198 protein-coding genes, 1 tRNA gene, 2 pseudogenes, 1 CRISPR repeat array and 2 riboswitches (1 of these 204 cut by a window edge) are annotated in these 230686 nt (G+C 65.0%); of the genes and pseudogenes, 81 read left to right on the top strand and 120 right to left on the bottom strand.

Features of this window, described 5'->3' with window-relative positions:
• Positions 1-256: 256 nt before the first annotated feature.
• The gene (locus BN3789_RS09170) at positions 257-1606 is read left to right on the top strand and encodes a C1 family peptidase (RefSeq protein ID WP_066833380.1); all 1350 of its coding nucleotides are present in this window, start codon (positions 257-259) and stop codon (positions 1604-1606) included.
• Positions 1607-1722: 116 nt separating this feature from the next.
• Here BN3789_RS09170 and BN3789_RS09175 read toward each other — a convergent pair whose 3' ends face one another.
• The 5 genes from BN3789_RS09175 to BN3789_RS13045 form a co-directional block, all read right to left on the bottom strand.
• Positions 1723-2652: a 1-phosphofructokinase family hexose kinase gene (locus BN3789_RS09175; RefSeq protein WP_066833384.1), complete on the bottom strand. Its 930-nt coding sequence runs from the start codon at positions 2650-2652 to the stop codon at positions 1723-1725.
• A 105-nt stretch (positions 2653-2757) separates the two neighbouring features.
• Complete coding sequence (locus BN3789_RS09180) at positions 2758-3690, bottom strand: 1-phosphofructokinase family hexose kinase (protein WP_066833387.1); 933 nt, start codon at positions 3688-3690, stop codon at positions 2758-2760.
• Positions 3691-3800: 110 nt separating this feature from the next.
• Positions 3801-5504, bottom strand: a complete 1704-nt coding sequence (ptsP, locus tag BN3789_RS09185) for a phosphoenolpyruvate--protein phosphotransferase (RefSeq protein ID WP_066833395.1) — start codon at positions 5502-5504, stop codon at positions 3801-3803.
• A gap of 121 nt (positions 5505-5625) precedes the next feature.
• Entirely contained in the window at positions 5626-5889 is a 264-nt protein-coding gene (locus tag BN3789_RS09190; protein ID WP_066833398.1) for an HPr family phosphocarrier protein, read from the bottom strand.
• A gap of 455 nt (positions 5890-6344) precedes the next feature.
• A complete protein-coding gene (locus BN3789_RS13045; protein ID WP_079989237.1) occupies positions 6345-7235 on the bottom strand; it encodes a fructose PTS transporter subunit IIA in 891 nt (296 codons plus the stop codon).
• A 328-nt stretch (positions 7236-7563) separates the two neighbouring features.
• Between BN3789_RS13045 and BN3789_RS09200 the strand changes: the two genes are divergently transcribed.
• Positions 7564-7640 (top strand) — tRNA-Arg (locus BN3789_RS09200).
• A gap of 212 nt (positions 7641-7852) precedes the next feature.
• Entirely contained in the window at positions 7853-8815 is a 963-nt protein-coding gene (locus tag BN3789_RS09205; RefSeq protein ID WP_066833401.1) for a glycosyltransferase family 2 protein, read from the top strand.
• Positions 8816-8864: 49 nt separating this feature from the next.
• Here the strand turns inward: BN3789_RS09205 and BN3789_RS09210 are convergent, their stop codons facing one another.
• Entirely contained in the window at positions 8865-10712 is a 1848-nt protein-coding gene (locus tag BN3789_RS09210; RefSeq protein ID WP_066833405.1) for a glycosyltransferase, read from the bottom strand.
• 228 nt (positions 10713-10940) lie between these two features.
• Between BN3789_RS09210 and BN3789_RS12445 the strand changes: the two genes are divergently transcribed.
• Complete coding sequence (locus tag BN3789_RS12445; RefSeq protein ID WP_066833408.1) at positions 10941-11912, top strand: glycosyltransferase family 2 protein; 972 nt, start codon at positions 10941-10943, stop codon at positions 11910-11912.
• A gap of 203 nt (positions 11913-12115) precedes the next feature.
• On the opposite strand, the gene BN3789_RS09220 is transcribed toward BN3789_RS12445, so the two are convergent.
• The 5 genes from BN3789_RS09220 to BN3789_RS09240 form a co-directional block, all read right to left on the bottom strand.
• Complete coding sequence (locus BN3789_RS09220) at positions 12116-14470, bottom strand: polysaccharide pyruvyl transferase family protein (protein WP_066833410.1); 2355 nt, start codon at positions 14468-14470, stop codon at positions 12116-12118.
• 93 nt (positions 14471-14563) lie between these two features.
• Entirely contained in the window at positions 14564-15826 is a 1263-nt protein-coding gene (locus BN3789_RS09225; RefSeq protein WP_066833412.1) for a glycosyltransferase, read from the bottom strand.
• A gap of 213 nt (positions 15827-16039) precedes the next feature.
• Positions 16040-17917 carry a glycosyltransferase family protein gene (locus tag BN3789_RS09230; RefSeq protein WP_066833416.1) on the bottom strand — a complete coding sequence of 626 codons (1878 nt, stop codon included), beginning with the start codon at positions 17915-17917 and terminating at the stop codon, positions 16040-16042.
• 226 nt (positions 17918-18143) lie between these two features.
• Positions 18144-19307 (bottom strand): CHAP domain-containing protein, encoded by a 1164-nt coding sequence (locus tag BN3789_RS09235; protein ID WP_066833419.1) that lies wholly within the window; start codon positions 19305-19307, stop codon positions 18144-18146.
• A gap of 162 nt (positions 19308-19469) precedes the next feature.
• The gene (locus BN3789_RS09240; protein ID WP_066833422.1) at positions 19470-21086 is read right to left on the bottom strand and encodes a glycosyltransferase family 39 protein; all 1617 of its coding nucleotides are present in this window, start codon (positions 21084-21086) and stop codon (positions 19470-19472) included.
• A gap of 188 nt (positions 21087-21274) precedes the next feature.
• Here BN3789_RS09240 and BN3789_RS09245 point away from each other — a divergent pair, with 188 nt between their 5' ends.
• Positions 21275-22396 carry an acyltransferase family protein gene (locus BN3789_RS09245; RefSeq protein ID WP_066833425.1) on the top strand — a complete coding sequence of 374 codons (1122 nt, stop codon included), beginning with the start codon at positions 21275-21277 and terminating at the stop codon, positions 22394-22396.
• Between the two features lie 146 nt (positions 22397-22542).
• Here BN3789_RS09245 and BN3789_RS09250 read toward each other — a convergent pair whose 3' ends face one another.
• The 5 genes from BN3789_RS09250 to BN3789_RS09270 form a co-directional block, all read right to left on the bottom strand.
• The gene (locus tag BN3789_RS09250; RefSeq protein ID WP_066833428.1) at positions 22543-23514 is read right to left on the bottom strand and encodes a glycosyltransferase family 2 protein; all 972 of its coding nucleotides are present in this window, start codon (positions 23512-23514) and stop codon (positions 22543-22545) included.
• Between the two features lie 19 nt (positions 23515-23533).
• On the bottom strand, positions 23534-25777 hold the full coding sequence (locus BN3789_RS09255) for a GH25 family lysozyme (protein ID WP_161939001.1): 2244 nt from the start codon (positions 25775-25777) through the stop codon (positions 23534-23536).
• A 157-nt stretch (positions 25778-25934) separates the two neighbouring features.
• On the bottom strand, positions 25935-27359 hold the full coding sequence (locus BN3789_RS09260) for a CHAP domain-containing protein (RefSeq protein WP_066833434.1): 1425 nt from the start codon (positions 27357-27359) through the stop codon (positions 25935-25937).
• Positions 27360-27437: 78 nt separating this feature from the next.
• A complete protein-coding gene (locus tag BN3789_RS09265; RefSeq protein WP_066833437.1) occupies positions 27438-28157 on the bottom strand; it encodes a CHAP domain-containing protein in 720 nt (239 codons plus the stop codon).
• 308 nt (positions 28158-28465) lie between these two features.
• Complete coding sequence (locus BN3789_RS09270) at positions 28466-30037, bottom strand: hypothetical protein (RefSeq protein WP_066833440.1); 1572 nt, start codon at positions 30035-30037, stop codon at positions 28466-28468.
• Between the two features lie 252 nt (positions 30038-30289).
• Here BN3789_RS09270 and BN3789_RS13525 point away from each other — a divergent pair, with 252 nt between their 5' ends.
• The 7 genes from BN3789_RS13525 (at position 30290) to BN3789_RS09305 (ending at position 36961) form a co-directional block, all read left to right on the top strand.
• On the top strand, positions 30290-30499 hold the full coding sequence (locus tag BN3789_RS13525; protein ID WP_066833443.1) for a helix-turn-helix domain-containing protein: 210 nt from the start codon (positions 30290-30292) through the stop codon (positions 30497-30499).
• Between the two features lie 188 nt (positions 30500-30687).
• Positions 30688-31518, top strand: a complete 831-nt coding sequence (locus BN3789_RS09280; protein WP_066833446.1) for an ABC transporter permease — start codon at positions 30688-30690, stop codon at positions 31516-31518.
• Positions 31519-31527: 9 nt separating this feature from the next.
• Positions 31528-32289 carry an ABC transporter ATP-binding protein gene (locus BN3789_RS09285; protein WP_066833449.1) on the top strand — a complete coding sequence of 254 codons (762 nt, stop codon included), beginning with the start codon at positions 31528-31530 and terminating at the stop codon, positions 32287-32289.
• A 227-nt stretch (positions 32290-32516) separates the two neighbouring features.
• Positions 32517-34430: a fructose-1,6-bisphosphatase gene (locus tag BN3789_RS09290; protein WP_079989242.1), complete on the top strand. Its 1914-nt coding sequence runs from the start codon at positions 32517-32519 to the stop codon at positions 34428-34430.
• 139 nt (positions 34431-34569) lie between these two features.
• On the top strand, positions 34570-34968 hold the full coding sequence (locus BN3789_RS09295) for a GtrA family protein (protein WP_066833453.1): 399 nt from the start codon (positions 34570-34572) through the stop codon (positions 34966-34968).
• A gap of 142 nt (positions 34969-35110) precedes the next feature.
• Positions 35111-35518 (top strand): GtrA family protein, encoded by a 408-nt coding sequence (locus BN3789_RS09300; RefSeq protein ID WP_066833456.1) that lies wholly within the window; start codon positions 35111-35113, stop codon positions 35516-35518.
• 387 nt (positions 35519-35905) lie between these two features.
• On the top strand, positions 35906-36961 hold the full coding sequence (locus BN3789_RS09305) for a coiled-coil domain-containing protein (RefSeq protein ID WP_229254307.1): 1056 nt from the start codon (positions 35906-35908) through the stop codon (positions 36959-36961).
• Between the two features lie 371 nt (positions 36962-37332).
• Here the strand turns inward: BN3789_RS09305 and BN3789_RS09310 are convergent, their stop codons facing one another.
• The 4 genes from BN3789_RS09310 to BN3789_RS09325 form a co-directional block, all read right to left on the bottom strand.
• Positions 37333-38670, bottom strand: coding sequence for a serine/threonine protein kinase (locus BN3789_RS09310; protein WP_079989243.1), 1338 nt, complete (start codon positions 38668-38670; stop codon positions 37333-37335).
• A 96-nt stretch (positions 38671-38766) separates the two neighbouring features.
• A complete protein-coding gene (locus BN3789_RS09315; RefSeq protein ID WP_066833465.1) occupies positions 38767-39186 on the bottom strand; it encodes a hypothetical protein in 420 nt (139 codons plus the stop codon).
• Positions 39187-39852: 666 nt separating this feature from the next.
• Positions 39853-40347, bottom strand: coding sequence for an AAA family ATPase (locus tag BN3789_RS09320; protein ID WP_066833468.1), 495 nt, complete (start codon positions 40345-40347; stop codon positions 39853-39855).
• 119 nt (positions 40348-40466) lie between these two features.
• On the bottom strand, positions 40467-41657 hold the full coding sequence (locus BN3789_RS09325; protein ID WP_066833471.1) for an amidohydrolase: 1191 nt from the start codon (positions 41655-41657) through the stop codon (positions 40467-40469).
• Between the two features lie 256 nt (positions 41658-41913).
• Positions 41914-42085, top strand: a riboswitch (Lysine riboswitch).
• A 5-nt stretch (positions 42086-42090) separates the two neighbouring features.
• Between BN3789_RS09325 and BN3789_RS09330 the strand changes: the two genes are divergently transcribed.
• The 8 genes from BN3789_RS09330 to BN3789_RS09365 all read left to right on the top strand — a co-directional run bounded on the left by BN3789_RS09330 (position 42091) and on the right by BN3789_RS09365 (position 50460).
• The gene (locus BN3789_RS09330; protein ID WP_066833474.1) at positions 42091-43410 is read left to right on the top strand and encodes a diaminopimelate decarboxylase; all 1320 of its coding nucleotides are present in this window, start codon (positions 42091-42093) and stop codon (positions 43408-43410) included.
• Between the two features lie 47 nt (positions 43411-43457).
• Positions 43458-44348, top strand: a complete 891-nt coding sequence (gene dapA / locus BN3789_RS09335; protein ID WP_066833477.1) for a 4-hydroxy-tetrahydrodipicolinate synthase — start codon at positions 43458-43460, stop codon at positions 44346-44348.
• Entirely contained in the window at positions 44341-45081 is a 741-nt protein-coding gene (gene dapB / locus BN3789_RS09340) for a 4-hydroxy-tetrahydrodipicolinate reductase (protein ID WP_229254308.1), read from the top strand. Before dapA ends, dapB begins: the two co-directional genes overlap by 8 nt.
• Before the next feature lie 103 nt (positions 45082-45184).
• Positions 45185-45886, top strand: a complete 702-nt coding sequence (dapD, locus tag BN3789_RS09345; protein WP_066833480.1) for a 2,3,4,5-tetrahydropyridine-2,6-dicarboxylate N-acetyltransferase — start codon at positions 45185-45187, stop codon at positions 45884-45886.
• A gap of 400 nt (positions 45887-46286) precedes the next feature.
• Positions 46287-47087 (top strand): MBL fold metallo-hydrolase, encoded by an 801-nt coding sequence (locus BN3789_RS09350; protein ID WP_066833483.1) that lies wholly within the window; start codon positions 46287-46289, stop codon positions 47085-47087.
• A 279-nt stretch (positions 47088-47366) separates the two neighbouring features.
• Positions 47367-48866 (top strand): NAD(P)/FAD-dependent oxidoreductase, encoded by a 1500-nt coding sequence (locus BN3789_RS09355; protein WP_066833487.1) that lies wholly within the window; start codon positions 47367-47369, stop codon positions 48864-48866.
• Positions 48866-50104: an NAD(P)/FAD-dependent oxidoreductase gene (locus BN3789_RS09360; protein ID WP_066833489.1), complete on the top strand. Its 1239-nt coding sequence runs from the start codon at positions 48866-48868 to the stop codon at positions 50102-50104. Before BN3789_RS09355 ends, BN3789_RS09360 begins: the two co-directional genes overlap by 1 nt.
• Positions 50098-50460 (top strand): DUF1667 domain-containing protein, encoded by a 363-nt coding sequence (locus BN3789_RS09365; protein WP_066833492.1) that lies wholly within the window; start codon positions 50098-50100, stop codon positions 50458-50460. Before BN3789_RS09360 ends, BN3789_RS09365 begins: the two co-directional genes overlap by 7 nt.
• Positions 50461-50697: 237 nt before the next feature.
• Here the strand turns inward: BN3789_RS09365 and BN3789_RS09370 are convergent, their stop codons facing one another.
• From BN3789_RS09370 to BN3789_RS09395, 6 genes are all read right to left on the bottom strand, one after another.
• The gene (locus BN3789_RS09370) at positions 50698-51702 is read right to left on the bottom strand and encodes a nucleoid-associated protein (RefSeq protein WP_066833495.1); all 1005 of its coding nucleotides are present in this window, start codon (positions 51700-51702) and stop codon (positions 50698-50700) included.
• Between the two features lie 98 nt (positions 51703-51800).
• Positions 51801-53144 (bottom strand): Mbeg1-like protein, encoded by a 1344-nt coding sequence (locus BN3789_RS09375; protein WP_229254309.1) that lies wholly within the window; start codon positions 53142-53144, stop codon positions 51801-51803.
• Positions 53145-53657: 513 nt separating this feature from the next.
• Positions 53658-55430 (bottom strand): glycoside hydrolase family 13 protein, encoded by a 1773-nt coding sequence (locus BN3789_RS09380; RefSeq protein ID WP_066833498.1) that lies wholly within the window; start codon positions 55428-55430, stop codon positions 53658-53660.
• A gap of 361 nt (positions 55431-55791) precedes the next feature.
• Positions 55792-56739 carry an L-lactate dehydrogenase gene (locus BN3789_RS09385; RefSeq protein WP_066833501.1) on the bottom strand — a complete coding sequence of 316 codons (948 nt, stop codon included), beginning with the start codon at positions 56737-56739 and terminating at the stop codon, positions 55792-55794.
• 410 nt (positions 56740-57149) lie between these two features.
• A complete protein-coding gene (locus BN3789_RS09390; protein ID WP_066833503.1) occupies positions 57150-58310 on the bottom strand; it encodes a pyridoxal phosphate-dependent aminotransferase in 1161 nt (386 codons plus the stop codon).
• 158 nt (positions 58311-58468) lie between these two features.
• On the bottom strand, positions 58469-60505 hold the full coding sequence (locus BN3789_RS09395; protein ID WP_066833506.1) for an NAD(+) synthase: 2037 nt from the start codon (positions 60503-60505) through the stop codon (positions 58469-58471).
• Between the two features lie 151 nt (positions 60506-60656).
• On the opposite strand from BN3789_RS09395, the gene BN3789_RS09400 reads away from it, so the two are divergent.
• From BN3789_RS09400 to BN3789_RS09415, 4 genes are all read left to right on the top strand, one after another.
• A complete protein-coding gene (locus BN3789_RS09400; protein ID WP_066833509.1) occupies positions 60657-61694 on the top strand; it encodes a glycosyltransferase in 1038 nt (345 codons plus the stop codon).
• Between the two features lie 17 nt (positions 61695-61711).
• A complete protein-coding gene (locus BN3789_RS09405) occupies positions 61712-61939 on the top strand; it encodes a hypothetical protein (RefSeq protein ID WP_147569667.1) in 228 nt (75 codons plus the stop codon).
• Positions 61940-62323: 384 nt separating this feature from the next.
• Positions 62324-63241 carry a hypothetical protein gene (locus BN3789_RS09410; protein ID WP_066833516.1) on the top strand — a complete coding sequence of 306 codons (918 nt, stop codon included), beginning with the start codon at positions 62324-62326 and terminating at the stop codon, positions 63239-63241.
• 160 nt (positions 63242-63401) lie between these two features.
• Positions 63402-64685 carry a hypothetical protein gene (locus tag BN3789_RS09415; RefSeq protein WP_066833519.1) on the top strand — a complete coding sequence of 428 codons (1284 nt, stop codon included), beginning with the start codon at positions 63402-63404 and terminating at the stop codon, positions 64683-64685.
• A 117-nt stretch (positions 64686-64802) separates the two neighbouring features.
• Here BN3789_RS09415 and ettA read toward each other — a convergent pair whose 3' ends face one another.
• Entirely contained in the window at positions 64803-66482 is a 1680-nt protein-coding gene (ettA, locus tag BN3789_RS09420; RefSeq protein ID WP_066833525.1) for an energy-dependent translational throttle protein EttA, read from the bottom strand.
• A 190-nt stretch (positions 66483-66672) separates the two neighbouring features.
• Between ettA and BN3789_RS09425 the strand changes: the two genes are divergently transcribed.
• From BN3789_RS09425 to BN3789_RS09435, 3 genes are all read left to right on the top strand, one after another.
• The gene (locus BN3789_RS09425; protein ID WP_066833528.1) at positions 66673-67446 is read left to right on the top strand and encodes a tRNA threonylcarbamoyladenosine dehydratase; all 774 of its coding nucleotides are present in this window, start codon (positions 66673-66675) and stop codon (positions 67444-67446) included.
• A 31-nt stretch (positions 67447-67477) separates the two neighbouring features.
• The gene (locus tag BN3789_RS09430) at positions 67478-68236 is read left to right on the top strand and encodes a TatD family hydrolase (RefSeq protein WP_066833531.1); all 759 of its coding nucleotides are present in this window, start codon (positions 67478-67480) and stop codon (positions 68234-68236) included.
• A 289-nt stretch (positions 68237-68525) separates the two neighbouring features.
• Positions 68526-68795, top strand: coding sequence for a hypothetical protein (locus BN3789_RS09435; RefSeq protein ID WP_066833535.1), 270 nt, complete (start codon positions 68526-68528; stop codon positions 68793-68795).
• Positions 68796-68997: 202 nt separating this feature from the next.
• On the opposite strand, the gene BN3789_RS09440 is transcribed toward BN3789_RS09435, so the two are convergent.
• Complete coding sequence (locus tag BN3789_RS09440) at positions 68998-69660, bottom strand: HAD family hydrolase (RefSeq protein ID WP_079989245.1); 663 nt, start codon at positions 69658-69660, stop codon at positions 68998-69000.
• A gap of 83 nt (positions 69661-69743) precedes the next feature.
• The gene (gene pgi / locus BN3789_RS09445) at positions 69744-71438 is read right to left on the bottom strand and encodes a glucose-6-phosphate isomerase (protein ID WP_066833538.1); all 1695 of its coding nucleotides are present in this window, start codon (positions 71436-71438) and stop codon (positions 69744-69746) included.
• A gap of 328 nt (positions 71439-71766) precedes the next feature.
• On the opposite strand from pgi, the gene BN3789_RS09450 reads away from it, so the two are divergent.
• On the top strand, positions 71767-75762 hold the full coding sequence (locus BN3789_RS09450; protein ID WP_161939002.1) for a S8 family serine peptidase: 3996 nt from the start codon (positions 71767-71769) through the stop codon (positions 75760-75762).
• A 252-nt stretch (positions 75763-76014) separates the two neighbouring features.
• On the opposite strand, the gene BN3789_RS09455 is transcribed toward BN3789_RS09450, so the two are convergent.
• From BN3789_RS09455 to rpsA, 10 genes are all read right to left on the bottom strand, one after another.
• Positions 76015-76374 (bottom strand): hypothetical protein, encoded by a 360-nt coding sequence (locus BN3789_RS09455; protein WP_066833545.1) that lies wholly within the window; start codon positions 76372-76374, stop codon positions 76015-76017.
• A gap of 55 nt (positions 76375-76429) precedes the next feature.
• Positions 76430-78271 (bottom strand): ABC-F family ATP-binding cassette domain-containing protein, encoded by a 1842-nt coding sequence (locus BN3789_RS09460; protein WP_066833548.1) that lies wholly within the window; start codon positions 78269-78271, stop codon positions 76430-76432.
• A 238-nt stretch (positions 78272-78509) separates the two neighbouring features.
• Entirely contained in the window at positions 78510-79346 is an 837-nt protein-coding gene (pstB, locus tag BN3789_RS09465) for a phosphate ABC transporter ATP-binding protein PstB (protein WP_066833551.1), read from the bottom strand.
• Positions 79343-80269, bottom strand: a complete 927-nt coding sequence (pstA, locus tag BN3789_RS09470; RefSeq protein ID WP_229254311.1) for a phosphate ABC transporter permease PstA — start codon at positions 80267-80269, stop codon at positions 79343-79345. The genes pstB and pstA overlap by 4 nt, the downstream gene beginning before the upstream one ends.
• Positions 80262-81173, bottom strand: coding sequence for a phosphate ABC transporter permease subunit PstC (gene pstC / locus BN3789_RS09475; protein ID WP_066833553.1), 912 nt, complete (start codon positions 81171-81173; stop codon positions 80262-80264). The genes pstA and pstC overlap by 8 nt, the downstream gene beginning before the upstream one ends.
• A gap of 54 nt (positions 81174-81227) precedes the next feature.
• Complete coding sequence (locus BN3789_RS09480; protein ID WP_066833555.1) at positions 81228-82172, bottom strand: phosphate ABC transporter substrate-binding protein; 945 nt, start codon at positions 82170-82172, stop codon at positions 81228-81230.
• A 699-nt stretch (positions 82173-82871) separates the two neighbouring features.
• Entirely contained in the window at positions 82872-84284 is a 1413-nt protein-coding gene (locus BN3789_RS09485) for a Sapep family Mn(2+)-dependent dipeptidase (RefSeq protein WP_066833557.1), read from the bottom strand.
• A gap of 35 nt (positions 84285-84319) precedes the next feature.
• On the bottom strand, positions 84320-84991 hold the full coding sequence (locus tag BN3789_RS09490; protein ID WP_066833560.1) for an HAD family hydrolase: 672 nt from the start codon (positions 84989-84991) through the stop codon (positions 84320-84322).
• Between the two features lie 690 nt (positions 84992-85681).
• Positions 85682-86005, bottom strand: a complete 324-nt coding sequence (locus BN3789_RS09495; RefSeq protein ID WP_079989246.1) for a DMT family transporter — start codon at positions 86003-86005, stop codon at positions 85682-85684.
• Between the two features lie 80 nt (positions 86006-86085).
• Positions 86086-87246, bottom strand: a complete 1161-nt coding sequence (gene rpsA / locus BN3789_RS09500) for a 30S ribosomal protein S1 (protein ID WP_066833562.1) — start codon at positions 87244-87246, stop codon at positions 86086-86088.
• A 380-nt stretch (positions 87247-87626) separates the two neighbouring features.
• On the opposite strand from rpsA, the gene BN3789_RS09505 reads away from it, so the two are divergent.
• Positions 87627-88394, top strand: a complete 768-nt coding sequence (locus BN3789_RS09505; RefSeq protein ID WP_066833564.1) for an HAD family hydrolase — start codon at positions 87627-87629, stop codon at positions 88392-88394.
• 267 nt (positions 88395-88661) lie between these two features.
• Here the strand turns inward: BN3789_RS09505 and BN3789_RS12925 are convergent, their stop codons facing one another.
• The 9 genes from BN3789_RS12925 to BN3789_RS09545 form a co-directional block, all read right to left on the bottom strand.
• Positions 88662-88826: a hypothetical protein gene (locus BN3789_RS12925; protein WP_161939003.1), complete on the bottom strand. Its 165-nt coding sequence runs from the start codon at positions 88824-88826 to the stop codon at positions 88662-88664.
• A gap of 127 nt (positions 88827-88953) precedes the next feature.
• Positions 88954-90273: an L-cysteine desulfidase family protein gene (locus BN3789_RS09510; RefSeq protein ID WP_066833567.1), complete on the bottom strand. Its 1320-nt coding sequence runs from the start codon at positions 90271-90273 to the stop codon at positions 88954-88956.
• A gap of 223 nt (positions 90274-90496) precedes the next feature.
• Positions 90497-91936 (bottom strand): argininosuccinate lyase, encoded by a 1440-nt coding sequence (argH, locus tag BN3789_RS09515; RefSeq protein WP_066833570.1) that lies wholly within the window; start codon positions 91934-91936, stop codon positions 90497-90499.
• Positions 91937-92099: 163 nt separating this feature from the next.
• Positions 92100-93326 (bottom strand): argininosuccinate synthase, encoded by a 1227-nt coding sequence (locus BN3789_RS09520; RefSeq protein ID WP_066833572.1) that lies wholly within the window; start codon positions 93324-93326, stop codon positions 92100-92102.
• A gap of 606 nt (positions 93327-93932) precedes the next feature.
• A complete protein-coding gene (locus BN3789_RS09525; RefSeq protein WP_066833574.1) occupies positions 93933-95180 on the bottom strand; it encodes an MFS transporter in 1248 nt (415 codons plus the stop codon).
• 101 nt (positions 95181-95281) lie between these two features.
• Positions 95282-96127: an HAD family hydrolase gene (locus tag BN3789_RS09530; RefSeq protein WP_229254313.1), complete on the bottom strand. Its 846-nt coding sequence runs from the start codon at positions 96125-96127 to the stop codon at positions 95282-95284.
• Between the two features lie 161 nt (positions 96128-96288).
• Positions 96289-99045 carry a DNA polymerase I gene (gene polA / locus BN3789_RS09535; RefSeq protein WP_066833578.1) on the bottom strand — a complete coding sequence of 919 codons (2757 nt, stop codon included), beginning with the start codon at positions 99043-99045 and terminating at the stop codon, positions 96289-96291.
• Positions 99046-99618: 573 nt separating this feature from the next.
• Complete coding sequence (locus tag BN3789_RS09540; protein WP_066833580.1) at positions 99619-100044, bottom strand: TIGR04076 family protein; 426 nt, start codon at positions 100042-100044, stop codon at positions 99619-99621.
• A 106-nt stretch (positions 100045-100150) separates the two neighbouring features.
• Entirely contained in the window at positions 100151-100405 is a 255-nt protein-coding gene (locus BN3789_RS09545; RefSeq protein ID WP_066833582.1) for a family 1 glycosylhydrolase, read from the bottom strand.
• A 146-nt stretch (positions 100406-100551) separates the two neighbouring features.
• Here BN3789_RS09545 and BN3789_RS09550 point away from each other — a divergent pair, with 146 nt between their 5' ends.
• Positions 100552-101229 (top strand): Crp/Fnr family transcriptional regulator, encoded by a 678-nt coding sequence (locus BN3789_RS09550; RefSeq protein WP_066833584.1) that lies wholly within the window; start codon positions 100552-100554, stop codon positions 101227-101229.
• A 482-nt stretch (positions 101230-101711) separates the two neighbouring features.
• Positions 101712-104669: a CRISPR direct-repeat array (repeat unit 29 nt; unit sequence GGGATCATCCCCGCATGCGCGGGGAACAC).
• Positions 104670-104771: 102 nt separating this feature from the next.
• On the opposite strand, the gene cas2e is transcribed toward BN3789_RS09550, so the two are convergent.
• The 9 genes from cas2e to BN3789_RS13530 all read right to left on the bottom strand — a co-directional run bounded on the left by cas2e (position 104772) and on the right by BN3789_RS13530 (position 114841).
• Positions 104772-105134, bottom strand: coding sequence for a type I-E CRISPR-associated endoribonuclease Cas2e (cas2e, locus tag BN3789_RS12450; protein WP_079989248.1), 363 nt, complete (start codon positions 105132-105134; stop codon positions 104772-104774).
• Positions 105135-105140: 6 nt separating this feature from the next.
• The gene (cas1e, locus tag BN3789_RS09555) at positions 105141-106115 is read right to left on the bottom strand and encodes a type I-E CRISPR-associated endonuclease Cas1e (RefSeq protein ID WP_229254315.1); all 975 of its coding nucleotides are present in this window, start codon (positions 106113-106115) and stop codon (positions 105141-105143) included.
• Positions 106112-106807 carry a type I-E CRISPR-associated protein Cas6/Cse3/CasE gene (gene cas6e, locus BN3789_RS09560; RefSeq protein ID WP_079989289.1) on the bottom strand — a complete coding sequence of 232 codons (696 nt, stop codon included), beginning with the start codon at positions 106805-106807 and terminating at the stop codon, positions 106112-106114. Before cas6e ends, cas1e begins: the two co-directional genes overlap by 4 nt.
• A 9-nt stretch (positions 106808-106816) precedes the next feature.
• A complete protein-coding gene (gene cas5e, locus BN3789_RS09565; RefSeq protein ID WP_066833588.1) occupies positions 106817-107539 on the bottom strand; it encodes a type I-E CRISPR-associated protein Cas5/CasD in 723 nt (240 codons plus the stop codon).
• Positions 107536-108678: a type I-E CRISPR-associated protein Cas7/Cse4/CasC gene (gene cas7e / locus BN3789_RS09570; protein ID WP_066833595.1), complete on the bottom strand. Its 1143-nt coding sequence runs from the start codon at positions 108676-108678 to the stop codon at positions 107536-107538. Before cas7e ends, cas5e begins: the two co-directional genes overlap by 4 nt.
• Before the next feature lie 12 nt (positions 108679-108690).
• The gene (gene casB, locus BN3789_RS09575) at positions 108691-109305 is read right to left on the bottom strand and encodes a type I-E CRISPR-associated protein Cse2/CasB (RefSeq protein ID WP_147569671.1); all 615 of its coding nucleotides are present in this window, start codon (positions 109303-109305) and stop codon (positions 108691-108693) included.
• The gene (gene casA, locus BN3789_RS09580) at positions 109305-110999 is read right to left on the bottom strand and encodes a type I-E CRISPR-associated protein Cse1/CasA (RefSeq protein WP_066833598.1); all 1695 of its coding nucleotides are present in this window, start codon (positions 110997-110999) and stop codon (positions 109305-109307) included. The genes casB and casA overlap by 1 nt, the downstream gene beginning before the upstream one ends.
• A gap of 173 nt (positions 111000-111172) precedes the next feature.
• Positions 111173-114298, bottom strand: a complete 3126-nt coding sequence (locus BN3789_RS09585) for a CRISPR-associated helicase/endonuclease Cas3 (protein WP_066833602.1) — start codon at positions 114296-114298, stop codon at positions 111173-111175.
• Positions 114299-114343: 45 nt separating this feature from the next.
• Positions 114344-114841, bottom strand: a complete 498-nt coding sequence (locus BN3789_RS13530; protein WP_411431536.1) for a 3'-5' exonuclease — start codon at positions 114839-114841, stop codon at positions 114344-114346.
• 390 nt (positions 114842-115231) lie between these two features.
• Between BN3789_RS13530 and BN3789_RS09595 the strand changes: the two genes are divergently transcribed.
• Positions 115232-116623, top strand: a complete 1392-nt coding sequence (locus BN3789_RS09595; protein ID WP_066833605.1) for an aminopeptidase — start codon at positions 115232-115234, stop codon at positions 116621-116623.
• 495 nt (positions 116624-117118) lie between these two features.
• Positions 117119-117925, top strand: coding sequence for a YaaA family protein (locus BN3789_RS09600; protein WP_066833608.1), 807 nt, complete (start codon positions 117119-117121; stop codon positions 117923-117925).
• A 42-nt stretch (positions 117926-117967) separates the two neighbouring features.
• Here BN3789_RS09600 and BN3789_RS09605 read toward each other — a convergent pair whose 3' ends face one another.
• Both BN3789_RS09605 and BN3789_RS09610 read right to left on the bottom strand, forming a co-directional pair.
• A complete protein-coding gene (locus tag BN3789_RS09605) occupies positions 117968-118288 on the bottom strand; it encodes a DUF6054 family protein (protein ID WP_066833611.1) in 321 nt (106 codons plus the stop codon).
• A gap of 598 nt (positions 118289-118886) precedes the next feature.
• Positions 118887-119075: a hypothetical protein gene (locus BN3789_RS09610; RefSeq protein WP_066833613.1), complete on the bottom strand. Its 189-nt coding sequence runs from the start codon at positions 119073-119075 to the stop codon at positions 118887-118889.
• A gap of 132 nt (positions 119076-119207) precedes the next feature.
• A riboswitch (TPP riboswitch) is annotated at positions 119208-119324 on the top strand.
• Between BN3789_RS09610 and thiC the strand changes: the two genes are divergently transcribed.
• The 5 genes from thiC (at position 119316) to thiD (ending at position 123257) form a co-directional block, all read left to right on the top strand.
• Complete coding sequence (gene thiC / locus BN3789_RS09615) at positions 119316-120659, top strand: phosphomethylpyrimidine synthase ThiC (protein ID WP_229254319.1); 1344 nt, start codon at positions 119316-119318, stop codon at positions 120657-120659. (Overlaps the previous riboswitch by 9 nt.)
• A 156-nt stretch (positions 120660-120815) precedes the next feature.
• Positions 120816-121649, top strand: coding sequence for a hydroxyethylthiazole kinase (gene thiM, locus BN3789_RS09620; protein ID WP_066833618.1), 834 nt, complete (start codon positions 120816-120818; stop codon positions 121647-121649).
• The gene (locus BN3789_RS13360) at positions 121649-122110 is read left to right on the top strand and encodes a thiamine phosphate synthase (protein WP_066833621.1); all 462 of its coding nucleotides are present in this window, start codon (positions 121649-121651) and stop codon (positions 122108-122110) included. The genes thiM and BN3789_RS13360 overlap by 1 nt, the downstream gene beginning before the upstream one ends.
• Entirely contained in the window at positions 122103-122384 is a 282-nt protein-coding gene (locus BN3789_RS13365) for a thiamine phosphate synthase (RefSeq protein ID WP_267872877.1), read from the top strand. Before BN3789_RS13360 ends, BN3789_RS13365 begins: the two co-directional genes overlap by 8 nt.
• Positions 122385-122441: 57 nt before the next feature.
• Positions 122442-123257 (top strand): bifunctional hydroxymethylpyrimidine kinase/phosphomethylpyrimidine kinase, encoded by an 816-nt coding sequence (thiD, locus tag BN3789_RS09635; protein WP_066833635.1) that lies wholly within the window; start codon positions 122442-122444, stop codon positions 123255-123257.
• Between the two features lie 60 nt (positions 123258-123317).
• Here the strand turns inward: thiD and BN3789_RS09640 are convergent, their stop codons facing one another.
• Together BN3789_RS09640 and BN3789_RS09645 are read right to left on the bottom strand one after the other, a co-directional pair.
• The gene (locus BN3789_RS09640) at positions 123318-123983 is read right to left on the bottom strand and encodes a pentapeptide repeat-containing protein (RefSeq protein ID WP_066833637.1); all 666 of its coding nucleotides are present in this window, start codon (positions 123981-123983) and stop codon (positions 123318-123320) included.
• A complete protein-coding gene (locus BN3789_RS09645; RefSeq protein WP_066833639.1) occupies positions 123983-124891 on the bottom strand; it encodes a TIGR02452 family protein in 909 nt (302 codons plus the stop codon). The genes BN3789_RS09640 and BN3789_RS09645 overlap by 1 nt, the downstream gene beginning before the upstream one ends.
• A gap of 304 nt (positions 124892-125195) precedes the next feature.
• Between BN3789_RS09645 and BN3789_RS09650 the strand changes: the two genes are divergently transcribed.
• The 5 genes from BN3789_RS09650 (at position 125196) to BN3789_RS09670 (ending at position 129281) form a co-directional block, all read left to right on the top strand.
• Complete coding sequence (locus BN3789_RS09650; RefSeq protein ID WP_066834313.1) at positions 125196-126443, top strand: glycosyltransferase family 4 protein; 1248 nt, start codon at positions 125196-125198, stop codon at positions 126441-126443.
• Positions 126444-126453: 10 nt separating this feature from the next.
• A complete protein-coding gene (gene trpS / locus BN3789_RS09655; protein ID WP_066833641.1) occupies positions 126454-127503 on the top strand; it encodes a tryptophan--tRNA ligase in 1050 nt (349 codons plus the stop codon).
• Between the two features lie 100 nt (positions 127504-127603).
• On the top strand, positions 127604-128425 hold the full coding sequence (locus BN3789_RS09660) for a Cof-type HAD-IIB family hydrolase (protein WP_066833644.1): 822 nt from the start codon (positions 127604-127606) through the stop codon (positions 128423-128425).
• 21 nt (positions 128426-128446) lie between these two features.
• On the top strand, positions 128447-128668 hold the full coding sequence (locus BN3789_RS09665) for a DUF6485 family protein (protein ID WP_066833646.1): 222 nt from the start codon (positions 128447-128449) through the stop codon (positions 128666-128668).
• 292 nt (positions 128669-128960) lie between these two features.
• Positions 128961-129281 (top strand): MGMT family protein, encoded by a 321-nt coding sequence (locus BN3789_RS09670; RefSeq protein ID WP_066833648.1) that lies wholly within the window; start codon positions 128961-128963, stop codon positions 129279-129281.
• Positions 129282-129719: 438 nt separating this feature from the next.
• Here BN3789_RS09670 and BN3789_RS09675 read toward each other — a convergent pair whose 3' ends face one another.
• The gene (locus tag BN3789_RS09675) at positions 129720-130454 is read right to left on the bottom strand and encodes a phosphatase PAP2 family protein (RefSeq protein ID WP_079989251.1); all 735 of its coding nucleotides are present in this window, start codon (positions 130452-130454) and stop codon (positions 129720-129722) included.
• Between the two features lie 187 nt (positions 130455-130641).
• Between BN3789_RS09675 and BN3789_RS09680 the strand changes: the two genes are divergently transcribed.
• The 4 genes and pseudogenes from BN3789_RS09680 (at position 130642) to BN3789_RS12460 (ending at position 132840) form a co-directional block, all read left to right on the top strand.
• Complete coding sequence (locus tag BN3789_RS09680; protein WP_187119138.1) at positions 130642-131661, top strand: Y-family DNA polymerase; 1020 nt, start codon at positions 130642-130644, stop codon at positions 131659-131661.
• Positions 131662-131684: 23 nt separating this feature from the next.
• Positions 131685-131882, top strand: a pseudogene (locus BN3789_RS12455) (tryptophan--tRNA ligase); the annotation flags it as partial.
• 45 nt (positions 131883-131927) lie between these two features.
• Positions 131928-132407, top strand: a complete 480-nt coding sequence (locus BN3789_RS09685; RefSeq protein ID WP_066833651.1) for a DinB/UmuC family translesion DNA polymerase — start codon at positions 131928-131930, stop codon at positions 132405-132407.
• The gene (locus tag BN3789_RS12460) at positions 132400-132840 is read left to right on the top strand and encodes a YolD-like family protein (protein WP_079989253.1); all 441 of its coding nucleotides are present in this window, start codon (positions 132400-132402) and stop codon (positions 132838-132840) included. Before BN3789_RS09685 ends, BN3789_RS12460 begins: the two co-directional genes overlap by 8 nt.
• A gap of 561 nt (positions 132841-133401) precedes the next feature.
• Here the strand turns inward: BN3789_RS12460 and BN3789_RS09695 are convergent.
• Positions 133402-133788, bottom strand: coding sequence for a heavy-metal-associated domain-containing protein (locus BN3789_RS09695; protein WP_066833654.1), 387 nt, complete (start codon positions 133786-133788; stop codon positions 133402-133404).
• Between the two features lie 178 nt (positions 133789-133966).
• On the opposite strand from BN3789_RS09695, the gene BN3789_RS09700 reads away from it, so the two are divergent.
• The 5 genes from BN3789_RS09700 to BN3789_RS09720 all read left to right on the top strand — a co-directional run bounded on the left by BN3789_RS09700 (position 133967) and on the right by BN3789_RS09720 (position 138743).
• On the top strand, positions 133967-134635 hold the full coding sequence (locus BN3789_RS09700) for a DUF3793 family protein (protein ID WP_066833657.1): 669 nt from the start codon (positions 133967-133969) through the stop codon (positions 134633-134635).
• A 40-nt stretch (positions 134636-134675) separates the two neighbouring features.
• Positions 134676-135095: a flavodoxin gene (locus BN3789_RS09705; RefSeq protein WP_066833659.1), complete on the top strand. Its 420-nt coding sequence runs from the start codon at positions 134676-134678 to the stop codon at positions 135093-135095.
• Positions 135096-135291: 196 nt separating this feature from the next.
• Positions 135292-135930: a lactate utilization protein gene (locus BN3789_RS09710; RefSeq protein WP_066833661.1), complete on the top strand. Its 639-nt coding sequence runs from the start codon at positions 135292-135294 to the stop codon at positions 135928-135930.
• Positions 135931-135978: 48 nt separating this feature from the next.
• The gene (locus BN3789_RS09715) at positions 135979-137220 is read left to right on the top strand and encodes an iron-containing alcohol dehydrogenase (RefSeq protein WP_066833663.1); all 1242 of its coding nucleotides are present in this window, start codon (positions 135979-135981) and stop codon (positions 137218-137220) included.
• A gap of 254 nt (positions 137221-137474) precedes the next feature.
• Complete coding sequence (locus BN3789_RS09720; protein WP_229254323.1) at positions 137475-138743, top strand: glycoside hydrolase family 3 protein; 1269 nt, start codon at positions 137475-137477, stop codon at positions 138741-138743.
• Positions 138744-138782: 39 nt separating this feature from the next.
• On the opposite strand, the gene BN3789_RS09725 is transcribed toward BN3789_RS09720, so the two are convergent.
• From BN3789_RS09725 to BN3789_RS09740, 4 genes are all read right to left on the bottom strand, one after another.
• Positions 138783-139649, bottom strand: a complete 867-nt coding sequence (locus BN3789_RS09725) for a deoxyribonuclease IV (protein ID WP_066833665.1) — start codon at positions 139647-139649, stop codon at positions 138783-138785.
• Between the two features lie 417 nt (positions 139650-140066).
• Positions 140067-140606, bottom strand: a complete 540-nt coding sequence (locus BN3789_RS09730) for a methylated-DNA--[protein]-cysteine S-methyltransferase (protein ID WP_202615119.1) — start codon at positions 140604-140606, stop codon at positions 140067-140069.
• Between the two features lie 2 nt (positions 140607-140608).
• Entirely contained in the window at positions 140609-141256 is a 648-nt protein-coding gene (locus BN3789_RS09735; protein WP_066833667.1) for a DNA-3-methyladenine glycosylase family protein, read from the bottom strand.
• A gap of 265 nt (positions 141257-141521) precedes the next feature.
• Complete coding sequence (locus tag BN3789_RS09740; protein WP_066833670.1) at positions 141522-142550, bottom strand: 3-deoxy-7-phosphoheptulonate synthase; 1029 nt, start codon at positions 142548-142550, stop codon at positions 141522-141524.
• 263 nt (positions 142551-142813) lie between these two features.
• Here BN3789_RS09740 and BN3789_RS09745 point away from each other — a divergent pair, with 263 nt between their 5' ends.
• Positions 142814-143098, top strand: a complete 285-nt coding sequence (locus BN3789_RS09745; RefSeq protein ID WP_066833673.1) for a GNAT family N-acetyltransferase — start codon at positions 142814-142816, stop codon at positions 143096-143098.
• 93 nt (positions 143099-143191) lie between these two features.
• Here BN3789_RS09745 and queA read toward each other — a convergent pair whose 3' ends face one another.
• The 4 genes from queA to BN3789_RS09765 form a co-directional block, all read right to left on the bottom strand.
• On the bottom strand, positions 143192-144415 hold the full coding sequence (gene queA, locus BN3789_RS09750; protein ID WP_066833675.1) for a tRNA preQ1(34) S-adenosylmethionine ribosyltransferase-isomerase QueA: 1224 nt from the start codon (positions 144413-144415) through the stop codon (positions 143192-143194).
• Positions 144416-144672: 257 nt separating this feature from the next.
• Positions 144673-146286 carry a peptide chain release factor 3 gene (locus tag BN3789_RS09755; RefSeq protein WP_066833678.1) on the bottom strand — a complete coding sequence of 538 codons (1614 nt, stop codon included), beginning with the start codon at positions 146284-146286 and terminating at the stop codon, positions 144673-144675.
• A gap of 167 nt (positions 146287-146453) precedes the next feature.
• Entirely contained in the window at positions 146454-147053 is a 600-nt protein-coding gene (locus BN3789_RS09760; RefSeq protein WP_147569677.1) for an MFS transporter, read from the bottom strand.
• A 235-nt stretch (positions 147054-147288) separates the two neighbouring features.
• Positions 147289-148314 (bottom strand): LacI family DNA-binding transcriptional regulator, encoded by a 1026-nt coding sequence (locus BN3789_RS09765; RefSeq protein WP_066833685.1) that lies wholly within the window; start codon positions 148312-148314, stop codon positions 147289-147291.
• A 260-nt stretch (positions 148315-148574) separates the two neighbouring features.
• Here BN3789_RS09765 and BN3789_RS12805 point away from each other — a divergent pair, with 260 nt between their 5' ends.
• Positions 148575-148751, top strand: a complete 177-nt coding sequence (locus tag BN3789_RS12805; RefSeq protein ID WP_154018725.1) for a hypothetical protein — start codon at positions 148575-148577, stop codon at positions 148749-148751.
• Between the two features lie 144 nt (positions 148752-148895).
• On the top strand, positions 148896-150224 hold the full coding sequence (locus tag BN3789_RS09770; protein WP_202615121.1) for a glycoside hydrolase family 32 protein: 1329 nt from the start codon (positions 148896-148898) through the stop codon (positions 150222-150224).
• A gap of 46 nt (positions 150225-150270) precedes the next feature.
• Here BN3789_RS09770 and BN3789_RS09775 read toward each other — a convergent pair whose 3' ends face one another.
• The 6 genes from BN3789_RS09775 to BN3789_RS09800 form a co-directional block, all read right to left on the bottom strand.
• The gene (locus BN3789_RS09775; RefSeq protein WP_066833688.1) at positions 150271-151578 is read right to left on the bottom strand and encodes a Na+/H+ antiporter NhaC family protein; all 1308 of its coding nucleotides are present in this window, start codon (positions 151576-151578) and stop codon (positions 150271-150273) included.
• Between the two features lie 231 nt (positions 151579-151809).
• The gene (locus BN3789_RS09780; RefSeq protein WP_066833691.1) at positions 151810-153264 is read right to left on the bottom strand and encodes a S10 family peptidase; all 1455 of its coding nucleotides are present in this window, start codon (positions 153262-153264) and stop codon (positions 151810-151812) included.
• Between the two features lie 54 nt (positions 153265-153318).
• Positions 153319-153639, bottom strand: coding sequence for a hypothetical protein (locus tag BN3789_RS09785; protein WP_147569679.1), 321 nt, complete (start codon positions 153637-153639; stop codon positions 153319-153321).
• Entirely contained in the window at positions 153632-154465 is an 834-nt protein-coding gene (locus tag BN3789_RS09790) for a class I SAM-dependent methyltransferase (RefSeq protein ID WP_066833698.1), read from the bottom strand. Before BN3789_RS09790 ends, BN3789_RS09785 begins: the two co-directional genes overlap by 8 nt.
• Before the next feature lie 512 nt (positions 154466-154977).
• Positions 154978-156246 carry an MFS transporter gene (locus tag BN3789_RS09795; RefSeq protein ID WP_066833701.1) on the bottom strand — a complete coding sequence of 423 codons (1269 nt, stop codon included), beginning with the start codon at positions 156244-156246 and terminating at the stop codon, positions 154978-154980.
• A 36-nt stretch (positions 156247-156282) separates the two neighbouring features.
• Positions 156283-156669 carry an MmcQ/YjbR family DNA-binding protein gene (locus BN3789_RS09800; RefSeq protein WP_066833705.1) on the bottom strand — a complete coding sequence of 129 codons (387 nt, stop codon included), beginning with the start codon at positions 156667-156669 and terminating at the stop codon, positions 156283-156285.
• 67 nt (positions 156670-156736) lie between these two features.
• On the opposite strand from BN3789_RS09800, the gene BN3789_RS09805 reads away from it, so the two are divergent.
• Positions 156737-157249 (top strand): nitroreductase family protein, encoded by a 513-nt coding sequence (locus tag BN3789_RS09805; protein ID WP_066833708.1) that lies wholly within the window; start codon positions 156737-156739, stop codon positions 157247-157249.
• A 97-nt stretch (positions 157250-157346) separates the two neighbouring features.
• Here BN3789_RS09805 and BN3789_RS09810 read toward each other — a convergent pair whose 3' ends face one another.
• The 6 genes from BN3789_RS09810 to BN3789_RS09835 form a co-directional block, all read right to left on the bottom strand.
• Positions 157347-158198 carry a hypothetical protein gene (locus BN3789_RS09810; RefSeq protein WP_066833711.1) on the bottom strand — a complete coding sequence of 284 codons (852 nt, stop codon included), beginning with the start codon at positions 158196-158198 and terminating at the stop codon, positions 157347-157349.
• Between the two features lie 218 nt (positions 158199-158416).
• A complete protein-coding gene (locus BN3789_RS09815; protein WP_187119139.1) occupies positions 158417-159838 on the bottom strand; it encodes an MFS transporter in 1422 nt (473 codons plus the stop codon).
• A complete protein-coding gene (locus tag BN3789_RS09820) occupies positions 159831-160463 on the bottom strand; it encodes a TetR/AcrR family transcriptional regulator (protein WP_161939004.1) in 633 nt (210 codons plus the stop codon). The genes BN3789_RS09815 and BN3789_RS09820 overlap by 8 nt, the downstream gene beginning before the upstream one ends.
• Before the next feature lie 177 nt (positions 160464-160640).
• Positions 160641-161741, bottom strand: a complete 1101-nt coding sequence (locus tag BN3789_RS09825) for an AI-2E family transporter (protein ID WP_066833718.1) — start codon at positions 161739-161741, stop codon at positions 160641-160643.
• Positions 161742-161859: 118 nt separating this feature from the next.
• A complete protein-coding gene (locus tag BN3789_RS09830) occupies positions 161860-162189 on the bottom strand; it encodes a hypothetical protein (RefSeq protein WP_066833721.1) in 330 nt (109 codons plus the stop codon).
• A gap of 3 nt (positions 162190-162192) precedes the next feature.
• A complete protein-coding gene (locus BN3789_RS09835) occupies positions 162193-162654 on the bottom strand; it encodes a helix-turn-helix transcriptional regulator (RefSeq protein ID WP_066833724.1) in 462 nt (153 codons plus the stop codon).
• Positions 162655-162804: 150 nt separating this feature from the next.
• Between BN3789_RS09835 and BN3789_RS09840 the strand changes: the two genes are divergently transcribed.
• A complete protein-coding gene (locus tag BN3789_RS09840) occupies positions 162805-163263 on the top strand; it encodes a GNAT family N-acetyltransferase (RefSeq protein WP_066833728.1) in 459 nt (152 codons plus the stop codon).
• Between the two features lie 271 nt (positions 163264-163534).
• On the opposite strand, the gene BN3789_RS09845 is transcribed toward BN3789_RS09840, so the two are convergent.
• The 4 genes from BN3789_RS09845 to BN3789_RS09860 form a co-directional block, all read right to left on the bottom strand.
• A complete protein-coding gene (locus BN3789_RS09845; protein WP_066833731.1) occupies positions 163535-164446 on the bottom strand; it encodes a sensor histidine kinase in 912 nt (303 codons plus the stop codon).
• A 386-nt stretch (positions 164447-164832) separates the two neighbouring features.
• Positions 164833-165711 (bottom strand): ABC transporter permease, encoded by an 879-nt coding sequence (locus BN3789_RS09850; RefSeq protein WP_066833734.1) that lies wholly within the window; start codon positions 165709-165711, stop codon positions 164833-164835.
• Positions 165712-165791: 80 nt separating this feature from the next.
• A complete protein-coding gene (locus BN3789_RS09855) occupies positions 165792-166790 on the bottom strand; it encodes an ABC transporter ATP-binding protein (protein WP_066833738.1) in 999 nt (332 codons plus the stop codon).
• A gap of 138 nt (positions 166791-166928) precedes the next feature.
• Positions 166929-167654, bottom strand: coding sequence for a response regulator transcription factor (locus tag BN3789_RS09860; RefSeq protein WP_079989257.1), 726 nt, complete (start codon positions 167652-167654; stop codon positions 166929-166931).
• Positions 167655-167974: 320 nt separating this feature from the next.
• Between BN3789_RS09860 and BN3789_RS09865 the strand changes: the two genes are divergently transcribed.
• The 5 genes from BN3789_RS09865 (at position 167975) to BN3789_RS09885 (ending at position 171358) form a co-directional block, all read left to right on the top strand.
• Complete coding sequence (locus BN3789_RS09865; protein ID WP_066833744.1) at positions 167975-168400, top strand: hypothetical protein; 426 nt, start codon at positions 167975-167977, stop codon at positions 168398-168400.
• A 79-nt stretch (positions 168401-168479) separates the two neighbouring features.
• On the top strand, positions 168480-168971 hold the full coding sequence (locus tag BN3789_RS09870; RefSeq protein ID WP_202615122.1) for a GNAT family N-acetyltransferase: 492 nt from the start codon (positions 168480-168482) through the stop codon (positions 168969-168971).
• Between the two features lie 329 nt (positions 168972-169300).
• The gene (locus BN3789_RS09875; RefSeq protein WP_066833750.1) at positions 169301-169669 is read left to right on the top strand and encodes a GntR family transcriptional regulator; all 369 of its coding nucleotides are present in this window, start codon (positions 169301-169303) and stop codon (positions 169667-169669) included.
• A 39-nt stretch (positions 169670-169708) separates the two neighbouring features.
• Positions 169709-170632, top strand: coding sequence for an ABC transporter ATP-binding protein (locus BN3789_RS09880; protein ID WP_066833758.1), 924 nt, complete (start codon positions 169709-169711; stop codon positions 170630-170632).
• Positions 170633-171358 (top strand): ABC-2 transporter permease, encoded by a 726-nt coding sequence (locus BN3789_RS09885; protein WP_066833761.1) that lies wholly within the window; start codon positions 170633-170635, stop codon positions 171356-171358.
• Between the two features lie 481 nt (positions 171359-171839).
• On the opposite strand, the gene BN3789_RS09890 is transcribed toward BN3789_RS09885, so the two are convergent.
• Positions 171840-173090, bottom strand: coding sequence for an MFS transporter (locus tag BN3789_RS09890; protein WP_161939005.1), 1251 nt, complete (start codon positions 173088-173090; stop codon positions 171840-171842).
• A 94-nt stretch (positions 173091-173184) separates the two neighbouring features.
• Positions 173185-173886 (bottom strand): TetR/AcrR family transcriptional regulator, encoded by a 702-nt coding sequence (locus BN3789_RS09895; RefSeq protein WP_066833766.1) that lies wholly within the window; start codon positions 173884-173886, stop codon positions 173185-173187.
• A gap of 181 nt (positions 173887-174067) precedes the next feature.
• On the opposite strand from BN3789_RS09895, the gene BN3789_RS09900 reads away from it, so the two are divergent.
• Positions 174068-174418: a DUF2200 domain-containing protein gene (locus tag BN3789_RS09900; protein ID WP_066833769.1), complete on the top strand. Its 351-nt coding sequence runs from the start codon at positions 174068-174070 to the stop codon at positions 174416-174418.
• Positions 174419-174451: 33 nt separating this feature from the next.
• Here the strand turns inward: BN3789_RS09900 and BN3789_RS09905 are convergent, their stop codons facing one another.
• The 5 genes from BN3789_RS09905 to BN3789_RS09925 all read right to left on the bottom strand — a co-directional run bounded on the left by BN3789_RS09905 (position 174452) and on the right by BN3789_RS09925 (position 177776).
• Entirely contained in the window at positions 174452-174877 is a 426-nt protein-coding gene (locus BN3789_RS09905) for a hypothetical protein (protein ID WP_066833772.1), read from the bottom strand.
• Between the two features lie 355 nt (positions 174878-175232).
• Positions 175233-175709: a DUF2798 domain-containing protein gene (locus BN3789_RS09910; protein WP_066833775.1), complete on the bottom strand. Its 477-nt coding sequence runs from the start codon at positions 175707-175709 to the stop codon at positions 175233-175235.
• Between the two features lie 135 nt (positions 175710-175844).
• Positions 175845-176588: an AAA family ATPase gene (locus BN3789_RS09915; RefSeq protein ID WP_066833777.1), complete on the bottom strand. Its 744-nt coding sequence runs from the start codon at positions 176586-176588 to the stop codon at positions 175845-175847.
• Positions 176589-176610: 22 nt separating this feature from the next.
• A complete protein-coding gene (locus tag BN3789_RS09920; RefSeq protein ID WP_066833784.1) occupies positions 176611-177195 on the bottom strand; it encodes an epoxyqueuosine reductase QueH in 585 nt (194 codons plus the stop codon).
• Complete coding sequence (locus BN3789_RS09925; protein WP_066833787.1) at positions 177192-177776, bottom strand: DUF3267 domain-containing protein; 585 nt, start codon at positions 177774-177776, stop codon at positions 177192-177194. The genes BN3789_RS09920 and BN3789_RS09925 overlap by 4 nt, the downstream gene beginning before the upstream one ends.
• A gap of 315 nt (positions 177777-178091) precedes the next feature.
• Here BN3789_RS09925 and BN3789_RS09930 point away from each other — a divergent pair, with 315 nt between their 5' ends.
• Entirely contained in the window at positions 178092-180155 is a 2064-nt protein-coding gene (locus BN3789_RS09930; protein ID WP_066833790.1) for a class I tRNA ligase family protein, read from the top strand.
• A gap of 46 nt (positions 180156-180201) precedes the next feature.
• Here the strand turns inward: BN3789_RS09930 and BN3789_RS09935 are convergent, their stop codons facing one another.
• A complete protein-coding gene (locus BN3789_RS09935) occupies positions 180202-181026 on the bottom strand; it encodes a putative RNA methyltransferase (protein ID WP_066833793.1) in 825 nt (274 codons plus the stop codon).
• A gap of 380 nt (positions 181027-181406) precedes the next feature.
• Complete coding sequence (locus BN3789_RS09940; RefSeq protein WP_289821219.1) at positions 181407-182084, bottom strand: 4Fe-4S binding protein; 678 nt, start codon at positions 182082-182084, stop codon at positions 181407-181409.
• A 173-nt stretch (positions 182085-182257) separates the two neighbouring features.
• Here BN3789_RS09940 and BN3789_RS09945 point away from each other — a divergent pair, with 173 nt between their 5' ends.
• Positions 182258-183409: an IS110 family transposase gene (locus tag BN3789_RS09945; RefSeq protein ID WP_066833800.1), complete on the top strand. Its 1152-nt coding sequence runs from the start codon at positions 182258-182260 to the stop codon at positions 183407-183409.
• Positions 183410-183940: 531 nt separating this feature from the next.
• Here the strand turns inward: BN3789_RS09945 and BN3789_RS09950 are convergent.
• From BN3789_RS09950 to BN3789_RS09970, 5 genes are read right to left on the bottom strand one after another with little or no spacing between them, the layout of a single operon-like run.
• Positions 183941-184855, bottom strand: coding sequence for an ATP-grasp domain-containing protein (locus tag BN3789_RS09950; RefSeq protein ID WP_066833804.1), 915 nt, complete (start codon positions 184853-184855; stop codon positions 183941-183943).
• 1 nt (position 184856) lies between these two features.
• Positions 184857-185591: an amino acid ABC transporter ATP-binding protein gene (locus BN3789_RS09955; protein ID WP_066833807.1), complete on the bottom strand. Its 735-nt coding sequence runs from the start codon at positions 185589-185591 to the stop codon at positions 184857-184859.
• Complete coding sequence (locus tag BN3789_RS09960) at positions 185581-186372, bottom strand: amino acid ABC transporter permease (RefSeq protein ID WP_079989260.1); 792 nt, start codon at positions 186370-186372, stop codon at positions 185581-185583. The genes BN3789_RS09955 and BN3789_RS09960 overlap by 11 nt, the downstream gene beginning before the upstream one ends.
• Positions 186373-186423: 51 nt before the next feature.
• On the bottom strand, positions 186424-187320 hold the full coding sequence (locus tag BN3789_RS09965; protein WP_147569681.1) for a transporter substrate-binding domain-containing protein: 897 nt from the start codon (positions 187318-187320) through the stop codon (positions 186424-186426).
• A 15-nt stretch (positions 187321-187335) separates the two neighbouring features.
• Complete coding sequence (locus BN3789_RS09970; protein WP_066833810.1) at positions 187336-187812, bottom strand: MarR family winged helix-turn-helix transcriptional regulator; 477 nt, start codon at positions 187810-187812, stop codon at positions 187336-187338.
• Between the two features lie 234 nt (positions 187813-188046).
• On the opposite strand from BN3789_RS09970, the gene BN3789_RS09975 reads away from it, so the two are divergent.
• From BN3789_RS09975 to BN3789_RS09985, 3 genes are all read left to right on the top strand, one after another.
• Positions 188047-188604 (top strand): GNAT family N-acetyltransferase, encoded by a 558-nt coding sequence (locus BN3789_RS09975; protein ID WP_066833813.1) that lies wholly within the window; start codon positions 188047-188049, stop codon positions 188602-188604.
• Between the two features lie 291 nt (positions 188605-188895).
• Entirely contained in the window at positions 188896-189378 is a 483-nt protein-coding gene (locus tag BN3789_RS09980) for an HD domain-containing protein (RefSeq protein WP_066833817.1), read from the top strand.
• 71 nt (positions 189379-189449) lie between these two features.
• A complete protein-coding gene (locus tag BN3789_RS09985; protein ID WP_066833820.1) occupies positions 189450-190406 on the top strand; it encodes a tRNA dihydrouridine synthase in 957 nt (318 codons plus the stop codon).
• Between the two features lie 33 nt (positions 190407-190439).
• On the opposite strand, the gene BN3789_RS09990 is transcribed toward BN3789_RS09985, so the two are convergent.
• The 5 genes from BN3789_RS09990 to BN3789_RS10010 form a co-directional block, all read right to left on the bottom strand.
• Positions 190440-192125: an ABC1 kinase family protein gene (locus BN3789_RS09990; protein WP_411431537.1), complete on the bottom strand. Its 1686-nt coding sequence runs from the start codon at positions 192123-192125 to the stop codon at positions 190440-190442.
• A 90-nt stretch (positions 192126-192215) separates the two neighbouring features.
• A complete protein-coding gene (locus BN3789_RS09995; protein ID WP_066833825.1) occupies positions 192216-192659 on the bottom strand; it encodes a hypothetical protein in 444 nt (147 codons plus the stop codon).
• Positions 192660-192742: 83 nt separating this feature from the next.
• Positions 192743-194374, bottom strand: coding sequence for a C69 family dipeptidase (locus BN3789_RS10000; protein ID WP_066833828.1), 1632 nt, complete (start codon positions 194372-194374; stop codon positions 192743-192745).
• A 125-nt stretch (positions 194375-194499) separates the two neighbouring features.
• Entirely contained in the window at positions 194500-195690 is a 1191-nt protein-coding gene (locus tag BN3789_RS10005) for a sensor histidine kinase (RefSeq protein WP_079989262.1), read from the bottom strand.
• A gap of 30 nt (positions 195691-195720) precedes the next feature.
• On the bottom strand, positions 195721-196422 hold the full coding sequence (locus BN3789_RS10010) for a response regulator transcription factor (RefSeq protein ID WP_066833834.1): 702 nt from the start codon (positions 196420-196422) through the stop codon (positions 195721-195723).
• Between the two features lie 157 nt (positions 196423-196579).
• Here BN3789_RS10010 and BN3789_RS10015 point away from each other — a divergent pair, with 157 nt between their 5' ends.
• Positions 196580-197299, top strand: a complete 720-nt coding sequence (locus BN3789_RS10015; protein WP_079989263.1) for a M15 family metallopeptidase — start codon at positions 196580-196582, stop codon at positions 197297-197299.
• Positions 197300-197327: 28 nt separating this feature from the next.
• Here BN3789_RS10015 and folD read toward each other — a convergent pair whose 3' ends face one another.
• The 9 genes from folD to BN3789_RS10060 all read right to left on the bottom strand — a co-directional run bounded on the left by folD (position 197328) and on the right by BN3789_RS10060 (position 207003).
• A complete protein-coding gene (gene folD, locus BN3789_RS10020) occupies positions 197328-198185 on the bottom strand; it encodes a bifunctional methylenetetrahydrofolate dehydrogenase/methenyltetrahydrofolate cyclohydrolase FolD (RefSeq protein ID WP_066833837.1) in 858 nt (285 codons plus the stop codon).
• Positions 198186-198612: 427 nt separating this feature from the next.
• Complete coding sequence (locus BN3789_RS10025) at positions 198613-200280, bottom strand: formate--tetrahydrofolate ligase (RefSeq protein ID WP_066833840.1); 1668 nt, start codon at positions 200278-200280, stop codon at positions 198613-198615.
• Positions 200281-200389: 109 nt separating this feature from the next.
• The gene (gene ruvB / locus BN3789_RS10030; RefSeq protein WP_066833843.1) at positions 200390-201472 is read right to left on the bottom strand and encodes a Holliday junction branch migration DNA helicase RuvB; all 1083 of its coding nucleotides are present in this window, start codon (positions 201470-201472) and stop codon (positions 200390-200392) included.
• Positions 201472-202092: a Holliday junction branch migration protein RuvA gene (gene ruvA, locus BN3789_RS10035; protein ID WP_066833846.1), complete on the bottom strand. Its 621-nt coding sequence runs from the start codon at positions 202090-202092 to the stop codon at positions 201472-201474. Before ruvA ends, ruvB begins: the two co-directional genes overlap by 1 nt.
• The gene (ruvC, locus tag BN3789_RS10040; protein WP_066833849.1) at positions 202089-202613 is read right to left on the bottom strand and encodes a crossover junction endodeoxyribonuclease RuvC; all 525 of its coding nucleotides are present in this window, start codon (positions 202611-202613) and stop codon (positions 202089-202091) included. Before ruvC ends, ruvA begins: the two co-directional genes overlap by 4 nt.
• A 210-nt stretch (positions 202614-202823) precedes the next feature.
• Positions 202824-204806, bottom strand: coding sequence for a hypothetical protein (locus tag BN3789_RS10045; protein ID WP_066833852.1), 1983 nt, complete (start codon positions 204804-204806; stop codon positions 202824-202826).
• Positions 204807-204967: 161 nt separating this feature from the next.
• A complete protein-coding gene (locus tag BN3789_RS10050; RefSeq protein ID WP_066833855.1) occupies positions 204968-205327 on the bottom strand; it encodes a desulfoferrodoxin family protein in 360 nt (119 codons plus the stop codon).
• Positions 205328-205519: 192 nt separating this feature from the next.
• Entirely contained in the window at positions 205520-205993 is a 474-nt protein-coding gene (locus tag BN3789_RS10055) for a universal stress protein (protein WP_066833858.1), read from the bottom strand.
• Positions 205994-206190: 197 nt separating this feature from the next.
• A complete protein-coding gene (locus BN3789_RS10060; RefSeq protein WP_066833862.1) occupies positions 206191-207003 on the bottom strand; it encodes an ABC transporter ATP-binding protein in 813 nt (270 codons plus the stop codon).
• A 256-nt stretch (positions 207004-207259) separates the two neighbouring features.
• Here BN3789_RS10060 and ilvA point away from each other — a divergent pair, with 256 nt between their 5' ends.
• From ilvA to BN3789_RS13535, 8 genes and pseudogenes are all read left to right on the top strand, one after another.
• Positions 207260-208480, top strand: a complete 1221-nt coding sequence (gene ilvA, locus BN3789_RS10065) for a threonine ammonia-lyase (RefSeq protein ID WP_066833865.1) — start codon at positions 207260-207262, stop codon at positions 208478-208480.
• 497 nt (positions 208481-208977) lie between these two features.
• Positions 208978-210642 carry a dihydroxy-acid dehydratase gene (ilvD, locus tag BN3789_RS10070; RefSeq protein ID WP_066833868.1) on the top strand — a complete coding sequence of 555 codons (1665 nt, stop codon included), beginning with the start codon at positions 208978-208980 and terminating at the stop codon, positions 210640-210642.
• A complete protein-coding gene (gene ilvB, locus BN3789_RS10075) occupies positions 210639-212705 on the top strand; it encodes a biosynthetic-type acetolactate synthase large subunit (RefSeq protein ID WP_324608436.1) in 2067 nt (688 codons plus the stop codon). The genes ilvD and ilvB overlap by 4 nt, the downstream gene beginning before the upstream one ends.
• Positions 212702-213193 carry an acetolactate synthase small subunit gene (gene ilvN, locus BN3789_RS10080; protein WP_229254328.1) on the top strand — a complete coding sequence of 164 codons (492 nt, stop codon included), beginning with the start codon at positions 212702-212704 and terminating at the stop codon, positions 213191-213193. The genes ilvB and ilvN overlap by 4 nt, the downstream gene beginning before the upstream one ends.
• A gap of 84 nt (positions 213194-213277) precedes the next feature.
• Complete coding sequence (gene ilvC, locus BN3789_RS10085) at positions 213278-214273, top strand: ketol-acid reductoisomerase (protein WP_066833871.1); 996 nt, start codon at positions 213278-213280, stop codon at positions 214271-214273.
• A 584-nt stretch (positions 214274-214857) separates the two neighbouring features.
• Entirely contained in the window at positions 214858-215625 is a 768-nt protein-coding gene (locus BN3789_RS10090) for an N-acetylmuramoyl-L-alanine amidase family protein (protein WP_161939006.1), read from the top strand.
• A 494-nt stretch (positions 215626-216119) separates the two neighbouring features.
• Entirely contained in the window at positions 216120-217319 is a 1200-nt protein-coding gene (locus BN3789_RS10095) for a DUF6429 family protein (RefSeq protein WP_066833879.1), read from the top strand.
• 270 nt (positions 217320-217589) lie between these two features.
• A pseudogene (locus BN3789_RS13535) lies at positions 217590-217787 on the top strand (nucleotidyltransferase family protein); the annotation flags it as partial.
• A 105-nt stretch (positions 217788-217892) separates the two neighbouring features.
• Here BN3789_RS13535 and BN3789_RS10100 read toward each other — a convergent pair.
• Together BN3789_RS10100 and BN3789_RS10105 are read right to left on the bottom strand one after the other, a co-directional pair.
• A complete protein-coding gene (locus BN3789_RS10100) occupies positions 217893-218570 on the bottom strand; it encodes a retron system putative HNH endonuclease (RefSeq protein WP_066833882.1) in 678 nt (225 codons plus the stop codon).
• Positions 218548-219894, bottom strand: coding sequence for an AAA family ATPase (locus BN3789_RS10105; RefSeq protein ID WP_066833885.1), 1347 nt, complete (start codon positions 219892-219894; stop codon positions 218548-218550). Before BN3789_RS10105 ends, BN3789_RS10100 begins: the two co-directional genes overlap by 23 nt.
• A 595-nt stretch (positions 219895-220489) precedes the next feature.
• Here BN3789_RS10105 and BN3789_RS10110 point away from each other — a divergent pair.
• The 5 genes from BN3789_RS10110 (at position 220490) to BN3789_RS13375 (ending at position 222758) form a co-directional block, all read left to right on the top strand.
• On the top strand, positions 220490-220786 hold the full coding sequence (locus tag BN3789_RS10110; RefSeq protein WP_066833888.1) for a helix-turn-helix domain-containing protein: 297 nt from the start codon (positions 220490-220492) through the stop codon (positions 220784-220786).
• A gap of 15 nt (positions 220787-220801) precedes the next feature.
• The gene (locus BN3789_RS13050; protein WP_187119148.1) at positions 220802-221002 is read left to right on the top strand and encodes a hypothetical protein; all 201 of its coding nucleotides are present in this window, start codon (positions 220802-220804) and stop codon (positions 221000-221002) included.
• 50 nt (positions 221003-221052) lie between these two features.
• Positions 221053-221910, top strand: a complete 858-nt coding sequence (locus BN3789_RS13055) for an IS3 family transposase (protein WP_229254344.1) — start codon at positions 221053-221055, stop codon at positions 221908-221910.
• Between the two features lie 404 nt (positions 221911-222314).
• Entirely contained in the window at positions 222315-222449 is a 135-nt protein-coding gene (locus BN3789_RS13370) for a hypothetical protein (protein WP_267872878.1), read from the top strand.
• A gap of 183 nt (positions 222450-222632) precedes the next feature.
• Positions 222633-222758: a hypothetical protein gene (locus tag BN3789_RS13375; RefSeq protein ID WP_267872879.1), complete on the top strand. Its 126-nt coding sequence runs from the start codon at positions 222633-222635 to the stop codon at positions 222756-222758.
• Positions 222759-222884: 126 nt separating this feature from the next.
• Here the strand turns inward: BN3789_RS13375 and dnaE are convergent, their stop codons facing one another.
• The 3 genes from dnaE to BN3789_RS10130 all read right to left on the bottom strand — a co-directional run.
• Positions 222885-226691 (bottom strand): DNA polymerase III subunit alpha, encoded by a 3807-nt coding sequence (dnaE, locus tag BN3789_RS10120; protein WP_066833892.1) that lies wholly within the window; start codon positions 226689-226691, stop codon positions 222885-222887.
• A 158-nt stretch (positions 226692-226849) separates the two neighbouring features.
• Positions 226850-228307 carry a M81 family metallopeptidase gene (locus tag BN3789_RS10125; RefSeq protein WP_066833895.1) on the bottom strand — a complete coding sequence of 486 codons (1458 nt, stop codon included), beginning with the start codon at positions 228305-228307 and terminating at the stop codon, positions 226850-226852.
• Between the two features lie 278 nt (positions 228308-228585).
• On the bottom strand, positions 228586-230686 hold the 3' portion of the coding sequence (locus BN3789_RS10130) for a UvrD-helicase domain-containing protein (RefSeq protein ID WP_066833899.1). 1550 nt of this gene lie beyond the right edge of the window; the window shows 2101 of its 3651 coding nt (coding positions 1551-3651); its start codon lies off the right edge, out of view; the stop codon is at positions 228586-228588.

The raw sequence follows: 230686 nt of genomic DNA on the forward strand, positions 1-230686 counted from the left end.
GGTTCGAGGACACGCCCGCGGCCCGCCGGCGGGGGTGGGGGAAGCCGGCCCCCGGGCCAGCTACCCGGGGGCCGGCGGAATATTGCCTATTGACAGTCCGATGAACATATGTGGGGACGGGTTCGTTCCAACCCATCGGGATGTGTTGGAACGAACCCGTCCCCAACCAACCCATTCAAAACGTGCCATTTGGGGTATGCTACGTCACGGACTGTTCAACCTACCGGATGCACCGGCAAATCGAAGGGAGCATACCGTGGATCGCACCCGTTCCATCACGCCCGACGCCATCGCCGCCGCACACGAGTCGTTTATCGGCTGCCGCAGCAACCAGATCGCGCGCAACGCGGTCGCGGCATCGGGGATCGCCGCCGCAGCGCGCAACCCGCAGGTCGCGGCGCTCGGCACCACCACGTTCGACATCCAGCTCGAGCAAGGCGAGATCACGAACCAGAAGCGCTCGGGACGCTGCTGGATGTTCGCCAGCCTAAACACCATGCGCTACCGCATCATGAGAAAGCTCGGTCTCAAGACGTTCGAGCTCTCCCAGGCCTACCCCCTGTTCTGGGACAAGTACGAGCGCTCCAACTGGTTCTTTGAGAACATCATCGCCACGGCCGACCAGCCGCTGACGGACCGCGAGATCGCCTACCTCCTGTCCGACCCGTTGTGCGACGGCGGCCAGTGGGACATGTTCCGCTCCCTGGTCAAGAAGTACGGCGTCGTGCCCAAGGAGGCCATGCCCGAGACGTTCCACTCCTCCAACACCGGGACGATGAACCAGTACCTCACGCGCTACCTGCGCGCCGGCGCCAAGCAGCTGCGCGACGCCCATGCCTCCGGTGCGGACGTCGCCGCCATGAAGGAGCTCAAGCAGCAGCTCATGGACGGCGTCTACCGCGTGCTCGCCATCTGCCTGGGCGAGCCGCCCGCGACGTTCGACGTCCGCATCCGCGACGAGAAGAACGAGCTCAAGGCCTCGGGCACCTATACCCCGCAGCGGTTCTTCGACGAGTTCGTCGACATGAATCTCGACGACTACATCTCGATCATCAACGCGCCCACCTCGGACAAGCCCTATATGCACAGCTACACGGTCAAGTATCTCGGCAACGTGGTCGAGGACGGCGGCGTGCGCTACGTCAACCTCCCGATCGAGTCGCTCAAGCGCGCCGCTGTGGCACAGATGCGCGACAACCTCCCCGTGTGGTTCGGCTCGGATGTGGGACAGAGCTTCCTGCGCGAAGACGGCGTGCTCGACCCGAGCGCCTTCGAGGTCGACACCCTGTTCGACCTGCCGATCGAGGCCGGCCTGGACAAGGCCGCGCGCCTGGATTACGGCGAGTCGCTCATGACGCACGCCATGACGCTGCAGGGCGTGAACCTCGACGCCGACGGGAACCCGACGCGCTGGCGCATCGAGAACAGCTGGGGCGAGGATGCCGGCAAGAAGGGCTACGAGATCGCGTCCGACACCTGGTTCAGCGAGTACGTCTACCAGGTCGTCGTTGACAAGAAGTACCTGACGGAAGAGGAGCTGGCCGCCTACGAGAGCGAGCCGATCGAGCTTGCTCCCTGGGACCCCATGGGTGCGCTCGCGCGCTAGAAACGCCGCGATACCCCACTTAAGCCTGCGCCCCGCGCCCCGCATCCGCGGGCACGGGGCGCAGACGTACGGGAGCTCGACCCTGTCACCGGGGCCGAGCTCCCTTCTTTTTCGGCTTACCGGATCTGGCGAATCTCGACATGGTCCTGGTACTCGTCGACCCGGGCGAAATCACCCTGACCGGCGCATTCGACGACATTGGCTCCGGTTGCCATGGCCAGGCGCAGACCGTCTTCCACCCGGGAGCGATCGCGGTACCAGACGGACAGAAACGCACCGAGCGTCGAGTCGCCGGCGCAGACCGTCGAAAGCACCCGCACCGGATACGTGCAGCGCGCAAACCACGCATGCCGCCCGTCGCTGAAGTACGCCCCCGCGCCGCCCATAGTGAGCAAAACCGCCTGCGCGCCCTCCTCGTGCAGATACTCCAAGGCGCGCAGCGCCCCGGCATCGTCGTTCGCGCTCACCTCGAGCCCGAAGATGTCGCGCAGCTCGTCATCGTTGGGCTTGATCAGCAGCGGCCTCTGAGCAAGAAGCCGGTGTAAAAGCGGCGAGGAGATGTCCAGCACCACCTCTCCCCCGCGCTCGCGCACCTTGTCGACGACGCGGTCCAGAAAGCCGTCGGACGTTCCCGGCGGCAACGAACCGGAGATGCTCAGGCACTCGAGCTCGGGGAGCGACGCGATGAGCTCTATCATGGCGTCCTCGTCGTGCCTCGAGATCGGAGCCCCGGCGTTCACCATGTTGTACTCGTGCTCCCCTGAATTCAAGAACACGTTCACCCGCGTGATGCCGTCGACCCAGACGGGAAAGACCTCGCATCCCCGCTCGCGCGCGCCGTCGACGATAAAGCGCCCCGAGAACCCCGCGAAGAAACCGAGGATGCTGGACGGTTCGCCGAAATGCTGCAGGGCGAACGAGACGTTGAGCCCCTTGCCGTTGGGGGTGTAGACCGCATCGCGGGTGCGGGTCACGCAATCCGGCGCGAGCCCGTCGCACGTCACGTTATAGTCGATGGCGGGATTGGCGGTAAGGGTGTAGATCATCGAACGGCTCCCACGATAAGGACGGATGAGCGAAGGCCGCCCCGCGCAACACGAGACGGCCTTGCAAACGTATGCGATCGAAACCCCGCGAAAGGCGGGGAGCGCCTACTTGCGCTCGAGCTTGCGAACCGCGATGCGGCGGCTGTACTCGTCGACGCGGCCGAAGTCGCCCAGGCCGACGCTCTCGGCGACGTTCGCGCCGGTCGCAAGGGCGAGCTTGAGGGCCTCTTCCACGTTCTCGCGGTTGTGGTACCACTTGAGGATGAACGCCGCGAGCGTGCAGTCGCCGGCGCAGACGGAGGACACGAGGTTGATGTTGAACTCGCGCTTGGCGTACCAGATGTCCTCGCCGTTGGAGAAGTACGCGTCGCCGCGGCTGCCGCGGGTGAGCAGGACGTTCTGGACGCCGATGTCGTGCGCCATCTTCATGGCGACGCGGACCTCGTCATCGGTGTTCACGGGCACGCCGAAAATCGCCTTCATCTCGTGGTGATTCGGCTTGATGAGCAGGGGCTTCTTGGCGGCAAGCGTCTTCAGCTTGTCGCTGGAGATGTCGAGGATGACATCACAGCCGCGATCCTGGGCGTGGTCGATGACCTCATCGAGGAAGTAGCGAGAAGCCTTCGGGGGCAGCGAGCCGGAGATGATCAGGCACTCGAGGTCGCCCGTCGTGTCGAGGATCTTGTAGAGCTCGCGCTCGCCCTCGGGCGTCAGCGGGGCGCCCGCGTTCAGGATGCCGTACTCGTTCTCGCCGTCGTTGAAGTACGAGTTGATGCGAGTGATGCCGTCGATCCACACCGGGCGGCAGAGGCAGCCCATGTTCATGGTCTCCTCGACGATGTACTTGCCGGTGAAGCCGGCGAAGAAGCCGAGCGCGACCGAGTCGACACCGAACTTCTTGAGCGCGTACGACACGTCAAGACCCTTGCCGTTCGGGGTGTAGCTCGAGGTGACCGAACGGATATTCTCGTTCGGAATCAGCGGCGGACACGTCACCGTCATGTCGACGGCCGGGTTGGCAGTCAGCGTATAGAACATTGATACTCCCCTTTCCAAAGAGACCGCGCAGCTCCGACGCTCCGTCGGGACCACGCGGTCACATAAAACATTATCCGAGAGCAAGTCCGAGCAACATGCTTACCGAAACCTTACTTTGCAGCGGCCTCGAGCAGCGCCTTGACCTCTTCGGCGGTGGTGCACTGGACCGCCTTGTCGGCGAGCTCCTTGGCCTCCTCGACCGTCCACTGGGAGATGGTCTTGCGGGTGCGCAGGATGCTCGGGGCGGACGTGGAGAACTCCTCCATGCCCCAGGCGATCAGCAGCGGCGTGAGCAGCGGATCGGCCGCGGCCTCGCCGCACATGCCGACCATGATGCCCTCCTTGACGCCAGCCTCGATGATGCTCTTGATAGCGCGCAGGACCGCCGGGTAGTACCAGCTGTACAGGTAGGCGATCTTGTCGTTGCCGCGGTCGGCCGCCATGGTGTAGCCGGTGAGGTCGTTGGTGCCGATCGAGAAGAAGTCGGCCTCCTTGGCCAGCAGGTCGGGAATGTTCGCGGAGGCAGCGGTCTCGGTCATGATGCCGACCTCGATGTCCTCGTTGAACTTGTAGCCCTCTTCGCGCAGCTCGTCCTTGCAGACCTCGACGAGGTCCTTGACGGCACGGATCTCCTCGACGCAGGTGACCATGGGGACCATGATCTTGATGTCGCCGAACGCGCTTGCGCGCAGCAGGGCGCGGAGCTGGACCTTGTACTCGTCGGCGTTGTCGAGGCAGTAGCGGATGGCGCGATAACCCATGAAGGGGTTCTCTTCCTTCACGAGCTTGAGATACGGGATCTCCTTGTCGCCGCCCACGTCGAGCGTGCGGATGATGACCGGGGCGCCCTTCAGGGCGACGGCGACCTTACGGTAGGCCTCGAACTGCTCCTCCTCGGAGGGCAGCGACTTGGCGTCCATGAACAGGAACTCAGAACGGAACAGGCCGATGGCCTCGGCGTCCTGATCGAGGGCGCCCTTGACGTCATCGGGGCTGCCGATGTTGCACGCCATGATCTTCTTGAAGCCGTCGGCGGTGATCGTCGGCTTGCCGCGGAACGCCTCGAGGGCCTGCTTCTCGGCGATGAAGTCCTCGCGACGCTGGGTGTACTCGGCCAGGGTCTTCTCGTCGGGCTCGGCGATAACGAGGCCGCGGAAGCCGTCGACGATGGCGGTCATGCCGTTGTGCAGCGCGCCGCACGCGTTGGAGACGGACAGGACGGCCGGGATCTCGAGGGCGCGCGCGATGATCGCGGAGTGCGAGGTGCGGCCGCCGACCTCGGTGACGATGCCCGCGACGTTCTTCTTGTCGATCGTGGCGGTCATGGACGGGGTCAGGTCGTGGATGACGATGACCGTGCCCTCGGGCAGGACGGACAGGTCGACGACCTCGCGGCCCAGCAGCTCTGCCAGGATTCCGGTGCGGATGTCGGCGATGTCGGCGGCGCGAAGGCGGAACATCTCGTCGTCCATGGACAGGAACATGTTCTCGAACATGGTGCTGGTCTCGGTCAGCGCCTGCTCTGCGCAGGTGCCGCCCTCGATGGAGGCCTTGATGGCGCCACCGAGCTCAGGGTCCTGGGCCAGCGTCACGTGGCCGTACATGATCTCGGCCTCGGCCTCGCCGACGCTCGTCTTCATGTGCTCGGCCTGGGCCTCGGTCTTCTTGCAGAAGGTTTCGAGCGCCTTGTCGAAGCGAGCCTTCTCGGCCTCGGTGTCCTCGACCGTATGCGGCGTAAACGTCAGATCGGGCTCAACGGCGACCGCGACGGTACCGATGCCGATGCCCTCAGATGCGTTAACTCCCTCGTACATTGATCTTCCTCTCCTGTCAGCCCGACCATGAGGCCGGACCCCCTGCAAAAGCCGCGCGGAGCATCTCACGGCGATACCCCGCGCCAACTATTAAATAAAGAAAGGTTTCCGGAATCAGGCGTTACTCGCCAAGACCGCTCTTGATGAGCTCGAGAGCAGACGCGAGGGCCTCGTTCTCGTCGCTGCCGTCGCAACGGACCTCGACCTCGGTGCCGCACGGGATGCCAGCGGCCATGAGGGCCATGGGGCTCTTGCCGTTGACCTCCTTGTCAGCGGTCAGGATGGTGACGTCGCAGGCGAACTTGCCCATCGTGGAGGCAAAGAGGCCGGCGGGACGCATGTGCAGACCCTGCGGGTTGATAAGGGTGACCTTCTCAGAAACCATAGTGTTCTCCTTTTTGATCTGTGCGCACCCCAGGCATCAGGACACGCAAAAGTACACGACCAGTTTAACGCAATAAAGGACAAAAGAAATGCAAAAGCGCGAGGAGGTGGCCGAAAGGACCATCTGGCGCGCAGGAGGTCGCGCGAAGCATGCTGGACGGGCACGTCTGGCGGGCCGGCAAGCGGTCATCTTCCCGTCAAGCGCACCCGTTGCGCGGGGCACCTGATCGCATCGTCCTTGGGAAGCGATGATATATATCCCGATGCGCCCCGCACATCGGCAAAAACCACGAGACTACCCGGCAACAGTACCCGGCAACAGTACCCAGAACTGAGAGAGAGGGCCCCTCGAATGGCCCTCTCTCTCAGTTCTGGGTACTGTTGCCGGGTACTTTTAGCGGGTAGCCTGGTAGAGGGCCCGGCGCGAACTAAACCGACCGGTCGTTCCCGAAGGGGCTACGACAGGTGCTCGCTGACGACGCGCGCCACGGCTTCCGGATCGTCGGCATCCTTGACCGCCGCGCGGAACCCGTCGTCCATCAGCGCCTCGGCAACGCGCGAGAGCAGCTTGAGGTGCGTCGTTCCCGACTGGCCCTCGGGAATGAGCAGGGCGATGGCGATCCGCACGGGCACGCCGTCCATGGTCTCCCACTCCTCGGCACCCTGCGCGAGCTTCGCCACCATGACGGCGGCGCGCTGGACGGTCGCCGACTTGGCGTGCGGGATGGCAAAGCCGTCGAGCATGCCCGTGGTGCCCTCCGCCTCGCGCTTGAGGAAGGCCGCCATGAGCTCATCGGCGTCCTGGGCGAGCCCGAGGTCGACCGCGCAGCGCGACAGCGTCGAGAGCACCTCGTCTCGCGTGGAGCAGCGAAGGCCCACCAGCACGTAGTCGGCGGAAACGACGCTCTCCGCGAACCCGGAGGGCGCCTGCGCGCGCGGGCCCGCCTCTTGCGGGGTGCGCGCAAGCTTGCGGCGGAGCTTTGAGCCGAGCGTCTCTTTACGCGAGGGCGAACCGGAGGGCGCAGCCTGGTTACCGGAAAGCCGCGCCAGGGCGAGCGCGCCGTCGATCAGATCACCCGCCGCCTCGACGGTAAGGGGGCATGCCGCACCCGTCGAGATGAGCGGAACCCCTGCAAACCGTTCGGCCCCAGACGGGGAACCCCCGATGATGAGGGCGGCATGCGCCGAGGCGATCTCCTCGCGCGTCAACTCGTCGACCGCCCCGTCGGCAGCGTACAGCTCCGTTCTCACCGCAAGCGAACGCCCGCGCGCCGCCTCCTCGATCGAAGCGGCAGCCTGCTTTGCCCCGCGTTCAACCGAGACAACAAGATCGACCCGATGAGCCATACGCCCTCCCCCAACAACCGGGTGCCCGCACCCGATGCGCCCATGCGCCTCCAACCAAACAGCGTATGCGCCAGCATACCACGCGCTGCCCCGGCTTCCATATCCCCATGATGCGCAAATCGGTGAGAACGCGCGGTGCCGGCATCCGCCGGCCCCGGTGCGGCGACGCGCGACTGCGCTGCAGGAAACCAGCAGGTGAGCGGCACCTACAGGGGCGCCGAGCCGCCGGGTGCGCGACGCTGAAGGGGCGGCTCGGATGGATAATTCGACATCTCCCGCTCAAAACGCGTCGACAGACAGCCCGCATCAACTATAATTGCCATGTTTTGCGCCATTAGCTCAGCTGGATAGAGCAGGGGACTTCTAATCCCAAGGTCGTTGGTTCGAATCCGACATGGCGCACCATCCCGCGAACAAGGGCGTCGGCGACGGCGCCCTTTTGCATGCCGCCCCATGCATACATGAGGCCCGCCCCGCCCGCGCATGGGCGGAACGTGGACTTTCATGCAGAATCGCCGAAAGTCCCCATCCCTCATGCGCTTGCTGAGGGCAACGGGTATCCTGACCTGTCGGACGACGACGGAGCGACCGCAGGCCCGCGATGCGAAGGAGGATACATGGGCGCCCTTGATTCCCATGCGCGCATAGCCGTGCTCATACCGTGCTACAACGAGGCCCCGACCATCGCGAAGGTCATCGACGACTTCAGGCGCGTCCTGCCCGATGCGAGCATCTACGTCTACGACAACAATTCCCGCGATGACACCGCCGCCATCGCCCGCGCGCACGGCGCCATCGTCCGCCACGAGGCGCGCCAGGGCAAGGGCAACGTCGTGCGCCAGATGTTTCGGGACATCGACGCCGAGTGCTACCTCATGGTCGACGGCGACGACACCTACCCCGCAGAGGCGGCGCGCGCCCTGTGCGACCCGATTCTCGACGGCTCGGCCGACATGACCGTCGGAGACCGCCTCTCCAACGGCACTTACGGCAAGGAGAACAAGCGGGCGTTCCACAACTTCGGCAACAACCTCGTGCGCCGCATGATCAAGCTGATCTACGGCTACTCGTTCGAAGACGTCATGACCGGGTACCGCGCGTTCTCGCGTGTGTTCGTCAAGACGTTCCCCGTGCTGTCCGACGGCTTCCAGATCGAGACCGAGCTGTCCATCCATGCGGTCGACCGCCACTGGCGCATCGTCGACGTGCCCATCGCCTACCGCGACCGCCCGGAGGGATCCGTCTCCAAGCTGTCGACGGTCTCCGACGGCATCAAGGTGCTCGCGACCATCGGATCGCTGTTCAAGAACTACCGCCCGATGAAGCTGTTCACGCTCGTGGCCCTCGTGTTCCTGGCCCTCGGCCTTTGGCTCGGCATCCCGGTGGTCGTCGAGTTCCTGCACACCGGCCTGGTGCCCCGCTTCCCCACCGCCATCCTCGCGGCTTCCCTGATCTTCCTATGCGGGCTGTCGTTCGCGACGGGGCTCATCCTCGACTCGGTCGCAAAGGTCGAGCGCAAGCAATGGGAGCTCGCCGTCTACCGCGAGATGGACCGAGAGGGTCGCGGCGGACGCGCATAGGCGCGCCTCACGGGGCCGACTGGCGCGAAATGAATTGGCCGGCGGTTCCTTACGACTCGAGCCCGAGGTACTTGGTCCAGAATTCGCGCGACGTGAGGTATGGGAAGGCGTCCTTCCACGCCTGCCTCACCTGCTTGCCAATCGTGCGGTGGCGGCGCAAGAGCTCGTGCTCGCGCATGCGGATGGCGCGGAAGCGCGCACGGTCCATGTGCCGGACCGTGCCCTTGGTGCGCGTCGGGTCCAAGAACACGAGCGTCTCGCGGGCAAGCGACTCGCCCTCGATCATCGCGGCGCCGTTCTTGACGACGTACCCCGGGCGCGTGCCGAGCATGGGCTTGGGCAGATAGTGCTTGTCGTAGGGCAGCGAGCGGAGCACCTTCATGAAGCGCGACGCCTGCGACTCGACGTTCGCATGCGACAGCACCTCGCGCGTGACGCCCGCGGCGCGAAGCAGCTCGGGATCCATGTCCTCGACCGGCATGAGCCGCTCGTTGCGCGCGCCGTTTTGCCTCATGAGCTCGGCGCCGTCGAGGCTTTCCAGAAACTGCGGCCCCTTGAGGTAGTCCTCGAACCCGTCGAGCAGCAGCTCGGCCGCACTGTAATCGAGATCGCGCAGGTCCTGGCGCACGCTGCGGCGGATGCGGACGATAAAGAGCCCCTCCGACGCGCAGTCGTCCACCGCGATCATGGCCATGAAGTTGCGGATGTACTGGTAGCAGTCGACCGACGCGCGGAAGCGCCCCTCGAAGCTCTCGTGCCACACGCAGATGCCGTTCATGGTCATGAACACCGGCTGGTTGCGCATGCCGAACTCGACGTCGTCGCAGCGGATGAAAAACGGCATGGGCAGGCCGTTTTTCTCGATGGCCGCCGTCGGGATGCAGCTGTACCACCAGGCGCCGTACGCGTTGGGGACCTCGACGCTCGTGCGCTCGTTGACGAGCAGGTCGGAGAGCGACCCCATGTGCAGGTCGGTTTTGACGCGACGGTAGGCGCCCGAGTTCAGCACGAAGGAGACGTCCTCGAACTGGCGGACCGGGTCCTCCAGCGACAGCATCGCGCCGTTGATGAAGGCGTCGCGATAGGGCCCCTGGGCAAGCGCGAGCAGGTTGTACGTGCGAATCAGGCTCTCGGGCATGATGCGCACGTCATCGTCCATCACCAGCACGTGCGTGAACTCGCCCGGATGCTCCGTGGCGGCCATCATGCCGCGCGCAAAGCCGCCCGATCCCCCCGTGTTGGGGTTCGGAAGGACGCTCACCAAATCGTCGGTGAGCGCGTCGACGTCGAGCGTCCTGCCGTTATCCACCACAAACATATGGAAATTGCCGAGGATCGGCGCCCCTTCCGCGCGGATGCCCGCTTGGACGAGGTCGATGTTCGCCGTGATGTAGGCCTCCTTGTTGAAGGTCGTCGTGGCAAGCGCGAGGCGGACCTCGTTGATGCGCGCGGGATCGACCTTGGCATACCAATACGCGCGCGCGATGACGAGCCGCTCCCCTTCAGCGGGAACGGCGATGAACCCGATGAGGTCCTCGCCCGCGGTGGGCACCTCGATATCGAGCGCAACCGGCGCGTCGGGGGCGGCGTCCACGGCATTCGCGGAGAACACCTGGCGATCGGACGCATCGGACGCCACCGCATCGATGCGGATCTCGCCCGCGCCCGCCACCTCCACATGGAGCCAGACTTCCTGAAGGCCCGCATACATGCGCCACTTGCAGGCAGAGCATCCGTTGACATACGTCAGGAAGTCCGCCGTGCCCGTGAGCTCGAGTCCCGCACCGTCCTCGTACCGGGCCGCCCCCGCCTGCGCACGGTAGTACAGCTCGGGATGGTCGGCAGCGTGGTCGTCGACCGTGAGAACGACGTTGGAAAGTTTGAAATCGACAGTCATTCGTGCTCCAGGGGACTCGTGCGCGCATACGGCGCGAAGCGTTTGCCTCAAGTCTACTTGAAGCATGCCGCGCCCGCGGCCATTTCATGCGAGAAGCGAAAATCGAGCCCCGCCGAAACGGAGGCGAAACGGAGGCCCTGTGGACGGGCCGCCGCCTCGAGCGACTCGCTTGCGCCTCGGGTAAGCTATCATGAGGCGCAGATTGCTTACCCGTGCGGAGGTTGCCCCATGCCGTTTCTGAGCGTATTGATCCCCGTCTACAACGGCGAGGACTATCTTGCCGACGCGATCGAGTCGGCGCTGAACCAGCCGTGCGACGACCTCGAGGTCGTCGTGGCCAACGACGGATCGACCGACCGGTCGCTTGAGATCGCCCGCGGCTACGAGGAACGCGACGGCCGCGTGCGCGTCCTCAGCCACGAGAACATGGGGCCGGGGGCGACGCGAAACAAGGCGATCCCCCAGCTCAAAGGATCCTGGATCCTCTTTCTCGACTGCGACGACATCATCTTGCCGAACTTCTACACCGAGCAGGTGCGCGCGTTCCTCCAGTTCTGCCGCGCGCACGAGGTGGAGACCATCGTCCCGTGCCGCCTGTACGGAGACGTGAAGCTCAGCTGGGCGAACATGGAGTACGTGCCCTTCGACGAGGTGTTCGGCCAGGGCAGCGACGCCTCGTGGCGCGTCGACTACGAGTTCGCCACGCTTCTGTACTCGGCTGAGCTGCTGCGCCGCGAGCGCATCGAGTTCGGGATCACGCGTCCCGCCGAGATGGAGAGCATCTTCCGCCACAAAGCGGTCTTCTGCTCCAAGCGCACGGTGTTCACGAACCGGCTGTGGTTCGCGGTGCGCCGCGAGAACCCGCACCAGGCAACACGCGACCGCAACTGGAACAGCGTCCATGTCGACCGGATCCGCTATGAGGGGTTCAGCGACCTGATCGAATGGCACCGCCAGCGCGGAACGACGGGCTTCGTCATCGAGGAGGCGGCGCGCCGTCGCGACGCCGCGAAGGCCTCCATCGACCGCGGGGAGCAGCCCCGCACGCTCAGGCGCCGCATCGAGGAGCACCGGGCATATCGCCGCTGGAAGCAGGATCGCCGCCGCGCCTCCAAACCCCTGGGCGAATGGATGCTCAACGAAGACCGGCAACGCGAGGCCATCGAGGCCATCGAGCACCAGATCGAGCAGTCCTCCTGACGCCGTGCAAATCGGGGACGTACCCGCTGCGTGCATTCTTGGGGTGCCCTGCATATCGGGAACGTACCTGTTACATGAATTATTATGCATATCGCATATCGGGGACGTACCCGCTGCGCCAAAAGAATGCACACGGCAGGTACGTCCCCGATTTGCATACATGCACGCGGCGGGTACGTCCCCGATTTGCACGGTGCGGAACGTTACTGGCGGCGGTGCTTGAGCAGGCCGGGCAGGTACATGAGAGCCGAGCCGATGCGATAGGAGTTGGACTGCTCGAGGTCGACGACGCGCTGGCGCGCCTCCGCGAGCTCTCGTTCGACATCGGCGGCATGCCGTTCGGAAGCCTCGGCGCGCCGCCGCTCGTCAACGAGCATGCGGTCGGACGCCGCCTCGCAATACAGGTACAGCTCGTGGCGCCCGTTGTCCTGCTCGCAGGCAGGACTCGTCTCCCCCACGAGCTCGACGAGCTCGTCCTCGCCCTGCTGCGCGAGCTCCCTCAGGTTCGCCACGCCCTCCTGGACGATGCGGGCGAGCGCCTCGCGCTCGTCCAACGCGCGCCCGAGCGCGTCCGCGATCTCGTCTGCCGACGCATCCATGGCGAGCAGGCTCGATCCCATGTGCGCCTCCTCGTACAGCGCGCACACCTTCGGCAGGTAACCGAGGCCGACACACGGGATGCCGCCGCGAAACATCAGCAGCGAGGCATGGTAGCGCATGGAAAGGCCCGCGGTCGCCCGACCGATGAAGTCGGCCATGGCATCGATATCGTCGCCCGCCGAGAACAGGTGCACGCGATCGATACGGCTCATGGCCTCGACCACCCGGTCGGAAATGCCGCGATCGGCCGCATCGAGCATCGCGAAGGCGAGATGGGCGCGCGGGCGGCTCGCCAGCACGCGGTCGCAGGCACGGGCGACGCGCTCGGCGAAATCATCCGACACGTTCTCGTACTCGCGCAGCGACACCACGATCAGATCGGTGCCGGCGGGGTCGAGCTCCTGGTTCGCAAACCAGGAATCGACCGCCTCCGTCACATGCGAGGAGCCGGTGAACGCAACGTCCGCGCGGCGCACGACCTGTCCGGCGGGCACGTCGCAGGCGGAGACGAGACGGGCGGTCTCCTCGTCGCGGCACGCGAACCGGGCGCCGAGCGAACCCATGAGGCGCACCAGCCGCTTGCTGTGGGTGCGCTCCAGCGGACCGGCGCCGATGCCGTACAGCACGACCGGCGTATCGTTCAGGGCCGCCAGCTCAACGAACGCGGCGATGCCCGGAATATCGGAATGGAGCACCGACGAGGCGATCTCCGCCTTGCCCATGGTCCAGCGGATGCCCTGGTCGAACAGGAGCCCCGCCATGACGAGGGCGACGGAGGAGCGGGCGAGCATCCCGTCGAGCTCGCGCTTGGACGCCAGCGCGATCGCGTAGACGCCTCGGTGCACGAGGGTGTGCCACGGGTTCTCGCTCACGGCGACGCTCACGGTGCCGGGGCAGCGCTCCTCCAGGCGCTCCGCAATGGTGGAAAGGATGTACTCATCACCGAAGTTGCCGCAGCCCACGTATCCGAGCACGGTCGCCACGCGGCACGGCTCAAACGATGCGCCCTCGACGCCCAGTGCCTCGGCGGCATGGACGACCGAGCGCTCGAACCCGCCGCGAGCCGCATGCATGCCCTCGGCATCGCCGCGCCCCGCGCGGACCGATCCGAACAGCGCGTCGTCTGCCGTCGAGGCGATTGAGGCGCGCACGCGGCGCGACTCAAGAAGCGCCGCCGCCCGCTCGGCCATCCAAGCGCCGGTCGCGCCCGCATCGGGACGAAGGATATCAGCCCCGGCGAGCTGCTTGGTCGCCTGGAGCACGTACTCATCGTAGGCCGAGCGCCCCTCGGAAGACGGGAACCGGACCGCGATCGACGTGAACCCGAGCGCATAGGCGGCACCGGCGTCGGCACCGTCGAAGCGCCACTCATCGGGCCACCCCTCGCCTGCGCAGCGAACCGGCGTGCCTTCCGGCATCCCCTGGGCGGCCGCCCTCATGAGCTCGATGCGCTCCGGCGTCGCCTCCTGGGCGCAGGAAAGCCCCCGCGGGTAGACAATCTCGTTGGCAAGGTCGAGCGCAGACAGGTCCGGAACCGTGCCCAGGGTGCGAACGGCGCATCCCAGCTCGCGTGCCGCAGGCGCGGCCATGCCGTCGAGCACCCAGCAGGTATCCGGCGCGGCCCCCCGCATGCGCTCCAGGGAGCGCGCGAGCTCGTCCTCGCGGGAGGCGAGCACGACGAGGCGGGGCGCCTGCACGACGCATGCAGACGTATCGATGGAAAGGCCGTCAGCGACCACCACGGCGTCGACGGCCCAGCGACGCATCAGCGCGTCGAGGTACCCGAGCTGCGCCACGCCGTCGGCGAACAGCTGGGGCCACAGGCGGGGCGTGAACCAAAAGACCGCGTATCCAGCCTCTTCAAGCGCCTCCTTCGCGCGCCAGGACGGGGAGATGACGCCCAGGGCGGGGTCGGCGAGCAAAACGAGGCAGCGCGCACCGTGCGCGTTCGCATCCATAGTGAAGACTCCTTTTCGGGATGAGACGGTATGGGAGGACGGGGCGGCCCGCCGTGCGCGACGAGCGAGGCGATGCGCACGGTGCCGGACCGATCAGCTGCTCAGCCGGCGCTGGATCGCGCGCGGGATGCGCAGAAGCGCCGTGCCGTACCGATACTCCGCGGACCTCCGAAGGTCATCGAGCTGGCGCTCGACCTCCTCGCGAGCACCCTGCGCCTCGACGACCGCGCCGTGCGCCCGGTCGACCTCCCCGTGCAAGCGGTCGATCTCCGAGCGCGCCTCCTCCAGATCCGCCTCGACGCGGTCGAAGAGCTCCTTGTCGTCATCGACGAACGCGCCGTGGTTGCGCATCCAGAAGAACAGGTACCCCTGCGCATCGTTCGCCTTGATCAATTCGAGCGAGCGGCGGTCGAGCGGATGGGTGTAGGCGTCCAGGGGCACATCGAGCAGCCCCATGCGCTCCGCCGCCCCATCGTGCAGCTCGGCGAACGCCCGCGCGAACGAGTCGACGCGCGTGAGGGAGTTGAGGTTGTACACCGCGCCGCCGAGCGCCCAGCGGGCATGGCTCACGCGATACGTCTCGTATAGGCCCTCCTCCTGAAGCCGGTCCCGCAGCAGCGCGAACGCCTCGATGAAATCGAGGGCGTGAGGGTCCTTGTTGTCCATGGACGAGGAGCCCGTGCGCATGCGGTAGTGCGACAGGCGCTCGTAGATCACCGATATACGGCGCGCCTTGACGAGCGCCATGCACGTGAACGGCAGGTCCTCGGTGCGGAACAGCGCCGGGAAGCGGATGTCGTTCTCGACGAGCAGCGAACGGCGGAACAGCTTGTTCCACGGCCAGTTCTGAAACGACGTGAAGATGGCGTCGGGGTTGTCTGCCGCGCTGAACGCCAGGGTCTCGTGTACCGGGAAGTCGGCGAAGGCGGGGAAATCGAGCGTGCCGACAGCCGGATGCTGGTCGCGCTGGACGCGGTTGTTGTAGAACCACGCATCCCAGATCACGATGTCGCAATCGAGCTGCTCGGCGCGGCCGACGGCCTTTTCGAGCAGCGTGGGCTCGATGAAGTCGTCGGCGTCGAGGAAGTACACGTAGGTGCCGGTCGCGACGTCGAGCCCCTTGTTGCGCGCGCAGCCGGGTCCCAGATGGCGCTGGGTCAGGATGCGCACCGCGGGAAAGTCCTCATCGGCACGGTAGCGCTTGAGCACCTCGAAGGAGTCATCCGACGAACCGTCGTCGACGCAGATCAACTCGAAGTCCTGGAACGTCTGCGCCTTGAGGCTGTCAAGCGCTTGGCACAGGTAGGGCTGGGCGTTGTACACGGGCATGATGACGGAAACGCAAGGCGACGACACGGCTACCCCCAAGATATCGTGAACGCGGGCACGCCCGCGATGGCTTCGTAGGGATAGTATACGGCACCGCGTCGACGCGCCCGCGCCCATACGGGCGAACTCGCGGAACGGGCAGAACACGCGGCGCCTTCAGAAAGCTAGAAAGGGGCCGCCTGCACTCCCGGCAAGCGGCCCCTTCCCAACAAGCACCACGTGATAGCAACGTCGCGCGGGTTACTTATCCATCCCCAGATAGCGCTTCCAGAACGCGAGCGAGGTCAACTCGTCGCGACGCGCGGAGTAATCATGGCGCAGCTGCTTGATGTTGCGCTTGTAGGCCTTGAGATCCTCCTTGTAGCGCTTGGAGATCTGAGCGTAGCGCTCGGGGTCCTTCTTGCGCAGCGCGCCCATGCGGTTGTACCAGTCGATGATGATCAGGTACTCCTTGCCGCGGATCGCACCGGCGGGATACGCCCAGCCGATGACCGGGATGACGGCGTAGCCCTTGCCCTCCTTGACGATGAAGCGCTGGTTGTTGTCGGTGGCCAGGTCGTTCAGGCGCTGCAGACGCGTGCGCGGGGCGTCGGCGTCGACGAGCTGACGGTCGATATCGGCGATATGGAAATCGGTCAGACCGGCGGCGTGCACCTGACGCTCGAGCTCATCGAAGGGGACGAGCTTCTCCTTGTTGCGGTTGGCGGCCATGAACGTCTTCTCGGCCATGCCGGGCGTGGCGATGAAGTCGGGCCCCTTCATGAAGTCCTCGAACGCGTCGAGCACGAGCTCGGCGTTGTCGTAGCCGAACTTCTTGAGCTCGAGGCGGATGTTGTTGTGCATCTCGCGCATGAAGTCGGACTTGGGCGCGAAACCGGTCGTGCACTGGGCGATCATCGTGTTGCGCGTGGTCTGGTAGCGCTCGACGGCGGCGTTGTAGCGCACGTGGAACGACATGTGCCAGATGCACAGGCCGTTCATGGTCATGAACTTGGGCTGGCAGCGCACGCCGTACTCGGCGTCGTCGCAGCGCACGAAGTACGGCAGCGGCAGCCCGTTCTTCTCGATGACCGAGATGGGGATGCAGCAGTACCACCATGCGGCGTACCGGGAGTTCAGCTTGGTGATGGCGCTCGGCACGCGGAACGTCTCGTTGAAGACGACGTCCTCGAACTTGTTGAGGCGCAGCTGCGGCTTGGCGGGCGCGAACGTGCCCTCCTTGGTCATGAAGCCGGTGTCCTCCCACAGCTCCTCGCCGATCTCGTAGTTGAGCATGGCGCCGCTGATGAACGCCTCGGCATACTCATCGTTGACCAGGCGCAGCAGGTTGTAGGTGCGCTTGATGCTCTCGGGGGACACGGCGACGTCATCGTCCATCAGCAAGATGTGGGTCGCGCGCGGCGTCTGCTCCATGGCCTCGATCATGCCGCGCGTGAAGCCGCCGGCGCCGCCGACGTTGTCGTTGGGAGAAATGATCACGCGGTCGCTCGCCAGCTTGCCGGCATCAAGGGTGCGCCCGTTGTCGATCACGCGCATGGTGAAATGCTGGGCGATATCCTCGGAGCTGTCGATGATCGACTCCTTGATGAGCGCGATATTCGCCTCGATGAACTCCTCTTTCTTGAACGTGGTGGTCGCGAGGACGAGCTCCACGTCGCGCAGGGGGCGATCGATCTCGACGGAGTAGTAGCTCTCCCCGATCAGCACGGGGCCGTCCGTCGCGAGCTCGAAACCGACGATGACCGCGTCGGAGGGCACCGTGAGCTCGACATCGATGGCCTGCCACTCATCGGAAGCGGGAAGCTCGCGCTTCGTGTCGTCGAGCTTGATGGGATGAGCGGAGAACGCGTCCGCGGCGGTCTGCACGTACGTGCACGCGGCGCCCTTGACCTGCAGGTGCAAGAAGAAGCGCTGCGCGCTGGTATAGCGCCTGAGCTTGCCCACGGACAGCGCGTTGAAAAACGTCGTGAAGTCAAAGACGCCGGCGTCGTAGAGCATCCACTCCCCCGTCACATGGTCGCGCACGAACGGCTGGGTGGATCGGCAGTACAGCGCGGGATAGCTCGTGGAGCGCGGGTTGCACTCGAGCAGGATGTTGGCGAACTTTATAGCAGGCATGTGCCCTCCTAGATGGCTAAACATATCCTGCCCATGATACATGAAATGCGGGCATGCCCCCGAATGCACCGAAAACGGGCACAAGAGGCGGCGGTGGGCCCCCCGGGGGTGAGCTTTTGGGGACAGTCCCTTTTGGACCGCGGCGGCGTATGTGCGCCGCCGCGGTCCAAAAGGGACTGTCCCCAAAAGCTCACCCCCGGGGGGCCCACCGCCGCCGCGAACCGCGTCAGTCGTTGTAGTAGGGACGCGCGAAGCCCGTTATCGAGCCCTCGGGAATATAGAGGTCCTCGCAAAGCAGCTGCACGCGGCCGTAGATATGCTCCCAGACGTAGAGCGTCTTGCCGTCGGGCGCCACCGAGGCGACGATGCCCGCATGGGTGCCCTCCGACGCGCCGGCCCACGGACGGAACGCCGGCTGATCGATCAGCCAGATGTCTCCCGGCTTGGGCGTGGACTCCAACCTGCCCTGGTTACGGTACCAATCGGCGATCTCGTGCGGGAACGACGAGGCGGCACCGTTCATGAACTGGTATTTCATACCGGCTTCTTGGAAACACCAATAGACGAACGCCGCACAGGGGCCCATATGGTTCATCGTTCCGCCGTCAGCAACGACGCGGTCCTGGTAGCGCCAACCGTCGGTGATGCCATTTTGCGATGCCGCCGTGGCAATCACGCGGGCGGCCACCTCGTCGCTCGACAGACGCTCACCGGTCGCAGGGTCAAGGTAGTAGGGCTTGCCCTCGATCATCAGGCTGCCGTAGCACATGCGGCCCGTGACCTCGTGGTAATAGACCCACTTGTTCGACTCGGGCAGCCATGCCCAGCCGTAATCGACCGCGCCGGTGATGGGGTCGAAATACATCCAGCCGGCCTCATCGCCATGGGAGTCGTCGATGTAGCGCTCACCGTGCGCCATCTCACCGGTCACGTAGTCGCAAAATACCCATTTCTGGCTGCCGTCCTCATCCGTGATGAGCAGAAATCCGTAGTCGACGGCGCCGTCTTCGCCCAGATGGACCCATTTGCCGTGCTCGATGCGCCATTCGTCGGTCGCCTGCTCCCACGCCTCGCCGGCGACGTCGTTGTCCACCGGAACGAACGCCTCGCGGTCGCGCGCGATGGTGGTGTCGGCCTCGGCCCAGTACCACGCGACCGTCTCGGGATCGTAGAAGAACTTCGAGCGCGCCGGGACGTCCTCGTCCAGCCAGCCGACGGCCTCGGCGGGCTCGCACGGCTCGCCGTCCTCGTCGACCCAGCCCGTATAGGCCGCCTGCTCCGGCGTATCCACGACCTCGGAATCCGGTGCCGCCAGGGCACCGGACGGAACAAGACCCGCCATCAGCGATGCCAGCAGGCATGCTGAGACCTTCCATCGCGAGCAACGCATACGCAACCCCTTCCCATTTCTGCAGCGATGCCGGAACGCGGGACCCTCCTCACCCGGCAGGCGAAGATGATCGGCGGTTCCGGGGGAACGCTGACCGATTGCCGTCGTGCTGCGCACCCCCGTGGCGCGGAATGAATCGGTCGGTGTTTCCCTAAGGAGATTCTAGCGTTTCACGGTGTCGAGCAGGGAGCGAAGGCCGTAGGCGGCAAACGGCAGGAGCAGCAGCGCGAACGGCATGGTGTAGACGCTTTTCGCCTCCCAGATCAGATAGCAGGCGACGCCTCCCAAAAACGCAATGACCATGAGCAGCGCCGCGGGCGACACGCTACCGCGATGCCGGAATGCGCACACGAGGCCGGTGAACGACGCGATGTAGAACAGCGACTGGTAGGCGTCCATGGCGATCGTCAGCACACGGTTGGCCGTGTAGCCGTTATACATGACCTGCTCGGCAATCGGACTCGTCGCGTCGGAAACCGACGTCGCGGAGTAGTACAGGGACTGGAACGTGGGATCGAGCCACTCGGTCATGACCTTGTAGACAAAGAAGCGGATGCAGTAGAGCGGGTCGGCCAAAAACCTGCCGAGAGCGGTCTTGATGGCCTCCATCGCAAAGGCCCCCTGCGCCGCCGTGTCGCCATCGACCTGCGCGAAGTGCGTCGCCTGGACAGGCGACCACCAGCCCGGCCGGTTGAGATAGGGATCCCAGGTGAGGCCCATCGCGATCCACGACGTCTTGGGCATGCCGTCACCGAAGCTCAACCCGACCGCGGACTCGAGCAGCCGGACCGGCACGGACGTCAAGGAGTTGATCACCACCGCGGCGGCAAGCACGATCAGGATCTGGGGAGCTCGGCGCTCGCGCACCAGCACGATCAGCCAGGCGAGCACGAGGGCGATCAGCATGATCACGAACGTCGCTTTGACGATCAGGGCGAGAAGCATGACCACCGCGCCCGCCGCGAACAGGCCCCAGCGGCGCGGAAGGCTCTCGTCCTGCTGCATCGCCGCGACGTTGAGGGCGAGCGAGGCGCAGCCCAGGCCGAATCCGATCGCGTTGCCGTAGACGAACGCGGCCGAGAACGTCAGCGGCGCGAACAGCACGACGAGCACGCTCGCCAGCGCGACGGTACCCGTGCCGGGGAACAGGCGCCCCGTGATGAAGATCAGCGATGCCGCGGAGACCACCACGAACACGGCGCTGAGCAGCTGAAACGCCATCTCGTTGCCCACGCCGAACAGCGCGTAGACGCCGGCGAGCAGCCAGACCGACCCGCTCTGAAACGGGTAGACGCGCAGGTACGACACGCCCTGGTCGCCCAAGTCGGCACTGAACACGCTGAAGTCACCCGAAAGCAGGGCGCGCGCGTACTGATCGAGCCGGATCGAATCGTTGTAGAAATTGGTCTTCGTGCCCAGAAGCACGATCCACGCGACCGAGGCCGCGAACAGGAGCAGCAGCGCGCACGGCACCACCGCGCGCGCGGGGGCGCGCCGCAGGCCGTTCCAGATGAACAGGAAGAACAGGGCGAGGCAGAGCAGACCGAGCGCGGGGAACATGAACGCGATGAACGCGCCGCCGTTGAACGGCGTGAGCAAGTTCATCACGTCCGCACCGACGCCCTCCGGCCCCATGTTGATGAAATAGCCCGTGATGAACGGTGCAGCAAGCGCCAGGCAGCCGAGAAAGATCGCGGCTAGGACGAGAAGAAACGCCTCGAACACCCGGCTTGCCCGCTGCGGCTTCGTAAGCCCTGCGGCCTTCATATGCTGAGCCATATCCGTACCGTTTCCTCTCCATACGGGTCGCCGTCACCGTCATGCCATTCTAGCGTGTTGCCGCAGGCGGGCGCTTGGTACTTTTCAGGACGGGCAAAAACAGCCCCGTCCCAAAAAGGCACCACGCGCCCATGACGTATAATGGCACCTTGCATCGCAAGCGGAAAAACACCTAAAGGCGCTGGTACATGAGCACAACAACCCGTCGTATTCCTGAGCTGGACATCGCGCGAGCGATCGCCGTCATCGCCATCATCGTGTACCACACGGGCATGGTCTTCAGCGAACCTTTATACCCGGGCGCCGGCATGCCGGAATGGCTCCCGAAGTTTCTCGATACCTTCCATCTCTACATGCTGTTCATCGTCTCGGGCTATCTGACGAACTTCAACAGGCCGCTTTCGGGAAGCCTCGTCGGAAAAGCGGCGCGCTCCGCCCTGCTCCCCTATGCGATCTCGTGCCTGTTCATCATCGGAGGGTCCGCCGCGTGGGCCTGTGCGCTGGGCACCGACCCCGCCGAGCAGGCGCAGCGCTGGTTCGAGGCTTCGCTGTGGGGCGCCGGAGCCCAGCACCCCCTCGCACTCGTCCCCGACCTCGAGCGCATCGGCGGCATCTGGTTTCTGCCGGCGCTGTTCTGGGCGAAGCTCTACATCGGGGCCACGGCGAAGCTCGGCGATAAGGGCAAGCTCGTGGCCATGCTCGCTGCCCTTGCATTCGGCATGGTGTCGGCGAACTATGTCTGGCTGCCCCTGAGCATTCAATCGGGCATCGCCGGCGCCGCGTTCATGTACGTCGGATGGCTGTTCCACACGCATGCCGACGCGCTCGCCGCCCGTCGCATCCCCGTCACCGTCGTCTCCGCCGGCCTCTGGATCGCCGCGATCGCCTATGGTGGAAACTCCTCCATAGCGATGTGCGCCTTCCCCGCAGGAATCATCGACATCGCAGGCGGCATCGGCGCGAGCTGGTGCATCCTGCGCGCATCGGCGCTCATCGCCCGCCACGCGCACGGCCTGTCGCGCGCGCTCGAATGCGCCGGCCGCAACACGCTGCCGCTTTTCGCCCTCCACATCGTGGAGGACAACACGCTGCCCATGTGGATCATCCTGCCCACGCTCGTCACGAGCTGCGGCGCGCACCCGTGGTCATGGGTCGCGCTCGCCTGCGCGCGCCTGCTGTTCGACGCCATGCTCGTCGGGCTGATGTACGTGGCGCCGCTTTTGCGCACGGTGTTCTTCCCGCATGTCCACGTGCGCCTGCGCGAACGCGCGGCAGCGTTTTGGAGCAGCCTGTACGCGGCAAGCGAATAGCGCGCCTTGACGCAACGGCGGATCGCCGTTCTCGCCCTCGAGTCGCCAGAAAACAGCGAACGGGGCTCAAGCTGCGCGCCGCGGGTCCCTTCAAAACCCTCGACACGCCGCTTGAGCCCCGTTGCGAAACGGACGACTCGACGCTTCTAGTCCTCGGCGCGCTCACCCTCGTCGTAGGTGCGCTCACCGATGATGAAGCGCGGACGATGCTTGCTCTCGAGGTAGATGCGGCCCACGTACTCGCCGACGATGCCGATGCCGAGCAGCTGGATGCCGCCGATGAAGCACACGATGGACACCATACTCGCCCAGCCGGCAACCGAGTTGCCCATGATCGACACCACGATGGCCCAGATCACGCCGATGAAGCTGATGAACGACACGATGAAGCCGAGCGCCGTGATCAGGCGAATCGGCTTCACCGAAAGGCTCGTGATACCGTTCATGGCGAGCGCGAGCATCTTGGACAGCGGATAGTGGCTGTGGCCCGCCACGCGCTCGTGGCGCTCATAGTACACGCTCGTGGACTTGAAGCCGACAAGCGGGACCATACCGCGCAAGAAGAGGTTGACCTCTTTGAAGTTCGCGAGCTCGTCGAGCACCCGGCGCGACAGCAGGCGGTAGTCGGCATGGTTGTAGACGGTTTCCACCCCCATGCTGCTCATCAACTTGTAGAACGCCTGCGCGGACGTGCGCTTGAAGAACGTGTCGGTCTCACGCGAGGAGCGGACGCCGTACACCACATCGCACCCGTCGAGGTAGGCGCGCACCATCTCGTCCATCGCGGAGATGTCGTCCTGGCCGTCGCAATCGATGCTGATGGACACGTCGCAGAACGCGCGGCACTCCATCAGGCCTGCGAGCAGCGCGTTCTGGTGCCCGCGGTTGCGCGACAGCGAGATGCCCCTGAACGTGCCGTCCTGCGCGGACATCGACTGGATGATGCTCCACGTCGCATCCGAGCTACCGTCGTTGACGAACAGGATATGGGAATCGTCCGCCACGTATCCGAGGGATTGCAGGTGCTCGAGCTCCTCCTTGAAGCGGGGAGCCGTCAGAGGGAGGACCTCCTCCTCGTTGTAGCACGGGATCACGATGCAGAGGGTGGGCTTGTTCATAATCGGGGCACGTACTCCTTTATGCGTTGGTCAGCGGGCGCGCGACCGCGGTGACGGTGAAGCCACCGGAATAGGTACCCGCCATGCGGACACCCGTCGCGGGCGTGTAGGCTTCGATGATCTTGTCGTTGCCGACATAGATGGCAACATGACCGGGATAGAAAATCAAGTCACCGGGCTGACGCTCACTCAAAGAGACATGTTTGAAGCGGGCGTCGGCGGCCATGTTGTTGGCGTCGTGAGCGTGCCACGGATCGTACCAGTGCATATAGGGGTTGTAGTCGTCCAGGTCCATGCCGCAGGCGAACAGGCACTGCATCACCAGGCCGGAGCAGTCGACGCCCTGGCTCGGCGACAGCGAGTAGTTCCACACGTACGGCGCGCCGAGGTACTCGTAGGCGCGCGAGACCATGGCGTTCACGCAGTCCTGGCGCGAAGCGTCCACGTCGATGCGCGACGGGGTCACGTACGAGTAGGGCGTGGAGTAGGCGGCGGCGGGCAGCGTGACGTTGCGGCTGCTGACCTGGAAGTACTGCGACGGGTTCTGGTAGCCGATCTTGTCGCAGGCGCCGGTATAGGGATCGAAGTAGCGCGAATAGCCGTCAATCGTGCGGCGGCCGTAGACCATGCGGCCCGTGACGTCGTCGTAGTAGACCCACTTGGTCCCGCCGTTGCCGTCGGAGATCTCGAGCCAGCCGTACACAACGGCCCCGGTGTTCTCATCGAAATACATCCAACCGGCCTGATCACCGTGCGAGTCGTCGACGAACTTCTCGCCGTGGGCCATGATGCCCGTCGTGTAGTCGTAGAACACCCACTTGGAGCCGCCGTCGGCGCTCACCAGGCGGAACCCGTGGGCCATCTCGCCGGTCACGAGGTCGAAGTAGTACCACGCGTCCTTAGAGGCGACGTAGTCCTCGCCCTTGATCATGGCGCCGTCGGCGCCCAGGCGTACCCACTTGCCGTTGTTGACGCGCCAGCTCGTGGAGGCGTTCTCCCAGGCATCGCCCGCGACCTGGTTGTTCAGCGGCACGAAGGCGTCGTGGTTCTTGGCGATGGAGCCGTCGGCCTCGGCCCAGTACCAGGCGTCGGTCGAGGGGTCGTAGAAGAACTTGCTCGCGGCCGGGAAGCCGGCGTCGACCCAGCCGGTCGCATGGGCGGCGTCGCACTCCTCGCCGTCGGCGTCGACCCAGCCGGTGTAATCGCTCACGGGCTCGCTCACCGGCTCGCCGTACCAATAGTTCACGTCGACGTGCGGGTTGCTCCCGGTGTTGCCCACGATGCCGTCGACCAGACCGGAGCTCGTGTACTGCCACATGGTGTACTCGCCCTCGTACTGGCACACGGTGTAGTACTGGGCGACCCAGCGGTGCCACTGGTCGAAGCAGCTGTCGGTGAGGTAGTTGTTCCACCAGCGCGTGCTCGCGTACACGCCCGGCGTGTAGCCGGCGTCTTCGATCATGGTGCACCAGGTCGAGGCGACCTCGGCCATCGCGGCCTGGTCGTGCGCAGTGTCACCGGAGAGGATGGAGTTGTCCTCGAGGTCGTAATAGATGGGCATGTCGGGCGTCAGGCCGCGAAGCTGCTCGATGACGAAGTTCGCCTCGAGCGTGGCGCCGTGCGCGTCCTCGGCGTAGCTGTACAGGTAGGCGCCCCACGGGATGCCGAGGCGCTCGCACTCCTGCACGTTGCGGCGCCACTGGGCGTCGGTGTGCTCGCTGCCCCAGCCGATGCGGATGATGGCGTAGTCGACGCCGGCGGCCTTGACCTTGTCCCAGTCGATCGTGCCCTGGAACTCGCTGACGTCGATGCCCTGCGCGGTCGCGCCCTCGGGCAGCGTCAACAGGGACAGCAGCGCGATGCCGTCGTCCTCGAGGTCGTCACGCAACTTGCCGTTCTCGTAGCGCCAGGAGTTGAGCGTGAGCTCTTCGGGTTGGTCGGACTCGTCGGCGGCATCGGCGTCTTCCGCCTCGGCCACGACGCTCGGATCCGCCGCGTCGGCCCCCTCGGGAGACTCGGGCAGAACCGCCGCGTCGTTCGCGTCGGCAGCCCCATCGGCCGCGGAGTCCCCGGCAGAAGGCTCCTGAGCCTCATCTGCGGCGACCTGATCCTCGGAGCCGTCGCCCTCGGCCGTTGCGGCATCGGCGGCGACCGGCTCCTCCTGCAGCGCCACGTCCGCATAGATCGACAGCGGCTGCAGCACGTAGACCGAGCACATCACAGTCGTGAGCGCCACGGCGATTGTTCGACGGAATCTAAGCATAGCGACCTTTCTCATTCGGAATCGCATGTGCGAATTCGCATTTCCTGTACCGTACCACGAAGCGCTTTTGCGCCTCAACCGCGCCCGGCATTCTTTACCGGAACGCAAGAAGGCGCGCGGCCCGCAGGCAGCATCGCCGCGGGCCGCGCGCAGGTCATCAGCTGTTGTAGAACGGGCAGGCGTAGCCCACGAGCGTACCGTGGTCGTAGCGCTCGGTCACCAGGTGCACGTATCCGTTGACATGCTCCCAGCAGTAGATGTAAACGCCGTCGGACGACACATGGTCGACGATGCCCGCATGGGTGGCGGAGGCGCCGGCGAACGGGCGGCCGCCGGGGTTGTCAGTGATCCAGATATCGCCCGGCTGCGGCGTGTAGCTGCCCTTTTCCCTAAACGCGCCGCGCGCGGTGTACCAGTCGCGCACATCGTGCGGGTAGGTGGTGGCGGCACCGTCCATGAACTGGTACTTCAGGCCCGCCTCGTTGAAGCACCACCAGACGTAGGCCGTGCACGGACCCATGTAGTTGAACGTGGAGCCCGCGTCGATGGCCGCGTTCTGGTAGCGGTAGCCGTCGGTGATGCCGTTTTGCGACGCGCAGGTGGCGAGCAGGCGGCTCACCATGGCGTCGCGCCCCTGCCTGGCGCCCGTGACGGGGTCGAGGAAGTAGGGCTTGCCGTCGACCATGATGCTGCCGTAGCGCATGCGCCCGGTCACCTCGTCGTAATAGACCCACTTCGTTGCGCCGTCGCCGTCGGGAAGCTCGAACCAGCCGTACGTCGCCCCACCGGTCTCGAGATCGAAATACATCCAGCCGGACTCGTCGCCGTGGCTGCCGTCGATGACCTTCTCGCCGCGCGCCATCTTGCCGGTGATGTAGTCATAGAACACCCAGCGCGCGCCGCCGTCGTCGGTCACCAGGCGGAAGCCGTACTGCATGGCGCCCGTGACCTCATCGAAGTACCACTGGTCGTCGCCGATCGTGCTCACGCCCTTGACCATGGCGCCGTCCGCGCCGAGGCGCACCCATTTGCCGTTGGCCGAACGCCACTCGTCGGTCGCGGTCTCCCACGCCGTCCCGGCGACCGAGTTGTCCAGCGGCACGAACGCGTCGTGGTTGCGCGACACCGATCCGTCGGCTTCGGTCCAGTACCAGGCGTTGGTGGCCGAGTCGTAGAAGAACTTCGAGCGGGCGGGCACGCCCTCATCCACCCAGCCGGCGGCATCGGCAACCGTGCACGGGACGCCGTCCTCATCGACCCAGCCGGTGTAATCGGGGCCCGCCACATCCTCGTCGGAATCGTCGCCGGGACCTGTCGGCTCGTCGTCTCCGGCAACGGGCAGGTCCTCCTCGTCGTCTGCGAGGACTTCGACCTGCGTGGGCCCTTCCGTCGATTCAGCCGAAAGCGCGTCTTCTGCAGCCTCTCCCGCCGCGGGCGCTATCGCCTGCTGGGTATCGGCCGCAACCGCTTGGACCGACTCGATATCCGTCGGCTCCTCGGGAGCGGCCTGTGCGGCGGCGGGCGACGCGACCGTAGCCGCCGCCAGCGCGCACACAACCAGCTTGTACACCGTCTTGTTCATGTCCTTCCCTTCCCCTCGATCATTCCCTATTGAATCGCCGCGCACGGCCCGTTTGGGACGTCTGCGCGATCGTGCATGTCAGCATCCGAAATCGGGCCGCGCGTACCCGATCAGCGTCTCATGGTCTGCGCGCTCGGCGACGAGATGCACGTATCCGTTGACGTGCTCCCAGCAATAGATGGTCTGCCCGTCATCCGACACGTGGTCGACGATGCCCGCATGGGTGGCCGACGCCTCGGGAAACGGGCGTCCGGTCGGATTGTCGGTCAGCCAGATGTCCCCCGGCTGCGGCGTGTAGGAACCCTTGGGCTCGAACGCATCGCGGGCGGCGTACCAGTCGCGGACCTCGTGGGGGTACGTCGTGGCGGCGCCGTCCATAAAGCACGGGCACAAGCCGGCCGCGTCGAAGCACCACCATACATATGCCGTGCACGGACCCATGCCGTTGAAGGTGGAGCCCGCCTCGATGGCTGCGTTCTGGTAGCGATCGCCATCGGTGATGCCCGCCTGCGAGGAGGCGACGGCGAGCAGGCGCGCGACAGCGACATCTTTGCTGCAGGGAGTCTGCGCCGTACCGCTCGCGTGCGAAATCGATGCGTCGGCGCCCTGCGACGTCTTCGCGAGAGCACCCGGAACCATATCCTCAAGCGCCGCCTCGACGATCTCGCAGCGCAGCGAGGGATCCGTCGTCTCCGCTGTGCCCGCGCGGGCAACAGCCGGAGCGAAGATCGCCGCCGATCCGCACGCGACGGCGAGAAGCAGACGGATAGCAACGTGACGCGAGTGAACCTGCAGCATCGGACCTCCCCCTCTTTGTGACCGATGTATTACTATACTCACCCCCTCGCGACCAAGCGTTCATACTCGATAGGTATACACAAAAATCGGGGCGCTCTGTTGCACAACATTCGGGTTCCAGGGCACCGCTCGGCATCGACAGCCTGAACTTTTAGGGACAGGCACCTTTGGTTCGGTGAACTTTTAGGGACAGGCACGTTTGATCCGCTTGATTCGGGTGCGTTTGGCGCGGCGGCGGACGCACCCGAGAACAAGAAACGGGGCGCCCCGAAGGACGCCCCGTTTTGCAGCTGCTTGCAGGCGATACGCTACATCAGCGCACCGGTCACCTCGTTGAAGTGGTAGTTGCGACCGCCGATATTGCGCCAGCCGTGCACCATCTGGCCGGTCACATCGTCGTAGTAGACACGACGGCCATCGGGCAGCGTGCGCCAGCCCTTGCACATGGCGCCCGTGATCGGGTCGAAGTAGTACCAGCCGCCGTAGCGATAGTCCTCGCCCTTGATCATCTCGCCCTTCTCGTTGTAGCGGACCCACTTGCCGCCGCTCGAGGGCAGATAGGCATCCTTGGAGAACGCCATGGTTCCGTCGGAGTCGTACCAGCGCCACGCGCCATCGACGAAAGCCTCCTTGGACTGCGCCATGACGCCGTTCTCCCAGAAGTACTTCTCCGTGACGCCGTTGACGACCTTCTCCTCGACGCCGTTCTTGCCGGCCTCATACACGAAGCCCGCCTTGGCGCGCGCCTCCCACACGACCTTCTTGGCCGCGGGGTCGGTGATCACGATGACGGTGCCGTGGCGGTTGGGGATGTCGCGGCCGTCGAGGTTCTTCGTGCCGATGCGGTCGTTGCCCCACCAGCCGCCGGAGAGGCTCGAGGACTGCTGGACGAAGATGCCGTTCTTGCCGTCCGCGCTGCCCGCCGGATAGTCGGCGAGCTTGTCGGTGTAGAGCCAGTACTGGCCGTTGAACTTGACGAGCGAGGGGCCCTCGAAGCCGGTGAGCGCGTTGGCGCAGACCTTGGTCCACGCGTTCGGGTTGGAAACCTGGCTCATGTCCTTGATGGACCAGATCTCGTTGGTGACGCCGTCCTTCTTGATGATGTAGTAGTACGTGCCGTTCTCCTCGTAGAACGAGCCGTCGATACGGTTGGAGCTCGATTCCGGAAGGTTGATGCGAACGGCGGTGCCGTACGACGTCTTGGGCGCAGCGCCCGGGTTGGACTCAGGCGTCTGCGTACCCGGCTCGAGGTAGTCGAGCTTCACGATGTAGGGATACATCGTGTCGTTGTGCAGGTCGCCGTGGAAGTCCCCGTAGTAGCCGGCGCTGAACGTGATGTACACGTCACCGGAGCTGGTCTGGAAGAACTCAGGCGCGACGATGTCGAACTTGCTGCCGAGCGAGCTGTTGGGGATCGGATCGAGAGACACGTTGGTGCTGCTGCCGCTGTTGGGGTATGCCCAGTTCACCAGGTCCTTGGAGTAGCCGATCATGGGAATGAACTTGCCCGGGCACGCATTGTGATCGGTGAATCCGGAGAGCATGTAGAACCACCCGTTGTGGTAGATAATGCTCGGGTCGCTCAACGTCGAGACGTAGTAGGGCGTCGTCGTCACCCATTGGTCCGAGGTGCTATTCGGAGAGCTGTCTTGATACGCCACGCCGATCTTCTGGAAGTTCTTGCCGTCGACCGACGTGTAGAGCGTGTCGCTCTTGTCGGCCGCGCTGTTGAAGAAGCTCGCCAGCAGGATGTCGGGGTAATCCTCGGCCACCGCGACACCCGCGGTGCCCATGACGGTGCACGCCGCGACGGAAATCGCGACGAGCGCACGGGACGCTTTTGCGACCAAGCGTTTCGTGGCTGTCTGCGTCTTGCGCATATGGACTCCTTCCTCTTAGTCCAGCCGCAAATTACGGACACAGCAAGTATAGCATCCGTGCCGCTTGCGACCCCCTCGCCTCCCGCGGACGGGCGAGCGGCTCTACGCCGGCTCGTCTACCGTCTACCTAATAGCTCGAAGAATGCATTTAGCCCTGTTTTCGCAGCTTGAACCAGTTAATCACCGTACACGAACTTGTGTTTGTAAACTATAGTTTACAGCTCGCCTTTACAGGTATGCACAATCGAAACCATGTGCAAAGAGCTTCAGATAAAACTCGGTCGGAACGTGAGGTCGGCTCGGCAGCGCGCAGAGCTGTCGCAGACTCGCCTCGCCCTGATGGTTGGCATCAGCAGGCCGATCCTGATCGCCATCGAGCAGGGTGATCAGAACATCACGCTCGAAACGCTCGATCGCCTTGCCAAGGGACTCGAAGTCGAAGCCTGGGAGCTTTTGCAATAGCCCGGGACGGTCGCACGCATCCGCTCCCGTTCCACCCTTCAATATAGAGAAAACCGACGATCGATCGCCTTCGCACGCCGCCTTATGGAAAGCGTCGGAGCGCCTCGTGCAAATCCCGTGCCCAAGCAGGGCCTGTGCTACCATGACCCTTTGACGTATCCCGCACCGATTGCTCGAGGAGCACATTCGTGGCTGAACCTCTCAAGACGCTCAAGGCGACTCACGCCAAGACCGATGTCCAAAAAGACGCTTTCATCCTCAGGCAGCTCGTGACGCGCGACTTCAAGCGCAAGTATCGCCGTAGCGCGCTCGGCGTGGTCTGGAGCGTCCTGAACCCGCTGCTCATGATGATCGTCATGGCCGTCGTGTTCTCGACCATCTTCGCACAGGGCCGCAACGGCTCAGTCTCCCCCGAGATGTACCCGCTCTACCTCATCGTGGGCAACGTCACCTTCGCCGTGATGTCGGACTCGACCTCGCAGGCGCTCATGTCGATCATCGACAACTCGTCGCTGCTGAAGAAGGTGAAGGTCCACCGCTACGTGTTCCCCGTGCAGAAGGTCCTCTTCTCGCTCGTGAACTTCGGCTTCTCGCTCGTCGCGGTCGCCCTTGTCATGCTGTGGTTCCGCGTCATGCCCACGTGGCACCTCATCTGGCTGCCGGTCGGCCTGGTGCTGCTGATGCTGTTCTGCATGGGCCTCGGCCTCATGCTGTCGGCGCTCACCGTCTTCTTCCGCGACATCATGCACCTGTGGAGCGTCGTCATCACCGCGTGGACCTACTTCACGCCCATCTTCTGGACCGACGACTACATCCACGCCATGCCCTCCGTGGTACAGGTCCTCATGTACGGCAACCCGATGTACAACTACCTGAACTTCATGCGCCAGATCTTCCTGTGGCAGACGAATCCCGAGCCCATCACGATCGCCATGTGCGCAGGCTGGGCCATCGTGATGATCGCCATCGGCTACGCCGTCTTCCACAAGTTCGAGCACAAGTTCATCCTCTACATCTAAGGATCCCTCATGGCTTCATCTGTGAACGAGACCTCCGAGTACGCCATCGAGGTCAACGACGTCACCATGATCTTCAACATGGCGTCGGAATCCCTCACCAACCTCAAGGAGTACTTCATCAAGCTCATCCGCCGCGAGCTGTTCTTCAAGGAGTTCCGCGCACTGAAAAACATCTCGTTCAAGGTTCGTCGCGGCGAGGTGGTGGGCCTTGTGGGCACCAACGGCTCGGGCAAATCCACCATGCTGAAGATCATCGCCGGCGTGCTGGAGCCGAGCGAGGGCGCGTGCGTCGTCCGCGGCAACATCGCCCCGCTCATCGAGCTGGGCGCGGGCTTTGACCCCGAGCTCACCGCCCGCGAGAACATCTACCTGAACGGCTCTCTGCTGGGATACACCAAGGAGTTCATCGACGACAACCTCGAGGGTATCATCGAGTTCGCCGAGCTGCAGGACTTCATGGACATGCCGCTCAAGAACTTCTCCTCCGGCATGACGGCGCGCATCGCGTTCGCCATCGCCACCATCACCGAGCCCGACATCCTCATCGTCGACGAGACCCTGTCGGTGGGCGACGTGTTCTTCCAGGAGAAATGCGAGCGGCGCATCCAGCGCTTCATCGAGTCCGGCGACGTCACGGTCCTGTTCGTGTCGCACTCGATCTCGCAGGTCGAGCGCATCTGCCAGCGCGCCATCTGGATCGAGAAGGGCGACCTGCGCATGGACGGCCCCGTCAACGAGGTCTGCGAGGCGTACCGCAACCAGTTCAACTGATCGGCTGCCGGCATCATCGCGGCGCTCGGCCCCTTATGCAGCTCGCACGGGCTGCATAAGGGGCCTTCTTGGTTTTCGGGAAGCGCACGTCGACCCATTCCTAGGGCGACCGGTCGGTTTCGTCCGTCTGCCGATAGAACCACAAACGTACACATTGTCTCAACATCGCTCGGGCATACTCTACTCAGCAATACGTAATATAAAGCGCCCTCAAGGAGGCTCCTTCCATGGTTTCCGGCGACCGTTCTGAGCAGACGATGAAGTATCTCACCCTCCTTTCCAACCAGTTCCCCAACCAGCAGGCCGTGTTCTCGGAGATCATCAACCTGCAGGCCATCCTCAACCTGCCCAAGGGCACCGAGCATTTCATGAGCGACCTTCACGGCGAATACGAGGCGTTCCTGCACATCCTCAACAACTGCTCCGGCGTTATCCGCGAGCATGTCGACGAGGTCTTCGGCGACACGCTGACGCATCAGGAGAAGGGCGACCTGTGCACGCTGATCTACTACCCGCATGAGAAGCTCGCCCTCGTGCGCGCCGCCCATCAGGACTCCCCCTCGTGGTACAAGTGCATGCTCGATCAGCTCATCGCGGTGACGCGCCGTCTTTCGAGCCGCTACACGCGCTCCAAGGTCCGCAAGGCCATCCCCCACGACTTCGCCTACATCATCGACGAGCTCATGCACACCCATCCCGACGAGAACAACTACCGCGTGCGCTATCACGAGCGCATCATCGACTCCATCCTGGAGACGGACTCGACCGAGGACTTCATCTTCTCGCTGGCAGAGCTCATCAAGGTGCTCGCCGTGGACCACATCCACCTGGTCGGCGACATCTTCGACCGCGGTGGCGGCGCCGCCAAGATCATCGACCGGCTGCTCCACTGCACCCATCAGCGCACCGACATCCAATGGGGCAACCACGATGTGCTATGGATGGGCGCCGCCTGCGGCGTTCCCGCCTGCATCGTGACCGTCCTGCGCAACAACCTGCGCTACAACAACTACGAGATCCTCGAGAACGACTACGGCATCTCCCTGCGCCAGCTGGTGAGCTTCGCCGAGGCCACCTATAAGGGCGGCGAGAGCATCAGCCCGCTCATGAAGGCGATCAACGTCTTGCTGTTCAAGCTCGAGGGCCAGATCATCCAGCGCCACCCCGAGTTCGACATGGAGGACCGTCTGCTGCTGGACAAGATCGATCTCGATGCCGGCACCGTCGCGATCGAGGGCGTCTCATACCCACTCGTCACATCCGACTTCCCCACCTTGGACCCCGAGCATCCCTACGCGCTCACCGAGGACGAGCAGAAGATCCTGAACAAGCTGATCTACGAGTTCACGAACGCCGACCACCTGCAGTGCCATATCGACTTCCTGTACCGCCACGGCTCGGTCTACCTCGTTCGCAACGGCAACCTGCTGTTCCACGGCTGTGTGCCCATGTGCGAGGACGGGACCTTCGCCAGCGTGAACTGCATGGGGACCTGGCGCGCGGGCCGCGACTACATGGATTTCTGCGACGACGTCGCCCGCCGCGCATGGCGCACCCGCGACCCCAAGGCCATGGACTGGCTGTGGTACCTGTGGGTCGGCCACCGCTCCCCCATGTCCGGCCGCGTGGTCAAGACGTTCGAGCGCTCCTACATCGCCGACCAGTCGACCTGGGCCGAACCGATGGACCCCTACTTCGAGCTGACGAAGGACGTGTCCGCCTGCGATTCCATCATGCGCGAGTTCGGGCTCATCCCCGGAAGCGGCCACATCATCAACGGGCACACGCCGGTGAAGACCATCGAGGGCGAATCCCCGCTACGCGCCGACGGGCGCCTCGTGGTCATCGACGGCGGGTTCTGCAGGGCATACCATCCCAAAACCGGCATCGCCGGCTACACCCTGATCGCGAGCTCGCGCGGCGTGCGCCTGAAGGCGCATGAGGCGTTCAAGAGCGTGGAGGAGGCGCTGACCCGCAACGCCGACATCCAGAGCGAGACGACCTTCATCGACGTCGCGCAGCGCCGCGTGATGGTTTCGGACACCGACACCGGCCAGGAGATCCGCGAGCAGATCAACGACCTGCGCCAGCTGCTCGAGGCGTATCGCACAGGCGTCATCCCGGAGCACTCCTCCAAGTAACACCGACCCCCGTGCAGGGGCATGCACATCGGAAACGCACCTGATATGCATGCCCCCTATGCAGCCTGTATGCAATCGGCGCGATTCGCGGTACCGGTGGTATACAATGGCAGCTCGCATACGTGAGGAAGGTCATCGCATGAAGCATCTGCTCGCCCAGATCATGAAGTTCGGCGTCGTGGGCGTCATCGCCACGGTTATCGACTTCGGCGTCATGATCTTCTTGACCGAGGTCTTCGGCATCAACCCGGTCGCCTCGGCGACCGTCTCGTTCACCGTATCGGTCATCTTCAACTATCTCGCAAGCATGCGCTACGTCTTCAGCCACCGCGAGGGCATGAGCCGGCAGCGCGAATTCGTCATCTTCATCGTCCTGTCCGTCATCGGCCTTGTCATCAACGACGCGCTCATGTGGGTCGGCACGGAGATGACGCCTGTCGACTACCGCATCGTCAAGGTGCTCGCCACCGCGGTCGTCATGGTCTGGAACTTCGTTTCCCGCAAGATCTTCCTCGACGGCGGTACGCAGAGCTCCTAAATATGTGGCAACGTTCTGCGGACTTGGTATCGTTTTGACAAAGCGCTTACATTCCGCTGACGCTTGCCATAAAGTATGGCAGACGCAACATTGAACGCGCGACGGAATGCGATCCGTCGCGCGTTCGCATAAAGGAGGCTTCGTGCGCAAGGCGCTTTCAAATCCCAACGTCCAGCAGTTCACCAAATTCGCGCTCGTGGGCTTCATCTCTCTCGGCGTGGACTACGTCCTGCTGTTGGCGCTGGTCGAGCTCCTGCATATCGATGTTCTCGTCGGGACCACGGTCTCGTTCATCGTGTCGGTCATCGTCAACTACATCCTCAGCATCCGCTACGTGTTCGACCGCCGCGAGGACATGTCGCGCAAGCGCGAATTCACGATCTTCGCCGTGCTCTCCGCCATCGGTCTGGGTCTCACCGACCTGTTCATGTTCGTCGGCGTCGCCTTTTTGAGCATCGGCTATCAGGCCATGAAGCTCATCTCGACCTTCATGGTGACCTGGTACAACTACTTCAGCCGCCGCAAGTTCCTGAGCGGCGGGCACGCCTAGCCCCACACGCCCGATCTCGCCAAACCGCCGTCTGCCACCGTTCGCAGGCGGCGGTTATTTTATGGCACCGCTCCGCCCGGACCCCTTCCGCCTGGTGAAACGGGCCGTTCGCCCGTGCGGACATTTCGCAGGTAACGAGCGCGATCGCGCACGCGACCCTAACCCTCAAGGTGAACTTGAAACTCCAAAGTTTCTTAACAATTCTGCATATGCCCAGCTACAAGCCAATCCTAAACCTTCAACTTGACCCTTAAAGAGGTCTAAGGTTCAAGTTGAACTCGAACCATGCCGTATAATCACGGTAACAGTAAGGTACGACTATTTTAGAGGCTGTGTATGCGAACCGATTGCTCTCGAATCTCTTTCGTGATGAAGAGGCCCGCGCGCATGATCACGTGTGCAGCTCTTGCCGTTGCGTTCGCGGCGGCGCCGGTCGTCTCCCCTGTTGCTGCCTATGCCGTCTCAAACGAAACCCAAACACAGCTGAACGAGACGCAGCAACGCGTAGAGGAGACCACCGAGGCCTACGAAGAGACCCAGAAGAACCTCGAGGACCTGCAGAAGCGAATCGAGGAGAACGAAGCCGCCATCGCCGACATCGAGGCGCAGCTTCCCGCCCTGCGCGCGAAGGCCGCCGACGCCATGCGCTCGCAGTACAAGTATCGCACGACCGCGAACACGCTGCTGAGCGTCGTGCTGGGCACGACGTCGTTCGATGACGCCATCTCCACGCTCGCCTATATGGACCAGATCCAGGAGTCGAGCAACCAGGACATCCAGCGCCTGAACGACCTCGAGGCGGAGCTCGAGGAGAAGAAGGCAGAGCTCACGCACGCGAAAGCCCAGGCCGAAGAGGAGCAGAAGCGCGCGGCTGAGGCGCTCGAGGAGGCGCAGAAGCTCCGCAGCGAGGCTCAGGCTAAGGCCGAGCGCGAGGCCGCTGAAGAGCTCGCCCTGCTCGCCGGCGACACGTCCGCCGCGTCCGGCACCGGCGTCGACGGCGGCAACGCCAGCAACACCGCCAACCAGTCCGGCCAGACGGCCTCGACCGTCGTGACCGGCGCAGTGGACTGGAACATGAGCCGCGACGAGTTCATCGCCGAGTGGACCCAGCGCATCGACGCCTATCTGTCCGGAAGCCCGCTTGCCGGCTATGGCAGCGTGTTTGCCGCGGCTGCCTGGGATAACGGCGTCGACCCCCGCTGGTCCCCCGCCATCGCGTGCACCGAGAGCTCCATGGGCGCCTACTGCTTCCGCGACTACAACGCCTGGGGCTGGATGACCAGCCGTCAGTTCGGCAGCTGGGAGGAGTCGATCACCGCCCACGTCGCGTTCTTGGCAAAGAACTACGGTGCGACCCTGACGCCGAAGGCCGCCCAGACCTACTGTCCGCCCACATGGCAGCACTGGTACAACACCGTCGGCGGACAGATGAACCTCATCTAGATGCTTGCAAGCCCCTCTTCGGAGGGGCTTTTCTTATGCCGTTCGCCGATTGTGGCTAAAAAGTTCTGATTTGCTGTCAGGTCAATCTGTTGTCAGCGTCCGGTTTAGCCGTCTTGACGGTTTTGTCTGGTTTAGATGTCCCCGCATGAGGTCAAAAACGATCCGAATCGGGCTCAATCGAACGGATATGCACCTCATATGCGGGTGCCAGTCGCGTTCAGAGGGATCTCGGAACAGCAGAATAGAACTTTTTAGCCACTTTGCACCATAGGATGCTCCCGACGGAAACGGAACGCACCTACGGAGGCCAAGCACGCGGAGCCCGCGAGGAAAGTGGTCTTCCCCGTCCCATCGCGGCCGCAACCGCCTCCCTACAACGCCCCTGCCAGCTGGCCCGCTGCGGCGAACACCACAACGGACGTGATGAGCACGATGACGCTCGCCAGGCGAAGCCGCTTCATGTCGAGCCGCGGAATCCACACGGCGAGCGCGGGCTTGTTCAGTAGCAGCGCGACCAACGATCCGACCAGCGCCGCAACGGACAGGTACTCCATGACGAGATACCAGAGGGGAAAGCCTCGATCCTGCTCGTTCGGATCGACGATGGCCATGATGCAACCGAGGACGAACACCGCGTACAGCGCGATCAGCACGATGTTTTTGACGAACTTCGGCGATCGCTTGGGGCGACCGGTGCCCTCCTCGTGCAAGACGGCCGCGCCGGAAGATTGGGCGTCGGAGCCTACAGGGCCATATTCCCAATCAAACGGCGGAACGTCGTTCAGAGCTCCCTGCGCATCAGAGGCTGCGCGATGCGCGCCCGCGGACACCGCAGCCGTACCCTCATCGGCGGCCTCGGCTGCAGGGACGACGCCCGAAACAGCCCGCTCGAATGCGAGCCTCATCTCCCGCACGCCCCCGTAGCGATCCGTGGGATCGAATGCCGTCGCCCGCGCTATGACGCGTGCCAGCGGCCGTTCGACGCCCAGCGCCTCATACTGCTCCTCGTTGCGGGCATCATGAGGGTTCTGCCCGGTCAGACAGAACAGCAGCAGCTTGCCGAGTGCGTACACGTCGCTGCGCACATCGGTCTGGCCGAACCCGAACTGCTCGGGCGGCGCATAGGAGCGCGTCCCGAAATGCGTCGTGTCCGCCTCCGCATCGGCACGCCACAAGCGAGCGATACCGAAATCGATGATGACGGGCCGCCCGCCCCGCACGATGACGTTCGATGGCTTCAGGTCGCGATGGATAAGCGGCGGGATGAAACCTTCGTGCAACGAAGCCACCGCGTCGCATAGCGCAGGAAACAGCGAGGCCGCAAGCTCGAGGGAGCCGCCTCGCTCCTCCACCAGGTGCTGCAGCGTGGGTCCGGATACATACTCCATGACGACCGTCAGCGTGTCACCGACGCGCGTGCACTCCACCAGGTGCGGCACCGCCAGAAGCCGCATGCCCACGTGCTGTGCCCTCATGAGCTCCTCGTACGCCGAGCCGACACCGGCGGAGCAGTTGATCCGCTTGCGGACGAACGGCCCGAGCTCACCACCGCGGACTCCTTCGAAGAAGACCACATCGGTCGTCTCGAACTCCGTTTCCTTGAGACGCTGATCCACGCGCCAGGAATCTGCTCGCGCGAGCGCCGACAGATGGGCGTCGAGCTCGCCGCTCACGTCGTAAGACCTCTCTATGTTGCCATGCCTATCCATACGCAGAATCGTACCAAGCCGACCGGTTTTTAGGGACAGTCCCCGGAATTTCACTGCAGTGAAATTCCGGGGACTGTCCCTAAAATACCGGAGACGTCAGCAGACCGTTTCCTCGCCCAAGCGGAACAGTTCCTCGTTGACCTTCTGCAGCGAACAACCGTGGTCGATGCAGAAGATGATGATGGCGTCGCGCCGACTCTTGCAGGTGAGGGTGCTCACACCGGCGGCGGTGAGCGCTCTGTTCGTCTCTCGCAGTGATAGAGCCATGGCGAATGCGATCTGCAGCACCTTGTTGCGGCTCGGATTGCGCGCGCCCGTGAATATCTGGTACCCGAAGGTCTCGTTCAGATCGGCCATGCGGACCACCCGTGCGCGCTCAAGATGTTTCTTCTCAAGCAGATGCTGGAGATACTCGGAAAGCGTGCAAGATGGAAAATCATGCCCCGCGATAAACGAGTCGATGCTCGGCGCATCGAGCAGCTCCTGCAGCACTTCCTCGGTCAAACGCTCAGCCATGGGATCCTCCTACGCATCGACATCGATCATCTCATGTATCCCCCACGGACACGCTGACAACTATCTCAAAATTGCGGATGGATTTCCTTAGCTGGCAGCTATGGGGATGAGTTCGCGCACTCCTTGATAACAGTCGGCGCGAAAACGCATTATGATGGCCAATGATTCAGAATATTCCGGATCGGCAGGGCGGATTGCGGGAGCGGTTCCCAGAGGCGCTCTCGGGGATGAACGCCTCGCCCCCTGGGCGACCTCCCCGCCCACCCTCCTGGATGCACCCTCGCGGCGGGTGCGCCCGCAGACGCGCATGTACCACGCGGTCTTCAGGCCCACGTCATCACACGGACAGAAAACCACCAGGAAAGGTCAACGCAGCCCTCAAAACGTATATTCCTGTCACGAAACTGTATAAAAATCCGCTTCGGGCAAAACCCACAGGGAGAGTAGGCTGAGTTTGGTGCGATTTTTGAGGCTGCTTTCCCCACAGCCGCTATATCCCTCAGCATTTCCGCAGGAAACAACTGGGCAAATGCTGAGGAGTGCGGCGCATGTGGGCGAAGGGCACCGAAAAATCGCACCAAACTCGATATACATGTTTTGCACGCCCCCGCGGGGAGCGGATCGAAGGCAGCCGACCCTCACCGGCGGCCTAATCGGGCGCATCCCCTACAGCGCGGCTATTTCCCGCGCCACCTCCGTCGCGCTCAGTCCCGAGGTGTCCACCTTCATGGTGTTCAGCTTCCGATACAGGGGAAGGCGCTGCAGGCTCCGCTCGATTACATCCGGAGCGCGCGTGCCTGCCGCCACATCCTTGCGCAGGCGCGAGACAAGCTCCTGTTCCGAGCAGATGAGCGAGACCGTTACAACACGGCAACCCGCAGTGTCCAGCCGGGAGACGATGTCGTCGATGATGGACTGCTCGTGCATGACCCAGCAAAAGATGACGTTCTCGTAGGCAGAGCATGCGAGAAAGTTGTTGAGCACAGCGCAGATGTTTTGAATGACCATGGCCTTCGTCTCGTCGGTGACCTGAAACGGGCTAGAGTCCCAGCACCAATCGCCGTCGAGGAATACGCTGTTGGGCAGCATCGTCTTCAATTCCTGGCAGACGGTGCTCTTTCCGACCCCCATGGTTCCGCCGATGATGAACAGTCTCTTCATAGGTGACCACCCAGCATATACATCCATGAGGTCGGCTGCCATAAGAAAAAAGCCGCCCTCAGCGCGTTGCAATCTTGCATGTATGGTAGGGCCGCCCGCGCTACCTTGCTCCCGCCGCGCTACGGGAGCGCGACCAGACGACGGTAGACGGAGAGGCCCTCCAGCAGCACGCGCTCGTCGAACATGAACGCATCGGTATGGAGCGCCGTGGTCGCATGGCCCAGATCGCCGCATACAGCCCGCTCGTCTTGCGGCGCGCCGACGCCGAGCAGGAAGAACACGCCGGGGATTTGGCGCTGGTAGAACGCGAAGTCCTCGGCGATGAGCAGCGGCTCGTCGATGCGCTGCAGCTCGGGCAGGACGGTCGCGGCGCGCTCGAACAGGGCATCGTCGTTGGTGACCGGCGGATAGCCCTCCGCGATATCGATGTCGTAGGTGCACCCGCACGACGAGCAGGCCTCGTCCAGGGTGCGCGCGAGCTCCTCTTTCGCCCGCTCGAACATCTCGTCGGAAAACACGCGCAGGCTGCCCGCGAGCGCCGCCTCCCCCGCCACCGCGTTGCAGACCGTCCCCGCTTGCAGCAAGCCGAAGTGAGCGACGATGGGCTCATCTTGGCCGAGCTTGCGCACGAGCCAGCGCTCCGCGACCAGGAAGCGAGCGGCGGCGAGCGCCGCATCGTGCGTCTCCTCGACGGTCAGCCCGAAAGTCTTGGCTATATGCGTGCTCTGCCCGTGGATGGAGATGTGCACCTCGCTCGCCCGCGCAAGCAGCGGACCGGGGCGCGATGCCAAAGACCCCCAGGGGAGGTCCGGCCACACGTGGAACCCGAAGATGCGCTCAACCTGGTTGCGCTCGAACACGCCCGAGGCGCATACGCGCGCCGCGCCCCCCGTCGTCTCCTCCGCCGGCTGGAACACGAGCAGCACGTTGCGCGACAACGCGCCCGGCCGCTCGCGGACCACCCGGTCGAGCCACCCCGCCAGCGTCAGGACCATGGCCATATGGGCATCGTGGCCGCATGCGTGCATGCGCCCCTCATGTGCAGACGCAAACGGGACGCCGGTCGCCTCCGCGATGGGCAGTGCATCCATATCGGCCCGGATGGCGACGGTGCGCGCCGAGCCCGTGTCGAACAGTGCGCAGACGCATCCGTCGCACGGATGGATCACCGTGCAGCTCAACGGCTCGAGCACGCGCTCGATATAGGCGATGGTCTCGGGCAGGCAGAAATCCAGCTCGGGAATGCGGTGCAGCTCGCGGCGGTGCCGGACGAGCTCGGCCAACGCGGCGTCGGTATCAAGTTCGAGCATGGCTGACCTCCGAATCACAGGGCGCTCACGCCCTCCAGTATACGCCGAAGATCGCATCCGCCCGCATCCTTCGCCTGCCCGCCCCCTCCCGAGACGGCGCAAAGATGCGTTCCCGCTCCCCCGCGCCGCCCCGATGCAGCTCAAAGCGCCCGTCTTTGAACGGCTGGCCGTGCGCAGGCGCAAGAGCAAGGTTTCCAACGTGTATCGTCGCAGCATTTGCTCTTGTAAGGCAAAGTGGCTTCGTGATAGCATGCCGCCATTCGATAGAGGTAGCGGGCGCGAAGATGCGCGAGGTAGCCGGCAGGCGATGACCCCGCGCGAAGGCAACCCCGCCGAACTCGACCGTCGGGCGCGGCGCGATCGGGTGGGACCGCAGGGAATACCTGCGGGACTGTCTGCACGAATCTTGCAGGAGCGCTATCAAGGAGGGGCAATGCCTAAGCATCCGTTTGTATCGAAAGACCGGCTCGTCGATATCGCCGATCACGTTCCCACACCCTTTCACCTGTATGACGAGGCGGGCATCCGCGCAAATGCCGAGGCGGTGCTCGACGCCTTTTCATGGAACCCCGGGTTCAAGGAGTACTTCGCCGTCAAGGCGAATCCCAATCCCGCCCTCATTTCGATCCTGCGCGACTACGGCTTCGGATGCGACTGCTCGAGCGACACGGAGCTCATGATCGCCGACGCGCTCGGGATCGGGGGGAGCGACATCATGTTCTCCTCCAACGACACGCCCGCGGCCGATTTCCGCCTGGCGCGCGACCTCGGCGCCATCATCAATTTCGACGACATCTCGCATATCGATTTCTTCGAGCGGGTCGCCGGGCCCATCCCCGAGACCGTGAGCTGCCGCTTCAATCCGGGCGGGCTGTTTCGCCTGGCAAACGGCATCATGGACAACCCGGGCGACTCGAAATACGGCATGACGCGCGAGCAGCTCGCGCAAGCCTACCGCATGCTCGCCGAGCGCGGCGCCAAGACGTTCGGCCTGCACGCGTTTCTGGCGAGCAACACGCACGGCAACGAGTACTACCCCGCCCTCGCGCGCATCCTGTTCGAGCTCGCGGTCGACATCGCGCGCGAGACCGGCGTGCGCATCGGCTTCATCAACCTGTCGGGCGGCGTGGGCATCCCCTATCGCCCCGATGAGGAGCCCTGCGACATCCGCGCCATCGGCGAGGGGGTGCGCCGGGCGTACGAGGAGGTGCTCGTCCCCGCCGGCATGGACGACGTCGCGCTGTGCGCCGAGATGGGGCGCTTCATGATGGGGCCGTACGGCTGCCTCGTCACGCGCGCGATCCACGAGAAGCATATCTACAAAGACTATATCGGCGTCGACGCCAACGCGTGCAACCTCATCCGGCCTGCCATGTACGACGCCTATCACCACATCACGGTCATGGGGCAGGCGAACGGGCCGGATAAGAGCCGGATGCCGGCGAGTCGCACCTACGACGTCGTCGGGAACCTGTGCGAGAACAACGACAAGTTCGCACACGACCGCGAGCTGCCCGAGATCGAGACGGGGGACCTGCTCGTCATCCACGACACCGGGGCGCACGGCCACTCCATGGGATACAACTACAACGGCCGCCTGCGCAGCGCCGAGATCCTGCTGCACGGCGACGGCACCTACGAGGTCATCCGCCGCGCCGAGACGCCGGCCGACTACTTCTCCACGCTCGACGTGCTGCCCGTCGGACGCGCGCTCATCGAGCGGGCGCGAGCACAACACGCGAGCGATAGCTGACCGAACGCGTGCCGACTCCGCACATCCACCATCTGAAGGGAGATACCATGGACATCAGGAATCTGCAGGGATCCATCGTCGCCCTGATCACCCCGTTCAACGCCGACGGCAGCGTCGACTACGCATCCCTCGAGAAGCTCATCGAGTTTCACATCGATGCAGGCACCGACGCCCTGCTGCCGCTCGGAACGACGGGTGAGAGCTCGACCATGACGCACGAGGAGGACAACGACGTCGTCCGCTTCGTCGTCGAGCATGCCGCGGGGCGCATCCCCGTCATCGCGGGCTCGGGCTCCAACTGCACCCAGACCATGCTCGAGAAGAGCCTCATGTACCAGCAGCTGGGCGCCGACGGCCTGCTGCTCATCACGCCCTACTACAACAAGAGCAACGAAGAGGGCATCTACCAGCACTTCAAGACGGTCGCCGACGCAGTCGACATCCCGTGCATCGTGTACAACGTCCCCGGGCGCACCGGATGCTCCATCAGCGTGCGCAACGTCGAGCGCCTTGCCGAGCACCCTAACATCATGGGCATCAAGGAGGCGAGCGGCTCCATCGCCTATGCGAGCGACATCGCGCACTGCCTGGGTCCCGACTTCAAGATGTACTCGGGTAACGACGACATGGTCGTGCCGCTCATGAGCCTCGGCGCCTCGGGAGTGATCTCGGTGTGGGCAAACGTCCAGCCCACGCTCGTCCACGACATGGTCCGCGCGTTCCTCACGGGAGACACTGCCCGCGCACGCAGCATCCAAGTTGAAGGCCTGCCGCTCGTGCATGCGCTGTTCAGCGAGGTCAACCCCATCCCCGTCAAGGAGGCATGCGCGCAGCTCGGCATGTGCGAGGCGAACTACCGCCTGCCGCTCGTCCCGATAGCCGACGCCAACCGCGCGCGGCTCGTGGAGGCCATGAAGGGAGCTGGTCTTCTTGCTTAGGATCGCCATCATGGGGGCCGGCCGCATGGGCGCGCTCATCCGCAGCACCGCCGAGTCCATGAGCGACGATACCGGCGCGTGGCTGTTTGACGTTGTCGCGCAGGTCGGCTTCGACCTCGATGCCGCCGATTCCGCCGCGCCGGCAGACGTCATGATCGACTTCTCCAACGTGGCCACGCTCCCCGCCGTCCTGTCCTACGTTCAGCGCACCGGCTGCGCGCTGGTCAGCGGAACGACAGGGTATACCACCGAACAGCTAGCCGAGCTCAAAGAGCTAGGTACACGCGTGCCGGTCGTTTGGTCGGGCAACTACTCAATCGGCGTCGCCGCGCTGCGCCATCTGTGCGCGCAGGCGACGCGCGAGTTGCCGGGCTTCGACGTCGAGATCGTCGAGTGCCACCACAACCAGAAGGCAGACGCGCCGTCCGGCACCGCGACCATGCTCCTGCAGGCCGTCGAGGAGGCCAAGGCGGATCCGGCCTATCACCCCGTCTACGGGCGACAGGGCATGTGCGGCGCGCGCGACCCGCATGAGATCGGCGTGCACGCGCTGCGCGGGGGCACGGTCGCCGGCGTCCACACCGTCAGCTTCTTTGGAACCGACGAGGAGGTCTCGCTCACGCACCGGGCCACAAGCAGGCAGATCTTCGTGAACGGGGCGCTTGCCGCCGCGACCAAACTCGTGCAGCGCGGCCCGGGGTTCTACACCTTCGACCAGATCATGTTCGGCTAGGAATACGTCAATCGGTTGCTTTCGCGCCGGACGTCGACGCGACAAGATGGCCGCGGGCGACGGCGCGGCGCATACCTGCCGCAAGGACAAGGAAGGAGCACGCATGAACGCGCAGGAAATCATCGACTTCATCGCGACGGCGGAGAAGAAGACGCCCGTCAAACTGTACATCCGCGAGCGCGAGGGCGCCGGCATCGACTGGGGCGCCGCGCATGCATACGGCAACGCCGACGGGCGCATCGTGTTCGGCGATTGGAAGGATCTTGCCCCCGTCCTCGAGGCCCATGCCGACGACATCGAGCACTTTGACATCGAGAGCGACTGCCGCAACTCCGCAGTCCCGCTGCTCGACCTCAAGAACGTCAACGCGCGCATCGAGCCGGGTGCCATCATCCGAGACCGCGTCGAAATCGGCGACAACGCCGTCATCATGATGGGCGCCATCATCAACATCGGCGCCGTCATCGGCGAGGGAACCATGATCGACATGGGCGCGGTGCTGGGAGGCCGCGCCACCGTGGGCAAGCGGTGCCACATCGGCGCCGGCACCGTGCTCGCAGGCGTCGTCGAGCCCGCAAGCGCAACGCCGGTCATCGTGGACGACGACGTCATGATCGGCGCGAACGCCGTCGTGCTCGAAGGGGTCCACGTGGGCAAAGGCGCCGTTGTCGCCGCGGGCGCCGTGTGCGTCGAGGACGTGCCCGCCGGCGCGGTGGTCGCGGGTGTCCCCGCGCGCCTCATCAAGATGCGGGATGCGCAGACGGACAGCAAGACGGGCCTCGAGGAGGGCCTGCGCAAGCTGTAGCGACTGGGCGCGACCGCACCCCAGTGGAGGCTCGCGAAGATAGGTCATTTGGGGACGGGTTCGTTCCAGCCCATCGGCGGCCCACGCGGCCGCCGATGGGCTGGAACGAACCCGTCCCCAAATGAGCCAACCTTCTAGCGGAGGTTCCGGAACCCAGAGGTTCTGAATAATCGAGCTTTTGAGCGGGTGGATTTCGAACCAGCTCAAAAGGGCGCCTTCGGAGCCACCGTTTCCGCAGGTAACGGCCGAGAGACAGATGCGCTTTTTCGAGCGTTCTGAAACGAGTCGCTCATAACCTCGATTTTTCAGCACTTCTGGGCTCTGGAACCTCCACGGGAGCTGCAAACGTTCGCTATAATCCCCTCTCGGAAAAAACGAACCGACCGTAGGAGGGGCATCCATGGAACTCACCCTGCTGGGAACGGGCAACGCGCTCGTCACCGAATGCTATAACACCTGCTTTGTCATCACGGACGGCACGAAGCGCTTCCTGGTCGACGGCGGAGGCGGCAACGGCGTGCTCGTCCAGCTCAAGCGCGCGGACATCGACTGGCACGACATCCACGAGATCTTCGTGACCCACAAGCACATCGACCATATCGTCGGCATCGTGTGGCTCATCCGCCTCATCTGCCAGAACATGGCGAAAGGCGCCTACGAGGGCGATGTCACCATCTACGGGCACGACGAGGTACTCATCATCGTTCGCAGCATCGCCGACATGCTTCTGCAGCCCAAGCAGACGCGCTTCATCGACGATCGCGTCCACCTCGTCACCGTCGAAGACGGCGAGACGCGCACGATCATCGGCCACGAGGTCACGTTCTTCGATATCCAATCGACCAAGGCCAAGCAGTTCGGCTTCACCATGGACATGGGCGACGGCCGCAAGCTCACCTGCTGCGGAGACGAGCCGTACAACGAATGCGAGCGCGCCTATGCGGAAGACAGCACCTGGCTGCTTCATGAGGCCTTCTGCCTGCACGGCCAGGCGGACATCTTCTCGCCCTATGAAAAGCACCACTCCACCGTCAAGGACGCCTGCGAGCTCGCCGAGGAGCTCGGTGCAGAAAACCTCGTGCTCTACCATACCGAGGACCGCAACATCGCGCGCCGCAAAGAACTCTACGCCGCCGAGGGGTCTGCGTACTATCGCGGAAATCTCTACATCCCCGACGATCTTGAGACGATTGCACTGTAGAACACCGCACGCTCCCCGATTGACCCACGCCGTTCACCGATAAGCCCGACGATCGCCTACGAGCAACCGTCGGGCTTTTTGCGTTTTTCCAGGCAGATTAACGCCCGGCTTCCCAGGCCTGCGCATGCGATCGGTCCGAATTCGGCAGCGATCGGTCCCCCTTGACCGTTTGGGGCGCTCAACAGCCCGCAAAACACTGTTTTGCGTACTAATCACATCTGGTAGTCGGCTTCGTACGATACACCCGACAGTGTCCGAAGCGAATCAGGAGGGATTCGTATGGAGCAATGGGATGTCATCGTCATCGGAGCCGGTGTCGTCGGCTCGGCGGTAGCCCGCGAGCTTGCACGCTACCAGCTGCGCGTCGCCGTCCTGGAAAAGGAGCTTGACGTCGCCTGCGGCAACAGCAGCCGCAACACCGGCATGCTGCACGCAGGCTTTACCTACAAGCCCGGAACGCTCAAGGCGGAATGCGCCGTCGAGGGCAACAAGGAGTTCGACCAGGTCGCCGCCGAGCTCGGCGTGCCGTTCAAGCGCACCGGCAAACTGGTTGTGGGATTCACCGACCACGACATGGAGAACATCCTCAAGTTCAAGGCCATCGGCGAGCAGAACGGCGTCGAGGGCATGCGCATCATCGACAAGGCCGAGATCGAGAGCATCGAGCCGCACGCGGGCGGCGAGTTCGCCATGTACGTGCCGTCCTCGGGCATCCTCGACCCGATGGCGTACACGATCGCCCTCGCCGACAACGCGGCCCAAAACGGCGTGAAGTTCTTCTTCGACCGCAAGGTCACCGCCATCGAGCGCTACATCGCCAACAACTGCTATCTGGTCTACACCTCGCAGCAGACGTTCCGCACCAAGTGGGTCATCAACTGCGCCGGCGCCTACGCCAGCCAGATCTCCGAGATGCTCGGCTATCCCAACTACCCCGTACGCGGCTTCAAGGGCGAGTACTTCGTGCTCGACAAGAAGGCCGGCCAGTTCCTCAAGATCCCCGTCTACCCCGCGCCCAACGACCGCGGCGGCTTCTCCACGCACGCCACCCCCACCGTCGACGGCAACATCCTGGTGGGTCCGGACTCCTATGTCACCGAGGACTGGGAGGACTACAAGTGCACCAAGGACCACCTCGACGGGCTCATCCGCGACGGCTCGAAGATGTTCAAGCAGATGCGCCGCGAGTACTTCATCCGCAACTTCGCCGGCATCCGCTGGAAGCGCGTCGATGAGGAGGGCAACGTCCTCGACTTCAAGCTCGAGAGCGACCAGCAGCACAACCCCAACACCGTGAACCTCGTGGGCATCGAGTCCCCCGGCGTCACCTGCGCGCTGCCGCTCGCCCGCCGTGCCGTCGCGCGCCTGGTCGAGGTCGAGAAGCCGAGCGTGAACGAGCACTTCAACCCGCATCGCCCGGCGCCCAAGCGCTTCTACGACATGACGCACGAGGAGCAGGCGGCCGCCATCGCCGAGGATCCCGAGTACGGCGAGATCGTCTGCCGCTGCGAGACCGTCACCCGCGCCGAGATCCGCCGCGCCATCAACAACCCGCTCGGCGTGCACACCGTCACGGGCATCAAGAACCGCACCCGCGCCACCATGGGGCGCTGCCAGGGCGGCTACTGCGAGACCCGCATCACCGAGATGATCGAGGAGGAGCTGGGCATCAAGCCGACCGACGTGCGCTACAACCATGCCGGCTCGTACATGTTCACCGGTCCTGTCAGGAGCGGCAAAACCGATGATTCCGCATCCGAAGGGAGCGTGAGCGCATAATGAAGCACGTAGACGCCATCATCGTCGGCGGCGGTCCCGCCGGTCTCGCCGCCGCAATTGAGCTGCGCCGCAAGGGCATCGACGACATCTTGATCCTCGAGCGTGAGAAGAAGCCCGGCGGCATCCTGCGCCAGTGCATCCACGACGGCTTCGGCCTCACCCGCTTCGGCGAGACCCTGTCCGGCCCCGAGTACGCGGCGCGCTTCGTCCGCGAGGCCGAGTCGCTCGAGATCCCCTGCCTCACCGACACCACGGTGCTCGAGATCACGCCCGACCGCCACGTCTTCGCCTCCTCCTCCGAGCACGGCATGATGGAGTTCGAGGCCGGCGCGATCATCCTCGCCATGGGTTGCCGCGAGCGCACGCGCGGCGCCATCAGCATCCCGGGCACGCGTCCTGCCGGCGTGTACACCGCGGGTGTGGCACAGGCGTACATTAACCTCAAGAACAAGATGGTCGGCCGCCGCGTCATCATCTTGGGCTCCGGCGACATCGGCATGATCATGGCGCGCCGCATGACGCTCGAGGGCGCCGAGGTGCTCGGCGTGTTCGAGGTCCAGCCCTACGCAAGCGGCCTTCCGCGCAACGTCGAGCAGTGCCTGAACGACTACAACATCCCGCTGTCGCTGTCCCACACCGTCACCGACATCCGCGGCACCGACCGCCTGGAGAGTGTGGTCATCTCCGAGGTCGACGACCATATGCAGCCGATTCCCGGCACCGAGAAGGAATACGAGTGCGACACGCTCGTCCTCTCGGTGGGCCTGATCCCCGAAAACGAGCTCACCTGGATGGCGGGCGCCGAGAAGGACCCCGGGACGAGCGGTCCCGCCGTCGACGAGAACTACCAGACAACCGTGCCGGGCATCTTCGCCGCCGGCAACGTCCTGCACGTGCACGACCTCGTGGACTTCGTGTCGCTTGAGGCCGAAGCGCTCGCCGACAGCGCCGCGCGCTTCATCACGCAGGGGTCGCTGCCCGAAAGCAAGCTCGCCGTGCGCGGAGGCGAGCTCGTGGGCGGACTCACGCCGTCGCGCATCAGCGGCGAGAGCGACGTCACCGTGTCGTTCCGCGTGCGCCGTCCGCTGCGCGACTGCACCGTCGAGATCCGCCAGGGCGAGACCGTCCTCAAGCGCCGCAAGATGGCAAAGGCCCTGCCCGCCGAGATGATTCAGATCAAGCTTGCCGCAGACAAGCTCAACACCACCGACGACCTGGAGGTGACGGTGTCATGCTAAGGGAATTCACCTGCATCATGTGCCCGCAGGGATGCGATATCTCCGTCGAGCTCGAGGGCAAGACGATCAAGGGCATCTCGGGCAACAAGTGCCCCAAGGGCGAGGCCTACGTCACCCAGGAGATCGAGAACCCCATGCGCAACATCGCGACGTCGGTGCTCGTCGACGGCGGCGACCTGCCGCTCGCGAGCGTGCGCCTGTCCGGCGTGATCCCTAAGGACCGTATCTTCGACGTCATGGCCGAGATCCGCAAGGTCGAGGTCCCCGCACCCGTTCACGAGGGCGATGTCGTGATCGCCGACGTGCTGGGACTCGGGGTCGACGTCATCGTGACGAAGGACGTCGAGGCGGCGTAATCGCACCGCTATAACAGCCCCCTGCGAACAGGCCCGCTGCACCTTGAAGAAGCGCAGCGGGCCTGTTGCTTGGCGTGTCTTGGGATGGAGCCGTTTTGCCCGCGCACAGAGGAACAGCCGCCTTTAGCGGAGACGGCTGTTCGGCGTGGGGCCATCCCACAATGACTCATTTTCGCAGGAGGGCTTAAAACCTTCTGCTCGCTACGAGTATACCCCATGGCGGCTTACCGCCCTGTCCTACCGGTTCTCGATGCTCCCGATGTTCTTGAGCTCGATGGAGATCAATCCGTTCGGCTCGTTCACGAACTGCACGTACTCGGTGTTGCGCAGCATCTCCGCGGGAAACGTGATCTCGATGCCCGTGTCGGTGCGGATCTTGTGGTTGCGCACCGCCGCGCGCTCCACGTTGGCGCGCTCGACCGGCACGCGCTCGGGCAGCTGCTCCTCGCGCATCTCGGCCTCGAAGCGCTCCTTCATAGCGGGTTCGTCCTCGAAGATCTCGTCGGCCAGATCCCACGGGGCGAGCTCCTCGTCCTCCTCGACCTTCTCGGCGACGACCTCTTTGGCGCGCGCCAGGGCCATGGCCGTGTTGGCGCCGTGCTCCTCGGCAACCTCCTCCACGATGCGCGTCACCGTGTCGATGATCTCCTTGCCCGACACCCCCGTCACGCACTGCAGCAGCCCGTCGGGGATGAGCATGGTGTCCTCGCCGGCGATCTTGCGCTTCTTATCCTGGTAGAACACCTCCATCGTGCTGGCGCGCACGATGCAGTAGCTCGTCACCTTCTGAGACGGGTTGGGCAGGATCGCGTAGTGGCGCGCGATATCGTTACGCACCTGGCCGCCCTCGCGATCGACCTCGTGCATGAACGCCATACGGCTGCTCATGAGCAGGATCGCGAACCAGCGCACCTCGTCATCGTCTTCGAAGTCCGCCACAAGCACGTCGGTCGACTCCGCCTTGTCTGCCTTGGCGAGCTCTCCTGCGACGAACTCGGCGATCTGCTCGGAGAAATCGATGAACTCGCGGTCGCCGAACAAGAACGCCTTGAGCTCGCCGGCAAACCCGCTGTTCTCGGCGAACGAGGCGCGCTTGTTGTCCGCGCTCGTGCGAGCGCGGCGCAGATGAGAGGTCACGAACGAGCGCACGGCGCGCGTGTCGAGGTCGAGTTCGCGCTGGCTCATGACGTTGACCGACGAATCGAAATCGAGAATATGCAGAATCGCATGGTTGATCTTCATGCCAACTCCTATCAGGGTTTGTGAGCCTCACGAGTATAGCGTGTCTTGCGGACAGCGCGAGTAGGCGATGAATCAAAACGGTCCCGTCGCGAAGCGACTTATTGCTCGTCGGATGCGCGCAGGGAGTCCACCAAACCGGATGCCACGTCAGACATGCGATCGATCGTCGCCACGCGGGCAAGCGCCTTGAACACGTCGGTTACGAAGGCGCGCTGCTCGGGTGCCAGGGAAGACACCGCCTCTTTCATGGCGGGCAGGCTCGTGCGCCAGTTCTCACGGATATCGGCGAAGCGCGTGGCCCCGGTCACGCTCAGCACCTGGAACAGCGTCGCGATGAACTCCCCGCGCTCCTCGGGGGTGAACCGGCGCATCCACGCGGCAAGCGTCGAGCCGAAGTAGCGCGAGCTCGCCGACAGGCCATCTGCCTGCTTGAATTCGCAGCTCTCGACCTCCCACAGAAACGGGTTGTGCTGCAGCACGGAGATCCCGCCGCTCTCGACGACGGTGAACTCATGGCGCTCGTCCATGATGAGGCCGATGATCGAGGATTTGGGCACGTTCTTCTCGACGCGATCACGGATGCGCGCATACCCTTCGCCCTCGAGAAACGAATCGTCGAAGCCGGGGCCGTCGTGGGAAAAGACGCGCACGATCCGCCGCTGGATATCTTCGGGAGCCGAGGCCGCGGCATAGGTCGCAAGGTTACCGCCCTTGGAATGGCCGCCGAGGTAGATGGGGCCGGTCAACTGCGGTGCCACGCGCTCAAGATACCGCTGCGCCTCGCACTGCGAGGGCACCGGGAGCTGCGAGGCCATGTTGAAGTCCTCGCGCCACCCGACCAGCGTGGAGTCCGTACCCCGAAACGCGAGGTAGGCGCTGCCGTCGGGCAGCATGAACGTCATGGCGGCGAACTGCTCGGAGGTCGCGCGCTCGGTCTTGTAGGCGAAATGGCACAGGTGTGTATCGCGAAAGCGCGGGCTCGCGCACACGGCGAACAGCAGCTCGCGGCTGGACTCGGGGTCCCAGCTCGTACCGAACATCGACGAGAAATCCTCAGCGCGCAACAGCTCGTGGAGTCCGATGCCCTCGGGCATGCGCGCGCAACGCAGTTGAGAGCTCAAGCGAAAGTACGACAGCCACGAGAACACGAGGCTGTCGAGGGCGTTCAGCGGCCGCCTGGAAAACGGGTCGCGAACAGACTGCGCGTAGGTCAAGAAGTTGTCCGCGCGCTTTGACGAGGGGGTGGGCTGAGCGCTTGTGTCGCCCTCGGCATGGCGCGGCGAAAGCGACGGCCTGCTCAGGGGGATCTTCTCAGCAAGCGTGCCGAGCACGCCGGAACCTGCCTTCTCATCCGTAGGCATCGCCGCGCCATCGGGCAGGCCTGCGCCCGTCGGCTTCGCAAGCGAGACGACGCGTCGCGCGTCTTTTCCGGCATGCATCATGCTCGACCCCTCACGTTAGCATCGCATAGGCAACAACAATGGTTCTGTCCAAGCGTACCAAAAGCACCGCCAGGAAGACTCTAGCCTTAAGAAGCGCAGATTACTGCCAGCTACGACCTGCCCCGCAGAGGCGTTTGGGGCAAAACGAGGCTGCCTGCGGTCCACAGCGGAGGTTCCAGCGCTGACTTTCACTGAAAAATCGACGTTTTGAGCGGGTGGTTTTCGAACCCGTCTGAGAGGGCATCTTCAGAGGTAACGTTTCCGCAGGTAACGACCGCACGACGAGTTCGCATTTCCGGGCGCTTGAAATCCACCCACTCAAAACGTTGAATTTTCAGCAACTCTGAGCTCCGGAACCTCCGCTGGACGTCCTCCCAAGGCAGGGACGCGGTGTCAGACCCATATGCACTTCCACAGGGTGCCGATCGGGGGCGTCGCGCAGCAGCGGCGGCCAGCCGCTCGCGCACCCGCTATGCAACCGCCCGGGTGCGCGATGCAGTGGCCAGCCGGTTCCTAACCAAGCACAATCCACACAGAAGCGTCTTGGCCCAGCGCACCCGTAAGCGGCTCGGACGATACGAGCACCTCGCCTTCGGGCAAGGCGAGCTCATGCGCACCAAAGTTGGTGATGCTCACGAGCGTCTTGCCACCGGCCGCGGGGCGGGCATAAGCGATCACCTCGCGCGCCTGCTCGGCAGAAATCCCCAACTCGCCTGCTCCCCACCAGGTCAGTGAGGTATCGCCCGTAGACGTGAGCAGCTCATGGCGCAGTGCGAGGATTCGGCGGTATAGGTTGAGCATCGAGCCGGGCTCGGCATCCAGGCGATCCACCGCGTGCTCAACGAACCACAACGGCTGCGGCAGGTGCGGGGCAGCCGTCTTGTCCGCGCGCGCCACACCCGTAGCCGGCGCGGAAAACCCGAAACTCGCCGTATCCCCGTCACCGAAGGAGCCGTCCCACGCAGCCGGCGCCGGCATGTCGGAAGCGACCCAGGGCAGCGGCACGCGGCAGCCATCGCGCCCCTTCAGCGCATCCCCGTGGCAGGTCCGGCGCGCCTGCGGATCCTCCAGACGATCCCACGGGATGTTCGCAACCTCGAACAGGCCCAGCTCCTCGCCCTGGTAGATGTAGGCTGAGCCCGGCAGCGCCATCTCCATGAGCAGCGCGGCGCGAGCGCGCTTGGTGCCTAGCGCGCGATCCTCGGTATAGGTCGCCCCGTCGCGCAGCAGCCAGTCGTTGACGAACTGATGGTGCACCTTTGCCTTCACCTGCGGCAAGCCGTAGCGCGTCGCATGGCGCGGCACGTCGTGATTGGAAAGCACCCACGTACTCGTGGAGCCCGAATCCTCCGCGCAAGCCAGGCCCTCCACAATAGCGCGACGGAAGTCGGCGGCGTACCAGTCCGCCTTGGCGAACTCGAAGTTGAACACCTGACCGAGCTCATCGGGCGAGGCGTAGAGGCGCTGGTGATCGGGTGTCACCCACGCCTCGGCGACGGCGAAGCGCGGCGGCTCGTATTCGTTGAAGATGCGGCGCCACAAGCGGTAGATCTCATGGACCTCGGGGCGGTCCCATAAGGGATTGTCCGCGTTGCCGCTCCCCTGCTTAGGCGCCTGGTCGAGCTCGTCGAGCGGACGGCTCGTCAGGTCCTTCGCTAGGGCGTGCGCCACATCCACGCGGAACCCGTCGACGCCGCGGTCGCACCAAAAGCGCAGCGTGCGCTCGAACTCCTCGCGCACGTCGGGATGCTGCCAGTTAAGATCGGGCTGCTCGGCGGCAAACAGATGCAGGTACCATTCGCCGTCCTCGACGCGCTCCCACGCCGAGCCGCCGAAACACGACATCCAGCCGTTCGGGGGAAGCTCACCGTGCTCCCCGCGGCCAGGCCGGAAGATGTAGCGTTCGCGCTCGGACGAGCCGGGGCCCGCGGCGAGCGCCGCCTGGAAGAAACGGTGCTTGTTTGAGGTGTGGTTGGGCACGATGTCCACGATCACGCGGATGTCGTGGGCATGCGCGGCGGCGATAAGCCCATCGAAATCGTCGAGCGTGCCCAGGCGCGGGTCGACCGCGCGGTAATCGATGACGTCGTACCCGCCGTCGGCGAGCTCGGAAGGATAGAACGGTGAGAGCCAGATGGCATCGATGCCGAGTTCGGCGAGGTAATCGATCCCGGCGGTCACCCCGCGGATATCGCCCAAGCCGTCGCCGTCGGCGTCGCGGAAACTGCGCGGATACACCTGGTACACGACAGCCTGCTTCCACCATTCGATTGCGTTGATCGCCATGGCTACCTCCCGCTCACATCGGTCGTCAGGGCCATTCTATCGTGCCATGCTTGTACGAACAAGCATGGCACGATAGCAAAATGCGACCGGTTTTTTTCGCGGGATATGACAGGGTGCGAGGGCGGTCGCCGGTCGGCGGGTTGGCAACCTGTTAGCGATCGGCGGGAAGCCTGCCGGCCAGGTGCCGGTACGCCGCCGGTCGGCTGTTGGTCGGCGTCAGGTCGACGTTCGGTCGGTTGACTGACGATTGGCCAGCTGTCGGTCGACTGTCTGTCGGCGTCAGTCCTGTCGGCTGCACAGTCGGCAGTCGGCGCCCATCGCCACACAAGCCGATGGGCGCCGACGCAGCCTGCGCATCCGGCTAACGCAGCTGCGCGCGGTCGATGACCTCGGACAGCGCCGCAGCGGAGCGGTGCAGCTCACCAAGCTCCTCATCGTCAAGGGAGATGGGCACGCGGCACTCGATGCCGCCGCGGCCGATGATCGTGGGCATAGAGATGGCGATGTCGGAAAGGCCGTACTCCCCCACCATGAGGCTCGAGACGGGCAGGATGCACTTCTCGTCACCCATAATCGCCCGGCACAGGCGCTGGACCGACATCGCGATGCCGTAATACGTCGCGTGCTTGCGCGCGATGATCTCGTAGGCGGCATGGCGGACCTCGTCGACGATACGCGCCTCGGTCGCCTCGTGGTCGAAGTGGCCGCGCATCTCGCAGAAGTCCTCGAGCGGTACGCCGGCAACGTCGGCGCTCGACCACACGGCAAGCTCGGAGTCGCCGTGCTCACCGATGATGTACGCCTCGACATCGCGCGGATCAACGCCCAGATGATCGCCGAGTGCCTCCTGCAGGCGGGCGGTGTCGAGCACAGTGCCCGAACCGATCACGCGGCTCTCGGGCAGGCCGGACATCTTGATGGCGGCATAGGTGAGCACGTCGACCGGGTTGGAGACGATAAGCAGGATGCCCTCGAATCCAACCTCCCGAATGCGCGGGATGATGCTGCGGTAGATGGCGACGTTCTTGTTCACCAGATCCAGACGCGTCTCGCCGAGTTTCTGCGCAGCGCCCGCCGTCACCACGATGATCGCCGCATCGGCGGCATCCTCGTAGTCGCCGGCGTAGATGCGCATGGGATGCGCGAACGGCGCCCCGTGGCTGATGTCGAGCGCCTCGCCCTCGGCGCGGGCGCGGTCCACGTCGATAAGGACCATCTCGGAAAACAGCCCGCTTTGCATGAGGGCGAACGCCGATGACGAGCCGACGAACCCGCATCCGACGACGGCGACTTTTCTATCGTTGACCATGGTAGTCCCCCTGATTCAATCGGAATTGGTATCGGTACCATGGTGTAAAATATATCCGCAACGTGCGAGCCTAAACGCGCCGCCGCTATTTCCTATCATTCTTATAACATTTACACATGAGAAGGGTTGGCTGGGTTGGTTGGGGACGTGTTCCCTCCAACCCATTGTGGGTCGGTTGGGGACGTGTTCCCTCCAACCCATTGGGACGCGCTCCTTCCAACCCATTGCGCGGTAGCGTCGGGGTTGAATGGGGCGTGTTTCTTCCAGCCCATGGTGCGACAGCGTCGAGATATCTGAAGGAACGCCGAGCAAGCGCAACGGGCTGGAGGGAACGCATCCCCAAATGAGTTGCGATGGGTTGGAAGGAGCGCGTCCCCAACCAACCCATCCCCAACCAACCCGTCTAGATGTTAGATGCCGGCGGCCTCGATCGCGGCGACGGCCGCCTGAAGGCCCTCGGGCGGAAGCACGAGCGCCATGCGCACGTAGCCCTCGCCCGAGGGGCCGAAGCTCGCGCCGGGCGTCACCACCACGCCCGCGCGGTCCATAAGTTCCTCGCAAAACGCCATGGAATCCGTGCGCCCGCCGGGCAGCTTGGCCCACACGAACATCGTGCCGTGCGCGTTGGGCCGCTCCCAGCCGATGCGCTCCAGGCCGTCGCACAGCGCATCGCGACGCTCCTGGTACTTGAGACGCTGCGCCTCGACCTGGTCGAGCGGACCGGTCAGCGCGGCGATGGCGGCCTTCTGGATGGGGTAGAACATGCCGAAGTCGATCTGGCTGCGCAGCTTGGCGAACGCCGAGACCACGTCGGAGCGGCCGACCAGAAAACCGATGCGTGCTCCGGTCACGTTGAAGGACTTCGAGAGCGAGAAGAACTCGACGCCCACCTCGAGCGCACCGGGATACTGCAGGAAGCTGCCGCCGCGCGGGCCATCGTACACGATATCGGAATATGCGTTGTCGTGCACGATCAGAAGGTCGTGCTCGCGCGCGAACGCGATGATCTCCTCGTACACCTCGGGCGTGCCCACGCTGCCCACCGGGTTGGCGGGAAGCGACACGATCATGTACTTGGCGCGGTCAGCGACCGCAGGATCGATATCGGCCACATGCGGCAGGAAGTCATGCTCGGCGCTCAGCGGGTAGTAGGCAAGCTCGCCGTCGGCAATCTTCACGCCCGCCTCGAACACCGGGTAGCAGGGGTCGGGCACCAGCGCCGTGTCCCCGGGATCGAGCAGGGCGAGCCCCAGATGGCCGACGCCCTCCTGCGTTCCGTTGCACGAGGCGACCATGTCGGGCGTGATGCCCTCGACGCCGAAGCGGCTCGCGTAGTAGTCACAGACCGCCTGCTTGAGCTCGGGCAGGTCGCGCAGGCTGTATTTCCACTGGACGGGATCGGCGGCGGCGTCGCGCAACGCCTCGACCACGTGGTCGTACGGCGCGAAATCGGGCGTGCCCACCGACAGGTTGTAGATCGTGCGGCCCTCCGCCTCGAGCTTGAGCCTGCGCTGGTTGAGCGCCGCGAACACCTCGTCGCCAAAACGGTCGAGCCTGCTGGAAAACTTCATAGATGGATATCCTCCCTCGCCCCGGACGGGGCGTCTGGTCGCAGAACACTGCACCCTAGTGTAGCGCGAAGGAGGGAGCCGGGGTGGAGTCGATTTCACAAGACCGGCCCCTGGCCGCCCCCATGCACAGGGGCGGCCAGGGGCCGGTCCGAACCTGCCTACGGTTGCAGGCGGTCGATCTCCTCGAGCCACAGGCGCGAGCTGGCATCGCTCGGCATGCGCCAATCGCCGCGCGGAGACAGGGTGACCGAGCCGACCTTCGGACCGTCAGGCAGGCAGCTGCGCTTGAACTGCTGCGCGAAGAAGCGCCGGTAGAACACGCGCAGCCAGCTCCACACGGTGTGCTCGTCGTAGGTCCCCGCAAAGGACCGGCAGGCCATCCGGTAGATCTTGCCCGGCGTGAACCCAAAGCGCAGCAGGTGGTACAAGAAGAAATCGTGCAGCTCGTAGGGACCGACGAGGTCCTCGGTCCTCTGCGCGATCTCGCCGTCTCCCGTGGGCGGCAAAAGCTCGGGGGACACCGGGGTGTCCAGGATGTCGAGCAGGGTGTCGGCAATCTCGCCGCCGAAGACGTCGGCCGCGTAGCGCACCAGGTGGCGCACGAGCGTCTTGGGCACGCTCGCGTTCACGGCGTACATGCTCATGTGGTCGCCGTTGTAGGTGGCCCAGCCCAGCGCGAGCTCGGAAAGGTCGCCGGTGCCGATGACGAAGCCGCCGAGCTCGTTGGAAAGATCCATGAGGATCTGCGTGCGCTCGCGCGCCTGGCTGTTCTCATAGGTGACGTCGGTGACGGCCGGATCGTGGCCGATGTCGGCGAAATGCTGCTTGACGGCGTCGTGGATCGAGATCTCGCGGAAGTCCGCGCCGAGGCCGCGGGCGAGCGTCTCGGCGTTGCTCTTGGTGCGCACGGTCGTACCGAACCCGGGCATGGAGGCGGCGGTGATGCCGGAGCGCGGAAGCCCGAGCGCGTCGAAGGCGCGCACGGTCACGAGCAGGGCCAGGGTGGAGTCCAGGCCGCCCGAGAGCCCGATGACGGCGCGCTTGGTGCCCGTGTGCGCCAAGCGCGTCTTGAGGCCAGCGGCCTGGAGATTGAAGATCGTCTCACAGCGCTCGGCAAGGTCACCATGATCCGCCGGCACGAACGGGGTCTGCGGGAAGACGCGGTCGATGTCGAGCGCCGAGCGCATGAGCTGCGGCGCCGATGACCGCTCGCACATCTCGCCTGTCTCCGATCTTCCCGTGTACGAGAACAGCACCTCGTTGCACGGACGCATGCTGAACGGACGCTTTGCCCAGGTGGTCGAGCGGCGGCGCTCCGCCATCAGGCGGTCCAGATCGACATCGGCCACGGCCATGTCGCACGTGAACATATCGGTACGCGCGAGCAGGCTGCCGTTTTCCGCAATCAGGTTCTCGCCCACGAAGACCAGATCGGTCGTCGACTCCCCCTCGCCCGCATCGGCGTACGCATAGGCGCAGTACAAACGGGCCGACTGGCCGCACACCAGCTCGCGGCGGTACTCGGCCTTGCCGATGGTCTCGTCAGACGCGGAGGGGTTCAATATGATCGTCGCGCCACCATCCACCGCCATGTCTATCGAGGGGGGCGCAGGTACCCACAGGTCCTCGCACACCTCGACGCCGATTGTCACGGAATCCAACCCCGCATCGAGGCACCGGTACACGAGCCTGTGACCCATGCGGACCTGGCTTTGACCGGCAAAGGCGACGCATCCCGTGTTGACCGGCGCCGGCGTGAACCAGCGCCGCTCGTAGAACTCGCCGTAGTTGGGGATGTTCTGCTTGATGGTCAGGCCCAGCAACCTGCCGGCGCAGCACACCGCAGCGCAGTTGTAGATGGCCTCGCCGTTCGCGACGGGCAGGCCGACCGTGAAGAGAACGGGCAGGTCGCGCGTCTGGTCGAGCAACCACGCGAGCGCGCTCTCGCAGGCGTGCAACAGCGTGCGGTCCAAAAACAGGTCTGCGCACGTGTATCCGCTCAAACACAGCTCAGGCAGCACGAGGGCCCCTGCGCCCTGGTCGGCAGCGGCCTTCACGCTCGCAAGAATCGCCTGCGCGTTGCCCTCGACATCACCCACGCGGATATGCGGGGTCGCCGACGCAATGCGGAAAAACCCATCGCCCAATCCCGTGCCCGCGGCGGACCCGAGGCCGACTAGATACAGCTCATCCATCTCTTCTCCTTCAACGGAAGCCCCATTGCCCCTTATTGTAGCGGCATGCGGCAGGCGGCATACGATGGCTCTTTCGCGACTGGGATGTTCGCGCTGTTTGCGAAAGGTATAATGGCTGGGCATGTAATCCCAACAGGAAGGCAGCGCGACCGTGAGCGAGACCAACACCAACAAGGCAGCCGTGCTCCCCGGCATCCCGAAGCTCGCGATCGTGGTGGTCACGTTCAAGCGGCAGGAGCTGCTTGCCAAGCTGTTCGACTCGTTCTGCACGCTCACGGTCGCGCCCTGGCGCATCGTCATCGTGGACAACGAGCATTCCGACAAGACCGAGCGCATGGTGGCCGAGCTCGGCGAGCGCACCGACGAGCTGTGGGGCGCACCCGCCGACGGACCCGATGCCGAGGGCGGCACCGCTCGCGTGGTCTATGCGCCGCAAGACGACAATCTGGGCGGCGCCGGCGGCTTCTCCGCCGGCGTCAAGCGCGCGTGGGAGCTCGGCGCCGAATGGTTCTGGGTCATGGACGACGACGTCATGGTCCTTCCCGAGGCGATCGAGCGCCTGGAGCCGTGGACCCACGACCATCGCGTGATCCAGGGGTCGCGCCTTGACTACGACGGCGGCGACTTCTACTGGCAGTACCACTTCATCGAGTCGCTGGGCATCCCCAACCCCATCGCGCCCGCGGCGTTCGGACCCGAAGGCTATCGCCCCATGAACACAATGTGCTTCGAGGGCGGCCTGTTCGCGCGCTCCGTGGTCGACGAGATCGGCCTGCCCGACCCCCGCTTTTTCATCTACTGGGACGACACCGTCTACGGCTATCTGGCCTCCAAGGTCACCGAGCCCATCGTGGTCGCAGACCTCATCTTGCAGCGCACCCGCGATATCGCCAACTGGGACATCGCGGGGCTTCGCCAGCTCAACGGCACCTCCGACATGAACCGCTACCACATCATGCGCAACCGCGGCTACATGATGCAGTATTTCCGCGCCCACGGCGATTACCGCCGCATCACCTTCGGGCTCGGCACGGCGGCCACCTTCGCCAAGGAGGTCATCCGCCTCGTCATGGTCAACCGCGACAGCCTGAAGACGGGCATTCCGGCGCTGTTCCGCGGCATGCGCGATGCGCGAAAGATCTACCGGGACCGCACGTGGAAGCCCATGCCCCCGCTCAAAGACCGCTGACGCACCGGGCCCGCCCCGTGTCCATAGAGCATGTGGGCACGTCGGAAGAGCCTCCGAGCTACACCGCCCTCGATACGAGCGCGAAGCTCATGGCGGCGCTCGCGTCCTCCAAGGGCTGGACGCACCTGACGCTCGGGCAGAACGTCGACGTCCACTCGTCCTTCGTCGAGACGCCGTGCCCCTTCGGCCTCGATGTCGCCTGGCTCGTCGAGCGGGCCAACCACTATCTGTCGCTCATACGGTAGCTGCCCGCCGGTTCGTTCATCTCTTGGCCCCAGGGCGACGCTGATCGATTGGTCCCCGCTCGCAGATGTGCGGTATCTCCACGGTGGGGATACCGCACATTTCCATTAACAGTATGTTGCAGTTTATTCCCTATATGTTTTATAGTGTTTTTCTTGAAGCATGAAACGAAAAAGCACGTCGCCTGCCGTCCGGTGCTCCTCCACCACCCTTGTTCTCCACAATTCCTCCCCTTGTGTTGCCTCTTTTTGTTGTCTTGCCGCGTCCACTTCCAATCATGGTTGAGGGGTACACAATCTAACGGAACGATTCCGGCGGGACGTGCGGCCGCGATCGAACGTGCAGTGCCGCCCTCGCCGTTTGCCATATCCGAAAGGGGCCAGTCCATGGCTGCATACAGCGACAACTACACCTCGCGCAGGAGGACGCGCGTCTATCAACCCCCTCAGAGCACCCAGGTGCTCAAGCATGAAACCATCGGTCAGACTCAGGCGATCCCGCCCAAGAAGAAACTGTTCGACGGCGTGTCCGTGGCCCAGATCATCGCCGGCGCCGCCGCTGCGGCGACCTCGGTGGCGCTCGCATCCTATATCGGCATCGCGGGATCCATCATCGGCGCCGCGGTCAGCTCGGTTGTGACCGTCGTGTCCTCCCAGATCTACCGCCGCTTCCTCGACGTCAGCGCGCGCAAGCTTAAAGATGCCGGCGCGATCGCGCAGGCAAGCATGCGCGCGTCCCAAAGCGACGACCAGGCCTCGCCGAGCCAGGGAGTCAGAGGGGCGCGCATCGCGCCCGTCAACCTGCGCGAACGCGCGGCGGCGGAGCGCTCCGCGACCCAGAAGAAGGTGGTCGCGTTCTCGATCCTCGCCGCCGTGGTCGCTGTTGCCGTCTGCGCCGCAGCCATCTGGTTCGGCACCTCGGGCGAGGGTATCGGCGAGAAGACCGCGCCGCTCATCCCGACGACGCAACCCGTCGATACCGGCACGCAGCAGACCGTCGATGACGGCGGCGCGCAGCTTCCCGCGACCACCGAGGACGATGCGGACGCCGTCCAGCCCGACACCGCCACCTCCCCTGCCGATGACACCACCCAGACGGAGCCCGAGACCCCGCAGGACCAGCAGACCACGGACGCCACGACGCCTCCGGCCGACACCGCAGGCAACACGTCATCCGACACCACGGGTTCCGGCGCTTCGGACAGCTCCTCGAGCACGGGCACCGATACGAGTACGGGAAATCCGACCACGCCCCCCTCATCCGGGGCGGACACCTCTTCTGCAGCCGCCTCTTCGGCCAACTAATCCCCCGCATCGAGCATCAGCAGCCAGGCGGTTGTCTCCCGTAGGCGCGAGGGCCGCCTACAGGATTTATCTGCGCGCACATCCGCCCCGCCGCCCGGTCGGAAAAAGGCTATCCGCTCGATGGTAATATGGCTATGGACGAACATGGGAAGAGGGGCACATGAGCAAGCAACCGGTCAAGCCGACGCTGTCCGTCGGCAATCATATCTATCTCTATCAGCTTCTATCGACGGCCATCGGATGCGGGAAGCAGACCCTGGCGCCCAAGATCGAAGAAGTCCTTGCAGCCGAGCGCATGACCGCCGAGGACCTCGGGTTCTCCGACACGCGAGAGCTGCTGGAAGAGCTCGACGACTTCATCACGCTGACCGTGTTCAAAGGTGGCCGCATCTACGCCACCATCAACGCGCAGCCCGCATGGGACGAGGCGCTGGCGGCCCCCGAAAAGACCGCTGCGCAGAAATCGGGCAAGTCCTGGAAGCGCAAGAAGACCGACAAGGGCCTGAAACCCGTAAAGCCGCGCCGCGTCAAGCGCGAAGAGCCCAAGCCGCAAGAAGAGCCGGTCGAAGAGCCGACGCAAGATGCCTCGGAGACCGCCGAGGAGGCCATGGAGACCGAGCCGCAAGCCGCAGCGCAGCAGGAGCAGCTCGCTGAGGAGCCGGTCGAGCAGCCGTCTGAGGAAGCCACCTCGACAGAATCCGATACGCAAGACGATCATGATGGGGACGCCGACGAGCAGCTCTCCGATGACGCCGCGGAACCCGTCGATGGCGTGAACGCGCCGGAAGAGCCCGAGAAACCGGAGGCGGAGTCTCCGCAGCCCGCCATCACGCTCACGGTCGTCTACGATCCCGAGAACGCCAATGCCGGCATGCAGACGCTCGAATCGACGCCCGGCATCAGCCCGTCCGAAGTCGCCATAGAGGTGCAGGAGGACGCAGAGCCCGAGGTCGAGCAAGAAGCCACGCCATCCGATGCGCCGGACATGCCGCCTGCGGCATCCGATGAGCCCCGGGCGCCGGAACCGACAACGGAGACGGCTCCCCAGGAGCCAGCGGACGCACCTACGGAAACCCTTGAACCTGAACCGCAGCCGGTCACTCCGCCGGAACCGGTGCCGCCCGCCGCACCCGTCATCCCGGACGACTACCCTCGGGATTTCACGGTCGACGTCTACTGCCCCGGCGACCTGCTGCGGGAGATCTCCTATCTGCTCCCCTACGGCGCCGACGTCATGGGCATCCTCAACGAGTACTACTACATCGCCCAGCTCCGCAACACGATCGAGGCAGCGCGCAACCGCGCGACGTTCCCCTTCGGGTATGCGCGGGACGGCGAGCGCCGTTATGCCACGGTGCGCATCAAGCGCAGCGCGACGGCCAGCGGCACCTCCTGGGTCATCGACAAGCTCGAGGTCGACGAACCGAAAGGAAGTGCTGAATAATAGCCTTCGCGCCTGTCGGCCCTCTCCTGAGGTCCACATCTACGAAAAGCCGCCTCGGGACCCGAAGGCCCCGAGGCGGCTTTCCTCAGTGCTGCCGGTAAACCTACAGCCAGCGCACTAGTCGCGCGTCAGCTTGCGGCGGATGCGATGCGGCTGCGCGGCGTCCTCGCCCAGACGCGCCACGCGGTTCTCCTGGTAGGACTGGAAGTTGCCCTCGAACCAGTACCAGTTGCCCGGATTCTCGTCGGTGCCCTCCCACGCCAGGATGTGCGTGGCCACGCGGTCCAGGAACATGCGGTCGTGGCTGATGACGACCGAGCATCCCGGGAACTCGAGCAGTGCCGCCTCGAGCGACGACAGGGTCTCGACGTCCAGGTCGTTGGTCGGCTCGTCGAGCAGCAGCAGGTTGCCGCCCTGCTTGAGCGTGAGCGCCAGATTCAGGCGGTTGCGCTCACCGCCAGACAGCACGCCGGCGCGTTTCTGCTGGTCAGATCCCTTGAAGCCGAAGCTCGCCACATAGGCGCGGCTCGGCACCTCGGTCTCGCCCACGAGCATCTTGTCGGTGCCGCCCGAGACGACCTCCCACAACGATTTGTCGGGGTCGATGCCCTCGCGCATCTGGTCGACATAGGAGATCTTCACGGTCTCGCCCAGCTCGATGGAGCCCGACGTCGGCTGCTCGGTGCCCACGATCATCTTGAACAGAGTCGACTTGCCCACGCCGTTGGGGCCGATGACGCCCACGATGCCGTTGCGCGGCAGGCTGAAGGTCAGATCATCGATGAGCACGCGACCGTCGAACTCCTTGTGGAGATGCTCGACCTCGAGGACCTTCGCGCCCAGGCGCGGACCGACCGGGATGCGGATATCGGTGTAGTCGAGCTTCTGGCTGGCGCGGGCCTCGGCCTCCATCTCCTCGTAGCGCTCGAGACGGGCCTTGTTCTTGGCCTGGCGGGCCTTGGGGCTGCTGCGCACCCACTCGAGCTCGGCGGCCATGCGCTTGGCGAGCTTGGCGTCGCGCTGGCCCTGCGCGGCGATACGCGCTGCCTTGGTCTCGAGATAGGTGGAGTAGTTGCCCTTGTAGGGGTACAGGTGTCCGCGGTCGACCTCGCAGATCCACTCGGCGACGTTGTCGAGGAAGTAGCGGTCGTGGGTGACGGCGAGCACGGCGCCCGGATAGTTGTGCAGGAAGTGCTCGAGCCACAGGACGGACTCAGCGTCCAGATGGTTCGTGGGCTCGTCAAGCAGCAGCAGGTCGGGAGCCTCGAGCAGCAGCTTGCACAAGGCCACGCGACGACGCTCGCCGCCCGACAGGACGGAGACGGGCATATCGGCGTCCGGGCACTGCAGCGCGTCCATGGCCTGGCCGAGCTTGCTGTCGATGTCCCAGCCGTCGGCCGCATCGATCTCGTCCTGCAGCCTGCCCATCTCCGCCATGAGGGCGTCCATGTCGCAGTCCGGGTCGCACATCTCCTCGCCGATCTTGTTGAAGCGGTCGACCTTGGCGAGCAGGTCGCCGAATGCCATGCGGATGTTCTCGATGACGGTCTTGTCGTCGTCGAGCGGCGGCTCCTGCTCGAGCAGGCCCACCGTGTAACCGGGCGTCAGACGGGCCTCGCCGTTGGAGACCTCCTCCTTGCCCGCCATGATCTTGAGCAGCGTCGATTTGCCCATGCCGTTGGGGCCCACGACGCCGATCTTGGCACCGGGGTAAAACGACAGGGTGACGTCGTCCAAAATCACCTTGTCGCCATGCGCCTTGCGCGCCTGATACATCTGATATACGAACTCTGCCATGCATACTCCCTGTATGGTCATCTGACACGTATGGGTCTATCGTCGCAGATACGCGAGGTTGCCTCCATACCAAAACGGGCGCCCGACAACACTTCCACAGGCAAGGCGGAGGCAGGAGAGGCGACAACGAGGCGGAGCATGTGCCGCCTAACCTATAATGTGCATCAACGTTCCGAGGGAAAGGCGCCGTATGCAGGAAACAGCAACCGACCGGCTTCGCATCATCATGGGAGACGAGGGGCTCGAGCGCCTGCAAAGCGCAACGGTCATGGTGTTCGGCTGCGGCGGCGTCGGGTCGAGCTGCATCGAGGCGCTCGCCCGCGCGTTTATCGGTCGGATCGTCATCGTCGACAAGGACGTGGTGGCGCCGAGCAACATCAACCGGCAGGCCATCGCTTTCACGAGCACCGTCGGCAAGCGCAAGGTCGACGTGATGGCCGGCATGATCCGCGACATCAACCCCGCGTGCACCGTCATCGCTTACGACGCCTTCGTGCTGCCTGAAAACCTCGAGGGCCTGTTTGATGAGTGCCTGGCCGCCTGCAGCGGACGCATCGATTACATCGTGGACGCCATCGACACGGTTTCGGCCAAGCTCGCGCTGGCCCAGCTCGCCGACGAGCGCGGCGTGCCGCTCATCAGCAGCATGGGAGCGGCCAACAAGCTGCACCCGGAGTGCCTGCGGATATGCGATATCCGCGAAACGGAGCGCGACCCCCTCGCCCGCGTCATGCGCAAGGAATGCCGCCGACGCGGGATTCGCCGCCTGCAGGTGCTCTACTCCTGCGAGGACCCGATCGACCTTTTCGCGCGCGGACAGGGGCAACCGGGCGAGCGCGTGCTGGGAACGGCATCGTTCATGCCGCCGATCATGGGGCAGATGATTGCCGGCGAGGTCATACGGCAGATCTCCGGTGTGGGATGCGGTAGGGCATGCGCAGGCGGCGCCCGGCGCGACCGCTAGCCTCGGTGGGCCGAACTTCCAAGGAGGAGCCATGCGCTACGTCGATATGCACTGCCACCTCGGGCTCATGCGCGACGGCCTCGCCTGCGCGCGAGAGGCCGAGATGCGCGGCATCGGGATCCTCGACGCCAGCGTGACCCCTGCGGGCTACAGCGCCTCGCGGGAGGCATACGCCGCCTGCCCCAACGTCCGCGTCGCCGCGGGCCTCCATCCGTGGTGGCTATCGGATGGAACCTGCGACGACGCGGATGTCGACGCCCTCGTCGAGCTCGTCTCCAATACGCCGCGCGTCGGCGAAGTCGGCCTTGATTTCAGCACGAAGCACCTTCCGAGCAAAGACGCCCAGGTGCACGCGTTCACGCGCGTCGCCCGCGCCTGCACAGAGCACCCGCTTGACGGGCGTCTCCTGACCATTCATGCCGTGCGTTCGGCCGACACGGTGCTCGACATCCTCGAAGAGACCGGGCTTGTGCTCGAATCCGTCTGCATCTTTCACTGGTTTTCCGGGACGAGCGACGAGCTCGCCCGCGCGCGGCGCGCCGGCTGCTGGTTCTCCATCAACGCGCATATGCTCGCCACCCGCAAAGGCCGCGAGTACGCGCGCATCGTTCCCGAGGACAGGCTGCTGCTCGAAACCGATGCGCCGCCGTCGAACGCCGATTTCGGCTGCGCGGAGCTGGAACGCGAACTCGCGGACACGTCTGAGCGCCTTGCCGCCATCAGGCATGCCGATGCACGCGAACTCGCCTGTCGCATCGCTGAGCGCAGCGCCGCGCTTCTCGACCTCTAAACCGGGCGCCTTCCCTGCAGTGGTCTCATTCGCCGCGGGGACGGGTTCAGACCCCGATCATTCATGAACGAACGAGGGCCTTTTCGGCGTTTGCGCAGGATTCGTTTATTTGACTCCCCTCTAAATTCATGAATGAGCGGGCTGCGGCGCTCCGCTTCAAACCGATCCTGGAAGGTCCGCGCCTGCTGCCGAGCAGCGTGTTCGCTCCCCCGAATTGCCGTGCATAACTGCGCATCGCGCGGGTAAGGAGCCAGTAGAAGGCAGAACCACGATACGGAAGGGAGCCATCATGATCGATTTCAACGCCATCGTCACACTTGCTGGGATGCTCGCTTCGCTTGCGATCGTGTTCGTCGTGCTCGAAGCCTCTTCCATCGCCGTCCCGGCAGCCATCAAACGTGCCGCCACGTGGGTCAATCCCCGCAACGAGCGCCTGGTGTGGGCACAGCGCCATCCCGCGAGAGAGGTGAGCGGCATCGCCTCGTTCGCAGGTCGCAAGCTGCACGCGGCGCTCACCCGCCCGAGCATGAACACCATGCCGATTCGCCAGGCGGCATAGCGCCGCTCAGCCGCACATCGTCGACAGCAAGACGGGGACCCGCGGGTCCCCGTCTTTTTGAGCAAGCGCGTGCAAATTCGGGGACGTACCTTCCGCATGCATGTTTGCACGCCGAAGGTACGTCCCCGAATTTGCATACGTGCATGCGGGAGGTACGTCCCCGAATTTGCACGCGTCTTCACGCTGCCGTGGGCCGAATCGATCAGCGCTCCCCTATGCGCAGAAGGTCGGGGATCTGATCGATGATGAGGTTCGCCTGATCCTGAGAGAAGCCGAAGCGCTCCTCGCGCTTGGCGATGACCGTGAGCCCCGCGGCGCATCCGGCGGCGATGCCGTACACCGAGTCCTCCACGCAGCAGCACGCGCTGGCGGGAAGCCCCAGCAGCTCCAGCGTGTGCAGGTAGATCTCGGGATTGGGCTTGCTTTGATGGAACTGCTCGCCCGACACGATGGGCTCGAACCGGCCCGTCAGACCGCACGCGCTGAGGACCTTGTCGATATTCGCCAGCGGAGAGGAGGACGCCAGCGCAACGCGGACCCCCATCCCGTGCAGCGCCTCCACCGTCTCGGCGACACCGGGGTTCAACAGCTGCGCGTACGGCCGCGGGCGATGCGACGCCCACTCGTTGTAGATCGCCTCCGCCTCGTCACCGGACAGCTCGCCGCGGCCCCCGCGGCGCATCCACATCTGCAGATTGCGCTGAAAATCCTGGTGCGACATGCCGACCTGATGCTTGCATTCATCAACGGTGATGCCCAGTCCGAGCTCTTCGCTCATGACGAGCAGCTCGTCGAAGTAGAACTTCTCGGTATCGACGATCACGCCGTCCATATCGAAGATGACGGCCTTGAAGGGAAATGCCACGGCGAATAATCCTTTCGGTCACAGAAAAGGGACTGCCCCGAAAAGACGGGGCAGTCCCGATACGTCACGCAGACGCAAGCGGGCTACTTGCGATGGGCGCGGTAGAACTCGATGAGCGCCTTGGTGCTCGCGTCCTGGACGGCGAGGGCCTCGTCGTCATGGAACGCGGGCGTGATCTGCTTGGCGAGCTGCTTGCCCAGCTCAACGCCCCACTGGTCGAAGGAATCGATGCCCCAGACCGTGCCCTCGACGAACGTGATGTGCTCGTAGAGCGCGATGAGGGCGCCGAGCGCATGCGGGGTGAGCTCGATGCCGAAGATCGAGGTGGACGGACGGTTGCCGGTGAAGATGCGCGCGGTGACGATCTCCTCGGGCGTGCCCTCGGCGCGGACCTCGTCGGCGGTCTTGCCGAACGCGAGCGCCTTGGTCTGAGCCAGGAAGTTGCCCAGGAACAGCTCTTGCACGTCCTGGTCGCCGTCCTTGTTGGGGTTAGCGGTGTTGACGAACGCGATGAGGTCGGAGGGGATCAGACGCGTGCCCTGATGGATGAGCTGGTAGAAGGCGTGCTGGCCGTTGGTGCCCGGCTCGCCCCAATAGATCTCGCCCGAAGCCGTGGTGAGCGCCGAGCCGTCCCAGCGGACGCCCTTGCCATTGGACTCCATGGTGAGCTGCTGCAGATAGGCCGGGAAGCGGTGCATGTACTGGTTATACGGCAGCACGGCGTGGCTCTCGGCGCCGAAGAAGTTGACGTACCAGACGTTGATGAGGCCCATCAGCGCCACGACGTTGTCCTCGAGCGGCGTGTTCTGGAAGTACATGTCGACATCATGGAAGCCCTTGAGGAAGCACTCGAAGCGCTCGGGTCCCAGCGCGATGATGAGCGACAGGCCCACGGCGGAGTCGACGGAGTAGCGCCCGCCGACCCAGTTCCAGAAGCCGAAGGCGTTCTCGGGATCGATGCCGAAGTCGGCGACGAGGTCGAGCGCGGTCGAGACGGCGACGAAGTGCTTCTTCACGGCCTCGGCGCGGCTCTCCTCGGAACCGTCGATGGCGCCCGCGGCCTCGAGGGCGTCGAGCAGCCAGGTGCGGACCTCGCGGCCGTTGGTCAGGGTCTCGAGCGTCGTGAACGTCTTGGACACGACGATGACGAGCGTGGTCTCGGGGTCGAGGCCGCGAACCTTCTCGGCCATGTCGTTGGGGTCGATGTTGGAGATGTAACGGCAGTCGATGCCGGCGTCGGCGTAGGGCTTGAGCGCCTCGTACACCATGACCGGGCCGAGATCGGAACCGCCGATGCCGATGGACACGACATGCTCGATCTTCTTGCCCGTGACGCCCTTCCACTCGCCGGAGCGGACCTTCTCGGCGAACGCGTACATGCGGTCGAGCATGTCGCGGACGTCGGCTACGCAGTCCTGGTCGCCGTCGAACACGGTGCCCTTATCGGATGCCGGGCGGCGCAGCGCGGTGTGAAGCACGGCGCGGTCCTCGGAGGTGTTGATGTGCACGCCGGAATACATGGCGTCGCGGCGCTCCTCGATATGCAGCTCGCGCGCAAGCTGGACAAGCAGCTTCATCGTCTCGTCGGTCACGAGGTTCTTGGACAGGTCGATGTGGAACTCGCCCATGTCGTAGCTGAGCTTGCTCACGCGGTCGGGATCGGCGGCGAACCAGCCCTTGAGATCGATGCCGGCACCGGTGAGCTCGTCATAGTGTTTCTGCAGGGCAGCCCATGCAGGCGTGCTCGTGGCATCGATAGGAGCAGGTACGGTAGACATAGGAATCCTCCTTTATCCGAACAGGCGCAGGTTTTCCGCGTCGTGCAACGAAGCGACTCCATTCTACCGCAGCGCACGGACAGATTCGCCATTGCTCCCGTCATGAAACGGTCAGGGTGCCAAAGAAACGGTGAGCATCCGAATCGAGAGTCGAAAGGCCCCGTCGATGGGTTGAAACGAACCCGTCCCCAAATGGCCCATGATTCAGCGCCCTCAGAGAGCACCCATTCGCTCCGAATACCGCCGCATTCATCCAAAGCATCCGGTGCGATTCGCCTCCCACATATATAGTGTGTCTTATCTCGATTCCTCAAAGATTGGAACGCATATGAAACTGCCTTCCTATGGACGCCGAACGCTCAGATATGCGCTCGGCCTCGCTTTGGCCTGCGGACTTGCGCCCGCGGTCGCATATGCCCTGCCGACGATACCGGTGAACCCGCTGTCCGCGCTCACGGAGCCGTCTTCGACGGACGCTCAGGACGAGCAGACGGCCGTACCCGGCCAGGCGCTCGTCTTGTACCGAGCATCCGATGCCGCCTCGGTGAGCCTGCTCGACTCCGCGGCCGCCGACGAGTTCGCGAGCGCCGGCGTCACGATCGCCCAGACATGGGACTTCTCCGCTGTCGACCGCGCCGCAAGCCGGGGCGACATCGAGCTGCAGAGCGCCGATGGGGCAACCGACGCGATCCCGTCGGGCGACGACCTGCGTGTCGCGCTCGTCGAGCGAGAAGGGGCCGACGCAGACGAGCTGGTCGCCGAGCTCGAAGCACTCGACTTCGTGGTGGCGGCGCAACCGAACTACGTCGCGACGGTCGAAGCGACCGCGCCCGATGACACCCTGTACGACGGCTGGCAGTACGGCTTGACCAGCGAGAGCGCCGGCATCGACCTCGAGGCGGCGCTCGCCGCCCGCGACGAGGCGGCTGCAACCGACGACAACATCGTCGCCGTGATCGACACGGGCGTCGACGTCTCCCACCCCGACCTCGCCGACCACATGTGGGAGAACCCCGGCATCGAGGGCCTTCCCGGCGAGGCGGGCTCGAACGGCTACGACTTCACCGGCAACGACGACGACCCGACGCCGGGCACCACGGACATCGACTCCCACGGCACCCACTGCGCAGGCGTCATCGCCGGCATCCAGAACAACGCGGAGGGAATCGCGGGAGCGAGCTCCGACACCAAGATCATGGCGCTGAAGGTGGCCCCCGAGAACTGCAGGGGCGTGCTGTACCTCAAAGACGTCGTCTCCGCCTACCAGTACCTCATCGGCGCGGCTCTCTCCGGGCAGAACGTCGTCGCGGCGAGCAACTCCTGGGAGATCGGCTCCTACGCACCCGTACTCGACTACCTGGTAAACCAGGCGGGCAAGCTCGGCATCCTGTCCGTCTTCGCTGCGGGAAACGCCACATCGGACACCGCCACCGTCGGCACCGGGGCGACCACGGGCCTCGAGAGCCCTTACGCGATCGTCATCGCGTCGAGCAACAAGTCGAACGCCCTGTCGACCTTCTCGAACTTCAACGAGACGGACGTCGACCTCGCACTGCCCGGCTCCAACATCATGTCGACGGTGAGCACCGACGCCGCGCACGCCTACTTCTCCCCGAGCGTGTCTCTGGCCGCAGGCAAGGACCTGGAGTACGCGAACGACTTCTCCGATTACACCCCGGATTCTGACGCCTACCGGCTCTTCGTCTACAACGCCGACGGGACGCTCGCCTCGCCTGAGGCCACCGACGCGTTCACCATCGAGGCGGTCGCAGATGCGGGACACGGCACCCCCGGCCTCAGGGTGACCTTCGACCCCTCCCGGGCTGACGGAAGCCCCGGGTACACCGCAACGCTCCAGTGGTATCTCGATAACCCGTTTATCGGCACGACGCACGCGGTGCAGGACTATGCGATCGGCGTGAGCGCGAGCATCGATGCCGGCGGCCCCTCCAACACGAGGCTGTACCTCGTACCATCCCTGTACGCCGTCAAGGACGGCGCGACCGTCCCACTTCACGGCGTGTCGACCCTCACCGAGGTGAACATCGACCTGACCAACGTCTACGGCACCTCCTTGGCCGCCCTCGACACCGAGGCAGACCGACTGATCGGTGCCGCCCAGTTCAGCATCATGCCCGCCGACGACGTCTGGTCGAGCGAAAAGACCACCTTCTACATCGAGCCCTACGGCATCGGTCTGGTGGACGGCGAGGGCGTGGACGACGAGACGAGCGACTACGCCCCCTACGGCGAGATGAGCGGAACGTCCATGGCGACCCCTCTCGCCGCGGGCACCGTAGGCCAGCTCGCTGCCCTCGACCCCGAGGCGAGCGCGCTCGAGCTGCGCGGAAAGCTGGTCGGCTCGACCGTCCCGGTGAGCACGACAACTTATGGGGGCGTCGAGAAGCACACGGCGACCGACGGTCGCTTCGACTGGAACGTGGCGCTCGACGACGATGCGGTGAACGCGAACACGTGGTCCGTCGACGCCGACCCGGCGACCGGCACGGTTACCGTCCACGGCTATGCCCTCGGCGACGCGAGCGTCACCCTCGACGGCGAGGACGTCTCCTGCACGGCGCAGACCGACAGCGAGCTGACCTTCACGGCGCCTGCCGACGCCTTCGACGGAGGCGTCCATCGCATCGACGTGACCGACGGCTCGACCGGGCGCACGCACCGCGCCTCCTACAGCCTCCCTGCGCGCGAGGCATCCTATGACATGATGCGGACGGACAGCCTCCCCGGCGGCACGACGGACTCGGCCACCGGCAGACTGGTGGGCGCCGAGGGCGCGCTGTATTTCGCCGACACGAAAGGCGCCTACCTGTATCGCCTGGATCATCCCGGAAACGGCTCCTGGACCGCATGCGCGGTACCCGGAACTCCGTGGCAGTCAACTATGCACGACTCCCATTCCCCGATAGCCTACACGGCGATCGGAAGCGATATCGTCGCCGTCACGACCGACCTAGACGAAAGCGGCATCGTCGTGCTTGCGGCGACCTACAGCGCGGAGCGCGACGAATGGAGCCCCTATCGGCAGATCGATACCATCGCGACCCCGGAAGGGGCCGACCAGGCGATCTACATCTCCTCGCTCGCAAGCGCGACGACGACCGGCGACACCGCCTATGCGCTCGTGGGGACCTCGTACCAGGCCGCAACGGGCGATCGTTTCACCCGGTACGCGATCGTGTCGCAGGAGGGCCCCGACGGGGAGCTCTCCGCGACCGAGATTCAGACGGAGCAGTTCCCGGGCATCATGCTCGCGCCGCTTGCGCCCATCGCGCATGATGGAAAGATCTACGTGATCGGCGCGATCGGCGGCGGGCGGACCGACCCCTCGGCGACGTACGCACCGCATGCATACACTATCGACCTGACAAGCGGGGTGTTGGATGACCTCGGTGCCATCGAGGATACGCCGGTCTTTACCTACTCAGACTACGGAGATCTCGAGAGTTGCGTGACTGTCCCCTTCGAAGACGGCGCGCTCGTCTTCGCGCGCTCACAGCAAGACGTCGGCGACACCATGTACATCGACCTCGACACGCTCAGGTGCGAGGGCTCGGCATGGGTCGGCAGCGACTCCGCGACGGGCGTCACCATCACGTCTGCCACGGTCTTCGACGGGACGGTCCACCTGACCGCGCTCGACAACGGAACCGACGCGGCGTCGGCTACGGGCGCGCTTTATACGCTGCCCCGCGCGGCTGCAGAGCAGCTCGCGAGCATCGTGTGCCCAACGGAGCGCTACACCGACCTTGATGAGCTCGCGTGGTATCACGAGCCGGTCGACTGGGCGGTTTCCGAGAAGATCATGCTCGGCGTCGACGCGGATGCCGGCGTGTTCGACCCGACGGGCACCCTCACACGCGCCCAGATGGCGCAGGTCCTGTACAACATGGCCGGAAAGCCGGACGTCGACGACCCGATCCCCTACAGCGACTGCGACCAGGATGCCTGGTACCGCGATGCAGTCGCCTGGTGCACCCAGCAAGGCATCTTTATGGGGTATGACGACACCGACAAGTTCGGCCCGGACGACCCGCTGACGCGCGAGCAGATGGCGACCATCCTGTGGCGCATCGCCGCGCCCGAGACTGCCACCGAAGGCGACCTCGACCGCTTCACCGACGGTGCTGCGGTATCCGATTGGGCGACAGAAGCCGTAACGTGGACGGTTGCCGAGGGATACCTGCGCGGTATCGGCAACACGACCGAGCTCCAGCCGCGAGGAGACCTCGAGCGCGCCCAGGCGGCAACCGTGTTCATGCGTGCCGACCGCGACGGATTCCCCTTCCCGCAGCCCGCAGCATAGCGGCGCGCACGCACGATCGGCCGAGGGCCCGAGACGTCGGAACATCCGATGTCTCGGGCCCTCGTCATGTCCGGAGCCTGTCCCGTATCCGGCACGCCGCCACGGCATCTCCCCCGATTCAGGCCCTCGTTCATTCATGAACGAACGAGGGCATTTTCGGCGTTTCCGCAGGATTCGTTTGTTTGACACCCCTGTTAATTCATGAACGAACGGCCCCGCGGCACCGGCATCGGCCATGGCATCGGAGATTCCCTACAGGCGCAGACGCCCCAGCAGCTCGGGATAGCCCTCCTCCACCGCCTGGTTGTACTGGTGGGCGAACACGCCGATCGCAGCTGCCCACGTGCACGCCAGGCACAGAAGGACGATCGCCGTCACGACGACGCCCGCAAACAGGACCGCCGGCGTGGGCCCGGCGACAAAGACCGTCATGAACAGCAAGGCGATGTCGAGTATGAGCGAGAGCGCGGCCGCCCGGCGCAAGGCGCGCTGACGCGCCTGCTGGCCGCGCAGAAGCATCCCGTGGAGCTCCGTCAGCTCCTCCACCGTCAGGCGGTGCTCGACCAGACGCGCCCGGTCAGCCGCGCCCAGCCTGTTGATGTGAATCCGCATCGCATCCTCCAGCAAGCGGCAAGCCGCCAAGCAGCGGCGCCCGAGCCCCGGTATCCTACTCTTCCAGCTGCTCGCTCGCCTCGAGCCACGCGGTCTCCAGCTCGTCGAGCTCCGCGCGGGCGTCGTCGATGGCCCGCTGCTGGGCCGTAAGCGCCTCGAAATCCGTAGGGTCGACATCTGCCATGGCGGCCGTCAGCTCGTCGACCTTCGCGCGGCGCGCCTCCATCTTACGTTCCAGGGACGAGACCTCGCGACGCAGCCGCTGGCGCTCGGCGTTGGAGAGCCGCGAGCCGCCGGAGGCCTCCCCCGACGCCGTCTGCACGGGAGAAGCCGCCTCGGCCGCCCGCTGCGCCGAGGACTTCTGCGTGCGCGCGGACGACGCGCCCACCAGACGCAGGTATTCGTCCACCCCGCCCGGCACGTGGCGCAGACGCCCATCGATGATCGCGTACTGATGGTCGGTCACGCGCTCCATGAGGTAGCGGTCGTGCGTCACCAGAATCAGCGTGCCCGGCCACCCGTCGAGCAGGTCCTCGACGATGGCCAGCATGTCGGTGTCGAGATCGTTGCCCGGCTCGTCGAGGATGAGCACGTTGGGCTCCTCCAGGATCGTCAGCAGAAGCGACAGGCGGCGGCGCTGGCCGCCCGAAAGGTCCCCGATGCGGCTCCACAGCTGCTGGGTGGTGAAACCCAGGCGCTCGAGCAGCTTCTCGGGGCTCGTCTCCTTGCCGTCGACGATGTAGACGCGCTTGTAGCGCGAGAGCACCTCGCGAATCGTCTCGTCCATATGCGGGGCGAGCTCGTCGAGCTGCTGGGACAGCACGCCGAAGCGCACCGTCGCGCCGATCTTCACGCGGCCGCTCGTCGGTGCGAGCTTTCCCTGGATGACCGACAGCATGGTGGACTTCCCCGCGCCGTTCTCGCCCAGCAGGCCGAAGCGGTCGCCGGCGCCGATCAACCACGTCACGTCCTCGAGCACCGGCTTGACCTCGCCGTCGGCCCCGTCCGCATATCCCGCATAGACATCGATCACGTCGATGACCTGCTTGCCCAGGCGCGACACCGCCAGGCGCTTGAGCTCGAGCTCGTTGCGCACCGGAGGCACGTCGGCGATGAGCGCGCGAGCCGCCTCGACGCGGAACTTCGGCTTCGTCGAGCGCGCCTGCGCGCCGCGGGACAGCCAGGCGAGCTCCTTGCGCGCCATGTTCCTGCGTCGGTCCTCGGCGACCGCCGCCAAGCGGTCGCGCTCGACCCGCTGCAGGATGTAGGCGGAGTAGCCGCCCTCGAACGGCTCGACGACCCCGTCGTGCACCTCCCACATGGAGGTGCAGACCTCGTCCAGAAACCAGCGGTCGTGCGTCACGATGAGCAGCGCGCCCTCGCCTGCGCCCCAGCGGGCCTTCAGGTGCTCGGCCAGCCAGTTGATGGTGCGCATGTCGAGATGGTTCGTCGGCTCGTCGAGCATGAGCACGTCATAGGTGCCGATCAGCAGGCGCGTGAGGTCGACGCGGCGGCGCTGGCCGCCGGACAGCTCGCCCACCGTGCCCTCCCACGGCACGTCGGCGATCAGGCCGTCCAGCACCTGGCGCACGCGCGGGCTCGAGGCCCATTCGTACTCGGGGGCGTCGCCCACCACGGCGCGATGGACCGTGTCGCCGTCGTCGAGCGCATCGCGCTGGCCGAGCAGGCCGACCGAGATGTCGCGCCGATGGGTGACACGGCCGTCATCGGGCTCGAGCTCGCCGGACAGCACCTGGAGCAACGTGGACTTGCCGTCGCCGTTGCGCCCGACGATGCCGATGCGGTCGCCCTCGTTCACGCCGAGCGTCACGTCGTCGAAGATATGCTTGGTGGGAAACTCCAGCTTCACGGAATCGCAGCCGAGAAGAATCGCCATATGCGCTACACCGCCTCTGCAATCGCATTTCGTTCGACCATCTATCCTAGTGCAACTTTAGGGACAGTCCCCCAAATTTCACGGAGGAGACGCGCGTCTCCTCCGTGAAATTTGGGGGACTGTCCCTAAAGTTGCAAAAACGGCGACCCGGGTCTCAACGGGTCGCCGCTGCATGGAGTGCCGCACCGGAGCCTGGGCATGCAACCGGACTCGACGGCGGGCATATGAGAACGTCAGATTAAGAAAACATTCCCGTGAGGTAGTCGTTCAGCCGCTTATCGTTCGGACGCTGGAAGATCTGGTCCGTCTCGCCATACTCGACCATCTCTCCCATGTAGAAGAAGGCGGTGCGGTTGGACACGCGGGAGGCCTGCTCCATGTTGTGCGTCACGATGATGATGGCGCGGTTCTCGACGATCGTGTTCATGAGGTCCTCGATGGCCAGCGTCGAGATGGGGTCGAGCGCCGAGCAGGGTTCGTCGAACAGGATCACGTCGGGATGCATGGCGAGCGTGCGGGCGATGCACAGGCGCTGCTGCTGGCCGCCGGACAGGGCGAACGCGCTCTGGTCGAGCTTGTCTTTGACCTCATCCCACAGGGCGGCGCCGCGCAGGGACTCCTCCACCATCTGGTCGAGGGTCGCCTTGTCCTTGATGCCATGGCGCTTGGGCGCGAACGTGATGTTCTCGCGGATGGACTTATGGAAGGGGTTCGGCTGCTGGAACACCATGCCGATAGACTTGCGCAGCTCGTAGAGGTTTTCGGTCTTGGTGTTGATGTTGCGTCCCTGGTAGAGGATCTCGCCCTCGACGCGGCAGCCCTTGATCTCGCGGTTCATGAGGTTCAGGCTGCGCAGGAACGTGGACTTGCCGCAACCGGAAGGACCGATGAGCGCGGTGATCTCGCCCTTGTGGAACTTGAGGCTCGTGTCGTTCAGCGCATGGTGGTCGCCGTAGTACACGTTGACGTCTTTGGTCTCGAGCACGACCTCCTCGGAGATGGCCACGCCCGTCGTGCGGTGCGTCTTTTCGCTCGAGCCGACGCTTTTGAGGAACTGGTCGGTTTCGTTCGTCATTCGGCGGTCATCCTCCTTGCAAGTGCCTTACCGGCGATGCGAGAAAGCACGTTGAACAGCAGCACGCAGATCATCAGCAGGGCCGCGGTGCCCCAGACGATGTGCTGGGCCTCGGGGCTGCCCTCGCCGTAGATCTTGTAGATGTGCACGGCGAGCGACTCGCCCGGACGGAAGATGTTCCACGCGCAGGTCGGGCTCGCGAAGTTGAGCGAGAAGAAGTTCAGGCGCGCCGGCGAGCTCATGCCGGAGGTGAACAGCAGCGCAGCGGCCTCGCCGAACACGCGGCCGGCGGACAGCACGACGCCCGTCACAATAGCGGGCATCGCCGCGGGGATCAGCACGTGCAGGGTGGTCTCCCAGCGGGTCAGGCCCATGGCCAGGCACGCGTCGCGCTGGCTGGCGGGAACATCCTCGAGCGCCTGCTGGATCACGCGGGTCAGGATGGGGATGTTGAACATCGTGAGCGCGATGGCGCCCGAGATGAGCGAGTAGCCCCACCCGAAGTTCACGGAGAACATCAGGAAGCCGAACATGCCAACGACGATGGAGGGCAGGCTGGACAGGGTCTCGATGGCCGTGGACGCGATCTTGGTGACAGGGCCCTCCGGTGCGTACTCGACCAGGAACACCGCGCCGCCCAGGCTGATGGGCAGCGAGATGATCAGGGTGAGGATCAGCAGGTAGAACGAGTCGAAGAGCTGATAGGCGATGCCGCCCTCGGTGCCGTTGGAACGGCTCGCCTCGGTCAGGAAGCCGGGCTGGAACAGCTGGCCGATACCCTGCGCGAGGATATAGATGACCATCGACACGACGATGAGCATGACCAGGCCTACGATGAGCGTCAGGATACCGGTGGCGATCCGGTCATTGCGCATGGAACGCTTGATGCGCGCGTTCTGCGCCTCCACAGAGATGTTAGCCACGCGCCTTCGCCCCCTTTGCACCGATGAGATGGATGATCAGGATGAAGATGAGCGACATGCCCATCAGCAGCAAGCCGAGCGACCACAGGACATCGTTCTGGACGGAACCGGTCGCGTAGACGGCCATGGAGGTGGTCAGCGTCGTGGTGATGGTCGACGCGGAATCAAGCAGGCCCTCGGGCATGGCCTCGACGCCGCCGATGACCATGCGGACGGCGAGCGTCTCGCCGAACGCACGCGTCATGCCGAGGATGACCGCGGTCATGAGCGACGGCGTGGCGCTCTTGAGCACGACGTGCCAGATGGTCTGCCAACGGGTGTAGCCCAGGGCGAGCGAACCGTTGCGGTATCCGTCGGGCACGGCGCGCAGCGTATCGATGGACAGCGTCGTGATGGTCGGCAGAATCATCAATGCCAACACGATGGAGCCGGGAAGGATGCCCAGGCCCAGATCGACGTTGAAGATCACGCGCATCGCGCCGACGATGACATGGAAGCCGATCAGGCCGAACACGACCGACGGGATGCCCACGAGCAGCTCGATGAGCGGCTGGAAGTACTTCTGACCGAACTTGGGCTGGATCTCGACGACGAAGATCGCCGCACCGATGGCGATGGGCACCGCGATAATCGTGGAGATGACCGTCACCGCGAAGGAGGTGACGATCAGCGGGAGCGCGCCGGTAAACGGCAGGCCGGTCGCCTCGTTCGTGTTTGCGAGGTTCCACGTCGTTCCCGTGAAGAATTCTGCAATGTTAACGCCGTCCTTGATGAAGGTGGACAACCCGCGCTGAGCAACCATGAGGATGAGCGCCACAACGACAAGTGTCACGAGCGCGACGCAGGCGCCCGTGACACTCAAGCCTACCTTCTCAAGGTTGCGTTTTGGCATCTGCTTAGCCATAGCGCACCTTTCGAAAAAGTTCTATGTACTGGGCGTAATTCGGACAGGCCGGAATTACTTCTCGGTAACGTTGCCGTCGGCGTCCTTGACCACGGTCATCTGGGACACGGGGATGAAGCCCTGCTCCTCGACGAGCGAGCCCTGGACGTCCTCGGAGAGCATGTACTCGAGGAAGGCGGTGGTAACCTCGTCGGCGTCCTTCTTGCAGTACATGTGCTCGGTGGCCCAGATGGGGAACGAGTTGTCGTAGACGTTCTCGGAGACGGGCTCGACGCCGTTGACCTTGATGGCCTTGAACTTGGTGTCGTCGAAGTGGGAGAAGTCGAGGTAGGAGATAGCGTTGTCGGTGGAACCGATCTGGGTCACGACGTCGCCGGACTTGTCGAGCTCAGCCTCGCCCTTGAAGGTGGACTCGGGCTGGCCGGCGCCAAAGACGGCGGCCTCGAAGGTGGCGCGGGTGCCGGAGCCGGACTTGCGGTTCATGACGTAGATCGCGGCGTCGTCGCCACCGACCTCGGACCAGTTGGTGATCTCGCCGGAGAAGATGCCCTTGAGCTGCTCAAGGGTCAGATCGTCGACGGTGACGTTCATGGAGACGACGGGACCCATGCCGACGACGGCGACCTCATGGTCGACGAGGTCCTCGCACTGGTCGGCCTCGAGCTTGGTCTCGGCGAACACGTCGGAGTTGCCGATGGTCACGGTGCCGTCCGCGACAGCGGTCAGGCCGGTGCCGGAACCGTTGCCGGAGCCGGTGATGGAGACATCGGGGTTCTCGGCCATGAACTGTTCAGCGGCGGCCTCGACGAGAGCCTGGAAGGAGGAAGCGCCGTCATAGGTGACGGTACCGGTCAGCGAGGAGCTCCCGGAAGCGCCAGCGGAACCGGCAGCGGTGGAGGCGGTGTCGCCGCCGCAACCAGCAAGACCGAGGCCGGCAACAGCAGCAAGGCCACCGGCGAAACCGAGGAACTGACGACGAGAGCAAGCGTAGTCGAACATGGTTCTCCTTTCGCGAATTCTGCGATTCGCAACATCCGTGCGGGCGGCCATGCAGACCCGTCCGCGTTTCGACTACGTACTCTATCGCGCGTTCACCGGGCGATTTTGCTCGCTCGCGTCTTATTACGATGCTCTGACTAAGATTTACCTTCAGATTTCTACCGGTTTACACGGTCCTTACAATGACACCGTGTGGTAAAGCGCTTCATCGCGACTATCAGCATCCGCCATGGGGACGGATACCCGCGGCTTTGCGCCCCGCGCCGCGCAGGCCGCAACCTCCTCCGGGCGAAAGTGGCTAGAAATTTCCGTTTTGCTGTAGCTGAACCGGTATTGAGGGGCAGGAAGCCCGCCGCCGGCACCCGTCTCCCCCTTTAAGCGCCCAATTCGGGGATCTTGTGGTTCAGAGACCGACTTCACAACCGGCCAATACAGCCAAGACGGCTCATCCGGATATCTCCGCCGCGCCTGGCTTACAGCAAAACAGATATTTCTAGCCACTTTCCTCGGGGAGGGCAGCATCGGCGGGGACCGATGACACAGAACGGGCCGTTTGGCACGCTAAAGGGGGTCTGTAATTGCCTTTAGCGTGCCAAACGGCCCGTTCTGTGTCATCTCGGAACTCTGCGCTCCCGCAAGACGCGGCGGCACGCCCGCTCGAGCGCGCCGCCGCATGCAGAGATGAATTAATCAGCGTTCCTAGAACTCAACGTCCATGAGGCGCAGGATGGACAGGATGTACATCTTGAGCGCACCCTTGAGCTGCGCCTCGCTCGCGCACTCGTTGGGGCCGTGCATGGACCCGCCCCACGCGGGAAGCTCGAGGCTGTTGTCCTCCGGGCCGAACGAGACGGCGCGCTTGAAGTTTCGAGCATACGTGCCGCCGCCCATGGAGAGCAGCTCGGCGGGCTTTCCGGTGACCTCCTGGTAGACGTCGAGCAGCGTCTGGACGGCAGGATGGTCGGCGGATACCGAGAACGGCACGTTGGCGTGGTCGATCGCAAGCGCGGCGCCGAAGCGACCCGCCACCTCACTGCACGTGGCCTCGAGCTGCTCGGCCGTCGTGCTGTCGGGGAAGCGCACGTCGATCGTCTGGCTGATGCGGCCGTCCGCGACCTCGATCGTGCCGCCGTTGACGGTCAGCGGGCCGAAGGCCTCGCTGGAGGTCGCAATGCCCAGCGCCTCCCCCGCCGTGTCCGCATGGATGATGGACAGCAGCTCGAGGTAGGGCTTCTCGGACTCGGCGACGAGATTCGCCTCGCGCAGATACCCGACGATCAGGCCGATGGCGTTGATGGTCCCTTCGGGCAGCGACGCGTGGCCGCCGATACCGTGCGCGCTGATGCGCGTGCGCCCGGGGGCGATGGCCTCGATGTCGATGCGGTCGGCATTGGCGACCGGAGCCGGGCATGCGGAGGCATCGACGGAGAGCTCGCACACCGACTCGGACGGAATGGCGTTCGTGGCCTCGGCGCCGCTCCAGGAAACGATGCGGCCGCCCTCGATCGGACCGCTCGTGAACGTGGCGCCGAACTGGCCCTTCTCGGCGTTACAGACCGGGAACTCCGCATCGGGCGTGAACAGGAAGGCGGGATGGTCATGGCCGGCGAGGTAGTGGTGCACGTCGGTCATGCCCACCTCCTCGTCGCTGCCGAGCAGGGCACGGAAGGTGTAGCGCGGCGTGATCCCCGCATGCTTGAGGTAGGCGCCCGCATAGAGGGACAGCACGGCAGGGCCCTTGTCGTCGATCACGCCGCGGCCGAGCAACCAGCCCTCGCGGCGCTCCATGACGAACGGGTCGGTGTTCCAACCGGGACCGGCGGGAACCACGTCCACGTGGGCGATCGTCGCGATCTGCGTATCCGACGCACCGGGGATGTCGGCGATGCCAATGTAGCCCTCGTCGTCGCTCGTCTCATACCCGAGCTTGCGCGCGATGCCCAGCGCGCAGTCCAGGGCGGCGCGGGCGGGGGCGCCGAACGGGGCGCCCGGGGTCCCAGCGTTCTCGTCGGCAACGGACGGGTGGCTCACGAGATCGGCGATGTCCGCGATGACGTCCTCCCACACCTCGTCAACGTATGCGTCGACGCTGTTCTCGAGCTCTTGATCCATATCGTGTCTCCAATCTAGATGTTGAAAGCGTGCTGTTAGAGAGAGACGCCCAGCACCTTGGCGACTTCCCCCATACCGTGGCAGATGACATCCGCACCGACCTCTTCGTGCTCACCGGGCTTGGCGGTGCCGGTGTAGACGGCGATGCAGGGGATGCCGCAGGCGTGCGCGCCCTGCGTATCGTGCTTGCGGTCACCGACCATGACGACCTCGTCGCAGGTGACGCCAAGCTGGCGCATGGCCTCGCGGATGCAGTCCGCCTTGGTGTCGCGCCCCGGCTCGAGACGGCCCACGATGACCTCGAACGGCGGCAGCCCGAGCGCGTTGATCATCTCGATGGCCATCGATTCCAGGCGCGACGTGGCGATCGCGATGCGCGTGCCGCGGTCGACAAGGGCCTGCAGCAGCTCCGGCACGCCCGGAAGCGGCGGGTAGTCCTCCGGCTTGACCTCGGCGTTGAACAGCTTGCGGTACTCATTGGTGATCGCGATGGCCTCATCGAGGTCGACATGGCACAGGTCCATGAAGCCGTCGTACAAGGGAGGTCCGATGAGGCTCGTCATGTCGCCGAGGGAATCGACGTCATATCCGCGGTTCCCCAGCGCCATGCGGGCCATGCGCAGGATCGCGGGACTCGTGTCGGCCAGCGTGCCGTCAAAATCGAACAGCACGACCGGCCGGGTGGAAAGATGGAGCGTATCGGGCATGGATGCGCCCTCCTTTTCGTCGCGTAGGCCAACGTCCACCATCATACGACAGCCCGGGGCGGAAAACGCGAGCAGCTTGGAGCTCGCACAAAGCAAGAAGGGCTCGTCGCCGGCGGAGACGTCGCTTTCGAACAGGTGGGTTTGCCCCGAGTCTCCGATAGACCGCCATGGATACGGTAGCCCAGCGAAGGTTATTCATGAAAAAGCACGGGGCCGCCATCTCCTATCCTGCGGGAATGTCGAATCGGCCCTTCTACGTTCATGAAAAAGTGCGGATCGGGGACCGCGGCGGAGCGGCGGTAAGCTCTGCCCTGCCCCGCCGCAGTCGCGGGGCGCTTTATCCAGGGTGGCTAACAGGGGTCGACCAAAAAGCCGCTATCACGGTGCACAAAACGCATGAACATGAATTTGGTATCAATAAACCGCATATAGTATGTGAAACAGCCTGAACGGGCAATCAACGACCTGCGGTTTTGTTGATGACTCTGCAGGGGGAATCATGCATCTGGGCTCTGAGGGTCGGAAATAGCTGGATGATTGATACCAAATTGATCTGAACCTAGCCGCCGCGATCCAATATCGGCTCGATCAGGGAAGAGACGGGATCCCTCGCAGGCAAAACCCTTCAAGCTGCCCAGAAAGCATGGTATGGATACCAGATCGTAGCTCCTGAATGCCCGCTGAGTACCGCTAATGACCCGCCGTGTTGAGATTCAGCAGGACCACGCCGACGACGCACAGGATGATGCCCACCGCGCTCGCGACATTGAGCTGCTCGTGAAACACGAGCGCCGAGATGGCGGTCGTCGCGACGATGCCCACGGCGCACCATGTCGCGTAGGCGACCGACAGATCGACCGTCAGCAGCGCGCGGGCAAGGCACAGATAGCATGCGACATAGCAGATGACGGTCAGAACGCTCCAGCCGAACTGGGTGAAGCCCGCCGAGAGCTTCAGGCAGGTCGTCGCCACGATCTCGCAACCGATGGCCCCGGCCAGCAGCAGATATCCCATATTCCCGTCCCCTTTCGCCACGAAAAAGCCCCGGCGCCGTCAAGCACCGGGGCTCAAAGCTATACAGCTAGACGCTCGCGTTACTCAGCGTCCTCGTCCTTCTTCTCGGACGGCAGCGGAGCAACCTCGATCTCCACGCCGAGGGTCTCGGCGGCGGACTTCATCGAGAGGCTGATGCGACGACGGTCGAGGTCGATCTCCATGACCTTGACCTGGACCTTGGCGCCGACATGGGTGACCTGCGAAGGCTGGTCCACGTGCTTGTTGGCCATCTCGGAGATGTGCACGAGGCCCTCGATACCCTCACCGAGGTCGACGAACGCGCCGAAGGGCACGAGCTTGGTGACGGTGCCCTCGACGATAGCGCCGACGGGGTACTTCTTGACGAGCGCGCGCCACGGATCCTCGGTGGTCTGCTTGAGACCGAGGGAGATGCGCTCGCGGTTGAGGTCGACATCCAGAACCTCGACCTCGACCTCCTGGCCGACCTTGACGACCTCGGAGGGGTGGTTAACGTGGTTCCAGGAGAGCTCGGAGATGTGGATGAGGCCGTCGATGCCGCCCAGATCCACGAAGGCGCCGAAGTCCACGATGGAGGAGACGGTGCCCTTGAGGCGCATGCCGCTCTTGAGCTTGGAGAGGATCTCGGTGCGCTCGGCCTTACGGGACTCCTCGAGCACCACGCGACGGGACAGCACGACGTTGTTGCGGTTGCGGTCCATCTCGATGACGCGAGCCTCGATGGAGGTGTGCAGGTAGGAGCTGAGGTCCTTGACGCGACGGAGGTCGACGAGCGACGCGGGCAGGAAGCCGCGCAGGCCGATGTCGAGGATCAGGCCGCCCTTGACGACCTCGATGACCTCGCCCTCGACGTTCTCGCCGGAGTTGAACTTCTCCTCGATGCGGTTCCAGGCGCGCTCGTACTCAGCACGCTTCTTGGAGAGGACCAGACGACCGTCCTTGTCCTCCTTCTGGAGCACGAGAGCCTCGATGGGATCGCCCAGCGAGACGATGTCTGCAGGGTTGGCATCCTTGCGGATGGAAAGCTCGCGCACGGGAATGACGCCCTCGGACTTGAATCCGATGTCGACGAGAACCTCGTCGCGCTCGATCTTCACGACGGTGCCGTTGACCAGATCTCCCTCGTCGAAATCGGTGATCGTGCCGTCGATGAGGCTGTTCATCTCCTCCTCATTGACATCATCGAGGGAGAAAATGGACGAGTTCTGAATCTCACTCAAAGGTGGACCCCTTTCGAACTATGGGGCCCCGATTGCTAGGACCTGCAGATTGCACGTGCGTCCAGGCGGGTGCCCGGCTGCGGTGCGCACCGTTTGGAACTTCTCGGGAGCCGACAGATACTGATGTGAGCGTATGCTCACGTTCGTCTAGACTACGTGGAATCGCTCTGATTTTCAAGGTCAAAGACGGATTTTTACGTAAACACGGTTTGAAAAGAGTTCCCGTCTCTCCACCGAATAGTCACGACTGCAATCGCTCCGATAACAAAAGTGTAAGCGAAGCGGATGGCATGCATTCATCAGAATGGGTACAACAGACGCATATGCATCACCGGCGTTCATGCAATCCCGCCGCGATTCGACCCGTAAAGGAGGTGCACATGCTGAAAGCCGTGGTATTCGACATGGACCAGACCCTGCTCGACATCAACCTAAGCGCCTTTATCGCGGTGCTCGCCAAGGAGGAGTCCGCGCTGCTTGCGGACATCGGGCGCAGGAACCCCCTGTCCATGTTCGCCGCGTACACGGCAGCGCTGCTCGACGTCAACCGCGCGGAGCGCGACAACACGTGCACCAACCGGGAGCTGTTCGACGCGGCCATCGAGCGGCGCGGCGGCGTGGTGCTGTCGGACCCCGTCATCGCCGACGCGCTCACCTATTACGAGCGCGAGATCCTGCCCGGGCGCAACGACGCCATCATCGACGCGCGCCCCATGAAGGGGGCCGCCGAGGCCATCGAGGCGATGCTCTCGCGCGGGCTGCGCATCGCCCTGCTCACCAACCCGAGCTTCGGCGCCGCCTGCATCGAGTGCCGCATGGGCTGGGGACACCTGCTCGACGTGCCGTTCGAGCTCGTAACGACCATGGAGAACACGCGCCGCGTAAAGCCGAACCCCGAATACTACACCGATGCGCTCGACGAGCTGGGACTGAAGCCGTCGGAGGTCCTCATGGTCGGCAACGACCGCCAGCGGGACTTCCCAACCCCCGACATCGGGCTGCAGACCGCCTTCGTCGGCCGCGGGACCCCGGTGCGCGCAACCTGGTGCGGCCGCATGGACCAGTTCGCCGAGAGCTTCGATGAGATCGAGCAGCGCTTCTACAAGCGCGCGGAGCGCAACCTCATCGACCTCGTGCAGGAGGTCTGACCGCGCGCGGCGCCCCGCTGCGGGAACGGGCACGCTCAGGCACCTATCGATTAGCATTCCCTAATAGGCACGTATTCTGCACTGTTCTTGTTATTTATTATGCAGTTTCACATATAATCAAGTTGTACCAGCAAAGTCCGCTGTGGGCGGCGCTCTAATTCCTTGATTGGAGTGTCGCTTATGAACATCTTCAGTGTTCTTGAAGTCCTGAAAGCCCTGGCGAGTGCCCTTGCGGACCTCGCCAGCATAGGCCGATTCCTTTTCGACCTATGGAAGGAGAATAAACAGAGAAACGGATGACGAAGGGAGATGGATGAAGCCCGGCGGCAACCGGGCTTCATAAATCAACAGTACCTTGCGCCGCCCGCCTAAGTTAATCGCTCCGGGCTTTGCTGGTACACCAATAGTGTACCACGGCACGATTCGCTTCATTCAAAACCGCCTCGATTCGGCTTTGAATCCATCATGCCGTTGGCCTTCGGTCTTGCTTCATCCCACCGTTTGCCATGTCGTCTACAGAAACCCTATTGATTTTGCGCCTAAGACACTTGGAGCGGGGCTACACGCGCGTCTTGCCGATCATGAGGTTCAAGATCTCCACGTCGGTCGCCTTCATGCCGACGCGGCCGACGTAGCCCATGGACGCGATCGTCTGCTCCACCGTATCCTTCACGAGACCCTCGCCCGCTTGGAAGCCGCGGTCGGCCATGGCCATGTCGCAACCCAGGATGGCAGCGTCGACGGCAGCCGAGATCTTCGCGGCGCAGCTCGGCTTGGCACCGTCGCACACGATGCCGCCCACGTTACCGAGCGTGTTGACGATGGTACCTCCGATCTGCTCGCGGGTGCCCCCGCGCATCCAGCAGATGGCGGCACCCGCGCCGCATGCTGCGCACACGACGCCGCAAAACGCCGACAGCGCGCCGATATAGCCCTTGACGTGCGCGGCGACCAGGTCGGACAGGGCCAGCGCGCGCAGCAGGCGCTCATGGTCCACACCCAGCTCGGCCGCATACTCCACCACCGGCAAGCAGCAGGTGATACCCTGGTTGCCCGATCCGCAGTTGATCACCACGGGCATCGAGCAGCCGCTCATGCGCGCGTCCGATCCGGCAGCCGCGCGGGCACGGGCGCGGCAGGCCACGCCTTCGCCACGGGTCTCCATCAGCGTGCGCCCCACCTCGGCGCCCCAGCACCTCTCCAGGCCCTCGCGCGATATGGCGTCGTTGAGCTCAATCTGGCGCTCGAGCACCTCGCGCGCGCCCTCGATGTCGCCGTCCTCGGCGAACCCCACGATCGCATCGATGGTCAGGTACGCGTAGGCGGGGTTGTCCTCCTGCACGGCCAGCGCAGGATCGGCCTCGCGCGACCCCTCGAGCACCTCGTCGTCCAGGGCGCGCAGGACCACGTTCGTGTGGTGCTCGGCGATGACCACCTCGGCGGTGTGCCCGTCTGCGCTCGCCGTCACCTTGATATAGAGGTTCGGCACGCCCTCCACGAGCTCGACGGTACAGTACGAGTGATCCGCTAGAAGCTCGCGCGTGCGCGCGATGTCGTCCGCCGTCACGGTCTCCAGCACCTCGAGCGCGCTGTCCGCGTTGCCGCCGACCGCGCCGAGCGTGGCCGCGGCCTCGATACCGTGCATGCCGTCCGAATTGGGGACCGTCACGCTCTTCACGTTCTTGACGATGTTGCCCGAGCACCCGACCCGCATGGCCTGCGGCTCGGCGGCAAGCGTCGCACGGGCGAGCGCCGCCGCGTAGGCGACCGCGATGGGCTCCGTGCATCCCAGGGCGCAGACGAGCTCCTCGTTCAGGATCTCGCACAGCGAGCGGTCGCGGATTTCGGTACAGAACTGAGCGTCGCGGTCTTCGGACATGCACGGTCCTTTCAGCGTGGGCGGGCAAATCGTTTATCTATTGTAACAATTCCCTGTCGTCCACACCGCCCATCTCGGCGCACCACGGGCACCAAAGATGCAACAGTCACGGCGTCACCCGGCCGGAATGCACGGAATCGCACCGGATTCCGTGCATTCCGGCCGGGTGACGCCGGCATGGTCGCAGCTAGATTCTTTTCACAGGACGCCGAGAAGCCCTGGGCTACAGCACCGAGCGGGTGCCCTCCCCCATCTCGACCACCGCCGACAGCCCGGCGAGTGCCGCCTCGTCGGCGGCCAGCGCATCCTCGACCGCCCGGCGCTGTTCGACCACCGCCGCACGTGCCGTGCCGCCGCGCGTCGTACGCGCCGCCACGATGGCATCGAGGTCGAACGCGCCCACCACGTCGTCGCCGAACAGGTCGCTTGCCGCGCGGAACGTCTCGATCGGCAGCTCGGAGATATCGCAACCGGCCTTCTCCGCCTCGAGCACCAGGTGCCCCACGACGGCGTGCGCCTCGCGGAACGGCATGCCGCGCTTTGCGAGGTAGTCGGCAACGTCGGTCGCCGCCAGATGCCCCCGGTGCATGACGGCGCGCATGCGCCCCGCGTTCACCTTCCACGTGCTCACCATGCCGCGCATGACCGTCAGGCACTGGTCGAGCGTGTGCGCCGCGTCGAGCGCGCCCTCCTTGTCCTCCTGGAGGTCCTTGTTGTAGGCGAGCGGCAGGCCCTTGCACGTCATGAGCAGTTGGACCAGGTCGCCCACCACGCGCCCGGTCTTGCCGCGGATGAGCTCGGCGAAATCAGGGTTCTTCTTCTGCGGCATGATCGACGAGCCGGTCGAGAAGGCGTCGGACAGGGTGATGAACCCGAACTCCTGGCTGCTCCACAGCACGATCTCCTCGGACAGGCGCGACAGGTGCACCGCCATGACCGAGCAGGCGTACTCGAGGTCGAGCAGGAAGTCGCGGTCGGACACCGCATCCAGCGAGTTCTCGATCACGCGCGAGAAGCCCAGCGCATCGGCCGTCATCTGGCGGTCGAGCGGATAGGTGGTCCCGGCGAGCGCGGCGGCGCCGAGCGGAGAGGCGTCGGCGGCGTCGAACGCGGCCCGCAGGCGGCCGAAGTCGCGCGTCAGCATCCACACGTAGGCGAGCAGCTGGTGCGCGAAGAGCACGGGCTGCGCGTGCTGCAGGTGCGTCATGCCCGGCAAGATGGTGTCGCCGGCCGCATCCGCCGCCTCGACCAGCGCGCGGCGCAGACCCAGGTTGTCCTCCATGAGCTGCTTGGCGAGCGCCTTGGCGGCCAGTCGGGTGTCGGTCGCGACCTGGTCGTTGCGCGAGCGGCCGGTGTGCAGCCGCCCGCCCGCCTCGCCGATGCGCCGCGTGAGCTCGGACTCGATGGACATATGGATGTCCTCGTCGTTGATGTCGAACGAGAACGCCCCCGCATCGATGTCCGCCTGGATGCCGTCGAGGCCCGTGCAGATGGCGTCGCGGTCCTCCTCGCTGATGATGCCCTGCGCGGCGAGCATGGTCGCGTGCGCCTTGGATCCCGCGATGTCCTGACGGTACAGCTGCCGATCGATCGGCAGCGACGCGCCGAACTCCTGCGTCACCTCGGATACCGCCTCTTCAAAACGGCCGCCCCACAGCGCCATCTTGCAACCTCCTTGTGTCCGGCGGACAACCCCGCCGCCCGCTTCGTGTAAAGGGTAAGTATACGCCGCCTGCCCGGACCCGTCTGCGCAAGAGGGGTCCGGGCAGGCAAAACCAGGGCGCCGCAGCGAGTATGCCGCGGCGCCCGCCGAGCTCGGTGTTTCCCTAGTCGATCTTCTGCAGACCGGAACCCGGACCCTGCACGCGTGACCAGGTGCGGTGCTGCATGCTGTGCAGCTCGATGAAGCCGGGCGCGGCCTCGTGCGGGAAGGTGTCGCCCTCGTCGTAGGTCGCGAGGTTCTTGTCGTAGAGGCTGTAGTCGGAGCGCACGCCGTCGACGAACAGGCCGCCGCGGCACAGCTTGATGCGGACCTCGCCGGTCACGAACTTCTGCGTGTAAGCGTTGTAGGCGTCCAGCGCGAAACGGTTCTGGCTGAACCACAGGCCGCGGTACACCGCGCTCGCCCACTCGACATCGAGCTTGGCCTTCTCCTTCAGCGTCTCGTAGTCGAGGCAGAGCGTCTCGAGCGTATGGTGCGCCTCGATGAGCAGCAGCGCGGCGGGGCACTCGTAGCACTCACGGCTCTTGATGCCCACGACGCGGTCCTCGATCATGTCGAGGCGGCCGTACCCGTTGCGGCCGGCGATCTCGTTGGCCTTGATGATGAGGTCGAGCAGCTCCATCTTCTCGCCGTTGATGGAGGTCGGCACGCCGCCCTCGAACCCGATGATGACGGTCTCGGGCTCGGCGGGGCAGTCCACGGGGTCGGCGGTCATCGTCCAGATGTCAGCCGGCGGGGTGTTCCACGTGTCCTCGAGCACGCCGCACTCGATGGCGCGGCCCCACAGGTTGTCGTCGATGGAATAGGGCTTCTTCTTGGTGGTGGGCACCGGCACGTCGTGAGCGGCCGCCCACTCCATCTCGGACTCGCGGGAGGTCAGGTCCCACTCGCGAACCGGCGCGATGATCTCCAGATCGGGGTCGAGCGCGCGGATCGAGGTCTCGAAGCGCACCTGGTCGTTGCCCTTGCCCGTGCAGCCGTGCGCCACGTACTTGGCGCCGTAGCGGTGCGCGATCTCGACGAGGTGCTTGGAGATCAGCGGGCGGGACAGGGCGGAAAGCAGCGGGTAGACGCCCTCGTACTTGCCGTTCGCCCAGATCGCCTTGGACAGGAAGTCGTGCGCGTACTCGGCGCGCATGTCGACCGCCTCGGACGCGATCGCGCCCATGTCGAGGGCCTTCTGACGAATCCACTCGAGATCCTTCTCGTCCTGGCCGACGTTGCCGCAGATGGCGATGACGTCGAGATTCTTCTCGACCTGCAGCCACTTGATGCAGACCGAGGTGTCCAGACCGCCCGAGTACGCGAGTACGACCTTTTCCTTGCTCATGGTGTTCCCTTCCTTGTCAAGGTTTGCAAACGAAACATCAACGAGCCCGTCACGGCGCTTATACGATATGTAATGAAAGGTTGGGCCGCGGCACCAGCTGCCGTGGCGAGATCAACCCGACGCACCTATAGACGAACCCTGCCGGAGAGCCCTCCTCTCCATGCGAACAGAGACGACCGTTTTATCGTCGTCGGGAAATTGCACGCTGGCGTCGCGTCGCGATATCGGCAGCAGTCTGGCCGGGCAGCATGGCATTGCGCGCCATGGCCTGAATTGTCGCCAGCACGTAGCCCACCGTTCGCTTCCTTTCTGCATCGACCCTGCGTGCGTATCGTCTCGACGCATAGGAGCGTCGATTGGTCGCTACTATACGCTAAAGTGTCTGCTTGCGAAACCGTCAATAGGAAAGAAACATTCTAGAAATCTACGGTCCGGCACGCTTCCTTAGGGAAGCGCTGATCGATTGCTTTCGCGGCGGCCGGTTCCGTGGCGAGGCGGATGCGGACGAAGGCGATGAAGGCGCACCTGCGCTGCGCCGACGCAGCCTGAGCCCGCAGGCGCCCGGCACGGGGCCGACCGGCACGGAATGAATTGGTCGGCGCTTCCCTAAGCCGACTCGCCCGTAACGAGGTGGGAGATCTCGGATCGTCTGGCCACCATCACGATCAGCGGCACGAGCAGCACCACGCAGCTCGCCCCGATCAGCACGCCCTGGACGCCGAACAGATGCGCCAGCACGGGCGCCGCGAACAGCGGGACCGCCCCCGCCCCGCTGAAGCCGGCGTTCATGACCGAGTTGACGCGGCCGAGCAGATGGAGCGGGGCGTGCATCTGGACCAGGGTGTGCTGCAGCGGCGTGACCATACCGAACGCGCAGCCGAGCAAAAGCTGGCCCGCGATGGCGCATCCCACATGCGACGTGCCCACGTACAGCACGCACGCCGCGCCCTCGAAGGCGATGAGCAGCATCAGGGTCCGCACGTTCACCCAGCGCCGCGGCACGCGCATGGCCGCGAGCGCGCCCACGACGCTGCCCAGGCCCGCAGCGCTCGAAAGCCATCCCATCCACGAAATGTCGACCTGCAGCACGTCGCGGTAATAGAGCGACTCCAGCGGGTCGAACGCGCCGTAGCCGGCATATGCGAGCACGCCGACCCAGAACAGCAGGGCGAGCGAGGGGGCCGCGAACACCGCGCGCGCCGAATCGGCGAGCGTCGAGCCCTCGGGGCCCTGCGAATCCCCGCGCTCCCGCTCCCCCGCCCGCGCGGAGGCCCCGATGCGGCGCAGCAGCGCCCCCGCGGGAACAAGCACCAGGGCGGACAGCACCGACGTGAACGCGAAGACGCGCTGCGACGGGAGGAAGGTCGCGATGATCCCGCCGACCGCCGGGCCCACGACCACCGCGACGTTGGAGACGACCGACATGATCGCGTTCATCCGCTTGCGCTGCTCCGCGTCGTCGCTCAGATAGGCGGGATAGGCGGACAGATAGGCGTACCCCACGCCCGTGGCGAACCCGAACGCCGCGCTCATGGCGAGCACGGCCGCCACGGATCCGCCCGCGGCCTGGAACAGCGCGCTCGACACCACGGCCACGCCCAGGGCGACCGCCGTGTGGGCCCTGGGCCCGCGCGTATCGAGCAGCGACCCGCCCGCCGTGTTCCCCGCGATGATGAAGAGGTTGAACAGGCCGACGGCCATGGCGATGTCGCCGGTCCCGGCATGAAGCTGGTAGGTCAGCGTGCCGATGATGCCGATGAAATACGAAGCCTGGACGCCCAGGTAGAGCATGAATCGAACCGCAGCGAGCGCGAACGTGCCGCGCGGCAAGGATGCGCGGATACCTGCGAACATGTGGGTGATCTCCTTTCTGATGGCGCTTTTCTGGACGAAATCGCTTCTGCCCACGGCGGCGCGGCGCCCTTCCGTAGGGAAACGATCCCAAAAAAGCACTATCAGCAGGCGATCTCGAGCAGGCGGTCGATCACTTGCGCCACGCCGCGCTCGTTGTTGGAGGGGGCGACGAAGCGCGCATGGGCGCGCATATGGTCCTCCGCGTTGGCGACGACGTAGCTATGGCCCACCGCCTCGAGCATCTGGACGTCGTTGTAGGTGTCGCCGAGCGCGAGCGCGTCGGCGACGGGAACGCCCAGGCACTCGCACAGCCGCGTGATGCCCGTGCCCTTGTCGACGTGCTTGTTCATGAAGTCGATCCACTCCTTGCCGGCGTTGGTCACCGAGAAGCGCTCGCCCCATGCGTCGCGATAGGTCTGGGCGTACACCTCCTCGGCCATGCGGTCGGGGAAATAGACCGTGTACTTGTCGGCCTCGGCATCGAGGCCCGCAAAGGTGTCGACGTACTCGATCTTGGTGAAGAAGCGGCGGAAGAAATCGTCGTAGACGCGGTCGCACTCGAGCAGGAAAGCGCTCTCCGTGCCGCACAGGACCGGACGCCCGCGCCCGTCGTCGAGCGTGAAGTCGATGAGCTCGTGATAGGTGGGCGGATCGATCAGATCCTTGTAGGCGAGCCGTCCGTTCGCCCAGATGGCGGCGCCGTTATCGGCTATCAGCGCCATCTGGTCGAGATGGGATGCGAACATGTCCTTCAGGGTATACAGCGGCCGCCCGCTCGCGGCGCAGAAGACGATGCCCGCGCGCGCGAGCGCCTCGATGCGCTCGGACATGCCGGGCGGCATGCTCCCGTCGTCAGCGAGCAGGGTGCAGTCCATATCGCTCGCGACGATCCTGACGCGGGCGAGATCGACGTCGTCGAACATCGTAGGCATATCGTGAAGCGACATAGGCGCGAAACCTTTCATATCCCCCATGCTGCGGCACGACCCCCGCAGCAGACAACGGACGATTATAGGGCAGTCGCCCGACAGGCGGCGCCAAAGCGCCGAATATCGTGGGAGGGCCGGCGGATCGCACGGGATCCGCCGGCCCTGCATGCAGTCGATTCCTACTTGGCATCCGCCCAGGTGACACCCGTGGACGCCTCGGCGATCAGAGGGACGCGCAGCTTAACGACACCCTCCATCTCCTCGACGACCATCGCGGTCAGGCGCTCGACCTCGTCGACGGGGCACTCGAAATCGAGTTCGTCGTGCACCTGCAGGATCATGCGCGCGGCGAAGCCCTCGTCGTGAAGACGGCGGGCGACGCGCGCCATGGCGATCTTGATGATGTCGGCCGCACTGCCCTGCATGGGATGGTTCATGGCCGTGCGCTCGCCGAACGAGCGCTGTGCCGGGTTGCGCATCTTGAGCTCGGGGATGGGCCGACGGCGCCCGAACATGGTCTCGGCATACCCCGTGCGCTTGGCCTCGGCGACGGTACGGTCGAGGTAGGTGCGCACGCCGGGATACGCGCGGAAATACGCCTCGATCATCTCGCGTGCCTCGGCCATGGGGATGTCGAGCGATTGCGAGAGGCCGTAGGCCTGCTGGCCGTACACGATGCCGAAGTTCACGGCCTTGGCGCGGCTGCGCAGCTGGGGCGTGACCTCCTCGACCGGCACGCCGAACACGCGCGCGGCGGTCTCGGCATGAAAGTCCTCCCCCTCGTTGAAGGCGCGCACCAGGTGCTCGTCTTCGGAGAGGTGCGCGAGCAGGCGCAGCTCGATCTGGCTGTAGTCGACCGCGAGGAACACCGCGCCCTCGCCTGCCGCGAACGCCGTCTTCACGGTGTGCCCGAGCTCGGAGCGGGTGGGGATGTTCTGCAGGTTGGGGTTGGACGACGACAGGCGGCCCGTGGCGGTGATGGTCTGGTTGTACGTGGTGTGCACGCGGCCGTCCCCGCGACGCTGCTGGCCGAGCGTGTCCAGATAGGTAGACTTGATCTTGGTCTTCTCGCGCCATTCGAGGATCAGGCGGACGATCTCGTGGTCGCGCGCGAGGTCGTCGAGCACCTTCGCGTTGGTGGAATAGTAGCCGCGCTGCGTCTTCTTGAGGCCCTTGGTGGGCAGGCCCATGACGTCGAACAGGATGTGCGACAGCTGCATGGGGCTGGCGATGTTGAAGGAGTCGTCGCCCGCGAGCGCGCGGATGCGGCCGGCGAGCTCGTCGATCTGGCCGACGAGCTTGTCGGACATCTCGCTCAGGCGCTCGGGGTCGAGGCGCATGCCCGTGCGCTCCATATCGGCGAGCACCGGGATGAGCGGCATCTCGATCTGCGTGAACACGCGCGCGGCGCGTGTACGGTCGAGCGACTCGGCAAGCGGCATGAGGGCCGTGCGCGCAAGGACTGCCGAGCGCGCGGCGGCGGGCACGGCGCCCTCGGCAGCGCCGTCTTCACCCGCGGCGGCGGGAAGCTGCACGTTCAGGTACGCGTCCGCGATGTACCCGTCATCGAACGACGAGCGCGCCGAATCGAGCAGGTAGGCGGCGACGACCGTATCGAAGATCCGGTCGGGATCGATTTCGAGGGCATCGATGTGGGCGGGCGCGGAGGAATCGGCCGGGGCGAGCTCGTGGATAAGCGCCTTCACGTCCGGGGAGACGACTTTCCCCTCGCCGAACAAGCGGAGCAGCACGCCCGCGATCAGGCCGTGCGAGAAGTCGTAGCCGTCGACCGTCGGCAGATCGCAGGCGCCGCCGTCGGGCTCCTCGAAGGCGAGCAGCGCGTCGGGGGCAGCGACCCACAGCGTGTGCGTGAGGCCGAACAGGGCCTCCGCCTCGCGGTCGTCGTCGAGCACCGCGGCGATCCACTCCCCCGCCTCGATGGCACGCGCGAGCTCGCGGGCGGCCTGCTCGACGTTCTCGCCCGTCGCGGCGTAGGCATGCAGGGCGTCGGGGATATCGAGGGTCGAGGCGGCCGCCTCGGGCGCGCCCTCGCCGCCGATTAGCGCGAGGAAGCGGTTCTGCATGGCGTTGATGCCCAGCTCCCCGAGGGCGTCCGCGACCGAGGACGCGTCGTATGCCGGAAATGCCGTGTGCTCGAAATCGAGCTCGACCGGCGCGTTCGTCTGGATGGTCGCCACCTTGCGCGAAAGCAGCGCGTCATCGATGTGCGCGCGCAGGTTCTCGCCCATCTTCCCCTTGACCTCGTCAGCGTGCGCGATGACCTCGTCGAGCGAGCCGTACTGCGCGATCAGCGCGCTCGCCTTCTTGGGGCCGATGCCCGGCACGCCGGGGATGTTGTCGGAGGTGTCGCCCTTGAGGCCGTAGAAATCGGGCACGAGCTCGGGCGTGATGCCGTGGTAGAGGTCCTCGACCGACTCGGGCGTCATAATCTGGACGTCGGAGAGGCCCTTCTTGGTGCCGACGATCTTCACGTGCTCGGTGGAGAGCTGGTACATGTCGCGGTCGCCGGTGATGAGGTACATGTCGCAGCCGGCCGCCTCGCCCATGCGCGCGAGCGTGCCCAGGATGTCGTCGCCCTCCCAACCCTCGGCCTCGAGGATGGGCACCGACAGCTTGGTCAGAAGCTCCTTGATCATGGGGAACTGCTGGCGCAGGTCCGGGTCCATGGGCGGGCGCTGGGCTTTGTACTGCGGGAGCATCTCCATGCGCACGCGCGGCTTGCCGCGGTCGAAGGCCACCGCCACGCCGTCCGGATGGAACGCGTCGATCATCTTGAGGAACATGTTGAGGAAGCCGAAGATGGCGTTCGTGGGGCGGCCGTCCGGCGCATTCATGGTGGGCGGCACGGCGTGGAACGCGCGGTGCATCAGCGAGTTGCCGTCGATGACGGCAAACGTGCGGCGGGTATCGGGCATAGGTCATCCTCTCGTTTGCGAACTGGGTCAAGTCTACCCGTCTGCGAGAGTACACGCCACGGGAAGAGACGCAAGGGCGCTGCGATACACATCAACTGCGCGAGAGCATCGCGGCGAGGTGCAGCTTCGCGCGTGCAGTCGAGCTTGGCGGCGCACGTTGGCAACAGTGGAGGCTGCGAGCGGCATAATTGCTGAAAAATCGACGTTGTAGACGGCTCAAATCCGGACCCGCCCGAAACGGCACCTGCAGAGCCGGCGTTTCCGCAGGTAGCGCCTGCGCAGGAAGTGCGCTTTTCGGGGCATCCGGAAACAAGCCGTCTACAACGTCGATTTTTCAGCAATTCTTGGGGCCGGAGCCTCCACTCAACGCCCAAAAGGCAATCTGGGGAATCGGAAGACGGCATCTACGGAACTACACATACGGGGCCAGCCGGTGTGCCAAGGGCCCCTGCAAATCCCTCGGCGCACCGGCCGGCCCCATATGCATGAGCCCCCACCTGCATCCAAAAAACTCGAAACCGCCCGCCCTACGCTTCGGGGCTGCAGGGGAAACCGGGCACAGTCGTCTGCGGATCACGCTCCCGTGTACGCGTCCTCCGCAGTGTTCGAGAAATCTTGCGTGGCGAGCCATGAACGCTCGGCATCCGACTCGGGAATGTCGATGCGCTCGATCTTGAATATCACCGGTCGCGTCCCGTCGTTGCAGCAGGCGATCATCATCCGGTCGTCGTTCGTCCAGCCGTGCATGATCGAGCCGCCCTGCAGGGCCGTGTAGATGTAGCGGTTGATGCAGTCCCATGCCTCGGCGCAGGGGAACTTGGGGTCGAGGTCGCGCCCGAAATGCCAAAAGTCGTCCTTGCCGTCCTCGCGCGAGAACAGATACTCTTGGCCGGGCGAAAAGCACGGGCACGGCCCGCTCGCCGGATCGGCCAGATAGCGCTCTTGGAGCTCGGGGAAGCATTTTGTCTCGAGCACCGTCACCTTGCACTGATGTTTCATAGTTGCTCCTTCATCAATATTGTTGCGTCTTCTTGCGCGGTGGGACGGCCGAGCTGAACCGCCCCACCGCGCAATCGTCCTTATAGCTCTGCGCCGTTTGACGCGATCACATGCCGATACCAGCCGAAGCTCTTTTCCGTAGCGTCTCGATCGAGAGCGTCATGTTCGCCACCAGGTCAATCGCGCCCCACATGGAGCAGCCAAACACCTCGACGCCATCGGCCACAGCCTCGCGCACCTGCTCGATGTGCGCTCGAGGGTATTCGATACGGTAATCCATCGGCGCCATACAGATGCCGTTCTTAAGCCGCATCGAGCCGATGGCCGCCGGTTTGAGCAGATCCCCGTAGGTCGTGAACATCCCTGCTCCGCCTTTCTGTAGCATACGGCCTGTATGCAGGCCCTTTTCGCGTTGCGGCCACTATCGCGCGCACAGGGGGTTCCCGTCTGTCGCCTAGGCTACATAGGATGGAAACAGTACAATTATCCCTGTCGAAAGGATTCGCCGTGATCACCCCGCGCTACCTCTACCGCAACGACTTCTCGGAGTTTCGCGAACAGCTCGAGGCGCTCCCCCACAAGCTCCGCGCGTTCGGCGCGGGAGAGGCGCTCTGGATGCCCGGCGAGTACATTGAGCGCGTCTACTACATCGAGCGCGGCATCATCAAAACCGCCCTGCACGACGAGGACGGCACCAAGAAGACCATCTACTTCCACGGGCCGAACAGCGTGTTTCCCGGGTGCCACCAATCGCAGTTCACCATCGAGCTCTCGCTCGTCACGACGGCAGTGACACCCGTCACCGCCCTGGAGTTCAGCATCGAGCAGATGCAGGGACTGTTGCGGCGAAGCCCCGATTTTTCGCAAGCGATGCTCGAGAGCTATGCCCGCTACATCAACCTTCTCATCTTCGAGAGCGCCCACCAGAGCCACCATCGCGCGCTCGTGAAGCTCTGCAACCTGCTGTACCTACTCGCCCGCGATGCGGCTCCGGACAAATCGGGCTTGCAACGCATCGCCTTTTCACAGGAAGAACTCGCTGAGATCCTTCTGCTCAACCGAGTGAGCGTCGCCCGCCTCCTCGCGCAGCTGCGCGAGGAGGGCGCCATCGACACGAGGCGCGGCGCCATCACCATCATCGATGAGGACCGGCTGCTCTCGCACTGCTCGCTTGAGGTGAGGTAGGGTTGGGCTCTCGGCGTGCAGGGGCGCGAAATGGCAAATACCCATAAGGACATGAGACATGGTGGCGGCAAGCGTTTTGATGATAGATTGAGCATCTTTTCGACCTTTAATTAAGAACATAACGTGCAGAAATCCCAGTCCCGTTCTCCATCGCGAGAGCAAAGCATTTGAGAAACGGCATCATCCGGCTTGCAGGCTAATCTGCTCTCGCTAAGGAGAACGGCGTTGTCGTGTTCGCTTCAACGAAAGCATCGACGTATGTCATTCGTCCTAAGGTGAAATCTGATCTGGATTATGGCCTGCGCCGCCGCCCTTCTATCTCGCGGCGCATCACAAGCAGCGAGTAAAACCAGCGATACTTGCACGCGAATGCGATGTAAACAAACGCACTGGATAACATGCCTGCTAAACAGTCGGAATGTGCAGAGATTGTCGGTAATCGCTGAGGGGAACTCGAAATACGGACGGTTGCGCCGCCCTGAAGGACAATCCCCGCATGCGTGGGGAACACCTCCTTGTTTGCCTATCGTGGCAAAACCAGAAGGGATCATCCCCGCATGCGCGGGGAACACTTCCAATGGGCGTCGACCAGCGGTCCCCTGCGGGGATCATCCCCGCATGCGCGGGGAACACAGCGACTTCTCGCCGACCCTGATCCCCCGCCTGCGGATCATCCCCGCATGCGCGGGGAACATCAGAGACAGCGCGAAGCGTTGTCTTCAATCTGGGGATCATCCCCGCATGCGCGGGGAACACGCATCGTGATTGAGGGAAAGCAGAATCAAGCGGGGATCATCCCCGCATGCGCGGGGAACACCACTGGGAGCTGGAGGTCGGATGATCGGGCTCGGGATCATCCCCGCATGCGCGGGGAACACAACGGCCAGAATTACCATGACTACCGGTTCGAGGGATCATCCCCGCATGCGCGGGGAACACATATAGCGTAACTGGTCGCGATCGTTGCTAGTGGGATCATCCCCGCATGCGCGGGGAACACTCCACAAGGATCGCCTCGAGGGCGTTGCACCCAGGATCATCCCCGCATGCGCGGGGAACACGCCTTTCGCCCATCGCTTGCAACGCCGCTATCGGGATCATCCCCGCATGCACGGGGAACACGCGCCGGCAGCACCATCCTGACCGTTCTGGCCGGGATCATCCCCGCATGCGCGGGGAACACTGCTTTGCGCTTTTGCTTTGGCGTGAGGCCATAGGATCATCCCCGCATGCGCGGGGAACACGATTGTTGCGGCGCTGAGCACGCCGCCGATGAGGAATCATCCCCGCATGCGCGGGGAACACGTGACGCCGAAGCTCGCGAGCGTGTACGTGGTGGGATCATCCCCGCATGCGCGGGGAACACGGCTCGCGCCCGTCCATGCGGTTTGTCGAATAGGGATCATCCCCGCATGCGCGGGGAACACCAGTTCATGCAGATATTGACGGAATATCCGTGGGGATCATCCCCGCATGCGCGGGGAACACCGTGGCGTAGGTCGACCCGTATTCGTGGACGTGGGATCATCCCCGCATGCGCGGGGAACACGTGACGAAGGGCCGGTGGGATTCGTCAATGCGGGGATCATCCCCGCATGCGCGGGGAACACACGTCGTCGCGTCTGGCTCTCTCCTCAGCCACGGGATCATCCCCGCATGCGCGGGGAACACTCGCCGTCGACGAGATACTTTCCGAACCGGTTGGGATCATCCCCGCATGCGCGGGGAACACTGCGCTTACGAATATTCCTCCTCGATGTCAATGGGATCATCCCCGCATGCGCGGGGAACACAGGTTCTTCCACTCGAACACGGACATATAGATGGGATCATCCCCGCATGCGCGGGGAACACGTGAGCGGCGAGACGGATCCGTGGTACCGTGAGGGATCATCCCCGCATGCGCGGGGAACACACCTCGCAGACCCGGCGCAGGGCGGCGAGCCGGGGATCATCCCCGCATGCGCGGGGAACACTCGAGGTCGAGCTTGAGCGTGTCCGTCGCCATGGAATCATCCCCGCATGCGCGGGGAACACTGCGCGCGAGAACGGAAGGACATCGAAGCCAAGGGATCATCCCCGCATGCGCGGGGAACACCCGAGACGCGCCCGAGACGTTCACTTGCGACTGGGATCATCCCCGCATGCGCGGGGAACACACTGTCAAAGCAGCCATTGCAATCCGTTTCAAGGGATCATCCCCGCATGCGCGGGGAACACTGCGCTTGCGAATATTCCTCCTCGATGCCAATGGAATCATCCCCGCATGCGCGGGGAACACAGCCGTCCAAATCTATGTACTCGACGCTGATAGGGATCATCCCCGCATGCGCGGGGAACACCGAATCAGGCGCAATCCCTCGAAGTGTCCTGCAGGATCATCCCCGCATGCGCGGGGAACACGCTGGCCTTGTGACTTGTCCCGCTGTTGCTGTGGGATCATCCCCGCATGCGCGGGGAACACGCTGGCCTTGTGGCTTGTCCCGCTGTTGCTGTGGGATCATCCCCGCATGCGCGGGGAACACGACACGTCGAGGACGCACACCATCCCGATCTGGGGATCATCCCCGCATGCGCGGGGAACACTGGTCCGTCGCGTAGACCACGACGGACTGGCCGGGATCATCCCCGCATGCGCGGGGAACACGCCAACCGCTTGAGGGCGGCGTGGTGCCGGACGGGATCATCCCCGCATGCGCGGGGAACACCTGGCGGTCGACGACTCGGTCGGGGACTCCTTGGGATCATCCCCGCATGCGCGGGGAACACACGCTGTGGTAGTACACGGCGAACTCGGGACGGGGATCATCCCCGCATGCGCGGGGAACACGACTCGAGCGAGGCGGTGGAGGTCGTGCGCGAGGGATCATCCCCGCATGCGCGGGGAACACCGGTAATTTGATGCTGGCCTACCGAGATAGAAGGGATCATCCCCGCATGCGCGGGGAACACCTTACCAATTGTAAAGCCATTGGCGCTAGCAAGGGATCATCCCCGCATGCGCGGGGAACACTAGAGGACATGGCCGATTTGCATGACGAAATGGGGATCATCCCCGCATGCGCGGGGAACACTGACCGTTGATTATGGCGTGATTGAACAGTTCGGGATCATCCCCGCATGCGCGGGGAACACGACGCTTGGTGACCGGCGTTAATCTCCTTCCTGGGATCATCCCCGCATGCGCGGGGAACACTAGCCGACGCTTTGGGCATAAGCCAGCAGAGCGGGATCATCCCCGCATGCGCGGGGAACACTGCCATACTCAACGACTCCGAACTTTGAGTAGGGGATCATCCCCGCATGCGCGGGGAACACCTCGCGGCCTTGCCGTCCAGCGCGCTCTGGAGGGGATCATCCCCGCATGCGCGGGGAACACTTCGCGCGCTACGGCTACACGTGCCATCGCGAGGGATCATCCCCGCATGCGCGGGGAACACGCTTGAAATCCAGCACCGACACCTCGACCGTGTCAAATTTACCTTTACTTTCAATCGAATTCAAGAAGGGCTTCTAAGCCAGAAACACTCCTTCGGAGCACCCTACCTGCTGCCAAACCGCTTAGCCTTCCTATGCTTGCTTGCATCGCTCCAGCCTTTTGCAGGTGCCCCGACAAGTGTTGCATTGTCAGTCCCCGCCGGCCGACACATAAGCCTTACGCCATCGCAATCAACCGGCAGCCAATCGGGTTGATGCACTTTGAAATCAAAATGCTGTTCGTTACGCGCCGTGAACACCATGATTGCACGTCCACCCCTCACTAATGACACGACGCGTTCCCACAACCTCTCGCGCACACGCGCGGATACTCTTCCCACAAACACGCCGGGCGCGATCTCGAGCAGCCATCGAGACACATCCCCGCGCAAGCCAGGAGGACAGGCGGTCAATACCAGAACTACCATAAGCTCCTACTCCCCGTCATCCGGTCCATACTGTCTCCCGGCAGCGACTTCTCCGACCTTCTCGTCCCATAGACCAACATGATTCTCTTCAGGTCCTCCCAGGTCAGCCATACCGTCATCGTTCAACAACGCTTTTATATCGCGCACCGCACGGTCCATAAGAGAAAAGTCGTAAAGAACGTTGCGCATCGCGTGGCGCACAGCGGAGCCGATATCCACCGGTTCTTCCGCAACAGTCCTAAAGGCAACAGGAATGGACAGCTCCGCTTTGTACAAGTCGGCGATGTCGTACACAAATGACCTCTCGTGACCCGTATGGACAAACCCAAGTCCAGGAGAGCAGCCCAACGCAACAATCACTGCATGCACGACCCCATACAGGCAGGTATGCGCCGCAGAAAGTGCCTTATTGATCTCGGTCCCGTCTTCGTACGCATCGGGATCATACGCGCGCCGGTCCCATGCCACCCCCGTCTCCTTCGATAGGCGACGGTACACGTTTCGAATGCGGGCACCCTCACGGCCACGCAGCTGTTGCATCGTGAGTCCACCGGTATCCTCACCGGGAAACCTCATCTGGTACATGGCCCGAGCAACCGCAAGACGCGAGCGTCTGTTAGACACAAGCGCCGCCTGTCGCTGCAAAAGCGAGCTCGAATGGGTAAGCGGCCTGCCTGCGGCATACATGCGCACGCCACGCTCCCCCACCCACACAACAGTTGAGCCGTTCTCGCCGATGGCGACCATCGCTTTATGCGATATCTTCGTTCCGGGACCAAGCAGCAGCACGCTCAACGTTGCTGCCGGGATTCGGATGGTTCCCCGATCGTCGGTGACGGTAATCGAGTTATCGGCCTGACTTACCGAGCAGCGCTCGAAGTACAAGAACGAAATTCGATCCTCGACACGCGCCAAGTCGGCAACTTCAGTCGGGGTGGCACTCGGAACGGAACCGGTCGCCACCCCTTCCTTTGCGGTCACCGCGTCTCCGATATTGGAGCAATGGTAAGTAAGCCGCATCCAAAGCCCTTGGCGCGGCCGATTCCAAAACCCAAGGCCTTTCGAAATTGCTGAGCATCGGTAACCTTGAGCACGCCGTCATACTGAGCGGTCACCAGGGTCACCGTTCCGCCGTCTCGCTTGAATTGCTCTCGATACCGATGCGAAACGGACAGCGCATCTGCCCCACTCGCCGACGGCATGATCTCGAACCCGTGCGCGCAGGCCCGGTCTAGCAACCATGTTCTCTGCTGCGCTTCGGTAACATGCCCTTGAATCGAGCCGCGGATACCGTCTCTGGGCACGTTCCCCTTATCGCGAGCTACTTTTCGAACCGGGTTCGCCTTAAGCCGAAATTGCCAGCACTGACCACATGAAACATTGTTGAGAACATTGTCGTACAGCTTGGTCTGGGGTTCACAATCCGTCGGTGTCCCCGCCTGGTCGACGATGGATGCGCAGTCAGGCATTTCCGGACTTAAGACGTAGAGCCATAAACAGTCTCCACGTCCGTTCGCGTCATCGAGCCTCCAAAGGATTCTGCCCGATTCGCATACCCGTTTTGCATGTTCCGGAAACGACGCCTCCACGGCCGCATGAATCCGATACGGAGAGCTCGCAAACTGCGCACCCTTTCGATGACTAATATCGATGGGAATCCTTGTCAGATACATCTCCCTCACCTATATCCACGAAAAAGGATCGTGTCCGGTAGCCATCGGCCCCGAGGTTGCCTCGGCACCATCCTCCTCATCGTCTGCACCCGGAATCGGAAGCCACAAGGATACGACTGGTCGACACGCATATCTGCGCCCCGCGAGACTGAACGACAATGGGTAGTCTGCCCTGCTCTCGCAGGCCTCCCCATCGCGCGCATCGAATGTCGCCTCAAGCTCTGTCATGTCTCCATGGCGCACTCGATACCAGTCCACAGCGATCCACGGCTCGCGGCGCAGGGCATCGCGAACGTCATCGTATTCGTAGCGCACGCCGAGCGTCACGGGAAGCGTCGCAGGACACGAACGACGACCGAGGTACAACGGCCAGCGTGGAGACCGCAGGGCGCGGTCAAGTTGCCCGAGCATATCATCCGGACCACCGAGCGCCACCAGATATGCAGCATCCTGCAGGTAGTACCGTTGCGAAAGCGGCATGACCTTGTCACCGGAAAGCGACCGCTCGGTCTGAAAATCCCGTAGAAGCGTCCCCGGCTGATCTGCACGCACGCCCATCTCGAGCTGCGCGAGGTCCTCTACGGAATCTTCGCGCCCCCTCCCCAATGCCGATGCGAGCAATCCGACCACACCGCTTTTCGTCGGTTCATGCCGCGTGGTCCTCCGCACAAACCGCGCGGAATCGCCCCATGCCTGCATGGGCCCTGCAAGCCGCAGCAGCAGGACGCTCATCGCTCCTCCTCATGCTGAAGATGCGATGCGACCGCCCCGGAAACCTGGTCGATGAGATCCTTGAATCCCATACGCTCTCCAAGAGCAGACAGTTCATCGGAATCTGCCTTTTCGACCGTTGTACACCATTTGCCATCTGCAGGCTGGGCATATGCACCTTCTACCAAATCCAGCTCTTCAGCGAGCCGCGTGGCAGCCTGGCGAGAGATCGACATCCCCTCGATCGGACGAACGGGATCCTCAAACGCACCGACGACGTTGATAGGTTGATCGCTGCGCACGGCGACGCAAACCGTGCTCGGAAGGGTACGGTTCGCAAAGGTGTTCTGCTTGCCTGTCGGCATCGAGCGAACAAAAGCGTCGACGAACGCTGCGCATGCACGCGTTGTCGCTTCGGCATCCTCGAGCTGCTCGAACAGCGCGTCGACGTTTACCGTCGCATAGCGGTAGAGCGTCGAGGAGTTGAAATCGACCGTTCCGATCATTCCCGCTCCCGCATTGTCTTCAGCAGCGCAATCGTCAACGGCTGTGAAATAGTCATACTCCTGGGTGATGCGGTCCACAGAAATCGCGTGGGCAACCTGAGCCGAAGCGTCGGTATTGAAATCGGGGGCCTCTGCAAGCATACGGCCGAATAACGCGACGTCAACAGCTTGGTGCCCCTTGAACGCTGAGGAGACCTTCTTTTTGAGCTTTGCGTCCACCTTTTTGAGATCGATCCCCTGGTCCGCCCATTCGACCGCAACGCGCGCCAATGCCCGAATCTCGGCGCGACTGATGAAAATCAGATAGCCGGTTTCATCCGACTCTTTATCCGACCCCTGGCGCGTCGACTTCTTCACCTTCACCCCTGCGGCGGTCAGCACTGCAACGGCATAATCCGAGGCACTGTCGGCAAGATCGGGTCTGAGTTCCGCGATCTGCTCAGCCAGGAGCCGGACGATAAGCTTGGTGCGAACACCGAGCGAGCCTTCGGGAAGAAGCGTCGGGAACATTTCGCGCATTGCGCGCTTCCAGGCCTGGCTGGACACACGCGATCGCAAAACTCCGCCGTACATGGCGGTCTTGGGACTTCCCGTATCGTCGCGATTGATATTGCTGGGCGGCACGTTATGGATTGCATAAACATCGATGAACATGGTTCCTCCTCGTTACTCGTCTTGTTTTTCCTGATCATGCGGAGCGGAGTAGTAATCACGCGACCAGCGCATGAACACTCCCTCGCGCGTTTTCTCCCCTTGCAATAAATAAAGGTCGGCAGCGAGCGTCCGATAATCCACCTGCACGTTCTTCCCGCGCATCAGGGTGATCAGGCCGCGTAGCTGATGCTCCATCTCGCTCAACCCCGCCGCTGACTCCACCGCAGCAAGTTTTCTCCTGATTCCTGTGGCGTCGTCCAAATCCGGCTCGACCAAACGACAGGAATGCCCGAAGGAACGCCGCCGATCGCCTTGTTCCGGCACGAACGCCATGGGGACGACCCGGGACTGCTGATGCCATGCGTACAGCTCAAGCGCCACCCTTATCGCCGTTATCATCCGCTCTTCACCACGCGCGGACAGCCCAAGGTCAGGAAGATCATCCATGAGAACCGCACCTTCGACCATCCAGCGACTCACGTGCCCCGGACGGCGCAGGCGCGCTAGGGTCGCCCTCGCCTCAGAAGCCAGCGAAGACCCGGATAGGTACATGGTTTGGAGACGGCGAATCTTGCCGTCAGCGCATGCACCGATGGCAGACGCCTCCCGATACACCGACCTTATCATCAGCCTACCTCCTCGACTTGTTCATCGGTTACCGAAGCCGCGCCGTCCGCCCCGCCCGTGTGAGCAAGGTATTTCGCCAGCGAGGCCCTGAACATCGCAATTGCCCGTCCGCTCGTCATCCTTTCGCTTTCGCGAAACGCCGAAAACCCCGATGACGCCAGGTACGACACGGCGATGCGATCAAGCGCAACGCGAATCTCATCCCGCCACGCATTGCAAAACTCGTCCAGCTCGTTTTCCGGCGCGCAGTGTGCCAACCTCCTACGAAAGATGCCGTCGAGTTCGTCGTAGGCGCACTCGCGCACGCCCTCGTCGGCAACAGGCTGGTCGGCACCGTTGGCGGTCTGCACGTTCTGGACGAATCGCACCAGCGCGCGCACCGAGTCCTCCGCTTGCGCAACCATCTCGATTGCCGCGGAAACGCCCTCGGCGTCACGGTGGAACAGCGTCGCGTCGAGATCGATGTAATCGTCGACCATGTCGATGATCACGCTACTCTGCGTGCCATATACGACCCCCTGAGCCCGCACGCGCACCGGCCTGTGGCGCACGGTGTCATCGGCAGAAATCCGCTCGAGATGGTCCGCCCATCGGACAACTCCCGAGCGAAGGTCTCCTCCTGATGTGACGCCATCGCGTGAGACACCAAGCAGCGACGAAAGACCTCGCCAAAGCGCCTTGGACGAATCGGGGGCGATTGGCATGAGCGGCACGTGCGCAGTCTGCAGCTTCTTTTGCTGCTCTTTGCTCTCGCGCCAACTCGTCATCAGCTCGGAGTCATACTTATCTGCCGCACGCGTCGCATCTCCGTAACAGATAACGACGCCACGAACCGTCAGCGTCTTTTCATCGGGAACCAGACGAATCCTTCTGCTCTGCCACGTCAGCAGGTCGATCGGACCAACCGGCTCGCGCACAACCATCTCGGCGTTAGGTGCGGGCCGCTCCCAAGGAGGTAAATCTCCGTCGATACCCAGCAACTTTTTGCCGTTCAAGAACAGCACCCAGTTACGCATTATGGTCTCAAAGAGATTCTCACCTTCAATGTAGAGACCGCCAATTGAGCCGCACCAGCCAGTCCCAAGCATCCCTTTTGGCGGGTACGCTTTGCCACCCTTGACGTCGCGATAACCCACGACAGGCGATTTAATGCCCGCCGGATCATAGGCCTGGGCGAGCAGCAAGCATCGCGCAGCCTCATCGCATGTCAGTCCGACCGGACCATGGTTTGAGCGCATGGAGAACAGGAACTTGTCCGGTTTCGGCATATCGATAATTAACTCAGATATGGGATCGGGATCCTTGGCGGCATAGGCGAGATCTGCGACCTGGTAGAAAGGTTCGGGACCGAACAGGTCGAACCGATCGTGAACATCGCTAAGGTAAGGATCGATGTCCCCCATTTCAAATCTTCCGCACGAGAACAGCTGATTCCAGAGATCGGTAAGGCTTCCCTCCGTCGCCAACTCCGAATCTCCAGCCTGCCAATAGACGCAGTAGAACACCGCGAGCGCCAAGCGCAGGATCGCGATGCGCTCGAGCGCTATATCTCCGGAAACCGACCGGATCTGATGCGCACGGACAAAGAGATCACGCAATGACACCTCATCGGTCGTGCCGTCAAGCAGCAGGACGGGAACCCACGGCTCGTCAAGTAGGTTGAAATGAATCGATTGACTTGATATTTCAGTCATTATTAAGGCCTCCTTTCATATTATTGAATGAGTTCCAACCCCCCACATAAGTGGGGAACACGACAAAATTATCCTTTTATCAAGGATCATTCCCAAAGGACGAAGAGCCCCATGGGAGGAAAGCGAAATAACGCCCCCCTATAAGAGTATCTAACTGATAAAAGGAATATTTATCAATCTAGGCGAACGGCAGATAATCCGCCCTCTCTGGTATACGAAACCAGCCAATCGCCGATACGTGTCTCAAACTGGGAGCCACGACGCTCAAGCGCCACAAACAGCTTGCCCGCAATCCAACTGGATTCTTGCCAAGCTCCAACGAACCATCCGCAATGGCTCTCTAGTGAGCTGATCAGGGCATCGATATTCCTCGACGCGCACATAGAAAGCGGTAAGCGCACGGCGCATTGGGCCATCGTGGCGGCGAGCTCTTCATCGGGCTCCCACTCTATAGGCACAACCCTGCCGTAGCCATCTTGTAAGGAAGCGCCCTCCATCTCTGCTGAACGGTCGCACGGCACCCACGGCAGCAAGCGCATCGTCTCGCCATCGCGCTCCAGCAGTAGAACCTCCACGCTTTCCTGCGTGTCTCGAACCGCGCGTGGACCGAAATCGTCGTCTTGACGACGCGTGCCATCAGCGTCCGCGTTGCGCGAAAACAAATCGTCTAGACCACGGCCATCTCGTACATATGGAGAGGCTTCTGCAAGCAAATAGGCCTGGGCCCTTCTCTTCTTTTCCGCTTGATGCTCCCTGCGTTTTGCCGTTGCATCGCGATAAGCGTCGCCCCAGCCTTCCGGCATCATCCGACCCGCATCCGAGCTGTATGCACTTTGTACAAGCGGAGCGATGCAATCAGGAAGCACAACCTTCCCAATCGCATCGAATCGATCGAGGCCGAGCACGGCGAGGGATTCCATGAGCGAAGCGGAATCGTAGACGTTCAGCAATCCGGGGCGAAACGCGGGTACAGGCTCAATGCAAGTCACGCCGCGCACGAAGCACCGCGCACTCCGCACGCGAACTGGCCGGTCCCCCTGCTCCGCTCCACGCTCGTGCCGGTGCATGCGGCCCAGTCGTTGCAGCACCAAGTCGATTGGAGCGATATCGCTCACCATGACATCGAAGTCGATATCAAGGGACTGCTCCAGCACCTGGGTTCCCACGACGACCAAACGCTGTGGACGCGTTCCGTTCGTCACGGATGAGTCGGGGCCGAGCAGACGACGCAGCTTCGCCTCGTTCTCCATGCGGTCGCAGTCCATGAAGCGCGCATGGACGAGCATGAGCTCATCGTTGGGGAAGCGCTCGGAGAGCGCCGCCAAAGCCGCTTGGGCGCGCGATACGGTGTCGCAGACCACCGCCGCGCATCCACCATCAACGAGAATCCTCGAGAGCAGATCGGCAAGCTCATCCGGACCGTCATCGATCAGCTGCAGGTCCACATGCGTAGACCGCGATGAGCGCTCGGCGGGAATCGTCCGCACACCGGAGCGCTCAACCACCGTGAGCAAGGGATAGATAGGCTCCTCCGCCGAAGCCTGCAAAGCAAGGGCACCATTCCGTCCTTCGTCCGCGCTCGCCGCGACGCCCCTTCTTTTTCTCCTGCCGGTCCGCAAGGCGGCAAGTAGGCCTTCCGCCCCCGAACCGCCCATGGGGCGAGCCATCAAGCCCGCGCGATATGCGTCAGCAAGATCAGAGCGCAATCCCGACGGCAACGTGGCTGACAGAAGAATCACCGGGGTCCGCATCGTGGCGAGCCATTCGAGCACGCGGCGCAGGTACATCTGCATGTAGGTATCATATGCATGGCACTCGTCGATGATGACGACCTTGTTCGCGAGCGCAAGATGGCGCAACGACAGGTGCCTCATCTGCAAGGCGCCCATAAGCACCTGGTCGACCGTGCAGACCACGAAGTCAGCGAGCATTCCCTTCTTCCTGCCGCACATCCACGACGACACCTCGGCGCGTTCGCTTGCAAAGACCTCGTCTTCCCGTGCCGCATCGGCATCCTCGTCGATACCGATCGGACATGCTTCGTACCCTGACGCTGGCCGCGAGATGATACCTTGGTATTCCTCGTTGAGGCGAGCTTTCCCGTGCGCAAGGTAGATGGTATCTCGATCTCTCTCATCAGCAGGAAGCCTGTTGATCCACGCATGGACCCTGCCGAACATAGCGTCGGTCGTCGCCATCGTGGGAAGCGCGATGCAAACCCCGCCATGCCCCGAGCGCACCGCCAAGATCTCTGCCGCAGCGAGCGCCGCCTCGGTCTTTCCCTCCCCCATGGGCGCCTCGACGATCAACATTCCTGCCGTATCCATTGTTTGCGCCGTCTCAATGGCCTTGCGCTGAACGGGTCGTATCGTCGTATCGCCCGGCAGATCGAAACGCTGCAAGAACGCATCGGCGGACACCACCGATGAATCGGATTCGACCCAAGAGGACTCCACACCAGACAACCTCCACCCACGCGAGGCACGCTGCGCGAGTCCCTCGAAATCGACAATGCCCTCCCGAGAAAACCCACCATCGCTGCCCTCAGGATAGATAAGGGGAAAGAATCGCTCATTGCTCGCCAACCAATCGGCCATGATGACCAAGCCGGCGATAACGTTGGCGCACGGGGCGCCGAGGGAGCAGCGTTCGAGCTCAAACAAGGCATCATCATCCATACCGGCACAAACGCGTGCCAAGTCAATTAGCTCCGCATGGGCTTGCTCCCAACCAAGCGTTTCTGCGGGACCCGTCAACCCGATTCCGAGACGTCGTGGATGGTCGGACGCATCAAGAAGATCAACGTTACGCGGAGGGTTGCCGTGATGCGCACCGATGACGGAGCTTACCGATTGGGCCACCCGGAGCGAAAGCCCCATCTCGGTAAGATAACGCTCGAGCAGCACTTCTCCGGCGATGGCGTGGGTAGGCCTGCGAAGGCGCATACCCGGTCGAACATCGAGCCCCACCCTTTCCGGGATCCATGCCAAAGAGGAGAACTCGCCATAGCCCTTCACCACATCCCTAGCTTGAAACACGGGGGTCGCTTTACCAAGATCGTGAACGGCGCACAGGAATAAAGTCGTCGCGCGCGCCCGGTCAAGGCTGTCGTTAAAGGAGAGTGCCAAAGCTTCCTTCGTCCCCCGTGGCAACCAGAAGTCCCACAGCCTTTCCCCCATCGCAGCGGTGTCGCACGCATGAATGAACAGGGGAAGCCATCCCTGGCCGTCAGTACGATCAGATTTGGCCCACAGCGAGCGGGTTGCCTTCGATAGCTTGCATTCGCTCTGAGCATACATGGCGGTCTCCCCGATCGCGAGTTCACATTCCCCGGGCACAAGGGGTCAGGCATCAGCCCTCCCCCCGCGCACGACCTCAAGGTAAGGGGTGCTGCCAGGCGAAGCATAAACGGATCCATCGTCTTCAAGCATACGCCAGAAACATGCAAGCGTAGCCCGCGCGTCCGCAAGCGCATCGTGCGGACGCAGGCGGACTCCATAATGCCGTGCGCAATCTGCAAGCCTCGTCCAAGTATACGAACTTGAGCGAAGGCGCCTGCGCCCGGCAACGGGGGCAAACTCCCGCATCACGTCGAAGTTGAGGCATGTCGGCATCGCGACGCCGACCGACTTGAGAAACGCGATGTCAAACGCCAGATTGTATCCGACAAGCAGCGTTGCTTGAGAGAAGATGCCATCGAGCTCCGAGACGAGTTCGGAAATGGGGCGTTTGGCCCGCACCATATCGGGCTTGATACCGTGCACCCTTTCCGCAGCAGGCCATGAACGATGACGCATCGGCCTCACGTAATCGCTGAAAAGAATAGCTCCGGTACCATCCAAGATTCCAAGCTGGAGAATCTCGTCCCTGTCTGCATTCAGCCCGTCGTCTCGACGTCAAAGCACAGAATGCGCTCGCGCGTCATCGCATGGATCTTGGAAACGTCACCGGTTTCATACCAAAGCATCTGCGCCGAACCGCCTTCGCACAAGGACTCTGATACAGCAGAGTACCCTGCAGCTGAGCGATTTCAAGCATGAAGCATCCTTCGCCAACAACCCGCTTTAATCTCTTGCCGCCCGTTTGCAGGGCACCCGGGCACGTCGATTCGTCCTCGTTTAGCTGAACAGGCCTCGAACCCGCCCCTCCACACAAAGCCTATGTCGCCACTAGGAATACCGTGCTACCATTCCCTGCGGAATTATCGGTAACGGAACGAGGAGGCATCCCTTATGGAGCGTCCGAACGCATGGAAGAAGTACGGTGAGGCGGATCTTGCCGAGCTCGAGAAGCTCTGCGGCGAGTACCGCGCCTTCATCAGCGAGAACAAGACCGAGCGCGAGTGCGTCCGCGCAAGCGTCAAGCTTGCCGAGGCCGCGGGCTACGTCGATCTTGGCCAGGTGACGGCCGAGGGCCGCAAGCTCTCCGCCGGCGACAAGGTCTACGCCGTCTGCCACAACAAGACCATCATGCTCGCCAACATCGGCTACGCGCCGCTCGAGCAGGGCGTGAACATCCTGGGCGCGCACATCGACTCGCCGCGTCTGGACATCAAGCAGAACCCGCTGTACGAGGCCGGCGACATGGCCTACCTCGACACGCACTACTACGGCGGCGTGAAGGCCTACCACTGGGTCGCCACCCCGCTGGCACTGCACGGCGTCGTGTGCAAGAAGGACGGCACCACGGTCGAGGTCTGCGTCGGCGAGGACGCCGCTGATCCCGTGTTCTGCATCTCCGACCTGCTGATCCACCTGGCTTCCGACCAGATGAAGAAGTCCGCCGCCGAGGCTGTCGACCATGAGAACCTCGATGTCATCATCGGCGGCCGCCCCGTGGTGATCGAGGGCGACGACGCCCCGAAGGAGCCCGTCAAGCAGATGCTGGTCGACATCCTGTCCGACAAGTACAGCATCGAGGAGGAGGACCTGCTGTCCGCCGAGCTCGAGGTCGTGCCCGCCGGCGCTGCCCGCGAGATGGGCCTCGACCGCTCCATGATCCTGGGCTACGGCCAGGACGACCGCGTGTGCGCATACACCTCGCTTGCCGCCCAGCTCGACGTCGAGCAGGTCGAGCGCACGAGCGTGTGCCTGCTTGTCGACAAGGAGGAGATCGGCTCGGTAGGCGCCTCCGGCATGACTAGCCGCTTCTTCGAGAACACCATGGCCGAGATCATGGAACTCGTCGGCGAGACCGGGCCGCTGGCGCTCCGTCGCTGCCTGGCCAACTCCCGCATGCTGTCCTCCGACGTGTCCGCCGGCTTCGATCAGCTCTACGCCGACCGCTTCGAGAAGAAGAACGCCGCCATCATGGGTCACGGCCTGTGCTTCAACAAGTACACCGGCAGCCGCGGCAAATCCGGCTCCAACGACGCCGACGCCGAGTACATGGCGCTCGTCCGCACCATCATGGACGAGGCCGGCGTCGACTTCCAGACCTGCGAGCTCGGCCGCATCGGCGCGGGCGGCGGCGGCACGATCGCCTTCATCCTCGCCGAGTACGGCATGGACGTCATCGACTCCGGCGTGGCGGTCCTGTCCATGCACTCCCTGTGGGAGGTCACGAACAAGGCCGACGTCTACGAAGCCTACAAGGGCTACAAGGCGTTCATCGAGCGCGCGTAACGCACCCCGCTCAACAGCACGAGGCGCGCGGGCTTGCCATCCGGCAGGCCCGCGCGCCTTTTCGTGTGTTTCAGTCCATGTGTCTGCGAGGGGCGCGACGTGCTTATTCGGTATAGATTCCCAATCGTGGTCAATTTACCCATCGAACCGGGAAATGGATGCTGGATTGCGGGAGCCGGCTCGGCAGAAACGATCCGCGACACAAAAGAGACAATATAATACGTATTTCCTCGCGCGCTTAGGGTGCCTTTTCCCAAAGAGCGGGAAAGGTGGCTCGGCTGTTCTTCAATAGGCTTGTAGTAATTAATATTGTATATAAACGCACAGATGATACAGTCCCGGTTCGATGGGTAAATTGACCACGATTCCGAAAAGATAGAACAGAGACGCTCGCTCAAAGGAGGCCCGCCCACTCCATCCCATCGGATATCATCGGGATGCACGGAAATCACATCCCCACCGTCCCCCACGTTGTTCGCGACCCCAGGAGAACCCATGCTGCAGGTCATCATCTCCCCCGCCAAGCAGATGCGCGTCGCCGCCGACACGTTTACGCCGCGCGGCATCCCGCCGTTTCCCGAACGCACGGAACGGCTCGTGCGCGAGCTGCGCGACATCGAGCGCACGCAGGGCGCCGAGGGGCTCAAGCGCCTTTGGCGCGTGAACGACAAGCTCCTCACCGAGAACATCGAGCGCCTGCACGAATTCGAGCCCGTGTCTCACGAGGCGCAGCTGGACGACCCGACGGTCGCGCGCTTCGTCTCCCCTGCCGTGTTCTCCTACGTGGGAATCCAGTACCGCAGCATGGCGCCGGAGGTCATGGGCTTTCCCGAGCTCGAATGGCTGCAGGCTCATCTCTGGGTGCTTTCGGGCCTATACGGCTGCGTTCGTCCATTCGACGCCGTGCAGCCCTACCGCCTGGAGATGGGTGCGAAACTCTCCGTCGACGATGCGCGCGACCTCTATGCCTTCTGGGGTAACCGGCTGGCGCAGGTGATTTGCGCCGATGGCCCCACATGCGTGGTGAACCTGGCGAGCGTCGAGTACGCCAAGGCGGCGCTACCCCATCTTCCGGCAGGTTCACAAGCCGTGACCTGCATCTTCGGCGAGGACCTACGCGCCGGCAAGCCCGTGCAGCGCGCAACGGCGAGCAAGATCGCACGTGGCTCGATGGTCCGCTGGATGGCCGAACACGGCATAGAGCGAGCAGAGGACCTGGTCCGCTTCGACATAGGCTATGCCTACGCTCCGGAGCTCTCATCCGAAGACGGCAGCACGCTGGTATTCATGAAGCGCGCTTGATGCGACATCAAGAAAAGGTGGAATGTGCCCTCGAACTACGAGCTACCAGCTGCATGACTCCATCTCTTCCAGGAAATCCTGCTCCAGGTGCTTCTTGACGCCGTAGCTCAAGTTGAGAAGCCCATCACCGGAACCCGACGCGATCGCCGTGACACGCGAGGCCGCATCATCGCCCGTGGCCACAATCGTCAGGCTGGCGTAACTCGACGTCCGCAGGTAGAACTTCTCGATAACGAGCACGTAAAGCCCTTCATCGCGCTCCACCTTCCCCGCGATCTCGACCGAAGAGCCCAGGCGGAAAACCGCTGCGCGAATGCACTCTTTGACCTCATCCAGCCCCAGAGCCATCTGAATGTCTACCATGCCCCCACCATCCCTCGGAGCGAAACCCGATCGATCCGTCATCTGGCTTGAGTATAGATTCCTGCCTGTCCCTGTGAAATGCGGCGACGGTGAACACGAGAGCCCTTGCGCCGAACGGCCCTGAAGGAGGTCGCGGCGGCCGCAGACATGGAGCTTCGACCAACAAACCCCCTTATCGGCCGCCCAAAACAATAACCTCTGCTAGACCATCGTGGATACTGGGGGCTCGTGCAAGCATGCGCGCCGAAGGGGTGTCCCCAGCGTCCAAGAGCGCATGCGGAGGGCACGTCCCCGGTGCACGCCCCGCCGGGGCCCCGCAGACGGCGCGACGCCTTCCCGCAGAAAGCGTCGCGACGGATTCTGCGGGAACAGCGGGGATGATTTGCATAACGGCCAAAACGATATAGGCGTTCACCTCGGTGTTCTACGTTTCGTCTGAATCGGTATGCATTTTTCGCCCGAGCTTCCCGCAGAAACCGTCGCGACGTCAGGCACGGGTTGGAACGAACCCGTCCCCAACCAACCCGGTCCGTTTGATGCGACTGTATCTTTCTGCCACAGCGACTGCCCGCGTCGGCGCTTCGACCGGCAACAGACCTTACCTGCTGCCCAGGAGCACAAAAAGCACGAGCGCAAGACAAACCACGAGAAACACCAGCAGGCAGCCGCATCCGCAACCACCGGAATCGCGCGGCGCGCCGCCGTCGGATCCCGACAACTCGTTGATGAGCATCTCGCTCACGGCGCCCTCGCCTATACTCACGTGCCCGTCTCGGTTCCAATCCATCGGCGTCTCGCCTCCCCTCGCGCCATCGAGGTCGCATGTCCATTATCGCCTACATTCCCGACGCCCACCACCGCGCTTCGCACTATACTGGAGTGCAGCAGAGCGCCAACCCGTGCGGGAGGCGCCGCACAATCGCATATCACGGGGAGCTTGCAGGACACCACGGCAGGCTGAGAGGGGACGCGCCCGTCCCGACCCGAGGAACCTGATATGGGTAATGCCAACGAAGGGAGCATGCGTATGAACGCACCCAACACTGCCAATCTTGTCACGCAGCTCGACTACGCGCGGGCGGGCGTCATCACCGACGCCATGCGCGCCGTCGCCGAGCGGGAACACCGCGATCCGGAGTTCATCCGCGCGGGCGTGGCGGCGGGCCGCATCGCCATTCCGGCGAACATCCGCCACCTCGACATGGGCCTCGAGCCCCGCGGCGTCGGGGCCGGCCTCTCCACCAAGGTGAACGTCAACCTCGGTATCTCCGGCGATGTCGCCGACGCCGATGTCGAGTGGGAGAAGGTGCGCACCGCCGAGAAGTTCGGCGCCGACGCCATCATGGACCTCTCCAACTCCGGCAAGACGCGCTTTTTCCGCCAGCAGCTCGTGCGCGAGACGCCGCTCATGGTGGGCACCGTCCCCATGTACGACGCCATCGGCTACATGGAGAAGCCCCTGGTCGAGCTGACCGTCGACGACCTGCTCGAGGTCACGCGCGCGCACGCCGAAGACGGCGTGGACTTCCTCACCATCCACTGCGGCATCAACAAGAGCGTCATCAAGACCTTCAAGGAGACAGGCCGCCTCATGAACATCGTGAGCCGCGGAGGCTCGCTGCTGTTCGGCTGGATGGAGGTCACCGGCAACGAGAACCCCTTCTTCGAGTACTACGACGAGATCCTGAAGATCTGCCATGAGTACGACGTCACCATCTCGCTCGGCGACTCGTGCCGCCCGGGCTGCCTCTACGATGCGAACGACGCCGTGGAGACCGCCGAGATGATCGAGCTGGGCAAGCTCACCAAGCGCGCATGGGACGCCGGCGTCCAGGTCATGATCGAGGGCCCCGGGCACATGCCCATCAACGAGATCGAGGCCAACGTGGCGCTCGAGAAGAGCCTGTGCCACAACGCGCCCTACTACGTGCTCGGCCCGCTCGTGACCGACATCGGCGTCGGCTACGACCACATCACCGCGGCGATCGGTGGCGCCATCTCGGCGAGCGCCGGCGCAGACTTCCTGTGCTACGTCACGCCCGCCGAGCACCTGTGCCTGCCGAACGCGCAAGATGTGCTCGACGGCCTCATCGCCACGAAGATCGCCGCGCACGCCGCCGATATCGCCAAGGGCGTGCCCGGCGCGAAGGACGTCGACAACCGCATGGGAGACGCCCGCCGGCGCCTCGCCTGGGACGAGATGTGGACCTACGCGCTCGACCCGGTGACGTCGAAGGCGCGCTACGAGGCATCCCCCGCTTCCACCGAGGGCACCTGCACCATGTGCGGCAAGATGTGCGCCGTGCGCACGGTCAACAAGGTGTTCGAGGGGACGACGATCGATCTCGACGCCCAGGGGAATACGGATTGATTCATGAATGTACGGGGGCCGAATCAGCGTTTGCGCAGGATTCGTTTATCTGACACCCCTGTTCATTCATGAATGAGCTGACCGACGCTCCCGAACGGAAAACTCACATGGAGGACCGGGCAGGGCCCCGTCCTCATCTCAGAAAGGAATAGCGCCATGGACATGGCAGAACTCGGCCGTGCACTCGACAACGTTCGCACCACCGTGCCGCTCGTGCACTGCATCACCAACTACGTGACGGTCAACGACTGCGCCAACGCGCTGCTCGCGTGCGGAGGCTCCCCCATCATGAGCGACGAGCCCGATGACGTGGAGGACATCACCTCGATCTGCGGCGGCCTCGTGCTGAACATCGGCACGCTCAATCAGCGCAGCATCGAGGGCATGCGCGTGGCCGGCAAGCGCGCGGGCGAGCTGGGCCACGCGATCGTGCTCGACCCCGTGGGCGCCGGCGCATCCAAGCTGCGCACCGACACGGCGGCGGAGCTCATCGACACGCTGCCCGTCACGGTCGTGCGCGGCAACATGAGCGAGATCAAGACCATCGCCGGCTCCGCCGCAGCGACCCGCGGCGTGGACGTCAATCCCGATGACGCCGTGACCGAGGACAACCTCGCCGCGAGCGCCGATTTCGCCCGCAGCCTCGCCGCCAAGCTCGGCGCTGTCGTGGCCATCACGGGCGCCATCGACATCGTCGCCTCCGCGGACCGCGCGGTCGCCATCCGCAACGGCGTGGCGACCATGGGCAAGATCACCGGCACCGGCTGCATGCTCACCTGCGTCGCCGCCGCATACGCCGTCGCCAACCCCGACGACATCTTCGGCGCAACCGTCGCCGCCATCGCGGGCCACGGCCTTGCCGGCGAGGTCGCCGCAGCGCGCATGGCGCCCGCCGACGGCAACGGCAGCTTCCGCACCTACCTGCTCGACGCCATCTGCAATATGTCCGCCGACCAGCTCATGGCCGGCGCCAAGATCGAGGAGCTGTAATGCCGGCCGCCCAGCGCGGCCCCTGGACGCCAGAGGATATCCGTCACGGCATGCTGCTGTATGCCGTGACGGACTCCGCCTGGCTGCACGGCCGCACGCTCGCCTCGTGCGTGCGCGAGGCGCTCGCGGGGGGCGCGACCTTCGTCCAGCTGCGCGAGAAGCACATGTCGACCGACGAGCTCGTGGAGGAAGCGAAGACGATCCTCCCCATCTGCCGCGAGGCGCGCGTCCCCTTTCTGATCGACGACGACGTCGAGGCGGCGCGGCTCGTCGGCGCCGACGGCGTGCATGTCGGCCAATCCGACACGGCCTATCTGTGTATAAGAGCCAGCGCTCGACCCCGCCCTCCTGCCCCCCCCCCCACCTCCCCCCTCCACCCACGCCTCCCCCCCATCCTCCTACACGCCGCTCTTCCGTTCCCGAGCAGCACCTGTCTCTTATACACATCTAGATGTGTATAAGAGACAGGACGCCCTCGGCGTGGGCGCGCTCATCCCCACGCCCACCAAGCCCGACGCCGTCGACGTCACGCCCGAGGAGCTTTCGCGAATCTGCCGCGCCGTCGAGATTCCCGTCGTCGGCATCGGCGGGCTGCACCTGAGCACGATCGACATCCTCGACGGAACCGGTGCCGCCGGCGCCGCCGTGGTTTCCGCGATCTTCGCCGCCGAGGATATCGAGAGGGACACGCGCGGGCTTGCCGACAAGCTCTCCCGCATGGCCCTCGCACGCTAGCGGCGAAGGATACCATCTACGCCAATCCCAAATGGCGCAACGAGAAGGAGGTTGACGATGGACACGTTCCGCGTTCCCGCCGTGCTGTCTATCGCTGGCTCGGATTCGAGCGGCGGCGCCGGCATCCAGGCGGACATCAAGACGATCGCCGCCCATGGGTTGTTCGCCGAGACCGCCATCACGGCACTCACCGCGCAAAACACCACGGGCGTTCGCGACGTGCTGGAGGCGACACCCGAATTCGTCGGCGAGCAGATCGATGCCGTGTTCGAGGACATTCCGCCCGCAGCGGTGAAGATCGGCATGGTATCGTCGGCCGCCATCATCGAGACAATCGCGCAACGTCTCGAGCGCTGGCAGGCCGCAAATATCGTCGTCGACCCCGTCATGGTCGCCACGTCGGGTGCGCGCCTCATCAACGAATACGCCTCGACAGCGCTCACGGGCAGGCTGCTGCCGCTCGCGCGCGTGATCACGCCCAACATACCGGAGGCGACCGCCCTCGCCGGCAGGCCGATCTCCGATGCCGACGAGCAGCAGGCGGCGGCATGCGAGCTCGCCGAGCGTTTCGGCTGCGCCGTCCTCGTTAAAGGCGGCCACGGCGTCGCCGATGCCAACGACGTGCTCGCCGAACCCATGGGCACAGTGGAACCGCGTATCACCTGGTTCACGCACGAGCGCATCGAGACCGAGAACACGCACGGCACCGGGTGCACGCTGTCGTCCGCCATCGCCTGCGGGCTGGCGCGGGGCCTTACGCTCTCCGATGCCGTCGAGCAGGCGAAGGCCTATCTGACCGGCGCCCTCGCCGCGGGCCTCGATCTGGGCCGCGGCTCGGGTCCCGTCGACCATATGTGGCGCCATCGCGGCTGATGGGTTGGATGGGGACGGGTTCGTTTCAACCCGTCCCCGATGGCACGCCGACAGCTGCCCCTAGTCGTCCGCGACCGTCACGCCCAGCAGGCCGACGAGCGCGAGGGTCTGCTCGACGCTCACCTTCGCGCCGCGTAGCTCGCGAAAGTCGCTCGAGAGCACCGGGGCGGCAAACTCGCAGGTCGAAAGGTCGATGCCCGCAAGCGGCGTGCCGAACACGTCGATTCGCGTCAGATCGCATCCGTCGAACTCCGCGCGCTTCAGGCGCGTCCGCTGCATCGCCGCCTCGATCAGGCGCACCGCGCGCATGCACAGCACATCGACGGTGCATTCGGACAGGTTCGCATAGCTCAGGTCGCTCGAGGAGACGGCGACGCCGGCGAGCCGGGCCTGCAGAAGGCGCAGGCCCGGTGCCGAGCAGTCGACCATATCGCAGCGGTTGAGCCACGCCCGGTCCATGGAGCACCGGATGAACCGGCAGCCCTGGAAGCGCACATCGCGAAACGTGCACCCGCTGAAATCGACGCCGTCGAACGTGCAGCCGCGAAACGCCACGGTATCGAACGTCGCCGATTCCGCGTCCTCGTAGGAAAGCTCGAGCCCCACAAACGCCGTGTTACCCACCTGCGCGTCGCCCTCGGCGAACAGGTCGAGCAGCTCCTCGGCATTGATGTGGGCCCCGAGCGCCTCGGGCACCTTGGCGAACGAGGGGACCCGCCGCGCCATTACAGGTACTTCCTCCAGTCGTCCTCCTCCTCGGCGGCCGCCTCCGCCGCAGCATCCGCCGCGGCCTTGGCGCGGGCGGCCTGCATGTCGGAGTAGGACTCGCCGTTTTGCTCGGGGAAGCAGGCGAAGGCGTGCTCGAAGCGCGGGAGGTTGTCGTCGTAGCGGGTCTTGGGGATGGCGAACCAGACCTCCTCGAGCGCATGGGCGCCCGAGGCGAGCTCCGCGCGGAACATCTCGGCGACCGCGCTCGCGTCCCAGCCGAAGGCGCCGCAGCCGTATGCGCCGAGCACGGCCTTCTTGATTCCACGCGCGTCGATGAGGTCGAGCACGAAGCGGATGCGGTCGCGCATGGCGTCCGCAAGGACCTCATCGGAGACCTTGTACTCCGAGCGGGCGCGGCGTGCGTTCGGGGCGGCCGCCACGACCACGTCGGCGTAGGCGTGGATCTTGCCGCGGCCGAAGCGCACGGCGGGCACCACCAGCGCGCGGTTGCGGTACAGTTCGCAGTTGAGGTTGCGGCGACGGTTCTCGGCGTACCAGTCTCCGAACGTCTCGAGGACGTTGCCCAGATAGGACTCGCGGCACAGCGACTGCTCCTGACCGGCCGCACCGCGCGAGAAGCCGCCGGCGGGATTCACGAACGAGGCGAAATCGAGGACCGCGAGATCGCAGAAGGCGGCACGTCCGCGCCCATTTTCCAAGATGACGGCGACGGCATCGGCGTCGACGACGCTCACCTGGGGGACGCGCCCCTCTTCGACCTCATGGGCCGGGGCGCCGTCGTAGCGCACCGTGCCCTGCTGCGCCTGCTCGATTTCCTTCGCATAGCGCGCGGCCATCTGCTCGATGTGCTTTTTCGCCGCGTCCGCGCGCGCCGCCTTACGGGGATTCTCCCTGCGCTCCGCCATACTGCATGCTCCTTTGCCGTACGCATTCGGGATACCTACATGGTGCCTATGATAAACCGTGCGGCGGCGCTTTTGGGACGGGGTCGTTGTCGGCCGTCGGTGCAAATCGGGGACGTACCTGTTGCATGCATGCATGCACGCAACAGGTACGTCCCCGATTTGCACCGACGGCACCGACCCAAATAGCACCATCATGGTATGACGGTGTTGACCGGCCATCCGGGTAGGTCATGGAATGAAACTCCGGTATCATGTCTTGAGTTCTGACCATTTTTCGTCCGCAAACGGTGGTTTCGCCTTGTCCATGGAGTTCTTCATTCCATATATCTGTGTGGCCGCGGCGGCCTTTATCACCACCTATGCCTGCGTACCGCTCGCACGGCGCCTGGCGATCCGCCTGAACGCCGTCGACTATCCCTCCAAGCGCCGCATCAACAAGACGCCCATCCCCCGCATGGGAGGCGTCGCGGTGCTCCTCGGGCTCGTCGCCGCCCTCATCGTCCAGCTCATCGGCACGTGGTACTTCCACTGGCCGCCCGTGCTGATCCCGCACCCGAGCATGAGCATCAACTATCCCCTGCTCGGAGTGTCGTTTCTGCTAATCTTTCTGACCGGCGCGGTCGACGACGTCGTCCAGCTGCGCCCGCGCGCAAAGCTCGCAGGCCAGCTCGTCGCCGCCATCTGCGCCGTCGCGAGCGGCGTGGCCATCAACTCGGTCGTCAACCCGTTCGGAACCGACTACATCCAGCTCGGGTGGCTCTCCTACCCCATCACGGTGATCTACCTCATCGCGTACAGCAACATCATCAACCTGGTCGACGGCCTCGACGGACTCGCCACGGGCATCTCCGCCATCGCCTCGATCTCCATGTTCTCGTTCGCCGTGCTGGCCGGCCGCGTAGACGCCGCGGCGCTCGCCATCGCCCTCATGGGCAGCTGCTTCGCGTTTTTGCGCTACAACTTCCACCCGGCAAGCATCTTTCTCGGCGATTCGGGCGCGCTGCTGCTCGGCTTCGCGCTGGGCACCATCTCGCTGCTCAACGTGTCGCGCACCGCGGCCCTGACCTCGCTCATCATCCCGCTCATCGTCGCGGGCGTGCCCATCATCGACACGTTCTCGGCGATCATCCGCCGCATGCGCGCGCACGTCAGCATCGGTCAAGCCGACAAGGGACACATCCACCACAGACTCATCGAGGAGGGTTACGACCAGCGCCAGGCGGTGCTGCTCATCTACCTGTGGTGCATCCTGCTGTCGCTGGGCGCCGCCGCCATCAACCAGGTCGGCATCGAGCTGCGCATCGTCATCTTCATCGTGCTGCTCGTCTGTTCCATCGCCTTCGCCATGCGCTTGCACCTGTTCGAACCGGTGCTGCGCCACCACTACAACCCCAAAACCCACCAGGATGAGATCGTCACTCCCGACGACCCCGCGTTCGCCGAAGAGGAGCAGTCGCAGCGCGAACTCAAGCGCGAGCACCGCGAGCAGTACCGCGAGAACCTCGGGAAGGTCTTCCATCCGAACAAGCCGAATCGTGACAACAAACGCTAGGAGATCACACATGCCCAACGAACGCAGCTACGAGACCGCCCTCGAGCGCAGCAACCAGATCAGCGCGGACCTCGCGCAGCACCCCCAGAACTACACCATGCTGACCGGCGACCGGCCGACCGGCCGTCTGCACCTGGGCCACTACTTCGGCACGCTCAAGGGCCGCGTCGAGCTCCAGAACATGGGCGTCAACACGAACGTGCTGATCGCCGACTACCAGGTCATCACCGACCGCGACACCACCGAGCACATCCAGGACAACGTCTACAACATGGTCATGGACTACCTCGCCTGCGGCATCGATCCCGACAAGACGATGATCTACGCGCACTCCGCCGTGCCGGCGTGCAACCAGCTCCTGCTGCCCTTCCTCTCGCTTGTGTCCGAGGCCGAGCTGCAGCGCAACCCCACGGTCAAGGCGGAGATGGAGGCCTCGGGCCACGAACTGACCGGCCTTCTGCTCACCTACCCGGTGCACCAGGCCTGCGACATCCTGTTCTGCAAGGGCAACGTCGTGCCGGTCGGCCGCGACCAGCTGCCCCACATCGAGCTCACCCGCCTCATCGCCCGCCGCTTCAACAACCGCTACGGGCGCGTGTTCCCCGAAGTCGACGCCCTGCTGTCCGACACGCCGCTTCTGCCCGGTCTCGACGGGCGCAAGATGAGCAAGTCCTACGGCAACGCCATCTCCATCTCCATGACGGCCGAGGAGACGGCGAAGCGCATCAAGAAGAGCCAGACCGACTCCGAGCGCATGATCACGTTCGACCCCGAGAACCGCCCCGGCGTCTCGGGCCTGCTGTCCACGGCCGCCATCTGCACCGGCCGCTCCGAGGTCGAGATCGCCGCCGAGATCGGCATGGGCGGCTCCGGTCAGCTCAAGAAGTACGTGACCGAGGCCGTGAACAGCTACTTCGCCCCCATCCGCGAGCGTCGCCACGAGTTCGAGAACGATCTCGGCTACGTGAAGGACGTGCTCGCCGAGGGCAACCGCCGCGCCAACGAGATCGCCGAGGCGACACTCGCCGAGGTGCGCGAGGCCATGGGCATGGTGTACTAGCGCGCCTGCAGACACCGGCTTCGGACCCCGTCATGGACGCCTCTTCATGGCGGGGTCCGCGATGCATCCCGTCAGAATCGAGAGGTTGAAGGAGCAGCCGATGTACCGGCTTATCGCAAGCGATATGGACGAGACGTTTCTCGGCGAGGGGCACCGCGTGCCGCCGGCGAACCTCGAGGCGCTCGCCCGCATGCGCGAGATGGGCGTGCTCTTCGTCCCGAGCTCGGGCCGCCCCTACTCCTCCATCATGGACAGCCTGTCCGACATCGACCCCGCGCTGCTGCAGGGCAGCTACGTCATCTCCTACAATGGCGGCTTCATCAACCGCTACGGCGACGATCGCCCGCTTCTGCGCACGGTGATGGACCGCGCGAGCCTCGAGCAGCTGTACCGCTACGCCGTCGAGCACCGCATCTGCATGCACGTCTACACCGAAAGCGGCCGCATCTTCACGCAGTTTCTGAACGAGCTCGAGCGCGGCTACATCGCCAACCTCGCCGGCATCGAGGAGCTCGGCGACGACCAGGACGCCCTCGCGATGGCGGGAGACGAGGAGTTCCCCAAGATCATCTTCATGGACCCCGATTTCGACGCCGTCAAGCGCCTGGGCGAGCGGCTCCGCCCCTCGCTCGATCCCGAGCTCGTCGATATCACGCACTCCTCGAACCGCTACGTGGAGTTCGTCCCCCACGGCGTCAACAAGGGGACGGGCCTCGCCCACCTCGCCGCCATGCTCGGCATCGATATGGCCGAGACCGTCGGCGTGGGCGATTCCGCGAACGACCTGGCCATGATCCAGGCGGCGGGCCTGGGCGTGGGGGTGGCAAACGCCTCGGACGACATCCGCCCCGCCTGCGACCTCATCCTCGACGCCACGGCCGACGACGGGGCCTTTCCGGAGCTGCTGCGCTGCATATCCTGACCGCGACCTCGAGGAGGAACCATGCCGTCCATCCCACCGTTTTGCACCTGCACCGACCACGCATGCGCCTGCCATCCCGCAAACCACGACCGGGGCTGCGCACCGTGCGTCGCCAAGAACCTGCGCCAGCACGAGATTCCCGCCTGCTTCTTCCGCGCCGTCTCCCCCGACAAGCTTCCCGAGGACTCAGACGACTGGTCGTGGGAGAGCTTCGCCCGCCACGTGCAGGCGCACGCCCGATAACCGCACGCGCCCGATACATGAAAGCGCCCCACCATCGACTTGGATGGCGGGGCGCTTTCATGTACAACGTTGATCGCACAGAGGGGAGGGATGCAATCAAACCCGGCGGAGAGATTATTTTTCATCGCCTGTATCTGCTCCGTCGCTGAGTTAACTATAGTAAACTGCCCGGCTGAAGTCCATGACGAAGATGCTCTCCATATCCTCTTCATAAGTTAGCCATGGATAACCATGTGTGGGGACCGACGATGTGGGACAATTCTCGTGCAGCCTGGATGGAAAGGAGCCAGATATGGAGCGAGACGGATTCTTCGCACGCGTCTACGAGACAGTCGAGCAGATTCCCGTGGGCTTCGTGGCGACCTACGGGCAGATCGCCCGTCTCATCGGCGAGCCGCGTCGCGCGCGCTACGTCGGCTACGCCCTGCATTCGAATCCCCATCCGGGCGAGATCCCCTGCCACCGCGTGGTCTTTTCCGACGGGCGCATCTGCGAGGGGTTCGCGTTCGGCGGCCCTGAGGTGCAGCGCGCCCTCCTTGAAGACGAAGGGGTCGTCTTCCGCGACGAGACGCATGTCGACCTCAAGGCGTGCAGGTGGCCTGCGGGGCTGTAGGAAAGCACTGATCACCATCTTTCGCGCCGCGCCGCGGGAACGCGCCTGGAGGCCGTCGTATCCGCCCGTGTGCGAAACCGCACCTTGGTAAAAGATTTTACCAAGGTGCGGGGGCACCCCGTTTTGAATTTGGTATCAATTCGTAGGCCAGAAGGGCCGCACGGGGGCGGATCGAGGGCCCCTCCCGGAGCCTACGGAATCGGCTGGCCAAAGAAACCGCAGGTCACAGGCTTGTCAGATATGGCCGCTTTCCATCCGTACTTGCCGAATTGATACCATATTCATTTTCAAGAATCATTGGCCCCCTCTTTCCTGGTGTTTTGCGGTGCGGTTTTCCCACCGTGCGCATACGGGCACCGAGATCCGACCTCAGCGTGGCACCAAACGCACGTCGACTCCCCCGCAACAATCGCCGGAGGCCGCGCTTCGTGCGTATGGCTAAGAACGCTCTCCTCGCGCCGACCGCTCCACCTTTCTCCTCGTCGGCGTCGGACCCAAGAACAGCGGCACGGCAATGCGCGTATAGAGCGCGAGCCAGATCAGCGAGGCGCAGAACCCGCCGATCACGTCGGAGGCGTAGTGCACGCCCAGATAGATCCTGCTGATCCCGATCATGAGGATGATGAGGGAGAAGGCCGCCGAGAACAGCATGCGACGGCGCCTGTCGTCCTCGTAATGCCAGACCAGCCACACGAGCAGGCCGAAAAACGCGCACGCCGCCATGGAGTGTCCCGAGGGGAAGCTGAACCCATGCTCGACCACGAGGTTGATGCCTTCGGGCCGCGGCCTCTGCACGAGCGCCTTGATACCGAGGTTCAGCAATGCAACCAGGCCGACATTGAGCGCGCAGCACCATCCGGGGCGCTTGCCCGGCGCGAACGCCGCGATCACCAGCAGCATGGCGACGATCACCAGCGGTGTCGCCAGGGCCGAGAAGGCCTCCATGATAGGCGTGAGCCAATCGGCGCGCAGGTGCTCCACGATCAGCCAGCGCGCAAGCGCGTCGATGTGCATGAGCTCGCCTTCGAGCACCTCCGCAAGCAGCAGCATGAAGACCGCGAGGCATACGAGCACCAGCACGAGCACGCGGTTTTCAACCAACAGGGCCGCAAGCCTCTTTGCCGTGCCATGAGTACGCTCGGCACCTTCCTGTCCGGACCCCATGCGATCCATTCGCATCTCCCCTCAACGCGTTTGCGGCATTGTACCCACCAGACCCCTCCCCTGTCCGCGCATCATCGTTCCCGCACAACGCCGCCCCGGCGCGCAGGGCGCGAAGCAGCCGGTTTGACTTTTGTCCACGCAAGCCTCTATTATCGAACATGTGTTCAGTTTGAGCGATTCGAGCGGAGGAGAAACGGTGGCGAGGCGCGAAGGCGAAGACAAAACCTACCTGTGCATCGACCTCAAGACGTTCTACGCCTCCGTCGAATGCGCCGACCGCGGGCGCGACACGCTCACCTGCAACCTCGTGGTGGCCGACCCCGACCGCGGGCGCACGACCATCTGCCTCGCGGTCTCGGCCGCCATGAAGAAGCTCGGCGTGCGCAACCGCTGCCGCGTGTTCGAGATCCCCGAGGGCATCGACTACATCATGGCCAAGCCGCGCATGCGCCACTACATGGAGGTCTCCGCGCAGATCTACGGCATCTACCTCGAGTTCGTCAGCGCCGACGACATCCACGTGTACTCCATCGACGAGTGCTTCATCGATGCGACTCCCTATCTGGCCCTGTACCACAAGACCGCCCGCGAGTTCGCGCGCGAGCTCATGGACGCCGTGTTCACGCGGTGCGGCATCCGCGCCACCGCGGGCATCGGCACCAATCTGTTCTTGGCCAAGGTGGCGCTCGATATCACGGCGAAGCACGTCAGCGACGGCATCGGGTACCTCGACGAGGAGCTGTTTCGCGAGCAGATCTGGCGGCATCGGCCCATCACCGACATCTGGGGCATCGGGCCGGGCATCGCGGCGCGCCTCGCCAAATACGGCGCGGCCGACCTGATGGGCGTGGCCGCGCTCGACGATGCGCTCCTGTACCGCGAGTTCGGCGTGACGGCCGAGTACCTGATCGACCACGCGCAGGGCATCGAGCCGTGCACCATCGCCGAGATCCACGCCTACGTGCCCGAGGCGACCTCCATCGCAAGCGGCCAGGTGCTGCCGCGCAACTACAGCTACCGGGAGGCGCGCACGGTGCTGCGCGAGATGGTCGACACCTCGGTGCTCGACCTCGTGGCGAAGCGCGCCGTATGCGACGGCATCTCGCTGTACGTGGGATATGCGAGCGATGCGCGCGACCTGGCGCGGATCGGGGCGAGCGGGAGCGCGCGGGTGACCGACAGCTGCGGGCAGGTTCTGTCTCTTATACACATCTAGATGTGTATAAGAGACAGCAGGATGGGGGCACCGGTCAGCTCAAGAAGTACGTGACCGAGGCCGTGAACAGCTACTTCGCCCCCATCCGCGAGCGTCGCCACGAGTTCGAGAACGATCTCGGCTACGTGAAGGACGTGCTCGCCGAGGGCAACCGCCGCGCCAACGAGATCGCCGAGGCGACACTCGCCGAGGTGCGCGAGGCCATGGGCATGGTGTACTAGCGCGCCTGCAGACACCGGCTTCGGACCCCGTCATGGACGCNAGACGTGGAGTTCGCCGGCGACGAGGTCCGCGTCTTCAAGGTCCCGGCGAAATCCGATGGGGCGACCCTGCTGTTCGATCCGCGCGAAGTCGACTTCGTGGAGAGCGTGAACCGCGCCAAAAACGGCACCGTGCGCGGCAAACGGGCCTACGGATATGCAGAGGCCTCGCGCAAGCTGGGAGAACGCACCAACTCGTTCAAGCGCCTGATGGCCCGCTTCGACGCGCTCTTTGACGAGATCGTCGACCCCTCGCGCCCCATCAAACGCATCAACATCGGCTTCGGGGGGCTGCTGCCGGAGGAGTTCGCGACGATCGACCTGTTCACCGACGTGCAGGCCGAGCAGACCGAGCGCAACCTCGCCGAGGCGGTGCTCGCCGTCCGCGACCGCTACGGGAAAAACTCCCTGCTGCGCGGCACGAGCTACAAAGACGAGGCCACCGGACGGAACCGCAACGAGCAGGTGGGAGGACACCATGCCTGATATATCGGATACGAAGCGCGTGCCCTCGCCCTGGGGGGACCTCGAGTTCACGCCCGTCGAGGACGCGGGCCGCGCCCCCTCGCTCGAACGGGGCGACGGACGTCCCCAGCGCCGCGCGGACGGCCGGCCGCGGGCGAGCCGTGCCGCGCAGTTCATGCCGTTTGCCGCCCTGACCGGCTATTACGATCTGGTGCGGGAGCAGGAGCGCATCGTCGAGCCGCGCCACGAGCTGACCGAGGAGGAGGCCGATGAGCTGTCGCGTACCATCATGCAGGTGCGCCGCGGCGACCTGGTGCGCATCACGTACTACGATCGCGGCGGCTACAAGACGCGCGCGGGTGTCGTGAACGCCATCGAGCCCGAACGCCGGCGCCTGCGCCTCGGCACCGACACGATCCCCTTCGACGACATCTGGAAGCTCCTGCGCGCATAGGGGCGCCACGAGAGAGGGGCACAAAAGGCGCGCCCGGGTCGCATTGGCGCGACCCGGGCGCCGCATGAATCAGTCGACGGCTCTCCGATAGCGGGAAACGGGAGGCAAACGTCCCGTGTATGCCCCCGAGCATCATCCCTTAATATTTTGTTATAGGAGCCTTATCAGTGACGCCATAGTATTCGAAACACGTCGAACCGCAGCAGCACTTATCAGGGGGTTCCAACCCCGGAACAATACGGCCGCACCGACAGCACTTCCAGAGAGGAGCTGCGGTGTAGACACTCTCTGGATAGGGCTGAGGAGTCGTGCCTCCCCCGGACGCGTCTAAAAGGGCCTCATCGGGGATCTCTGCGAAGCCGCCGCCGACCCCCCCTGATTCTTATTGAGCTTCTCCTCCATGATCAACCTCGTCTCTCGCAGGTTCCTCGTACCGCCCGGATGACATATCCGCCCCGGACCACGCCCCCATCCTAGCACGGCCACCGGCCGCCATCCGTCGCGACGGGAGCGGGCGCGTCGGTTCCGGGAACGGATGCGCGACACCTGTCAGATGACCCATTACAGTTTGATCACGTAGTAGCCTGCGTCGCGCACAGCCGCCTCGTACGCGGCCTCGTCGATCGGGTGTTTCGACCGCACGTGCGCGGTCTTGGAGCCGAGATCCACCGTGGCCCAGGTGCCGGCGATCCCGTTCAGCGCATGGGCCACGTTGTCGGCGCAACCCTGGCAGCTCATGCCTCCGATGGGCAGATCGATCTCATACGGGTAATGCGTCTCGTCGGTATCCGTGACCTTGACCGCCCGCACCGCGCGGCCCTCGTTGCCCTCCGTGCAGCAGCTCTGCCCCCTGGTGAGGCCGCCGACCGCGCGTCGAACGCCCGCGACAAGGCCGATCGCGACGACGATGAACACGATGATGTTGCCCGGCGTGAAGATGTCTCCCATAGCTCCCCTTTTCCGCGCAGGACGCGCATGCATGCGCAATAGATAGGCCGTCACAGCCACTATAGCGCGTTTTCGTCATAAGTTCGATAAAGTTGACTTTTTTCTTGACCTGCGAGCTCCTTCGCTATAAGTTTGCTATTGGAAACTTTCATCAGCCGCAGGGTAGACGGGAGCAGCCATGACCAGGACCATCGATTCTCTATCCCTCGAACGAGCCATCGTGCGTCATTGCTCGCCTACGCTCGCCGCGCTCAAGCCGGCAAGCCTTTTCACCTTCCCCGGCAACTTCGTCGACGCTCCCGACAGCCAAAAGCATCGCCACGCCCTGGCGGAAGCGATAACAGCATGCGAACAACAGCTGGCGAGCGCCGGCATCACGGTGCGCGTGCTCGCATGGCGAACCTGCGGCGCGCTCGTCTACGTGTACCGTCCTGCCGAGCTGGCGGCCTACCTGTCCGATCGACGCGCATCCCGCCTTCTCGGAGCCCTGGGATACGACACGTCTTCGCTCGATCGCTGCATCGGGGTGCTCGCCGGCAAGCTGCAGGCCATGGACCCCGGCAGCAGGCAGGCAGCGCGCGAAACCCCCTGCCCATGCACATCATCCGGATGCAGCAAGGATTTCCCCCACGAGATGGGCCTGTTTCTGGGATACCCCTACGAGGACGTTGTCGGCTTCATCCAGCATCGGGGACGCGATTACCTCGCCGTGGGCATGTGGAAGGTCTACACCGACCTCGAACGCGCGCTCGCGACATTCGAGCGCTTCAAGCGGTGCGCCGCAGCCAGCATGCGCGCCCACCAAAACGGCAGCAGCCTCGCGCAGCTCGCCGTCGCAACCAGGTAACCGTCCGGAGCTTACCGGACCCGATAGAAAGGATACATCCATGAGTAAGATCGCAGTCATTTTCTGGAGCGGCACCGGCAACACCGAGGCCATGGCCAACGCGGTTGCCGAGGGTGCAGCATCCAAGGGAGCCGAGGTCGAGACCGTCCAGGCGGCAGATTTCAGCGCAACCAACGTCTCCGGCTACGACGCCCTCGCTTTCGGCTGTCCGGCCATGGGCTCCGAAGAGCTCGAAGAGGGCGAGTTCCAGCCCATGTGGGACGACGTCAAGCCCGAGCTCGGCGACAAGAGGATCGCCCTGTTCGGCAGCTACGACTGGGGCACGGGCGAGTGGATGGACACCTGGCGCGAAGACGCCGAGGACGCCGGCGCCAACGTGGTCGACACGCTCATCGTGAACAACGAGCCCGATGACGAGGGCCTCGCCTCCTGCGCAGAGCTCGGAGCGGCGCTCGCGTAGCATATCCGCAAAGACGCCGATCACCCGCCTCGGCGCACCATGTGCCACCCCTCCTCAAGCCCTGCCGACGCGACTCGCGGCAGGGCTTTTTGCGTTCCGCCAAGGGTACAATTGGACATGACGGTTCAGACGAATCGCCGCGGCCCGTCAGACGCGGCCCGGCATCTGAACCGAATGCAGAACAGAGAGGGGAACTATGGACGATACCAAGCGCGCAGCCCATCGCGCCACGGCGCAAACCGTCATCAAGAATCTCAAACGCCGCAACATGGAAGGCTACTACTGCGACACCGCGGCCGAAGCCGTCGAGCTGGTGTGCGGCATGATCCCCGCAGGCGACTCCATCACCTGGGGCGGCAGCGTCACCTTCACCGAATCGGGCATGAAGGCCGCGCTCGAGGCGGGCGATTGGCGCCTGCTCGACCGCACGACAGCCACCACGCCCGAGGAGAAGCGCGAGATGTGGCGCGACCGCTCGAGCGCCGACTGGTTCTTCATGAGCACGAACGCGCTGACCATCGGCGGCGAGCTCGTCAACATCGACGGCAACGGCGACCGCCTGGCGCTGCTCGTCCACGGACCGGCGCACGTCGTCGTGCTGGTCGGCATGAACAAGCTCGTGGCCGACGTCGACTCCGGCATCAAGCGCATCCGCACGACGACCTGCCCGCTCAACGCGTCGCGCCTGCACACCGCGACCCCGTGCGAGACCAACGGCATCTGCGGCAGGTGCCATGCCGAGCGCTGCATGTGCTGCGAGGCGGTCATCACCCGCCATTCCCGCCACGATGGGCGCATCAAGGTCGTCCTCATCGGCGAGGATCTCGGCTACTGATATAGACATCACGGCATCAGGCATTACACGTCCTCGAAAGGAACGACTGTGAACGATTTTAGGTTCTACTCCCCCACGCGCTTCGTCTTCGGCCGCGGCGTGACCGACCGCGCAGGCGACGAGATCGCCAAGCTCGGCTTCAAGCGCGCCCTGCTCGTCTTCGGCCAGGGTTCCGTGGTCCGCACCGGAACGCTCGACCGCGTCAAGGCATCGCTGGATGCCGCCGGCGTCGCCCACGCCGAGCTCGGCGGGGTGAGGCCCAATCCCGAGATCACCTCGGTGCGCGAGGGCATCGCGCTGGCGCGTGAGTTCGAGGCGGACATCGTCGTGCCCGTTGGCGGCGGATCGGCCATGGACGCCGCGAAGGCCATCGCGCTCGGAGCCGTCTACGACGGCAATGCGTGGGATTTCTGGCGCAAGCGCGCCACGCCGACCGACCATCTGCCGCTTGCGTGCGTGGTCACCATTCCCGCATCGGGATCCGAGGCGTCCAACTCCTGCGTCATCAGCAACGACGAAGAGCATCTCAAGTGCGGCCTCAACACCGACCTCAACCGCCCCGTGCTCGCCATCATGGACCCCGAGCTCACCTTCACCCTGCCCCCGTACCAGACGGCAGCGGGCGTCACGGACATGATCGCCCACATCATGGAGCGCTTCTTCTCCGGCCAGCCCGCGGTGGACGTCACCGACAACATCGCCTGCGGCATGATCCGCGCCGTCATGGACGCCGCGCCGCGCGTCATGGAGGATCCGAAGGATTACGACGCGCGCGCGAACATCATGTGGGTGGGCACCCTCGCGCACAACGGCCTGGCGGGCCTCGGCCTGGGCGTTCCGGGCGGTCGCGACGGCGACTGGACCTGCCACGGCCTCGAGCACGAGCTGTCGGCATTCGATCCCAAGATCACGCACGGCGCCGGCCTCGCGGTCATCTTCCCCGCCTGGATGCGCTATGTCTGGCGCGAGCATCCCGAGCGCTTCCTCGCGTTCGGAGAGCAGGTGTTCGGCATCGAGCCGGTCGATCCCGCAGTCGACGACCTCTCCGATGTCGACGAGGAGATCACGCCCGAGCGCGCCATCGAGGACGCCGTCGAGGCGACCATCGACGAGCTGCAGGACTTCTTCGTCTCCCTCGGCATGCCGCGCACCCTGTCGGAATTCGGCATGACCGAAGACGACATCGAAAAGCTCATGCCCGGCCTCTCCATCAACCGCGGCGAGCTGTTCGGCTCCTTCAAGAAGCTGACGCTCGACGACGCACGCGCCATCTATCGGAGCGCGCTGTAGGGATACCGCTGTCGGTTATCGCAATCGCGATGCCCGTCGGAACAGGGCGGCCGGGCCTGTGCCCGCCGCCCTTTTTGCTGAGCTGCGCTATCGATATCCGTTGAGGCACTTGTCCTGCCGCCCCGACCGTGCGACGCTTATGCGCCCCAGGGAACCACCGACCAACCGCCCTCCGCGCGCCCGCGGAATGAATCGGCCGGTGGTTCCCGAAGGCTCCCGAACTGTGCACATGCGTTTTTGAGGAAAGAGCTGCCATGGCATCCTTGCATCGAACCGTCACCCGCCGCGCCGTCCTCGCCGCCGGCGCCTTGATGGCGCTCAGCGCAGGATTGGGCGGTTGCGGCGGGAGCTCGGCCGCACCGCAGCAGGGCGATCCGAGCGATGGCAGCTCCCCGAACATCTCACCGGATATAGCGGAGGTGACGGACGGCCCCGTGCAGCCGGGGCCCTCATCCACACCGACGCGCCCCGAGCAGACGCTTGCCGCCATGACGCTCGAGCAGAAGGTCGCCCAGCTGTTCTGCGTGACTCCCGAGCAGCTCACCGGCGCCTCGGTCGCCACGGTCTCGGGCCCCATGACCGCCGACGCGCTCGCGCGCATCCCCGTCGGCGGGCTCGTCTATTTCTCCCACAACATCGTGGGCGACCGGCAGCTGCGCGACATGCTCGCCGGCGCCGACCGACTGAGCCGTGCATCGGGCGCCGGCGTGGGCGCCTTCCTGTCCGTCGATGAGGAGGGCGGCCCGCTCGTCGCGCGCGTCGCCAACTCCGGCCTGTTCGATGTCCCGACCTTCCCCAACATGAGCGAGATCGGGGCGACCGGCGACGCGTCGCGCGCGGCCGAGGTCGGATCCACGATCGGCGGATATCTCGCCGGCATCGGGTTCAACCTCGACTTCGCCCCCGATGCGGACGTGCTCACCAACCCCGACAACCCCGTCATCGGCCCGCGTTCGTTCGGCAGCGATCCCCAGCTCGTCGCGCAGATGGTCGCAGCGCAGGTCGAGGCGATGCTCGCCGTGGGCGTCGCGCCCTGCGTGAAGCACTTCCCAGGGCACGGCGACACCATGGGGGACTCCCATACCGGGGCGGTCTATACCGAGCGCAGCAGAGACGAGATCGAGGCCTGCGAGTTCGAACCGTACCGAGCGGCCATCGAGGCGGGCGTGCCCATGGTGATGGTCGGGCACATCGAGACGCCCAACTTTGCCGCCGACGGGCTGCCCGCCTCGCTCTCCCCCATCATGATGGGCGACGTGCTGCGCGGCGAGCTCGGCTTCGACGGCATCATCATCTCGGATTCGTTTTCCATGGGCGCCATCACGCAGCGCTTCACGCCCGACGAGGCCGCCGTGCAGTTCTTCGCTGCCGGAGGCGACATGCTGCTCATGCCGGCGGATCTCACGCTCGCCTACAACGGCGCGCTCGAGGCGATCGGAGGCGGCGTGCTGACCGAAGCGCGCATCGATGAGAGCGTGATGCGCATCTTGAACGTCAAGGACGACCTCGGCCTGCTTCCATAGGAAGGCATCCGTCCGCCATCGGGGGCCTTCCGAATCCGCTTACTGCTGAAGAGCCCGAAGCCGCTCGATCTCCTCGGCGTATCCGGGAAGCTCGTTGGGCGTCTCCAGAATGAACGGCAGGTCGCGCAGGGCGGGATGCGAGACGATGCGCGCGAACACGTCGTCCCCTCCTCCGAGCTCGGCTGCGCCCAGGTACCCCTCCCCGATCTTGGCGTGGCGGTCCTTATGCGCCCCGCACGGGTTCTTCGAGTCGTTGATGTGCACGGCGCGCAGGCGCGGAAGGCCGATGATGCGGTCGAAGTCCGCAATCACGCCGTCGAGATCGTGGATGATGTCGTACCCGCCGTCGCTCACATGACAGGTATCCAGGCACACCCCCAGATGCTCCGCAAGGCGCGGCGAGCGCTCCTCGACGCCCTCGATGATGACCGCAATCTCCTCAAACGTGCGTCCGACCTCGGTGCCCTTGCCCGCCATCGTCTCCAGCAGCACCGTGGTGCGCATGTTCTCGAACATGACCTGGCAGAGGGTCTCGACGATCAAATCGATACCAACCTCGGCGCCCTGCCCCACGTGCGAGCCGGGATGGAAGTTGTAGTAGTTGCCCGGAAGCGCCTCCATGCGCTGCAGATCCTCGGCCATCGCCTCGAGCGCGAACTCGCGCGCCCGCTCCTTTGCAGAGCAGGGATTGTACGTGTAGGGGGCATGCGCCACGAGGGGCCCGAACGCGTGCTCGTCGAGGATGCGCTGCAGGGCGGCGACATCGTCCAGATCGAGCTCCTTGACCGATCCCCCTCGCGGATTGCGCGTGAAGAACGCGAAGGTGTTTGCGCCGATGGACAGCGCGGTCGCACCCATGGCCTCGAAGCCCTTCGTCGTGGACAGATGGCACCCGATAGTAAGCATTCCAACTCCATTTCTCAGTCAAGACGGCGCGCCCATTGTACGCCACAACCGAAGGCGGCGGCAGGCTGGGCAGCGCCTTCCTCATCACGGTGGCCGTCGCATCTCGCCAAGCGGGATGGGTTGAAATGAACCCGTCCCCAATCAACCGCCAAGCGGGACGGGCTGAAATGAACCCGTCCCCGAGCACCCCAAAAAACGTGTATATCGAGTTTGGTGCGATTTTTAGGTGCCCTTCGCCCACATGCGCCGCACCCCTCGGCATTTGCCCAGTTGTTTCCTGCGGAAATGCTGAGGGGTGTAGCGATGGTGGGGAAATGGGCCTCAAAAATCGCACCAAACTCAGCCTACTCTCCCTGTGGGTTTTGCCCGAAGCGGATTTTTATGCAGTTTCGGCACGGGAATATGCAGCAACGTCGCCTACGGCGCCGCGCGCACTCCTTCAAGCTCGAGCAGCGCCCGCTTGCGGTCGAGCCCTCCCGCGTATCCCGTGATCGAGCCGTCAGCGCCCACCACGCGATGGCAGGGCACGATGATCGAAACCGGGTTGCGTCCGACCGCGCCGCCAACGGCACGCGCCGAGGTCCGCATGCCGAAGCGCCGTTCGAGCTCCTGCGCGAGCTGCCCGTACGTCGTCGTCTGCCCGTACGGGATCTCGGCAAGCAGACCCCAGACGCGGAGCTGGAAATCCGATCCCATCAGATGGAGCCGCGGCACCTCGTCCGGCACCTCTTTGGCGAAATACCGATCGAGCCAAAAGCACGCGCCGTCGAGCGCACGACACGCCTCACGGGAGGCAGCCAGATCGCCCCCGCCGTCCTCGCCCAAACGACGGCGCGTCGACCCGAATTCGCCAAGATGCTTCTGCCCCTCGAACCACACGCCGGCAAGCCCCAGCTCGTCCGCCGCGAGCAGCAAAGGGCCCAGCGGCGAGTCGTAGGTCCGCTTCTGCATGGACATCGCTACCCCTTTCGTGATTTGGGTGCCCAGTCGCGCATGCCCGGTATGGCGCCGCCCGCGATGGCCCACAGATACAGGCTCGCCACGCTGCCATACGGGCTGTAGCGGCGCCGATACTTCGCGAACAGCTGCGGGGTGATGCGCCGATGATGGTAGAGCATCCTCATGCCGCGCTGGATGGCTAGATCGTCAAAGGAGAGCACGTCGGGCCGCTGCAGGCAAAACAGCAGGATCATCTCTGCCGTCCAGCGGCCGACCCCCTTGAGCGACACGAGCGCCGATATCGCCTGCTCATCGGGCAGCGCCGCGACCGCATCGAGGTCGAACGAGCCCTCCTGCACCCGTTCGGCGAAATCGAGCAGGTAATCGGCCTTGCGAAACGAGATCCCCAGAGCCTGGAGCCCGTCGCGGCCGGCGTCGAGCACATGCGCGGCGTCCACGGCACCCAGCCGCTCCCGCATACGACCCCAGATGGTCGCCAGTGCCTTCGTCGAGATCTGCTGCCCGACGATCTGGTGCACGACCGACGAGAACAGGTCGTCATCGACCTCGCGCTCGACGGGACCGATGGCGTCGATCGCCTCGGCCAGCCGCACGTCGCGCGACCGCAGATACGCAAGCTCGGTCTCCCCGTAGGCAAAGCAGGCCATCGAAGCCTCCGTTCACGCAGCATGCCCCAAGGAGGCACCGGTCACGTGCGTTCGCGCCGGTCGGCCCCGCGGCACGGCGGATGCGGACGAAGGCGCGGCGCGAAATGAATCGCTCGGTGTTCCCCAAGGCGTCAACCTGCAACCATTGTCGCACGAAAACGCCCGCGCAGCCGCCTCGGCCGCGCGGGCGCGTCCCCGTTTTCATCAAAGGTCGCCGTGGCCTCACGCCGCGTGCGTCGCGACGCCTCGGCAGTGCGGGCGCGCTCTACGAGCGCTCGGCGATCTCGAGCACGAGGCGCTCGGTCTTCTCCCAGCCCAGGCACGCATCGGTAATGGATTTGCCGAACACGCCGCCGTCGATGGGCTGGTTGCCGTCTTCCAGGTAGCTCTCGACCATGAAGCCGCGCACGAGCCGGCCGATCGCCGGCGCGCGGCGAGCGGAGTCGAGCACCTCCTTCATGATGCGAATCTGCTCGAGCGGGCGCTTGCCGGAGTTGTCGTGGTTGCAGTCGATGATCGCCGCGGGATGGGCGAAGTTGTCCTCCGTGTACTTGGCAGCCAGGCGCTCCAGGTACTCGTAGTGGTAGTTGGGATAGTTGAGCCCGTCCTCACCGATGTAGCCGCGCAGCACGGCGTGGGCGAGCGGGTTGCCCGTCGTCTCGACCTCCCAGTTGCGGAACAGGAAGGTCTGCGGCTGCTGGGCCGCGTAGATGGAGTTGAGCATGACGTCGGTCGATCCGCCCGTCGGGTTCTTCATGCCCACGGGCATGGGGACGCCGGAAGCGACGAGACGATGCTCCTGGTTCTCGACCGAGCGCGCGCCGACCGCGATGTATCCGAGCAGGTCGATCAGGTACTGGTAGTTCGAGGGGTAGAGCATCTCGTCGGCCGTGAACATGCCCGTCTCCTCGACCACGCGCAGATGCATGCGGCGAATGGCCTTGACGCCCTCGAGCAGATTGGGCGCCCCCTCGGGATCGGGGTTGTGGAGGAGCCCCTTGTAGCCTGTACCCTTCGTGCGCGGCTTGTTGGTGTAGACGCGCGGGATGATCACGAAGCGGTCGCGCACGCGGTCGGCGAGCTTGGCGAGACGCGTCACGTATTCGAGCACCGAATCCTCGCGATCGGCCGAGCACGGGCCGATGATCAGCAGGCGGCGCGGATCGCGGCCGGTGAGAACGTCTGCGACCTGCGCATCGAAGTCCGCCTTCTTGCCCGCCATGTCCGCAGAAAGCGGCATCTCCTCGCGAATCTCCTTGGGGATAGGCAGCAGACGCTTGAACTTCATTGACATGGTCGGCACTCCTTTTTCACATCATCGGCAACACATATAGGGGCGATTATCCCCTGCCCCAACCGTCGCGGAAAGTCCCCTTGACGCACGAAATCGAAATGTTAATAATTCTCTTCCCCGCAACCGCATACCTGCGGCGTTCGACCGCTGGGCAACCGCCCTGTTTCCGATTGGTTACCGCTTGTTCGACACCACGCGGACCGGCGCGTGCCTCGGGTACAACCATGTGCAGGCAGGCACTACGGACATGAAAGGGCATCTTCATGGATACCAATCAGTTTGAGATCCACACCAACGCCGTCCGCTACGTCGACGCGCAGGGCAACACGCTGGCCGAGGTCACGTTCCCCGCACGCGACGCGAATACCGTCGATATCAACCACACGTATGTGGACGAATCGCTGCGAGGCCAGGGCATCGCGGGACAGCTTCTCGCCAACGTGGCCCAAGAGCTCGAGGAGACGGGCCGACGCGCCTACGCGAGCTGCTCGTACGCCGCGCAGTGGTTCGCCAAGCATCCCGAGAAGGCAGCACTGCTCGCCTCGTAGCGCGCGGGGCAGCCGATGGGTTGGAACGAACCCGTCCCCACATGACCCATTCTTAAGGAAAACGGGCCGCACTTGAGGCGGCCCGTCTTCATGTTATTCGATCAGCATCGCGTCGCCGAAGCTGAAGAAGCGGTAGCGCTCCTTGATGGCCTCGGCGTAGGCATCCATGATCTGGTCGCGCGTGGCGAGCGCCGACACGAGCATCATGAGCGTCGAGCGCGGCACGTGGAAGTTCGTGATCAGCGCGTCGACGACATGGTAGGTCGACCCCGGCATGAGGTAGAGGTTCGTCGTGGCGTCCGCGCGCACCGTGATGTCGCCGCGGCCCAGCGTGTCCGCACCGTCCTCGCGACCCTCGAAATAGCGGGCGACCACGGGCGGCTCAGATGCCGGCGCCTCGGCATCGAACGCGCTCTCGAGCGAGCGCACCGCCGTCGTGCCCACCGCGATGACGCGATGCCCCGACGCCTTGGCCTCGTGCACCGCCTCGACGACCTCGGTCGGCACGTGGTAGCGCTCGGTATGCATGACGTGCTGCGTGGGGTCGTCCTCCTCCACCAGGCGGAACGTGTCGATACCGACCTCGAGCTCCACGGCCACGAACCTAGCGCCCTTCGCCTCGATGCGCTCCATGAGCTCAGGGGTGAAGTGCAGGCCGGCCGTAGGCGCCGCCGCGGAATGCTCCTCCTTCATGGCGTACACGGTCTGGTACTTCTCGGGATCGCCCTGGTAGTCGGTGATGTAGGGCGGCAGCGGCACATGGCCCGCGGCATGGATCGCCTCGTCGAGCGTGCGGGACGCCCCCTGTGCGTTCTCGCCCTGCGGGGCGAACCGGACCAGGCGGCCGCCGCGGCTCTCGGGCACGAAGTCGACGACCTCGCCCGTGAGCACGACCGGCGCCGTCTCGGGCGCGTGCAGGCCGCCCGCGCGGTACTCGATCACCGCCCCCGGCTTCAGGCGCTTGCCGGGGTTGACGAGGCACTCCCACACATGGCCGAGCGCATCGATGTCCTCGCGACGGCGCAGCAGCAGCGTCTCGGCCACGCCGCCCGTCTTGGCCTTGCGTCCGACCAGGCGCGCCGGCATGACGCGCGTCTTGTTGATGACGAGCACGTCGCCGGGCTCGATATAGTCGATGATGTCGCGGAAGACCCTGTGCTCCACGGTCCCGCCGTGGGACAGGGCGATGCGCCCGTCGCCTTCCCGCACCTGTCCGCAGCGGTCGAGCACAAGCAGGCGGCAGCTGTCACGCGGCTCGGCCGGGGCCTGGGCGATCAGCTCTTCGGGCAGGTTGTAATCGAAATCATCGGTTCGCATGGGATGAAAGCTTTCTTCTTGCTGCCGTATCGGGTACGGCGGATGACCAACGTTGCTATCCTAGCGCAACGCACGGCGGGGCACAGGCCCTCCCCCATATCCACGCAGGCGCTGCACATGGGAGCGGATGCGATGCGCCGCGAGCCCTGCATCGTGCAAATCGGGGACGTACCTGCTGCGTGCAAAAATGCACGCAGCAGGTACGTCCCCGATTTGCATGCCGGGCCACCCGCCAAGATGGCCCGGTCGGCGCCCTCCTAGAACGTCACGTTGCCGAACTCCGAAAGCTCGAGGTCGGGGTTGTGCTCAAAGGCCCAATCGACGTTCCACGGGCTCGTAAACAGCAGCAGCTTGCCGCCGCGCATGTCCTCGACGCGCAGCGTGTCGCGCGTAAGGTTCAGGCTCTTGATGTCGACCTGGCCGGGCTCGTTGGCGATCCAGCGGATGTCGGTGTAGCCGAGGGGCTGGCGGCGCACCTCGACATGGTACTCGCTCTTCAGGCGCTGCTCGAGGACCTCGAACTGCAGCTCGCCGACCACGCCCACGATCACGCTCTCCATGCCGGCGCCGAGCTCGCGGAAGATCTGGATGGCGCCCTCTTGGGCGAGCTCTTCCATACCCTTCACGAACTGCTTGCGCTTGAGCGTGTCGACCTGCGACACGCGCGCGAAGTGCTCAGGCGCGAACGTGGGGATTCCCGCGTACTGCACGCGGCACGAGGTGCTGCAGACGGTGTCGCCGATGGAGAACATGCCCGGGTCGAACAGGCCCACGATGTCGCCGGCGTACGCCTCGTCCACCGTCGCGCGGTCATCGGCCATCATCGCCGTGCCCGTGGCCAGCTTGATCTTGCGGTTGCCCTGCATATGCCACGCGTCCATGCCGCGCTCGAACTTGCCCGAGCAGATGCGCACGAAGGCGATGCGGTCGCGGTGGTTCTTGTCCATGTTGGCCTGGATCTTGAACACGAAGCCCGAGAACGCCGAGGTCTCCGGCTCCACCGGCTCGCCGGTGAGCGCGTCGGTGTGGGCGGACGGCGCGGGCGCCAGGCGCAGGAAGTCCTTCAAAAACGGCTCCACGCCGAAGTTCGTGAGGGCCGACCCGAAGAACACCGGCGAGAGCTTGCCGGCGCGCACGGCGTCGAAATCGAACTCGTCGGCGGCGCCGTCGAGCAGCTCGATGTCGTCCATGAGGTTGCGGTGGTTCTCGGCGCCGATGAGCTCGTCGAGCGCGGGGTCGCCGAGCTCCGCCTCGATCTCGTTGACCTTCTTGGACGCGTTGGCGCGCCCGTCGCCCTCGAAGGCCAGCACGTGACGGCTCGCGCGGTCGAACACGCCGCGGAAGTTCTTGCCGTTTCCGATCGGCCAGTTCATCGGGCACGTGCCGATGCCCAGCACGTTCTCGATCTCCTCCATGAGCTCGAACGGGTCGCGCGTCTCGCGGTCGAGCTTGTTCACGAACGTGAAGATGGGGATGCCGCGCAGGGCGCAGACGCGGAAGAGCTTCACGGTCTGCGCCTCGACGCCCTTGGCACCGTCGATAACCATGACCGCGGAGTCCGCCGCCATGAGCGTGCGGTAGGTGTCCTCGGAAAAGTCCTGGTGGCCCGGGGTGTCGAGGATGTTCACGCAGCAGCCGCCGTAGGTGAACTGCAGCACCGACGAGGTGACCGAGATGCCGCGCTGCTTCTCGATGTCCATCCAGTCGGACACCGCGTGCTTGGCGCTGCTCTTCCCCTTGACCGAGCCGGCCGACTGGATCGTGCCGGTGTACAGCAACAGCTTCTCGGTCAGCGTGGTCTTGCCCGCGTCCGGGTGCGATATGATGGCGAAGGTGCGGCGCGACGAGATCTCATCGGCGATACTTGGCATGGGCTCCCCTGTTCTGCGGCCGCGGTGCTCGACGGCGGCCCCTCATATGCGTTTGACCTGAGCCATTGTAGCCGCAAGCGCCCCGACACACGAGACGTCCACGCGAAAACCGCCGGCCGAGCGGCGGCTCGCCCCGACGGCGCGAGCATGCGCGCAGCCGGTCTCTTCTACACATTTCCTGCGGCGACGAGCGCCGCGATGACCGCGAACGTGAAGGAGAACCCGGAGCAGAACAGGTCGGGGCGCCCCTCGATGAAGGCGTCCACCACGTAACCCGCCCCCTCGGACATGCGGCCGTACAGAAGCGCGCTGCCGCCGGAAACGCCGACCGACATGCCCAGATATCGCACGAGCGAGATGACGCTGCCCGCGAACCCCAGGTGCTCGGGCGCAACCGACCCCATGACGAGCGAGTTGTTCGGCGACTGGAACAGTCCCGTGCCGACCGCCATCACGAGCATGCCGACGACGATGACGGCAAGCGGGGCGGTCGCGGGCAGGCTTCCCGTGAAGGCGATGCCCACCGCGTAAATCACCAGGCCCGTGAAACACGGCAGGGCGCTGCCGATGCGGTCGGACAGGGCGCCGGCGGCGGGGCCCACCGCCGCCATGCCAAGCGGGATGGCGCCGAGCTCCTCCTGCATGACGGGAAGGGCGATGTTGACGATGCTGCTGTCGAGTGTGGACATGAACGTCATGGCCACGATGGTGAACAGGATGACCCACTTGTTGGAACGGGGCATGCCAGCGGATGCGGCGCTACTCACGCGATTACCTCCCAGACGCGCGCGGACAGATCCACGCGCCTGGAAACACGCCTCCCCGGTAGCAGCGATCGCGCTGCGGCACCGGGCGCTATCGCGGGCGTGGCGGCAACCGACCCCCTCCCGCGATGGGCGGGCACATCATAGCATGCACGGCGCCGTATCGGGCCGCATCACAGCGTGCGGCTGAGCCCGGGCGAGACAAGTCCCACCCGGCAGCGCCCGCGCGCCGCGCTCGCTAGCGAGCCGTCTCGCGACGGACCAGCACCGGCTCCACGGCCTTATGGACCGGCTCGCCGAGCGGCCGCGGCCGGCGCTTCTTGCGCTCCTCCATCTGTGCCATGAGCAGCCCCATGGCCTCCTGGGCGATGCGGGAAACCTGCTGGCGCACCGTGCTGATGGGGATGACGGACTCGCGCGAGACCGGTGAATCGTCGAAGCCCACGATGCGGTACTCGTCGGGCAGGTCCCCATGTGTCCGCACGATCTGGTTCACGAGCATGTTCGCGTAGGTGTCATTCGACACGAACACGCCCTTGCGCCTGCCCGGGAAGCGCTCCTCCAGCTCTTCGAACACCTGGCGCATCGTCCGGTCCGCCTCCTCGTAGCCGTGGCCGAAATCGCGCAGCATGAGCTCGCAGGCCACCCCGCGTTCGCGGCACGCGTCCACAAAGCCGCTGATGCGCCCGTGCGCGGGCACCGACTCGGGCACGTCGGAGTTGATATGGATGAGCACCTCGCAGCCGCATTCGTCCAGAAGGCCTGCCGCCAGGACGCCGCCCGCGCGGTTGTCGGTATTCACGCTGCTGCAGAAGCGGTCCTCTCGCTCGATGGTGACGACCGGCACCTGGAAGGAGGCGAGCTCCTCGGAGGGCACCGTGTTGCTGAGGACGATCATGCCCTCGATCTGGTAGGCGAGCAGCTCCTCGATGTAACGGCGCTCCACGTCGCGGTTGTCGTCGCCGGCGAACACGAGGAACTTGTAGCCGCACGTCTCGTAGGTCGCTAGGATCTCGTCGAGCATCTGCGAGTAGAAGTGCAGGTAGAGGTTCGGCACGATGACGCCTACGAACTCGGTCTTGCCGCTCGCGAGGATGCGGGCGACCTTGTTCTCCTTGTAGCCGAGCTCCTCAAGCGCCGCGGCGATCTTCTCCTGGTTCTCCACCGTCAGAGAATCGGGGTCATTGAAGTAGCGCGATATCGTCGTCTTCGAGAAATGGGTGTAGCGCGCGATATCGGCAAACGTGACGCTCTTCTTGCCCATCGGTCCCCCCTCTCTTGCACATAGCGCTCAGCCTAGCACAAGCGGTGCGGCGGGTGCAGGCGCGTCCGCACGGCAACCGCCTCGGCCGATACGCTCACCCGCGATTTCCTACCATACACCGACAAGAGGGGGCCCGCTGCGGGCGATTCATTGTCTGACCCCTCATCCGTGTGATAAACCGTACTCGGTTACGTAACCGATAACTTAACCGGTTCTTTTCAACAAAGGGAGGCGGCAGCATCGGCGCGGCCTACGCCACCATGGTGCAGGTGCTCTCCGTCTCGCAGGGCCCATGCGGTATCATCGGCGTCATCTGCATCAGGCCCGACTGCATGCTGCAGTTCCTCGTCTCGGCGGTCATCGCGATCGTGTGCACGTTCGTCATCACCCTCGCGTTCGCCAAGACCATCGGGCGCAAGCAGCTGGCAACCCTGTAGCCTGCAACCCTGCCACCTGGCAGGTTGCACCCCTGCAGCCGAAAGGCGACGACCGACGCGCCGTCGCCTTTCGGCACATCAGCGATACGGAGCGACCTCCATATCGGACTGACCCCGCCAACCATCGGATTAAGGGAGCACGACGTGCGCGGCATCGAGCAGACGGGCCACCTCAAGGCACCGCTCAACTGGATCAACGACCCCAATGGGTTCATCTACTACCGCGGGCAGTACCACCTGTTCTATCAGTACTTCCCCTATGCCCCGAGCTGGGGAACCATGCACTGGGGGCACGCGGTGTCGCCCGACCTCATCCACTGGGAGCACGAGGGAATCGCCCTCTTCCCCACGAAGCTCGCCGACCGAAACGGCTGCTTCTCCGGCAGCGCCATAGAGCGCGCGGGGCGCCTGCACCTCTTCTACACCGGCGTCCGCTACCTCGAGACCGACCCGGAGAACATCCACAAACACCTGAACAACCGGTTCGAATCCTGCCAGATGGAGCTCGTCTCCGCCGACGGGCAGCACTTCGACAACCTGGACGCCAAGCGCGTCATCATCCCGGCGATCACCGATCCGGAGCTGGGCGACGCCACCCATACGCGTGACCCGAAGGTCTGGCGCGGGCGCGACGGCTACCACCTGGTGCTCGGCACGACGGTCCACCGCGAGGGGCGCCTTCTCATCTACCGCAGCGACGACCTTGGCACCTGGGAGCTCGCCGGCACGGTCGAGCGCGACGGTCTTGGCTGGATGTGGGAGTGCCCCGACTGGTTCGAGGTCGACGGTACCGGCGTCGTCATGGTCTCCCCCATGGGCCTGCTCGACGACGGCGCGGCGCCCACCGACATGGCCATCTGCATGCTCGCGGACTTCGACGAGGACACCTGCCGCATGACGCTTGCCGACAGCTACCAGTTCTTCGACTACGGCCTCGATCTCTACGCGCCGCAGAGCGCGCTCGACGCCGAGGGGCGCCGCACCGTCATCGCCTGGCTGCGCATGCCCGCCGCGGTGGAGGCTGCCGAGGGCGCCTGGCGCGGGATGATGAGCCTGCCGCGCGTGGTTGAGGTGGCAGGCGGCCACATCTACTTCCGCATCCACCCCAACGTGCGCGCTGCCTACCGCCTGCCGGTGTCCCCCGAGCAGGCCTCGACGCGCACCGGCTACCACCTAGCCATCGAGCTGCACGAGGGCGAGTCGCTCGACCTCGGCGGATACCGCATCGCGCGCACGGGCGGTCGCATCGTCGCCGACCGCAGCGCTGTGTGCCCGCACAACGGCAAGTGCCGTCTCACCTCCGAGACGCCCGAGGTCCGCGAGGGCGATCGTCTCGACATCTTCGTCGACGCGAACATGGTCGAGACCTACGTGAACGACGGCGAGTACGTGCTGAGCCACGCGGTCTTTGGGCTCGAGGACCGCATCGACGTGCATGCCGTCGCGACGCCGGAGCTCCACGCCCTCGGCTAGTTGCTCCGACCTGTCGCGCAAGAGACACCCTGTCCGGATTTCGCCCTCACGCGTTCTTCGCGCGCACGCGTACCAAGCGGCCGAACGCCGAACGGCAGAGGGGCACCGCGTAGAGGAAGACCGCAAGCGCCATGCTCTCGATCGGAGCGCCCATCGAGGCCAGCGGGACGCTGCCGGCGATCGACCAGGGCACCAGGCCCGCGACCAGCACGACCGAGTCCTCCAGGTCGAGGGCGTGGTCGGACCTCGAGGCGGACAGGCCCGAGCTCAGCTGATGCGTGAGCATGATGGCAAGCGTCTGGTTGCACGAGATCATCGAGGCCAAGGCGGCGATACCCAGCGTGGCGGTGAACGCGGACACGCGCGCCGCGAGCGACGCGACGATCCCCTCGACCGCGCTCAGAAGATCGGTCTCCTTGAAGATCCCCGCGTACGCCGAGGTCGTGCAGACGATGCCGACCGCCGACAGCATCGAGGCGACGCCGCCGCCCGACAGGACGGCCGTCTCGGGCGTACGCGCGACATAGCCCGCAAGCGCCACCCGCACGACATCCGCCAGGCCCATACCCTGGATGCCAAGGCAGATCGGCACCGCCGACAGCACGCCGGCGGCGATCACGGCGAAGATATTCACCCGGAGAGCGGCGAGCGCGAACACCAGCAGCGGCGGCGCGAACACGAGGGGGTTCAGGTTGAAGGCGGCCCTCATGCCGTCGAGCGCGCCCGCGCCCCCGGATGAGGCGCCCGCAAGCAGGCCGGCGACGACGTAGACGAAGCACGACAGGGCGAACGGCGCTATCGCCGTTCTCGCCATGCGTTTGAGGTTCGCGTAGAAATCGGTGTCCGTGATGTTTGCCACGAGCAGGGCGCTCGTCGAGATGGGAGACCAGCGGTCGCCGAAAAACGCGCCGGATAGCGCGGCCCCACCCGCAAGCGGCAGCGGGATGCCCATGCTCGCCGCGATGGAGACGCATATCGACCCCATGGTCGCCGCCGTGCCGAACGAGGTCCCCGTCAGGACCGATACCGCGCAGCTCAGCAGAAACGTCATGATGACGAACAGGTGGGCGGGGATGCAGGGCACCGCATAGACCACGATGGCGGGAATGACACCGGCGGCGCGCCACAGACCCGTCAGCATGCCGACGGTCAGAAGCATTCCGAGGATACGGCGAACCGGGCGGATGCCGCGCCAGCACATCGCGAGCACGCGGCGCACGCCGTTGCCGCACTGCCGCGCGTACCCGCAGAACAGGACCAGGCCGCCGAGCAGCGCATAGACCGTCGGCACGCCGGCGGCGATGCAGCCGATGAGCAAAACGGAAAACAGTCCAAGCGTAAGCGATGCAGCCAATGTCATCCCCTCGGTACATGCGGATCCCCTATGCAGCAAGAACCGTTATACCGCCGGGTGCGTCCGGGCGCACGGCAGCCCGCCTCCCATCACAGGAACGCTACGGTTGCGCCCCGTCCCAAAGCGAATAGGCCATGTGGGGACGTGCCCGTTTCAGCTCATTGACGGCCGTGCATGCCACCGATGGGTCAAAACGAGCCCGTCCCCAGATGACCCGAAGCGCGCCTTTGGTCAGCGGTAGAACGCGGACAGGTCGCGACCCAGCTCGACAAGCGTCGGCTCGTCGACATAGGCCATGTGGCCGGCACTGTAGAGCTTGAGCTCCACGCGGCGTTTAAGATCCTCCGGCAAAAACAGGTTCGAGATGTCGTGCGCGGCGTTCCACCAGGGCGTCGCCGCGTCGTAGCGCCCTCCGAGAACCGCCACCCGCATCGTGGGGTTGTGCTTGAGCGCGGCCGCGATGTCGTATGCCACGTTGGGCGCCGCGGCCCTCATGCCGCTGCCGGGCACCTCGTGCGAGCGGTCCCAGGTGATGCCGATCTTCATGAAGTTGCTCAGCGGGTACTCGGGCGCGCCGGCAAAGCCGATCTGCTGCAGGTGCCGGCGGAACGCCGCGTTCCAGGCGGGCTCGATGGCGTCCGAGGAGGCGTCGCCCGCGATCGGCGAGCTGACCTCGATCGACGTGCAGGGCGCATGGGTCGTGAAGCGCGTGTCGAACCGCCCGGTGACAAGCCCCTCGTCCGCCAAAAGCGAGCTTCGAAACGTCGTCAGATCGATGCGCAGGTTGTTGCGCTCGATAAGCTCGGCGGGAAGACCGATGATCTCGGACAGCTCGCGCGCCGAGCTCGCCTTCTCCGCGGGCGTCATGCGGTCGCCGCGCAAGAGCATCGGGGCGTAGGTGCGCTCGGCGAAGTCCATGGCCCCGTCGAACCACGCCGCCTCGTCGGTCCCCGCTCCGGCGCGACCGAAATGGCGCGCGGTCGTCGCATAGACCGGCAGCAGACCCACATATCCCAGAAGCGACCCGGGCATCTTCTGCGCCCAATCGAACACCGACGACAGCATGATGACGCCCGTAACCGGGACGAACCGCTCGGAGAGCAGGCGCATGAGCACCGCGTTGCGCATCGTTCCGTACGACTCGCCGAACAGATAGACCGGCGACCCCCAGCGGTTGTTCCGGGTCAGCCACGACACGATCGCGCGGGCGAACGTGTCGGCGTCCCCATCGACGCTCCACATGTCCTGCGGGTCCGTCCCCTCGGCGACGACCGAGTAGCCCGTGCCGAGCGCATCGAGGAACACCAGGTCGCTGACGCGCAGCAGCGTCGCAGGGTTGTCCTCCATGCGCGCGGGCGCCACCACGTGTCTCAAGCCGTCGGTCGCCACGCGCTTGGGCCCGATGCCGCCGACGTTGATGGGCACCGACGCACTGCCCGGGCCGCCGTTGTAGCAGAAGGTGACCGGGCGTGCAGACGCGCGGGCGTCCGGCGCGGCGACATAGGACAGGGCGAACATCTTGCCCAGGAGCTTGCCCGTATCGGTGCGCACGTCGATGTGACCCGCCGACGCGACGTACTCGATGCGCTCGCCCGCGCACTCCCACGCCATGGTCGCGCAGGCGGGCTCGGGCACCGGAAGCCTGCCCTCTTCCGCATCCATCTCGTATACCAGCTGATTGCTCATCTGTCTGCCTCCCTTGCCTGCAAACGGCGGGTCGACCCCGCCCTGCAGCCGTTCCTATTGCCGGGCGCGGACCCGCTCGCCCTCAATCCGGACGTCGCCGTACGGCGTGCGCACCGTGCCCGTCACCCGATTGCCATCAAAGCGGGCGTCGCAGGTGAAGGGCACCGTCTGGAGCAGCATCGAGAGCCTGCCCGAAAGGGGGACCACCGTCGATGGTCCCTCCCGGCGCGGCGCCCCGCACACAAGGGGGTACCGTTTGCCCAACGCCGCCAACGTGCCGCTCACCCGACCGTCCCCGGAGCACGCCACCGAAAGCGTTCCCGTCTTCCTGCCGAGCGGCGTGTCGAGCGTCGCCCGGTAGGTGCCGTCAACCATGGTATCCCCCACGGGCCACATCGCCCGGCTTCTCCGCAAGCGTCGCCCAGAACGACGGGATGCCGAGCTCGTGCAGACGACCCGATCCGTTCGTGTCCTCGTACAGGTCGAGCAGGCGGAAGCCGGCCTGGATCTGACCGCGGATCTGCTCGTCCATCGTATGGGAGAACTGCACGCCCCACTCGGGAAGCTCGTCTTCCGAGATGAGCGACGGGTCGAGCAGCGGGTTGTACGGCAGGCCGCGGACGATGCGCTCCTCGTCGTCATCGACCACGTAGTTGAAGCCGTTGTCGAGGCCCGCGAGGAGCCTTCCGCCCGGCGCCAGCACGCGGAAGCATTCGCGCCAGATAGGCAGCACGTCCTCGACGTAGCAGTTGGACACCGGAAGGAAGATGAGGTCGAACTCCCCGTCGTCAAACGGCAGGGGGCGCGTCATGTCGGCGCGCACGACGCGGATCTCGTAGCCCTCGCGCTCGGCCACCAGGCGCTCGGAGGCCACCTGGCGCTCCGAGTAATCGAGCACCGTGCACACGGCGCCCATCGCGGCGAACAGCGGCATCTGCTGGCCTCCGCCCGCCGCCAGGCCGAGCACGCGCCTGCCCCGCATGTCGGCGAAGAACCAGTCGCGGGGCACCATGCGTACGGGCGTGAGCACCATGGACCAATCCCCCTCGAGCGCGGCCAGATACCGCTCGTGCGAGATCGGCGTGCCCCACTCCCAGCCGTCGGCGATCCACTGGTCGATGATCCGAGCGTTCAGGTCGGTGTACGATTCCCCTGCGCAGGCGTCTTGCGCCCCGCACCCGCCATGGCGTTGCAGTCCCATTGCGCCTCCTTTTCTCGGTGCGTCATGCGCGTCATGACCACACGCCATTATGCACCAAGGAGGCCTTACCTTTTGCGCGGAGGACGAGACGAGGGGCGCGGACCGGGGACCGCCTCTTGCGGGATTCCGCCTCCCGCCTGTCCCGCAGAGCAGCCCCGTTGACTGTACGCTATGGGAACACCGCCCCGTCCACTGTATGCTATGGGAACGTTTTTCGCCCGAAAGCGTTCCTGTGGCGTACCGTCAACGGGGCGGTGTTCCCATAGCGTACAGTCAACCGCCCTGCCGACCCGGCCCGCAGCGCTCGAGGCCCTTTTCAGAGTTTCTCTGGGGCGCATATCATCGAACATGTCACCACGTTTACCTGCGCTTTCTCTAAAGACAGGGTCAGCGAACCCCGCTTCTCGAGCTCGCGGGAACGCATGGACGCGCATTATGGCTCGATTATTGATACCAAATTGAGCAACGATCCGGCTTGAACCTCATATGCGGAGGCTCAAATCCCGTATCTGTCAATCAGCGGCCCTCTCGCTGTCCGTCTCGATGGTGCGGATACTCGGAATCGCCCATGTTGCCAGCGCAAGAAGGAGCATGGCGGCACCGGCACCCGCAAACCACAGCGTCGCGCCGACCCCATCGGCAAACAGACTCGACACGGCAAGGCCTATCGGCAGGGCCCATGACATGATCGCGCCGTACAGGCCAAACACGCGACCCAGATACTCGGGTGGGACCTTCTCCTGCATGAGCGCGGTCTGCGGACCGGAGTAAAACGGCGAGCTCACGCCCATAAGGAAGCTCATGGCCAAAAAGGTGACATATCCGTTTGGGCCGAGCAACCCTGCCACAAGCGTGGCGGCGCCATAGAGCGCCGTCGCCGCAACAACCGTAAGCGCGCGATTTTTAAAGCCTCCCGTTGAGGCGAGAAGGGCGGACCCGGCGATCATGCCCACCGAGAAGACGATCTCCGCCGTCGCGGCATCGGTCGTCGTCCCTCCGAAGTGGTCGATCGTCATGAGCGGAAACAGCGCCGATATGGGCGAGAACACGAGCGTGAACACGAAGCCGCACCACAGGAGCGCAAACAGGCCGCGATAGGCGCGCAGCACCCGGTAGCCGGCAGCGGTCTCTCGCAGCAGGGCGCGCACGCGCGAGGAGATGCCGACGGGCCCCGCCGCCTTCGCCTCGCCGGCCGCCTGGGCGCCGCCGACATCGAGCCGCGCGACCATGACCGCGACCGTCGCCAGAAGCGCGCCGAGCACATCGAGCGCGATCATGGCCGTAAGGCCCCACAGGGGGTAGATGACCGCCGCGATGGCCGTGCCCATGATGTAGCCGCCCGACTGCACCGCCTGCGACACGCCCGCCAGTCGCGTCAGGTGCTCGGGCGGCGCCACGAGCGGCGTCAGGGTCTGAAACGCCGGCGCGTGGAACGCGCTGCCGATCGCGCGGAAGAACAAGGCGACGATGACCACCCACACCGGCAGCGCGCCCGTCGCCGACACGGCGGCGACCAGGGCGCTCACCGCGGCGATAAACAGATCGGCCCCGATGAGCACGCGCTTGATGGGCATGTGGTCGACGATGACGCCGGCAAAGGTCCCGAACGCGGCGAGCGGCAAGAACCCGGCGAGCGAGGCGAGCGACAGCATGCTCGCCGAATTCGTCGAGAGCGTGATGTGCCAGATGAAGCCCATCTGCAGGATGGAACTCGTGAGCACCGAGATCAGCTCGCCGCCCCATACGCAGGCGAGCTTCACCTGCCACGAACGTTTCGCCATGGCCCCTCCCTCATCGGTCCGTTCAGGCAAACGCACCTATTGTTGCATGATTTCCCGCTGGACCCTTCGGGGCAGCTTGGCGAACACGAGGTCGAAGCTCGCGTCGCACAGCTCGAGCACCAGATCCTCCGGCACGCCCGTATCATCCAGGTCGATCGAGATCCATGTCCTGCCGTCGGAGTAGTACCCGGGCAGGACCGCCGCGGGAAACTCCGCGCGGAGCTCGACGATGCGCTCAGGATCGCACTTGAGCGACAGAAGGTGCCGGCCGGCATACGGATCCTTTGCGGTCGGCGCCGCCGTGAACTCGCAGGCGAACTGCTTGCCACCCACCCAGTACACCATCCAGCCCCACGAGGGGTGCAGCGCCCGCGTCGCACCCGGATGCGCCAGCAGCCGAGTCTCGATGGCCGTCACGTCCATAGCGCCCTCCTTGTGGGAAAATGGGGACAGGCACTATTTTCTCACAGTTCGAAGGGATGCGATCGACATGGAATTCACCGACGTCGTGAAGAATCGCTATTCATGCAAGCAGTTTGACGGCAGGCAGGTCGAACCCGAGCATCTCCAGGCGATCCTCGAGGCGGGCCGCGTCGCCCCCACCGCCAAGAACCTGCAGGAGCAGCGCATCTACGTCCTGCAGAAAGAGGCGGACCTCGCCGCGATCGACGAGCTGACGCGGTGCCGGTACGGCGCGCCCACCGTGCTTCTCGTCGCCTTCGATGCCCACAACGTGTTCACCTATCCAGGAGGGGCGCGGGATTCGGGCATCGAGGACGCGACCATCGTGGCGACCCACATGATGCTCGCCGCCTACAACGCAGGCGTGGACAGCTGCTGGATCAACCTGATCGATCCCGACGCCGTGCGCAAGCGCTTCGACCTGCCCGAAAACGAAGAGGTCCTCATGCTGCTCGACCTCGGGTATGCGGCTGAGGGCGCAGGCCCCCTTGCCAACCACGACAGCCGCAAGCCTCTCGCGGACACTGTGGTGTACCGCTAGCACCCACCTAGCGTGATGCTTTTAGGGACAGTCCCCTTTTTACCGGCGGTGGAGCGTCGCTCCACCTCCGGTAAAAAGGGGACTGTCCCTAAAAGCATCACGTCCGGTAGCGCACCTCCGAGCGGCCCCGCTCCGCCAGGCGCGCCGTCGCCGTCAGGGCAAGCCACAGCCCCATCACGACCATGGCCAGGCATACCAGGCCTCCGACCGTGCCCTCGACGAGGTTGCGCGACACGCGCACCGGCAACCCCTCCCAGTCGACACGCGAGAGTACCACGGTCTGCAGCGCGAATATCGAGATGATCGCGCTTGCGAGGTTGAACACGCGCACGCCCTTGACCGACAGGGTCTCCTCGCGACGCGCGCGCACGAGATTGACGAGCGCGACCGTGACCAGCACGAACGCGTAGGCCGCATAGATATACATGAGCGCGCCCGGGTAGGTGCCGCCAAACCCCTGGAGCACGATGCGCGCGACCGTCCCGGACATGACGAGCACGGCGAGCGCCAGCGCCGTTCCCGCCCGCCTGCATCGGCGCAGCGAGTCGACGCTCTCGACCCTGCGATCGAGCGTCACGCTCATGAGCGCGCCCGACGCGAGGTAGGACTTGCCCGCGTTGAGCCCCGCGATCACGATGCCGACCGACAGGACCCACACCGACTGCGCCAGCAGCCCCATCACGACGTTTACGAGCGCGAACGCGACATGGACGACGCCGACGACGAGTCCCGTCGCCATGGCGCGCGCCTGCCGGTTCTCTATTAGCGGGTCCGGCACCACGGCGCGGACCACGGTGCCCACGCGGGAGACGCGACGGACCACGATGGCCTCGCCCGGCGTCGTGTCCGGGGCGCCCGCCAGAAAGCGAAGCAGGCGGACGACGGCGCGCCTGACGCGCGTGCGGGTGCGGACGCGCACGCGGCTGTTCGTCTCGACGATGACCCGCATGCCGCACCCCCTCGCCCGCGCGCCCCTGCATCTGCCCTGGATGGGTTTTGGGGACGGGTTCATTCCAACCCATTCGCCCTGCATCCATCATAGCGGGAGATGCCGCAAGACCGCAGGCGCAGGCGCCGGAATCGCCCGCAGATGGCATGTCCCGGCAAGGCAGCCCCGGGACCGCACGGCACAAAGCGACGCCGGCCGACCGCGTTTGCGGCGGGCCGCTACGCGCGCCTGCGGTCGATCACGAGCGTGCGCACGAGCGAGCACGCGAGCGCGATCAGGACGAGCGCGGAAAGCAGGTGGAACACCGTCGCCAAGCCGTGCATGAACAGCTCGGGCCGCCCCTCCACGAAGCTCGTGACGCGATAGCCCGCCTCCGCGCTCATGCTGCCGTACAGCACGCCCGTGGAGATGGTGATGCCGAGCGACTGGCCGAGGTAGCGCATCAGGTTGCCGAGCGACCCCACGAACCCGAGCATCTCGGGCGCGGCATGGCCCATGATGAGCGAGTTATTGGGCGACTGGAACATGGCGCTGCCGAGCGAGGTGAACATGAGCATGGGGACGATGGCCGTAATCGGCGTGTCGAGCGCCAGGCACGACAGCCCGAACAGGCCCGCCGAGAAGACGGCCTGTCCGGCGATCGTCGGCTTGATGCAGCCGATCTTGTCGGACAGCGCGCCCGACAGCGTTCCGATCGTGGCGTTCACCAGCGGGTAGCACGCCATGACGAGGCCCGCCACGCCCGGATCGAGCCCGAGCGCACTCTGCAGGTAGAACGGCATGATGATCGTCACGCCGGAAAGGCCCAAAAACACAAGGACCATGGCGACGAGGTCGATATCGAAGCTGACGTTTCTGAACACCTCGAGGCGCACGAGCGGCTCGGGCACTCGGCGCTCCACCGCGACGAAGAGGGCCAAAAGCACAAGACCGACCGCAAGCAGGCCGAACTCGAACGGGCCCGCCGCGGTCTCCATGAGCGTAATGGCCACGAACACGAGCAGGATCGAGGGGATGATGAGCAGCATGCCGGGCACGTCGAGCGACCGCTTCTCGGTCGGGCGGCGATTCGGCAGGGCGATGAGGCCGATCACGAACGAGATGATGCCGATCGGGATGTTGATGACGAAGATCGACTCCCACGGGAACATCGACACGAGCATGCCGCCAACGGTCGGGCCCGCCATCGCGCCCAGCGCGGTGAACGTCGCCACGAGGCCCAGCGCGCGTCCACGGCTTTCGGCGAACAGCTCCGTGATGATGCCCTGGTTGTTTGCGAGGCTGCACGCCACGCCGAGCGCCTGTACGCCGCGCGCGATGACGAGCACCGGCAGCGTGGAGGACAGCGCGCACAGCCCCGACCCCACCGTGAACAGGACGACGCCGATCTGGAACACACGCACCTTGCCCACGATGTCGCCCAGGCGGCCGAACACGAGCAGAAACGCACACGTGATGACGAGAAACGCGCTCGCCACGAGCTGGACCTCGGTCGCCTCGACGCCGAGCTCCGCCTGCATCGTCGGCAGCGCCACGTTCACGATGGTGCCGTCGAGTACCTCCATGAACGTCATGCACAGAATCGCGAACAGCGCCCACCCGCGATGCGCGGTGCCGTCCCTCGCTCCAGTCCTATTCATCGCCATCAACCCTTTCGTCGCATGATCCCGACCTGCCGTACAGCGCATCGAGCGTCGCATCGATCAGCGCGTCGACCGTGCGCTCGAGCGCCGCGGGCGCGAACTCGTCGCGCGCCAGCAGCGTGAGGGCGCAGACGCGCTGCAGCGACGCCGCGAGCTCCGCATCCGGCTCGCCTCCCGCGGCGCGCACCGCATCGGCGACGCTCGCGAGCATGCCGCCCGCGAGCTCGGGCCCCATGCTCACATCGCCGGGCAGCGCGCGGCGGATCTTGCGGAAGTCGGCGTCATCGACGCATCGAAAGATCGCGCGGTCGCTGTGCCACGCGGCGCGCATCCACGCATCGAGCTCGTCGCGTCCGGGCGCGCCGCCCGAGCGCTTCGCCCGGACGGTCATGTCATGGAGCTCCTCCATGAGCGCGCGCCGGTTCTCGGCGACCATCTCTGCCACGAACTCGCTTTTGGACTTGAAGAACCCGTAGAACGTCCCGGGCGCGATGCCCGCCTCGCGCGCGACGTCCTCGACGCGCGTTGCGCGGTAGCCCCGCTCGAGCAGGCAGCGCCATCCCGCGTCGAGCATGGTGCGGCGCAGCGCCTCGCGCTCCTCGTCAGTAAAAATCGCCGGCATCTCGATCCCTTCGATACGGCTTCCATCGTGCATCATGGTACCCACACCCGATGTCTTTAACTGAATATTCATTTTATTTCTTCAGTTTCTGCGCGGTTCAAGAGCCGCCGTGCGACCCCTTACGCGCACACGGCGGCTTTGCCTCGAACGGCCCTATGCGGCACGGCGACCTTGCCCCTATCGCTCCAAGCCGTAGACGTCGTTTTTGAGCAGGCGATACACGCACGCCGCGAGCGGTACACCCACGAACATGCCGACGATGCCGAACGCACCGCCGCCGACCGTGACCGCCGCGAGCACCCAGATGCCCGGCAGCTGGATGGACGAGCCCACGACATGCGGGTAGATGAGGTCACCCTCAAGCTGCTGCAGCACCACGATGAAGATGAGGAAGATGAGCGCCTGGACAGGCGACACCATGAGGATGAGAAACGCGCCCACCGCCCCGGAGAGGAACGCGCCGATGATGGGGATGAGTGCCGTGAACGCGGTGAGCGCCCCAATCATAAGCGCATAGGGCAGGCCAAGCAGGAACATGCCGAGGGCGCACAGCACACCCAACACGACGGCCTCGGTGCACTGCCCGACAAGAAAACGGTGGAAGCAATCGTCTGCGATACCCAGGACATAGCGGACACGCACGAGTGTGGAGGCAGGAAGATAACGCTCCATCAACAGGTCGCGCTGACGGGCAAGCGCCCTCTTGTTGAGCAGGATGAACAGCGCGAAGATGAACGCGAGCACAAACGTCGCCGTACCGGAGACCACGCCCGACACCGCTCCGACCACGCCGGACATGACCGTGGTCGCAAGGCTGCTCGCGTGCGATTGCCAATCGAGGGCGCCGAGCGACTCCGTGACGCTTTCCACAACAGCGGGCGTGATGAGGTTGCTCTCCTCGAGCCATGAAAACAGGGCCTGCAAGGCGACCGGCAGCTCGTCGATAAGCAGGCGTACGCAGTCGATAAGCTGCGGCACCACAAGGCGCAGCACGATGGCGACGACCGCGACAAGCGTGAGCAGCGCCGCCACGAGCGAAAGGCCCGGGCGGACGCGCGCGACGACGCGGTTACTGCTTTTCGGCAGCATATGCCGCTCGTAAAAGCTCATGAGGATGTTCAGCGGGTAGGCGAGCACAGCGCCATACACAAGCGGCGCCACCGCCTGCAGAATAAGCTCGATAAAACCGGCAATGTTCGGCCAATAGTAGATAGCGAGATACACCGAAAAGGCCGCGATGGCGAGAGCGACGACGGTGCGGATGCTCGGTTGGTTCACAGGGTCCTCCCGACCAGACGGTTGCGTTTCCCCCATGATACCCACTGACAGGTTGGAACCTCATCCGAACGTCCCGACCGCAAGGCGCGCATATCTCCCCGCGGGCATCTCGCACCCGTCACTCCTCGATGGCGCGAATGCTTTCCAAGCGGACGGCCACAAGCTGAGTGCCGCCCTGCTTTCCGGCGCGTTCCACCAGCGCCCACTCGTCGTCCACATCCGTAAGCGTACCGGAGAGCTCTGCCGTCCCGACCGCCGCGTTCAGGTCGTCGAGCACGAGCTTGACGAGGCTCCCGCGGCGCCGCTCGAGCTGCCCGCGCAGCCCGCGGTCGCGGTCGCCGTCGTGCGCGACAATCCTCCGCAGGTCCCTCTTCGTCGGCATCCAGACGAACAGCGCGATGACGAACCCGAACGTGAGTATGCTGATCACCTGGTAGAACGCGTCCATCCCCTACGCCTCCGTCCCCGTCGCGATGCCCTCGATATCTCGGATGTCAATCAGCCGCACCACGCGCTCCCGCTCGACCTTGGGCGAGCCCAGCCGCGAGCGCTTCACCGTGCAGGCGACGCGCATCCATCCGTCCGAGATGTCGAGCACCTCCGCGTCCTCGAGCACGCCGCCGTCGCCGGCGCACGCGATCAGAGCCGTCTTCCCGATGAACGCGCGCAGCACGTGCAGGTCGCGCGCGCGGCGGTCGCGCCCCGTGCTCACCACGTCGACCTCATCGCTCACAAGGTCGTCGATCGTCACGCCGTAGAGCCGGGCTAGCTCTGCGGCCTTGTCGAGCGCAGGCGAACCCTGCCCGAGCTCCCAGTTGGATACGGTCTGCCGGCTCACGCCGATGGCGGCGGCGACCTCTTGCTGGCTCTTCCCGGAGCGGCGCCGCAGCGCCGCGAGCTTGTCGGAAATCATGGGCGACCTCCCGTCGTTCGGATCATCCCCATTTTCCCGCGACGGGCGCCTCCAGGCGAGCAAATCCGCTTGGCAATCCCGCCAATCCGCTTGCGCCGTGCGACAATGGGTGCCGCAGCCCATGTCCCCAAAAACGCGTATGGAGCCCCTATGATCAGATCCCTCTCCCCCGCCGACCTCGATACCGTCATGAGCCTGTGGCTCGATGGCAACGAGCAGGCGCATCCCTTCGTGCCCGACGGCTACTGGCGCGCCGCATACGAAGGGGTCCAACGCGAGCTGCCGCATGCCGACGTGCTGGTCCATGTCGACCCGGAATCTGGCGCCGTCGACGGGTTCATCGGCCTGACCGGCGACTACGTGGCGGGCCTCTTCGTTCGCGCCGACGCCCAGTCGCACGGGATCGGCAAGGCGCTGCTCGACGAGGCGAAGCGCCGCCGCCGAGCGCTCACGCTCCACGTCTACCGCGACAATCCGCGCGCCGTCGCGTTCTACCTGCGCGAAGGGTTCACCGTGCGCAGCGAGGGCACCGACGGGGAGACCGGCGCGGCGGAGTACGAGATGGCGTGGGACGCAGACGGCAGCCGGCCTGGTTTTCGCCATGTATAAACCTTCAGCAAAGCAGCAGGTAGCGGAAATCCACGTGCATAATAACCCGTTCGAAGCAAAACCCACCGAGGAGGTAGGCTGAGTTTGTCATTGTTTTTCGGTGCCCGCACCCCACAGGCGCCATACCCCTCGGCAAAGCCGCAGGATTCAACTGGGCAAATGCTGAAGGGTGCGGCGCATGTGGAGGATCCGCACCGAAAAACAATGACAAACTCGGTATGCACGTTTTTCGCCCCCGCAGGGGTGGTCGAGAGCGATCGACCCCACTTCGCTACGCACCGCCCAGCGTGTGCATGGCGAGCGTGACCGCCAACACGTCGCCCGCAAGCGATGCGGAGATCTCCATGTCCATGGCGCGCGCCAGATTCGCCGCGACCGACAGGCCGAGGCCGCTCCCCTTGGCACCGCGCGACGAATCCGCCTGGTAGAACCGGTCGAACAACCGGTCGGCATCGATAGCCGCCGGGTCCGAGACGGCATTCGCGATGCTCAGGACCACGCGATCGCCCTCGCGACGCTCCTCAATCGTAGGCGCCGCCATCCCGTGGCGCAGCGCGTTCACCACCAGATTCGTCAAGATGCGCGAAAGCGCCTCCCGATCCGCCTCGACCGTGACGGCCGCGTCGCCAAACGTGACGGCCGGCTCCCAGCCGCGCTCCTCGAAGGCGGGGTACTGCCCCAGCAGCACCTCTTCCACAAAGGGCTTGAGCGCCACCGGCTCCATCTTGAGCACAAGGTCGGGATCGGTCGACTTCGTATAGGCGAACAGCTGGTCGAGCAGCTCGGTCGTGGTGTCGATGCGGCTCGCAGCCGCCTCCAGATGCCGGGCGCGCGCCGCCGGGTCCTCCTCGTCGCATGCGAGCTGCAAATAGCCTTTCGCCCCCATGAGCGGCGTGCGGATGTCATGCGACAGCGCCGACAGGTCGCGCTGGAACTCTTGCTGACGGCGCATCGCCTCGACATGCGCCTGAGCGCTGCGGTCGAGCTCCGCGTTGATGGCGTCGGCAAGATCGGTGACACCGGGCGCGCCGCCCGCCGCCACGCGCACGTTGCTCTCCCCCTCGCACCCGCGCAGGAAACGTGCGATGCGGTGCATCTCACCGAGATAGCGCACGCTCGCCAGCACCAAGCCCATGCCAAGGCCGAGCACGAGCAGCAGCAGGGAGATATTCTCCGTCTCCATGGCATCCCCTTTCCCGTGGGTCCCGCCTCCTCGGGCGAGCGCCCGTTCCAGCTTACTTGAACGGCGGTGCGCAGGAGAGGCCGTTGCCCGCAAAACAGCCAGCGGACCGCTTTCGAAAGCTCAGTGGAGGCTCCGGCCCCAAGAATTGCCGAAAAATCGACGTTGTAGACGGCTCGTTTCCGGATGCCCCGAGAAACGCACTTCCCGCACAGGAGCTACCTGCGGAAACGCCGGCGCCGCAGGTGCCGTTTTGGGCAGGTCCGGATTTGGGCCGTCTACAACGTCGATTTTTCGGCAATTATGCCGCTCGCAGCCTCCACTGGACCCCGATCCACAGGTGTCCGCCACGGGGGCGGGCGCCTGCAGAATGAATTGGTCGGGTTTTCCTAGATATCGCGCTTGCGAGCGATGGCGAGCACGGCCGCGCTGGCGATGGCGATCCAGATGACGCCCGTGAGCAGCGCTTGGATACCCGGGTCGATGGTGAACGCCAGCGACGAAGGGCCCCAGATGTCGGCAGCCCGCATCCCGAACATCTGACCGCCGTCGGCCAGGTTCCCCAGCGACGTGGAGGGCATCCACGCGACAAGCGTCTCGAGAGCGGGGCGAATGGGCTGCAGCACGCGCAGGATGCCGCCTGTGGAATACGCCAGTCCGCTCACCAGGCTCGCAACCACCCCGAGGCTGAAGCAGAACGAGCAGATGTAGCTCATGGGGCTGACGCGCGTGGCATACGCGACGACGAGCGAGATCACCGCGAGCGCCCAGATGTTGATCCAGAATCCGACGAACCATCCCAGCAGCTCAACCGGGCTGTCAAACGTCGCGAACGTGTATCCGCCGATCCATGCGACCGCGGTGACGAGCACGATCTCGAGCAGCACCATGATGGCGGACAGCACGCCGGCGAACACCACCTTGCCGCCGAAGTACGAAAGCCTGCCGCCGCGAGCGCTCAGCACGCTGCGTGCGTAGTTGTTTTTGAGCTCCTGCAGCGCATGTTCGACCACCATGAAGCAGACGCAGAGCGGGACGATGCCGCCGCCCATGCTCGCAAGATACGCGGAGTACGAGGGGAAATCGGAATTGACCGGGTTTACTGTCCCCGGCGCGAGCGATTCGAAGAGCGAGCTCCTGACGAAGATCGTCATCGCCACGGTCATGGCGTACACGACGAGAAGTGACAGCCCGTACTGCCAGAAGCTGCCGCGCAGGCCGCGGACGCGCGTAATGCGGTAGAGGTCGGATTTGATGAGGTTCAGCATGGTTCTACCTTCCTTTGCGACGGGAGAACAGAGACGGAACGATTTCGAGCAGAAAGTCGATCAGGCAATCCAGCATCGCGCTACCCCCTGTTCCCTGCGGTCGTCCCGCCGTCCATAAGCTCGACGAAGTAGTCCTCGATGTCGCGCTCGAGCACCGTGAGCTCGAGCACCACCTGATCGGCGTCGTGCAGAACGCACGACACGTCCTCCACCGAGGGCGCGCCCGACGCAGCCGGGTCGCTCGACGCCCCGCCGAACGAAGAGGCCGCCGAGCGCGCGCCGCCAGCGATCACGATCGACTGGTCGGGATCCACGCGGAAGGTCGCGCCCGGCAGACGCTCCTCCAGAATCGCGAGCGCCCGCGCCGGATCCGCCGTCTTCACGCGGACCGAGCTGCCGCAGGCCGCATGCAGCTCCTCGTCGGTGAACTCGCGCACCATGTGACCGCCCGCGATGACACCGAACCGGGTGCACACGCGCATGAGCTGGTCGAGCACGTGGCTCGAGATCACGATCGTCACGCCGCGCTCCTGGTTGAGCCGCACAAGCGCCCGTCGCAGGTCGCGCGTCGTCTCCGGGTCCATGCCGTTGAACGGCTCGTCGAGCAGCAGCAGGTCGGGCGAGCCCACAAGCGCGAGCGCGAGCCCCAGCCGCTGCTTCATGCCCTGCGAGAACTTCTTCGCCTTGCGCGGGCCGACTCCCTCGAGCCCCACGAGCTGCAGCAGGTCGTCCACCTGCTCGTGCGGGCGGACGACGCCCATGGCGAGCGCCTTCATCATCATGTTCTCCGTCGCGGAGAAGTTCGGCAGCACGCCGGGCTCCTCGATCAGGGCGCCGATGCGCGAAGGCGCTCCCGAGAAGCTCCCCGCCACGCGCGAGCGATCCTCGCCGAACAGCGCGAGCTGTCCGGCACTCGGCGCGGCAAGCCCGGCGATCATCTTCATCGTCGTCGACTTGCCCGCGCCGTTTTTGCCCACGAAGCCGTAGATGTCCCCCGCGGCCACATGCATATCCAGGCGGTCGACCGCGAACATCTTCCCGTAGCGCTTGGTGAGACCACGGATATCGATCACATTCATGGTTGCTCCTATCTCGTGCATCCTGCGGCAGCGGGCGTCTGCGCGTCGCCTTCTCCCCGCTGCTCATGCATGAGTATGGAAAACGACCTTTGAGCAAGTCTTTTCCAAGGTTTAAGAAAGGTTAAAGAAGCGCCCGTGTCAGGATTCCTGCAGCTTGAACCCCATGCCCCACACGGTCTTGATGTAGGCGTCGGTGCCCGTCGCGCGCAGCTTAGCGCGGATGTTCGACACATGCACGTTCACCGTGTTGTCGTCGGCGGTGTACGGCTCGCCCCACGCCCGCTCGAACAGCTCCTGCTTGGAGAACACGCGGCGGGGGTGCTCCATCAGCGCCTGAAGGATGTTGAATTCGATGCGGGTGAGCTCGATTCCCCGCCCGTCCGCGGAAAACGTGCGCGCCTCGGGGTCGAGCTCCCATGCGCGGAAGCACAGCGTGGGGCCCGCGAACCGCGTGCCGTCACCGGCACCGTCGGATGCGGAAACGCCGCGATGGCGCAGCTGGACCTCGATGCGCGCGACGAGCTCGTCCAAGTCGAACGGCTTGGTGAGGTAGTCGTCCGCGCCGAGCTTGAGCAGGTCGATGCGGTCGGAGGCGGCCGTGCGCGCGGAGATCACGATGATGGGGACGCGCGCGTCGCGCTCGCGGATGAGCCCGACGAGCTCCTCGCCCGGCATGCCGGGAAGCATCAGGTCGGAGACCACGATGTCGAAGGGAAGCGCACCCTCGCCGCCCCCGATGAGCAGGCGAGCCTCGCTCCCGGAAAACGCCTGCGTGCAGGCCATACCGCGTCGCGCCAGGTGCGTGGCGACGATCTGATTGATATCGGCATCGTCCTCGACGATGAGCACGCGAACGCCCGGCATGTCCAACTCCTCGCAACGATTACGGCGATCCTTTCGCCCCATTGTGACGCAGACCGCGCCGTTTTGACAGCACCGATACGCCCACAAACCGAAAACCGGTACCCGCCGCGCATGCAAATCGGGGGACGTACCTTCCGCGTGCAAAAATGCACGCGGAAGGTACGTCCCCCGATTTGCACTTCGGGCATCTGGCTGAACTTCCCCGTCATGAGCGCCATCGTGGGCGCGCTCCTAGCCGGAAAAACGTCCGTCCCCGCCCTCGCCGCCCACGCGGCTGCGCTACGATACGTCAAGCAGGGCAATGGAAAAGGGGTGCCGCCATGAGGGGTCCGCTATCAGCGCTTGTGTCAGCAGCCGGCGTCGTCACGCTGCTCGCGCCCGCGTGCGCCTACGCCGAGATCGGTCTCAAGCAGGAGGTCACCTCGGAAGGCACGGTCGTCTACTTCGACTTCGACGGCCTGGGCTACGTGCTCATCATCATCGTTGCGCTCGTCTTAATCCTGCGCGGCCAGCGCGCATCGCTGAAGCGCGTCGCGGAGGCCAAACGGAGGCGCGCCGCCAAGCGAAGGGCCGCGGGAACCGATGCGGAGGGCGACGGATGCGAAGAGGACCTCGGCGCGAGCGCGCTCGCAGCCGTCGAGCGGCTGAAGAGGGCCGAACGAGACGCGCATCGGCCCCGTAGCCGCCGCCTCGACGCGAAGCCGGGCGACGATGACCACGGCACCGGCGAACAGCGCACCGGATAGCCACCCCCTCGCCCCGTGATGCCCGCCCCGACGTCCGCGCGGGGCGCAAGGCCGCACCCGTCCCCCACTGGAGCATATCGTGAGCAGCACCCTCATCCGCCCGATCGCACCCGCCGACGACGCCGCCGTCGCCGCCATCATCCGCACCTGCCTCGAGGCGTATCGCCTGGACATCCCGGGGACCGCGTACTTCGACCCGGAGCTCGACCATCTGAGCCGCTTCTACGCCTCGCGCCCCGGGCGCCGCGCCTACTTCGTGATGGAGGATGCCGACACGGCGCGCATCCTCGGCGGGGCGGGCCTCGCGGAGTACGAGGGGCTCGACGCCTGCTGCGAGCTCCAGAAGATCTACCTGGTGGAGAGCGAGCGCGGGCGGGGCCTGGGCCGTGCGCTGCTGGACGCCGTCGAGGGGCATGCCCACAAGCTCGGCTACCGGCGCGTCTACCTCGAGACGCATACGAGCCTGCACGAGGCCGTCCGCCTGTACGAGCGCTGCGGCTACCGCCGCGTCGATCGGCCCGCCACCGCCATCCACTCCACCATGGACCTCTTCTATCTCAAGAACCTGTAGAGAAAGCCCATCAAAGCCTTTGACGGGCAGTGCAAATCGGGGGACGTACCTGCTGCGTGCATTTATGCACGCAGCAGGTACGTCCCCCGATTTGCACTGCCGGCCCCGGGCCGGTCTCCTGCTTTCTTGACCCGGCGGAGAAAAAATCCCATCGCTCATTGCCACTGTGCATAGGTGTGTATATACTGTAGCTATCGGGTATATACACTATGCCCAGAGGGACGACGCGAAGACGTCCGTTGCCGTCCCAGCCGCCGTTCGGGGACGCCCGAGCGCGCGGCACCCCGCCGAGGGACGCCCCGTGCGGGGCGCACGAAAGGACACGCAACTTGGAAATCATCATCTCGAACGCAAGCAGCAAGCCCATCTACGAGCAGATCTGCGACCAGATCAAGACTGCGATCCTCGCCGGCGACCTCGCCGAAGGAGAGCAGCTCCCCAGCATCCGCGCGCTCGCCAATAGCCTGCGCGTAAGCGCCATCACCACGAAGCGCGCCTATGCCGACCTCGAATCCGAAGGATTCATCGAGACGGTCCAGGGCAAGGGGAGCTTCGTCGCCGGCGGCAACGCCGAGCTGATCCGCGAGGAGCAGCTCCGCCAGGTCGAGGCGCACATGACGCGCGCCATCGACGCCGGCCGCGCCATGGGGCTCACCGACGGCGAGCTCACCGAGATGTTCGCCCTTGAGCTGGAGTGACCGCAAGCTCGCACCACGCATCCGCAGAAAGGACCCGCCATGTCATCTATGGCACCCGATAGCACCATCGCCGCCGCGCCCCTCATCGAGGCGCACGACATCACCAAGCACTACGACGGCTTCTCGCTCGACGGCGTCGACCTCACCGTGGAGGAAGGCGAGATCGTCGGATTCGTCGGACAGAACGGCGCCGGCAAGTCCACGACCATCAAGGCCCTGCTCGGCCTCATCGAGCTCGACGGCGGCACGGCGCGCGTGCTCGGCACCGACGTGCACGCCCTCGCGCACACGTCGGCGGGCGCCTCCGCGAAGGAGCATATCGGCGTCGTGTTCGACACCGTCTCCGTTCCGGGGCACCTGCGCATCTCCGAGATCGGCCGCATGCACGCCCGCGCTTTCACGGGCTGGAGCCAGCACACCTTCGACAAGCTCGTGCGCGAGTTCGGCCTCGAGCCGACAAAACCGGTCAAGGACCTCTCGCGCGGCATGGGCATGAAGCTCAGCCTCGCCTGCGCCCTGTCGCACGGCGCGCGCCTGCTCATCCTCGACGAGGCGACCGCGGGCCTCGACCCCATGGCGCGCGACGAGGTGCTCGACCGCCTGCGCGAGTTCGTCGCCGCACCCGGCCATGCCGTGCTCATGAGCAGCCACATCACGAGCGATCTCGAGAAGATCGCCGACCGCGTGGTGTGCATCGAGAACGGCCGCATCGTGTTCAACCTCATAAAGGACGAGATCACCGACGAGATGGGCGTCGCCCGCTGCCGCGTGGCCGATTTCGAGGCCGTCGCCGCGAGCGGCATCATCCCCGAGCGCGCAATCCGCTACCGCAAGCACGACTACGGCATCGACCTGCTCGTGCCCGACCGCTTCGCCTTCGCGGAGCGCTTCCCGAACATCCCCGTCGACCACATGACGATCGACGACTACCTCACCCTCACCCTGAAAGGCGGTGTGCGATAGATGAAGCGCGCATACCAGATCGAAATGACCGTCATGCACCAGTACGCCCGCCAGCTCCTCGCGCTGGGCGTGTTCGTCGCCGCGTGCACCTGCGTCGGCATGGGGAGCATCGTCGCCGCGCCCGGCGTGCTCACCTGCATGTACTTCATCATGGGCGCACTCGCGACATCGGCCTACGACGAGCAGAACGGCTGGGGGCTCTTTCGCCTCACCATGCCCCTGAGCAGGCGCGACGTCGTAATCGGGCGCTACGGCATGATCGCGACCATCGGCCTGATCGGCATGGTCGCGGGGCTTGTCGGCGGCACCGCTCTCGCCGCGATCGCGACGGTGGCGCCGCTGCCGGGCGACCTGTCGACGACGTTCGGGCTCACGCAGGACAACATCCAGGCCATGGTCTTCTCCTGTGCGCTGTGCGCCGTCATCGGGTCGGGGATCGCGGCCGTCGAGACGCCGGTCTACCTGCGCTTCGGCCAGACGAAAGCGACCCAGTGGATCCCGATGATCAGCGTCATCCTCTTCATCGGGCCCATGATGATCCTCGGCGCGTCCGGCGGCCTTGGAAACTTCGCCGGCATCGCCGATGCGCTCAGCGCCGTCTTCGCCTTCATCGAGACGCCCCTCGGCGCGATCACGAGCCTCGCCGCGTCCCTGGTCGCCGTATTCCTGATCCTCGGCGTCTCCGCGGCCATCTCGATCAGGCTCTACGAGCGCCGCGAGCTGTAGCACCCTGGAGCCTCGGGCACGACCGTTCCGGCGGGCCGCGCGGGAAGCACTCCGCGCGGCCCGCCGTATCGAAGTGGCTAATTAGTTCTATTCTGCTGTCGCGCATCCCCTGCAGACGGGCAAGAGTCCGCGCATTTGCGGCTTCTTGCCCTCGGGAGGGTCCGGCACAGGGCGATTCGACCCCGGATATCGCCGGAGATTCCAGCCAAAGCAGCCATATCGGCTGGTTCGGACACCATCGCCCAACCCGCCTGACAGCAAATCAGAAATAATTAGCCACTTTTCGGCACGGGGAGGATCGATTCGCTCCGGAACGCCCCGTCCGCCCTGGCGGAAGCCCGCAACCATGCCTCCCCTCCATGCGTATCGACGTCCGTCGCGCAAGCCATGCTGCGCCCGCGCGCTGTCGGCAGATCCCGCGCCGGAGCCCGCAGGCTCCGGCGCGGGATCTCAGGCGCGAGATGCCAAAACGGACGACTCCCTACCGCTCGGCGCGGGCGAGCCACCAGGCCACGGCGGCCGTCACGGACGCCGCCACGAACGCGATCGCCCAAGCGGGCACGATGTCGAGCGCGACGCCGTAGGCGAGCTGGCCCACCGGCGTGGCGCAGTTCGCCAGCATGATCGCGAGCGCCATGACCTTGCCCACCAGCGTGCCGGGGCTCTCGACCTGCAGATAGCTCGTCGCGACGATGCTCATGCACATGCACACAGCCATCGTGGGGAGGTACAGGACGACGAGCGCCGTATAGGTACCGAGGGCCGGCAGCGGCACCATGAGCGCGAAGGCGATGGAGACGATGCCTGCCACGACCCCGAAAAGCAGCGCGGGGACGCGGCGGATGCCGAGCGTGCCCGGCGCCGCCGCCACGATCGCCCCTCCCGCGAGACCGCCCACGGCAAGGGCTCCCTGCAGCACGCCCATGAGCTGGTTGGGCAGGCCAAGCGTCTCGGTCACGATGTAGGGCGAGCACACGTTGAAAAACGAGGAGCCGAACAGGTTCACGAGCGTCGCCGCCATGATGGTGCGCCACATGAGCGGGCGCGAGCGGAGGAAGGCGAGCGCCTCCTTCAGGTCCGCGCACGCGGTGGCGACGGCGCCCGCCGTGCGCGCGGGCGGCTCGTAGGGGACGTGCACGAGGGCCGCCACCACGAGGGCCGATGCGGCGAAGCAGGCGGCCGATATGAAGACGATGGGCGCCAGGCCGAGAAACCCGAACGCGATCCCTCCCGCGACGGGGCCGCCGATCCCCGTGAGCATGCCCACCTGGTTCACGAGCGCCACGGCGCGCTCCACCTCGTGCGGCTCCACCAGATGCGGGATCGCAGACTGCACGCACGGCTGGTAGAGCGCCTGGGCGGCGAACGCCAGCATGAGCATGGCCACGGTGGCGACGATGACCGCAGACGTCCCCGCCGCAAACAGGTAGGCAGCCATCGCTACGGCCAAGACCGCGTCCACCGCGATCATGACGCCGCGCTTGCGCGTGCGGTCCGCGATGACGCCCCCGATGGGCGCGAGCAGCGTGTAGGGCACGAACCCCGCCGCGACCACGCCTCCGTACAGCGCGCCGGACCCCGTGAGGTTCAGCAGGTGCAGGGGCAGCACGAACTGCAGGATCTCCATGCCCAGAAGCGAGAGCGCCTGGGATGCCATGACCGCTGCGAAGCGCGGGGACGCGAGTCCTCCTCCCCGTCCAGGTGCGGCGCCGCCTTTGATGGTACCGTTCATGTCGTCCTCTCTTTCATACATTCGGTTGGTATGTATATTGATTCGAAAGAAAGCCGCTCGAAGCGGCTTCTCCCGTCATCACCTGCCGGCAGCGTCAGGACCGATCGTCTTCTCCCCCATCGTCGGCGATGAAATCGCGCGCCAACGTTCCCCACGAGTCGTCCCACATGCGCGCCGGGTCGAAAAACTTCCAATCCACCAGGTCCACGCCGAGCGCGTGCATCACGCGCACGAGCACGCTCACGCGGCGCTCGAACTCGCTCTCATCGGCGAGCGGATGGAACAGCGGCACCATCCACAGGTTGGCGAGCAGCAGCATGACCTCGGCGGTCTCGCGCGGGAACTCGGAGCTCACCGTGCCGTCCGCCACCCCCTCGCGTATCACCGGCTCGATATAGCGGTGCGCGACCTCGAGGGCGTCGGCGAACTCCCGCGCCAGAAGACGGGAGTTTTGCACGGGATCCGAGGAGGGCCGCATAGCGCGCAGCATGTCGGCCGACGGCCCCTCCGCAGACGACTCGTCGAGTGCGCGGATCTTCTCGATACCCGAAAGCGACCGATTGGAGATGATGGCCTCGGCCCGCTCGACGACCGGGCGATTCGCCCGCTCGAACACCGCCTCGAAGATATCCTCTTTGCTCTTGAAGTGATGGTAGACCGCGCCCTTGGTGAGTCCGCCGAGGTGGTTCACGATATCGGCCATGGTCGTCTGCTCGTAGCCCTTGGTCATGAACAGCTCCTCGGCCACGTCGAGAATCCGTTTGACGGTCTCCTCGGGATACTTGTTGCGCGCCATACCGCCCTCCCCGCTCCGGTCTTCATGGGTATCATACCAACGGTATGTATCTATAGCAAGGACGCCTTCCGCCGGCTTCGGCCGAGCCGACGGGCGATGAGGGCGACGAGATCGCAACGCCCCGCCCTCAACCCGTCATAATGGGTCCAATAGACCGCCTTGCATACGGATTGGAGCGTTCATGGCACGCACGCCCATCGCCCAGATGTCGTTTACCAAGATCTATCCGCTGCTGGTGCAGAAGGCAGAACGCAAGGGACGCACGCGCGAAGAAGTCGATACCGTCACCTGCTGGCTCACCGGCTACGACCAGGCGGGGCTTGCACGACAGCTCGAACGCGACCTGACCTACGCGGATTTTTTCAACGAGGCGCCCGCGCTCAACCCGCATCGCACGCTCATCACCGGCAAGATCTGCGGCGTCGACGTGACGGCCATCGAGGATCCGATCGAGCAGAACGCCCGCTACCTCGATAAGCTTGTGGACGAGCTGGCAAGTGGGCGCGCCATAGAGAAGATTCTGCGCGCGTAAGGAAGGCTGCAGCCCGGGAGGCTCTCTCGCGGCCTACAGCGAATTCGGGCCCGCCTTCGCCGAGGCGCGACTCACGGTGCGGACGACGAACCTGCCGCCCGCCCGGGCCGCCGTGCCAAGACCGTGCACCGCTGCCCTCCCCGCCTTGCGGGCGATCTTCGCCGCCTGCTGCTTTGCCGCGACGCCCACCTTATGCGCTGCTTGGTCCAGACGCTCTTCGATCTTGGTCGCCGCGCGACCGGAGAACGTCCGTTGCCCGCGGCTGATGAGCGCCGCCCCGCCCGCGATGGCCGCCACGCCGGGGCCGGGCAGGATGCACATGGGCACGCCCGCAACCGCAAGGACCGTGCCCGCAACCATCTGCGCGGCACCCTTGGCCTTTGCACCGCGGGACACCTCGGACGCTGCGGGCTTCTTGCGATCTGCAGGCGGCTGAACGCCGCACTTGGCTTTCTTCATGGAGTATCAATCCTCAATTCGACAACGAACTCATCGGTCCTCGTCGTGCCGTATACCCCGCGCCCGGCTTGCGCGATCGCGCTTCATGAATTCCTAAGGAAGCTCCGAGTCATTCATGAACGAACGGGGGTCTTTTCGGCGTTTGCGCAGGAATCGCCTTTTGACGTCCCCGCTTATTCATGAACCCCTGTTAGACCCCGCGGATACGGGGCCCCTTCGCGTTCATGAAATAGCGTGGGGCGGCGACGAGCGGCGGGAAGCTTCCGTTCCGGCTCGCAGGGACCGCAGGGGCCGCCGGATGGGTTGAAACGAACCCGTCCCCAAGCAACCCATGAAAAAGCCGACCGATGCACGCCTAGTCGGAGAGCACCGGAATCCGGCGCAGCAGGCGCATGACGGCGCGCACCTCGGGCCCCGCCACGAACAGCTGCCACAGGAGCGCCATGGGAAAGTTCATCGCCACGGTCTGAATCCACGTCGCCACGAGCTCGCCCGCAGGCGGCTGCTTGAACGCGAGCGTCGCCACCAGGCTCATCATCGGGCACATGCTCCAACAGGTGAACGCCCCCATGAACACGGTGACGAGCAGCGCAGGCACCTTCGTGGGGTCGAGGAGCCTGAACGTGAGACGGTGCGCGATGCGCCCGCCGACAAGCGTCTCGAGCACGATCACCGCGACCATGAGCGGCACGATGTCGGCAAACGGCGCGAAAAGCAGCTCCGTCTTGAGCCCGCCGTATATGAGCGCCTGGTTGTACAGCTCCATCCCGTAGACCATCGCGAATGCCATAAGCAGGGAGAACACGATGCGCTGGGCTTTTGTTTTGGGCATGGTTCGCCTCCATTGCGCCCAGCCCTCATGTCCGCACGGCACGCGCTGCGGGAGGGCAACTGGACTTATGCCTTCCCGCAGCGCGTTGCGCCACACATGCTAGCACGGCCCAGACCGCAGCTCTCAGAAACACCATCAAACGCCGAGCAGCTCGTGCAGCAGGCGCTCGCGGCCGTTGATGAACATCTCGGTCACCTGATAGCTGTCGGTCTCCTCGTAGGCCACCTCGTGCAGGCGCCCGCCGTCGAACGACACGATCTGCGCGCCCGGAAGCCCGAGCAGGATCGGAGAGTGCGTCGCCACGATGAGCTGGCTGCCGTGAAGCGCCAGCTGGTACATCTCGTAGAGCAGCGTGAGCTGGCGGGAGGGCGACAGCGCCGCTTCCGGCTCGTCGAGGAAGTACAGACCGTTTTCCTTTGCGCGATCCTGGATGAAGCCGAGAAACGCCTCGCCATGCGACATCTGGTGCAGCAGCTCAAGTGCGCCGGTCGCCGGATTCGTGTAGGTCATCCCCGCATACGATTCGGCGGCGGTCGCCACGTTGTAGAAGCTCTCCGCCCGCAGGAAGAACGTGCTCCAGGGGCGCAGCAGGCCGCGGCCCATCTCGATGCCCTCGTGCAGCGATGAGTGCGAATCCCGCGTGGAGAACGCGTAGTTGGCCGTGCCGCTCTCCGGGTTGAGACCGTAGGCGACCGCCATGGCCTCGAGCAGCGTCGACTTTCCCGACCCGTTCTCGCCGACGAAAAACGTCACGCTCCCGGCGAGCTCCAGCGGCTCGAAACCCAGACGGGCGAGCGCGGGGATGCCGCGCAGGTACGCATCGCCCGGCACAAGCTCCCAACGGATGGCGACGGACTTGATGAACGGCGCGCTTCCCATCGTTTCCCCCGGCATCCGGGCATCACGCATGGAGCTTCGCGGCCTTGCGCTCGTCGCGCAGCCGGATGCGGTCGAGCGCCGCCTCGGCGGCCGAGAACCGGCAGCCGCAGTAGTTCTGCCGGTACATCCCGAGCTCGCGCGAGCGGCGCGTGGCCTCCGGGTACCAGGGGCGAAAATCACGGATGACCGGCGTGAGACCGTGCGCGCCCGCCAGGCGCGTCAAGACGTCGTTGCAGGTCTCAAACAGCTGGTAAGGCGACACCGCGAGCGTTGTTGCGATATGGTCGAAACCCTCGTCGCAGGCTACGCGCACCGCTTCGGCAAGCCGCAGGCCGTAGCAGGCGCGGCATCGGCGCTCGCGATCGCGTGCCCCGATGGGCGCCACCCCGCGTTCCCACGCGTCATAGTCCTCGCGCGCCTCGATGAGCGGGATGTCGTTCGCGGCGGTCCAACGACGCAGCTCCTCCAAGCGGCGATCGTGTTCGTCTGCCGGCTGGATATTCGGATTCGTCCAGCAGATCGTGGGCTCGAAACCTTCCTCTACCAGCAAGCGAACCGGCTCGAGCGAACACGGGGCGCAGCAGGCGTGCAGCAAAAGCCGTGTCATAGGTCCTCCCCACGCGCCTGATCGGGCTCTCCGTCGCCGAGAAACTCGACGCCCCAGTCGCGGTCGATGCAGTGCGTGATGCGCGCGTCGGCGAGCATCGCGGCGACGTAGCCCCAGTCGCCCGTGCATCCGGACAGATGCAGCACGGCCACGATGTAGGCCAGCACCGGCCAACCGCTCACGACGCCGAGCGCCAAGAGCAGCAGCGTCACCGCAAACGTCGGCGCGAGCGCGATAGCCAGGTACTGCCCGCGCGTGTAGACGACATCCTCGGCGCAGGCATAGAGCATGCCCGCCTTCCAGTTCGCCCCGAACGTGATCTTGGTGCCGGCGGGGGCGAACGCCTTGAAGAAGATGGCGTGGACGAGCTCGTGGACGGCAAGCGAGGCGAAGCATCCGACGGCTCCGGCGGCAAACCACCAGAACGTCGGGGGCAGGACCGGGAAGCGCGGGTCCTCTCCCTTGAGAACGGAGGCGAGCTCGCTGCCCGGCAGGCCCAGCATGTCCGGCGCGCCCGAGACGAACCATGCGACGCCCGCAATCGCGCCGACGACCAGCGTCGCCGCCGTCATGCGCATCATGCGCGCTAAAAACGCCTTGTCTTCAAAGGTGTGTATGCAGGCAATCCTCTTCATGCCCTGAGGATACCACGGAGCGCAGGGCGCCGTCCCCCGCGCGGGAAACCGGGGGCGCGGCGTTCTCATGCGCTCGCCCGCCCTGACGTCCCCCGAGCGCGAACGCGGGCCCAAGCCGCGACGGGCCACGGGCGGGCAGCGGGGCGGCGGGCCGCTCTCTGTCGTTTTTTACGGATTGCCGCCGCAACCTGCACGCCCTTGGCCTTGTGCGATAATGGGTCCCCGTATGCACATCGATTCAACACGCACTGAGGAGCCCGCATGGCACACAAGCTCAGCAAAGATAGCCGCCCGTCATGGCCACATCGCGCCATCGTCACCGCAGGCATGCCGTATGGCAACAAAAACTTGCACTTCGGACACGTCGGCGGCGTGTTCATCCCGGCCGATTTCTTCGCGCGTTTCCTGCGCGACCGCCTGGGCAAGCAGAATGTGATCTTCGTCTCGGGCACCGACTGCTACGGCTCCCCCATTATGGAAGGCCATCGCAAGCTGCTCGAGTCCTGCGGCACCGATTGCACGCTCACCGACTACGTGCAGGCCAACCACGACCTGCAGCAATCCGCGATCGATGGCTTCGAGATCAAGCTCGACCTGTTCGGCGGATCCGCCCTTCCGCCCGCTGCCCCCATCCACAACCAGACGACGGCGGAGATCATCGAGCGCCTGAATGAGCGCGGCGTGCTCCACAAGCGTGCGACCAAGCAGTTCTACGATGCCAAAGCGGGCCAGTTCTTAAACGGCCGCCAGGTCATCGGTCGCTGCCCCATCCAGGGCTGCAAGTCCGAGAAGGCCTATGCCGACGAGTGCGACCTCGGCCATCAGTACGAGCCCGAGGAGCTCATCGCACCCAAATCCGCCCTCACCGGCGAGACCCCAGAACTCCGTCCGGTCGACAACATCTACTTCGATCTGCCCGCCTACCTCGACTTCTTGAAGGACTACACCGCGAAGCTCGAAGCGGACGAGACGGTGCGCCCCGTAGTATCCAAGACCATGGAAGAATGGTTGCTTCCTGCGCAGATCTACATCCAGAACAAGTTCCGCGAGGCATTCGACGCCATCGAGGACCAGCTGCCCGCCCACACCGTCACCGAGCCCGAGGGCAACAAAAGCTCGTTTACCGTCACGTTCCCCAGCTGGGAGGAGCGCGACGCGGCGCACGAGGTGCTCTCCGCAGGAGGGGTGCGCTTCCGCTCCGGCAAGGCGCTCGTCCCCTTCCGCATCACCGGCAACATCGAATGGGGCGTGCCCGTGCCCGACGAGTGCGGCTGCTCCGGCCTCACCTGCTGGGTGTGGCCCGAGAGCCTCTGGGCGCCCATCAGCTTCACCCGCACCGTGCTGGCCGAGGCCGAGCGCGCAGGCCGCGCGGACCGCTACGCGAGCCTCGACTGGCACGACTGGTGGTGCAGCGAGGACGCGCACGCCTACCAGTTCATCGGCCAGGACAACATCTACTTCTACGGCATCGCGCAGACGGCCCTGTGGGAGGCGCTCGGCTGCCACATGCAGCAGAGCACGCTCGTGGCCAACTACCACGTGCTCTACATGGGCAAGAAGGCGAGCTCCAGCTCCCAGACCCCGCCCCCGCCCGCCGCTGAGCTGCTGGAGCACTACACCGCCGAGCAGCTGCGCGCGCACTTCCTGTCGCTCGGCCTCGGCGAGAAGCCCGTCTCGTTCAGCCCCAAGGCCTACGACACGCGCGAGACCGGCAAGAACGCCGACGGCACGCCGCTGCTCGCACGCGACGACAAGCGCGTCATCGACCCCGTCCTGAAGGAGGGCGCGCTGCTCACCGGCGTGTTCAACCGCCTGGCGCGCTCCTGCTTCTACGGCGTGGCCGAGAAGGAGGGCGACGAGGCGGGCCACCGCTGCGGCTGCATCCCCGCAGGCACCCCCGACGCCGGCGTCATCGAGGCATCCGAGCAGGCTGTCCTCGCCTTCGAGCAGGCCATGCACACCTTTGAGTTCCACCACGCCCTCACCGTGTGCGACGGCTACCTGCGCGCCGCGAACAAGCGCTGGAGCGACGCGAGCAAGGCCGCCAAGAACGCCGAGGACGACGCCGCGATGAAGCAGGCGCTCGTGAACGCCTTCCACGAGCTGCGCGTCGCCACGGTTCTCATGCACGGCATCGTGCCGGTCGGCTGCGAGCTCATCTGCGAGCACTTCGCCATCGACCCCGACACGTTCTTCTCGTGGGATCGCATCTTCGACACCTGCGACGGGCTCGTGGCGAGCCTGGGCGAGAAGCCCGGCGAGCACAAGGTGGTCCCGCTGCCGCCGCGCTTCGATTTCTTCGAGAAGCATCCGAGCCAGAACTAGAATGGGTCATTTGGGGACGGGTTCGTTCCAACCCATCAAAGGAAGCTCAGCGGGCGATAAGCAGCTCCGCGTCCACGGTGACCGAGTGCACCCGGTCGCGCGGTAGTTCCGCGGTGTCCACGCCGAACAGCAGCGGCGTCATGCGCAGCAGGTCGTCTACCTGGTCAGGTGCCACATCAAAGGTGGCACGGGTGCGCAGGCGCCGCTCGAGAGCCATATGCCGCTCCAGATGCTCGACGACCCGCCGGTTCGAGTGGCTCGCATGGCGCAGGCGCTCCCCCGCGAGCTCGCGCAGCTCGACGAGATGGTCCGGGCCGGGCACGACCTTGACGAGCCACCCGCCCTCGGCAAGTACCCGCGTGAACTCAGCGTAGTTCGCCGGCGTGAAGATATTCAGGACGCACCCTACCGCACCGTCGCGCACCGGCAGGTTCGCCACGTCGGAGACGAGCCAGCACACGCCGTTGCCCCCGCGCGCGGCGCGCACGATCGCATCACGAGAGTTGTCGAGCCCGATTACGGGAACGTCCAACGTCTCGGCCAAGGCCTTCGCGTAATAGCCCTCTCCGCAGCCCGCATCGAGCACCGGGCCCGCAAGCTTTGCGCCGTCGAGCGCATCGAGCAGAGCATCGAGCACATGGCGGTAGAACCCCGCCTTGAGAATATGCGACCGCGCCTCGAAAAAACCGGCGTCATAATCGTCGTGCACCGCGCGTCGCAACAGGTTGACGTACCCCTTGGCGGCGATGTCGAAGCCATGACCGCGCCCGCAGCGCAGGCTCGCCCCCTGCAGGGTCATCTCCGCGCCGCACAGCGGGCAGCGCAGCGCATCGGCGATACGGGCGAACTTCTCGATACGTGCGGGATTCATCGCCTGCACCAGCTCTCGAACGCGATGCGCGTGAGGCCAGCAAGGCAGCGGCTGCACTTGCCGCCCACGCGGTCGGCTACAGGGCGGGCACCGTGCGCGTCCTCATTGAAACGCGCCGGGCGTATCGTCAGCGCATCGGCCATATCGGGAACCTCCATCTGCACAGGGAGCGATAACGTCAAGACCCCGGCGTCAGCGGGCGCCGGGGTGGGACAGATTATGGCACGCACGACACGTCACCCGCGTATCGGCGCGCATGTATCGGCGCTCATTCCAAGAAGTGCACAAAAGGGGGAGCACGCAGGTGCCGGCAAACAGCAGGACGGGCGCCTGCTTAGCTGGCCGCTCGAAAGCGGCCCGGCGCTGCATCCGCCATCAGACTAGCAGCCCTTTGACCGGACGGCTCCAGCAGGGCAGACATGGAAGCAGTTGCCGCACTCGTCGCAGCGCTCGCCGAGGATACGGTAGGCTGCACCGTCGTCGGTCGGGAATATCGCCTTGTGCGTGCACGCCTCGGCACACGCCCCGCATGCAATGCAGCGGTCCGGATCGATGCTCAAGCCCGCCGGCACGAACGAATCGCCACCGAAGGCAAACCGCTCACGCAGGATCTTGTGGTCGCGATGGACCATGTTGAAGTCGTAATCGTAATACTCGCCATGGAAGCGATGGAGCACGAACACAACGGTCTCGGGATACTTGTTGATGTCGTAGACCGCCACGTTGAACAGAGGGTTGCCCGCCGCCTTCTCGTCGACCTCGGCCTGTGTGAGCTCGCGTACCTCGCCGGAGACGCGGACCATGTATCCGGGCTGGAAATGCGGCAGGTTGTCGTCATCCCACGAGCACGGCGCACCCGTCCTCTCTGCTGACACGGCGAGCACGCCGCCCTCCTTCAGCTGCCGGTAGAACGGCTTCACACGCATCGTGCGCAGGTAAAGACCCTCGTCATCATAGGCGAAGAAGTGGGCGATGCGCGCGTCGATACCGTTCTCGCCGTCGCGCGTGGCGAAACTGCAGCACCCGATAGCATTGAACAGCTCGTAGACCTCTTGCATGGTTTTCACAGTCATCTCTCCCTTCGTTGGGTTGGTTGACGATATGTTCATCGGGTGACCAGGTCGCAGCCGCCCCTGGCCGAGGGGGAAGCCCCGTCGCTCGGAGCGTGGGTTAGCATCGTCTCGTGTCAGCAAGGCGGCCGCCAGGGCCACAGAGAGAAGGGGGCTTCCCGATGAGCGAGTATACCACCCAGGTCGGCATGGACGTGCACGCGCGCAGCGTGTCCTGCAGGGCGCTGAGGCCCGACACAGGCGAGTGCTGGTCGGGCACGTTCCGCGGGGAGGGCTTCGAGCGCGCCGTGCTCGAGTGGCTGAGGAGGCTCCCCCAGCCGGTGAGGTGCGCGTACGAGTCCGGCTGCACGGGCTTCTGGCTGAGCCGGTTCCTGGAGGGGGCCGGCGTCGCCTGCGGCGTGGTCGCCGTCTCCACTATGCCGCGCTCCCCGAGGGACAGGCGCCACAAGAACGACAGGCGCGACGCCGCCGTCGTGCTGCGCGAGATGTGCAACCCCGCCAGCGACGTCTCCTACGTGTGGGTCCCCGACCCGCAGACCGAGGGCGCCCGCGACCTCGCCCGGGCCGCCGACGCGGCCGCCCGGGACGTCCGCTCCGCCAGGCAGCGCGTGAGCATGCTGCTGCTCAAGCACGGGTTCGCCTGGTGCGAGAGGACGCCCTCCGGCAACCTGAGGAAGACGTGGACGCGGGAGTGGCGCAGGTGGGCGCTGTCGCGCGACCTGGGCGACGCCCTGTCGAACAGGGCGCTCGAGATGGAGTTCGGCGCGGTCGAGCGCCTCGAGCGCGAGGCCGCCGGGCTCGCGGCGGCGGTGGCCGAGGAGGCCGGGCGCCCCAGGTGGAGGCCCTACGTGGACGCGCTCGTCCGCCTCAAGGGCGTCGACGTGCAGACCGCCTTCCTCGCGTGCGCCGAGTTCGGGGACTTCTCGCGGTTCCGCAGCGGCAGGGCCGTCTCCCGCTGGATCGGGTGCACCGCCTCGGAGAGCTCCAGCGGCGAGGCCGACCGCCGGCGACCTCGCCGAAGGAGAGCAGCTCCCCAGCATCCGCGCGCTCGTCGAGGGCGCGGCCTCGATGCCGCGCCGGAACGGGCGCCCGAAGCGCGTGCGCCCGGGCCACGAGGTGTCCCCCGCGGTCGAGGAGATGGCCGCAGCCGCCAACGAGCGGCTCCGGCGGCGCTACGAGCGCCTCAGGGGCGCCGGCAAGCACGCCAACGTCGCCAGGGTGGCGGTCGTGAGCGAGATGGCGCGCTGGATCTGGGCGATAGGCCTGCAGGTGCAGCGCGAGCTCGCCGCCGCCTAGCGCGCGGCGCGAGATAGGGCCGTCCCCTCCGCCGGCCGGGCCCGCGGCGCGCGGGGCAACTCGCGTCCGTCCCCATGCGCGGCCCCGCGGCAGCCCGCCGCCGGGCCATGCGCGTCCGTTGACTCCCCGCCGCGAGGCGGGGGCTGCGACACTGCCCGCACCGAAGAGAGCCGTACTGCGGGCCGGGGCCCTCCCCGGCATCCGCGATTCTGTGAGTGGAACGCGTTGGGCGTCCGAGGTTCCCCGGGGCCGCCGGGCCCCGGTTCGAGGACACGCCCGCGGCCCGCCGGCGGGGGTGGGGGAAGCCGGCCCCCGGGCCAGCTACCCGGGGGCCGGCGGAATATTGCCTATTGACAGTCCGATGAACATATGTGGGGACGGGTTCGTTTCAACCCATGGGTTGGTTGGGGACGGGTTCGTTTCAACCCATCGCGAGCCGGAACGGAAGCGTCCCGCCGCCCGTCGCCGCTCCACACCATTTCATGAACGCGGAGGGGCCCCGTATCCACGGTGACCTACCGGAGGTCACCCAAACTTGCCAACAACCCCTATCGAAGCTTCCCCACATGCTCGAACCACCGCGCGGCAACGTAGGCGGCATGCTCGGCCATCAGGTCGAAACCGAGCAGCTCCTCACAGTCCGCACTCACGTTGGTCATCGCATTCGTGTCGATGATGTAGGGCGCACGCTCGGTCTCTATGACATCAAAGCTTCCGAGCTCGAACCCCAACAGAGCAGCGGCCCGCTCGGCGACATCGCGCACCTCCCGCGGGCAGGTATCATCGTATGCCTCGTAGGTCGATCCCACGTGATAGGACGACAGGCCGCACGCCGCGATGCTGCGCTTCTGGATATGGGCGCAAGCGCCGCCCACGATCTCGATGCGCGTCACATATCCCGCGCGCGCCACAAGAAATTCCTCGACGATGAACGTCGTGTCTTGCGGAGCCGCTACCAAAAATGCGCGCGCCTCCGCATCGTCGCGCAGCACCGCGGTACGGGCGGAGCGCCCGCCGCAATCGGGCTTGATGATGCAGGGATACGAAAGCGCGTGCACATCGATCTTGTCAGCAGGCGCACAGGCGTACACCTTCGGCACGCACAGGCCCGCAGAGCCCAGCGTCCGCACGCCGCGCAGCTTGCTGATCTCATAGCGAAACGCGCTTCCCGTGTTCACCATGGGGATCCCTGCCGCCTCGGCCACCTCGATCAATTCGAGCATATGCGCATGCGACCGTGCGTGCCCGCGCGCCACGGCGCTTGCCGGCACACGGCTGGTGAGCATCGTGCAGGCGAGGGCGGCCTCCACCGCATCGGGGCGCTCCATGTCGATCATGCGGACCGGCACATCCCGCGCGCAGAGCTCCATCGCGAACTTGAAGTCGGACCATTCGCTCGACTCGTACAGCACGCCCAGCGAGGGCGCGGCGGGCGCCTCGAACACCGGATTCTTCTTATCCATCTCACACACCCCATTCCAGCAACTTGCCCAAGAACCGCTTGAGCTCGGGTGTACGGGGATTGCCGAACAGATCCTCCGAGCGCCCGTACTCCTTCAGCACGCCGTCGCACAGGAAGGCGACCTTGTCGCACGCATGCCGCGCGAACCCCATCTCATGCGTCACCACGATGAAGCGCGCTCCCTCGTCGCGCAGGTCGCGCAGGATGTCGAGCACCTCGCTCGTGTACTCCGGATCGAGCGCGCTCGTGGGCTCATCAAGTAGCAGCAGACGCGGCCGAGGCGCCACGGCGCGCGCGATGGCCACACGTTGCTGTTGGCCACCCGAGAGCTCCGCCGGTCGCGCTTCGGCCTGCGCGGACATGCCGAAGCGCTCAAGCAGCTCGTCGGCGCGGCGGCGCGCCTCCCCCTCGGCAACGCCGTGCACCGCACGCAGCGGCAACGTGATGTTCTCGCGCGCACTCAGGTGCTGGAACAGACCGCCCTGCTGGAACACAAACCCCAGCCGCGCCCGATAGCGCTCGAGCTCCCGCTCCCGATAGTCGACCGCCTTGTCATCGAGCGCGACCGTACCGGCGGTCGGCACGAGCAGCCCGCCTACGATGCGCAGCAGCGTCGACTTGCCGCCTCCAGACGGACCGATGATCGCGAGCGTCGTCACCTCATCGTCCAACTCGATGCCGCGCAGGACCGTACGTCCCGAAAACGACCGTTCAAGACCGCGGATCTCAATGCGCATAACCTGTCCTCTTCTCGAAATAACGGCTCACGAACGTGAGCGGCAACGTCAGCACCAGGTACAGCCCGCCCAGCAAAAAGTAGCAGCCGAACATGTTGAAGTTCGTCGCACTGATCTCGCGCATGGTTTGCGTGAGCTCGATGACGGCGATGACCGAAAGCAGCGACGAGTCCTTGATCACACTCGCGAACTGCCCGGTCAGCGCGGGCAGCGTTCGTGCCACGAGCTGAGGCACCACCACGTAGCGCAGCGTCTGCGCCCGCGTGAACCCCACGGCACGCGCCGCTTCGAGCTGCATGGCGTCAATCGACAGCAAGCTGCCGCGGATAATCTCGGCGATATAGGCGCCTTCGAAGACTGAGAGGATCGCCACGCCGGCAACCATCCGGTTTTCGATACCCCATGCCGTGCCGATGATGTAGAAGAACAGGTAGATCTGCACGAGCAGCGGCGTTCCGCGGATGATCTTCACGTAAAGATCCGCCGCGTAACGGACCACGAGCACCCGGCAGCCCTGCGCCCACGCCACGATGGCACCCAGCGCAAGGCTCGCCACGAGGCTCAGGGCGGAGATCTGCACGGTCAGCAGAAAACCGTCGATGATCCTTACGCGGAACTGCCCGATGAAACTGAAATCGAGCTGAACGCCAACCGCAGCGAGCGAAGCCCAGACACCTGCAAGCACTGCGATGCATACCAGCAGGTAGTTGAGTACGCCGGCCACCGGATGAACCGGCGATCCCGGCTCTACGCGAAACAGCCGCGCGATGCGTCGACCCATGCGCCCTCCTCTCATCCGCCCATGCAGCAGCTGCCGCTGCGGGCGAGCAACCTATTCGAAATCGAAAAACCAGGTGAACCCGAGCTCGTCGAAGGCAGCCTTCTCCTCGGCGAGATACTTCTCCGTCAGACGATCGAACTCTCCGTTGTCCTTGCTGTCGGCGATGAAGGCGTTGAGCTCATCGAGCAGCTCGGTATCACCCTTCTTGACCGCAATGCCCCACTCCTCCGGATCTTGGAAGGGAATGAAGACCGCCTCGGTCGTATCGGGATTGGCCTCATGGTTTCGATAGATGGTGAGCTGGTCGTAGATGAAACCGTCGGCGCGGCCTTGCACCACTTCCGTCACGCAGGCGGACTCGTCGGCAAGACGCGTGATCGTGGCCTCCGTGAGGTGATTCGTCGCATAGACGTCACCGGTCGACCCGGTCTTAACCGCTACGGTCTTGCCCTCTTGGTTCAGGTCATCGACAGACGATATCCCCGAACCGCTGTTGGCGAGAATCGCGAGCTGCGCCTGCGCGTACGCATCGCTGAAATCGACCGTTTGCTTGCGCTCGTCGGTGATCGTCATGGAGCTGATCACGCAATCCGCCTTGCCGGTCTGAAGCGACGGGATGAGGCCGTCCCATGCCGTGTTCTCGATCACGATGTCGTAGCCGTACGCTTCGCCGAAATCGCGCATGAAGTCGACGCTGATACCCGAGGGCTCACCTGCGCCGTCTTTCGTTTCGAACGGTGGGTAGGCGAGCTCCATCGCGACAACGAGCGTACGGCCCTCATCAGATGTCTGCGAACTTCCCGCAGAAGAACCCGCATCCTTCGAGCCGTCCTGCGAGCACCCGCCGAGTGCTCCCGCCAACGCGGCGAGCGCCGGCACTGCCAGCAGAGCGCGGCGCGTCATAACGGGCGCCTCAACGAACTTTGCAGTATGTGCAACCTTAGCCATGATCCATTTCCTTTCCTATCGAGCCTCCTGCTCACCGCCACGCTCCTCGGAACCGACACCGAGCGCGGCAGCAAAGTTTTGCTGCATCTGGAGCAGCACCTCACGGGCGGCCTCCATGCGCGCGTCATCGATTCCCTTGCGCTGCACCTCCAGAAGGCGGTGCGATATCTCCTGGAAATCACGCTCGAGCAAGCGGCCCCGTTCGGTCAAAAACACCACGACCGATCGTCGATCGAGCACCCCGCGCTCCGTACGGACATATCCCGCATCTGCGAGCTTTTTCACCAACGTGGTGACCGTCGAGGGATCGCGATGCACCCGTGCGGCGAGTTCGCGCATGGACAGACCGTCCTCGGCGAACAGTTGGAGCAGCACATCCCCGTGGGACGTCACGAGTCCCTCCAGGCCCCGCTCCCCCATCTGCTGCACCAGATATCGATTCGCCAGCGCACGCGTGCGCGCCACAACAGAAACCATATCGATGACGGCCATCAAGGCACCTCCTTGCGATCGCGCCCCTTCGCTTCTCCCTCATTATACTTGGATGTCCATGTATTACAAGAACTTTGACGTCAAAGTTTTTGAGTACTGAGCGCCCTCGATTCCATATCGAGGTTTTGCGCGTGTGAAATTGGATACTGCCACTGCGAAACCGATTGGGGCATAATCTGATGGCTTTATTGACGACGGAATCGGGCATGCCCCGCAGGAGAGAAAGAGGCCCTTATGGCGAACGTGTTGCAGATGCGCCCGGCGCGCGCAGAGGAAGCCGCCCGCGTCGCCGAGATCCTCGAGGACGGAAAGCGCACGATCGCGCAGTTCGGCATCGAGCAGTGGCAGCGCGGCTACCCCAACATCGAGAGCGTGCGCGCCGATATCGCGACGGGTTCCTGCTACGTTGCTGAGGACCCCTCCGGCGCGCTCGTGGGCACCCTGGCGCTGCTGTCCGGCGTGGATCCCGAGTATTGCCGTGCGCACGTCCCCTGGTTGACGCCCAATCCGTTCGAAGGTGAGGACGCGGCCCCCTATCTTGCCATCCACCGTAGCGCCACGGCAGCCGAGGCGCTCGGGAGCGGCGTTATGGGTTTCATGTTCGACGCTGCTGAGGGCATCGCCCGCGAGCACGGTGCCCTCAGCATCCGCATCGACACCCATCCGGGCAACCGTGCCATGCGCGGGTTTTTGGCCAAACAGGGCTTTACCGAGATCGCGCCCATCGAGCTCACGCAGAAGGATGGCAGCGAAACCGACCTCGGCCGCATCGCCTACGAGAAACTCGTGTAGCTGCAGCGCGGGACTGTTATCCCCTCCCCGTCCCCAATGGCTGGCCCCGTCCCCAACGGCCCTTCATGAAAACCTCTGATAGACCATCGTAGATACGGGCCCCTCCGCATCCATGAAATAGCGTGGAGCGGCGGGGCGCTTCCGTTCCGGCTCGCGGGGATCGCGGGGGCCGCCGGATGGGCTGAAACGAACCCGTCAACCAACCCATGGGTTGAAACGAACCCGTCCCCAATCAACCCATCATCACCCGACCGATACGTGCGACAATGGACGCGCCGCAAGGAGGCCGCCATGATTTACACGCCGCTCACCAACCACGCGATGCGCATCGCCTACGAAGCCCACGCCGGACAGACCGACAAGTGCGGGACACCCTATGTCTTCCACCCGTTTCACCTCGCCGAGCAAATGACCGACGAGTACACGACCTGCGTCGCGCTGTTGCACGATGTGGTCGAGGACACCGATGTCACCCTCGACGAGCTTGCTCGCGAGTTTCCGCCTACGGTCATCGACGCCCTGCGCCTGCTTACCCATGACCTGCGCGTGCCCTATCTCGACTACGTGCGCGCCGTCGCCTCCAACCCGATCGCCCGCACCGTCAAGCGGGCCGACCTCACACACAACCTCGACGCCACGCGCTACGCAGGCAGCACGCCGCCGCCCGCAGAAGAACTCGCCCGCAGACGCACGAAGTACGAGAACGCGCTCGCCATCCTCGACGAAGCGCGAGGAGAAGACGAGGGTAACGCGGACCTTTGCAGTCCTGTATGATGAGGGGCTGCTTGACGCGCGCGAGGCCCACGTCAAGCCCGCTATCCACCCGATGTCGTGAGCGAGGGTTCATGATTCTGTCTTTGGCGCCCATGGAAGGGCTGACCGGCCACACGTTCCGAGCGATCCATGCCGAGTGCTTCGGGGCCCTCGACCGGTACTACACGCCGTTCATCGCACCCCCGCGGGTCGGAAGCTCGTTCGGGGGGCGCGTCCGCGCGGAGCTCGACCCTGAGGTCAACCGGGGCCTGGTCGTGGTGCCGCAGCTGCTCACGAAAGACGCCGACGAATTCGTATGGGCGGCGGTGCTTCTCGCCGACATGGGGTTTACGGAGGTCAACCTGAACCTGGGATGCCCCTCGGGGACGGTCGTCTCCAAGGGCAAGGGCGCGGGGTTCCTGCGCGACCTCGAGAGGCTCGACGCGTTTTTGGACGAGATCTGCGCCCGCTCTCCCCTCCCGGTTTCAATCAAGACGAGGATCGGCGTCGCGGATGATGCGGAATACGAGCGTATCCTGGAGGTGTATCGGCGCCACGAGCTCGCGGAGCTCATCGTGCACCCCCGCGTCCAGAAGGACCGCTACCAGGGCGCACCGCGCCAAAAGGCCTACGGCACGACCCTGAGGGCCGTCTCGTACCCGGTTGCGTACAACGGGGACGTCTTCGGCGTCGAAGACATGGACGCGCTCCTTGCGGCGTACCCGGAAACGCGCCACGTGATGCTGGGCCGCGGCATCCTCGCCAACCCGGCGCTCGCCCGCATGCTGAAGGGCGGGCCGGCCGCCTCGGCAACCGAGCTTGAGCGCTTCCATGACAGGCTGTACGGCATCTACGAGGCCGAGATGGGCGGCAACGCGGTCTTCCGCATGAAGGAGTGGTGGTCCTACGCCCGGTTCGCCTTCGCGGACCCGCAATCGGTGCATCGCGCCGTCAGGAAGGTCCGCAAGGCCGACGAGTACCGCGCGGCGACGGAGCGGATCTTTCGCACCGAGCGCCTCGCGGCAGTCGCGCGCTTCCAGGCGGCGTAACGGCCGCCCCGTCTCGCCGTCGCGCCCGACCCGTCAGCGGCGCCGGCTGTGGGAGTTGCGCCAGATCTCGCGCCCCAGCATGAGCGCGAGCACGAGCGCCGACAGGTACCCCAGAAAGCCGATGACGGGAATGCCGAAGATGACCGGCTCGATCTTGGCGTAGTAGACCACCGACGAGCCGATGAACAGGCCGGCGATGACGATGGCCATGGACATGCGGTCGACGATGCCGCCCACATGGCGCAGCACGCGCTCGCTGCCGAGCACCTGCGTGTTGATCTTGAGCTGGCCGCGCGTGAGCATGCGCGAGGCCAAGCCGAGCTGGTCGGCCGCCTCGAGCAGGCCCTTCGCCGCCCGCACCGACGCGTGCGCCATCTCCTCGGCGGTCTCGGCGGCGCGGGTGAAGGAGCTCTTCTCGTTTTTGATATGGGCCGAGATGATCTCGACCATGTTGACCTCGGGCATGTACTCGGACAGCAGGCCCTCGAGCGTCACCATACCGCGCGCGAACATCGTCACGACGCTCGGCAGCTCGACGTCGTTTTTGCGCGCCAGGCTCACGAGCGACGTCAGGAACTCGCCGATATCCAGGTCCTTCAGGTTCAGGCCCGCGAAATCCGCGACGATGAAGTCGAGGTCGGACAGAAACGTCGAATGGTCGAGCTCGGACGAGTCCCCGCGCGTGACCGCGAAGCGCATCAGGGAGTCCTTGAGCTTGGCGACGTCGTTCTCGGCGACCGAGAAGATGATGTCCTTCACGATCGCGCGGTCGTGGCTGGACATGCGCCCCACCATGCCCAGGTCGATGAAGTAGACCACGTTGTCCTTCAAGATGATGTTTCCCGCATGCGGGTCGGCATGGAAGAAACCGTCGTCGAGCACCTGCGTCGAATAGTCCTCGACGATGCGCGCGCCGATCTTCTCCAGGCTGTAGCCCGCCTCGGAAAGCGTCAGGGGGTCGGCGATCGAGATGCCGTCGATGTAGTCCATGACGACGATGTGCTCGGTGCAGTACTGCAGGTACGACCGCGGGCACGAGATGCCGCGCGTGTCCTTGTGGAACGTGTAGAAGTCGTCGAGGTTGCGCGCCTCCATGAGGAAGTTCGTCTCCTCGCGAAACGACTGCCACAGCTCCTCGACGACGCCCTGGAGGTCCACGAACTGGTCGGTCTTCACGAAGCGCGACGCCGTGCGCACGATGGAGCGCATGATGTCGATGTCTTGCGCCATGACCTGCTGGGCACCCGGGCGCTGCACCTTGACGGCGACGTCCTCGCCGGTCAGCAGCCGCGCGCGATGGACCTGTGCGAGCGAGGCGCTTCCCAGCGGCTTGCGGTCGATCCACTCAAAGACCTCGGCGGTCTTGCGGCCGTACTCGGCCTCCAGACAGTCGCGAATCACCCAGAACGGCACCGGCTCCACGTCGGTGCGCAGGCGCCTCAGCTCGTCGCAGAACCGCTGCGGCAGGATCTCGGAGCGGTTCGCGAGGATCTGCCCCATCTTGACGAACATGGGGCCGAGCTCCTCGATGAGGCAGCGCAGGCGCACCGGCGTGATGTTGTTCCACGCCTCGTACTTGCGCACGAGGTTGAAGATCTCGGCGATGCGGCGCCTGCGCCCCTTCGCCGTGAGCTGGAACTCCTCGGCAGGAGCCATGACCTCCGGCTCATCCGGAAACTCGTCCTTTGCCCGCGCGCGCCTGTGGCCCAGGCGCGCCATGAGCTCCTCGTCCTCGAAGACGATGGTATCGTCGGGGTCCAGTTTGTCCCGTTGTGAGCTGGTGGTGTCGACTCCTGCCATGATGAATGCTTACGCGTCCTGCTCCGTCTCGGGCGCACTCGAGCCCTCGGCCTCCGCCGTCTCCTGCTCGACCTCGACCGCCTCGACCTTGACCGACACGGTGTCGTCGTCAACCGAGTCGACCAGATCGCGGACGTGCGCCATGAACTCGACGCGCTCCGCCTTGGTCATCGCGCGCACGCGCGCCAAGATGAGCTCGTCGAGGATGCGCTCGGCGACGGTCTCGCCCTGGGTGTTCAAGCGGTCGGTCACATCCGAGAACGCACCGCCGGCGCGCTCGAAGATGTCGGACATGGAGCGGGCGAAATCGGGCGTCGAGGAGTCGCGACGGACCTCCTCGCCCTTGGCGGACAGGCTGTCGAGCACCTCCTTGCCCTTCTCGGCCGTGAGCGCAGCCGCTCCGAAACCGATGTTCACCATATTGTTGACGAGGTCTTCGAACTTCGTGGCCATGTGAGCCTCCTTATTCCGAACCGTGCCGGGCATTCGTCTGCTCGCCACGTGCGTATTGTCTTCTTGTACCCCGAACCGCCTCGTTAGTTGTCCGACATCGCGAAAGCGTTTTTCATCGCGAGGCTCGTGGTGAAGAGCACGCGGCCGAGCAGGTCGTCGGTCTCGCGCTTGAGGTCCGCCGCCATGCGGTCGTTCGCCTCCGCGAGCGCCGCGCTCACCTCGTCGCGGGGAAGCTTCTCCACCGCGGCGTCCGTCTCGCGCAGCAGGCGGTGCGCCATGCCGCCGATCTTCTCCTGATAGCGCTCGATATGGGCGGAGTTGTCGTGGAAGCGGGCGTCGGCGAGCGCCGCGATGATGCGGTTGGCCCAATAGAAGCTCTCGGACGTCACGCGCTCCGTCGTGTTCTCCAGGTACTCCGGCATGCGCTCGACGTTCGCGTAGAGCGGCACGAGCGCGTTGAACACGTTGGAGCCGAAGGCCATCCACTGCACGCAGGCGTTCTCGTGCGCAACGTAGGGGCGGATCTGGAGCACCGCGAGCTGGCCGTTGCGGTTGATGCCGATGGGGCGGTACGCGCCGCGCGTGGCGTCGGTGCCGCCGCGGCCGTAGCAGTCGTAGGGCGTGCCCTGGTAGTGGGCGGACAGCACGTACTTCACGTCCTCGATCGTGACCTTGCGCTCGGGCACACGGCTCCAGGGGATGTCGTCGGACTCGGGGCCGAAGGCGGCGTCCGGGCCGTCCCAGCCGTCGCCCGGGTTCAGGCAGCGCTGCATGTACCAGGCGCGCGGCGTGTTGTACACGTGGTCGGAATCGGAATGGGAGCCGAAGGCCTCGCGCGGGTTGAAGATGTCGCCAGCGAGCAGGCCTTCGCGAACGTCGTCCACGAAGTTGTCGAGGTCGTCGAGCATGTCGTCGTCGGCGTCGAACAGCGCGTCGGCCAGCTCGTCGTAGATGTCGTCCAGCGTGTCGTCGACCACGTGCGGCGCGAGCATGGTGAGGTTCAGGTGGTTGGCCTCCATCCACGCACGCAGGTCGGCGCTCGCCATGTGCTCGACCTGATCGCCCTCGGCGTCCGCCAGGTCGAAATAGTCGATGCCGAGCTGGTTCGGCATGGTGACATAGGCGTCGTCGGGCACGCGCTTGGCGATCCAGTGATGGCCGCCAATGGTCTCCAGCCACCAGATCTCGGCGGCATCCGAAAACGCGATGCCGTTCATCTCGTAGGTGCCGTACCGCTCGAGCAGCTCGCCCAGGCGCTTGACGCCCTCGCGCGCGGTGCGGACGTAGGGCAGCACGACGGTGACGAAGTCCTCCTCGCCGAGCCCGCCGGGGACCGCGGGCACGTAGCCCTCCTCGCCCTCGGTGCCACGGGCGGGCGCATACTCCACGAGCGGGTCGGCGCCCAGCACGCGCTCGTTGCTCGTGATGGTCTCGGTGGCCGACATGCCCACGTTGGCCTCGTTGAAGCCGGCGGCGGCCCAGATGCCGTGGCCGGGCAGCGCGTCGGGCACCGAGCTGTAGCGCATCGGGTCGTCCGGCAAATCGAAGGTGAGGTGCGAGGCCGTCGCGGTATAGGTGCGCGGCTGGTCCGCCGGCATGACCACGGCCATGCGCTTGGGCTCGAACTTGCCGCCGGGCGAGTCCTCGTTGCGCGCCACGATCGTGGAGCCGTCATAGCTCGCGAGCTTACCTACCAGAATCGTCGTGCAGGCCATAGCTGGTGATCCTCCTCGTCCGGCCGGACGCGGGATGCGCCGGCCATCGGTTTGCCGTCCGCACTAGTGTAACGCCTCGCCCGGACACGCGGCGTGACAGCAAGGCAGAGTCGTCGTCACGCCGGTCACGCCAGGCCCGTGGGAACCTCGACCGTAAAGGTCGTGACGCCGTCCTCGCTGGTCGCCGTGACCGTTCCCCCGTGCGCGCCGATGATCTCGCGGGCGATGGCGAGCCCGAGGCCCGCTCCCCCGTGGCGAGCGCCGCGCGCGCCGTCTTCGCGGAAGAACCGCTCGAAGATGCGCTCCAGGTGGGCCGGCGATATCTCCTTGCCCCGGTCGCTCACGACGAACCTCGTCATGTGCCCCGCCTGCTCGAGAAGGCAGCGGACCTCGCTGCCCCGGTCCGCGAACGCGACGGCGTTGCGCACGATGTTCGCAAGGGCGCGCGCCATCTTGTCGGGGTCGATGAAGGCGCATGCCCCTTCCGGCACGTCGACCTCGATCGAGACCCCGCGCGCCTGGGCCCGGGGATACAGCTCGTCGGCGACCTGGCGCACAAGCATGCCCGCGTCCACGCGCTCCCGCTCGACGGGCATGGCGCCCAGGTTGTAGCGCGTGATCTCAAAGAACTCGTCCATCATGGCGTCGAGCGAGCGCGCCTTGGCCAGCGCCGTGCCCGCATAGCGGGCGCGCGTGTCCTCGGGAAGCCCCGGCTCCTCGGCGAGCAGGGCGAGATAGCCCACGATCGAGGTGAGCGGCGTCTTGATGTCGTGCGCAAGATAGGCCACGAGCTCGTTTTTGCGCTGCTCCGCCGCCTGTGCGGCGCGTTCGCGAGCCCGATCGCGCTCGGCCAGGCGCTCGAGCTCCACGTGCGCGGCGCCGAGGTGCGCGGGCAGCTCCGGCACGGCGCCCGTCCCCATCTCAGAGACGGCCCAGGTGAGCTCGTCCACCTCGCGGGCCGCGCGGGCGCACCACAGCGCCGAGATGACGACGAGTCCCGCCGCGAACGCACTCCAGACCACCGGCCCCTCGATGACGGAGACCACGGCCCGGTAGTCCGACAGGTCGCGGAACCGGTAGTGCCCGTCGGCCATCGAGTCCTCCTGATAGCCGAGCATGCGGTACAGCTCGACCGACTCCTCGGGGACCTCCACCCAGACAGACGTGACGTCGGCGATGACGGCGGACAGCGCGTCGCCGAACAGCGCATGGGCGCCCCACACGGCGAGCGCGAACGCGACGGCGAAGGCGCCGAGCCGCGCGAGCAGCCCGCGCACGAGCCTGCGGCGCGTGTCGATTCCCTGCATGGTCCTCATGGCTGCGATCGCCCTCCCCCCATCAGCGCGTCATGGCGCGATCTTGTACCCCACGCCCCATACCGTCTCGATGAACACCTGGTCCGAGTCGATGGCCGACAGCTTCGAGCGAAGATGCCGGATGTGGACCATGACGGAATTGGAGCTTGACGCCAGGTACGGCTCCCTCCACACCGACTCGTACAGCTCGCGCGTGGCCACGGGATGCCCGCGGGCCTCCAGCAGGGTCGCGAGGACGTCGAACTCCTTGGGCGTGAGCGACAGCGGCTCCCCGTGGAGGCGGGCGGTATGCGCCGCGCGGTCCACCTCGATGCCCCGGCACGACAGCATCCCGCCCGGCCCGGTCGTCGCCGCGTACGACGCGCGCCGCAGACACGACCTCACCCGGGCGACGAGCTCCCGCGGCATGAAGGGCTTGACCACGTAATCGTCCGCCCCCGTCATGAACCCGAGCACCTTGTCGGACTCCTCGTCTTTCGCCGAAAGGAAGATCACCGGGACGAGCGAGACCGCGCGGATGCGGGCACACAGCTCGAACCCGTCGACACCGGGCATCATGATGTCGAGCAGCACGAGGTCGAACGCGTCTCGGGAAAACGCCGCCCAGGCGTCCTCGCCCGAGCTGCAGGCGACCGCGACCATGCCCGCCGCCGACAGCGTATCGGCGACGAGGCGGACGATCGCGGGATCGTCGTCCACGACCAGTATGCGGGGGCCATCGTTCTCAGTCATAGCCTCCATTGTAGGAGGTCGCCCCCAATATCCGTAAAGTCGTGCAGCAGAAATAAGGAAACGGTAAGGTTGCGCATAAAAAGCTAAGGTCTCCGCATGGGACGCATAAGGGGAGCCGTCCGTATGGTCATGGTGAGCCCCGATACGAGGAGGTCCCATGAACCGATCCGGCATCCGCGCGAGAGGCGCCGCCTCCCGCACCATATTCCCGCCCCGCCGCAACCCCAAAGGGCGCTGGCTCGTCGCCGCGCTCATCGCAGGTGCGCTGCTGTGCGCAGGCGGCCTCGGCCTGCTCTCCACCGCGACCGACCGCCCCGTCGCCGCGGACCGGACGGACTCCGAGGCATGGCAGCTCGTCCTCGTCAACGCGACCCATCCCCTGCCCGAGGACCATCTCGTCGAGACGGTCGAGCTCGACGGGGGCGAATCCGTGGACGCGCGGATCGAGGAACCGCTCTCCGAGCTGTTCCGGGCGGCCGAGCAGGCGGGATACCATCCGTTCGTCCGCTCGGGGTACCGCACGCGAGCGGAGCAGGAGCGCGTCCTCGCCGAGCGCATAGCGTATTACGAAGACCAGGGGCTCGGCGAGCAGGCGGCACAACAAGAGGCATCCCGATGGGTCGCCCAGCCGGGAACGAGCGAGCACGAGCTCGGGCTCGCAGTCGACATCAACGATGAGGACGGCGACGAGGAGCTCTACGCCTGGCTCGACGTCCACGCGCACGAATACGGATTCATCAAGCGCTATCCCGAGGACGCCTCGCAGATCACCGGCATCTCCCATGAGCCCTGGCACTACCGCTACGTCGGGACCGAGGCGGCCCGCGACATCTACCTGGGTGACTTGACCCTCGAGGAGTATCTCGGCGCCGTGTGACGGCACGGCAGGGTCGCCGTCACGCCCCCTACAGCCCGTGCTGCAGCTTCGCGGCAAGCACCACGTTGCTCATCAGCATCGCGCGCGTCATGGGGCCCACGCCGCCGGGCACCGGCGTGATGGCGCCGGCCACGAGCTCGGCCGAGTCGAAGTCGACGTCGCCGCAGAGCTTTCCCGCCTCATCGCGGTCCATGCCCACGTCGATGACCGTCGCGCCCGGCTTTACCCACGGCCCCTTGATCATCTTGGGCACGCCGCAGGCCGCCACGAGGATGTCGGCGCTCTGGCATATGCGCGCGAGCTCGTGCGGGTCGGTGCGGGAATGCGCGACCGAGATCGTCGCGTTGCGGGCGAGCAGCATGAAGGCCATCGGCTTGCCGACGATCGACGAGCGGCCGACGATCACCGCGTTTTTGCCCGCCGGATCGATCTCGTACTCGTCGAGCATCTCCATGATGCCCGCCGGGGTGCAGGGGCGCAGGCCCTCGAGGCCGCGCACGAGCCGGCCCATGTTCATGGGATGGAAGCCGTCGACGTCCTTGTTCGGGTCGATGGCCGCCACGACCTGCTCGGTATCGAGGTGCGCCGGCAGCGGCATCTGGACGAGGATACCCGTGACGTCCTCATCGGCGTTCAGGCGCCCGATAAGCTCCATGAGCTCCTCTTGCGACGTCTCGGCGGGCAGCTTGTAGTCAAAGGAGCGGATGCCGCACTGCTCGCAATCGCGCAGCTTGGAGCGCACGTAGGTGGCCGAAGCCTGGTCGTCGCCCACGAGCACCACGGCGAGCCCGCACGAGATGCCGCGACCGCCGAGCTCGGCGACCTCCGCCGCTGCGCGCTCGCGCACCTTCGCCGCCAACGCCTTTCCATCGATAATCGTCGCCACGGACCGTTCCTTTCATCTGTGTTCTGGAAACCGTTTCCCAAGGGAGCCGCCGGTCAATCGCGTTCGCGACGCCCGGCACGTGGCCGACCGACGCGAAATGGATTGATCGGTGGTTCCCTAGGGAAACGCTGATCGATTGCTTTCGCGGCGGTCGGTTCCGTGGCGAGGCGGATGCGGGAGAAGACAAGGAAGGCGCAGTGTACCTGCGCCGACGCAGCCTGAACCCGCAGGCGCCCGCCACGGGGCCGACCGGTGCGGAATGAATTGGTCAGCGTTTCCCTAGCCTACTACGAAACGGGCGCGACCGCCCTCGGCATCGCGCATGTTTCGATTTGACGCGCCCTCTTGCCACGGCCCGCCCGCAACGCAAACGGCCCGGGCAGCTCAACCGCCCGGGCCTCATATCCAGCGATCGGAGGCCTATCGCCTAGAACAGGCCGGAGATGACGCCGTTCTCGTCGACGTCGATGTTCTCGGCAGCCGGGACCTTCGGCAGGCCCGGCATGGTGAGCACCTGTCCGGTCAGCGCGACCACGAAGTGCGCGCCGGCAGACACCTTGAGCTCGCGCACCGTGATGCGGAAGCCCTCAGGCGCGCCGAGGACCTTGTCCTGGTCGGTGAAGGAGTACTGGGTCTTCGCGATGCAGACGGGCAGGTTGCCGAAGCCGTTCTCGCGCAGCTGGGCGAGCTGGCGCTTGGCAGCGGGCGTGAAGTCAACGCCGTCGGCGCGGTAGACCTTGGTCGCCACGGCCTCGATCGCGTCGGCGATGTCCGTGCCGTCCTCGTAGGAGAAGCGGAACTCGTTCGGCTGCTCGACCAGGCGCATGACCTCGTCGGCGAGCTCGAGCGCACCCTCGCCGCCCTTCGCCCAGACCTCGGAGAGCTTGACGTTGACGCCGAGTTTCTTGCACTCCTCCTCGATGAGGGCGAGCTCGGCCTCGGTGTCGGACGGGAAGCGGTTGATGGCAACGACGCACGGCAGGCCGTAGACGCTCTGGATGTTGTCGACGTGGCGCAGCAGGTTGGGCAGGCCGGCGCGCAGGGCATCGAGGTTCTCCTCGTTGAGGTCGGCCTTGGCCACGCCGCCGTTGTACTTGAGCGCGCGGGCGGTGGCGACGATCACCACAGCGTCGGGGGAAAGCCCGGTCATGCGGCACTTGATGTCGAGGAACTTCTCCGCACCCAAATCGGCGCCGAAGCCCGCCTCGGTAATGGCGATGTCGCCGAAGCGCATGGCCATGCGGGTGGCCATGATGGAGTTGCAGCCGTGCGCGATGTTGGCGAACGGGCCGCCGTGCACGAAGGCCGGCGTGTGCTCGAGCGTCTGCACGAGGTTGGGCTTGAGCGCGTCTTTGAGCAGGGCCGCCATGGCGCCCTGGGCCTTGAGCTCGGAGGCGCGCACCGGGCGCCCGTCGTAGGCGTAGCCCACCACGATCTCGCCCAGACGGTTCTTGAGGTCGGTGATGGAGGTGGACAGGCACAGGATGGCCATGATCTCGGAGGCGACGGTGATGTCGAAGCCGTCCTCGCGGGGCACGCCCTGGGCGCGCCCGCCGAGGCCGTCCACGATATGGCGCAGCTGGCGGTCGTTCATGTCCACGGCGCGCTTCCAGGTGATGCGCTTGGGATCGATGCCGAGGGCGTTGCCCTGCTGGATGTGGTTGTCGAGCATCGCCGCGAGCAGGTTGTTGGCGGCGCCGATGGCGTGGAAGTCGCCCGTGAAGTGCAGATTGATGTCCTCCATGGGGATGACCTGGGCGTAGCCGCCGCCCGCCGCGCCTCCCTTGACGCCGAACACCGGGCCGAGCGACGGCTCGCGCAGCGCCACCGCGCTCTTGACGCCGCGACGGCGCAGGCCGTCGGCCAGGCCGATCGTCGTGGTGGTCTTTCCCTCGCCCGCAGGGGTGGGGTTGATGGCGGTGACCAGCACCAGCTTGGCGTCGTGGTCCGTCGGCTCGTTCAGCAACGAGTAGTCGATTTTGGCCTTGTCGAACCCGTACGGGATGACGTACTTCTCATCGACGCCCGCTTCGCGGGCGACCTCGATGATGGGAAGCGGCTTAACGGAATGTGCAATCTCGATGTCTGACAACATGGCGGACCTCCCTGACGCGCCTTGTAAAACAGACGACTAGCATACAACGAACACGGCCGGTTACGAAGAACTCCTCCGTAACCGGCCAAATGTATAAACCGAAAGTAACCTACGCATCTGCAGGGGGCTCGATACCCAAGTGATCGAACGCGACGGCTGTGGCCACGCGTCCCTGCGGCGTCCTCACGATCAAACCGCGCTGCAGCAAATAGGGCTCGTACACGTCCTCCATCGTGTTGGGGTCCTCGCCCACCGCGCTCGCCAGCGTGGTGAGGCCGACCGGGCGGCCGCGAAACGTCTTGACGAGCGTCTCCAGGATGCGGATGTCCATCCAGTCGAGACCGAGCTCGTCGATCTCGAAGAACGAGAGCGCCTCGCGCGTGATGGGATAGTCGATATGCCCCCCGCCGCGCACCTGTGCGTAATCGCGCACGCGCTTGAGCAGGCGGTTCGCCAGGCGCGGCGTCCCGCGCGAGCGGGACGCGATCTCGCAGGCGGACTCGTGGTCGATCTCCACGCCCAGAATGGTCGCCGAGCGCACCACGATATCGGCGAGGTCGGCGATGGAGTAGTAGTCGAGGCGGAACGAGATGCCGAAGCGGTCGCGCAAGGGGCCGGTGAGCATGCCAGAGCGCGTCGTCGCGCCCACGAGCGTGAAGTGCGGGATGTCCAGGCGGATCGATCGGGCCGCGGGGCCCTTGCCGATCACGATGTCGAGGGCGAAGTCCTCCATCGCGGGATAGAGGATCTCCTCCACCTGGCGGTTCAGGCGGTGGATCTCGTCGATGAACAGCACGTCGCCGGGCTGCAGGTTCGTGAGGATGGCCGCCAGGTCCCCCGTGCGGGCGATGGCGGGGCCCGACGTCGTCTTGATCTGCGCGCCCATCTCGTTCGCGACGACCGCGGCGAGCGTCGTCTTGCCGAGGCCCGGAGGACCCGAGAAGATCACGTGGTCGAGGCATTCGCCACGCGACTTGGCCGCCTCGATGAGGATGCGCAGGCTCTGCTTGATATGGTCCTGGCCGCAATAGTCGTCCAGGCGCTGCGGGCGCAGCGAGCGCTCGACGTCCAAGTCCTCGGTGGTGAGGTTCCCGGTGACGAAGCGGCCGTTCTCGTGCCCTCCCGCGGCCGAAGAGGGATGCGGGGGCGCCGCATCGGCCCACAGGTCTACCGAATCATCTGCTTCCCACATCATGCATCCATTCCGAGACGCTTCAGCGCCGCGGTCAGAAGATCCTCGACGCGCATGCCGTCCCCATCATATCCGGAAAGCGCGAGGTCGACCTCCTGCGGGCTGAATCCCATGGACAGCAGCGCGGCGCGCGCGTCATCGATCGCGGAGGGCGCGGGTGCGGGTGCGAGCGGCAGCTGGCCGGCTGCGGGGATATCGGCCGCCAGCAGGCCGTGGTCCTTGGCGAAGACGCTCTTGAGCTCGAGGATGAGACGCTGGGCGGTCTTCTTGCCCACGCCGGGCACCGTCGCCATGCCCTGGTCGTCCTCCGCCATCACCACGCTGTAGAGCTGGGACACGGTGAACTTCGACAGGACCGCGAGCGCGAGGCGCGGACCGACCTTCGAGACGGACACGAGCCGCTCGAACATCGTACGCTCCTCCTTAGTGGCGAAGCCGAACAGCGTCATGGCGTCCTCGCGCACCTGCAGGCGCGTGAACAGGCGGCACTCCTCGCCCGGCGCGGGCAGGGACGCCGCCGTCGTCCCGGATACCCCGAGCTCGAACCCGACGCCGCCGACGTCGACGACCGCCGCGCTCGGCGTCGCCTCGATGAGCGTTCCGCGAATCTGGGTGATCATGAGTAGCCGTTTCCCCTCTTCTCGACATACGACCAGCCGCTCAGGGCAGCGGTTCGACGTTGGTTGGCATGGCAGATGGCGCAGGCGAGGGCATCGGCGGCATGGTCCGGGCGCGGGTCGTGGTCGAGGTGGAGAAGATTGCGCACCATGTACATGACCTGGCCCTTGTCGGCAGCGCCGGTGCCCACGACCGCCTGCTTGATCTGCATGGGCGTGTACTCGCCCACCTCGACGCCGCACAGCGAGATCGCGACGAGCGCCGCGCCGCGCGCATGCGCCGTCGGGATGGCCGAGCGGACGTTCGCGCCGAAGTACACGCCCTCGACCGCCGCCTCCTGGGGACGGTAGCGCTCCACCACCGCCGTCAGGTCGTCGGCGATATGGCGAAGGCGCACGGCCAGGTCGCTGCCCGAAGACGTCTGGATGCAGCCGTATGCGCGGCAGCGCACCTCGCCGCGGCGCTCCTCGACCACGCCCCAGCCGGTGTTGGCGAGACCGGGATCGATACCCAAGATGACCATGCGCACCTCCTCACGCGTGTATGTTCGAACATCTGTTCTACTATACCATGAGAGCCGGTCCCGCATGGACACATTTTTCCATCTCGCGCCCGCCCTCCGCATGCCCTCCGCATGCAAGAAACAGGTACGTCCCCCTCTTGCAAAAATGCATGCGGGGGACGTACCTGTTTCTTGCACTTTTGCATGGGAGGCGCACCTCGCGGGGCGGCATCAGTTCTGGGAGAAGAAGGGGTACTGCCTGATATGGCTGCCGAACGCCTGCTGGGCGTCCGCATCGGGCACCTGCCCGTCGGAAGCGGAGTTCAGCATGGACCGCAGGCTGCTCTCGAAGCGCTCCATATTTTCGCGCATGCGCTGCTGGCCCTCTTCGCTCATGAGCTCCTCCTGCTGCTCGGGAGACAGGCCGAGCAGGTTTCCCAGAAGGCCGAGGATCTCGCCGCGCACCCGCTCGCTGTGCGCCTCGCCGAGCGACTCGACGTGCTTGACGCCCTCGCGGGCGACGTCGACCACCGTGCGCGGTTCCTCCCCATGACGGCCCAGATCGGACCAGCCGAGCATGGCGGGCCAGATGCGCTCGCCAAACGAGCGCGGGGACACCGCCGGGATCATGGGCAGCGCGCGGCGCGCCATCTCCGCCCGCCTCGTCAGCATGAGCAGGATGGCGGCCCCTTCCGGCGAGGTCTTGTACAGCGGAAGCTCCTCCAGCACCCGGTTGCGGTCAACATGCGCCTCGAGCGCGCCGTCAATCTGCGTGGGTTCGAGCGTCGCCAGAAGCTGCGCCATGCGCTCCGTGTAGACGGGGTCCTCGCGGCACGACATGATCGCGTGCGCAAGGATCAGCCCCATGCGCTCGGCAACCGCCTCGAGCGTGACGACCGAAGGCGGCAGCACCGACGAGACCCGCATGCGGTAGCGGGCGAGGAACTCGAGCGATGTCAGGTAGACGTCGCCGAACGGGGCGTCCGCGGCAAGGGACGCGCCGGAGCTCAGCGCGGCGGCAGGCGCGAGCGCCGCGTCGGTCTTGGTGAGCGACGACAGCATGCAGGCGTCCATCTCATGCGCCACGTCCGCCAGGTACAGCGCGTCGATGCCGATCCGCAGGCGCCCCGCGTCGCGTGCAGGGACGTCGCGGTCCATCCAGCGCGAGATATCGCCCTGGGAGCGCTCGACCAGCCGGATGTTCAGATTGGCGGCGAGCTGCCTGACGCACTCCATGCGCTCGCGCTCCTGCGCCTCCTGCTGCGGGGTGAACACATCGGAGCGCTCGAACGCCACGCCGACCACGTTGCGCGGGCCGAGCGCGTCGACGGCGAGCACGGCGAGCAGGCTCGACGGAAGATCGCCCTCGAGCGCCAGCGCCGCGCGCGCACGGCCGCTCGCCTGCACCGTGTCGCGCACATGCAGGCGAAGCGCCTCCCAGATCCACTCCTCGCGGAAGAAGCGCGGCAGCTCGTGCGCATCGAGCGCCGGCACGATCACGCCACGGCTGACCTCCTGGATCAGCAGGTCCTCCTCGAAGCACGGCGAGTAGGCGACGACGCGACCCGAATCGTCCATCACGAACGACCCGCCCGTGTAGACCGTCTCGTCGAACGCGCCGACCGGCGCCATGCAGGCGAGCCACACGCCGTTTTGGGACGCGACCTCGGTGAAGTGCCCGTCGGCCACGCCCGCCACCGCGCAGGTCTCCTCGTTGTAGGCGTTGAAGCCGCTCATCTGGAAATAGATCGCCACGTCGCATCCGCGCGGCAGCTGCGGCATGTCGCGCTCCAGGTCGAAGACGGCGGCCACGCGCGAACCCGCGACGTCGAAGACCGCCGGCTCCCACACGCCGACATCGAACCTTCCCGTGCGCAGGGAGAACATGGTGCGCAGCGGCAGCACGCGGCCCTCGCGCAGCAGAAACGCCTCCACGAAGGGGGTCTGCTCGATGGCGACCACCGCGGGAACCAGACAGTCGACGCCGAGGTGCTCCACCCTCCGGGCCACATCGGCAAGACCGCCCACCAGGTCGTTCTCGTAGTTGGGATAGTCAACGAGCGTCGTCGGCTGCATGCCGCCGAACAGCGGGACCGGCGCGCACAGCAGGTTCGCACCGGCGCGCGCGGCGAGCTCCGCCTGGTCGGCGATCCGCGCGCACGTGCCCTCTATGTCTCCAAGGCGCATATCGATCTGCGCCAACGCAAGCTTCATCGGATATCCCCTCATCACATCACTGCATCCATGATAGCCGCTCGGCGCCCGCCCGTAGGCGAGCGCGCAACAATAAGCGAAGGGCCGCCCGCACGGGACGACCCTTCTTTGCACGGCACGCGGCGATCCCCCGCCGCAGGCGGCGACGGGATGCTACATGCTTAGAACTTCGCGCTCCACAGACCATGCAGGTTGCAGTACGCATAGATGGTACCGGACTTCATGCCGCCGGCAAAGAACGTGACCGGCGTCTGGCCGGGCTTGAGATAGTGGACCTCGAGACGGTCATCGGCCTCGAGCGCCACCCACTCGATGTAGTGCTCCTCGACCATGGGGTGCTCGACCTCGCCGATCTGCACATGGATGATGTGCCCGTCGCGCTGCAGGTCGACAGAGGGGACGTGCTTCTCGGTGGCGGCGTCCACCGTGTTGGGCTCGAGCGCGGTGAAGCCCTCGGGCACCGCCTCGCCCTTGATGTTCGCCAGGAAATTGCCGTTCTCATCCTTATAGAACGTAGCCATGTCGGCTCCCTTCGTTTCGTCGTTCGTTCACTCGGGCTTATTATGCCCACGCGAACGACGGGCATACACCGAACGCGGTTTGCCCACAAGTGAGGACGGATTTGCGAAGGCGAACTCAAGAAGCCCCTGGTCGTTGCGCTCGCGCCGCGCAGCGCGGCGACGCGGATTGAACCGGTCGGTGGCTCTCGGCGCCTACTTGACCGTCAGCACCGGAACGTCGACCGAGCGCAGCACGCCGAAGCTCACGCTGCCGAGCATGCCGCGCAGGGCGCCCAGGCCGCGCCTGCCCATGACGACCAGGTCGATGCCGTGGTCGGACACGTACTCGGCGATTCCCTCGACCGGGGAATTCGCGACCTTCGCGTTGGTCACGATCTTGCACTGCGCGTTGTCGAGGGCGTCGTCCACGACGTTTTGGATGTCGGCGCGCACGCGATGGACGATGGCGCCCATCATGCTGTCGTAGTCCACCGAGCTGGCCATGATGGACGAGTCGTCGAAGGCGCCGCCGGCGAGCATGGGCATCGACACGGCGTTGAACGACACGACCGAGATCACGTGGACCGTGGCATCCGGGTCGTCGCCCACCATCCCGAAGGCGATATGCAGCGCGCTTCTCGCATGATCGGACTCGTCATAGGGAACCAACACGTTCTTGAAGAACATAGGCGCTCCTTCCCTCGCGAACGAACACGGACCTCACCCGCGTTTATACCCGCCCCGCGGATGCGGCCGGCGCCCGCACCGGCAACGGCGCAAATCGGTCCCCAAGCGGCCCCGTGCAAATTCGGGGACGTACCCGCTGCGTGCATTTTTGCACGCAGCGGGTACGTCCCCGAATTTGCACGGGGCCGCCATGCGCGCTAGTAGCGGCCGCGCAGGGCGTACCAGCCCTCGTGCTGCTCGACCTCCAGCGGGACGCCGAACAGGTCGCTCATGGTCCGGCTGTTCAGAAGCTCGCGCTTGGGGCCGTCGGCGAACACCTGGGCGTCCTTGATCAGCAGCACGCGGTCGATGGCGGGGATGATGTCCTCGGGATAGTGCGTGACGAGCACCACCGAGCGGCCCTCCTCGGCGAGCAGGCGCATGGTGTTGCGCACGTGGTACATGCCCTCGGGGTCGAGGCCCGTGCAGGGCTCGTCGAAAATCAGGATGCTCGGGTCGCTCATGAGCTCGCGGGCGACCAGCACGCGGCGCACCTGGCCCGTCGACAGCGTCATCACGTCGCGCTCGGAGAGGTCGACGATGCCCAGCCGATCGAGCGCCTCGAGCGCCTTGGCGCGGACCGCATCGTCCACGTCCACGTGGCGCGGGAGACCGAGCGTGCCGAACTGGCCGCCGCACACGATGTCGACGACCGGCAGGTGCACGCGCACCTGGTCGTGCATCGTGGCGGACACGATGCCGAGCGCCTGCTTGATGTCGGAGAGCAGCGGGCGTGCCTGGCCCCGGAAGCGCATGGGCGGCTCATCCCGATGGAGCGGAAACACCTCGCGCGTGAGCAGCTGGATAAACGTCGACTTGCCGGCGCCGTTGGGGCCCAGCAGCGCCACGTGCTCGCCCTCGGCCAAATCGAAGCGGTCGACCGACAAGATGGTGCGTCCCCCGCGCACGACCTGCGCATCGCGCAGCTGGAACAAGGGGGCGTCCGCCCGCTCGCAAGCTTTCGTCTCCATAGTCGACCTCATTTCCGCACGGATGTTTTGGCTATGCTACGCCAAGCGCCCCCACGCGAAAAGGGCCGAAACGAGATTTGAGCTTTTGGGGACAGTCCCTTTTTGTTCACGACGGCGCCCATGCGCCGTCGTGAACAAAAAGGGACTGTCCCCAAAGGTTCCCCATGCGCCGGGCCCGCGTTGCGCCGCCTCCGAGAACGTGATACTTTACAACGCAAAAGCACATCCATGGGAATTAAGAAGAGGGGCGCACGCTATGACCGATATGCTCACGCTGGACGCATTCGAGGAGGCCTCCGCCAAGGTCAAGGAGGTCACCCAGAAGACCGAGCTCGTCGAGAGCCCGTACTTCAGCCAGGCGACCGGCAACCGCGTGTTCTTCAAACCCGAGAACATGCAGCGCACGGGCGCCTACAAGGTCCGCGGCGCCTACTACAAGATCTCGACGCTCACGCCCGAGGAGCTCGACCGCGGCCTCATCACCGCGAGCGCCGGCAACCATGCGCAGGGCGTCGCCTACGCGGCCACCCGCGCGGGCGCCAAATCGGTGGTCGTCATGCCGACGACGACCCCGCTCATCAAGGTCGAGCGCACCAAGCAGTACGGCGCCGAGGTCGTGCTGCACGGCGACGTCTACGACGAGGCGTGCGACCACGCCCTCAAGCTCGCCGAGGAGCACGGCTACACGTTCATCCACCCCTTCAACGACCCGGTCGTCGCCACCGGCCAGGGCACCATCGCCATGGAGATCGTCCAGGAGCTGCCGCTCGTCGACACCATCCTGGTCCCCGTGGGCGGCGGCGGCCTCGCCTGCGGCGTCTCGACGTTCGCCAAGCTCTACAACCCCAAGATCCGCGTGATCGGCGTCGAGCCCGAGGGGGCCGCGAGCCTCACCGCGGCGCTCGAGGCCTCCCGTCCGGTCAAGCTCCCCAGCGCGAACACCATCGCCGACGGCACCGCCGTGCTCGAGGTCGGCGACGAGGTCTTCCCCTATCTGGAGCAGAACCTCGACGAGGTCATCACGGTGCCCGACGAGGAACTCATCGTCGCGTTCCTCGACATGGTCGAGAACCACAAGATGATCGTGGAGAACTCCGGCCTGCTCACCGTCGCCGCGCTGAAGCACCTCCCGGCGACGAACAAGCGCGTCGTGTCGATCCTGTCCGGCGGCAACATGGACGTCATCACCATGTCCTCCGTCGTCCAGCACGGCCTCATCCAGCGCGACCGCATCTTCACGGTGAGCGTGCTTCTGCCCGACCGCCCCGGCATGCTCGTGCGCGTGGCGAACGCCATCGCCGAACAGAACGGCAACGTCATCAAGCTCGAGCACAACCAGTTCGTGAGCACGAACCGCAACGCAGCGGTGGAGCTGCGCGTGACCATCGAGGCCTACGGCACGGAGCACAAGCAGCAGATCATCGACGCGCTGCGCGCCGCCGGCTTCGAGCCGCACGCCAGCCAGACGATGCTTTAGCGCAGGCAGCTGGCAACACGGATCTCATAGGGGCGGCGGGCCGGACGCTTCCGGCCCGCCGCCCCTCCCCACCTCATGCAAATCGGGGACGTACCTGCCGCGTGCATGAATGCACGCGGCAGGTACGTCCCCGATTTGCATGAGGCCGTTTACCGGCTGTGCGGGGTCTTTGGCCGAGTAACGAGATGTTTACAAAAAATCGCTTGCTTGCGCAGGTCGCACTGTAGCATAGTAGAGCAACTTAGGAAATGCGACGACAGGGCGAGTACCGGACGGACGCACCACAGCGAGCGGGCAGCGTGAGAACCCGCGGCGTGCGGTCGGGAACATACCCTCGAGCAGCCAAGCCGAACGCGTATCGGCGGACGGGCGATCCCCGCATCCGCATGAGACGCAAGTACGCCGCGCCGGAAGCCACCGTGACAGGCATCCTTGCAGGGTAGCACCTCCGTCTTCGCACATCCTGGTATCCAACACTGCGATAGCGAGGGGGACGGATGCAACTGAGAAGCGATGCCATCAAGAAGGGGCTGGCGCGAGCGCCCCACAGAAGCCTTCTGAAAGCCGACGGGTTGACCGACGAGGAGCTCGAGCGACCGCTCGTCGCGGTCGTGTCCGCCCAAAACGAAGTGATCCCCGGCCATATCCACCTGCAGCAGATCGCCGACGCCGTCAAGGCGGGCGTACGGCTCGCAGGCGGAACGCCGCTGCAGGTCAACACCATCGGCGTGTGCGACGGCATCGCCATGAACCATGAGGGCATGCGCTACTCCCTCACGAGCCGCGAGGTCATCGCCGACTCGGTCGAATGCGCCATCCAGGGCCACCAGTTCGACGCCATGGTCCTCATCCCCAGCTGCGACAAGATCGTCCCCGGCATGCTTATCGCCGCGTGCCGCCTGAACATCCCCACCATGCTCGTCTCCGGCGGCCCCATGCTCGCCGGGCGCGACAAGTGCGGCAACCAGACCGACCTGAACACCCTGTTCGACGCCGTGGGCCAGGTCACCGCCGGCACCATGACGCCCGAGGAGTGCGCATGGCTCGAGAACACCGCCTGCCCCACCTGCGGCAGCTGCTCGGGCATGTTCACCGCGAACTCCATCTGCTGCCTCGCCGAGGCGCTGGGCCTGGCCCTTCCCGGCAACGGCACCGTGCCCGCGGTCTTCTCCGAGCGCATCCGCCTGGCCAAGCGCACGGGCATGAAGGTGATGGATCTTCTCGAAAAGGGCATCCGCGCCCTCGACATCATCAACGAGGCCTCCGTCTACAACGGCATGGTGCTAGACATGGCCTTCGGCGGCTCCACGAACACGATGCTGCACCTCACGGCCATCGCGCACGCGGCGGGCTGCCCCGTGACGATGGAGGACTGGGACCGCGTGTCCGACAAGACCCCGAACATCGTGCGCATCGCGCCGGCAGGCCCGCTGCACATCGAGGACCTGAACGCCGTGGGCGGCATCCCCGCCATCATCGGCGTGCTCGGCCGCGCGGGGCTGCTGCGCGAGGAGGCCTGCACGTGCCACGGGTGCATGAGGGACTGGATCGAGGCGTGCCCCGAGCCCGACGGCGAGATCGTCCGCACCGTCGAGAACGCCTACTCCCCCATCGGCGGCCTCAAGGTCGTGCGCGGCAACCTCGCGCCCGACTGCGGCGTCGTCAAGCGCAGCGCCTGCGCGCCCGAGATGTACAGGCACTCCGGCCCCGCCCGCGTCTTCGATTCCGAGGAGACCGCCTGCGAGGCCATCCTCGGCGGCAAGATCAACCCCGGCGACGTCGTGGTCATCCGCTACGAGGGACCCGCCGGCGGCCCGGGCATGCGCGAGATGCTCACGCCCACGAGCGTCATCTGCGGCATGGGCCTCGACAAGTCCGTGGCGCTCATCACCGACGGCCGCTTCTCCGGCGCGAGCAAGGGCCCGTGCATCGGGCACGTGAGCCCCGAGGCCGCAGCGAGCGGCCCCATCGCGCTGATCCAGGAAGGCGACATCATCGATATCGACATCGAGGCGGGCAAGCTCGACGTTCGCCTGTCCGACGACGAGCTCGAGGCGCGCCGTGCCGCATGGCAGCCGCCCGCGCCCAAGTACACCACCGGCGTGCTCTCGCGCTACGCGAAGCTCGTCACCAGCGCAGACAAGGGGGCGTACCTCTCATGACGAACAGCACCATGCCCCTGGCGGGCAGCCCGCGAACGCCAGACATGCCCGACGACATCCGCCAGCACCGCTGCTCGAGCGCCAGCGGCGCAGCGCACGTCACCGACATGAGCCGCGAGGCGAGGCTCGCCCGCAAGGCGCGCGCCATCTCCGGCGAGCCCTTCGGCCCGGGCAGCGGCACCGAGCACGAGGGCAAGACCATGACCGGCGCGCAGGCCATCATCGCGAGCCTCGAGGCCGAGGGCGTCGACACGGTTTTCGGCTACCCCGGCGGCCAGGCCATCAAGATGTACGACGCGCTGTACGACTCGACCAAGATCCGCCACATCCTCGCCCGCCACGAGCAGGGTGCGGTCCACGAGGCGGACGGCTACGCGCGCGCGACCGGTCGCGTGGGCGTGGTCCTGGTGACGAGCGGCCCGGGCGCCACGAACACGGTCACGGGCATCGCCACCGCCTACATGGACTCCGTGCCGCTCGTGGTCATCTCCGGCCAGGTCACGCGCGGCGTCATCGGCACCGACGCCTTCCAGGAGGCCGACATCGTGGGCATCACCATGCCCGTGGTCAAGCACAGCTTCCTGCTGCAGTCCAACGACGACCTCACGCGCACGTTCCGCGAGGCGTTCTACATCGCCTCGACGGGGCGCCCGGGTCCCGTGCTGATCGACATCCCGAGCGACCTCGCCGGCGAGCAGATGGTCTTCCACTACCCGGACAAGATCGATATCCCCAGCTACCGACCCACGTACAAGGGCAACGCCAAGCAGGTGCGCCAAGCGGTCGAGCTCATCGCCCACAGCACCCGCCCGCTGCTTCTGGTCGGCGGCGGCTGCGTGACGAGCCATGCGTGCGACGAGGTCGTCGAGCTCGCCGAGACCATGCAGATCCCCGTGGTCACCACGCTGATCGGCAAGGCGGCCGTCCCCTGCTCCAACCCGCTGAACCTCGGGCCCGTGGGCATGCACGGCTCCAAGTACGCCAACATGGCCATGACCGAGTGCAACCTCATCATCGCCGTGGGCGCGCGCTTCTCCGACCGCGTGACCGGCAAGCTCTCCGAGTTCGCGCCGCACGCCAAGGTCATCCACATCGATATCGACCCCGCCGAGATCGGCAAGGTCCGCGACCCGCAGGTCCCCATCGTGGGCGATGCGCGCGTGGTCGTCGCCGCCATCAACGAGCGCATCGCCAAGGTGGGCGCCGAGCCGGTCTCCGACGAATGGGTCCGGACCTGCTACGAATGGCGTGAGCGCTGGCCGTTCTACACGACCGACTTCGCCGACTACCCGGACCGCATCGCCCCCGAGATCGTGCTCGAGAAGCTCTCCGCCAAGCTCGACCCGCACGCCAGCGTCGTCACCACCGAGGTCGGCCAGCACCAGATGTGGGCGCACCAGCACATCCATCGCGAGGAGTCGCGCACGTTCATCTCGAGCGGCGGCCTGGGCACCATGGGCTTCGGGTTCCCCGCGGCCATCGGCGCCAAGATCGGGCGCCCGGACGCGCAGGTCGTCTGCATCGCGGGCGACGGCAGCATCCAGATGAACATCCAGGAGATGGCCACCGCCATCGGCAACGGCGTGGCGGTCAAGGTCCTGCTGATCGACAACAACGCGCTGGGCATGGTCCACCAGTGGCAGCGCCTGTTCTACCACGAGCGCTACTCGTGCACCGAGTTCACGGCGAACCCCGATTTCGTCAAGCTGGCCGAGGCCTACGGCTGGCAGGGCGAGCGCATCAACCATCCCGACCAGGTCGACGCGGCGCTCGACCGCATGCTCGCATCCGAGGGCCCCTACCTGCTCGACGTGGTCATCCCCACCAACCAGACCGTCTACCCCATGGTCGCCCCGGGTGCCGCCATCGATGACATCATCGGCGCCATCGACGTGACGCTCGGAGGCGTGCGCGTGACCGAGAAGGGCATGAGCCCCGCCGGCAAGACCGCGGGCACCGTGGCCGAGCCCCTGCCGTTATCCGACACCGACGCCGACACGCGCGTGGCGGGCGCCACCGCCGGCTTCGTTGCGGACGAATCGGGCAAGAAAGGAGGCGAGTGACCGTGAAGTACATCCTGTCGGTCCTCGTTGAGAACAAGCCGGGCGTCCTCTCGCGCGTCACCGGCCTCATCTCCCGCCGCGGCTTCAACATCGACTCGCTCACCGTCGCGCCCACCGAGGACGTCACGATGAGCCGCATGACCATCATCGTCGAGGCGGACGAGGTGGGCTACGAGCAGATCACCAAGCAGCTGCACAAGCTCGTCTCCGTCTACAAGATCTCGGACCTCACGTTCGAGGACGCCATCGAGCGCGAGCTCGTGCTGTTCAAGGTCATCGCGACCCCCGACCGGCGCCACGAGATCATCGAGATCGCCAACATCTTCCGCGCCAACATCGTCGATGTGGGCAAGAACTCGCTCACGGTCGAGGCCACCGGCACCCAGAGCAAGCTGGACGCCATGGAGGATCTCTTCCGCAGCTACGGCATCCGCCAGCTCACCCGCACCGGCAAGATCGCGATGAGCCGCGGCGCCCGCGACTCATAGGCCCGGACCGCGCCCGCGGCGCTTTTGCGACGGGCGCGGCGCATCACCAGGTAACACCAGCCACCAACCTTAAGGAGAACAACCATGGCTGTTACGATCTATTACGAGAGCGACTGCGATCCCAAGGTCATCCAGGACAAGAAGATCGCCATCATCGGCTACGGCTCTCAGGGCCACGCCCATGCGCTCAACCTGCTCGATTCGGGCTGCGACGTGCGCGTCGGCCTGCGCGAGGGCTCCAGCTCCTGGGCGAAGGCCGAGGAGGCCGGCCTCAAGGTCTGCGACATGGACACCGCTGCCGAGGAAGCCGACATCATTATGATGCTCGTTCCCGACGAGACCCAGCCCAAGGTCTACGAGGACCACATCGCCGCACACTTGAAGCCCGGCGACACCCTGGCCTTCGCCCATGGCTTCAACATCCACTTCGGCTACATCAAGGCCCCCGAGGACGTGAACGTCATCATGTGCGCGCCCAAGGGCCCCGGCCACATCGTGCGCCGCCAGTTCGTCGAGGGCTCCGGCGTGCCCGATCTGGCCTGCGTGGCGCAGGACGCAACCGGCAACGCCTGGGATATCGCGCTCGCCTACTGCTGGGGCGTGGGCGGTGCCCGCTCCGGCATCATCAAGGCCACCTTCAAGGAGGAGACCGAGGAGGACCTGTTCGGCGAGCAGGCCGTGCTCTGCGGCGGCCTCGTCGAGCTCGTCAAGGCCGGCTTCGAGACCCTGACCGAGGCGGGCTATCCGCCCGAGCTCGCGTACTTCGAGTGCTACCACGAGATGAAGATGATCGTCGACCTCATGTACGAGAGCGGCATCCACTTCATGAACTACTCCATCTCCAACACGGCGGAGTACGGCGAGTACTACGCCGGCCCGAAGGTCATCAACGAGGAGAGCCGTGCGGCCATGAAGCAGATCCTGGCGCGTATCCAGGACGGCTCCTTCGCCCAGGAGTTCGTGGACGACTGCGCCAACGGCCACAAGTGGCTGCTCGAGCAGCGCGAGAAGATCAACGAGCACGAGATCGAGAAGACCGGCGAGAAGATCCGCTCCATGTTCAGCTGGATCAAGAAGTAGGGCTCTGAGGCAGCCTGATCGTTGATGCGGGCGCCCCTTCCAGCAGGAGGGGCGCCCGCTTTTGTGCGTGTGTTTGCAAGCTCGGGCGCCTGGGAGACCGCGCCGTGCGGTATAGATTTCGGTTCGTGGTCAATTTAGCCATCGAACCGGGTTTTTGATGGCGCGCGACGTGCGCTGGGGGTGCTGGAGCCTCGGATTATGGCCGGTTTGGCCGTTGTCGGGACCCATCTGCTCGCTTCACAGGTGACTTCTAAGCTATGTCCCACCGCCGGAACGACGAGATGCAATATTATATGTTGTTTCCGCAACCCATCCGTCCCGGTTCGATGGGTAAATTGACCACGAACTGAAATGTATAGGGATGTCAGTCGAGGTCGCAGCTGTTTGCGATGTACCAAAAGCCATCACACTTGATGCACTCGCTCGCGGTTACCGATGAAAAGCGCATGACGTGAGCCCGAGCGGGGCACCGGGCGCTCACTATAATGTGGGTGGGGCGCAATGACGAACACCCCCGCATGCCATGCTCAGAGGAAGGAGCACATATGCAAAGAAAGGGCTTTTGCCGAGGCCTGAGGACACGCTTGCTTCGCGGCGTTGCCATCGCGTGCGCGGCAGCGATGATGATCGCACCGAGCGTCGCCACGGCCGCGCCCCAGAACGGCTGGGACGAGGTGGGCGGCGAGCGCTACTGGTACGACGACGGCGTCATGGCCCGAGACAAGCAGGTCTATGACCCCGGGACGGACGCCTGGTACTGGTTCGACGCCGACGGCACGATGGCCCGCGACAAGGACGTGTTCATCCCGGTTTCCAACGAGGACCGCTCCCGCGGCAAGTGGGTGCGCTACGACGCGGACGGCCACATGGTCAAGGGCGAGGACTTCCGCTACGGCGGCTGGTACTACTTCGACCCCGTGACCGGCGAGATGGCAAAGGGCTTTGCCTACATTCCGGGCCAGAACAAGTGGTCGTTCTACGATCGAACCACTGGGAAAATGCTCTACGGCGAGCAGGCGATTGACGGCGGCTGGTACTATCTGGACGATTTCACGGGAGCCGTGCACTACGGTTGGAAGGACCTGCCCGGCAAGCGCGTGTACTACGACACCACCACCGGACGCATGGTCTATGGCTGGCAGAACATCGGCGGAACGTCCTACTACTTCGATCCCGCAACCGGTGCTCTGCAGCAAGGCGAGCCTGTGGTAGAAACGGTATATGTCACCCCGAACGGACGCAAGTTCCACCGCGCATCGTGCCCCACGACCTCCGGTCACAGCACGAGCGCCCTATCGCGAGCCGATGCCGTCGCAGCGGGTTACGAGGCATGCAGGGTCTGCAAGCCGTAGCACCGATCAACACGCTCAGCGTCACCTCGCAAGCGCGGGCCCCGATGGCTGCCATCGGGGCCCGCGCTTTTCTATACGGTCAGGGCGCCGATGCGCCAGCTTGTAATCCCGCTTGTTTCCAAAGTGGCTAAATTGTTCTATTATGCTGTCAGTCGGGTCTGCTCAAGTAGTCCGTTATAGCTGCTGTGTCTATATTGACCATCTGAATTGTGAGGATCGAGGCCCTCACCGCCTCAAATCTGCCCTGTAAGAGGGATATGCGGTGCCGGAAGCGAGCTCTGCGCCTTCCGCGCGGTAATCGCAACAGCAAAATAGTAATTTCTAGCCACAAATCCCGATAGCAGGTCCTAAGCTGGCGCACCGAAGGATGACCTGCCGGCATCATGCAACATTCCCGCAGACCGCCCGCGCTGTGCTGCCCAGCCCAGCCTCAACAAGAGCGCGCATTCTGGGTACAAACTAGCCAACGGCGGCGCCCGGACCGAGGAGGCACTATGACCGCAAAGCACACCGACCCGCCCATGGACGGGGATGACTTCGAGCAGATGGTGATCGAGGCGCTGACGCTCGCACTTCTACGTCTGACCTGCTGGAAAGAAGGCAAAGGCGAGTTCTCTTACTACCGCGCGTGGAAGGGATACGATTTCGGTACGCTCGACGCCCTGCAGGAGCAGGGCTTCGTTGCGTTCGAGCGTAGAAACAAGTCGCTCGAGCTCACCGACGACGGCTTCTTCTTCGGCGACGTCTTCGCCGCGCGCTTTGGCATGGCGCTTTCAGAAGCCCTGAACGGCACGCCGCACCCGGGGCACGAAGACGCACCTTCTCCTTCCGGCTTCAGCGTGGTGGACGGCGGACTTGACGACGGCAGCGCCACGCCGACGCCATCCGGAACGCACTCCCCCTTCGACGTCGCCGATGGCATGCCTCCTGCGGCTTTCGCCCCCTTCGTCCCCGCACACGACATGCCCGGAGCAGCCTCTGGTGCCCCCATGCCATATGGAATCCCCCTGGCAGACATGGCAGACCGCCCGACCTTCGACCCCACGGAAGGCCGTCGCGACAACGATACGCGCGCGTTCCGCCTGCGCATCGACCTCGATCTGGGAAGCTTGCACCCGTGCTGGCGAGAAATCGAGATCCCGGCGACCTGCACGTTTCTCGATCTCCACATCGCGATCCAGCGCATCTTCAACTGGTACGACGAGCATCTGTTCAGCATACGAGCCACCGCGCGCGGCCAGAAGCTGTGGATCGATGAGGCCTCGTTCGCCGGCTCCATGTTCGATCCGTTCGCGCCACCCGAGTGCGCAGTGGTGGAAGCCAGCCGCATCCAGCTGGGCGACGTGTTCCCCAAGACACGCACCGCGCAGTACCTCTACGATTTCGGCGACGGCTGGGAACACAAGATCAAGGTGGTCAAGACCATGGCGAAAAGCTCTCTGCACGCACCACGCCTGCTCGACGGCGAAGGCGATGCACCGCCGGAGGATGTGGGCGGGCCCGGCGGATTCGAGCATTTCCTCGAAGCCGTGTCGGACAGAAAGCATCCCGAGCACGACAGCGTGCTCGCATGGGCGGAATCACAGATGGCCCACCCGTTCGATTTGGTGGAGAAGCAGCAGGAGCTGATCAAGTCCTGGAAAGGCGACCGTGCACTTTGGGCTCAGAACCTAGCGGAAGGACGAAGCGAGTAACGATGCTCCCCGGCGCCGAGCGACGGCACCGGGGAGCCGTGTTTTTAGGGACATCTGCTATCCGAATCGAGCATCCTTACAGCAAAGCGCCAGGACCTCTATCGCTATGCCGAGGTAACGCATGTCCTGTATGCAGGTCCGAACGGGCGACATGACGGAGAAGGAGGTTTTATCATGGACGAGGTGCTTACGCCCTGCGAATTGAGCGAGATCACAACTCCCTTGCTCAAGCACCACAGACTCAAGGCGACGCTCTAGTTTGGATCATATGCTCGCGGGGAGGCAACGCCGGAGCCGGACATCGAGCTCATCATCGACGGCGGCCCGTCATTTCGTCCACTAAACATATACGCCCTGGGAGAAATCCTCCGCGAACAAACGGGGAAACGCGTCGATGTGTTTGAGATATCAGAGCTGAACGAAGGCACCTTTAAACAGGAAGCGCCAGCCGAAGGGGTGGAGCTGTGAAGAAAAGCGACGCATATCGGATCTCCCGTATTATCGAGCTGGGAGATTTGCAACATAAAGACGCATGCGCCGCTGTTCCCGTAACGCGTACGCGACGAGCCGTCATCAACCGACCCGTCGAAGCCTCTTCTGCATGAAATAGATAACGATACCATCGAAAGGTATCCTTGCTTCGGGATTGGCGAGATGCTCGTCAATATAGTCTCGGCAAAAGGACGTGACAGCGCCCACGCCCCGCCGCTTTTCTACAGCTTGAAGTTTCCGGGCAAGCTGGCGATAAGCCTCATTCCGATTTCGCTTCAGAAGTTCTTGGTTGAGGTTGAGGGTCGTCTGCACATCTCTACCGATTCGTGGATCATCCGCAGATATTTTCCCATCACGGCCATAGTGAATGCTGCTGAGGGTCTCGTGTTTGAGAGGGTTCACCGTGAGAGGTGCGTTACCTCGCGCCCTGTCACACGTTAGGCCCGCAGCATTGCCTCGAAAACCGTCGCACACCGCCAGCAGATTCTTGTAGTCAACCGAGTTCCGGTCATCGCTACCGGCCCCGGCGCTTTGAGGAACGATATGCTCTACATGAGCCGAATCCTCATCTATCCTGCCTGTACAGTACGCGCACAAACCGCCTTGCTCTTTCAGCAAGCAGCGCAGAACGGCCCTGTGCTCGTACCCATCAAGCGATTCCCAGCTCAGCGTCGTATTCGGCGTCGCCTTGATACGCCGAATAGCGTCTATAAGCTCATTTGGGACAGGGCCCTTATCAATTGGCAACATAATGCGCATCGGCCTCCTCGAGCGCCAGGGCGGTCTGTGCACCTACAAAGGCCGTATCGTCCCTGCCAATCTGCCGTTCAAGCTCGCCTAGCAGCTGGCGAGATCGATCGAAATCCCCGTCATCGAGCTCGTCGTAGAACATATCGAGAAGATCTTGGACTTCCCGAGGGCGCTCGGGGGCTCCCATCACGGACAGCAGCACGCGCCCGGTATCGCTCCCGTAGATCTCGGTGTTGAGCTGTTTGGCCTCTGCGCCCCCATCCAGCACGCGAATATGCCTAGCGCGGACGGACGAAATAACAACTGGCGCATGCGTCGTCACGATAAACTGGATATTGGGAAATGTCCGGCGCAAATCCCCAAGTATCCTCGCTTGCCAAAGAGGATGAAGGTGTAGATCAACCTCGTCGATTAGCACCACGCCAGAGGTGTCCAAGACATCGGATCCAAGCTGCGGATTCAATATCGCCATCCGATAGGCGATATCCGCAACCATGCTCAGCGTCGTGCGATACCCGTCGCTCAGACTGTTCATGGGCATGCGGTGAACCGTATCGTCGGGATCAACGTACTCGATTTCCAGATCATCGGCATCAAAGCTGTACGTGACACGTACCCTGTCGCGCCCGGCAATCGATTTGAAGCAATCCCCCACCGCCTTGCGCACGGCGGCAAACAGAGGGCTTTCCCCTTCCTTCGCATAGCTCTGAGCACGCTGAACATCAGAAGCTGTCATCTTGAAGAACCAGGTGAGCATCTGATCAGAACTCACGCGAGCGTCCAGCGCCCCCTTGTAACCATCCAAACGCGTAAACGCTTGTCGGCGGTTGTCGCCAAACCCCTTGCCACCTGCCCAAAGGCGATCGGTTCCATAATATGCTATCAGGGGCAGGACGAGCGAGGCATCCCCATTCTGGACGCGCTCGAGAAGGTGCCTAGCGGCATGTATCATGTTGTTCGCTTCGGAGTATGTCGTTTTTCCATCGGAAGAAGCGAGGCTACGAGACCAGGAAATCTTGTCCGTGGAACCCCGCTCGCCCATCAGGCCCTCGGCATATACCGAGACGGGATACTGACCTTGAAAATCAAGGGCCTCGCCGAGCTCGTGGGCGGCGATGCGCGCATCGCTGCGCTCGATGAGCCTTTGCTCGGAATGGGCCAGCGGAAAGAAAAACGTTCCCAACGCCACGCACGCCGCTTCGAGAACGGAGGACTTGCCGGCACCGTTATCGCCAACGAGCACGGTCAGATGCTCGTCAAAATCGACAGTATACTGCTCAAACTGATGGAAATTCGTCAGCTCGAGCCTATCAAGTCGAATTTCAAACGCCATGGCATCTCCTAGGTAGCCCGCAGTGGAAACACGTGTACATCGTATCGCATTATTTGTGACAGGCGAACCGTGTTGCTGGCTCTGGATCATACGAGTAGCAACCCGATTAGGTACCGCCGGCAAGATCGAACGGCACCGCGAATCGGCTCCCGCAGTGCCGCCCGTACAATCCGTTGCAGGGGCGCCCGAAGGGCAAACGACGCAAAACGGAAAGGGGCTGGCGTCCACATGTATTTGATACTGGAAGGCCCGTGACGCGTATCGGCGCATCAGGACCTGTGTGGCGCGCGACCTCCAGTAGGCAGCCAGACGCCGAGTGGAGGCTGCGCAGCGAATAATTGCTGATTAATCGACGTTGTAGACGGATTGATTCGGAACGTGCGGACAACCGCACCCGCCGCGAAGTCATTACCTGCAGAAACGATGAGCCTACAGGTGCCGTTTCGCCCGGGATCGGATTTCACCCGCATACAACGTCGATTTTTCAGCAATATCAGCGCGTCGAGCCTCCACTGGGGGCCCTGTGGGCGGCGCAGAGACGACGGGGATGCGGACAAAAAGTTGGACACCCGCGGGTGTCCGGATTGGAGTCCGAATGTACCCCAAGGAGACCAGGGAGCTCGCCCTCGAGGCGCTGCGGCTCGGGTTCAGCGTCCGCGAGGCCGCCGAGCTCGCCGGCTGCAGCCGGCGGTCCGTCCGCACGTGGCGCGCGAAGGTCGCCGGGCCCCGCCCGCGCAAGGCTCCGGTATACTTGCCCCTCGAGAGGAAGATGGAGCTCGTCGCCCGCTACGAGGCGGGCGAGCGCGCCGCCGACCTCGCCGACATCCGCACCGGAATCCGGGCAGAGCTCCCGGGCCGCGGGGTCGGCGACCGGGCCTCCGGCGAGTCGTAGGGCACGCCCTTGGCCATGAGCAGGCTCCGCGAGGTGGGCGGCTGGCGCTGCTGGTACGACGACGGGGTCATGGCCCGGGCCCCGGAGCCCGCCGAGCCGCCCTCGGAGCTGGAGGCCCTCAGGGCCCGCTGCGAGGAGCTGGAGCTGGAGAACGCGATACTGGCCGGCACGGTCGAGATACTAAAAAAGGCCCAGGCGCCGACCCGTCCGCCCTGACGGCGGCGGAGCGGGCGGCGCTGGCTGAGTCCCTCAGGGGCCGGTTCGGGCTGCCGCGCGTGCTCGCGGCGCTCTCTCTGCCCAGGAGCACGTTCTACCACCGCCTCTCGCGCGCCGCGGCGGACCGCGACGCCGGCATCAAGGCCCCCGAGGACGAGGAGTTCCGGGCCTCCGGGGGCCGCTACGGCTACCGGCGCGCGCACGCCGCGCTGCGGGCCCGCGGCGTCGTCGCCTCCGAGAAGCGCGTGAGGCGCGTCATGCGCGAGGAGGGGCTCGAGGCCGCGAGGCCCCGCCGCCGGCGTTACAGCTCCTACGCCGGCGAGGAGGGGCGCGCGTGCGCCCCGAACCTGCTGCTCGTCGACGCCTCCCGAGACCTGCACGACTTCTCGGCCGCCGCGCCCGGCGAGACCATGGTCACGGACGTCACCGAGTTCAGGCTGCCGGACGACGCGCGCAAGGTCTACCTCAGCCCCGTCATCGACCTCTACGACGGGGACGTCGTGTCCTTCTCGGCCGGCACGAGCCCCTCCAAGGCGCTCGTCTCGGAGATGCTCGCGGGGGCCGTGGCCGCCGCGGGAGGGGGCTTCACCCTGCACTCCGACCGCGGCTGGCACTACCGCACCCCCGACTGGGTCGCCGCCTGCGGGTCGGCGGGCGTGACGAGGTCGATGTCGCGGAGGGGCCACTCGCCCGACAACGCCGCCTGCGAGGGCTTCTTCGGCAGGCTGAAGGTCGAGTTCTTCCACGGCAGGGACTGGTCGGGCTGGAGGGCGGAGGAGTTCATCGCGGAGCTCTCCTCGTACATCCGCTGGTACCGGGAGGGCCGGCTGAAGGCCTTCCGGGAGGGCGGCCGGACGGTGTACGATACGATCAGGGGCCGAAGGGAGCGGCTCGGGCCGGCCGCCTAGGCCTGTCCAGGAAATCGTCCGCATCCCCCACCACGGTCCAATTGGCCGAAATCGCCTGCGTTATTCGCCGTCCCCGTCTCACCATACCAGGCCATTTACAAGGGTAAATGTTCTTGGAAGGCGATCGTTTCCGCGCAGGTCATCGGCACCGCGGGGCGCACCTCTTTACGTACGCGATGCCCCGCGTCTTCACGTTCTCATCTCATTGCAGCGGCAACCATCACGCCTCCGACACAAATGCACGGTTCCGCGAAGACGCATGGAGGTACACAGATCCCCGATTACTGCACTTTGCTGATATGGGCTCGTGGCAAATCGCGCCATGGTATTATCGACCCACGCTCGACGGCTGTTCTGCGTGCTAGGCAGCGCTCATTCCCTGATGAAGGGAGGTGAACCTGCCCATGGATCTGGTAATTGAGCTCGTGAAGCTCCTGACCGCATTGGTCGGACTCGCGGTGGCGATTGCCGGTGCCGTGCCCGCGCGTAGGCGCAACGTGCCGTATAAACAGGCGAAGAGCCGAAAGCGGAAACGCTAACGGCTCTGAACTGTAACAACGGCGCTGCCTAAACTCCCGAACGTAGGCTGCCGTCGAGCTACAGTGTACCCCATCGCATCGCTGATGCGGCCGCCATTCGGGGAAAACTTCTGAACACGCTCATGACTTAACGGCCAAATGCAGCAACGCGCTGACGCGTCCAACCATTGGAGACGGGCTCAGATGGCTGAGCTCGTGAAACTCCTGACCTCGCTGGTCGGACTCGCGGCGGCGATTGCCGGTGCCGTGCCGGCGCGTAGGCGCAACGTGCCGTATAAACAGGCGAAGAGCCGCAAGCGGAAACGCTAACGGCTCTGAACTGTAACAACGGCGCTGCCTAAGTTCCCCAACGTAGGCCGCCGTCGAACCACAGTCTACCCCATCGCACCGCGCCATCGCAAGAACAACGAACCCACTCGGGACAACAACATCCCCCTACACCACGGTCACGCGTCCTCGGCTGCCGACGATGCCCTTGACCTCGGCGAGCAGCGGGATGCTGCGCGCGTTCACCCGCGTGGGGATTTCAGCGCGCATGGTCTGACCGTCGTTTTGCTCGATAAAGAGCTCCACGCGGTCGCCGCCCGGGTTCGTGGACAGGATCGTCGCCAGGCGCGCCATGTTGCCCTGGGAGAAGCGTGCGCTCGGCACCATGATCTCAAACACCTTCGGACGGTTGTTCTCCTCGGAAAGCTCGAGCGGCAGGATCTCCTGCGCGATGATCTGGTCGCCGCGGTCGGAGCGCTCCAGCTTGCCGCGCACGCGGATGAACGCATCGGAGAGCACCGCACCCGTCTCCGGATCAGTCTCGCCGTAGAGACAGCCTTCGGCTTCCTTGTAGGTCTTGGGGAACACCACGACCGTGGCCTCGCCCTCCATGTCCTCCATGCGCACGATTGCCATGGGATCGCCGTTTTTGGTCACGCGCTTGGAGACCTCGGCCACCATGCCGGCGAACCAGAACGGCTTGCCCTCGGGAATCTCCTGGTTGATGGTGCCCTCGCCCGCCGGGTTGGCGGTCTCGAAGCCCGTGTCGATCTGCGACAGCGAGAACTCGCGCGACTTGGCGAGCGCGTACTCGAACGGACGCAGCGGGTGGTCGGACACGTAGATGCCCAGCACGTCGCGCTCGGCGGAGAGCTTCATGTGGCGGTCCCACTCCTGGCCGTCCGGCTCGGGCACGACGACCTCGAAGCCCGACCCCTCCACGTCGCCGAACACGTCGAACAGCGACGTCTGGCCGGCTGCGCGGTCCTTCTGGCGCTTGGTCGCCGCGTCGATGATGTTCTCCGGGTTGTTCTTGTCCACGAAGCTCATGAGCTGGCGGCGCGGATAGCCGGTCGAGTCGAACGCGCCCGCCTTGATGAGCGCCTCGATGACGCGGCGGTTCGCCTGGCTCGAGTCCACGCGGTCCACGAAATCGTGCAGGTTCTTGAAGGCGCCTCCGCGCTCGCGCTCGGCGATGATGGCATCGGCCACGCCCTCGCCCACGCCGCGGATGCCGGCCAGACCGAAGCGCACGCCCTCGGACGTCGCCGTGAACTCGCGGCCCGACTCGTTCACGTCAGGCGGCAGGACCGGGATGCCGTCGTGGCGACACGCGGACACGTAGTGCACGATCTTCTCGGTCTTGCCCGTATACGAGGTCAGAACGGCCGCCATGTACTCGTGCGGGTAGTGCGCCTTCAGCCACGCGGTCTGCATGACCAGGATGGCGTAGCCCGCCGAGTGCGACTTGTTGAACGCGTAGGACGCGAACTCCAAAACGTCGTCCCAGATCTTCTGAGCCGTCTCGCGCTTGTAGCCGTTTTTCTCGGCGCCGTTCATCCAGTGGTCGTAGATGGTCTCGTCCTCGCCGTCCGACCAGTTGAAGACCTGCTCGGTGAGCATCTTGATCTTCTTCTTAGCCACCGGCTTGCGGATGCGCGAGTCGGACTCGCCCTTGGAGAAACCGCACATCTCGACCGAGATGTTCATGACCTGCTCCTGGTAGACCATGGTGCCGTAGGTCTCGCCCAGGATATCGTCCAGGCGCGGGTCGTAGGAGACGGCGGGCTCCTTGCCGTTCATGCGGTTGATGTAGGAGGACACCATGCCCGCGCCCAGCGGACCCGGGCGGTACAGGGCGATCAATGCGACGACGTGCTTGTACTCGGTGGGCTTCATGTTCTTGATGGTCGCCGTCATGCCGGCGGACTCGATCTGGAACACGCCCGCCGTGTGGCCGGCCTGCATCAGCTCGAAGATCTTGGGGTCGTCGAAGGGGATCTTGTCCACATCGATGTCGATGTCGAAGTTCTTCTTGATGTTGGCCTTGGCCTTGGAGATGACCGTGAGCGTGCGCAGGCCCAGGAAGTCCATCTTGAGCAGGCCCATGTCCGCGACGGTATGGCCTTCGTACTGGGTGATCTCCACGCCGCCTTTGGTGTCGAGCTTGGTGGGCACGTGCTCGTTCACCGGGTCGCGGCAGATGAGGACGGCACACGCGTGCACGCCCTCGCCGCGCGTGAGGCCCTCGATGGCGAGCGCGGCGTCGATGATGCGCCGGGAGTCGTCGTCTTTCTGATAGGCCTCGGCGAAATCGGGGTTGTACAGGTCCTCCTTGCCCTCGACGCGCGTGAGGACCTGCTTGAGCTTGACGCTCGGGTCGCTCGAGATCATCTTCGACAGGCGCTGGCCCACGTAGACCGGGTAGTCCAGCACGCGCGCGGCGTCGTTGATGGCCTGCTTGGCCTTGATGGTCGAGTAGGTGATGACGTGGGTGACCTTCTCGGGGCCATAGAGCTGTCGCACGTGCTCGATGACCTCGAGGCGCCGCTCATCGTCGAAGTCCATGTCGATATCGGGCATCTCGGAGCGTTCCGGGGAGAGGAACCTCTCGAACATGAGGCCGTTCGACAGCGGGTCGAAGGTGGTGATGTCCATGGCGTAGGCGACCAGCGCGCCGGCGGCCGAGCCACGGCCCGGGCCGACGCCGATGCCGTTTTGCTTGGCCCAGCGCACGTATTCCGCCACGATGAGGAAGTAGGCGGCGAAGCCCTTCTCGCAGATGACCTTGTATTCGTACTCGAAGCGCTCGGACACGTTCACGCCGCCGATGGTTTGCTCGCGCCAGTCGTCTCCGTAGCGCTTGGCGAGGCCCTCCTCGCACTCGCGACGGAACTGGCTCTCGTGCGTCTCACCCTCGTCGAGCAGCGGGTAGCGAGGCAAGATGATCTTGCCCCACTCGAGCTCGACGTTGCACTTGTCCGCGATCTCGACCGTGTTGTCGCACGCCTCCGGGCAGTACGGGAACAGCGCGCGCATCTCCTCCTCGGTCTTCATGTAGAACTCCGAGCCCTGCATGCGCATGCGGTTGGGGTCGTCGACCTTGGAGTTCATGCCGATGCACATCATGATGTCCTGCACCGGCGCGTCGTCGCGCGTGAGATAGTGGAAGTCGTTGGTGGCGATGACCTTGACGCCGACCTGGTTGGCGATGTCGATGAGCTGGCGGTCGAGCTGCTCGTCGGTCAGACCGGAGTCGGTCGTGATGCCGTGCTCCTGGATCTCGATGTAGAAGTTGCCCGGCTCGAACAGGTCACGGAATGTCGTGGCCCACTCGATGGCGCGGTCGAGCTCGCCGCGGTCGATGCACTTGGGGATGATGCCGGCGATGCACGCCGAGCTGGCGATGAGGCCCTCGCGATGGCGGCGCAGGTTGTCGAGCGTCACGCGCGGCTTGTAGTAGAAGCCCTGCACGGCGGCCTCGGAAACCGTCTGCATGAGGTTGATGTAGCCCTGCTCGTTCTGCGCGAACAGCACCATGTGGTACAGTTCGGGCTTATGGTCGCGCGCGAGCGTGTCGTCCGGGGTGAAATACACCTCGCAGCCGAAGATGGGTTTGATCACGAGCGGCGGCTTGGTGGCGTCCAGGTTGCCCGAGCGGTCCCACTCCTCCATGTCGCGCATGTACTGGGCGTAGCCGCGCGGGTTCTTCTCCTGGTCGGGCACCTCGAGCTCGTCGCGACGGCCCTTGGAGAGAAACGACTTGTCGTGGCTCCAGACCTTGTACTCGGGCGTGCTGTGGTTCACGGAGTCGCAGGCAAGTCCGAGCTCCGGCACGCCGTACATGTACCCGTGGTCGGTGATGGCCACGGCGGGCATGCCGAGCTCCACGGCGCGATCGACCATGTCGGAGATGCGCGTCGCGCCGTCGAGCATCGAGTATTCGGTGTGATTGTGCAGGTGGACAAACGCCATACCGATGTGCTCCTTGTTTTCGTCATGTGCTGGAAGCATTGTACCGCAGCGCGCAGACGCGCCCCGAGGCGCACGCCCGCGGTCGCGAGACGCCCACAGGGCCCGTCCCCGACGGCACAAGAAGACGGCGCCCCGGGGATGCCGGAGCGCCGCCTGCGCTACTCGATGTAGATGAGCTCGTCCATCTGGTCGATCGGCCACATGGGGCGGAACATCCGCCTGATGGGGATCTTCTCGTAGAGCTGATCGGTCGGGCCGCCGGTCAGGGCCATGATGTGGTAGGCGGTCTCGGGGATGAGGTACGTGTCGAGGTAGCCCATCTTGACCACGACGATATCGTAATCGTGGAACTCGACGCCCGCGGCATGGAACTGCTCCATATGGCCGTACTGGACGTTCTGGGGCATGACGAGCACGTCGAGCGCCGTGCCGTCGACCGTCACGATGTAGCAGGGGCCCGCGCTCTTCTGCGAACCCATCTCGGCCTCGCCCACGACGCTCAGCACGCCGGAGATCTCGACGGGCTCAGACACCTCGTTCTCGCCGGTACCCAGCATGAACGTCACGTGGTCCCCCACCTTGACGTGCGACAGCTCCTCGCATGCGCGCGGATCCTTGACGCCGGCCACGAGCACCTTCTTGCCGCGGAGGTCGGCCGCCATGAGCTCGCGCACCATGACCGTCGCGGATCCCGAGGAGCCGGCGCCGCAGTTGTCGCCCGAATCGGTGATGACGGCTGTCTTGCCCTCGAAGGCCACCGCGCGCGCCACGGAATCGGCCGGGTCGCCGAAGTTCCCGCCGAACGTGAACTCCTCGCGGTGGTCCCAAGCGTAGCGGGCGACCTTTTCGGCGACCTCGGTGCAATAGGCCTCGTCGGCCGGCGTGTTGGGGACCACGACGACCGCGGCGCCGAGCTTGTCGTCGTCGTGACGCAGGTAGCCGACGTGGTAGGAGCTGGAGAACACGCGCGGGTCGGTCTCCGCCTCGTCAAGCAGGCGGTTGATGGAGCGCATGGGCTCGTTGGCCGACACGCTGCGCTCGCCCTCGACGATGATGGGGAGCTTGCGCACGATCGGCTTCATGGGACGGCGGTGCTCCATGAGGTCGACGAGCTTCTCGGCGACCGTGCGCCAGGTGTCGACGGTGTCGATATGCGGGGACTCGCGGAAGCAGCGCAGGATGTTCACGCGTGAGCAGAGCTCGGCGGTCACGTTGCCGTGGGGGTCGTAGGCGACGGCGATGGGCATGTACTTGCCCACGATCTCGCGGATGCGGCGCAGAAGATCGTGCTCGCCGGACACGCAATCGAGATCGCGGATGCCGCTGGCGCCATGCAGCTGGAGGTAGATGCCGTCGATCTCGTCGAGATGGTCGCGCAGGTCGGACAGGATACTGTCGGAGATGAAGTCGTACGCGCGGCGCTCGATCATGCCGGTCGGGTTGACGCCCGCAAAGATCGACGGGATGATCTCGATGCCATGGCCCTCGAAGATGTCCCTGATGTGCATCGAGTTGATGCACTGGTCGCCGTAGAGCAGCACAAAGTCCTCGAGCTTGCCGTCGTGCGTGACGTGCTCGTTGCATTCAGCGTGTACGTGAGCGACGAATACTTTCATGAATTCCCTTTCCACCTTGTCGCAAGCGAAGGGTATCCTACCACCGCGGTGCGTTGATGCCCGCACCTTCACGCAAGAGGCACAAGGGGACGCGAACGCCTCAACCCGCCCTAGGGGATGGCGCCGCGGAGTGAGTCGATCGGCGGCTTCCCCAGGCACCGAAAGCCGTAACCCCGCCGGCATCACCCGGCCGGAATGCACGGAATCGGCGCCGATTCCGTGCATTCCGGCCGGGTGATGCCGGCGGGGTTACAACAAGAGCCCCCTCAGCGGCGGCGCTACAGCCGGTAGGTGACCACCTGGGGCTCGTTGCCGCCCGCCTCCGGGACCTCGACACGTACAAACTTGAGCGTCACGTACGCAAAGCCCGCCTTATGGAGGACGTCGGCGTAGACGCGCGCCTGCAGGGCGTGTTTGTCCTGCAGCTGCTCGGGCGTCTCCTGCACGCTGCCTCCGGTTTTGTAGTCGATCACCAGGGCCTCGTCGGGGCAAGCGGGGTCGGTTGCGAGCACGTCGATGGCACCCTCGGCGTACGCACCGAATGTCGAGGAGATCTCCGCATCGTCCAGGCCGAGCGAGAAGAACGGCACCTCCGCGCGGACCTGCGACCATGCGGCGAGCTCGGCGCGCACGGCAGAGTCCTCCCAGCGCGCAAGCGCCGATTCCAACCGCTCGCGCTGGGCGGGCGTGACCTTCCAGTAGCGCGCGAGCGCGTCGATGCGCGCCGCCGGCACCCCCGCGGCGCCGGTCTCGATGAGCCACTGGGCGGCCGCGTGGAACGCCGAGCCGAGCGCCGTGGGATCTCCCCCCGCTGCGGCGGGCTCCGCAGCGGCCTCGGAGGCGTCGGCGGCGACCACGTCCAGGACCACCGGCCCGGACGGCGCGAAGGGGCTCTCCCCCTCCTCCGCACCAGGCTCCGGCAGCGACGCGCTCGCCTCGTCGGCCGCCGCGATCGCCTGGGCGCCGAGCGCCTCGGCACGGTCCTCCTGCTCGGTGTGCAGCGCCGCGGAGATCGACGAGTAGCTGTACGAGACGCGCTCGGGACGGGCCTCGGGGCTCACGCGCCAGTCGACCTGGAGGGGATGGACGAGCGTGAACGTGTCGGACTTCGCGCTGTCGGGCGCGTCGTCGTCGAGCGCATCCGCGGCTCCCTCGTCCGGGCGCTCCTCGTCTCCATCGGCTACCGTCGCGGCATAGCTCTCGCCGGCGAACATGAAGTCGCGCAGCGCGACAAGCTCGAAATCGCCCGCGCGCGCGTTGTCGAACACCAGCCGGTCGACATCGAGGCGCGCCCCGTCGTTCGGCAGAATGCGCTCGAGCACCGCGCGCGTGAGGTCCCGTCCCTCGTCGAAGGCGAGCTCGGGCACCTTGCCGGTGCCCACGCGCCCGTCCATCACGAGGATCAGCAGCTCGCGGGCGCGCGTCATGGCGACGTAGAGCAGGCGCGCCTTCTCCTCCAGCTCGCGCGCGGCGGCCTCCTCGCGCATCGAGATGAACGCCTCGGCCGACGAACCGGTCGCGCACACGTCGTCGAACGCCTCGGGCGTGAGCCACGATGAGTAGAGCTGCTTGAAGCGATTCTCCACGTCGGTATCGATCGCCGCGCTGCCGTCGGCGCGCACCGTGCCGGCGAAGCGCGCCGGCATCGCCGCCGCCTCGATTGCGCCCGCAAGGCGCCTCGTCTGCATGCGATCCGTGTTGCGCTTGCAGCCGTAGCACTCCGCGACCGCGACCACGGGGAACTCCAGGCCCTTGGACGCGTGCACGGTCATGATGCGCACGGCGGCCCCGCCCTGCTCGTTGATGGCGCCGGGCGCCTGCTTGCCCGCGAGCGCCGTGTCGAACGCGCGCACGATGCGCCGGGGCGAGCGCCCGACGCGCGCCTCCGCCTCGCCCAGCATATCGAGTGCCTTGAGCACGTTCGCCGCGACGGCACGACCCTCGGGGCCGCGAGCCGCCAGACGGACGAGCCAGCCCGACTCGCGCACCACATCGCGCGCAATGGCCTCGAACGAATCGCGGCCCACGCGGGAAAGAGCCGCACGCAGCACGCTGCGCGCACGGCTCAACAGCTCCAAGCCGTCGAGACCGGGGGCGTCGTCATCGCTCATGATGCCGGCGTCCGCGTTGCGGCGGCGCGTCTCGCCCGTCTCGGGATCCATGACCGTCGAGAGCGCCAGAAACTCAGTCGCCCCGAGCGCGAACATGGGCGAGGCGAGCAGCGGGACCAGGCCCTGCGCGGTGTCGGCGGGGTTCGCGAGCGCGCAGGCGAGCGCGCGCACCGCCTTCACCTCGGGCGTCGAAGAGAACACGGAGCCGCCCGCGATCACGCAGTCGAGCCCCTCGGCGCGCATCGCGTCCGCGTAGACGCCCGAGAAG

Source organism: Collinsella ihumii (genome assembly GCF_900046475.1).
GTDB classification, from domain to species: domain Bacteria; phylum Actinomycetota; class Coriobacteriia; order Coriobacteriales; family Coriobacteriaceae; genus Collinsella; species Collinsella ihumii.

Excerpts from the sequence above, each read along its gene's own strand:
- BN3789_RS09725 (WP_066833665.1), bottom strand. The coding sequence starts at position 139,649 with ATGCTTACTATCGGGTGCCATCTGTCCACGACGAAGGGCTTCGAGGCC.
- BN3789_RS09430 (WP_066833531.1), top strand. The coding sequence starts at position 67,478 with ATGCGCTACGTCGATATGCACTGCCACCTCGGGCTCATGCGCGACGGC.
- BN3789_RS09425 (WP_066833528.1), top strand. The coding sequence starts at position 66,673 with ATGCAGGAAACAGCAACCGACCGGCTTCGCATCATCATGGGAGACGAG.
- BN3789_RS09705 (WP_066833659.1), top strand. The coding sequence starts at position 134,676 with ATGAGTAAGATCGCAGTCATTTTCTGGAGCGGCACCGGCAACACCGAG.
- ilvD (WP_066833868.1), top strand. The coding sequence starts at position 208,978 with ATGCAACTGAGAAGCGATGCCATCAAGAAGGGGCTGGCGCGAGCGCCC.
- BN3789_RS09900 (WP_066833769.1), top strand. The coding sequence starts at position 174,068 with ATGGCACGCACGCCCATCGCCCAGATGTCGTTTACCAAGATCTATCCG.
- BN3789_RS10015 (WP_079989263.1), top strand. The coding sequence starts at position 196,580 with ATGAACCGATCCGGCATCCGCGCGAGAGGCGCCGCCTCCCGCACCATA.
- BN3789_RS09520 (WP_066833572.1), bottom strand. The coding sequence starts at position 93,326 with ATGAGCAAGGAAAAGGTCGTACTCGCGTACTCGGGCGGTCTGGACACC.
- BN3789_RS09960 (WP_079989260.1), bottom strand. The coding sequence starts at position 186,372 with ATGGGTCGACGCATCGCGCGGCTGTTTCGCGTAGAGCCGGGATCGCCG.
- queA (WP_066833675.1), bottom strand. The coding sequence starts at position 144,415 with ATGCGAACCGATGATTTCGATTACAACCTGCCCGAAGAGCTGATCGCC.
- cas7e (WP_066833595.1), bottom strand. The coding sequence starts at position 108,678 with ATGTTCATCGATGTTTATGCAATCCATAACGTGCCGCCCAGCAATATC.
- BN3789_RS09755 (WP_066833678.1), bottom strand. The coding sequence starts at position 146,286 with ATGCCAAGTATCGCCGATGAGATCTCGTCGCGCCGCACCTTCGCCATC.
- BN3789_RS09765 (WP_066833685.1), bottom strand. The coding sequence starts at position 148,314 with ATGGGCAAGAAGAGCGTCACGTTTGCCGATATCGCGCGCTACACCCAT.
- BN3789_RS10060 (WP_066833862.1), bottom strand. The coding sequence starts at position 207,003 with ATGGAGACGAAAGCTTGCGAGCGGGCGGACGCCCCCTTGTTCCAGCTG.
- BN3789_RS09585 (WP_066833602.1), bottom strand. The coding sequence starts at position 114,298 with ATGTATGCTCAGAGCGAATGCAAGCTATCGAAGGCAACCCGCTCGCTG.
- BN3789_RS09920 (WP_066833784.1), bottom strand. The coding sequence starts at position 177,195 with ATGACACGGCTTTTGCTGCACGCCTGCTGCGCCCCGTGTTCGCTCGAG.
- BN3789_RS09605 (WP_066833611.1), bottom strand. The coding sequence starts at position 118,288 with ATGGTAGACATTCAGATGGCTCTGGGGCTGGATGAGGTCAAAGAGTGC.
- BN3789_RS09480 (WP_066833555.1), bottom strand. The coding sequence starts at position 82,172 with ATGTTCGACTACGCTTGCTCTCGTCGTCAGTTCCTCGGTTTCGCCGGT.
- BN3789_RS09835 (WP_066833724.1), bottom strand. The coding sequence starts at position 162,654 with ATGATTTCCGACAAGCTCGCGGCGCTGCGGCGCCGCTCCGGGAAGAGC.
- casA (WP_066833598.1), bottom strand. The coding sequence starts at position 110,999 with ATGACTGAAATATCAAGTCAATCGATTCATTTCAACCTACTTGACGAG.
- pstB (WP_066833551.1), bottom strand. The coding sequence starts at position 79,346 with ATGACGAACGAAACCGACCAGTTCCTCAAAAGCGTCGGCTCGAGCGAA.
- BN3789_RS09530 (WP_229254313.1), bottom strand. The coding sequence starts at position 96,127 with ATGTCGCTTCACGATATGCCTACGATGTTCGACGACGTCGATCTCGCC.
- BN3789_RS10095 (WP_066833879.1), top strand. The coding sequence starts at position 216,120 with ATGACCGCAAAGCACACCGACCCGCCCATGGACGGGGATGACTTCGAG.
- BN3789_RS09650 (WP_066834313.1), top strand. The coding sequence starts at position 125,196 with ATGGAGTTCTTCATTCCATATATCTGTGTGGCCGCGGCGGCCTTTATC.
- BN3789_RS13370 (WP_267872878.1), top strand. The coding sequence starts at position 222,315 with ATGGATCTGGTAATTGAGCTCGTGAAGCTCCTGACCGCATTGGTCGGA.
- BN3789_RS09905 (WP_066833772.1), bottom strand. The coding sequence starts at position 174,877 with ATGAAGAAAGCCAAGTGCGGCGTTCAGCCGCCTGCAGATCGCAAGAAG.
- BN3789_RS09330 (WP_066833474.1), top strand. The coding sequence starts at position 42,091 with ATGCCTAAGCATCCGTTTGTATCGAAAGACCGGCTCGTCGATATCGCC.
- BN3789_RS10105 (WP_066833885.1), bottom strand. The coding sequence starts at position 219,894 with ATGGCGTTTGAAATTCGACTTGATAGGCTCGAGCTGACGAATTTCCAT.
- BN3789_RS09455 (WP_066833545.1), bottom strand. The coding sequence starts at position 76,374 with ATGCGGATTCACATCAACAGGCTGGGCGCGGCTGACCGGGCGCGTCTG.
- BN3789_RS09250 (WP_066833428.1), bottom strand. The coding sequence starts at position 23,514 with ATGAACAAGCCCACCCTCTGCATCGTGATCCCGTGCTACAACGAGGAG.
- BN3789_RS09940 (WP_289821219.1), bottom strand. The coding sequence starts at position 182,084 with ATGCAAGAGGTCTACGAGCTGTTCAATGCTATCGGGTGCTGCAGTTTC.
- BN3789_RS09975 (WP_066833813.1), top strand. The coding sequence starts at position 188,047 with ATGGCGAACGTGTTGCAGATGCGCCCGGCGCGCGCAGAGGAAGCCGCC.
- BN3789_RS09695 (WP_066833654.1), bottom strand. The coding sequence starts at position 133,788 with ATGGGAGACATCTTCACGCCGGGCAACATCATCGTGTTCATCGTCGTC.
- BN3789_RS09600 (WP_066833608.1), top strand. The coding sequence starts at position 117,119 with ATGCTGCAGGTCATCATCTCCCCCGCCAAGCAGATGCGCGTCGCCGCC.
- BN3789_RS09925 (WP_066833787.1), bottom strand. The coding sequence starts at position 177,776 with ATGATGCGCATGACGGCGGCGACGCTGGTCGTCGGCGCGATTGCGGGC.
- BN3789_RS09845 (WP_066833731.1), bottom strand. The coding sequence starts at position 164,446 with ATGGAGACGGAGAATATCTCCCTGCTGCTGCTCGTGCTCGGCCTTGGC.
- BN3789_RS13525 (WP_066833443.1), top strand. The coding sequence starts at position 30,290 with ATGTGCAAAGAGCTTCAGATAAAACTCGGTCGGAACGTGAGGTCGGCT.
- BN3789_RS13375 (WP_267872879.1), top strand. The coding sequence starts at position 222,633 with ATGGCTGAGCTCGTGAAACTCCTGACCTCGCTGGTCGGACTCGCGGCG.
- BN3789_RS09180 (WP_066833387.1), bottom strand. The coding sequence starts at position 3,690 with ATGTTCTATACGCTGACTGCCAACCCGGCCGTCGACATGACGGTGACG.
- BN3789_RS09375 (WP_229254309.1), bottom strand. The coding sequence starts at position 53,144 with ATGATGCATGCCGGAAAAGACGCGCGACGCGTCGTCTCGCTTGCGAAG.
- BN3789_RS09810 (WP_066833711.1), bottom strand. The coding sequence starts at position 158,198 with ATGCGGGTCATCGTCGAGACGAACAGCCGCGTGCGCGTCCGCACCCGC.
- BN3789_RS09990 (WP_411431537.1), bottom strand. The coding sequence starts at position 192,125 with ATGGCGCGCCTGGGCCACAGGCGCGCGCGGGCAAAGGACGAGTTTCCG.
- BN3789_RS09315 (WP_066833465.1), bottom strand. The coding sequence starts at position 39,186 with ATGGCTGAGCGTTTGACCGAGGAAGTGCTGCAGGAGCTGCTCGATGCG.
- BN3789_RS09880 (WP_066833758.1), top strand. The coding sequence starts at position 169,709 with ATGTCATCTATGGCACCCGATAGCACCATCGCCGCCGCGCCCCTCATC.
- BN3789_RS09395 (WP_066833506.1), bottom strand. The coding sequence starts at position 60,505 with ATGGATGAGCTGTATCTAGTCGGCCTCGGGTCCGCCGCGGGCACGGGA.
- BN3789_RS09595 (WP_066833605.1), top strand. The coding sequence starts at position 115,232 with ATGGAGCGTCCGAACGCATGGAAGAAGTACGGTGAGGCGGATCTTGCC.
- trpS (WP_066833641.1), top strand. The coding sequence starts at position 126,454 with ATGCCCAACGAACGCAGCTACGAGACCGCCCTCGAGCGCAGCAACCAG.
- BN3789_RS09935 (WP_066833793.1), bottom strand. The coding sequence starts at position 181,026 with ATGAATCCCGCACGTATCGAGAAGTTCGCCCGTATCGCCGATGCGCTG.
- dapD (WP_066833480.1), top strand. The coding sequence starts at position 45,185 with ATGAACGCGCAGGAAATCATCGACTTCATCGCGACGGCGGAGAAGAAG.
- BN3789_RS10000 (WP_066833828.1), bottom strand. The coding sequence starts at position 194,374 with ATGGCCTGCACGACGATTCTGGTAGGTAAGCTCGCGAGCTATGACGGC.
- BN3789_RS09190 (WP_066833398.1), bottom strand. The coding sequence starts at position 5,889 with ATGGTTTCTGAGAAGGTCACCCTTATCAACCCGCAGGGTCTGCACATG.
- BN3789_RS09645 (WP_066833639.1), bottom strand. The coding sequence starts at position 124,891 with ATGGCGGAGCGCAGGGAGAATCCCCGTAAGGCGGCGCGCGCGGACGCG.
- BN3789_RS09740 (WP_066833670.1), bottom strand. The coding sequence starts at position 142,550 with ATGTCAATGAAGTTCAAGCGTCTGCTGCCTATCCCCAAGGAGATTCGC.
- BN3789_RS09390 (WP_066833503.1), bottom strand. The coding sequence starts at position 58,310 with ATGAAGTTTTCCAGCAGGCTCGACCGTTTTGGCGACGAGGTGTTCGCG.
- BN3789_RS09930 (WP_066833790.1), top strand. The coding sequence starts at position 178,092 with ATGGCACACAAGCTCAGCAAAGATAGCCGCCCGTCATGGCCACATCGC.
- BN3789_RS09745 (WP_066833673.1), top strand. The coding sequence starts at position 142,814 with ATGGATACCAATCAGTTTGAGATCCACACCAACGCCGTCCGCTACGTC.
- BN3789_RS09885 (WP_066833761.1), top strand. The coding sequence starts at position 170,633 with ATGAAGCGCGCATACCAGATCGAAATGACCGTCATGCACCAGTACGCC.
- BN3789_RS09780 (WP_066833691.1), bottom strand. The coding sequence starts at position 153,264 with ATGAGCAATCAGCTGGTATACGAGATGGATGCGGAAGAGGGCAGGCTT.
- BN3789_RS12445 (WP_066833408.1), top strand. The coding sequence starts at position 10,941 with ATGCCGTTTCTGAGCGTATTGATCCCCGTCTACAACGGCGAGGACTAT.
- BN3789_RS09815 (WP_187119139.1), bottom strand. The coding sequence starts at position 159,838 with ATGAATAGGACTGGAGCGAGGGACGGCACCGCGCATCGCGGGTGGGCG.
- BN3789_RS09545 (WP_066833582.1), bottom strand. The coding sequence starts at position 100,405 with ATGTTCACGACCTACGGGGATCTGCTCAAACCGGCGGCCATCGGCTCG.
- BN3789_RS09370 (WP_066833495.1), bottom strand. The coding sequence starts at position 51,702 with ATGAAGATCAACCATGCGATTCTGCATATTCTCGATTTCGATTCGTCG.
- ruvC (WP_066833849.1), bottom strand. The coding sequence starts at position 202,613 with ATGGTCATCTTGGGTATCGATCCCGGTCTCGCCAACACCGGCTGGGGC.
- BN3789_RS09270 (WP_066833440.1), bottom strand. The coding sequence starts at position 30,037 with ATGCGCAAGACGCAGACAGCCACGAAACGCTTGGTCGCAAAAGCGTCC.
- BN3789_RS09175 (WP_066833384.1), bottom strand. The coding sequence starts at position 2,652 with ATGATCTACACCCTTACCGCCAATCCCGCCATCGACTATAACGTGACG.
- BN3789_RS09860 (WP_079989257.1), bottom strand. The coding sequence starts at position 167,654 with ATGCCGGGCGTTCGCGTGCTCATCGTCGAGGACGATGCCGATATCAAT.
- BN3789_RS09995 (WP_066833825.1), bottom strand. The coding sequence starts at position 192,659 with ATGGCCACGAAGTTCGAAGACCTCGTCAACAATATGGTGAACATCGGT.
- dnaE (WP_066833892.1), bottom strand. The coding sequence starts at position 226,691 with ATGGCGTTTGTCCACCTGCACAATCACACCGAATACTCGATGCTCGAC.
- BN3789_RS13045 (WP_079989237.1), bottom strand. The coding sequence starts at position 7,235 with ATGGCTCATCGGGTCGATCTTGTTGTCTCGGTTGAACGCGGGGCAAAG.
- ruvA (WP_066833846.1), bottom strand. The coding sequence starts at position 202,092 with ATGATCACCCAGATTCGCGGAACGCTCATCGAGGCGACGCCGAGCGCG.
- BN3789_RS09850 (WP_066833734.1), bottom strand. The coding sequence starts at position 165,711 with ATGCTGAACCTCATCAAATCCGACCTCTACCGCATTACGCGCGTCCGC.
- BN3789_RS12925 (WP_161939003.1), bottom strand. The coding sequence starts at position 88,826 with ATGAAGCGAATCGTGCCGTGGTACACTATTGGTGTACCAGCAAAGCCC.
- BN3789_RS09985 (WP_066833820.1), top strand. The coding sequence starts at position 189,450 with ATGATTCTGTCTTTGGCGCCCATGGAAGGGCTGACCGGCCACACGTTC.
- polA (WP_066833578.1), bottom strand. The coding sequence starts at position 99,045 with ATGCCCGATACCCGCCGCACGTTTGCCGTCATCGACGGCAACTCGCTG.
- BN3789_RS09795 (WP_066833701.1), bottom strand. The coding sequence starts at position 156,246 with ATGGCGAAACGTTCGTGGCAGGTGAAGCTCGCCTGCGTATGGGGCGGC.
- BN3789_RS09245 (WP_066833425.1), top strand. The coding sequence starts at position 21,275 with ATGAGCACAACAACCCGTCGTATTCCTGAGCTGGACATCGCGCGAGCG.
- BN3789_RS09485 (WP_066833557.1), bottom strand. The coding sequence starts at position 84,284 with ATGGATCAAGAGCTCGAGAACAGCGTCGACGCATACGTTGACGAGGTG.
- BN3789_RS09855 (WP_066833738.1), bottom strand. The coding sequence starts at position 166,790 with ATGAATGTGATCGATATCCGTGGTCTCACCAAGCGCTACGGGAAGATG.
- BN3789_RS09675 (WP_079989251.1), bottom strand. The coding sequence starts at position 130,454 with ATGGATCGCATGGGGTCCGGACAGGAAGGTGCCGAGCGTACTCATGGC.
- BN3789_RS09265 (WP_066833437.1), bottom strand. The coding sequence starts at position 28,157 with ATGCTGCAGGTTCACTCGCGTCACGTTGCTATCCGTCTGCTTCTCGCC.
- BN3789_RS10110 (WP_066833888.1), top strand. The coding sequence starts at position 220,490 with ATGTACCCCAAGGAGACCAGGGAGCTCGCCCTCGAGGCGCTGCGGCTC.
- BN3789_RS09355 (WP_066833487.1), top strand. The coding sequence starts at position 47,367 with ATGGAGCAATGGGATGTCATCGTCATCGGAGCCGGTGTCGTCGGCTCG.
- BN3789_RS09310 (WP_079989243.1), bottom strand. The coding sequence starts at position 38,670 with ATGGATAGGCATGGCAACATAGAGAGGTCTTACGACGTGAGCGGCGAG.
- BN3789_RS09255 (WP_161939001.1), bottom strand. The coding sequence starts at position 25,777 with ATGCTTAGATTCCGTCGAACAATCGCCGTGGCGCTCACGACTGTGATG.
- pgi (WP_066833538.1), bottom strand. The coding sequence starts at position 71,438 with ATGTCTACCGTACCTGCTCCTATCGATGCCACGAGCACGCCTGCATGG.
- BN3789_RS09240 (WP_066833422.1), bottom strand. The coding sequence starts at position 21,086 with ATGGCTCAGCATATGAAGGCCGCAGGGCTTACGAAGCCGCAGCGGGCA.
- BN3789_RS09435 (WP_066833535.1), top strand. The coding sequence starts at position 68,526 with ATGATCGATTTCAACGCCATCGTCACACTTGCTGGGATGCTCGCTTCG.
- BN3789_RS09325 (WP_066833471.1), bottom strand. The coding sequence starts at position 41,657 with ATGCTCGAACTTGATACCGACGCCGCGTTGGCCGAGCTCGTCCGGCAC.
- BN3789_RS09820 (WP_161939004.1), bottom strand. The coding sequence starts at position 160,463 with ATGCCGGCGATTTTTACTGACGAGGAGCGCGAGGCGCTGCGCCGCACC.
- BN3789_RS09295 (WP_066833453.1), top strand. The coding sequence starts at position 34,570 with ATGAAGCATCTGCTCGCCCAGATCATGAAGTTCGGCGTCGTGGGCGTC.
- BN3789_RS09965 (WP_147569681.1), bottom strand. The coding sequence starts at position 187,320 with ATGGCTAAGGTTGCACATACTGCAAAGTTCGTTGAGGCGCCCGTTATG.
- ptsP (WP_066833395.1), bottom strand. The coding sequence starts at position 5,504 with ATGTACGAGGGAGTTAACGCATCTGAGGGCATCGGCATCGGTACCGTC.
- ilvC (WP_066833871.1), top strand. The coding sequence starts at position 213,278 with ATGGCTGTTACGATCTATTACGAGAGCGACTGCGATCCCAAGGTCATC.
- BN3789_RS09865 (WP_066833744.1), top strand. The coding sequence starts at position 167,975 with ATGAGGGGTCCGCTATCAGCGCTTGTGTCAGCAGCCGGCGTCGTCACG.
- BN3789_RS09785 (WP_147569679.1), bottom strand. The coding sequence starts at position 153,639 with ATGGTTGACGGCACCTACCGGGCGACGCTCGACACGCCGCTCGGCAGG.
- BN3789_RS09700 (WP_066833657.1), top strand. The coding sequence starts at position 133,967 with ATGACCAGGACCATCGATTCTCTATCCCTCGAACGAGCCATCGTGCGT.
- BN3789_RS09805 (WP_066833708.1), top strand. The coding sequence starts at position 156,737 with ATGGAATTCACCGACGTCGTGAAGAATCGCTATTCATGCAAGCAGTTT.
- BN3789_RS09610 (WP_066833613.1), bottom strand. The coding sequence starts at position 119,075 with ATGGATTGGAACCGAGACGGGCACGTGAGTATAGGCGAGGGCGCCGTG.
- BN3789_RS09235 (WP_066833419.1), bottom strand. The coding sequence starts at position 19,307 with ATGCGTTGCTCGCGATGGAAGGTCTCAGCATGCCTGCTGGCATCGCTG.
- BN3789_RS09970 (WP_066833810.1), bottom strand. The coding sequence starts at position 187,812 with ATGGCCGTCATCGATATGGTTTCTGTTGTGGCGCGCACGCGTGCGCTG.
- BN3789_RS09670 (WP_066833648.1), top strand. The coding sequence starts at position 128,961 with ATGGAGCGAGACGGATTCTTCGCACGCGTCTACGAGACAGTCGAGCAG.
- BN3789_RS09460 (WP_066833548.1), bottom strand. The coding sequence starts at position 78,271 with ATGGCGATTCTTCTCGGCTGCGATTCCGTGAAGCTGGAGTTTCCCACC.
- BN3789_RS10125 (WP_066833895.1), bottom strand. The coding sequence starts at position 228,307 with ATGAAAGTATTCGTCGCTCACGTACACGCTGAATGCAACGAGCACGTC.
- thiD (WP_066833635.1), top strand. The coding sequence starts at position 122,442 with ATGGACACGTTCCGCGTTCCCGCCGTGCTGTCTATCGCTGGCTCGGAT.
- BN3789_RS10010 (WP_066833834.1), bottom strand. The coding sequence starts at position 196,422 with ATGACTGAGAACGATGGCCCCCGCATACTGGTCGTGGACGACGATCCC.
- BN3789_RS09365 (WP_066833492.1), top strand. The coding sequence starts at position 50,098 with ATGCTAAGGGAATTCACCTGCATCATGTGCCCGCAGGGATGCGATATC.
- BN3789_RS09730 (WP_202615119.1), bottom strand. The coding sequence starts at position 140,606 with ATGTCCATGCAGAAGCGGACCTACGACTCGCCGCTGGGCCCTTTGCTG.
- BN3789_RS13050 (WP_187119148.1), top strand. The coding sequence starts at position 220,802 with ATGAGCAGGCTCCGCGAGGTGGGCGGCTGGCGCTGCTGGTACGACGAC.
- BN3789_RS10005 (WP_079989262.1), bottom strand. The coding sequence starts at position 195,690 with ATGAGGACCATGCAGGGAATCGACACGCGCCGCAGGCTCGTGCGCGGG.
- BN3789_RS09510 (WP_066833567.1), bottom strand. The coding sequence starts at position 90,273 with ATGTCCGAAGACCGCGACGCTCAGTTCTGTACCGAAATCCGCGACCGC.
- BN3789_RS09450 (WP_161939002.1), top strand. The coding sequence starts at position 71,767 with ATGAAACTGCCTTCCTATGGACGCCGAACGCTCAGATATGCGCTCGGC.
- BN3789_RS10100 (WP_066833882.1), bottom strand. The coding sequence starts at position 218,570 with ATGCGCATTATGTTGCCAATTGATAAGGGCCCTGTCCCAAATGAGCTT.
- BN3789_RS09915 (WP_066833777.1), bottom strand. The coding sequence starts at position 176,588 with ATGGGAAGCGCGCCGTTCATCAAGTCCGTCGCCATCCGTTGGGAGCTT.
- thiM (WP_066833618.1), top strand. The coding sequence starts at position 120,816 with ATGGACATGGCAGAACTCGGCCGTGCACTCGACAACGTTCGCACCACC.
- BN3789_RS10055 (WP_066833858.1), bottom strand. The coding sequence starts at position 205,993 with ATGTTCTTCAAGAACGTGTTGGTTCCCTATGACGAGTCCGATCATGCG.
- BN3789_RS13360 (WP_066833621.1), top strand. The coding sequence starts at position 121,649 with ATGCCGGCCGCCCAGCGCGGCCCCTGGACGCCAGAGGATATCCGTCAC.
- BN3789_RS09305 (WP_229254307.1), top strand. The coding sequence starts at position 35,906 with ATGATCACGTGTGCAGCTCTTGCCGTTGCGTTCGCGGCGGCGCCGGTC.
- BN3789_RS09220 (WP_066833410.1), bottom strand. The coding sequence starts at position 14,470 with ATGGATGCGAACGCGCACGGTGCGCGCTGCCTCGTTTTGCTCGCCGAC.
- BN3789_RS09285 (WP_066833449.1), top strand. The coding sequence starts at position 31,528 with ATGGCTTCATCTGTGAACGAGACCTCCGAGTACGCCATCGAGGTCAAC.
- BN3789_RS09800 (WP_066833705.1), bottom strand. The coding sequence starts at position 156,669 with ATGGACGTGACGGCCATCGAGACTCGGCTGCTGGCGCATCCGGGTGCG.
- ruvB (WP_066833843.1), bottom strand. The coding sequence starts at position 201,472 with ATGTGGGAAGCAGATGATTCGGTAGACCTGTGGGCCGATGCGGCGCCC.
- BN3789_RS09950 (WP_066833804.1), bottom strand. The coding sequence starts at position 184,855 with ATGGATAAGAAGAATCCGGTGTTCGAGGCGCCCGCCGCGCCCTCGCTG.
- thiC (WP_229254319.1), top strand. The coding sequence starts at position 119,316 with ATGAACGCACCCAACACTGCCAATCTTGTCACGCAGCTCGACTACGCG.
- BN3789_RS09525 (WP_066833574.1), bottom strand. The coding sequence starts at position 95,180 with ATGTTCGCAGGTATCCGCGCATCCTTGCCGCGCGGCACGTTCGCGCTC.
- BN3789_RS09230 (WP_066833416.1), bottom strand. The coding sequence starts at position 17,917 with ATGCCTGCTATAAAGTTCGCCAACATCCTGCTCGAGTGCAACCCGCGC.
- BN3789_RS09830 (WP_066833721.1), bottom strand. The coding sequence starts at position 162,189 with ATGGACGCGTTCTACCAGGTGATCAGCATACTCACGTTCGGGTTCGTC.
- ilvA (WP_066833865.1), top strand. The coding sequence starts at position 207,260 with ATGACCGATATGCTCACGCTGGACGCATTCGAGGAGGCCTCCGCCAAG.
- BN3789_RS09710 (WP_066833661.1), top strand. The coding sequence starts at position 135,292 with ATGGACGATACCAAGCGCGCAGCCCATCGCGCCACGGCGCAAACCGTC.
- BN3789_RS09720 (WP_229254323.1), top strand. The coding sequence starts at position 137,475 with ATGGCATCCTTGCATCGAACCGTCACCCGCCGCGCCGTCCTCGCCGCC.
- BN3789_RS09210 (WP_066833405.1), bottom strand. The coding sequence starts at position 10,712 with ATGACTGTCGATTTCAAACTTTCCAACGTCGTTCTCACGGTCGACGAC.
- BN3789_RS09895 (WP_066833766.1), bottom strand. The coding sequence starts at position 173,886 with ATGGCGCGCAACAAGTATCCCGAGGAGACCGTCAAACGGATTCTCGAC.
- BN3789_RS09205 (WP_066833401.1), top strand. The coding sequence starts at position 7,853 with ATGGGCGCCCTTGATTCCCATGCGCGCATAGCCGTGCTCATACCGTGC.
- BN3789_RS09495 (WP_079989246.1), bottom strand. The coding sequence starts at position 86,005 with ATGGGATATCTGCTGCTGGCCGGGGCCATCGGTTGCGAGATCGTGGCG.
- BN3789_RS09350 (WP_066833483.1), top strand. The coding sequence starts at position 46,287 with ATGGAACTCACCCTGCTGGGAACGGGCAACGCGCTCGTCACCGAATGC.
- BN3789_RS09490 (WP_066833560.1), bottom strand. The coding sequence starts at position 84,991 with ATGCCCGATACGCTCCATCTTTCCACCCGGCCGGTCGTGCTGTTCGAT.
- BN3789_RS09980 (WP_066833817.1), top strand. The coding sequence starts at position 188,896 with ATGATTTACACGCCGCTCACCAACCACGCGATGCGCATCGCCTACGAA.
- BN3789_RS10045 (WP_066833852.1), bottom strand. The coding sequence starts at position 204,806 with ATGAAGCTTGCGTTGGCGCAGATCGATATGCGCCTTGGAGACATAGAG.
- BN3789_RS09505 (WP_066833564.1), top strand. The coding sequence starts at position 87,627 with ATGCTGAAAGCCGTGGTATTCGACATGGACCAGACCCTGCTCGACATC.
- casB (WP_147569671.1), bottom strand. The coding sequence starts at position 109,305 with ATGATAAGGTCGGTGTATCGGGAGGCGTCTGCCATCGGTGCATGCGCT.
- cas6e (WP_079989289.1), bottom strand. The coding sequence starts at position 106,807 with ATGTATCTGACAAGGATTCCCATCGATATTAGTCATCGAAAGGGTGCG.
- BN3789_RS09790 (WP_066833698.1), bottom strand. The coding sequence starts at position 154,465 with ATGGGACTGCAACGCCATGGCGGGTGCGGGGCGCAAGACGCCTGCGCA.
- BN3789_RS09945 (WP_066833800.1), top strand. The coding sequence starts at position 182,258 with ATGAGCGAGTATACCACCCAGGTCGGCATGGACGTGCACGCGCGCAGC.
- BN3789_RS09735 (WP_066833667.1), bottom strand. The coding sequence starts at position 141,256 with ATGGCCTGCTTTGCCTACGGGGAGACCGAGCTTGCGTATCTGCGGTCG.
- BN3789_RS09410 (WP_066833516.1), top strand. The coding sequence starts at position 62,324 with ATGGCTGCATACAGCGACAACTACACCTCGCGCAGGAGGACGCGCGTC.
- BN3789_RS09640 (WP_066833637.1), bottom strand. The coding sequence starts at position 123,983 with ATGGCGCGGCGGGTCCCCTCGTTCGCCAAGGTGCCCGAGGCGCTCGGG.
- BN3789_RS09290 (WP_079989242.1), top strand. The coding sequence starts at position 32,517 with ATGGTTTCCGGCGACCGTTCTGAGCAGACGATGAAGTATCTCACCCTC.
- cas2e (WP_079989248.1), bottom strand. The coding sequence starts at position 105,134 with ATGGTAGTTCTGGTATTGACCGCCTGTCCTCCTGGCTTGCGCGGGGAT.
- dapA (WP_066833477.1), top strand. The coding sequence starts at position 43,458 with ATGGACATCAGGAATCTGCAGGGATCCATCGTCGCCCTGATCACCCCG.
- BN3789_RS09380 (WP_066833498.1), bottom strand. The coding sequence starts at position 55,430 with ATGGCGATCAACGCAATCGAATGGTGGAAGCAGGCTGTCGTGTACCAG.
- BN3789_RS10050 (WP_066833855.1), bottom strand. The coding sequence starts at position 205,327 with ATGGCTACGTTCTATAAGGATGAGAACGGCAATTTCCTGGCGAACATC.
- cas5e (WP_066833588.1), bottom strand. The coding sequence starts at position 107,539 with ATGAGCGTCCTGCTGCTGCGGCTTGCAGGGCCCATGCAGGCATGGGGC.
- BN3789_RS09415 (WP_066833519.1), top strand. The coding sequence starts at position 63,402 with ATGAGCAAGCAACCGGTCAAGCCGACGCTGTCCGTCGGCAATCATATC.
- argH (WP_066833570.1), bottom strand. The coding sequence starts at position 91,936 with ATGGCGCTGTGGGGCGGCCGTTTTGAAGAGGCGGTATCCGAGGTGACG.
- BN3789_RS09540 (WP_066833580.1), bottom strand. The coding sequence starts at position 100,044 with ATGAAACATCAGTGCAAGGTGACGGTGCTCGAGACAAAATGCTTCCCC.
- BN3789_RS10025 (WP_066833840.1), bottom strand. The coding sequence starts at position 200,280 with ATGTTGTCAGACATCGAGATTGCACATTCCGTTAAGCCGCTTCCCATC.
- ettA (WP_066833525.1), bottom strand. The coding sequence starts at position 66,482 with ATGGCAGAGTTCGTATATCAGATGTATCAGGCGCGCAAGGCGCATGGC.
- ilvB (WP_324608436.1), top strand. The coding sequence starts at position 210,639 with ATGACGAACAGCACCATGCCCCTGGCGGGCAGCCCGCGAACGCCAGAC.
- BN3789_RS09385 (WP_066833501.1), bottom strand. The coding sequence starts at position 56,739 with ATGGTCAACGATAGAAAAGTCGCCGTCGTCGGATGCGGGTTCGTCGGC.
- BN3789_RS09320 (WP_066833468.1), bottom strand. The coding sequence starts at position 40,347 with ATGAAGAGACTGTTCATCATCGGCGGAACCATGGGGGTCGGAAAGAGC.
- BN3789_RS09955 (WP_066833807.1), bottom strand. The coding sequence starts at position 185,591 with ATGCGCATTGAGATCCGCGGTCTTGAACGGTCGTTTTCGGGACGTACG.
- BN3789_RS12805 (WP_154018725.1), top strand. The coding sequence starts at position 148,575 with ATGGTGCAGGTGCTCTCCGTCTCGCAGGGCCCATGCGGTATCATCGGC.
- BN3789_RS09665 (WP_066833646.1), top strand. The coding sequence starts at position 128,447 with ATGCCGTCCATCCCACCGTTTTGCACCTGCACCGACCACGCATGCGCC.
- BN3789_RS09660 (WP_066833644.1), top strand. The coding sequence starts at position 127,604 with ATGTACCGGCTTATCGCAAGCGATATGGACGAGACGTTTCTCGGCGAG.
- BN3789_RS09910 (WP_066833775.1), bottom strand. The coding sequence starts at position 175,709 with ATGCCCAAAACAAAAGCCCAGCGCATCGTGTTCTCCCTGCTTATGGCA.
- BN3789_RS09840 (WP_066833728.1), top strand. The coding sequence starts at position 162,805 with ATGATCAGATCCCTCTCCCCCGCCGACCTCGATACCGTCATGAGCCTG.
- BN3789_RS09890 (WP_161939005.1), bottom strand. The coding sequence starts at position 173,090 with ATGAACGGTACCATCAAAGGCGGCGCCGCACCTGGACGGGGAGGAGGA.
- BN3789_RS09360 (WP_066833489.1), top strand. The coding sequence starts at position 48,866 with ATGAAGCACGTAGACGCCATCATCGTCGGCGGCGGTCCCGCCGGTCTC.
- BN3789_RS09260 (WP_066833434.1), bottom strand. The coding sequence starts at position 27,359 with ATGAACAAGACGGTGTACAAGCTGGTTGTGTGCGCGCTGGCGGCGGCT.
- pstC (WP_066833553.1), bottom strand. The coding sequence starts at position 81,173 with ATGGCTAAGCAGATGCCAAAACGCAACCTTGAGAAGGTAGGCTTGAGT.
- BN3789_RS12460 (WP_079989253.1), top strand. The coding sequence starts at position 132,400 with ATGCCTGATATATCGGATACGAAGCGCGTGCCCTCGCCCTGGGGGGAC.